Below are 230,080 nucleotides of genomic sequence, written 5' to 3' on the forward strand. Positions count from 1 at the left end.
TGATCGCCTCGAGGTCGGCGCCTTCGCGCAGCTCGCCCAGCAGGTCGGTTTCCAGGTGGGTGTAGAGCTTGACCTTCCAGGTCCAGCGCACCACTTCGGAGAGCCACTTGTCTGCTGCGCGACCCTGGTTGGCGATGCCGAAGCGCTCGCCAATCATGATCTCGCAGGGGTGCGAGGTGCCCGGCAGCTCTTCGCCGACCTTCAGGGCGACGCTGAGGATGCCCTCGTTGCGGCCCCGGAAGATCGCTAGTGCACGGTGCGACGGGGCGTTCTTCAGCGGTTCGTCGTGCTCGAAGTAGTCGCTGAACTTGGCGCCTTCGGTTTCCTTGCCCGGCACCATGCGCGCGGTCAGGGTGGCGTTGTCCTTGAGGAAGCTGCGCAGGCGGTCGAGCAGCGTGGCGTCCTCGGCGAAGCGTTCCATGAGGATGTACTTGGCACCTTCGAGCACGGCCTTGGTGTCGGCGAAGCCCTTCTCGGCATCGACAAAGCGCGCGGCTTCGGTTTCCGGGGTCAGGCTCGGGTCGGCGAACAGCGCATCGGCCAGTTCGCCCAGGCCGGCTTCCAGGGCGATCTGGCCCTTGGTACGGCGCTTCTGCTTATAGGGCAGGTAGAGGTCTTCGAGGCGGGTCTTGGTGTCGGCCAGGTTGATCTCGCGGGCCAGTTCCGGGGTCAGCTTGCCTTGCTCCTCGATGCTGGCGAGGATCGCGCCACGGCGCTCGTCCAGTTCGCGCAGGTAGCGCAGGCGCTCTTCGAGCATGCGCAACTGGGTGTCATCCAGGCTGCCGGTGACTTCTTTCCGGTAACGGGCGATGAAGGGGACGGTGGAGCCTTCATCGAGCAGGGCGACGGCAGCGGCGACTTGCTGCGGTTGAACGCGGCCGGAGGGCAGTGCGGAAAGCTCTTCGGCGATACGGGTGTTGATGCTGTCCATGAATCCACCTGACAAAACAATCGAATTACGGGACGTCAGGACCGGGGTTCCCGGCCTCACGACAGGCTCTGTGACAACGCCCCGCCGCAAAAGCGCCGCATTATACCCACGACAATTTCACCGGGTGGGCGGCTGGTCGGGGAAAAATCTGCTAACAATGGACAAGCCGTGATGCGCGGCTGCTGGGCGATAATGCCCGCCGAATCAGATTCTGGGAGTTTCCATGAGCAACGCTGCCACCCTGCCCGAAGGCGAAAAGATCCTCGTGGTCGATGACGACGCGCGCCTGCGCCGTCTGCTGGAGCGCTTCCTCGATGAGCAGGGTTACCGTGTCCGCGCCGTCGAAAACACCGAGCAGATGGACCGTCTGCTGGCCCGCGAGCTGTTCCAGCTGGTGGTGCTGGACCTGATGATGCCGGGCGAGGATGGCCTCTCGGCGTGCAAGCGCCTGCGCGAGTCGAACAACCAGATCCCGATCATCATGCTCACCGCCAAGGGCGACGAGACCAGCCGCATCTCGGGCCTGGAGCAGGGCGCCGACGACTACCTGGCCAAGCCGTTCAACCCGCGCGAGCTGCTGGCGCGGATCAAGGCCGTGCTGCGCCGCCAGGCGCCGCTGGTGCCGGGCGCGCCGGCGGGTGAGGACGAGATCGTCACCTTCGGCGACTACGAACTGCACCTGGCGACCCGCGAGCTGAAGAAGGGTGAGGAAGTGCACATGCTCACCACCGGTGAGTTCGCCGTGCTCAAGGCCCTGGTGCAGCACGCCCGCGAGCCGCTGACCCGCGACAAGCTGATGAACCTGGCCCGCGGCCGCGAATGGGACGCCCTGGAGCGCTCCATCGACGTGCAGATTTCCCGCCTGCGCCGGCTGATCGAGCCCGATCCGTCGAAGCCGCGCTACATCCAGACCGTCTGGGGCGTGGGCTACGTATTCGTGCCGGATGGCTCCGCGCGCAAGTGATTCAACCTGTAGGAGCGAGGGGGACGCCCTCGTTCTTGCTCGCGAACAATGCCTCGCGCCGATGCGGGTTCGCGAGCAAGCTCGCTCCTACAATTCGTGTTCCCTGGTAGTCCGTTCTTGAAAACACCCCTCTGGTTCCCGCAAAGCTTCTTCGCCCGCACCCTCTGGCTGGTGCTCATTGTCGTGCTGTTCTCCAAGGCACTGACCCTGGTCTACCTGCTGATGAACGAAGACATGCTGGTCGACCGCCAGTACAGCCACGGCGCAGCGCTGACCGTGCGCGCCTACTGGGCGGCCGATGAGAAATCGCGGGAGGCCATCGCCCAGTCCGCCGGGCTGAAGTGGGCGCCCCATGAGCAGGGGCAGCCGGAGGAAGTGCACTGGCCGTACACGGAAATCTTCCAGCGGCAGATGCGCATGGAGCTGGGCATCGATACCGAGACGCGCCTGCGCATCCATCATCCGTCGATGCTCTGGGTGCGCGCACCGACCCTGGGCGATGGCTGGATCGGTGTACCGCTCTATCCGCACCCACTGCGCGGCCAGCAGATCTGGAGCGTGCTGGGCTGGTTCCTCGGCATCGGCCTGTTGTCCACCGCGGCGGCGTGGATCTTCGTGCGGCAGCTCAGCCAGCCGCTCAAGCGCCTGGTCTTCGCCTCCCGCGAGTTCGGCAAGGGGCGCAGCGTGCGCCTGCCGCTGGGGCAGGAAACGCCCAGCGAGATGGCCGAGGTGTACCGCGCCTTCAACCAGATGGCCGACGATGTCGAGCAGGCCGGGCGCGAGCGCGAGCTGATGCTGGCCGGCGTCTCCCACGACTTGCGCACGCCATTGACGCGCCTGCGCCTGTCGCTGGAGCTGATGCCCGAAAGCGACCGCGAGATGGTCGAGGACATGGTGCGTGACATCGAGGACATGGATGCCATCCTCGACCAGTTCCTCGCCTTCATCCGCGATGGCCGCGACGAGCCGGTGGAGGAGGGTGACCTTGCCGACCTGATCCGCGAAGTCGCCGACGCCTTCAACCAGACCGGCAACCGCGTGCGTCTGTGCCTGGAGACGTTGCCGCTGTTCCGCTTCCGCCGCGTATCGATCAAGCGCCTGCTCGGCAACCTGATCGAGAACGGCCTCAACCACGGCGGCGGCAAGGTCGAAGTGGCGGCCCACGTCGCCGGTGGCGGCGGTGCGCCCTATGTGGTGCTCAGCGTGCTGGATCGTGGCGCGGGCGTCGATCCGCAGGAGCTGGACAACATCTTCAACCCCTTCTTCCGTGGCGACAAAGCGCGCGGCGGCAAGGGCACCGGCCTGGGGCTGGCGATCGTGAAGCGTATTGCCGAACAGCACGGTGGCAGCATCGAGCTGCGCAACCGCGAGGGCGGTGGCGTGGAAGCGCGCGTCTGCCTGCCGCTGGGCCTGCTGCTGCCGCGCGACGCGCATTGAGAGCCTGCTTGCGATCTGCTGCGCGTCGGCATAACTGCGTTGAGGCCAGCCGAGAAGTGCTCATTGGCTGCAGTCAACTTCGCTTTCTCAGCTGTCCTCGCCTTGTTCTGCTCTAGCTCGCGAGATCGTAAACAGACTCTAATCCCAGCGCAGGGACTTTCCTTCCAGCACCGCCTGGCGCCCGTAGGGCCAGGCGCGGTTGTGCGCGCCGTGGCCGCTGGGCAGGCCGTGGTAGAGCGGGACACCCAGCGTCGCGGCGTATTCGGCGAAGATTTCCTCCAGGCTGTGGGCCACGCCCTTGCGCGGGCAATCGGTGAAGGTGCCGAGACAGATCGCGCCCAGGCGCGCGCCGTTCAGGCTGTTGAGAAGCTGCCAGAGGCTGCGTTCGATGCGGTAGTAGGGCTCGCCGACGTCCTCGAGGATCAGGATCGCGCCGTCCGGCACGTACAGCGCGCCTACGGTGCCGGCCATGCAGGCCAGCGCGGTGAGGTTGCCGCCGATCAGCTCGCCTTCCACTGCGTTTTTCGGCCCGGCGAGGTGCTGAACCGCCAGCTTGCCGGGGCCGCCCGCCAGCACATGGCTGATCGATGCCAGCGACGCCAGGCGTTCGCGCTGTTCATTGGGCGCGCTCAGCGGCTGCAGGCCGAGCCCGGTGGCGACCATGCCGTGGATAGCCGGCAGACTCTGCTGATGGAAGGCGCTGAGCAGGATGGAAATGTCCGAGAAGCCGATCAGCGGGCGTGGTGAGGCAGCCTTGATGCGCTGCCAGTCCAGCTGGGGGATGAGTTGCCCACAGCCGTAGCCACCGCGCAGGCACCAGACGGCGCTGACGCCATCCAGTTCGAAGGCGGCGTGGAAGTCTTCCAGGCGTTGCTCCGGCGTGCCGGCCAGGTAGCGGTAGCGTGCGTCGGCGTGTTCCCCCAGGTAGTAGTCGATGCCCTGGACTTCCAACTGGCGCAGAGTCGCTTCCAGCACTTCCTCGGCGATGGCGGAGGCCGGCGCAACCAGCGCGACGCGGCCTTCGATGGGCGACCATTTGAGTTCGGCGTGGGGGCGGGAGGCGGGCATGTGTGGATTCCGGTTACTTCAGGAGAACTGTAGGAGCGAGCTTGCTCGCGAAGGGTTCAGCGTGGCAGCGAAGACAGGAGGCTCACTCCCGTAGGGCGAATAAAGCGAAACGCTTTATGCGCCGTTTGGCTGGAGGGTGCCCCCCTGAGAGGGCAACCCAGACATCCCTGTCGTGGCTACGTGTCTCTCTGGGCACCCTGCCAGGCCATCCGTGGCCTGGCGTTCGCCGGCGCAACGCATGCATCGCGAAAGCCTCGGCTCACCCCTTGCCCTTGGTCCGCGCCAGATGCGGCCCGCCATTCTTCTCCAGGTATTCGATGATCACCCCGGCGATGTCCTTGCCGGTGGTGGTCTCGATGCCCTCCAGGCCCGGCGAGGAGTTCACCTCCATCACCAGCGGCCCATGGTTGGAGCGCAGGATGTCGACGCCGGCGACGTGCAGGCCCATCACCTTGGCGGCGCGGATGGCGGTCATGCGCTCTTCCGGGGTGATCTTGATCAGGCTGGCGCTGCCGCCACGGTGCAGATTGGAGCGGAACTCGCCGGCCGCCGCCTGGCGCTTCATCGAGGCGATCACCTTGTCGCCGACCACGAAGCAGCGGATGTCGGCGCCGCCGGCTTCCTTGATGTATTCCTGCACCATGATGTTGTGCTTGAGCCCCATGAAGGCCTCCAGCACGGATTCGGCGGCCTTCTCCGTCTCGCAGAGCACCACGCCGATGCCCTGGGTGCCTTCCAGTAGCTTGATCACCAGCGGGGCGCCGCCGACCATCTCGATCAGGTCCGGCACGTCATCGGGGGAATGGGCGAAGCCGGTCACCGGCAGGCCGATGCCCTTGCGCGACAGCAGTTGCAGCGAGCGCAGCTTGTCGCGGGAGCGAGCGATGGCCACCGATTCGTTGAGCGGAAATACCCCCATCATCTCGAACTGGCGCAGCACGGCGCAGCCATAGAAGGTCACCGAGGCGCCGATACGCGGGATCACCGCGTCGAAATCTTCCAGCGGCTTGCCGCGGTAGTGGATCTGCGGCTTGTGGCTGGCGATGTTCATGTAGGCGCGGAGGGTGTCGATCACCACCATCTCGTGGCCGCGTTGCTGCCCGGCCTCCACCAGCCGACGGGTGGAATACAGGCGCGGATTGCGCGACAGCACAGCAATTTTCATTGATCACCTGGAAGGGTGGCGGGAACCATGATGAGGGGTTTGTCTTGTACGTAGGTGAGGCCGGGGTTGACCACGAGCTGGCCGTGGACCAGCGCCTTGGAGCCTAGCAGCACGCGGTAGCGCATGGTCTTGCGGCAGGCCAGGGTGAATTCCACCGACCAGGCGCGATCGCCCAGGGCCAGCAGCGTGCGGATCACATAGCGGGTCTGGGCCTGACCGTTGGAGCTCTTGATGGTCTTCATCGTCACCACCGGCGCTTCGCAGCGATGGCGACGCTGTACCTGGGTGCCCAGGTGGGCGATGAAGCGTACCCAGTCCTGGCCGCCACGCTGGAACGGCACGATGTCGCTGGCATGCAGGGTGGAGGTGCTGGCGCCGGTGTCGATCTTCGCGCGCAGGCCGACCATGCCCAGTTCGGGCAGGGCGATCCATTCGCGCAGACCAATTACCGACAGCTGGTCGAAAGTCTTCAAGGCAGGCGTCCCCGGCGTTTGCCGGCATTCTAGTCAGGCCGGTTGTGCCCCGCCAGCGGGGTGCGCGGTACACTCGCAGACCCGCATGACGAGGTTGTGACGTGAGCGAGAAAGACGACGACAAGGTCCGCCTGGACAAGTGGCTGTGGGCGGCGCGCTTCTACAAGACCCGCTCCCTGGCCAAGGAAGCCATCGACGGCGGCAAGGTGCATTGCCGGGGCGAGCGCTGCAAACCGGGCAAGGAGCCCAAGGTTGGCGACGAATACGTGATCCGCACCGGCTTCGACGAGCGCACCGTCGTGGTGAAGGCGCTGTCGATGGTGCGTCGTGGCGCGCCTGAGGCGCAGTTGCTCTACGAAGAGACCGCCGACAGCGTGAAGCGCCGCGAGGATGCCTCGGCGATGCGCAAGGCTGGCGCGCTGGGCGTGCAGACCGACGGGCGGCCGACCAAGAAGCAGCGCCGCCAGTTGTTCAGCTTCCGCGATCAGGAGTGAATAGCCGGCGAGGGCCGTGGGCGCCTCGCCGGGACCGTCTGGGCGTCAGGCGGTTACGACGCTCAGGCGGTTGAGCAGCGGGATCTTTGCCGCCAGGCGGAACAGCGGGTCGGTCCAGCGCACCAGCGCGGCGCTGCCCACGGCGGCGAAGGGCGTGAAGCAGCTCCAGGCCAGGGCCACCAGCGCCATCTGCACGCCGCCGATGTAATCGTCCTGACCCCAGTGGGCGCCGGCTACCAGGCGCGGCAGCATGAACAGCAGCGCCAGGCCCCAGACCACCACCCATTGCAGCGCGGTGCGGGCAAACAGGGTGAGGAACAGCGCCCAGATCAACAGCACCGAGGCGTGGTCGCCAGGGAAACTGCGGGCCGACTCGTCCTTCACCTCGAAGGGCGTGTCCTCCCACTGCGGGAAGAAGTGCTCCAAGCGCACGGCATCCGGCGCAATGCTGGAAATGCTCGCGTGCTGCCAGCCCAGCTTGTGGGCGATCTTGGCGTAGAGGATGCGCACCACCACCAGGACCAGCGCCGCACATAGAAAGCCGAAGGTCGCCGCGCGGACATGGGTCGCCTTGAAGATCCAGTCGCCACGGATCATCAGCAGCAGCAGGATCACCCCCACCAGCAGGTCGAACGGCCGGGTGCTGGCCACGGCCCAGGTCAGGCGCCAGGTCTCGTTGCTTGCCAGCGGCTGGTTGAGCAGGCTGAACAGGCTGAAATCGAACAGGTCCATCGCGCTGCGAGTGGGCTCCCAGAGCCACAGCAGGAGCAGGGCGAGGGCCATCAGGTGACACGCGATGAAGGGCTTCCAGGACCAGGTGGCTTGGAACGGCGTGGTTTTGTCCATAAAATCGATTCCCCCTTCTGACAACGGTTCCGGGTTGCCGGATACGACAAAGCGCGCTTTATAGGCCTTTGCCATCAACTTGTCATTTATTTGTGCCTATCGCAGCGTTGTGCCCAGCATGTCTCAGATCGATCAAAGTCAGCGTTTCCTGTTCGACAACACCGATGTTCGCGGTGAGCTGGTGGAGCTCGACCGCAGTTATGCCGAAGTGCTGGCCAAGCACCCCTACCCGCAGCCGGTCGCCCAACTGCTGGGAGAAATGCTAGCCGCGGCTGCGCTACTTTGCGGCACCCTCAAGTTCGACGGCCTGCTGGTGCTGCAGGCGCGCTCCAGCGGCGCCGTTCCGCTGCTGATGGTGGAATGTTCCAGTGCTCGCGAAGTGCGTGGCCTGGCCCGTTACGACGCCGAGGCCATCGGTGACGCCGCCGGCCTCGCCGAGCTGATGCCGCATGGCGTGCTGACGCTCACCGTCGATCCGAAGAACGGCAAGCGCTACCAGGGCATCGTTCCGCTGGAAGGCGCCACCTTGGCCGACTGCCTGTCGACCTACTTCGCCACCTCCGAACAGCTCCCGACCCGCTTCTGGCTCAATGCTGACAGCCGCCGTGCCCGCGGCCTGCTGCTGCAGCAACTGCCGGCGGACCGCCAGCGCGACACCGAGTCGCGCGAAGCCAGCTGGCAGCACGTCACCACCCTGGCCGATACCCTCACCGCCGAGGAGCTTCTGGGCCTGGACAACGCCACCGTGCTGCATCGCCTGTACCACGAAGACGACGTTCGCCTGTTCGAGCCGCAGCCGCTGGTATTCCGTTGCAGCTGCTCTCGGGAACGCTCGGCCAATGCGCTGGTCAGTCTTGGGCAGGACGACGCCGAGCGTCTGCTGGCCGAAGAGGATGGCGAGATCGTCATCGACTGCCAGTTCTGCAATCAGCGCTATAGCTTCGACGGTTCGGACGTCGCCCAGCTGTTCTCGGGCGGCGGAAGCCAGACGCCGTCAGAAACCCGCCATTGACCGCTTCGATTTGTCCGATAGCCGAACCAATGGCGCTATCGCCGGATCAGAGGCTGCACGAGAACAGTTCTTTTCTGGCATAATCCCGCGACTTTTTTCCGCGGTAGTGGGAATCAGAAGTCACTACGCAATGTTTGGAGGACTCGGCTTCGGCCGACGGGGACCCACATGACGCAAGCCAACAAAGCCGTTTACACCGATATCAGCGTTGCCCAACTGGTTGAAGAAGCCATTCGCCGCGGCGAAGGCGAACTCGCCGACAACGGCTCGCTGGTCGTGAAAACCGGCCACCGCACCGGCCGCTCGCCTGCCGACCGTTTCATCGTCGAAGAGCCGGGCAGCAAGGATTCCATCGCATGGGGCGCCATCAACCGTCCGTTCCCGGCCGACAAGTTCGATGCCCTGTGGGACCGTGTCCAGGCGTTCAACAACGCCCAGGAACACTTCGTCTCCCACGTTCATGTAGGTTCCGCCGCGGATCACTACCTGGCCGTCAAGATGACCACCGCCACTGCCTGGCAGAACTTGTTCGGCCGCGCACTGTTCATCGAGCCCGAGCAGTACAACCCGGCTGGCCGTGAAGAATGGCAGGTGCTCAACGTCGCCAACTTCGAGTGCGTGCCCGAGCGTGACGGCACCAACTCCGATGGCTGCGTGATCCTCAACTTCGCCCAGAAGAAAGTGCTGATCGCCGGCATGCGCTACGCCGGTGAAATGAAGAAGGCCATGTTCGGCGTGCAGAACTACCTGCTGCCGGAAAAAGACGTGCTGCCGATGCACTGCGCCGCCAACATCGGTGAAGCCGGCGACGTGACCCTGTTCTTCGGTCTGTCCGGCACCGGCAAGACCACTCTGTCCGCCGACGAAAGCCGCTACCTGATCGGCGACGACGAGCACGGCTGGGGCGAAGGCGTTGTCTTCAACATCGAAGGCGGCTGCTACGCCAAGTGCATCGACCTGTCCGAGAAGAACGAGCCGGTCATCTGGAAAGCCATCAAGTTCGGCGCCGTGCTGGAAAACGTCGTCCTCGACGAGAACCGCACCCCGAACTACGCCGATGACAGCCTGACCCAGAACTCCCGCGCGGCCTACCCGCTGGAGAACGTCGAGAAGCGTTCCGAGCAGAACCTCGGCGGCGAGCCCAACGCCGTGATCTTCCTGACCTGCGACCTGACCGGCGTTCTGCCGCCGGTGTCGATCCTGAACAACGAGCAGGCGGCCTACCACTTCCTGTCCGGCTACACCGCGCTGGTCGGTTCCACCGAAATGGGTTCGGGCGGCGGCATCAAGTCGACCTTCTCCACCTGCTTCGGCGCACCCTTCTTCCCGCGCCCGGCCGGCGTTTACGCCGAGCTGCTGATCAAGCGCATCCAGGCCTTCGGCTCCAAGGTCTACCTGGTCAACACCGGCTGGACCGGCGGTGGCTACGGCGTCGGCAAGCGCTTCAACATCCCGACCACCCGTGGCGTGATCGCTGCCATTCAGAGCGGCGCTCTGATCGGTGCCGAGACCGAGCACCTAGACATCATCAACCTGGACGTACCGAAGGTCGTTCCGGGCGTCGAGACCAACCTGCTCAACCCGCGCAACACCTGGGAAGACAAGGCGGCCTACGACGAAGCCGCCAAGGGCCTGGCCAGCAAGTTCATCGAGAACTTCAAGAAGTTCGACGTGAGCGACGCCATCAAGAACGCCGGCCCGCAGCTGTAAGCGAGCCTGTTCTGGAAAGAGCCGCCTTCGGGCGGCTTTTTCATTGGCGCCTGCGAACGGTCCTGCTCCGAGGGCTCTTCGTAGGAGCGAGCTTGTGACCCACAGGGATGTGGGGAATGCCGTCATCCGTAGGGAACGGATTCGGCCTCGCGAACCGGGGTTGGGCTTTTCGCGAGCAAGGGCTGGGCGCCCCCCTCGGTCCTACAATGGTGCTTCCTAGTCTGGGTGAACCGCCCTGTTATTGGAGTTTCCCCCATGCACGAAACCCTCGAACGCGTCTTCGGCTTCCGCCAGTTCCGCCCCGGCCAGGAGGCCGCCGTCAGCGCCGTGCTCGCCGGGCGCTCGGCGGCGGCGATCTTCCCCACCGGCTCGGGCAAGTCGCTGTGCTATCAGTTGCCGGCGCTGCTGCTGCCGCACCTGACGCTCGTCGTGTCGCCGCTGCTGGCGCTGATGCAGGACCAACTGGCCTTCCTCGCCCGCCACGGCATCGCCGCCGCGAGCATCGATTCGGCACAGAGCCGCGAGCAGACCGCGCAGACCATGGCCCGCGCGCGTAGCGGCGAGCTGAAGGTGCTGATGATTTCGGTGGAGCGCCTGAAGAACGAGCGCTTCCGAAACTTCATCAGCGAGGTGCCGATCTCCCTGCTGGTGGTGGACGAGGCGCACTGCATCTCCGAATGGGGCCACAACTTCCGCCCCGACTACCTGAAGCTGCCGGACTACCAGAAGCAGTTCCGCATTCCCCAGGTACTGCTGCTCACTGCCACGGCGACGCCCGCGGTGATCGCCGACATGCGCAGCAAGTTCGCCATCGCCGAGAGCGACGTGGTCACCACGGGTTTCTACCGTGCCAACCTCGACCTGCAGATCGAGCCGATCTCCAGTGCCGCTCGGCGAGCGCGGCTGGTGCAGTGGCTGGGCGAGCGCGGCGGGCAGCCGGCCATCGTCTACGTCACCCAGCAGAAGACTGCCGAGGAAGTCGCCGCGCACCTGGCCGAACGCGGTATTCCTGCTTGCGCCTATCACGCGGGAATGGAGCACCCGGAGCGCGAGCGCATCCAGCGCCGCTTCATGGAGGGCTCGCTGAACTGCATCGTCGCCACCATCGCCTTCGGCATGGGCATCGACAAGAGCGATATCCGCCAGGTGGTGCACTACGACCTGCCCAAGTCGCTGGAGAACTACAGCCAGGAAATCGGCCGCGCCGGGCGCGACGGCCAGCGCTCGGAATGCCTGGTGCTGGCCAACCGCGACAGCCTCAACGTGCTGGAGAACTTCGTCTACGGCGACACACCCGAGCGTGAGGGCATCCGCAACGTACTGGAGGAAATCCGCCAGGCGCCGAATGGCCAATGGGAAACCATGCTGGTGCCGTTGTCGGACCAGTCGAACATCCGCCAGCTGCCGCTCAAGACGCTGCTGGTGCAGCTGGAGCTGCGCGGCATCATCGCGCCACGCTTCGCCTATTTCGCCGAATATCGCTACAAGCTGTTGATCGATTCCTCCGCGCTGCTGAGCCATTTTGAAGGTGAGCGGCGGCAGTTCGTCGAAGCCATCCTGACGACTTCGGCCCGCGCGCGAACCTGGGCGACCCTGGACTTCGACACGCTCTACAGCCGCCATGGCGCCGAGCGCGCGCGGGTGGTGAAGGCGCTGGATTACTTCCAGGAACGCGGCTGGGTGGAGCTGGAGAGCAAGCAGATGACCGAGGTGTACTCGGTGCGCGATGCGTCCTTCGTTGTGGATAAGTTGAGCGAAGAGCTGCACGGCTACTTCAAGCGCCACGAGGAAAGCGAGATCGCCCGTATCGGCGCCATGCTCGATCTGCTGGGCAGCTCGGACTGCCTGAGCTGGCGCCTCGCCCAGTACTTCGGCGACCAGCAGGCTCCACGCCAGTGTGGTCACTGTTCGGTGTGCGCCGGGCATGTTGCCCGCCTGCCGGAGCCGCCTGCACTGCCGGCTCTGGATGGCCAGTCGCTGCACGATCGATGCGACGCCTTCCTGGAGAAGTACCGCAGCGCCCGAGGCACCGCGCCCAGCGCCGACTGCATTACGCGCTTCCTCTGTGGCATCAGCGTGCCGGCCTTCACCCGCATGCGCGCGCGCGGATTACCGGGCCACGCCACGCTGGAAGACTACCCCTACGCCCAGGTGCGCGACTGGGTGCAGGCGCAGCTTTGAACGCCTGAATCCGGCGGCGCCACGCACGACTAAAGGTCGGCGTGACGCCGCCTGGGCTGCTTGTAGGGTGAGGGGAGGAAATTCCTCCTAGACTCACCAGGCACTGCCTGCCTAACGGCCGAGGAGCCCCAAGCATGTCCGTCGAGCACCTGGATGTACTGATCATCGGCGCCGGCCTGTCCGGCATCGGCGCCGCCTGCCACCTGCAGAAGCAATGCCCCGGCAAGTCCTACGCCATCCTCGAAGGCCGTGAGGCCATGGGCGGCACCTGGGACCTGTTCCGCTACCCGGGCATCCGCTCCGACTCGGACATGTACACCCTGGGCTACAACTTCAAGCCCTGGACCGATCCCAAGGCCATCGCCGACGGCCCCTCGATCCTCAACTACATCCGCGAGACCGCCCGCGAGTACCGCGTCGAGGACAAGGTGCGTTACCGCCACCGCGTCCTCAAATCCGACTGGGACAGCAACACGGCGCGCTGGAACCTCAGCGTGCAGCGTGGCGACGAAGAGGAGCCCGTGCGCATGAGTGCGCAGTTCCTCTTCATGTGCACCGGCTACTACCGCTACGACGCCGGCTACACCCCGGACTTCCCGGGCCGCGAGAGCTTCGGCGGGCAGGTCATCCACCCGCAGCTGTGGCCGGAGAACTTCGACTACAGCGGCAAGCGCATCGTGGTGATCGGCAGCGGCGCCACCGCCGTCACGCTGATCCCCTCGCTGACCGACAAGGCCGCCCACGTCACCATGCTGCAGCGCTCGCCGTCCTATGTGATCACCCTGCCGGCGAAGGACCCGATCTCCAACTTCCTGCGCAACTTCCTGCCGGAGAAATGGGTGTATCGACAGGCGCGGGCGCGCAACGTGACCATGCAGATGATCTTCTTCATGGCCTCCAAAATGTTCCCCGGCGCGGTGCGCAAGTTGATGCTCAAGCTGGCCAACCTGCAGCTGGGCAAGGACTTCGACATGCGCCACTTCAGCCCGCGCTACAAGCCTTGGGACGAGCGCGTGTGCTGCGTGCCGGACGGCGACCTGTTCAAGGCGCTGCGTCAGGGCCGCGCGTCGGTGGTCACCGACCATATCGAGCGCTTCACCGAGAAGGGCATCCTGCTCAAATCCGGACAACTGCTGGAAGCGGACGTGATCGTCACCGCCACCGGACTGGACCTGGTGATGTTCGGTGGCGCCGAGCTGGCCATTGACGGCAAGCCCTTCGAGGTCACGAAAAGCATGGGCTATCGCGGCATCATGCTGCGTGACCTGCCCAACCTTGCCGCCATCGTCGGCTACACCAATGCCAGCTGGACGCTCAAGGCCGACCTCTCCAGCGAGTACTTCTGCCGCCTGATCAACCACCTAGACGCCATCGGCATGCGCCAGTGCACGCCGCGCCAGACCGACGGATCGGTGAAGGAAGAACCCTTCCTCAACCTCAATTCCGGCTACATCCAGCGCGCCGCCGACCGCATGCCCAAGCAGGGCGACCGCACGCCGTGGAAGCTCTACCAGAACTACGCGCTGGACCTGGCCCTGCTGCGTTTCGGCAAGGTCGAGGACGGCTACCTGACCTTCACTTCGCCCAAGCAGCGCCAAACCACGGCTGCGCCGGTGGAAGCGCTGGAGAGCTGACCCTCGCGTCGGAGCCCGCCGGTCCTGGCGGGCCTTGTTCTATCGAGGCATCGGATAGACATTATCGATACGCCGCTCTGCAACGGAGCTGCCTCTCGGCTTACCATGCGCGCCGTTCCCGCCCATGCCAGCCAGAGGATTTTCCATGCTGATCGAAGACGCCATCCGCAGCCGCCGTTCCATCCGCGGTTTCGACACTTCCTACGTGATGAGCCGCGAGGAGAAGGACGACCTGCTGCAACAGGCGCTGCTAGCGCCCACCTCCTTCAACCTGCAACACGTGCGCCTGGTGGAAGTCAGCGACCCGCAGCTGCGTGCGCAGATCCGCGAAGCCGGCTGGGACCAGGTACAGATGACCGAGGCTTCGATGCTGGTGATCGTCTGCGCGCAGGTCGACAGCTGGGAGAAGAACGCCGAACGCGTGTGGGACGGCGCCCCGGCCGAGGTGAAGAACTTCATGGTCGGCGCCATCGACGGCTATTACCGCGACAAGCCGCAGACCCAGCGCGACGAAGCCATGCGCAGCAGCGGCCTGGTGGCCCAGACGCTGATGCTCGCCGCCCGTGGCCGTGGCTTGGACAGCGTGCCGATGGTTGGTTTCGACTTCGACGCCGTGGGCAAGCTGATCAACCTGCCGGCCAACCACGCCATCGGCCTGATGATCGCTGTCGGTAAACAGGCCGTGGACGCCAAGCCGCGCATCGGTCGGCTGCCGCTGGAAGAGACGATCGTTCGCGATCGCTTCTGATCCCCACGAAACGCGCCTCCGAGCGCGTTTTTTCTTTTCTGCTCTATGTAGGAGCGAGCTTGCTCGCGAACCGCCCGGTTTCGTCATGTTCGGCAACTCCGGTTCGCTAGCAAGGACTGGGCGTCCCCCTCGGTCCTACAGGTTCTGCTCACTCCGGTTGATCAGATTCGTAGGATGGGTGGAGCTTGCGATACCCATCGATCCTTGCGCCCATGATGGGTATCGCTTCGCTCCACGCCATCCTACGCGGCGAGCCCAGTCAATCCGGCGCCGCCTCGACGATCCGCTCGACCAGCCACTGCAACGCTGCATCCCGCTCGCGTTGGGCGAGGTAGACCAGTTCCAGGTGAAACTGCCCGACGTCGAACGGCAACTCCAGCACCTGCAACGGTAATAGCTCCGCGAAATAGATGGCCAGGCGCGTCGGCAACACCGTCAGCAGATCGGTGCTGGCCACCAGGTGCGCCGCCTGCAGGTAGTTGGGCGTGGTGTAGGCGATCTCCCGCTTGAGTCCCTGGCTGGCCAGCCACTGGTCGACCATGCCCTTGGTCTGCCCGCCGGAAACCCACAGGTGCCGCTGACCGAGGAAGGTCTGCAGATCGATCCCGCCATTCACCTGCGGATGCCCGCGCCGGGCCAGCAGGCGCAGCGTTTCGCTCGCCCACGGCCGACGCTGGAAGCGCGCCGGCAGTTCCTCGAAACGGCCCAGCACCAGGTCCAGGTTGCCCTTGTCCAGCGCCTCGGCCGGTAGCGTCGGCGTCAGGTGCTGGATGCTCAGGCCCATGCCTGGCGCCGCGCTTCCCAGACTTTCGAGCAGGTGCGGCATGCACAGTGCTTCCACATAGTCGGTCAGCGCCATCGTGAAGCGCTGGCGGCTGCGCGCGGGGTCGAAGGTGTCGCCGCCGGCCAGGCTCTGGCCGATGCGTTGCAGCGCATCGCGGATCGGCGCTTCCAGCTCCAGCGCCCGAGGCGTTGGCTGCATCGCCCGACCGACGCGCACCAGCAGCGGGTCATCGAGCAGTTCGCGCAGGCGGTTCAAAGCGTTGCTCACCGCCGGCTGGCTCAGCGCCAGGCGCTCCGCCGCACGGGAAACGTTTCGCTCGCGCAGCAGCGCGTCCAGCACCCGCAGCAGGTTGAGGTCGAACGTATTCATATTCATCGGCTGAATGCCACTTATCACAACTCAAAATTTCAAAAATAGTACCGCCTTCCCTAAGGTGAGTGGTCTTCAAACGAGCGTTTCAGGCTGACAAGAGGAACAACATGAGCCAGAACATCCGCATCGCCAGCGCCGCCGTCATCGGCGCCGGCACCATGGGCCGGGGCATTGCCATGTGCCTGGCGAACGCCGGCGTGCAGGTCCTGTGGCTGGACAACAACCCGCAGATGCTCACCCAGGCCCTCGGCGCCGTGGCCGACACCTACGCCCACAACGTGCGCCAGGGCCGCATCGACGAGGCCGAAGCCGCCCGTCGCCGCGCGCGCATCTCCCAGGTGGCGAACTACGCGGCGATTCGCGAGGTAGACCTGGTGATCGAGGCGGTGTACGAGAACCTCGAACTCAAGCAGTCGATCTTCCGCGAACTGGACGCGGCGCTGAAACCCTCGGCGATCCTGGCCTCCAACACCTCCTACCTGGACGTCGACGCCATCGCCGCCGTGACCTCGCGGCCGTCCCAGGTGCTCGGCCTGCACTTCTTCAGCCCGGCGCACATCATGAAGCTGCTGGAGATCGTGCGCGGCGCGAAGACTGCGCCCGCCGTGCTCGAAGCCGCGCTGGAACTGGGCGAGCGCATGGGCAAGGTCAGCGTGGTGGCCGGCAACTGCCACGGCTTCATCGGCAACCGCATGCTGGAGAAGTACGTCCAGGAGTCGCGCCGGTTGATCCTTGAGGGCTCGCTGCCGCACCAGGTGGACGCGGCGATCCAGGGCTTCGGTTTCGCCATGGGCCCGTTCCGCATGTTCGACGTGGTCGGCATCGACCTCGAATGGCGTGCTCGCGAGCTGGCCGGCAAGGGCCAGGACGCGCCGACCGTGCAGGTGGACAACCGCCTGTGCGAGATGGGGCGTTTCGGCCAGAAGAGCGGCAACGGCTTCTATCACTACGAGCCGGGCAACCGCCAGGCCGAGCACGACCCGGAAGTCGACGCCCTGGTGGTGAGCGAATCCGAGCGCCTGGGCTACTCCCGCCGCGACATCGGCGTCGAGGAAATCCTCGAGCGCTGCCTGCTGGCCCTGGTCAACGAAGGCGCGAAGATTCTCGACGAAGGCATCGCCTCCACCAGCGCCGACATCGACACGGTTTACCTCAATGGTTATGGCTTCCCCAAGGACAAGTCCGGCCCAATGGCCTGGGCCGATGCCCAGGGCCTGCAGAGCGTGCTGGCGCGCCTGCGTGACCTGGCCGGCGCCCACGGCGCGCACTGGCAGCCGGCTGCGCTGATCGAGCGCCTGGCCGCCGCCAATGGCCACTTTGCCGACGTGAAACAGGAGCATTGAACATGAGTTACCAGGCACCCCTGCGCGACATGCGCTTCGTCCTCCACGAACTGTTCGACGTCAGCGCCCACTGCGAGCTGCTGGGCAATGGCCTCGACCGCGAGCTGATCGATGGCGTGCTGGAAGAGGGCGCGCGCTACACCGGCGAAGTGGTTGCGCCGCTGAACCGCAACAGCGACGAGCAGGGCGCGACCCTGCTCAATGGCGAAGTCACCACGCCGGACGGCTTCCGCGACGCTTACAAGCAGTACTGCGACAACGGCTGGGCGAGCATGACCGGGCCGACCGAGTTCGGCGGCCAGGGCTTCCCGCAGATGGTTTCGGCCAGCTTCCACGAAATGCTGATGGCCGCGTCGCTGTCCTTCCGCGTCTATTCCGGGCTGACCGAGGGTGCGGTGCTGGCGCTGTACAAGCACGGCGCGCCGGAGCTTCAGCGCGACTACCTGGCGAAGATGATCAGTGGCGTGTGGACCGGCACCATGTGCCTCACCGAGCCGCAGGCCGGCACCGACGTTGCGCTGCTGCGTACCCGTGCCGAGCCACAGGCGGATGGCAGCTACCATGTCAGCGGCAGCAAGATCTTCATCAGCGGCGGCGAGCAGGACCTGTCGGAAAACATCGTCCACCTGGTGCTGGCGCGCCTGCCGGATTCGCCGGCCGGGGTGAAGGGCATCAGCCTGTTCCTAGTCCCCAAGTTCATCGCCAATGCCGACGGTACGCCGGGCGCGCGCAACTCCCTGAGCTGCGGTGCCATCGAGCACAAGATGGGTATCAAGGGCGCGTCAACCTGCGTGATGAACTTCGACGGCGCCACCGGCTGGCTGATCGGCCAGGCCAACCAGGGTCTGGCGTGCATGTTCACCATGATGAACGACGCGCGCTTCCAGGTCGGCCTGCAGGGTCTGGGCATCGCCGAGCGTTCCTGCCAGGGCGCCTTGGCCTATGCCCGCGAACGTCTGCAATCGCGCGCGCTGACCGGCGCGGCGGAGCCGTCCAAGGCCGCCGACCCGATCATCGTCCACCCGGACGTGCGGCGCATGCTGCTGACCCAGAAGACCCTGACCGAGGGCTGCCGGATGGTGTCCGCACTCTGCGCCCGCGAACTGGACCTGGAGCACGGCCATCCCGAGGCCGACGCTCGCAAGGCGGCGAGCAAGCGTGCGGCGCTGCTAATCCCCATCGTGAAGTCGTTCTTCACCGACGTCGGCCAGGAGGTGTCCAGCCTCGGCGTGCAGGTCTATGGCGGCCACGGCTACATCCGCGAGTGGGGCATGGAGCAGCTGATGCGCGATAGCCGCATCACCCAGATCTACGAAGGCACCAACGGCATCCAGGCGCTCGACCTGATCCGCCGCAAGCTGCTGGGCGATGGCGGTACGGAGTTGAATGCGCTGATCGGCGAGCTGGCGGCTGCCTGCGAGACTGCAGGAGCCCGTACCGAACTGGCCGGCCTGGCAGAAACCGTGCGCCAACGCCTGCTGGAATGGCGCAGCCTGACCAGCGAAGTGATCGCCGCCTGCCAGCGCGACCCGCAGGAAATCGGCGCCACCTCGGTGGACTTCCTGCAGTACTGCTCCTACGTGCTGCTGGCGGGCCTGTGGGTGCAGGCCGCCGGCGTGGCCCAGGCGAAGCTGGCGGTCGGCGAGGGCGACGCGGACTTCTACCGCGCCAAGCTCGCCAGCGCGGAGTTCTACATCAAGCGCATCCTGCCGCGCGCCAGCATGCACCGCGAAGCTCTGCTGGGCGGCGCGGATTGCCTGATGGGGCTGGACGCGGAGCACTTTGCGTTCTGATGGCTTGAGGTAAAGAAAAACGCCGCGCCGGGGGACTGGGGCGGCGTTTTTCTTTGGAGGTACGGTGTTGGACGACTCCCTCTCCCCAGCCCTCTCCCTAAAGGGAGAGGGAGCCGTTCGGCGTTTTCGTTGGCTACGGTGCTCGCTGGTGACGCAGAGGGCGCGCTTGAAGCGGATATCCCCTCTCCCTTCAGGGAGAGGGTTAGGGAGAGGGGTTCTTACACTGAAGACTCAAGCCCGCTCCCACACCTCGAACGCATAAGCCGGCGTCTCACCCTCGGCGTCATGCTCGATGCTCGAAGCCAGATGCCAGTGCGCTTCATCCACTTCCGGGAAGTGCGCATCACCCGCCGGGCTCAACCCCACGCGGGTCAGGTACAGCCGTTCGGCACGTTCCAGCGCCTCGCCATACAGCTGCGCCCCGCCGATCAGCATCAGTTCCTCGGCTTCTTCCTGCTTCGCCCATTCGGCGGCGCGCTCGAGGGCAGCATCGAGGCTGGTGAAGACTTCTGCGCCCTCCAGCTGCAGCCCGGCCTGGCGGGTGACGACGATGTTCAGCCTGCCCGGCAGCGGGCGGCCCAGCGAATCCCAGGTCTTGCGGCCCATGATCACCGGCTTGCCCAGGGTCATCGCCTTGAAGTGCTTGAGGTCCTGCGGCAGGTGCCAGGGCAGGCGGTTGTCGACGCCGATCACGCGGTTGTCGGCAAGGGCGGCGATCATCGCCAGGGGCAGGGCTTCGGACATCGTGACTCCAGTGCTGAACATCAGTGGGAACTCCCAGTGCCAGAGGATACCAGCCGCTCACCCTCGGTGGGGCCGGCGGCTGGTGGAACGCGCATGAAGAAGGTGCCGTCCTCGTTGACCTGGGTGATGCCGGTGGAGAGCACCTTGCGGTAGTCCTTGAGTTTGAACGACAGCGTCTGCTCGGGCCGCTCGGCCTTGAGCAGCACCTGCGAATAGGTAATCAGGATCTCGAAGATCTTCAGGTCCCCCGATTGCAGCCAGATATAGGACGGCCCCGCCTGGCGCGGCGGTTCGAAGGCCAGCGAAGCGGCGCCGGGTTTGGGCGCGAACTTCAGGTGCAGTCCCTTGGTGTCCAGCCAGCTGGATTCGACCCGGCCATCGATGCCCACCAGGGGGAAGACCTGGTGGTAGTTCAGGTGCATCACGTTGTCCTGCAGCACCGCGCCGGGACGCTCCAGGGTCACCAGCGAATCCAGGCGCAGGCCCACCAGGCTCATGGCGCCGTAGCTGGGCACGCCGAGCACCTTCACGCTGTCGGGCTGGTAGTCGAGGTTGTCGCCGTCGAGCTTCACCGTGCCGGACAGCCGCAGCGGCAGCCAGGGCCCGACGCCCAGCGGCTGAACCTCGCCGGAGACCAGCAGGCGGTCGCCTTCGACGCTCAGCTGGAAGCCGCGCAGCATGGTCTCCGGGTAATCGAGGATGTGCTGGTTGAATAGGTTGGCCAGCTGCTCGGGGCTGAGGATCACCTCGCCTTCGGAGACGTTGATGCGCATGTCCTGCGGGCGGTCGAAGTCGATGGGCTCGCCGGCCTTGAGCGGCACCAGCCAGCCCTTGAGCTGCGGGCTGTGGAAGCCGATGCCGCCCTGGAAATAGAGGTCCACGTTGTTCAGCAGGATGCCCACGCCGTCCTGGCCGGAGTCGCGCAGGCCGCCCGGCCGGCTGGCCTTGAAGTCCGCTGCCGGCGGCGTCTGCTGGAACCAGCCCTGGCGCAGTACGCCCAGTTCGCGCTGCTGCTTGTCGATGGCGCTCTCGGCGGTGGCGTTGCCGGCAAACGCCAGCAGGAGCAGGGAAGCGAGGAGGATTCTCATAGGGCTTTCTCCTCCGGGGCGGGCGCCTTCACGGGCGCTTTTATGGGAGATACCGCGATGTGCACCATGCCGTCCTCGCGCAGGCGGATTTCGCCGTACTGCAGCTGGCGCCGGTAGTCGTAGAGGTTGAACAGCAGCGGCGCGTCGGGGCTGAGGCTGGTGAACAGCGCGTAGGCCTTCACCAGGATGGTCCGCGCCATCTTGATGTCGCCGCCCTCGATGAACATGTAGCTTTTCGGCGCCTTGAGCTGCGGCCATTTCAGCTCGGCCAGCTCGCTGCCCAGCTGCAGGTCCATGCCGCCGTCGGCGAGCTTCAGGCTGCGCACGGTGAAGTCCAGGCGCGGCGGCGGGAACAGGCCGTCGAGGTCGACCAGGATGCGGTTGCCGATCAGCTGCATGTGCGCGGTGTGCAGTTGCAGCACCTCGGACATCTCGATGGATGCGGCGCTCAGCGAGGGCGTGACGTCCACGTTGTCGACGTAGATCCGTTGCGGCACCAGCGCCACCTTCAGCGGGCCGGCCTGCTCGATCCCGGTGACCATCCGCAGCGGCCGCCAGCGCCCCTTGCGCAGCAGTTCGCCGTGGACTTCCTGGCCATCGGCGCGGGTGCTGAGCTTCAGGTTGCGCACCGGCGCTTTGGCGTTGCGCAGCTCCTCGTTGAGCAGGCTGGCGAGGGTGGCGTCGGCGACGAAGATGTCCCCGGCCTGGATGCGCGCGACCATGGATTTCGGGTCGTCGAGCATCAGTGGTGTTCCAGCGCCCGCCACCGGGCTCATCTGGATCAGCATCTTGCGGATGAAGAAGCCGATGTCGTCGTGCAGGCGGAAGTCGGTCTGGCTGATCCACAGTTGCGAGGTATTACTGGCGGACTGTCGGGCGCTGACGCTGGCGTCCAGCTGGCGCGGCGGCACGGCCTGCATCAGCGGGGTGTCCGGGCCCCAGTCGGAAGGGCGCACCGGCGGTGTTTCCACGGCCGCCGCGGTGGTGGCGGCGAGCAGCAGGGGCAAGGCACTGAGCAGCGAGCGCAGCATGGCGAGGCCTCATTGTTGTTTTTATAGGGGCAGTGCTATCGGCTGAGTCTGAGCCTGCCCGCGCCTGGCGAGAGCCCCTCCTTGGTTTGGTTGACGATGCAGGGTGTTACCGGCGGCGCCGGGACGCCACGGCGAGCAGCGGTTATCCTTGCTGGCGAATACCGATTGTCGGAGAACCCGTGAGCGAGTCCGCCCTCCAATCCCTGTGGCTGTGCGAGGCCGTGCGCCTGCGCGAGGAACAGGTCGGTCCCCTGGAAGACAGCGAGGCCAATCGCCGCGCCATCGTTGGCGGTGGCGACCTCGCACAGCGCCTTCAGCACCGCGCGCTGCTGCTGGCCGAGCGCGATGGCCAGCGCGCCGCCTTGCGCACCTGGAGCCAGGGAGCGCGCCTGTCGATCTACCTGCTGCTGGCCCTGGCGCTGTTCACCGGCGGCGGCCTGGCCTTTGCCGCGCTGGGCGACGGTCAGCGCCCGGTCAACGTGTTCTGGGCTTTGGCCAGCCTGCTCGGCCTGCACTTGATTACCCTCATTGGCTGGACGCTGGCCTTCTTCGCCGGCGGCGAGGCGGCCGGCGCGCTCGGGCGCCTGTGGCTGTGGCTGAGCGGCAAGCTCGCCCGCGATGCCCATGCGGCGCAGCTGGCGCCCGCGCTGCTGGTGCTGCTGGACCGGCAGAAGCTGACCCGCTGGGCGCTTGGCCTGCTGGTCCACGGCCTGTGGTTCGTCGCGCTGAGCAGTGCGCTGGGCGTGCTGCTGGCGCTGCTGGCGACGCGGCGCTATGGCTTCGTCTGGGAGACCACCATTCTCGGCGGCGACACCTTCATTGCCCTGACCCACAGTCTCGGCGCGCTGCCGTCCCTGCTCGGCTTCCCGCAGCCGGATTCGGAGCTGGTACGCGCCAGCGGCGATGCCCTGGTGGCCAGCGAAAACGCGCGCCACGCCTGGGCGGGCTGGTTGGTGGGCATCCTGCTGATGTACGGCGTGCTGCTGCGCGGCGCGCTCTGGCTGCTCTGCCTGTGGCGCTGGAAGCGCGGGCGCGCGCAGCTGGCGCTGGATGTCTCGCTGCCCGGCTACGCCCTGCTGCGCGAACGCCTGATGCCGGCCAGCGAGCGCCTGGGCGTCAGCGATGCTGCGCCGGATGAGCTGGTCGAACCGCAGGCGCAGCTGCCTGCCGCCACCGCCGATGGCGCGCTGCTGGTCTCCATCGAACTGCTGGACCGACCCAACTGGCCGCCGAAGCTGCCGGACAGCATCGCCAACGCTGGCGACCTCGACGACGGCGCCCAGCGTCGCCGCCTGCTGGAGCAGCTCACACGCTACCCGCCAGCGCGTCTGGTGATCGCCTGTGACCCGCGCCGCTCGCCGGATCGAGGCACTTTGGCGTTGATCGCCGAACTCTCGCGCTGCGCCGCCGCCACTCGCGTCTGGCTGCTGCAGGCGCCGCCGGGCGAAGCGCTGGACGCCGAGCGCCTGGGCGACTGGCACGCCGGCATCGAGCGGCTGAATTTGCCTCACACCTCGGCATCCCCGCTGGGTTGGCTGGAGACCGGGCATGACTGATGCGCTGAAACTGGCCGTGGTCGGCCACACCAACGTCGGCAAGACCTCGCTGCTGCGGACCCTGACCCGTGATGTGGGCTTCGGCGAAGTCTCCCATCGCCCGAGTACCACGCGGCATGTGGAAGGCGCACGTCTGTCGGTCGATGGTGAGCCACTGCTGGAGCTGTACGACACGCCGGGCCTGGAGGACGCCATCGCCCTACGCGACTTCCTCGACGGCCTGGAGCGCCCCGGCGAGCGCCTGGACGGCCCAGAAAAACTGCGCCGTTTCCTCGACGGTAGCGAAGCCCGCGGGCGCTTCGAGCAGGAAGCCAAGGTGCTGCGCCAGTTGCTCGCCTCCGACGCCGGCCTCTACGTGATCGACGCCCGCGAGCCCGTACTGGCTAAGTACCGCGACGAACTGGCCGTGCTCGCCGCCTGCGCCCGGCCGCTGCTGCCGGTGCTCAATTTCGTCGCCAGCCCCCAGCACCGCGAAGAGCAGTGGCGCGAGGCGCTGTCCCGTCTCGGCCTGCATGCGCTGGTGCGCTTCGACAGCGTGGCGCCGCCGCTGGATGGCGAGCGCCGCCTCTACGAAAGCCTTGCTCTGTTGATGGAGCGTGCGCGCCTGCAGCTGGATCGACTGGTGGCCGATCACGAAGCCCAGGCTGTCGCCCGCCGCGAAGCCGGTGCGCGCTTGATTGCCGAACTGCTGGTGGATGTCGCCGCCTGCCGCCAACTGGTGCCGGCAGGCGATGCCGCCGTGCGCGCCGCCACCGAGACGCTGCGCAACCAAGTGCGCAAGCGCGAAGACACCTGCGTGAAGGCGCTGCTCAGCCTCTACGCCTTCCGCAAGGACGACGCTCGCGCGGCTGATCTGCCATTGATGGACGGCCGCTGGGGCGATGACCTGTTCAACCCGGAAACCCTGCGCCAACTGGGCATCCGCCTGGGCGGTGGCGTCGCGGCCGGCGCGGCGGCGGGAGCGGGGATCGATCTGCTGGTCGGCGGACTGACGCTCGGCGCGGCGACTGCGCTGGGCGCCATCGCCGGCGGCGCCTGGCAGACCGTCGGCCATTACGGTCAGCGCCTGCTGGGCAAGCTCAAGGGCAGCCGCGAGCTTTCCGTGGACGACAGTGTGCTGCGACTGCTGGCGCTGCGGCAGCGGCAACTGCTGGCGGCTTTGCAGACTCGCGGGCATGCGGCGGTGGAGGCAATCCACCTGCAATCGCCGGAGGACAAGCAATGGCGCGAAGGCAAGCTGCCCGAGGCCCTGCGCAAGGCGCGGGCGCATCCGGAGTGGTCGGGGCTCAATGGCAAGCGGCGCTCGGAGAAGACCGAGCGGCAGGAGGCGGTGGCGCAGTTGGCGGCCCAATTGCTGGAGCCGTGACTTCGGAGCGATGGCGGTTCGCGAGCAAGCTCGCTCCTACGAAAAGCGGATGCACCCTGTAGGAGCGAGCTTGCTCGCGAACGCTCTCAGACAAGCGAAACCATCTCTACCCTGGGTTGCCCGTCGACGATCTCCAGAATCGCCAGCGCAATCGGCAACTTGAACCGCCGCGGCCCCGCGCTCCCCGGATTCAGATAGAGAACCCCATTGCGCACCTCGTTCAGCGGCTTGTGCGAATGCCCCGCCAGCACCACGTCGATACCTTCGGCTACTGGATCGATGGCCAGTTGCTTGAGGTCATGGATCAGGTAGAGCCGCAGTCCACCCAACTCCAGCAGCAGCGTTTCCGGCAGCGCGGCGGCCCAGTCGTCGGTGTCGTTGTTGCCGCGCACCACGTCCAGCGGGGCGAGCTCGCGGAGTTGATCGAGCAGCGAAGCGGGGCCGATATCGCCCAGGTGCAGGATGCGCTCGCAGCCGCGCAGCGCCGCCAGCGCTTCGGGGCGCAGCAGGCCGTGGGTGTCGGCGATGACGCCGATGCGCAGGGAAGTGGTCATGCCAGGGAGCATAAACGACGACGCCACCCGAAGGTGGCGTCGTGGCGGATCAGCCGTTGTGCGAGGCCTTGGCGGCGTCGGACTCGGGCAGGAACCAGTTCAGCAGCAGCGCGCAGATGCCGCCGGTGGCGACGCCGGATTCCAGCACGTTGCGGATCGCGTGGGGCATGTGCGCGAGGAACTCCGGCACCTGGGAAATGCCCAGGCCCAGCGCCAGGCTGACGGCGATGATCAGCAGCGCGCGGCGGTCCAGATGGGTGCCGGCAAGGATGTTGATACCCGAAGCGGCGACCGCGCCGAACATCACCATCACTGCGCCGCCGAGCACCGGCTCCGGCACGGCCTGGATCACCCCGGCGACGCTGGGGAACAGGCCCAGCACGATGAGCATCGCGGCGATCCACAGGCCGACGTGGCGGCTGGCGACGCCGGTCAGCTGGATCACGCCGTTGTTCTGTGCAAACACCGAGCTGGGGAAGGTGTTGAACAGGCCGGCCAGCAGCGAGTTGGCGCCGTTCACCAGCACGCCGCCCTTGATGCGCTGCATCCACAGCGGGCCTTCCACCGGCTGCTTGGATATCTTGCTGGTGGCGGTGACGTCGCCGATGGCTTCCAGCGAGGTGACCAGGTAGATCACCAGCATCGGGATGAACAGGCTCCAGGAGAAGCCCAGGCCGAAGTGCAGCGGCACCGGCACCTGGAACGCCGGCGCCTCGTGCATGCCGGTGAAGTCCAGGCGGCCCAGGTAGCCGGCCAGCGCGTAGCCCACCGCGAGGGCGATGACGATGGCGCCGCTGCGCATCCACACCACCGGGATGCGGTTGAGGATGACGATGATCGCCAGCACCAGGCCCGACAGCATCAGGTTCTCGCCGTTGGCAAAGGTGCCGTTGGCCATGGCGGAGAAGCCGCCGCCCATGCTGATCAGGCCGACCTTGATCAGGGTGAGGCCGATCATCAGCACCACGATGCCGGTGACCAGCGGGGTGATCAGGCGCTTCACGAACGGAAGGATGCGCGATACGCCCATCTCGACGAAGGAGCCAGCCATGACCACACCGAAGATCGCCGCCATCACTGCTTCCACCGGCGTGCCGCTCTTCACCATCAGCGCGCCGCCGGCGATCAGCGGGCCGACGAAGTTGAAGCTGGTGCCCTGGACGATCAGCAGCCCCGCGCCGAACGGCCCGAAGCGCTTGCACTGGACGAAGGTGGCGATGCCGGAGATCACCAGCGACATCGACACGATCAGGTTGGTGTCGCGCGGCGACACGCCCAGTGCCTGGCAGATCAGCAGGCCGGGGGTGACGATCGGCACGATGATCGCCAGCAGGTGCTGCAGTGCCGCGAGCAGGGCAATGGGCAGGGCGGGGCGGTCTTCCAGGCCGTAGACCAGATCGGGCTGATCCTTGGCGGCGGACGGGTTCTCGAGGGAGCTCATGGGCGGCGGTCCGGGAAAAAAGAGCGCGATTTTACTGGCCCGGAGCGGGATCGCACAGTGCCATGAGGCAAGGAGGGATAAACGGGGAAGTTCGGATTCCTACGCCAAGGCCGGGCAGGGGTACCGCCCTGGCTTTCGACGCAAGAAAAAGTGCCGAATTTTCAACAGGGTGCGCGGACGCGTCTGAATGATCGTGCCCGGTTGCGTGACTTCACTGGAGTACATCCGGAGCCATTCAGGGCCTCGGCGTAATCCAGAAGGATATGAAGATGCGCAAACAACAGGGTTTCACTCTGATCGAGCTGATGATCGTGGTGGCGATCATCGGGATTCTGGCTTCGGTGTCCTTGCCCCTTTACTCGGACTATTCGTCGCGCACCAGAGCTGCGGCGGCAGTGAGCGAGTTGGCTGCGGTGAAAACTGCTGTGGGAATGTGTGTATCAGAGGCGGAAAAGTCGGAGTGCAAGGCGGGCGAGTTCGGTATCCCAGCGGAACTCTCTACTGAGAACATCACGAAGTATGCAGTTTCGAATGGTGCTATCGAAGTGACGACCAGTGCTACTGACTCCGACGGGAAGTCGCTGGAAATGACTATGACAGCCAGTAAGTCAGCGGGGGCAACCCACATCGTTTGGGAAACCAAGGGGTCGATCTGCAGTGCCGATCGTGGAATCAAGCCCGGCACCGGCGGGTGCGCCAAGTCTGCAAAGGAAGGTTGATTCCAACTTTTGTTGCGCAAAAAAAGCCCGGCATTCGCCGGGCTTTTTCATTCCGCTACCAGACTCAACCGTCCAGCAGCGCCTTGTCGCGCACCGCGCCCTTGTCGGCGCTGGTGGCCAGCAGGGCGTAGGCCTTCAGCGCGGTGCTCACCTTGCGTGCGCGGGGTTGAGCCGGCTTCCAGCCCTTCTTGTCCTGCTCGGCGCGGCGGGTGGCCAGCTCTTCATCGCTCACCAGCAGGTTGATGCTGCGATTGGGGATGTCGATCAGTACCTTGTCGCCGTCCTGCACCAGGCCGATGGCGCCGCCTGCGGCAGCTTCCGGCGAGGCGTGGCCGATGGACAGGCCGGAGGTGCCGCCGGAGAAGCGACCGTCGGTGAGCAGGGCGCAGTCCTTGCCCAGGCCCTTGGACTTCAGGTAGCTGGTCGGGTACAGCATTTCCTGCATGCCCGGGCCACCTTTCGGGCCTTCGTAGCGGATGATCACGATGTCGCCGGGCTTCACTTCGTCGGCGAGGATGCCCTTCACGGCGCCGTCCTGGCTTTCGAAGATCTTCGCGCGGCCTTCGAACACGTGGATGGATTCGTCGACGCCGGCGGTCTTCACCACGCAGCCGTCGAGGGCGATGTTGCCGTACAGCACGGCCAGGCCGCCCTCCTGGGAGTAGGCGTGCTCGACGCTGCGGATGCAGCCTTCGGCGCGGTCATCGTCCAGGGTGTCCCAGCGGGTGCTCTGGCTGAACGCCACCTGGGTCGGGATGCCGGCGGGGCCGGCCTTGAAGAAGGTGTGGACCTTCTCGTCGCGGGTCTGGGTGATGTCCCACTGGGCGATGGCGTCGGCCATGCTCGGGCTGTGCACGGTCGGTACGTCGGTGTGCAGCAGGCCGCCACGGGCCAGTTCACCGAGGATGGAGAAGATACCGCCGGCGCGGTGCACGTCTTCCATGTGGTACTTCTGGATGTTCGGCGCGACTTTGCACAGCTGCGGCACCTTGCGCGACAGGCGATCGATGTCGCGCAGGTCGAAGGCGATCTCCGCCTCCTGGGCGGCGGCCAGCAGGTGCAGGATGGTGTTGGTCGAACCGCCCATGGCGATGTCCAGGGTCATGGCGTTCTCGAACGCCTTGAAGCTGGCGACATTACGCGGCAGCACGGACTCGTCGCCTTCGCCGTAGTAGCGCTGGCACAACTCGACGGCCAGGCGGCCGGCGCGCAGGAACAGCTGCTCGCGGTCGGCGTGGGTGGCCAGGGTCGAACCGTTGCCCGGCAGCGACAGGCCCAGGGCTTCGGTCAGGCAGTTCATCGAGTTGGCGGTGAACATGCCGGAGCAGGAGCCGCAGGTCGGGCAGGCGCTGCGCTCGTACTCGGCGACCTTCTCGTCGGAGCAGGAGTCGTCGGCGGCGACGACCATGGCGTCCACCAGGTCCAGGCCGTGGTTGGCCAGCTTGGTCTTGCCGGCTTCCATCGGGCCGCCGGAGACGAATACCACCGGGATGTTCAGGCGCAGGGCGGCCATCAGCATGCCGGGGGTGATCTTGTCGCAGTTGGAAATGCAGACGATGGCGTCGGCGCAGTGGGCGTTGACCATGTATTCCACGGAGTCGGCGATGATCTCGCGCGACGGCAGGGAATAGAGCATGCCGTCATGGCCCATGGCGATGCCGTCGTCCACGGCGATGGTGTTGAATTCCTTGGCCACGCCGCCGTGCTTTTCGATCTCGCGGGCGACCAGCTGGCCCAGGTCCTTCAGGTGCACGTGGCCGGGCACGAACTGGGTGAAGGAGTTGGCGATGGCGATGATCGGCTTCTTGAAGTCTTCGTCCTTCATCCCGGTGGCGCGCCAGAGGGCGCGGGCGCCGGCCATGTTGCGGCCGTGGGTGGAGGTTTTCGAACGGTAATCGGGCATGACAGGTTCCTGCGGCTCAGGTGCACGGTGGGAGTCGATCCGGGTCTTCTGTGCGGCGGCGTGCAGCGGATGGCGCTGGCCGGCGAGACCTTGAGCAGACTCTAAGTCGTATCGTGAGCGCGGTACGCACCGGATGCAAACAGCAGATGGCCTTGCATGGGCGAGGTCGGCGCGGGGCTTGGCGGGGTCACCGCCTGCTCGGCCGGGGCTCACAGGCCCGCCGGGGGATAAATGGCAGGAATGAGCCGGATTCTACGCCGGCCCTTGCCGCCAGGGAAAGGCTGGCGGTCGGCGCGGGCCATAGACTTTCGCCGCGCTGGCGTGGTCAGAATGGCCACTGACGCTTTTCGATCCCGTTCGTTGAAGGAGCAACCCCATGAGAATCATCCCCGTCGCCGTACTGGTCGCGCTCTTCGTTGGTAGCGTGCAGGCCTCGTCCGATGCGGCCTGGCAAGCGCAGGACAAGCAGCAGCGCGAGGCCTGCCTGGCGCTGAGCCATCTGCAGAACAAGAAGGTACTGGGCGCGCCGGTGCTGTTCGACGACAGCGTGGGCTACACGGCGCTGATGATTGGAGGCAAGTACCCACAGGCGCACATGAAGGGCAAGCAGGGGCGCGAGCTTTGCCTGTTCCAGCGCAGCACCGGCAAGGCGGTGATCAGCGAGGCGGATTCGCTGATGCCGGTGAAGTGAAGGGGGGAGGGACCTTATCTCGTAGGGCGCATAACGCCCCAAGCGCTATCCGTCGACTCGTGGATAGAGCCGGCGGATAAAGCGTTCCGCTTTATGCGCCCTACTTTACTGACATGATGCAGCGTTGCCGGTCGTAGGGCGCATAACGCCTCAAGCGTTATCCGCCGTCCGCCGTTGAAACGAAAAACGGGGCGCATCCCGAGAGGAGGCGCCCCGTTCTCGTGCTGTACCGTCTTAGCCGTTAGGCAGCAGGCGCACGGTCAGGCTCTTGATGTAACGGGTTTCCGGGATCGCCAGGTGGACCGGGTGGTCCGGGCCCTGGCCGCCGCGCTCGAGCAGCTGGATGTTGCGGTCCAGGTGGCGGGCGCTGCCCAGCAGGATGTTCTGCAGGTCGTCCTCGGGCAGGTGCATCGAGCAGGAGGCGCTGACCAGCACGCCGTCCTTGGACAGCAGGCGCATGGCCTGTTCGTTGAGGCGGCGGTAGGCGGCCTCGCCGTTCTTCAGGTCCTTCTTGCGCTTGATGAAGGCGGGCGGGTCGGCAACGATCACGTCGAAGCGTTCGTCGGCGGCCTTCAGCTCGCGCAGGGCGTCGAACACGTCGCCTTCCACGCAGGCGACTTTCTCGGCCAGGCCGTTGAGGGTGGCGTTGCGCTCCACGCCATCCAGGGCGAATCCGGAGGCGTCGACGCACATCACTTCGCTGGCGCCGAAGGCTGCGGCCTGGATGCCCCAGCCGCCGATGTAGCTGAACAGGTCGAGCACGCGCTTGCCCTGCACATAGGGCTGCAGGCGGGCGCGGTTCATGCGGTGGTCGTAGAACCAGCCAGTCTTCTGGCCGGCCAGTACCGGGGCTTCGAACTTCACGCCGTTCTCTTCCAGGGCGACCCATTCCGGGACTTCGCCGTAGGCGTTCTCGACGTAGCGCTCAAGGCCTTCGGCATCGCGGGCGCTGGAGTCGTTCTTCCACAGCACGGCGCTGGGCTTGAGCACCTGCAGCAGGGCGGCGAGTACGTCGTCGCGGTGCTTCTCCATGGTCGCCGAGGCGAGCTGGACTACCAGTACGTCGCCGAAACGGTCTACTACCAGGCCCGGCAGCAGGTCGGAGTCACCGTAGACGAGGCGGTAGAACGGCTTGTCGAACAGGCGTTCACGCAGGCTCAGCGCGACGTTCAGGCGGTGAACCAGCAGCGATTTGTCGAGAACGTGCTTGGTATCGCGGGAAATCAGGCGGGCGCAGATGAGGTTGTTCGGGCTCATCGCGACGATGCCCAGCGGCTTACCATTGGCCATTTCGAGGATGGCCTGTTCGCCGGCGCCGAAGCCGTTCAGCGGGGTGGCGGCGACGTCCACCTCGTTGCTGTAGACCCACAGGTGGCCGGCGCGCAGGCGGCGCTCGGCGTTGGCTTTCAGACGCAGGCTGGGCAGGGTCATGGGGAAGGCTCCGGCAAAAGAGCGGGATTATAGCGCAGCAGCGTGCGCCGCCGGAGCAGGGCGCACGCGCTTTTGATCGGATCAGGCGGCGAGGGTTTCGATCAGCTGCTTGTTGAAGGCGGGGATGTCGTCGGGCTTGCGGCTGCTGATCAGATGACCGTCCTTGACCACCTGGCGGTCGACCCAGTGGCCGCCGGCATTGTTGATGTCGTCCTTGAGCGAGTTCCAGCTGGTCAGGGTCTTGCCCTTCACCAGGCCGGCGGAGACCAGCAGCCAGGCGCCGTGGCAGATCACGGCGATGGGTTTGCCGGCCTCGCTGGCCTTCTGCACGATTTCCTGGGCCTTGGGCAGGTTGCGGATCTGGTCGGCGTTGATCACGCCGCCGGGGAGCAGCACCGCGTCATAGTCGTCGATGCGGGCGGTCTCGAAGGTGCCGTCGACCTTGAAATTGTCCGCCGGCTTGTCGTGGTTCCAGCCGCGTACCTTGTCCTTGCTGTCGGAGAGGATCCTCACCTTGGCGCCGGCCTCCTCGAGCGCCTCGCGCGGGCCGGTCAGTTCGACCTGTTCGAAACCATCGGTGACCAGGATGGCGACGGTCTTGCCTTTGAGTGTCTTGCTCATGGCGTGTCTCCCATTTCTTCCGCTTGGGTGTAAAGGTTCCGACACAGCAGCCGATGAAAGTTCAGTCTAAAACGGCAGTTCCAGAATGCGTTGCTCTGGGTAAACTGTGCGCCCCGTCAACTTTCCAGTCTGCGCCTTCATGTCCCAGGAACTCTCCGCCGAACAGATCCGTCAGGCCCTGCAGGGCATCAGCGTGCCGCCGCAGCCGCAGATCATGGTTGACCTGCAGATGGAGCAGTTCATGCCCAATCCGGACCTGAAGGCGATCGCCAAGCTGATCAGCCAGGACCCGGGGCTGTCCGGTGCGCTGCTGAAGCTGGTGAACTCGCCGTTCTTCGGCCTGGCCAATCGCATCACTTCGATCCAGCGGGCGGTGAACCTGCTGGGTAGCCGTTCGGTTATCAACCTGATCAACGCCCAGTCGATCAAGGGCGAAATGACCGACGACACCATCGTCACCCTCAATCGCTTCTGGGATACCGCGCAGGACGTGGCCATGAGCTGCCTGACCCTGGCCAAGCGCATTGGCTACGAGTCGGTGGACGAGGCGTACGCGCTGGGGTTGTTCCACAACTGCGGCATCCCGCTGATGCTCAAGCGGTTCCCCAATTACATGGCGGTGCTGGAAGAGGCCTACGCCAGCGCCAGCGATGAGCGTCGGGTGGTGGACACCGAGAACCGTGTGCTGAATACCAACCACGCGGTGGTCGGTTACTTCACGGCACGCTCGTGGCGCCTGCCGGAGCACGTCTGCGAGGCCATCGCCAACCACCACAACGCGCTGTCGATCTTCAGCGACGACAACTCCCGCGACACCCAGCTGAAGAACCTGCTGGCGATCCTCAAGATGGCCGAGCACATCTGTGGCTCCTACCGTGTGTTGGGGAACCAGACCGAGGACCACGAGTGGGAGAGCGTTCGCGCGCTGGTGCTGGATTACGTCGGGCTGACCGAGTACGACTTCGAGAACCTCAAGGGCAGCATTCTCGAGTTGGGCGTGGGGCAGGGGACGTACTGACCGGAGCCAGGTGTAGGAGCGAGCTTGCTCGCGAACGGGTTTTGCTGGTGACGACGGTGTTGTGCGGTTCGCGAGCAAGCTCGCTCCTACAGGCCTCGACCACACCGAGTGAGTCGTCAGGCACAAAAAAGCCGGGAATCTGCCCGGCTTTTTCGCTCAACGTCGGCGATCAGTCGATCATGTCGCTGAAGCGCTCATCCTTCTTGTAGGCGATGGTCTGGCTGAAGCCGGGAACCTGGATGCCCTGGTCGCTGATCTCGATGGCCTGTTCGTCGATCATGTCGTTGCCGAAGTTGTAGATGATGTCGAAGCGGCCCTGGGTCGCGGCTTCATCGTACTGGCGGGCGGCGGCGCGGGTGGCTTCGCGGCGCGCCTGGTAGTCGTTGAAGGCCGCATCGCCGTGACGTTTGCGCAGCATCTTCTCGGTGACGGCCGGGGACAGCAGCACGCCGGTGGCGTTGTTGCCGCCGAAGCCCTTGGAGTTGATGAAGCAGACTTCCAGGTCGTCGCGGCGCACATCGCTGTTGGACAGGGCGATGTGATCCTTGAAGACATCATCGGCGAATTTGTCCACGGTCTTGATGCCGGGGATGACGCCGTAGCGGAACGTGCCCAGGGCGGAGATCAGCTGGTCGGCGCTGGCGGTGGCCAGGGAGTGGCCGACGAAGGCTTTCACCGCGGTGACCGGCCAGCCTTCGATACCGAAGGCGGTGGCGACGCGGTCGAGAATTTCCGACTCGGTCACGCGGTTGGCCGGGGTGCTGGAGCCGTGGGCGTGGACGAAGCTGTGCTGGCGCACGCTTTTCTCGCCAACGATCTGCGCGGCGGCGGCCACGGCCTTGGCCATGGTCAGGTAGTTGCCCGGGCCGGGGGCGGAGATGGACTTCTTGAAGCCGTCGGCGTTGATGAACACGTCCGGCACCGAACCGTGGATCTCGGCGCCCAGCTCCAGGGCCAGGGCGTCGTCCATCAGCACCACGTACTGCGCGGACTCGGCCAGGGAGAAGCCGCAGTTGTCGCCGAACGGGCGGCTGGCGCGGCGGAAGTCGACGTCGTCGCGGCCCTCGATCAGGCGCAGGCCTTCCTCGGTGGCCAGCGCGCCCATGGCGGCGTAGCCCTCGATGATCTCGGAGGTGATCGGCGCCTCGGCGTTGCCGACGATGGCCACGCGGGCCTGGCCGGTGGTGATGACGTCGATGCCTTTCTGCAGGTTATAGAGGAAGGTCGCGCAGGCGCCGGTCACGCTGCCGGTCATACCGACGCTGCCCAGTACGTAGGCGTTGATGAAGTCGGTGGGCATGCTGTTGAAGCCCAGCGGCAGCTGCTTGGCCGAGACGCGATGGCCGCGCAGGCGCGATTGCAGCAGGCCGCCGAAGCCGTTTTCGTCCAGCTGGCTCATGATGCTGCTGGAGAACACGGCGATCTCGTCGGGCTGCACTGCGTTGCAGATGGCCTGCCAGTCGATGCCGGTGGAGCGCACCGCGTCGGTGGCGGCGACCACGGACATCTGCAGGCCGCGCGGGTGGAAACGTGAGTTGTACAGCTCGCCCGGCTCGAAGCCGGTGGGCAGCTGGCCGGCGGATTTCACCGGCAGCGCGCGGTAGCTGTCGACCTTGAATTCGCAGCTGTCGTGCAGGGTGACGCGGACTTCGCTGCCTTCGGTCTCTTCCACCGACCAGTTGGCCGGCAGCGGCTCGGGCAGTTGCTTGCGCAGGGTGGTGAAGGTCAGCGGGGCGCCGGCGGCATTGACGGTCAGGCTCTTGTGGCAATGCGCGGCGTCGACGTCGAGGTATTGCAGCTCGATGCGGCGGATCAGGGTGGACTGGCGAATCTGCTGCTCGAAACGTTGCTCGATGGCGGCCAGATCGAGGGCATGGCCGTCGGCATCCTGATACTGGCCGTCGACGACTTTCACCAGCTTCATCATCACCGCGAGGCCGGCGAGGGTTTCCTGGCGGGCGGCGGACTCCATGGATTCGAGGACGGTGCGGCGGAACCCATGGTGGAAGGAACTGCGGCCTGCCGCGTTATATCCACCAAAACCAACGATGACCGGTAGTCGAGACATCTCTCGGAAACTCCTTCAGCAAGTGCATCTTGTGCGACTGGGCGCCAGTTGCGCAGGGAGGCGCGGCCCGGTGGCACAAAGCCAGGCGGTGGCTTCTAGTGATTCGAATGCTTTAGCTGACGTGGATGATGACTGCCGAGTCACGCTTGCGCCAGGAATTGTCGGAAGTAGGCGACGAGTTTCCGGGCAGATCGCGCAGGGTACTTGAACGAAAACGGGAGCCATGCGGGCTCCCGTTTCGATGTTGCCTTTGCTGAGGACAGGGCTTAACGGTACTCGATGCCAGCCTTTTTGGTGCTGACGCGGGTGCCGGATTCGCCTTTGGTGATGGCGACGATGTTTTCCAGCGAGCCGATCACTGCATCCTTGCCAGTGGCGCGGGCAAACTCGATGGCCGCCATGACCTTCGGACCCATGGAGCCGGCGGCGAAGCCGAGGCGTTCCAGTTCGTCCGGGTGAGCCTGGGCGATGCCTTTCTGGGTCGGTTTGCCCCAGTCGATGTAGGCAGCGTCGACGTCGGTGGCGATGATCAGGATGTCAGCCGACAGTTCCTGGGCCAGCAGCGAGGAGCACAGGTCCTTGTCGATCACGGCTTCGACGCCGGAGAGTTTCTTGCCGGATTCGTCGTACATGGTCGGGATGCCGCCGCCGCCTGCACAGATGACGATGGTGCCTTTCTCCAGCAGCCACTTGACCGGGCGGATCTCGAAGATGCGCTTCGGACGGGGGCTGGCGACCACGCGTCGGAACTTGTCGCCGTCGGGGGCGATGCTCCAGCCTTTCTCTTTGGCCAGTGCTTCGGCTTCTTCCTTCGAATAGACCGGGCCGATCGGCTTGGTCGGGTTCTGGAAGGCCGGGTCCTTGGCGTCGACTTCGACCTGGGTGAGGATGGTGGCGAACGGTACCTCGAACGGCAGCAGGTTGCCCATTTCCTGTTCGATCATGTAGCCGATCATGCCTTCGGTTTCAGCGCCGAGGACGTCCAGCGGATAGGGTGCAACCTTGTCGTAGGCGGCGCCCTGCAGGGCCAGGAGGCCGACCTGCGGGCCGTTGCCGTGGGCGATCACCAACTCGTTGCCGGGAGCGACCTTGGAAATCTGTTCGGCGGCGATCCGAACGTTCAAGCGTTGATTGTCAGCAGTCATGGGCTCGCCACGACGCAGCAGGGCATTACCGCCCAATGCGACGACGATACGCATATTCAGTACCTCCGAAAGAGTGGAAACGCGCCCGGGGCCGGCGCTTGGGCGCGGCCCCGGGGCGGCCCGGCATTACATGTCGGCGAGGGTCGATACGAGGATTGCCTTGATGGTGTGCATGCGGTTTTCCGCTTGCTCGAAGGCAATGTTGTACGGGGATTCGAAGACGTCTTCTGTCACTTCGATGCCGTTCTTCAGGTTCGGGTACTTGGCGGCGATTTCCTTGCCGACCTTGGTCTCGCTGTTGTGGAAGGCGGGCAGGCAGTGCATGAATTTCACGCGCGGGTTGCCGGCAGCTTTCATCATGTCCATGTTGACCTGGTACGGCAGCAGCTCGTTAATGCGTTCGCCCCAGGCTTCCACCGGCTCACCCATGGAAACCCAGACGTCGGTGTGGATGAAGTCCACGCCTTTGACTGCCACTTTCGGGTCTTCGGTGATGGTGATTTTCGCACCGCTTTCTTCCGCGAATTTCTTGCAGGCGGCAACGTGCTCGTCGGTCGGCCACAGTTCTTTCGGAGCGGCGATACGCACGTCCATGCCGAGCTTGGCGCCGATCAGCAGCAGGGAGTTACCCATGTTGTTGCGGGCGTCGCCCAGGTAGGCGTAGCTGATGTCGTGCAGCGGCTTGTCGCTGTGCTCACGCATGGTCAGCACGTCGGCCAGCATCTGGGTCGGGTGGTACTCGTCGGTGAGGCCGTTGAACACCGGTACGCCGGCGTACTTGGCGAGTTCCTCGACGATTTCCTGCTTGAAGCCACGGTATTCGATGGCGTCGTACATGCGGCCCAGTACGCGGGCGGTGTCCTTCATCGACTCCTTGTGGCCGATCTGCGAGGAGTTCGGGTCGATGTAGGTGACGTTGGCGCCCTGGTCATAGGCGGCGACTTCGAAGGCGCAACGGGTGCGAGTCGAGGTCTTCTCGAAGATCAGCGCAATGTTGTTGCCTTTCAGGTGCTGTTGCTCGGTACCGGTGTACTTGGCGCGTTTCAGGTCGCGGGACAGGTCGAGCAGATAGCGCAACTCGCGAGTGCTGTGGTGCATCAGGCTGAGCAGGTTGCGGTTGTGCATATTGAAAGCCATGTTCGTTCTCCTTGTGGGATGGAAAGCTAGGCCTCGTCAGTACAGCTCGTGGCTGGCGGGGCAGGCGGCCCCGGCTAGGGCCGCCTTTTCAGATCGTTGCGCTCTGTTGGTTGTAGTCGCGTTTCTTAATAGTCGATCGGGTCGCGGATGATCGGGCAGGTCATGCAGTGACCGCCGCCACGGCCCCGGCCCAGTTCGCCGGCGCTGATGGTGATGACTTCCACACCGGCCTTGCGCAGCAGGGTGTTGGTGTAGGTGTTGCGGTCATAACCGACCACCACGCCCGGCTCCAGGCAGACCACGTTGTTGCCGTCGTCCCACTGTTCGCGCTCGGCGGCGAAGCTGTTGCCGCCGGTTTCGACGACGCGCAGTTTCTTCAGGCCAAGGGATTCGGCGACGACGGTCATGAAGTCCTTGTCTTCGCGCTGGACGTTGATGCCGTAGGGGCTCTTCTCGTCCGGACGCAGGGTGAAGGCAACGATCTCTTTCACCACTTCCGGGAAGACGGTGACCAGGTCGCGGTCGCAGAAGGTGAAGACGGTGTCCAGGTGCATCGCGGCGCGGGACTTGGGCAGGCCGGCAACAATGACTTTCTCCGCTGCGCCTTTGGCGAACAGTGCCTGGGCAACCTGGCCGATGGCCTGGCGGGAAGAACGCTCACCCATACCGATCAGGACGACACCGTTGCCGATGGGCATGACGTCGCCGCCTTCGAGGGTGGACATGCCGTGGTCCTTGTCCGGATCGCCGTACCAGACTTCGAATTCGGCGTTGGTGAATTCCGGGTGGAACTTGTAGATCGCGGTAGTCAGCAGGGTTTCCTGACGTCGCGCCGGCCAGTACATCGGGTTCAGGGTCACACCGCCGTAGATCCAGCAAGTGGTGTCACGGGTGAACTGGGTGTTGGGCAGCGGCGGCAGCAGGAAGCTGGAGTGGCCGAGGTAATCGCGGTACATCTTCAGCGCCTTGGCGCCTTCGCTTTCCGGGATGTCATCGGAGGCCACGCCGCCGATGAGGAATTCCGCCAGCTTGCGGGGCTCCAGGCTTTCGAGCCAGCCGCGCAGTTCCTGAGTCAGGCCGACGCCGACGCTGTCATTGGTGATCTTGCGATCGAGGATCCACTTGAGGGCCTCGGGGTTCTGGACGGTCTCTGTCAGCAGGTTGTGCATTTCGAGGACGTCGATGCCACGCTCGCGCATCTTGGTGACGAAGTCGAAGTGGTCGCGCTTCGCCTGGTTCACCCAGATAACGTCGTCGAACAGCAACTCGTCGCAGTTGCTCGGGGTCAGGCGTTGATGGGCGAGTCCGGGCGAGCAGACCATTACTTTGCGTAGTTTGCCAGCTTCAGAATGGACGCCAAGTTTGGTTTTTTCCGTGCTCATGAGATGTCTCCAGGAGTTACAGAGTGAGGAAGCCGTCGTAGAGGCCGTACGCCGCTATCAGGGCGCCGATGACAACGCCAGCGAAGATCAGCTTCTCGATATTGGTGAAGATGGGTTGGCCCACTTCACGTTTCGCTTTAGCGAAGAGGATTACCCCCGGCGCGTACAGCAGCGCCGACAGCAGCAGGTACTTCAGGCCACCGGCGTAGATCAGCCAGATGGCGTAGATGACCGAGATACCGGCGATGATCAGGTCCTTGGTGCGGTCTGCCGAGTCGGTCTCGTAGGTTTCACCCTTGACCGCCAGCAGCAGACCGTAGGCTGCGGACCAGAAGTACGGGATCAGGATCATCGAGGTGGCCAGCAGCAGCATCTTGGTGTACGGGTCCATGCCACCGTCGGAGCTGCCCGAGGTGAAGAACACGATGACCAGGAAGACCTGCACGCAGATGTTGGTCAGCCAGAGGGCGTTGGCCGGCACCTGGTTGGCGTTCTCCTTGCGGAGGAACTCCGGCATGGTGTGGTCCTTGGCGGCGGCGAACATGATCTCGGCGCACAGCAGTACCCAGGACAGCAGGGCACCCAGCAGGGAGATCAGCAGACCGACGCTGATCAGGACGGCACCCCAGTGACCGACCACGTGCTCGAGGACCAGCGCCATCGACGGGTTCTGCAGCTTGGCCAGTTCCGGCTGGGTCATCACGCCCATGGACAGCACGTTCACCAGTACCAGCAGCAGCAGGACGGTGATGAAGCCGATCACGGTGGCTTTACCGACGTCCGAACGTTTTTCCGCACGGGAGGAGAAGATGCTCGCGCCTTCGATGCCGATGAACACCCAGACGGTGACCAGCATCATGTTGCGCACCTGGTTCATCACGCTGCCCAGGTCCGGATTGCTCTTGCCCCAGATGTCGGCGGTAAAGATGTCCAGCTTGAAGGCGAACAGGCAGATCAGGATGAACAGGAACAGCGGGACGATCTTCGCCACCGTGGTGATGGTGTTGATGAACGCCGCTTCCTTGATCCCGCGCAGCACCAGGAAGTGCAGGGCCCACAAGAGGATCGACGCGCAGATGATCGCAGCGACGGTGTCGCCCTTGCCGAAGATCGGGAAGAAGTAGCCCAGGGTGCTGAACAGCAGGAGGAAGTAACCAACGTTGCCGAGCCAGGCGCTGATCCAGTAACCCCAGGCCGAGGAGAAGCCCATGTAGTCACCGAAACCGGCCTTGGCGTAGGCGTACACACCACCGTCGAGCTGCGGTTTGCGGTTGGCCAGCGTCTGGAAGACGAAAGCCAGGGTCAACATGCCGACCGCGGTGATGGCCCAGCCGATGAGGATGGCGCCGACGTCCGCACTGGCCGCCATGTTTTGCGGAAGGGAGAAAATGCCCCCGCCGATCATGGATCCTACGACCAGGGCTGTCAGCGCGCCGAGTCGTAGTTTTTGGCTGCTTTCTTGCGACATTTAAGAATCTCCCTATAGGAAGTTGGAGAGTGACGCTATTAGGCGCCTGTCACCGGGGGGCGCCCCTGATTCAGGTCAATAGCTTGCTATCCAATGTATCGGGCAGTACTTCCTGCTCTGCCCACCCCGGATAAACCATAGGAGAGGTTTTGCATTAGCGCCCGATTTAGAGGGGATTTCGTGAAGATTTGACCGCGGTTTCATGACCGCAGAATGGCAGCTGAATTTGCAGATCCGCGCAGGACGCGCGGTGGCGCTTGATTTTCAGGTACGAGCAGGTTCGGGACCGCTGTGTAGGAAAACCCTGAGCGATGATGCGGTAGGAGGGAATTGGCCGGGGCAGGATCACTGCACCCGGCGATGCGCCTGTCGAGTTGAAGGCGCGAGATGGCAAGAAGCCCGAAGGACACCACCGGGTTCGTGGCCCGGCGGGGCGGCGTGGCGAGCACGCCGCGAGATGTGATGCACAGAGGCAATCGCACCCATGTCGCAGAGCAAGGTGTGTGCCAGGACCAAAGACTACGTCAGAGCGCTCTGCAGCGCTGTTCGCCCTTGGTCGCAGAAGGTGCTATCGGCGGATTCTTGCTCAGGCTTCGGTGTCGTCGGCGGAAATTCCGCCACTGCCTGAGAAAAGCAGCCCGTGTTTGCGCAACTTGTCGTGCAGTGTCTTGCGGGGTATTCCCAGCGCCTCGGCAAGGCTGCGCAGGGAGTTGTGCGGGCGGCTTATTTCAGCGGCGATCAAGGAGCGCTCGAAGGATTCGACCTGTTCGTTCAACCCGCTGCCATGGATCGCCGACACGGACTGGTCGCGGCTCTCGTCCAGACCCAGATCCAGCCCGAGTGCAAAGCGCTCCGCCGCGTTCTGTAGTTCGCGGACATTGCCCGGCCAGCCATGGGCCAGTAGCTGCGCCCTCTGGGCCGAGTCCAGCGGCCTTGTGCTCAGGCCATGGCGTTCTGCAGCGCGCTCGGCGAAGTGTTGGAACAGCAGCAGGATGTCGTCGCCGCGCTCGCGCAGCGGTGGAATGCGCAGGCTGGCAACATTGAGGCGGTAATAGAGGTCGGCGCGAAAGCGGCCTTCGTCCGAGGCCAGGCGAAGGTCCTCTTTGGTTGCCGCGATGATGCGGATATCCAGCGGGATGAGCTGGTTGGAGCCCAGGCGTTCGACAGTACGCTCCTGCAAGAGGCGCAGCAGCTTGACCTGCACGTCCAGGCTCATGCTCTCGATCTCGTCGAGAAACAACGTGCCACCGTTGGCGAACTCGAATTTGCCGATGCGGCGTTTCTGCGCGCCGGTGAAGGCACCCTGCTCATGGCCGAACAGTTCGCTTTCCACTACCGATTCGGCCAGCGCGCCGGCGTTGATGGCGACAAAGGGACCATTGCGGCGATTCGACAGTTCATGGAGGGCACGCGCCACCACTTCCTTGCCCGAGCCGGTTTCGCCCAGCACCAGAACATCAGCCTGGATTGCCGCCAGTGAGGCGACCTGCTGTTGCAGGCGTTGCATCGGCGCGGAGTGGCCCACGAGGCGGCCTCGGACCTCCTTCTGCTCCGACAGCGCCAGGCGCAGGCTGCGGTTCTCCAGCACCAGACGGCGCACGTCCAACGCGCGGCGCACGCTGTCCAGCAGGGCATCGCTGGGGAAGGGTTTTTCCAGGAAGTCGTAGGCGCCCGAACGCATAGCCTTCACCGCGAGCGGCACGTCACCGTGGCCTGTCACCAGGATCACCGGCAGCTCGGAATCCTGCGCGTGCAGCTGTTCGAGCAATTGCAGGCCATCGATTCCCGGCATGCGGATATCGCTGACGATCACCCCCGGCCAGTCGCGTGCCTGCAGTGGATCGATCTGCCGCGCATCGCCCAGCGCCACTACCTTGAAGCCAGCGAGGTCGAGTGTCTGGCAGAGCGCCTGTCGCAAATGCGGATCGTCATCGACCAGCAAAACCTGGGTCGTGGGATCGAAAGGCTCGGCCGAACTCATGCGCGGGTTTCCTCTTGCGGCGTCAGGGTCACACCGGGAACGCCCGGCAACAGATGCAATTGTACGAGAGCGCCGCCCTCCGGGTGATTCCCAAGTTCCAGGCGGCCGCCGAGAGTGCGTAATAAGGTGTCGCAGATGGCCAGTCCCAGGCCGAGACCCTTTGCGCTGGTCTTGGTGGTGAAGAAAGGCTCCCGGGCATGCGCCAGGGCCTGTTCCGAAAAGCCGGGGCCGTTGTCGCGCAGCGAGACGATGACGCGCTCCGGCGTTTGCTCGGCGGTCAGCCAGATTCGCCGCGGCAGGCCTTTCTCCGCAAGGGCATCAAGGGCGTTGGAGATCAGGTTGGAAAGGATCTGTCGGAGCCGTGTTTCGCCCGCTTGTACCCAGATTGCCGCATCCGGCAGATCTCGCAACAACTCGACGTTCATCGCCTGGCGCCGCTGCGCGACCAGGGCCAGGGCATCGTTGATCGCCGGCTGCAACGCGACGTTCTCCGGAGCCCGGCGGGCGCCGCGGGCATAAGCCTTGAGGTGGCCGATGATGGAGGCCATGCGCCCGGTCAGTTCACCGATCTGCTCGAGGTTGCCACGAGCGTCGCTGTAGCGCTCGTGGTCGAGCAGTACGCGGGCGTTGTCGGCGTAGCTGCGGATCGCCGCCAGCGGCTGGTTGAGCTCATGGCTGATACTGGCGGACATGGTGCCCAGGGCGGTGAGCTTGCCGGCTTGCACCACTTCATCCTGGGCGTGCATCAGCTCGCGCTGGGCCTGCTCGCGGTTGCTGACTTCCTCCTGCAGTCGCGTGTTGGCACCCTCCAGCTCCTGGGTGCGCTCCTGCACGCGCAGTTCCAGTTCGTGCTTGGCCTGTGCCTCCAGAGCAATACGTTCGAGGTAATGGCGGCGGCTGATAGTCAACAGCGACAACAGCAGCAGAAGTGCGACCAGGGTGGCTGCGCCGATCAGAACAACGCTGCGTACCGGCGCGTCGACTTGAGTGCGGGGGGTATAGATACTGACGGTCCAGCCGGTCTCTGGCAGGTGGCGGCTCTGGCTGATCCAGCGTCGCTGATCGATTTTCAGCGGCAGCGGATGCAGCACGGGATAGGGAATGTTCTCGGCGATCTCGCGCTGCTTGGCCGGCGACAGTTCCTTTCCCGTGTGGAAGCGCCACGCGTTGCTGGAGGAGAGGATGACGACGCCGTTGGAGTCCATCACCAGCAACTGCTCCGGCGTGTTGCCCCAGAGCTGTTCCATGTGTTCGAGATCGACTTTCACCACCAGCACACCGAGCAGCTTTCCGCTGTCGCGCACGTCGCTGGCGAAATAGTAACCGCGTCGCTTGGACGTCGTGCCCAGACCGAAGAATCTACCCTGACGACCCTGGGTCGCTTCTTTGTAATAGGGGCGGAATGAAAAGTTTCGGCCGACGAAGCTGTCGGCCTGGTCCCAGTTGGAGGCGGCGTGGGTCATGCCGTCCGCCTGGATCAGGTAAATGACGTCGGCCCCGGTGCGCCCGCGGATGCGCTGTAGCTCCAGGTTGGCGGCGTTCTGTGCTGTCAGGCTTTCCGGCGATTGCAGCGCGGCACGCAGGGTCGGCAGTTCGCCGAGGATCGGCGGCAGGTCCTCGTAGCGGCGCAGGGTGCCCAGCAGGTTGGCGACGTAGAGGTCGAGGGTCTGCTGGTTCTGCTTGGCCAGTTGTTCGCTGTAGTAGCGTTCGGCGAAGTGGTGGAGTGGCCAGAGAAGTACTGCGAACAGGCATACCTGCAGTACTCGGGAGCGCCAAAGAGGGCGGTGATGGTTCAAGGGGACATCCACCAATTTCCAACTCGCTGTTGCCGCAGCAACGAATATGGCTCAACGGGGCTTGAGAGCGAATCAAGCATCCTCGGTGTTGTTGCAGATACCGGGTGCGGGCCCGGCAGTGGCTAAGCAGGAATCAGTCGAAGAGTTCCGCATCCTCGAGACGTGATCCTTCGCGGTCCTTGGCGGATAGCTCGGGTTCCGTGTCCAGGGGCCATTTGATGGACAGGGCAGGATCGTTCCAAGCGATGCAACGCTCGTGCTCCGGCGCCCAGAAGTCCGTTGTCTTGTATAGGAATTCGGCACTTTCGCTAAGTACGAGGAATCCGTGGGCAAAGCCTTCGGGAATCCACATCTGCAGCTTGTTCTCTTCGGAGAGTCGCTGCCCGACCCACTGACCGAATGTCGGTGAGCTACCACGCAGGTCCACGGCCACGTCGAAAACCTCCCCCTGTACCACGCGCACCAGCTTTCCCTGTGGCTGCTGAATCTGATAGTGCAGGCCGCGCAATACGCCTTTGGCCGACCGGGAGTGATTGTCCTGAACGAATGTGATTTGGCGGGAGATTACCTGCTCGAAGCTCCTTTGGTTGAAGCTTTCAAAGAAGAAACCACGGCTGTCGCCGAAGACCTGCGGCTCAATCACCAGGACATCAGGGATGGGCAGTGGAGTGGCTTTCATCAGTAGACCGTTTGAGTGAGAAGATGTTGGAGATACAGGCCGTATCCGCTCTTGGAAAGCGGAGCCGCCAGACGTTGCAATTCTTCCGAGCTTATCCAGCCCTGCCTGAAGGCAATCTCTTCCGGGCAGGCGACCTTTAGGCCCTGCCGGTTCTCGAGAGTTGCGATGAACTGGCTGGCTTCCAGCAACGACTCGTGAGTGCCGGTGTCCAGCCAGGCAAAGCCGCGCCCCATGATTTCCACCGACAGCTCTCCCTGCTCCAGGTAGCGTCGATTGATATCGGTAATCTCCAGTTCGCCACGCGCCGACGGCGTCAGACTTCTGGCGATTTCGATGACGCTCTGGTCGTAGAAATAGAGCCCGGTGACGGCGTAATGAGACTTGGGCAGGGCAGGCTTTTCTTCCAGGCTGATGGCTTTCCCGTGGAGGTCGAATTCGACGACGCCATAACGCTCCGGGTCATGCACATGGTAAGCGAACACGGTGGCGCCGCTGGTCTGCTGCACGGCGCTGGTCAGGCGTTCCTGAAGGTCATGGCCATGGTAGATATTGTCGCCCAGCACCAGGGCGCTGAGACTGTCGCCGAGGAACTGGGCGCCGATCAAAAATGCCTGAGCCAGGCCATCCGGCGAAGATTGGATCGCATACTGCAGTTCGAGTCCCCACTGATTTCCATTGCCTAGCAATTGCTGGAAGCGGGGGATGTCCTGAGGCGTGGAAATAATGAGAATTTCCCTGATACCCGCAAGCATCAGGGTGCTGAGCGGGTAATAGATCATCGGCTTGTCATACACCGGCAGCAGCTGCTTGGAAATTGACAGAGTGGCCGGATGTAGCCGGGTTCCTGCGCCACCGGCGAGGATGATGCCTTTACGCTTCATGCGAGTTTCTCTCCAGCAAGCTCGACCAGCATTCGTTTGACGTGAACCTCCCAGGCGGGCAGGATCAAACCAAAGGTTTCCTGCAGCTTTGCGGTGTCGAGTCGAGAGTTGTGCGGGCGAGGGGCAGGCAGCGGATAGTCCGCCGTTGCTATTGGTACCACGCGCTCAGGAAGGCTGCGTAGTGCCAATCCCAGATGTGTTGCCTGTTCGATTACGAACTGGGCATAGCCATGCCAACTGACTGCACCGGTGGCGACCAGATGGTAGACACCGGCGAGCGCTTGTGCGTCGGGGCGGCGCTGCAGTTGGGCGATCATCTGGGCGGTAATATCGGCAATCAATTCGGCGCTGGTCGGAGCGCCGGTCTGATCGGCGATCACACGTAACTCATCACGCTCGGCTGCCAGGCGAAGAATGGTCTTGGCGAAGTTGGCGCCTCGGGCCGCGTAAACCCAACTGGTACGCAAGATAAGATGTCGGCAGCCACTACGACTGATCGCCTGCTCTCCCTCCAGCTTCGTCCGGCCGTAAACGTTCAATGGATTGGGGCGCGCATCTTCGGTGAATGGCTGGTCGCCCCTGCCGTCGAACACATAGTCCGTCGAGTAATGCACGAGCCATGCTCCGCGTTCGGCGGCGAATCCTGCCAGCAACTCAACTGCTTCGGCGTTAATCCGGCGTGCTCGATCGAAGTCGAATTCCGCCTTGTCGACTGCGGTGTAGGCGGCCGCATTCACTATGATCTTGGGGCGTTCGGCCTCCAGCAGGGCGCGCAGCCCGGCCAGGTTCTCGAGGTCTCCCCGCTGGCGATCACAGGTAACCAGTATTCCGAGAGGAGCCAGCGCGCGCTGTAGCTCCCAGCCGACCTGGCCGTTTGCGCCAAGGAGAAGGATCTTGCTCATGAGTACTGCTTGTTCAACCATTCGCGATAGGCCCCACTGGCGACATTCTCGACCCAGGCCTGGTTGTCCAGATACCAGCGGACGGTCTTGACGATACCGGTTTCGAAGGTCTCCGCCGGCCTCCAGCCAAGCTCTCGTTCCAGTCGCGTGGCGTCGATTGCATAGCGACGGTCGTGGCCGGGGCGATCCTTGACGAAATTGATCTGCTCGCGATAGCTGAGCCCATCGCTGCGCGGTGAGAATCGATCGAGCGTGTCACAGATGTGCTGCACGACGCTCAGATTGGATTTTTCGTTCCATCCTCCGACATTGTAGGTTTCGCCTGGGGTGCCCGCGGCCAGCACGCAGCGAATGGCGCTGCAATGGTCTTTCACATACAACCAGTCGCGGATTTGCTGGCCATCACCATAAATCGGCAGGGGCTCACCTTTCAGAGCATTGCGAATGACCAGCGGGATAAGCTTCTCAGGGAAGTGATAGGGGCCATAGTTATTGGAGCAGTTCGTGGTCAGCACGGGCAGTCCATAGGTGTGATGGTAGGCGCGGACCAAGTGATCGGATGATGCCTTGGAAGCGGAGTACGGACTATTGGGCTGATAGGGATGGCTCTCGGTAAAGGCTGGCGCATTGGGGGCCAGCGAGCCATAAACTTCATCGGTGGAAACGTGCAGAAAGCGGAAGCCTGTCTTTTCAGCTTCGGTCATTTTTCCCCAGTAAGCCCGTACGGCTTCGAGCAGGTGGAAAGTACCGACGACATTGGTCTGGATAAAATCTTCCGGGCCGAGAATGGAGCGATCCACGTGCGATTCGGCAGCAAAATTCAACACCGCGCGAGGTTGGTAGTGCTCCAGCAAGCCGGCGACCAATTGAGTGTCGCCAATGTCTCCATGCACGAAAGTATGTAGCGGGTTGTCTTCGAGGTTGGCGAGATTGGCCCGATTGCCTGCGTAGGTCAGCTTGTCCAGGCTGACTACCGGCTCGTCCTGCGCGGCGAGCCATTCGAGTACGAAGTTGGCGCCGATGAAGCCGGCGCTGCCAGTTACCAGAATCGTCATGGGATCACAGCCTCAATTTGAGCGAAGCGGCAACCCTTCCTGGGCGCCGATGGCAACTGTCGGTATACATCCAATGGGTGACCAACTCTAGCGTTGGAAGTAGCCGCACGGGTGTCTCCGACGAGCATCCTGGATGTGAATTCGATTGTCGGGGGCGTGAAAGAGTAAATCCTTTGAGCGTTGCTCTAACAGCGAAGCGTCCATGTCGAACATTTCTCAAACGCTGGCGAGCCGATTGCTGTCGTTATGATTGGATTCCCAACTCGCCGATGAGCAAAGTCTGAAGGCGAACGTGTGGGAGCTGCGCCGCACAAATCGAAGAGCCGCAGGACAGCTTGGGAACTCACCGAGGCAGTATCGTTGATCGTGGCTCCGAACAGCATAGCATTGTCACCGGCCAGAGGGCCGTCAGCTCCAGGGGTGACGAAGGCGCTTGGCGGTGGCTGATTTCAACAGCAGGATATCGCTGAGAGATCACTTCCTTGTGGCTCGGCGCAGGAAATGGTTGAGACTTGCGTAGGGGTGAAGGTACCTAGAGGAGCCGGGCGCTGTTGAATCTAGCGGTCCAAGAATGCTGATTCCTGAACGACGTGATCTCTTCAGAGTTGCAGGAGTATTCCAGAGCCGTTTCGACGGTGCTTGAGACCGTCGCTTCATCATCGCCCTCATGGAGTATGAAAACACCGCTCTGTTGGGCGTGGTTTCTCATCTCGCCGAAATGGGAAGACAGAACAGGCAGGCCTAATGCTCGATACTCATAGTATTTGATCGGATCTACGGATTCGGTTAGCTCGGTCTGTTTGAATGGAATCAGGCCTACATCGAATCCCTGCATTGCAGCAATCGCCTCGGCGTGGGTGCACTGTGGATGCATTTCTACATTGGGTGGCAGAGCGGCTGCGGGAGGGCTGAACATGGGACCGATCAATCTGATTTTTACCTGCGCGCACATAGCAAGCCTGTTGATCATTGCCCAGTCAAACCATGGACCGATCGTTCCGACGTAACCCAGGATTCGCTCGCCAGGACGCCCAGGCAGGCTATCAACCGATGGAAGTGTCTCGATTGCGCAGGCGTTCATGCACAGCGTGGCTTTTCTGGCATTGGCAAAACGATTGACTAGTACCGTCGAGGAAGCAAGGAGATGCTCCGCCCTGTTGGCTACGATCGATTCGCGGTGGTGCATCGCCCATTTGGACATACCCGAGTAGAAAGCCGGGAAATCATCCATGGCATCGTATATCGTGCTTGTAAACGAGCCATGCTTCAGTAGCTGGATCGCCAGCTCGGAAGGCTTTCCTATTCCCAAGGTGGTCTCTTCAATCGCGCTGAAATCCCTGATTTCCCGCAGCAGGTCTCGCCATAACAGGCTATTGAGTAGTCTGGAGCCGGGAATGGGTTCAATTGGCAGTGCTCGAGCCGGAAGTACCTTGAGCCAGGGCTCGACTGGGGTAGCTAAGGGCGCTGCTGGCGGCGCAGACAGTTTCCGTAGATCTGCCAGGTTTGGGAAACGGGTGGGGTAAGGGTCTACCCAAAGCACTTCACCCCGGGTAGCAGAGTGGAACCATTCGGCAAACTTGTGCGGGCGTTGCGAGAAACTGTTCCAGGGAACTGGCGACAGGTAAACCAGACGGTTCAAGAGAAATGCTCCTGAAGCACCCCGATAATGCGCGAAGCCGCATCCCCATCTCCATAGGGCGAGGCTCCCTTCGCCATTTTCTTATATTCCTCACGGTCATTGAGCAACAGTTCAGACTCTCTGACAATCTTGCTCGAATCGCTTCCGACCAAACGGATGCAGCCAGCCTCCAGCGCTTCCGGACGCTCTGTCGAATCCCTGAGTACCAGTACTGGTTTCCCGAGGGACGGAGCTTCCTCCTGAATCCCGCCCGAGTCGCTTAGTATGAAATGGCACTGAACCATGGCCTGGATGAAGTGACGATATCCCAATGGTTCTTTCAGCTCGATGTTCGGCACGTCGGAAAGCAGGTGATGGGCAATGAGCCTGACGTTCGGGTTCGGGTGGACGGGGAATATGATGTCCACGTCAGGATTGCGCGTGGCAAGTGTGTGAATGGCTGAGCAAATGTTTTGGAAAGCCTCCCCGAAGTTTTCTCTCCTGTGGGCAGTCACCAGGATGGATTTCCGGGGATGTGTTGTCGCATTGCTGAAATCTTGTGATGCGATGTATTTCAGCGAGTCGATGACGGTATTTCCTGTGACGTATATCTGGTCAACTGGAATACCCTCTGCGTGCAGGTTTTTCGCCGATTGAGTGGTGGGGGCGAAATGCCATTTCGCCATTTTTCCCACGATCACGCGATTGAATTCTTCAGGGAAAGGGTTTTGCAGATCGCTCGTGCGCAGCCCGGCTTCGATATGACCGAATGCAATTCCTGTATAGAAACAGGCCATTGCCGATGCAAGCACGGTGGTTGTATCGCCTTGTGCCAGCACGGCGTCCGGCTTCTCGGCCTTAAGAACCTTTTCCAGATCGATCAGCAGTCTTCCTGTCAGGGCGCTCAATGACTGATCGGGTTGCATCACATTGAGATCGTAGTCAGGTACGATCGAAAACTCCTGAAGTATCTGATCCAGCATGCCTCGATGCTGTGCGGTTACCAGAACCTTGACGTCCGCCCAGGGATGCTCGCGCAGCGCCAGGATGACGGGGGCCATTTTTATGGCCTCCGGGCGAGTACCAACGATGCAGATGATTTTCTTCGAGAGTCTTTGCATAGGGGAACAGCGCCTTCATTACCCTTTGTGAACTATTGCCAGAAGCCTGTCACTGGAGTGACAGGCTGACTTGACCTGTCCTTACGGCGTGTAGTCGAGGAAATACTCGGGGTGGGCGCGCCACTTTTCCTTGAAATAATTGGAGTTGCGCAGGAACAGTTTCTTGTAGCGCTCGCTGCCACTGTCTGCTCCGGTCGTCTGATGCGGTTGATGACGAATACCGGACAGGTCTCGGAACGACACTTCCATTTCGAGCGCCCGGATCTGGAAGCACAGATCGGTATCTTCGAAACAGGTAGGGTCATAGTAAGTGTCGAATCCTTCGATGGCATCGAAAGTCTCTCGACGCATGAAGAAGCCGCTTGTCCCCAAGAAGCCGATATCTGAACGATAGCCGTCTTGGGTTGCTTGCGCGTTCATGGCGCGATTGGGGCAATAGTCCGCAATCATTCCCCCAAGGTCGGTACGCGTTGCATCGAACCATCCCGCATTCCAGCCTATGACGCCGACGTTCGCATTGTCCTCGAGGATTGCCAGGGCCTCGGCGAAACCAGAAGAGCCGGTGAACCACTGGTCGCTGTCGAAGAAAGCGATGTATTTCCCCGTTGCGTGCTCAACGCCGAGATTCCGGCCCGAAGAGCAGCCGTTTTCCGGGTTTCGTACGAGCTTAACGCCGGGGAACTCACGCTCGACAATACTTGCGCCGTCGTCACTGCTGGCGTTGTCGACGACAATCACCTCGCGGATATACGGGGAGCAGTGCAGCAGCAAAGTCTGCAGGCAACGCCCAATGATTTTGGCGTTGTTGTGGATCAGAATGATCACGCTCACATCCTGGCGTGGAAGCGCCGGGATCAGTTGCTCCAGGCGACCCAGCCAAGAGTTCTCGGCAACGAGTAGATCATTGTTGGCGGGTGCAGAGGAGCGGATCTGATCGAGATCCAATGCGGTCGGCGTTGGCAGGTGGAATAGCTTGCCCACGCGCATTTCTTTGTTGCATACCACGGGTTTGCGCAGGAATAGGCCTGGCAAGATACTGCTCACTGCGAATTCGCTGGCTCCAGCGGTGTCGCTGATGGGCGCCACAATGAAATCTGCGTGCGCGACATAAAGACTTGCCTGCTCGAGACGTTGGGTCGGCAACAGACAGACGTTTCCCGGCATCTCCGGAATAGTATCCATTCCAAGGATATGAATGGCGAGGTGTTGATTCTCTTCCGCAAGCAGCTTGAGATAGTTCCAGTCCACCCAATGGTCAGTACCCTCCGTGATAAGTAAAAGTCCTTTTTCACGGTTATCCTCCTGCCATTCGAACGGGAGTTGATACTCTTTGTAGATATCGAAGTAGGTATGGCTCGCAGCCTGGGGGACCGTGAATATTTTCTTCGCGTGAGTTGCGTCGAAATGACACCCCGACGTTTGCCCGGAAACACAGACTCGATCGGCTAGCTCTGCCAGCTTCTGTGGCGCAGCATCCTGAGGATTGCTGGAAAGAAGCTCACAGTAGAACGTATCGAAAACTGTGTTCAGGCCGCGGTCCTTGGCGTACTTTGCGAAGGGAATCACATCCGCATTGCTGCTTAGATAGACAAGCAGCGAATGTTCAGAAAGATTCTTGAAGAGTTCGCCCTTGGTCAGTTCTGGAAGGGCAAGGCTCAACATTCCCGGCAGATGGCGTGGCTCCGGATCTACCGCCGGAGAGATGTAAATGACACGGTGTCCTGCTGCCAGAGCGGCTCTTGCGAGCTGCGCTCCGCGATGTTGTTCGCCTAGCGCCGAGAAATTCTGGTTTGCGAATATTACCAGCTCTTCCTCACGAAGCTGCGAGGACGCCTGGAAGTAGGCATCGGCAATGTTTTCCGGGCTGGCCGGAATTGCAATAAGGGGCTTTTCATTAAGTGCAGATCTTATCTGGCGACGGCGCTTGACCGCGGAAAGCAAAGCCGCAGGGCCGCCATTCTGCAGGAGGTAAATTGCACGTTTCACTTTAGGTGTCAGCACTTTATAGGCTCCTGCTACCTTGCTTCCTAAGGTTCTGCTGTTTTTCTGAATAACCTGTTCCAGCATTGCCACATGTATTTCTTTTTCAAGGATGTAAGTGGACTTCGCGCTATTATCGGCGTCAATGTCGTTTATCCTGACTTGTTGCTGGTCGATAGTTTGCCGAAGTTGATTTGTCTCTTGCCGCGCACTTTCAAGCTGCTTGTTGAGGTCTTCGGTGCCTCTCTGCAGAGCGTCCACCCGAGCCGAACTTTGCTGAAGTTCTGAGTCCCTGTAGCGCAGCAGGGCGTGGGCACGGTCCTTGGCTCGCCTGATATCTCTGTTCTGCCAGATCAGGTGCTGCATCCAAGTGTTCAGCCAGTCAAATCCTTCCTTGGCCTCCCAGCTGAAGCTTCTCTCCTCGGTCTTCAGGCTTTCCAGCAGGGCGGCCAGTTCGGCCTTGTGCGCCATTGCTGCCCGCCTGAGCGATTCATGTGTGGAAGGCGTAATCGTCCACGCTGGCGTTTGCTCGCTAGTTTGTGTCAAGGCGCTGATCAGTTCGTTGAAGCGAGTGGATGGTGCTGCGAGCGACAGGCGCAGGCTCTGCGGAACACCTGCCATTTCGTGCGCCCTGATCATCTTGTCGTCGTACTCAAGGAAGCCGCATGGCTTGCCCAGCGCAATGGCAAGGATGCTGCCATGCAGGCGCATCGAGACCAACGCGTCGCAATGGGCTAGTTCGGTGGCCATCGCGCTTACATCGATGCAATCGACGACCAGGTCTTCGATTCGATCGACGAGGGCGTCGGATAGCTGTTCCAGATAGGGGCGGTCCGATTCAGCCCGTTGTTCATCCAGAGCATGCTGGAAGGCAAACCATACGCACCGCCAATTCTCGGGAAGTTCGGCGTTGATGGCATCCACCAGCTTTTCGCTCCAGCCCGCATCCTTGGGCCATTCCCTGATGATCAGACCCAGTGTCTTCTTCGGGGAGTCTTCAATATCGGTCAGCGCCAGCTTTCGTATGACCTGGCTGGCCGCGTACCAGCCCGGGTCCGGTGCCGTGACGATCGGGCGAGTGATGCCTATATGTCGGAGCAGCTCGGCGCTCTGATCGTCTCGAATGGTCACGACGTCTGCAGTGGAGAATACATCACGAGCAATTGCCTGGGCCTGCGCGCTGCGCAGTGGGCCGACGCCATGTGCGAGGATCATGGTCTTCAGCCCGAACTGTCTGGCCATGTAGAACGGCCGCGCGTACTGGGCTATGTCCGACATCAGTGGGTCGTAAAGCGCGCACGCATTGAACGGGTGATGTTCCTGGAAGATGCCGCCGCCGCCCATGATGAAGGCATCGCTCTCGGCCAGCGCCTGGCCGATTTCTCCCAGATTGTGAAAGTCCACGGCAGGCTGGCCATAGACCTGTTCCGTATGAGCAGGGTTGAGGCTGATGATGGTCGGTTCGCCGCCAAGCTCCTTGATCCAGTCGACAATGGCTCCAAGCAGCAATTCATCTCCGACGTTGCTGGCACCGTACCAGCCACACAGGACAACTTTGGGCTTGCGGTTCATGACGTTAACTCCTGAGCTGGGGCTTGCGACATGGTTACGACCGGACAAGGAGCCAGCCAGCCAGATCCGCCATGTTCCTGCGGCAATACATCTATATGACCGGCATACGCGAGACGGGCATGGCGCTTATATTCGCCGCTATCGACATCGCCTGCGCCAATGGCGAGCACATAGCGATTGCCGGAAAAGGCCGCTCTGCAACGCCAGACCAGCTGGTGTAATCCTACTTCGAGGGGGGGGGAGTTGACGCCGAGTTGCTGGGTCGTCGCACTCCAAAGAACAATGTCATCGGTGCTTTTGATCTGCATTCCAAAACAGGGCAACCCGATCGGAGAGGTATTCTGGATGTTGACCAGAACGAGGAACTCTTCGTCGTAGGCGAATACATTTCGCTGGTTTCCGGAAGCGTCCGTGACGGCAACGTTGAGGATACTCAGGCGCGCTGAAGTCTCTGACTGTTCCTGGAGGCCGATGGCCGAATCGTCAGATACCGCCTCTTCAGCAGGGGAGGTGACTGCAATCCCTCCTTCTTCCTCGACCAGATCATTGGCGTAACGTTTGACGACCTCCCGGCACTGGCCGTCCTCAATCAAGGCGCCCCGCTTGAGGTAGATGGCGCGGTCGCAGTACTCGATCAGTGTGTTGGTGGAGTGAGTGACCAGTAGGATTGTCGTGCCACCTTTCTGGAGTTCGCGGATACGGGTCAGGCATTTTGTCTGGAAGGCCGTGTCACCCACGGCCAGCGCTTCGTCGACGACAAGCAACTCTGGAGAGGTATGGATTGCGGTTGAGAAGGCAAGTCGTACGAACATGCCGGAAGAGTAGGTTTTGACCGGCTGATCGATGAATTCGCCAATATCTGCAAAGGCCTCGATGTCTGCGAATCGCTTGCGCATGTCTTCCTGGGAAATACCCGCAATGCTTCCCGCAAGGAAGACGTTGTCTCTCCCGGTGAATTCTGGATTGAACCCGGCGCCCAGTTCGAGCAGTGCAGCAATTCTTCCATTGGTGGCGGCCGTGCCACCGGTCGGGTTCAAAGTCCCACAGATTATTTGGAGGAGTGTGGACTTTCCGGAGCCATTACGGCCGATGATGCCGACGGTTTCACCCCGTTCTATCCGAAATGACACATCCTTGAGTGCCCAGAACTCGTGCGAATAGGCGCGCGGCTTCATGCCGATGACTCTTTGCAGGCGCGGGACTACGAACTGGAGGAAACGGTGGGCTGGTCTTTCATAGATATGAAAGCACTTGGAGAGGTTTTGAACTTCAATCAGCGTCTTAGAGGACATCGCTGAACCCTCTGCGGGTCTTGTTGAAGAACCAGAGCCCCAGCAGGGCGCTGAGCAGACCGATAGCGCTGATGGTCAGAGTGGCTTCAAGCGTGGGCGCGGATCCGTAGATGAGGAGCTGTCGCCCTTGCTCAATGACCAGGGTCAAGGGGTTAGCGAGCATGTAAGGCCTGAATTTCTCGGGTATGGACTCGATTGAGTAGAACACAGGCGACAGGAACATCATGATCGCCGTGACCATACCCACCACTTGGTTTATGTCCCGGAAATACACGCCCAATGCGGAAACGAGCCATGAAAGCCCTACTAGGAACAAGATGAACGGGATCAGGATCATTGGTAGGTAAACGACGGTCCAGTTCAATTCGTGAGTGAGAAAAAGCTGGAGTCCGCTTAACACGATCAATCCAGTGAGAAAATGGAATAACGCGGCGCCAATGACAGTCCATGGCAAGATGTCCAGCGGGAAGATGACCTTCTTGACATAGTTGCTGTTGCCAACGATCAGAGTGGTGGACTTGGCCAGGCACTCGGCGAACAGCCCGTGGAACAGCATCCCGACAAACAGCAATACCGTGTAGTTGTGGCTGTCGGTGGCAACTGCGCCCCAGCGCGCCTTGAACACGGTGCCAAAGACAAAGCTGTAGACCATCAGCATGGCAAGCGGGTTGATGAACGACCAGATGATTCCAAGAAATGACCCACTGTAGCGCAGGCTGATTTCTCGCCGAGAAAGTTGCCATATCAGTTCATGGTTCTTTCGGAAACTCTGGATCCCGAAAATCAATGTCCTAATCATAGTGCGTGTGCCTGCGTCTCTTGTACCTCATCGCGAGGTTGTAATCTTCTTGTACAAGGTGGCCTTGATATCTATGCAATGCTGCAGGTTGTACTTTTCATCCAACAGCTTCCTGCATGAGACAGAAAGGCGACTTCTCAGAGCCTGGTCCAGGGCGAGTTCGATCAGGCTTGCTGCAAACGCTTCTGGGGTGTCACGAATGACGATGTTCTCGCCGTCGGTGGCCCCCAAACCTTCACACCCTTTGCTGGTGCTGATGACTGGAATTCCATTGCTCATGGCTTCGAGGATCTTTACTCGCACGCCGCCCCCGGAAAGCAGGGGAACGAAGAGGAGATGGGTGCTTGCAAGCACATCATCCAGCGATTCAACGAAACCATGCACATGTACGTGTTTTCCGTCATCGGCGGCCTTGAGCTCATCTGGCGGAGCCGCGCCAAGGAAATGAATCTGGATATTATGCTGCTGCAGCTTGTGGCGAACCAAAGGCAGGATTTCCCTGACGAACCACAAAGCGCCTTCGGCGTTGGGGTACCACCAGAAGCCCCCCATCCACAGCAGGTTGACAGGGCTGGCTGGCCGTAGGGTGTAGTCGACTTCCTTGATTGGCAGGCAGAGCGGAATGTAGTGCTTCTCCACTGGCGCGGTGACCCTGCCCATATCATTGTTTGAAATGAAGGTCATGGCCTCGAAGTGCCATTTGTTCTCGCACTCGACATCGTGGGCATTACGTCGACTGACCTTGGCTGCTAGTTCCACAGCGGATTTTTTCCAGCCGGACAGATTCTGCGGTACCCAGAAGGGAAAGATATCTGACTCTATATTATGGCTTACCAGTAGTGCGGGAGTCTTCGGCAAGAACTTCTTGAAGAACGCCAGATGGCTGGAGTGTATTTCCATGGCATCTATTTTGTGTTCCCTGACAATGCGTCGTGCACTCTGGACTGCCGCCCTGCTGTAATAGCTTGCATCCATGAAGGGCAGGCCGTGGACCATATGCTCCAACGTATGCAGAATTCGCCCGCCCGTTGTTTTCTGTGACGGCATTTGCGCACGGGGTTCCACATGCACGCTGGAGAAATACTTGTCGTATTCCTTGCGGTGCTTCTCGATATGAGCGACTTCCGCCTCTCCGCCAATTGTATAAAGGTGCAGATTGTATTGATCCGCCAGCGGAAGAAGCGTGTTGGTCACATAGATAGGAGCACCCGAGTTCGCTGGGAGCGGCGGAGACAACGTGATGATGAGAAGATTCTTCTTGCTGGTCTTAATCATGTGATTCATCAAATATATCGGTGTCAAAGTAGGGCGAGAACTTTGTCTTGTAAGTCAGATCGCGATTCCGCTCACCAATTATTTTGGCGGGTACACCGCCGACCACGGTGTAGTCAGGGACAGGGCGGGTTACCACCGCTCCGGCGGCTACCACTGCGCCTTCTCCCACGGTAACGCCAGGCAGCAGGATGGCCCGCGCGCCGATCCAAGCGTGGTCCTTGATGATCACCGGGGCGCCAATTGCGGCAAAACCAGGAGAGTTATGGTCATGATGAAGACTTAGCAAGCATGCTTGGAAAGAAACGTTCACGTTGTTTCCAATTTCCACACCCGTGCGGCCATCAATATATATTTCACGATTGATAACGCAGTTGTCGCCTATGCTGACCTGGCATCGGCTGTGATAACCGGTAAAGAAGAGGCGCATGCTAAGGTGCGTATCATTACCGACCTTGATTCCCATGATTCGCCGATAATAAGCATTTCGCAGCCGCTCATTTGGGAAGCGAGCTATCCAATTATTGCCAATGTAGTACTTGGCGGCGGCTAGCGCGTAGTAACCGGAGCGCTGAACCAAAAAGCGCTTTAGCCAAGTCTTGAGTCGTGCTGACATGTGGTTTCCCTTATATCTATGCGCGGCCTTCAGGCTCGACCGTAAATATCTTCGAAACGAACAATGTCATCTTCGCCCAGATACTGACCGCTCTGGACTTCGATCATGACCAAGTCGATCAGTCCTGGATTCTCCAGTCTGTGTCTGTGGCCGGCAGGGATGAAGGTGGATTCGTTAGTGTTCACGAGTAGCTCTTTGTCACCATTCACGACCTTCGCCATTCCGCTGACGACGATCCAGTGCTCGCTGCGGTGATGGTGCATCTGAAGGCTCAGACTGGCCTTGGGTTTAACTACGATGCGCTTGATCTTGAAGTCATTGCCCTGCTCCAGAACGGTGTAGGTGCCCCAGGGGCGCGCAACTGTGCTGTGCAGCTTGTGAGCCTCATGGCCACTACGTTTGAGCTGGTTATAGATTTCCTTGACGGATTGGGCGTGGCGCCGGTCTGCGATGAGAAGGGCGTCGTTGGTATCAACGATGATCAGGTCCTGGACGCCAACCGCACCGATCAGTCGATTCGAGCCGCGGACATAACAGTCCTTGCTGCCATGCAAGATCACCTCGCCCTCGACTCGATTGCCATTTGCATCAGGGGAAACCAGGTCGCTCATCGCGCTCCAGGAGCCGATGTCGCTCCAGCCAATGGAACAGGGCACGACAGAAACTCGCTCGGATTTCTCCATGATCGCGTAATCAATGGAATCTTCCGGCATGTCCTGGAAGCTTTCTTGATCGAGCTCCATCTGACGATAATTGTTGCCTTCGGTTCGGCTGGCCTTGTCGAGGCAGAGATTGGCGCATTCGAGAACGGCTGGGGAATGCCTGGCAAATTCCTGCAGAATCGTCTTGGCCGCGAAGCAGAACATGCCGGAGTTCCAGTAGTAGTTACCTGCAGCCAGATACTCCTCGGCCTTGTCCTTGTTGGGTTTTTCGACGAAGCGGTCGACCTTGCTTCCGGTTGCCTGAATGTAGCCGTAACCGGTTTCCGGGCTTTCCGGTTCAATACCGAATGTCACGATCTGTCCTTGAGCGGCCAGTTGGACTGCGTCATTGACCGCCAAGGTGAATGCTGCCTCCTCGATGATCAGATGGTCCGCCGGCAGCACGAGCAACTGCGCGTCTTCCCCGTGGATATCTGCGACGTACCTGGCGGCCAGGGCAATGGCTCCAGCGGTGTTGCGACCGAATGGTTCGAGGATGAAGGAGGTTGGCAATTGAGTCGGATTATGTTCGACATACTCGTCCTTCGTCTTGAAGAGCAGCTCCCTGTTGGTGACAGTCAGAACCTCTGCCACATCTGGCAAGCGGCTCGCGCGATTGAATGCCTTCTGCAACAAGCTCAGGCCGTCCGCCAGCTTGATGAATGGCTTGGGGTGTTGCTCCCGGGATACGGGCCACAATCTGGAACCCGCACCGCCGCACAGAATGGTAGGAATGAGTCGCATTGTGTTCAGATCTCGTGCCGTGGTCCGAAAGCGACTTCGCCAGTGAGCGAGCCGTCCCGGTCTAAGGGGAAGGGGAGTGCTGTCTGTAAGTCATGAGGCATGCCGGGATGCCCTTGGACGGGGCAGGTTGCGGCAGCGTTGGGTCGGTTATGGTTCATGACCTTCATACACGATTGATCAGAATGGCAGCGGTTAGGCCCAGGTTCTCTACCATCGACTGGCGGTGGATGCCCGCTCGTCGCAACCCTGCTAGACGACAGCCCAGGCTGCCTCCTCTGGCATGGCGGAATACATCCAGGCTGGTTCGGTTGAGTGCAGTCAGTTCCTGCTCGAATGACTCCAGCGCCGTAATATTTGCGCTGTTCCAGTCTCTGAACGTGCCATCGAACATCTTTATCAGCCGCGCGATCCGGTCCCTGAGGCGGGTATTGGAACCCATCAGATTCTGACCATGCTGGCGATAGTCAACCTGTGGCGTACTTTCGTAGAAAACAGCCCCACCGCAGCCGGTGACCAAAAGATAGGCCCACCAATCATGGGAGGCCACAGACATATCTTGTGGAGTTCTGGCCATCAGATTCCTGGCGGCTACGTTCATCACCATGGTGTTTCCACCAGCGATGCTTTGCACCAGTGCATTGCTGAATGAAGGGGGGCGCCTGAACAGGGGGGAGAAGCCCATCGGATAGCCTGACTCGTTGATCAGGCGGGTACGCGAGCAGAAAAGTGCAGGCACGTTCTGCGGCACCGATGAAAGCCAGTTCAGGGCGTTTTCGAGTTTGTCCGGATTCCAGAGATCATCCTGGTCGCAGAAGGCGAAGTACTGCGCATCGATATCTCCTGCACGCAGCAGGGACAGGAAGTTGCTGGAGAAGCCCCTGGCCGGCCCGTTGCGTATGCTCAGCCGTTCGCTGCCGAGACTCAATTGATTCTGCCGGAGAATTTCGAGGGTACGGTCGCTCGAGCCGTCATCCGATGAATAGATAGACCAATCCGAATGGGTCTGCTGATACAGGGAGTCCAACTGCTCCTGAAGGTACGACTCTCCATTGAAGGTCGACATCAGGATCGCGACATGCTTGCCCGAAGCGCATTTCCCTGCAGGGCGTGGCGATGGCTGAGATTTGTAGGTCAACGTGGCCCCCCTGGCAAAGTCGTCCTGAAGCTGTATGAACCTTCAGTCTGCGGAGGGCGGCCTGCTCCTGGAGTGCGAGACTGTATTGGATGCGCTGAGTGGGTGACGATTATATTCATCAAGGGGAAGGAGTAAACCGACAGAGCGACAAGGGCAGAAATAGCAGGTTCTGACATTGGCCGCTGAGGAAGGTTCCCTTGACTTGAAAAAAAGCCCCGTCGAAGACGAGGCTTTTGAATATGGTGCCGGCACCAGGAGTCGAACCCGGGACCTACTGATTACAAGTCAGTTGCTCTACCAGCTGAGCTATACCGGCAAGGAGGGCGGCCATTATAGCCATGCCAACCTTTGTGTAAACCACTGATTTGTCAGACTGATCCGACTGTTTCTGTCAGTGTCCTCCGGCCGTCGCTGCGCCGGGCTTGGCGCCGAAGGGGGGCTTGGCCAGGCAGATGACGACCAGCATGGCGAGGAACAGCCAGCCCAGCAGGGTGAAGTAGTCGATGGTCGAGATCATGTAGGCCTGGCTTTCCACCATGCGTTCGAGCAGGGCGGCGCTGTGCTGGCCGGGGCCGCCCAGTTGTTCGACGGTAGCGCGGGTGGCCGGGTCGTACTGGCTGATGTTCTCGGTCAGGTAGGCGTGGTGCATGGTGGCGCGGCGGTTCCAGATCCAGGTGGTGAGGGACGCGGCGAAGCTGCCGGCGAGGGTCCGCAGGAAGGTCGCCAGGCCCGAGCCGTCGGCGATCTGGTCCGGCGGGAGGTCCGACAGCAGGATGCTCAGGATCGGCATGAAGAAGAACGCCACGCCCAGCCCCATGAACAACTGCACCAGGGCAATGTGCAGGTAGTCGACGTCAGTGGTGAAGTCGGCGCGCATGAAGCAGGTCGCCGCCATGGCCAGGAAGGCCAGGCCAGCCAGCAGGCGAAGATCGAAATTGTTCGCGTAGCGTCCGACGAGCGGCGACAGGAAGACCGGGAGAATCCCGATCGGCGCTGCCGCCAGCCCGGCCCAGGTGGCGGTGTAACCCATCTGCGTTTGCAGCCATTGCGGTAGCAGCAGGTTCATGCCGAAGAAGCCGGCGTAGCCGCCGACCAGTGCCAGGGTTCCCACAGTGAAGTTGCGATGCACGAACAGTCGCAGATTGACGATCGGGTGCTTGTCGGTCAGCTCCCAGATCACGAACACTGCCAGGGCGATCACCGAGATTACCGTGCCGCCGATGATGAAGCCGGATTCGAACCAGTCCAGGTCGTTGCCCTTGTCGAGCACGATCTGCAGGGCGCCGACGCCGATCACCAGCATCGCCAGGCCCATGTAGTCCATGGGCGCGTGCTTGATCACCACCGGGCGGGCACGGAGCTGTTGATAGACGACCATGGCGGCGAACAGGCCGATAGGCACGTTGATGAAGAATATCCACGGCCAGCTGTAGCTGTCGGTGATCCAGCCGCCGAGGATCGGCCCGGCGATGGGCGCCACCACCGTCACCATCGCCAGCAGTGCCAGTGCCATCCCCCTTTTCGCCGGGGGATAGATGGAGATCAGCAGGGTCTGGGTGATCGGGTAGAGCGGCCCGGCGACGAAGCCCTGGATGGCGCGGAAGCCCACCAGCATGCCCATCTGCTGCGCGACGCCACAGAGGAACGAGGCGATGACGAAGAGCAGGGTGGCGGCGATGAACAGCCGCACTTCGCCGATCTTCCGGCTGAGCCAGCCGGTCAGCGGCAGGGCGATGGCGTTGCTCACCGCGAACGAGGTGATGACCCAGGTGCCCTGCTCGGAGCTCACCCCGAGGTTGCCGGAGATGGTCGGCAGGGCAACGTTGGCGATGGTGGTGTCGAGCACCTGCATGAAGGTCGCCAGCGATAGGCCGATGGTGGCCATCACCAGGCTGGGTGGGCTGAAGCTGCTGCTGTTCTGCTGGCTCATGGCGGCGGTCGGATCAGCGCTGCGCGGTGCTGTGGCTGGCGTCGGCCAGGTTGGCCTGGATCAGCTTCTCGATCAGCTGGTCCGCGGAGGCCAATTGTTCCTGGTAGATGTCGGTGGAGAACACCGCCTCGTGCGGCGCCTGCTGGGCAAGAGCGGGACCGCTCTGGTCGTGCAGGCTGACGTTGACGTCCATGGACAGGCCGATGCGCAGCGGATTCTTCGCCAGCTCCTCGGCATTGATGCGGATGCGCACGGGTACGCGCTGGACGATCTTGATCCAGTTGCCGGTGGCGTTCTGTGCCGGCAGCAGGGAGAAGGCGCTGCCGGTGCCGACGCCGAGGCTGTCGACGGTGCCGGAATACTTCACTTCGCTGCCGTAGAGGTCCGAGCGGATTTCCACCGGCTGGCCGATGCGCATGTGCTTGAGCTGGGTTTCCTTGAAGTTGGCGTCGATCCACACCTGGTCCAGCGGGATCACCGCCATCAGCGCAGCACCCGGCTGCACGCGCTGGCCCACCTGCACGGTGCGCTTGGCGACGTAGCCGGTGACTGGCGCGATGATCACCGCGCGGGCGTCGTCCAGGTAGGCCTGGCGCAGCTTGGCGGCGGCGGCTTTGACGTCCGGATGGGAGGCAATCACGGTGTCGTCGACCAGCGCGCGATTGGTGTCCAGTTGCTGTTCGGAGGTGGTCAGCGAGCTGCGCGCCGTATCCAGAGCGTCGCGGGCGTGGGCCAGTTCTTCCTGGGAGATGGCGCCGTCGCTGGCCAGGTGCTGGCGGCGCTTGAAGTCCGCTTCGGCCTTGGTCAGCGCGACTTTCTTCGCGGCCACATCGGCCTTGTAGCCGTCGACGTTGCTGAACAGCCCGCGCACCTGGCGAACGGTGCGCGCGAGGTTGGCTTCAGCCTGTTGCAGGGCGATGTCGGCATCGCTGGGGTCGAACTTCACCAGGACCTGGCCCTTGTGCACCAGGTCGCCATCATCGGCGCCGATGCTGACCACGGTGCCGGTGATCTGCGGGGTGATCTGCACGATGTTGCCGTTCACGTACGCATCGTCGGTGTCTTCGTGCCAGCGGCCGTAGAGGATTTCCCAGGCGACGCTGGCGAGGCCGGCGAGGACGACGACGGCGAGCAGGATCAGCAGCCAGCGCTTGCGCTTGGGATTGCTGCTCGGGGTTTCTTGCGTTGCGGTGCTCATGTCGGGTGCCTCGTTCAGTGCGCGGCGGCCGCGTTCGCCTGGGCGAGCGGGGCGGGGGTGGAAGTGGTGTCGGGCTGGTAGCCACCGCCCAGGGCCTGGATCAGCTGCACCGAGAGATCGATCCGCTGGGCGTCCAGGCTGGCCAGTTGGCGTTCGGCGAGGAGCAACTGCTGTTGCACGCTGAGGGCGTCGAGGTAGTTACCGACACCCTCGCCGTAACGGCGCATGGCCAGGTCGAAGTTGGATTTGGCGATGTCGCGGGCATCGCGCTGGTCGTCGATCTGCTGTTCCAGTGAGCGCAGCTTGCCGAGGTCGTCGGTGACTTCGCCGAGGGCGTTGACCAGGGTCTTGTTGTACTGGGCGACAGCCAGGTCGTAGTCGGCGTCCTTTCCGGCGAGGTTGGCGCGCAGGCGGCCGCCGTCGAATATCGGCAGGGAGATCGCCGGGGCGATCTGGAAGAAGCGGCTCGGCGCCTTCAATACGTCGCTGGTGTGCAAGGCAGCCAGGCCGACCATCGCGCCCAGGTTCAGGTTGGGATAGAACTCGGTCTTCGCCGAATCGATGCTTTTCGACGCGGCTTCAACGCGCCAGCGTGCGGCGACGATGTCCGGGCGCCGGCCCAGCAGTTCGGCCGGCAGGTTCGACGGCAGGGTCAGCGCGCCAGGCTTGAGCTCCTGCGGGCGCTGCAGTTCCTGGCCGCGGTCCGGGCCTTGGCCGAGCAGGACGGCCAGGGCGATGCGATCGCTGGCAATGTCCTGTTCCGCCGCCGCCAATTGCTGCTTGGCGCTGGCCACCTGGGTTTGCGTCTGTTGCAGTTGAACCTTGCTGTCGAGGCCCGCGTCCATGCGCTTCTGGCTGAGCTGGAAGAGATGCTGGGAGCGGTCCAACTCATCGCGGGCGAGGTCGCGCGCAACGAAGGCGTGGGCCAGTTCGCTGTAGGCACGGGCGACGTTGGTGGAAAGGGTGATCGATGCGGCCTGGCGGTCGACTTCGGCGGCGTTGGCCTGGCCGAGCGCGGCCTCCCAGGCGTCGCGCTGACCGCCCCAGAGGTCGAGGTCGTAACTGAAGCTCGCCGACAGGTATTTCACCGCTGAGTAGCGGCCGCCGGTCGGCGCCGGCAGGACGCTTTCCGGCGCGCGGATGCCGGCATAACTGGCAGTGCCCTTCACGCTCGGCATGCGCTCGGCGTCCTGCGCCTGGGCGGCCGCTGTGGCCTGGCGGGCTCGGGCATCGGCGATTTGCAGGTCCGGGGTGCCACGCAGGGCTTCATCGATCAGGCTGTCCAGTTGAGCGTCGCCCAGGCTGGTCCACCAGCGCTCGCTGGGCCAGGCGGCGGGCGACAGCGGAGCACCGTCGAGGCTGACGCCGGCCTTCAGGCTGGCGGGATCAACGGCCTTGCCACTGGCGCTCAGGCCCGAATAGTTGGCGCAGCCTGTAAGGCCGAGCACGGCGGCGAACACGGCCGCCGGCAGCAGGGCAATACGAGGACGTTTCATCTTCACTTCTCCTGCGCCGGGCAGCTGGCCGCGACGCCGTGGGCGCGCAGGATCTTGTCGAGCAGGCCGGTGAGGGTCTGCAGTTCGTCGCTGGAAAGGCCGCCGACCAGTTCGTTCATGGCGGCGGCGGCGATGCGCGGCGCCTCGTCGTTCACCGCCTGGCCCGCAGCGCTGAGGCTCAGGCGCACGCTGCGGCGATCATTGGGACAGGGCTGGCGCAGCAGCAGGTCCTTGCGCGACAGGCGCTCTAGCATGCGGGTCATGGAGCCGCTGTCGATGGACAGTTCGCGGCACAGCTCGGCCGGGGTGTTGGCGCGGTCGTTGCCGATGAAGAACAGCACCTTGAACTGTGCGGCGGTGATGTCCAGGTGCGCCAAGTGCTTGTCCAGCAGGCGATCCTTGAGGATGGCGGTGGCGCCCAGCAATTGGCCGATTGAGCCTTTGAACGGAAAGTCCGCGACGTCGTAGTGATTCATGTCAAAACAGATAGCTGCTTAGGCAGTGAAATGTTTCGAAATGATACTGCCTAGGCAGCGATTGACAAGGTGCGATTGTCGCGATTGCGCAACAATCCGTTCGACGAAGCGCAATTGGAGCGTGATTGGCAACAGGTATGGCTGATTTCCTACGACCTTGGCGGCTCTTTATGCACAACCGGGAAAGCTTTAGGGCACAAATCGCATATGCCCTGTGATGCCAATCACGAAATATCGTAAGTGGCTGTTTTTGAAAGATTTAGTTCGTGTGTGCAAAAAATGATCAGGTCGCAGCGAGACGGTCTGGCCGGTAAGGAAGGTGACTTTTTTCCTGGGTTACGAACAGAGTTATCCACAGGGTCTGTGGGTGAAGCCCTGGAACGCCCGTCTCAGATGCGTTCGGCCAGCAACAGCAGGTTGCGCGGGGTCATTCGCGTGGCGCAGAAGGCGCCCAGGGTGGCGCGATAGCCCTGGTCTTCGAGGAATAACGCGCGGTCGAGCACTAGCCAGAGCTCCATGGGCCGGCGGAATAGTCCGCGAACCAGTTCGAGGTTGCGGACCTGGGCCAGTCGCTGCCAGCCTCGGGCTTCCAATGGGAGCCAGTCGACCACTGTGGGCAGGTCGAGGCCCCTGAGCGCGGCGAGATCACGACAGTAATCGGCGAAGGATTTGGCCAGCCAGGTTGGTGATACGGGCGGGATGGGCAGGTAGCCGTCGCTGCCCCGGACTTCCCGCTGCAGCAGGTCGAATGCCAGTCGACGTGCCATCGAAGCGTCGCGCTGGCGGCGCACACGGGCACCGGCGGTCACGGTTTCTGCCTGCGGCAGGCGCAGGTCCTCGCGCGAGAGCCGGAGTGGGGAGCTTTGCGCGGCGTTTGAGAGCGGCTGGTAGTGCTCGCTATCGATGCGGTTGTAGCAGCAGGGGGCAACCGCAAGCTGGCGGCAGCCGTGACTGCTGGCGAGCTGCAGAAGGCGCACGTGCAGGTCGCCGCAGGCGTGCAGGGCGACGGCGGTGTGCCCGGCTTGGAGGTGCTCGTGAGCGTTCGGGGCGAGCACGTCCTGCTGGCGATGTCGGGCCTGCAACTGAAGCCGGTCGCTCAGGCGCTGGCCGTCTTCAACCAGTGCACTGTCGAATTCCAGACTCAACAATGGCTTGCCGTCACGGGCCAGCAGGCGGCCCAGATGGCCTTTGCCGGCGCACCAGTCAAGCCATTGCTGCGGTGCCTCGGCGAAGTCCAGGCAACTGGCGAAAGCTTCGATCTGCTGCCACTTGCGCCCGGGTACGTCAACCGTCAGCAGGTTCGGCAGCTTTCCCACAGGCGTTGCCGGGAGCTCGCCGACGACGGACAGTTCGGCGGCGATGGCAGCCAACGTGGGGAAGGGCGCGGGGGCGTCGAGTTGCTCCGGAGCGTTGTGCACCGCATCGGCGTCTTCGAGGCTGCGGCTGCGCAGCCAGGTGGCCAGTTCGGGGTGGCTATGCTCCCAGGGCAACTCCAGCACCGTGAAGGGTTTGGGCCGCCAGAGCGCCTGGTGTTCCAGCAGGAAGGCGTCCAGAGCCAGGAAGCGCTGGAGCAGGTCGGGGCCGGTCAGGGGAGTGTCGTTCGGGAGCACGGTGCGAAGCGGGAGAAAGCCACGGGGCGCGCATTATAGCGACCCCCGTGGGCGAGCGGCGCGCCGGTCAGCGGCCTTGCATGGAGTCGACTTTCAGCCAGCGTTCCAGCAGGCGGAAGATGCGCGTGAGCAGCAGGGTGATGACCAGATAGAACAGGCCGGCGAGGCAGAAGAACAGCATGGCCTCGTAGGTACGCGCGATGATGGTGCGGGTCATGCCCATGATGTCGAACAGGGTCACGGTGTAGACCACGGCGCTGGCCTTGAGCATGAGGATCACCTCGTTGCTGTAGGCCGGCATGGCGATACGCGCGGCGCGCGGCAGGATGATGTGGAACAGCGCCTGGCGGCGAGACATGCCCAGGGCGCGGGCGGCTTCCACTTCACCGACCGGGATGGCGTGGATGGCGCCGCGCAGGATCTCCGCAATGTAGGCGGCCGTGTGCAGGGTCATGGTCAGCAGGGCGCACCAGTACGGGTCGCGCAGATACGGCCAGAGCGGCCCCTTGCGCACGCTTTCGAACTGGGCGAAGCCGTAGTAGACGATGAACAGTTGCAGCAGCAGCGGCGTGCCACGGAAGAAGAAGATATAGGCGTAGGGCACCGCGCGCACGTACCAGTGCCGCGAGGCGCGGGCGATGCCCAGCGGTACGGCGAGGCACAGGCCGGCGACCACGGCGATGGCCAGCAGCTCCAGGGTCAGGGTGGCGCCCTGGAGCATCTTCGGCAGCCATTTGAGGATCAGCTCGAGATCGGTCATAGCTCGTTCCTCACGAAGCCGCGGCCGGCGCGACGCTCAAGGAAGTGTAGGGCGGCCATGATGAAGACGGTCAGGCCCAAGTAGATGAAGGCCGCAGTCATGTAGAAGGTGAAGGGTTCCTTGGTCGCGTTGGAAGCGACCTGGGCCTTTCGCATGATTTCGTCGAGGGTGATCAGCGAGACCAGCGCGGTGTCCTTCAGCAGAATCAGGTAGAGGTTGCCCAGGCCCGGCAGCGCCACGCGCCACACTTGCGGCAGGACGATGCGCCAGAAGATGCGCGGGGCCGAGAGGCCCAGCGCCTGGCCGGCTTCGCGGTGGCCCTTGGGAATCGCCAGCAGCGCGCCACGGAACACCTCGGTGGCGTAGGCGCCGAAGCACAGGCCCAGGGCGCAGGTGCCGGCGGCGAAGGGCGACAGGGCGAATTCGGGGTAGCCGAACAGGTCACCGATGGCGTTCAGGCCGGCCACGGTGCCGAAATAGATCATCAGTACCCAGAGCGTCTCGGGTACGCCGCGCACCACGGTGGTGTAGAAGCCGCCGAGCATGCGCAGGAAGCTGTTGTTCGAGGTCTTGGCGACGGCGCCGAGCAGGCCGAGGATCAGTCCCACGCAGACTGCGGCGAGCGAGAGCTTGAGCGTCATCCAGGTGCCGGCGATCAACTGATCGCCAAAGCCGTGCAGGTCGAAAATCATGGGGAGTCACGCCTGAAGGCGCGCGCCGCCCGGCAAGGGCGGCGCGGCACGTGCATCAGTAGATGCTGAAGGGGAAGTACTTGTCGTTGATCTTCTTGTAGGTACCGTCGTCGACGATTTCCTTGAGAGCGGCGTTCAGCTTCTCACGCAGCGGGTCGCCCTTGCGCACGGCGATGCCGATCTTGTCGTTGTCGAACACCGGCTCGCCCTTGAACTCGAAGTCCTTGCCGGCGTCGCTCTTCAGCCAGTCGTACTGCACGAACTTGTCGGCCAGCACGCCGTCGAGACGGCCCGAGGACAGGTCGAGGTAGGCGTTTTCCTGGGTGTCGTACAGCTTGATGGTGACGACGTCGGACATGTTGTCCTCGAGCCAGGTGCCGGCGATGGTCGCGCGCTGCGCGCCGATCACCTTGCCTTTCAGGTAGCCCTTGTCGGTCTTGAAGTCGGTCGACTTGGGCGCCACGAACTGCAGCTTGTTGGTGTAGTAAGCGTTGGTGAAGTCCACCGCTTGCTTGCGCTCGTCGGTGATCGACATGGAGGCGACGATGAAGTCGAACTTCTTGGCGTTCAGGGCGGGAATGATGCCGTCCCAATCGGAGGTGACGACTTCGCATTCGGTCTTCATCTTGGCGCACAGCGCCTTGCCGATGTCGAGGTCGAAGCCGACGACCTGGCCGCTGGCGTCGATACCGTTGAAGGGCGGGTAGGCGCCTTCGGTACCGATGCGCAGTTTGTCTGCGGCGATGGCCTGGCTCCCCAGTGCAAAGGTGGCCGCGATAGCCAGAACGATCTTCTTATAGTTGTTCATGCAGTGATGCTCCGTTAGCGGTGGCTGGACATGAATTGTTTACAGCGTGCCGATTGCGGGTTGTCAAATACCTGCTGCGGCGGTCCCTGCTCTTCTACCAGGCCCTGGTGGAGGAACACCACCTCGCTGGAAACCTGGCGGGCAAAGTTCATTTCGTGGGTCACCAGCAGCATGGTGCGACCCTCCTCGGCAAGCGCGCGGATTACGCTAAGCACTTCCTGGACCATTTCCGGGTCCAGTGCCGAAGTCGGCTCGTCGAAGAGGATGACCTTGGGTTGCATCGCCAGCGTACGGGCGATGGCGGCGCGCTGCTGCTGGCCGCCGGAAAGCTGTGCGGGGAAGCTGTGGCGCTTGTCGGAGATGCCGACCTTGGCCAGCAGGGCCTCGGCGATCTCGGTGGCCTCGGCCTTGGTCTTGCCCAGCACACGGCGTGGCGCCTCGATGATGTTGTCGAGGATGCTCATGTGCGGCCAGAGGTTGAAGTTCTGGAAGACGAAGCCCAGTTCGCTGCGCAGGCGATTGATCTGCTTGCCGTCCGAGGCGACCAGCGAGCCGTCCTTGGATTTCTTCAGCTTGAGTTCTTCACCGGCGACCAGGATCTGGCCCTGGTGGGGGTTCTCCAGCAGGTTGATGCAGCGCAGGAACGTGGATTTACCGGAACCGGAGGAGCCGAGAATGGAAATCACATCGCCGTCGCGGGCGGTCAGGGAAATGCCTTTGAGCACTTCCAGGTCACCGTAACGCTTGTGCAGGTTACGGATTTCCAGTGCGGGTATGGCCGTGGCCATTGGGGGCTCCTCTATTGTTATTCGGACGCTTTCGCAGCAGGTCACTGCAGAATCGGGGCCATCCTGGCGAGGGGCAACCTAACATGCACTCCGGAGTGCGCCAAGCGCCCATCTGCCGCGGTCGTCGGCTGTAGTGGCAAGTTGTCGCATTGCCGCTCGGCGTTGTCGCCTGGGCTGAACTAGCCGCGCCGGATGAGGGCGTCCGATGGTGGTGCGGGGGCGGGATAGTGCCAGTTTGTACCAGCCAGTAAAAGTCCGGCGGCCTTTGGGCCGCCGGTTCGGGTCATTGCATCATCTGCCGCAGTTGCGGGCTCGGATCTTCGACCGCCTCGGCGGGCGTGATGTCGTCCTGGGATTCCGGTGGCTGGCTGGCCATCAGGTTCGGATGCCCGGACAGGCGCGGGATCGGCAGCGGCTTGGCGTCTGCCAGGCCAGTGCCGCCGGCTTCGGTCGCATTGATCGAGGATTTGCGCGGTTGCGTCAGCACGTGGAAATCGGTGATCTCGATAATGCCCTTGCCTTCGGCCAGCAGGTGGAAGGAGAAGGCCTTCAGCACCTTTTCATTATCGAAGGAGAAGGTAACGTCCAGTGGTTGATTGCGCTTGAGCAGTGGGAACTCGGGGATCGGGGTGGGCAGCAGTTGCTCAAACGAGCGAGTTTTCAACTGGACGCGTGCACCCTTTTCATCCATCTGAATGGCTCGCATCTTCAGGCTCACCGTGGTGTGAGAGTTGGCTGGCAGTTCCAGATACTGCGCGCCGATCAGGTTGTCGGTGTACTCGTTGTCGATCTGCGGCTTCAGGCGGATGCGTTCCTTGGTCGCGAACTGGTACTCGCGGGCCGACTGCGCCTTGGTCACCGACTGGTCGAGGATATCGGCGCGGGCGGTCATCAGGCGGGCATCGCGGCCACTGAAGCGGCCAACGAACTTGGCGCTGTCGGCGATGAAGCCGTCACTCTGGTAGCGCCGGCAGACCTGCTGGAAGTCGCACTCGGTGAAGTTGCCCTTGCCGTCGTGGTAACGCTGCATGCCGTTGGTGAAGGAGACCATCTCCCGTCCATTGGAATATTCGCGGAACAGCGAGCGGCCGGCGATATCCTGCGGCGCCTTGATGGCGAAGTAGTCGAGCACCGAGGATTCCATGTCGACGTGACCGTAGACGCCGGCTTTCACCGGCGGCAGCGCGGCCTGTTCCGGTGCAAGAATCAGGTTCAGGCCCCAGGCCGAGGCAAGGCGCACGTTGTCGATGCCGTGGGATTCGTCGGAGGTGACGATGACCAGGGTGTCCTTCAGCACGCCTTTTTCTTCCAGGCCCTTGAGGAAGGCGTCGACGGCATCGTCCAGGTAGGCGACGGCCGCCTGGCGCGGCGTCGGGTACTTGGCCAGGTATTCCGGCGTGGCCGAATACGGCTGGTGGGTGCCGACGGTGAGCAGAGTGAGCATCCATGGCTGTTTCTTCTGGCGCAGCTGGCCGACATAGTCCAGCGCACCTTCGAAGAAGGCCTTGTCATCCATGCCCCAGGCGAACTCCAGGTAGGGCTTCTTCTTGAACCAGTCGCGGCCCAGGGTCTTGTCGAAGCCCATGGCCGGCATGACCTTGTCCTTGGCCATGAAGCGCAGCCCGGCGCCCTGCAGGAAGTGGGTGCTGAAACCGGCCTGGTGCATCTGCGCCGGCAGGCATTCGGCGGCGCGGGTCGGATTGCCCAGCAGCTCGACGCCCTTGGGCGTGCCGTTGTCCAGCTTGCTGTAATCGCCGCAGAGCATGGCATAGAGACCGCGGATGGTCTGGTGGCTGTGCACCACGTAGTCCGGGGTGGTCATGGCGCGCTCGGCCCAGGTGCTCAGGCGCGGCATCATCGATTCTTCATAGCTGCTGCTCAATGCGGCACGGTTGGTGGCCACGTAGGCGCCAGGAATACCTTCCATGGCGATGATCAGCACGTTCTTCGCCTGGCCGCGGCCGGCCAGCAGCGGCGTGCCGTTGAGGTCGTGCTGGGTCAGGCCGGTGACATCCGGGCGGACTTCCGGGAGGTCGCGGTCGCGCCAGTCCTGATAGGCCATCTCGCCGCTGGTGACAGCGCGGGAGACAAGCTGGTGCGGCAGGTTGAACTGCTTCCACATTTCCCCATCGCTGGGCTGGAAGTACTGCACGGCGGCGTGGCTGGCCAGCAGAACCGCCGGCACGGCATAGGCGTAGCGCGGCAGCGGCTTCTCGCGACGGCGCCAGAGCAAGGCGCTGAGCAGGATGCCGGCGCCGATCAGGATCGCCAGGTGCAGGTGGTTGAGGCCGCCGCCCTCGGTGGAGTTGGCGACGAAGGTCGGGTCGGCGAGGAAGTGCAGGTCTTCCGGTGCGGGCATGCGGCCCACGGCGCTGACCAGTTCGGCGGTGCCGATCACCGACAGCGCCCAGACCAGCATCACCGGAATAGCGATGAACAGTCGTCGATTGTGCAGCGCGACGACCAGCAGTGTGCCGAGCGCCAGGTCCGACAGGTAGCCCAGCGGGGAGCCCCAGCCAAGGCTGTAGCGGCCGATCAGCGGGACCAGCAGGAAAAGGGCAGACAGAGAAACCAGGTTGCCCCGGGAATTCCACCAGCTAATGAGTTTGCGCACAGTGACTCCGCTACCAAACATCGAATCCCGGAGGGTATCCCACTCAAAGTGTGGAAATCGTCCGGATGGTCATGATTCTGAAAGATCGGTGTGCTATGTGCCAGTAGACACTGTACTTAGGCAAACATTCGATACGAATCGCGGGGGCGTGCCGGGGCGGGGGAGTGACTTGTTCGGACAGGAATGAAAAAGCCCCTGAAATCTCGCGATTTCAGGGGCTTTTCGGAAGGCTTGGTGCCCAGGGACGGAATCGAACCGCCGACACGGGGATTTTCAATCCCCTGCTCTACCAACTGAGCTACCTGGGCAACGTGGCGCGCATTAAAAGGGTTTTCGGAAAGGGTGTCAAGCGTGCCGCGAAAAATTTTTCAAATAATACCGGAGCTTACGCGCTGGGCGGGACGTAACCCTCGGCCTGCGCGTATTCCTCGCCGGAAAGGAACTTGTCCATCTCGGTGCTGAGGAACTTGCGATCTTCGGCGTTCATCATGTTCAGGCGACGCTCGTTGATCAGCATGGTCTGGTGCTTCTGCCATTCTTCCCAGGCTTTCTTCGAAACGTGCTCGTAGATGTCCTGGCCCTTGGCGCCGGGATAGGGTGCGCGATCGAGGCCGGGCAGCTCTTCTTTGTATTTGCGGCACATCACCAGTCGGGTCATGACATTTCTCCTGCGTTCAACACGTCGGCGGCTCGTTTGAGCAGCTTCTTCACCGGGGCGGCAAGGCCGAGCCGCGGCGGGGTGGCGAGGTTATACCAGAGCCAGTCGGCCTCGGCCACGGCGGGGGCTGCGTCCTCGACGCGCACCAGCCAGGGCTCGATAGCCAGCTGGAAGTGGCTGAAGGTGTGGGTCACGCCGGGCAGTTCGCGGCGCTCGCCCAGGCGCAGGGCATGGCGCTGGGCCAGTGGGTCGAGGGCGGCCAGGTCTTCCAGTTCAGGGAAGCTCCACAGCCCGCCCCAGAGGCCGGTCGACGGACGGCGATAAAGCAGGATGTCGCCTTCGCGGTTGGCCAGGATCGGCATCAGCGTGCGCTTCTGCGGCAGCGCCTTGCGCGGCTTGGACACCGGGAAATCGGTCTCGCGGCCGAGGAAGTGCGCGCGGCAGCCTTCGCGCAGCGGGCAGAGCAGGCAGCTCGGCTTGCTGCGGGTGCAGAGCGTGGCGCCCAGGTCCATCATCGCCTGGGTGTAGTGGTTGGCCCGCTCGTGCGGTGTGAAGCGCTCGGCGGCCTCCCACAGCTGCTTGGCCACCTTGGGCTCGCCCGGATAGCCGTCGCAGGCGAGGTAGCGCGCCAGCACGCGCTTGACGTTGCCATCGAGGATCGGCGCCCTCAGGCCCATGGAGATGCTGGCGATGGCGCCGGCAGTGGAGCGGCCGATGCCGGGCAGCTCGGCGAGTTGCTCGACGTCACGGGGGAATTCGCCACCGTGCTGCTCCATCACGGTCTTCGCAGTCTTGTGCAGGTTTCGGGCGCGGGTGTAGTAGCCCAGGCCTGTCCACAGGTGCAGCACTTCGTCTTCCGGCGCGTTCGCGAGGTCGGCCACGGTGGGCAGTGCCGTCATGAAGCGGTCGTAGTAGCCCATCACGGTGCTGACCTGGGTCTGCTGCAGCATGATTTCCGAGACCCACACCCGGTAGGGCGTGATGTTCTGCTGCCAGGGCAGGTCGTGGCGGCCGTGCGTGTCGAACCAGTCGAGCACGGCCGAATGGAAGCTTTGCGGGGTCACTTCTTGAACAGCCCTTTGAGTGCGTCTTTGAGTTCGGGACTGACCTTGTCGCCGAGCTTCTCTTCGAGTTTCTGGTTCAGCCGGTCCCCGGCCAAACGTGCGGCGATCCTGCCGATGCCGTCCTTGTCCAGGCGGCAGGCCTTGGCGCCCAGCTCCAGCGGGCCGCGGCAGCGCAGCGGCCATTCGATGCCGACATAGCGCTTGTTCACCTCGCAGGCCGGATCGGGCATGTCGCTCTTGTCGCCTTCGATGGTCACGCCGACGCGGTAGTCCATGCCCAGTACTCGCAGGTCGAGGTCGCCGTCAGCCTTGACGGTCAGGCCGGGAATGCTGGCCTTGAGGTCCGGGTTGCTGGCCACGCCGTTGCGGAAGGTGAGGTTGCCCTGCAGTTCGCGGAACGGCGTGTCCTTGCCGCCGTGCTCAGCGGTCAGCGACTTGCGGTTGAGCGTGGCGATGCCCTGGCACAGTTGTTGTTCCAGGTTGGCGTTGAGCAGCACGCCCTGGGTCATGACGAAGCGCGCGGTGCCGTTGAGGTTGTCGATCCAGGCCTTTTGACTGTTGCCCTGGGTGGTGATGTCGGCATCCAGGTCGAGCAGGCCCTTCACCGGCGGCTTCTGGCCCTGGGATTCGAGCAGGCGCTCCACCGGTATGTCGGCGATGTGCTTCTTGGCCTTCAGGGTCGGTACGTCCTGGCGTACGTCGAGGCTGGCGGTGGCGTTGAACTTGCCGTCGTAGAGCTCACCGCGCATGTCGTCGAGGTTGAGCAGGCCGCCCTGGCCGCGCAGCTTGAGCACGGCGTTGTCGATGGGCAGCTTGTCCAGGGTCAGCTGGCCGAGGGTCAGGCTGGCGTCCAGGTCCAGTGCACGCAGGCGGGCGATAGGCAGCAGCGGCGCGTCGCTCCAGGCTTGCTGGGTCGGCTGGTTGGGCAGCGGGGTGTCGCCTTTGATAGCGCTCTGCTCGGTGCTGGCAACTTCGGCCTTGCGTGCGCTGTTGGTGGCTTCCTGGGCCTTCTTGACCTTGGCCGGCAGGTAGCGGTCGAGGTTCAGCATGTCGCCGGACAACTGGGCACGGATGGCCTGCTTGCCGAAGTCGGCGATGCCGAGGTTGCCGCTGAAGCTGCTGTCGTCCAGCTTCAGCTTGAGGTCGTTCAAGGTCAGGCTGTTGCGGGTGCCGCTGACGCGGGTGGCCAGTTCGAGCTTGGTGAGGGTGGTGGTATCGGCCATTTCCGGCAGGGTCTGGCCGATGCTTTCGAGGAACTCGCGCAGATTGAACGGCGCCAGCGACAGGCCGCCATCGAACTTGGGCTCCTTGTCCAGCTCGCGGGCCTTGAGCTCACCGAGGGCGCGCAGCTGGTTGACGGTGACCTTCAGGCCATTCCACTCGGCAACCTGGGCTGCCTGGTCGAGTACCAGTTGGCCCTGGGCACTGTAGTTGGCGGTCTTGCCCTGGAACTGGTCGCCGGAAACTTCGCCGGAGAGCTTGGCGTCTTCGAGCTGGTAGCGCTTGAGGGCGCGGTCGAAGCGCAGGTTGCCGGTCAGTTCGGTGCGGGCGCGGATCACCGGCTGGTTGGTGCCCAGGTAGGCGCTGAGCTTGAGCGGGATGTTGCTGCCTTCGCGGATGGCGCCGGTGGTCAGCTCGATACCCTCGACGCTGTAGGTCTTGCCGCTCTGGGCGTCGGCGTAGTCGATACGGGCGTTCTTCACGTTCAGGCTGTCGATGTCCAGCTTCATCGCCTGGTGGGATTGCTGGGCGTCAGCCTTGGCCTGCTCGGTTGGCGCGGGCGCCGGTTGTGCGGCAGGCGGCGTGCCGGCAGCGGGCTGGGCGGGCTTGCCGATGCTTTCCCAATTGCCGACGCCGGCCTTGTCCCTGTTCAGGGAAAGGGTCAGGCCCTCGACGCGGATATCGCTCATCTGCACTTCCTTGCGCAGCAGCGGCAGCACGCGCACGGACATGGCCAGCAACTGGGCGTCGGCGAACGGCTTGTCCGGGGTCTGCAGGCTCGCCACGCTGGTGTCATGCAGCTCCAGGCCCAGCCAGGGGAACAGGCTCCAGCCAATGTCGCCCTTGAGGTTCAGCTCCAGGTTGGCCTTGTCCCGGGCGAGCTGGCGGATCTCGTCCTTGTAGTCGTTCGGGTCGAAGAAGTGGGTCAGCACGAAGCCGGCGGCGACGATGAGCAGCAGCAGGACCAGGGCAATGATGCCGATGATTTTGCCGAACGCTTTCATGGACGGGTCCTTGTTCAGGCGGCGAATGGGATGGCGAGGAAGTATACCAATGACGCGCCGGCACCCCAGCCCGCAGGGCAGGGCGCCGTTAATGCGGAGTTGGAACGGGGACGCGGCGCTCGGTTCCCGTCATGAACGCGATCAGGTCGTTTCCAGTGTCAGGCCAAGATGCTCGGCGAAAACAGCCGCTTCGTGTTTGCCGTCAGGTGCTGTCAGCCGCAGCGCGGCCCCTTGCAGCACAGCCAGGCGCTGGGCCTCTTCGAGCAGGCGGCGGGCCACGCCGCGTCCGCGGGTGACCTGGCGCACGCACAGGCGGGAAAGCCGCCAGGCATCTCCATCACGCTCGATCCAGGCGGCGCCCAGCAGGCGATCATTGAAGCGCCCGGTGAACAGCCGGCCCTCGGCAAGTCCGCGCTCGATCAGTTCACCGGCCTCGGCGAAGGGCGCCAGCAGCCAGTCGGGCGCGTCGGCGTAGATCTTCAGCAGGTCCTGGCGGTCCTGGTCGCTGGGCTGGGTCAGGTGCTGGACGACGACGGGCATGCTCGATCCTCGTATTCGGGCCGCGCAGTGTAGGACCATCGGCCAGCGCCGACCACCGCCCGTAGCCGCGCAGCGCCCGGCGCGCCTATAATGCCGGCCCTTCTTATAATTACGTGCAGTGTTAGCTGTGGAGCTGGTGATGGCCGAACGCAAGGCATCCGTCGCGCGCGACACCCTGGAAACCCAGATCAAGGTTTCCATCGACCTGGATGGAACGGGCAAGGCCCGCTTCGATACCGGGGTTCCCTTCCTCGAGCACATGATGGACCAGATCGCCCGCCACGGCCTGATCGACCTGGACATCGAGTGCAAGGGCGACCTGCATATCGACGACCACCATACCGTCGAAGACATCGGCATCACCCTCGGCCAGGCCTTCGCCAAAGCCATCGGCGACAAGAAAGGCATCCGCCGCTACGGCCATGCCTACGTGCCGCTGGACGAGGCGCTGTCGCGCGTGGTCATCGACTTCTCCGGCCGCCCCGGCCTGCAGATGCACGTGCCGTTCACCCGTGCCAGCGTCGGTGGCTTCGACGTGGACCTGTTCATGGAGTTCTTCCAGGGCTTCGTCAACCACGCCAACGTCACCCTGCACATCGACAACCTGCGCGGGCACAACACCCACCACCAGATCGAAACCGTGTTCAAGGCTTTCGGCCGCGCGCTGCGCATGGCCATCGAGCTGGACGAGCGCATGGCCGGCCAGATGCCGTCCACCAAAGGGTGCCTGTAATGCAGACCGTCGCCGTCATCGACTACGGCATGGGCAACCTGCACTCAGTGTCCAAGGCGCTGGAGCGCGTGGGCGCCGGGCGCGTACTGGTGACCAGCGATGCCAATGTGATCCGCGAGGCGGACCGCGTGGTGTTCCCCGGCGTCGGCGCGATCCGTGACTGCATGGCCGAAATCAAGCGCCTGGGCTTCGACAGCCTGGTGCGTGAAGTCAGCCAGGACCGCCCGTTCCTCGGCATCTGCGTCGGCATGCAGGCGCTGATGGAGCGTAGTGAAGAGAACGACGGCGTCGACTGCATCGGCCTGTTCCCCGGCCAGGTACGCTTCTTCGGCAAGGACCTGCACGAGGACGGCGAGCACCTGAAGGTGCCGCACATGGGCTGGAATGAAGTGGCGCAGGGCGTGGATCACCCGCTGTGGCACGACATCCCGGACCGCGCACGCTTCTACTTCGTACACAGCTACTACATCCAGCCAGGCAATCCGCGCCAGGTGGTCGGCCGCGGCCATTACGGTGTCGACTTTGCCGCTGCGTTGGCCGATGGCTCGCGCTTCGCCGTGCAGTTCCACCCGGAGAAGAGCCATACCCACGGCCTGCAGTTGCTGCAGAACTTCGCCGCCTGGGATGGCCGCTGGTAAGCCATGGCACGCCAGAAGGACAAGCCCGCGATCCTCGAGCTCGATGGCGCCCAGCGCCAGAGTGCGGCGCGGGCCATCCAGCGTTTTCTCGAAGAACGCTTCGAGCTGGACGTCGGTTCCTTCGAGGCCGAGGAGGCGCTGGATTTCTTCATGCGCGAGTTCGGCCCGCTGTTCTACAACAAGGCGGTCTTCGACGTGCAATCTCACCTGAAAGACCGGTTCGAGAGCATCGAAAGCGACTTGTGGGCGCTCGAGAAGAGCTGACCCGACCCCATTCATCTTTGGATTCGAGCAGGTTCAACCCATGCTGATCATCCCCGCAATCGATCTGAAAGACGGCGCCTGCGTGCGCCTGCGCCAGGGCCTGATGGAAGACGCCACGGTCTTCTCCGACGACCCGGTATCCATGGCCGCCAAGTGGGTGGAGGGCGGTTGCCGCCGTCTGCACCTGGTGGACCTGAACGGCGCCTTCGAAGGCAAGCCGGTCAACGGTGAAGTGGTCACCGCCATCGCCAAGCGCTACCCGAACCTGCCGATCCAGATCGGCGGTGGCATCCGCTCGCTGGAAACCATCGAGCACTACGTCCGTGCCGGCGTCAGCTACGTGATCATCGGCACCAAAGCAGTCAAGCAGCCGGAGTTCGTTGCCGAAGCGTGCAAGGCATTCCCGGGCAAGGTCATCGTCGGCCTGGACGCGAAAGACGGCTTCGTCGCCACCGATGGCTGGGCGGAAGTGAGCTCGGTACAGGTCATCGACCTGGCCAAGCGTTTCGAGGCCGATGGCGTCTCGGCGATCGTCTACACCGACATCGCGAAGGACGGCATGATGCAGGGCTGCAACGTCGAAGCCACCGCCGCGCTGGCCAACGCCACGCGCATCCCGGTGATCGCTTCGGGCGGCATCCACAATCTGGGCGACATCCAGAAACTGCTGGACGCCCGCACGCCGGGCATCGTCGGCGCCATCACTGGCCGCGCGATCTATGAAGGCACGCTGGACGTCGCCGAAGCCCAGGCACTGTGCGACGCCTTCAAGGGCTGATTCGAACGTAGGGTGGGTTAGCCGTGCAGCGGCGTAACCCACCGATGAGGGCATCGGGTGGTGAGACAGCATGGGTATCGCTGTGCTCCACCCATCCTACGAGAGCATTGCTATGGCACTGGCTAAACGCATCATTCCCTGCCTCGACGTGGACAACGGCCGCGTGGTGAAGGGCGTCAAGTTCGAGAACATCCGCGACGCCGGCGACCCGGTGGAAATCGCCCGTCGCTACGACGAGCAGGGCGCGGACGAGATCACCTTCCTCGACATCACCGCCAGCGTCGATGGTCGCGACACTACCTTGCATACCGTCGAGCGCATGGCCAGCCAGGTGTTCATCCCGCTGACCGTGGGCGGCGGCGTCAGGACAGTGCAGGACATCCGCAACCTGCTCAATGCCGGTGCGGACAAGGTCTCGATCAACACCGCCGCGGTGTTTACTCCGGAGTTCGTCGGCGAAGCCGCCGCGCGCTTCGGCTCGCAGTGCATCGTGGTTGCCATCGACGCCAAGAAAGTGTCGGCCCCCGGCGAAACCCCGCGCTGGGAAATCTTCACCCACGGCGGCCGCAAGCCCACCGGGCTGGATGCAGTGGAGTGGGCGAAGAAGATGGAAGGCCTGGGCGCCGGTGAAATCCTGCTGACCAGCATGGACCAGGACGGCGTGAAGAGCGGCTACGACCTGGGCGTGACCCGCGCCATCAGTGAGGCTGTGGGCGTTCCGGTGATCGCTTCCGGCGGCGTCGGCAACCTGGAGCACCTGGCCGCCGGCATCATCGAAGGCAAGGCCGACGCGGTGCTCGCGGCGAGCATCTTCCACTTCGGCGAGTACAGCGTGCCGGAGGCCAAGGCCTACCTGGCCAGCCGCGGTATCGTCGTGCGCTGATCCCTTCCGGGCCGGGGTTCTCCCGGCCCGATGGCTCTATCGCGAGCCTTTCTCTCCCGCGTCCGGTGGCCGCATCCCCTTCCTGCGCACGAAGCTTGCTAGCCGAAGGCTTCAGTCAAGGTAATGGCGTATCTATGTCCCATTGCCATATTCATAGGGTTTATTGACGTCAATTCTCCGAGTAAGCTCTGCGCCTTCTCAGAATTGTCATACGCAGGAAATATCTCGATGCTGAAGCGCATTCTGCTCGCATGGCTAGGCTGCGGCCTGCTTCTGGCTGGCGCGGCAAGGGCCGAAACGGATTCTTCGGATTACAGCGTGGTGCTGCTCACCGAGAACTTCCCCCCTTACAACATGGCCATCAACGGCAAGAACTTCGCCCAGGAAGACAGCATCGACGGCATCGCCGTGGATATCGTCAAGGAGATGTTCAAGCGCGCCGGCGTGCAGTACAGCCTGACCCTGCGCTTCCCCTGGGACCGCATCTACAAGCTGGCGCTGGAGAAGCCCGGCTACGGCGTGTTCGTCACCGCGCGGCTGCCCGAGCGCGAAAGCCAGTTCAAGTGGGTCGGTCCGATCGGCCCGGACGACTGGGTGCTGCTGGCCAAGGCCGACAGCCCGATCAGCCTGAACAATCTGGACGAAGCGAAGAAATACCGCGTCGGTGCCTACAAGGGTGACGCCATGGCGCAATACCTGGGCGAGCACGGTTTCGAGCCGGTGCTGGCGCTGCGTGACCAGGAGAACGCCGCCAAGCTGCGCGATGGCCAGATCGACCTGTGGGCCAGCGGTGACCCGGCGGGCCGTTACTTGGCCAAGCAGGTGGGCGTCACCGGCCTGAAGACCGTACTGCGCTTCAACAGCGACCAGCTGTTCCTCGCGCTGAACCGCGAGACCCCGGATGCCGTGGTGCAGAAGCTGCAGGCGGCGCTGGACAAGATGCGCGCCGAAGGTTTCGTCGACGACGTACTCAACAGTTACCTGTAACACTCGAAGGCCGGCTACTCGCCGGCCTTCGTGTTTGGCGCCGACATCCCTCGGCGCCGGTTTTGCCACGGAAGGCAGACGAGCGAAGTATTCCGTCCCCTCTGCAGGGATGCCGCAAGCCCAATAACGATAACCAAGCGAGCGGTATGACCATGCTGAAAGTCCTGATCAAGGCCCTGACCCTGGGTCTGTTGCTGGGGGCCGCCACGGCCCGCGCCGAGTTGCCCGCCGATTACAAGATGGTGCTGCTCACCGAGAACTTCCCGCCGTTCAACATGGCGGTGGACGACAAGAACTTCGCCCGTGACGACGGGATCGACGGCATCAGCGCCGACATCGTCCGCGAGATGTTCAAGCGCGCCGGCATCCAGTACAGCCTGAGCCTGCGTTTCCCCTGGGATCGCCTGTACAAGCTGGCCCTCGACAAGCCCGACTATGGGCTGTTCTCCACCACCTACACGCCCGAGCGCGTGCCGCTGTTCAAGTGGGTCGGGCCGATCGCCAAGACCCACTGGGTGCTGCTCGCCCCGCCGGGCAGTTCGATCAAGGTGAAGGACCTCAAGGACGCCGCCAAGTACAAGCTGGGCGCCTACAAGAACGACGCCGTCAGCCAGAACCTGGAGAGCCAGGGCATCCCGGTGCTCAACGCGCTGCGCGACCAGGAAAACGTCAAGAAGCTGACCACCGGCGAAATCGACCTCTGGGCCACCACCGATCCGGTGGGCCGTTACCTGGCCAAGCAGGAGGGCGTGTCCGGCCTGCAGACCGTGCTGCGTTTCAATGAGGCGCAGTTGTACCTGGCGATCAACAAGGACACGCCGGACGAGGTGGTGACCAAGTTGCAGAAGGCGCTGGACGAGATGCGCGCCGATGGCTTCATCGAGCAGGCGACCAATAACTACCTGTAAGGTCGGCTTATCGTTGTAGGAGCGAGCTTGCTCGCGAACCCAGCTTCCGCGGATTTCGGTGCCGGGCGCTGTTCGCGAGCAAGCTCGCTCCTACAGAAAGCCGATCCTGGCTACCTCTATCGGTAAATCCCATTCCGCCCATGCCCCGCCATGGCGCGGTTGCCGCGCTCGGCGATCATCAACGGCGGTTTCACCAGTTCGAAGCCCTGGGCCTTCAGCGTCGGCAAAACACGCTTGAGCACCGCCAGGGTCGCCGGCTTCGGGTGGCCGATCATCACCACCGTGCCCTGCTTGCGCGCCAGTTGCAGGCCGCGCTGCATCTGCTCCATCACCGCGGCTTCGCTCGGGTCGTCATCGAGGAATACGTCCCGCGAGAGGCTGGCGAGGCCGATCTTCTGCGCCTCGGCGGCGGCCACGGTGGCGGCGCTGGTGCGGCTGTCCAGCAGGAACAGGTGCCGGCGCTGCAATTCCCCGGCAAGCCAGGCCATGGCCGGGCGGTCGGCGGTCATGCGGCTGCCTTCATGGTTGTTCAGGCCTTGTGCATAGGGGACTTTTGCCAGGGCCGAGTCGAGGCGCCGGGCGCGCTCGTCCTGCGTCAGCTCCGGGCTCCAGGCATAGTCACCGCCGGCCGGGTCCATCGGCATGTGCAGCATCACGGTCCGCCCGCGCTGATGCGCTTCGCGGGCCAGCTCGGCGGCGTGGGGCGTGTCGGGAATGACTGCCAGAGCGACGGCGGGGGAGAGGTCGATTACCTGGCGATCGCGCGCCAGGTTCTGGCCGATGTCGTCGATGATGATGCTGACCAGCGGCTTGCTGCCGTCCGGCCGGGGCGCGGCGGCCACCGGCAGGCACAGCAGCGCACCCAGGCACAGGCCGAACAGCAGCCGGGCCGGGCGCATCGGTCAGTTGTTGCCGCGGCTGACGCTGAGTCCTTTCAGCAGGCTGAGGGCTTGGCTGAGCTGGTAGTCGCCATCCTGCGGGCGATCTTCCGGCGCCTTGCCGGAGGCGGTCGGGCGATCCTGGCCGCCATTACCGTTGGCCAGGTGACCCTGCAGGTCGGCTTCCTTGAATCCGTCGAACTCGCTCTTCTCGCGGGTCACCTTGGCGCGTTCCACCTCGATGTCCGGGGTGATGCCCTGGGCCTGGATGGAGCGGCCATTGGGGGTGTAGTACAGCGCGGTGGTGAGCTTCAGGGCGCGGTCGTTGTTCAGCGGCAGCACGGTCTGCACCGAGCCCTTGCCGAAGCTGTCGGTGCCCATGAGGATGCCGCGCTTCTGGTCCTGCAGGGCGCCGGCGACGATTTCTGCCGCCGAGGCGCTGCCGCCGTTGATCAGTACTACCAGCGGCACGCCGTCGCTCGGGTCGGCCGGATCGGCGGAGAAGCGCAGCTCGGAGTTGGGGATGCGGCCCTTGGTGTAGACGATCAGCCCCTTGGTGAGGAAGGCGTCCGCCACTTCCACCGCCGACTGCAGTACACCGCCAGGGTTGTTGCGCAGGTCGAGGATTACGCCCTTGAGCTTGCCCTTGTTGTCATTGCGCAGCTTGGACAGCGCCTTGACGGTCTCCTCGCCGGTGTTGACTTGGAACTGGGTGATGCGCAGGTAGCCATAGCCCGGTTCGAGCATCTGGCTCTTCACGCTCTTCACCTTGATGATGGCGCGCTTGAGGGTGACGTCGAACGGCTTGCCGCCGCCACGCACGATGGTCAGGGTGATGGGCGAGCCGGCCTTGCCGCGCATGCTGTCCACCGCCTCGTTCATCGACTGGCCCTTGGTCGGCTTGCCGTCGATCTTGACGATCAGGTCGCCCGGCTGGATGCCGGCGTTGGCGGCGGGGGTGTCGTCGATCGGCGAGATCACCTTGACGAAGCCATCCTCGCTGCCGACCTCGATGCCCAGGCCGCCGAATTCGCCGCTGGTGCTTTCCTGCAGCTCGGCGAACTCTTCCGGGCCGAGGTACGCCGAGTGCGGGTCGAGGTTGCTGAGCATGCCCTTGATGGCATTCTCCAGCAGCGTCTTGTCGTCCACCGGTTCCACATAGGCCGCCTTCACCCGGTCCAGGACCTCGGCAAAGGTGCGCAGCTCATCGAGCGGCAGCGGAGCCTCCTTGCCGTTGGCCGCAGGAGATGCGGCCGGCGCGTCGGCGGCCTGGACCGCACCGACGCCGAGCAGCAAGGCCAGGGCCAGGGTAGTAAGACGGAAAGCTTGCGACATGTTTGGCTCCTAATGCGTGATCGCCGCTTATCCTTGCGTGCGACACCAGGTCGAAGGGTCCGCCGGGCGGCCCTGATGGCGAATGGCAAAATACACCGCCGGGGTACTCTGACCCCCGCTGGCTCCCACGGTTGCAATGGGATCGCCTGCTTTGACGGTATCGCCGGCGTCCTTCAGAAGACTTTGATTATGCCCATAAAGGCTCAGGTAGCCACCACCGTGGTCGAGAATCACCAGTAGGCCGGAGCCACGGAGCCAGTCGGCGAATACCACGCGACCGCCATGCACGGCACGCACGGTACTGCCGGCAGAGGCGCCGATCAGCACGCCGTCCCAGGTGGCACGGGGGTCGTCGCCACGCGGGCTGCCGAAGCGCGCCAGCACGCGGCCATCCACCGGCCAGGGCAGCCTGCCCTTGGTGGCGGCGAAGGCACCGCCGAAGCCGGCGCCGCTGGAAACCAGCGGGCCGCTGTAGTCGGGGCGTTTGGAGGGTATGTCCGGCTTCTCGCCGCGCGCCGCCAGTTCCTGCTCGCGCTTGACCCGCTCACGCTCGGCGGCCAGGGCGCGCTGGCGCGCTTCCTCGGCTTCGCGGGCCTGGCGGGCGAGGGTTTCCTCGATGGTCTTCAAGACCTTGTTGAGGTCCTCCTGGCTCTGCTCGCGGTCCTTGAGCTTGCTGCCGCCGTCCTTGAGGTCGCTGTTGAGCTTGGCGAGGGTCTCCTGGCGCGCCTTGCGGGCGTCGGCGAGTTCCTGGCGGCGAGCTTCCAGAGCGGTTTGCTGGGCGACCTGCTCGTCCTTCTGCGAAGTGATTTCCTGCTCGACGTTGCTCAGCTGACGCAGGGTCTCGTTGAAGGCCGAGAGCTGCTCCAGGCGCGCCTTGTTGATGTAGTCGTAGTAGGTGAGGGTGCGGCTGAACTTCTCGGGGTGTTCCTGGTTCAGCAGCAGCTTCAGGTATTCCTGGCGGCCGCTCTGGTAGGCGGCGCGGGCCTGGATGGCGATCAGGCGCTGCTGCTCAAGGCGCGCGCCCTGGAGTTTTTTTTTCTCTGAATCGAGGCGCTGCAGCTCCTCCTCGTTCTTCTTCATCTCGTCCTGGATCTGCTTGATCTGCTTTTCCAGGTCACCCATCTGGGTCTCGGTGGATTTGAGCTGCTTCTGCACGCCGGACTTTTCGGCCTGGATGTTCTGCAGATTCTTCTTCAGCTCGTTGATGTCTTTCTGCGTCTGCTCCAGCTGACGCTGGGCGTCGGCGCGTTCGTCGGCAACGGCCGGGAGCGGGCTCAGGAGGCAGATCAGCAGCAGCGGGAGGAGGGCGCGAGGCATTGGGCGGCGGGGACCTGAAGTCTGGACGGCCTAGTATGCCCGTGGCGGGCATTAAAAAAAACGCCCCAGGCCGCATGGCGTGGGGCGTTTGCTCTGACCGACGGGAGGCGGCTCACGTTCCCGTCAAATCGATACCCATTAAAGCAGGGTGATGATCGATTTCCCGGTCATCTCTTTTGGCTGCTCCAGACCCATCAGGTTCAGCAGGGTCGGGGCCACGTCGGCCAGTACGCCGCCCTCGCGGATGCTCAGCTTGCGCTTGCCGACATAGACGAAAGGCACCGGTTCGCAGGTGTGCGCGGTGTGCGCCTGACCGGTCATGGCGTCTTCCATCTGCTCGACGTTGCCGTGGTCGGCGGTGATCAGCGCTTCACCGCCGACCTTGTCCAGAGCCTCGACGATGCGACCGACGCAGGTATCCAGGCACTCGACGGCTTTCACCGCGGCCTCGAACACGCCGGTGTGGCCGACCATGTCGCCGTTGGCGTAGTTGACGATGATCACGTCGAAGCGCTGGTTCTCGATGGCGTCGACGATCTTGTCGGTAACTTCCGGCGCGCTCATTTCCGGCTGCAGGTCATAGGTGGCGACCTTGGGCGAGGGGATGAGGATGCGCTCTTCGCCTTCGAACGGCTCTTCGCGGCCGCCGGAGAAGAAGAAGGTCACATGGGCGTACTTCTCGGTTTCGGCGATGCGCAGCTGGGTCTTGCCGTTCTTCGCCAGGTATTCGCCCAGGACGTTGTCCAGGGATTCGGGCTTGAAAGCGCTGGGCGCCGGAATGCTCGCCGCGTACTGGGTCAGCATCACGTACTCGGCCAGGTGCAGTTCGCGCTGGCGCGGGAATTCCTTGAAGCCCGGCTCGACGAAGGCGCGCGACAGCTCGCGGGCACGGTCGGCGCGGAAGTTCATGAACACCACGGCGTCGCCATCTTCCACGAGCACCTGTGCGCCGATGCGGGTGGCCTTGACGAATTCGTCGCTCTCGCCGCGCTCGTAGGCGGCGTTCAGCGCGCTCACCGCGGAATCGGCGGTGAATTCGGCGGTGCCGTCGGTGATCAGGTTGTAGGCGGCTTCGACGCGGTCCCAGCGATTGTCGCGGTCCATGGCGAAGTAGCGGCCGATGATGCTGGCGGTGCGGCCCTTGCCGATGCGGGCGAAGGCGTCGTCGAGCAGCTTCAGCGACGGCTCGGCACTCCTGGGCGGCGTATCGCGGCCGTCGAGGAAGGCGTGCAGGTAGATTTTCTCGGCGCCACGCTGTGCGGCCAGCTCGGCCATGGCGATCAGGTGGTCCTGATGGCTGTGTACGCCGCCATCGGAAAGCAGGCCGAGGATGTGCACGGCCTTGCCGGCTTTCGCTGCCTTGTCCACGGCGCCAGTCAGCACGGGGTTCTGGAAGAAGTCGCCGTCGCGGATCGCCTTGGTGACGCGGGTGAAGTCCTGGTAGACGACGCGGCCGGCGCCCAGGTTCATGTGGCCGACCTCGGAGTTGCCCATCTGGCCGTCGGGCAGGCCGACGTCCATACCGGAGCCGGAGATCAGGCCGTTGGGCTGGCTGGCCAGCAGGCGGTCCCAGTTGGGCTTCTTCGCGGCATAGATGGCGTTGTATTCGGGGCTCTCGCTATGGCCGAAGCCGTCCAGAATGATCAGGACCAGCGGTTTGGGCGTTGCAGTCATAGTTACGGCTCTTTCCGAGAATAGGGGTCAGAAAAGGACACACATTTTACCTTTTGGTGCCGACAGACGCCATGATCCCTAGGGTTCAGCCGTCAGATACGCGCGTGTATACTGGCCGGCATTTTTACGTCTGGATGTCCTGCGCATGTCTTCGTTTCTTCCTCGTCTGATCGAATTCGCCACCCACCACTACCTGCTGGTCGGTGCCCTGGTCATCCTGCTGGTACTGCTGGCCCTGCACGAAATGCGCAAGGGCGGCCGTGCGCTGTCCACCCGCGAGCTGACTGCCATGGTCAACGCCGAGCAGGCCGTGGTGCTGGATATCCGTCCCACCAAGGAGTTCACTACCGGTCACATCGTCGGCGCGCTGAATATCCCGGCGGACAAGCTGAACGCCCGCATGAGCGAGCTGGACAAACACAAGGCCAAGACCATCATCGTGGTCGATGGCATGGGCCAGCACTCGGGCACCTGGTGCAGCGTGCTGCAGAAGGCCGGCTACACCGCGGCCAAGCTCTCCGGCGGCATCGGCAGCTGGCGTGGCGATAATCTGCCCCTGGTGAAGTGAGATGCCGTCGACCTTGATCTACACCAGCGCGTGGTGCCCTTATTGCATCCGCGCCAAGGCCCTGCTGGACAAGAAGGGTGTCGCCTACGAGGAAATCTCCGTGGACGGCAAGCCTGGCGTTCGCGCCGAGATGGCCAGCAAGGCGGGCCGCACTTCGGTGCCGCAGATCTGGATCGACGGAACCCACATCGGCGGCTGCGACGATCTTTACGCGCTGGAACGCGCGGGCAAGCTGGATACGCTGCTCTCGGCGTGATCCCTCATTCTGAAACGATGCACAAGAAGGTCCCGAAATGACTGAACAAGCCAGCAACGGCGCAGCCGAACAAGACAACAACCCGCAGTTCTCGCTGCAGCGCATCTACGTACGCGACCTCTCCTTCGAGGCCCCCAAGGCTCCGGAAATCTTCCGCCAGGAGTGGCAGCCGGCCATTTCGATGGACCTGAACACCCGTCAGAAGCAGCTGGACGGCGACTTCTACGAAGTGGTCCTGACCGTTTCGGTGACCGTTAAGAACAACGAGGAAACCGCTTTCATCGTTGAAGTGCAGCAGGCCGGCATCTTCCTGATCAAGGGCCTGGACGCTTCCAGCATGAGCCACACCCTGGGCGCCTTCTGCCCGAACATCCTCTTCCCGTACGCCCGTGAAACCCTGGACAGCCTGGTTGTCCGCGGTTCGTTCCCGGCACTGATGCTGTCCCCGGTGAACTTCGATGCGCTGTACGCGCAGGAAATCGCCCGTATGCAGGCTTCCGGCGAGATCCCGTCGGTTCAGTGATCGCAGCGGTTGGAAAAAAGGCGCCTTCGGGCGCCTTTTTCTTTGCCTGCAATCTGGGTTGATCAGATTTTGAACAGGTTCGTGCGAGCCAGGCGCCGCCTTGGCTACGGACGGTTATCCACAGACTGTTCCGTCGGTTGCTCAGCGATGCTGTGGGTAAGCGCTGCTGCTCTTCGTAGGACCGAGGGGGACGCCCAGTCCTTGCTCGCGAACAGTCTGGCCGTAGCTGAGGGAGTCCGGCGTTGGCGAGCAAGCTCGCTCCTACAGAACAGAAATGCCGGCCGAGCGTTCAAATTTGGTGCATCCGCACTAGCAGGGCGCAGGTGCGGCGGTACTCGACGCGCCGGGAAATGCCTGGGCAACGCTGCCTTCAGCACATTTCAGCTATCGGCGAAAATCGCTGAAAGCCTTATGCAGAAGGGCCTGTAGAGTTTTTCGTGGCGCTCTTCAGCTCACAGGCAAGACTCTGAGCCGATTTTGGCACGCCCTCTGCAATACCCCTGACAACAGCGATTTCAGGGGCCTCGGTACAGGCAGGCTGGGGAACCCCTCTTTTACATCTTGCGAGCGTGCAGTCCGAAGCGGCGGCCGTCGCAGCCGGTTCGGGGGTCCTGGTACAGGCAGGCCGGGAAAGCCCCCTTTTTATGCCCGCAGGCGTGCCACGGCGCCCTGCACACCCGTTAGGGGTCCTGGTACAGGCAGGCCGGGTAAACCCCTCTTTTATGCCCGCGATCCTCCCTGCGGAGGCTTCGCTTCCCGCTTCGGGGCCCCGGACCAGGCAGGCCGGGAACACCCCGCTTTTATTCGGGCCGCGCGCTGATGGTCAGGCGCCACCGGCCCCCGACCTCGGCGCTGTCCCAGGTACCTTGCAGGCGCCGGGTGGACAGCAGCGCCAGCAGAATCCCTTCCCCTTGCGGCTCCAGTCTCCAGCGCACCGGCGCATCGCCGATCCGCAATTGCCCCTGCTGTGCCGTGGCAACGGCTTCGATCCGCAGCGCGAGTGCGCCCTCCAGATGGCCGGCGCGAACGGCGGGCTGCGCGTCCAGGGTGAGTACCAGGCCATCGGCCGACGGCTCTACGGCGAGGACTCGGGTTGGCCCCTCGTGCGGCGGGTTGACCAGGCGGCCTATCATCAGGCCCAGCAGCAGGCCCAGCACGCACAGCGAAACCATCACTTTCAGCCAGGGCCTGGGCCGCATTTGCTCCTTTGCGGGAGTAGAATGCCCGCCGTTCTCAGGCTCGGAGCGCTGCATGTTCCACGTAATCCTTTTTCAACCGGAAATTCCCCCCAACACCGGCAACATTATCAGGCTGTGCGCCAACGCGGGCGCAAGCCTGCACCTGATCGAGCCGCTGGGCTTCGAGCTGGACGACAAGCGCTTGCGTCGCGCCGGATTGGATTACCACGAGTACGCCAGCGTGCGGCGCTACGCGAGTCTCGAGGAATGCCTGGAACAGCTCGGCCAGCCGCGCCTGTTCGCCTTCACCACCAAAGGCTCGCAGCCATTCCATGAAGTGGCTTACGAGCGTGGCGACGCTTTCCTCTTCGGCCCGGAAAGCCGCGGGCTGCCCGAGGAGGTGCGTGACGCGCTGCCGCCGGAGCAGCGTGTGCGCCTGCCGATGCGTCCGGGTTGCCGCAGCCTGAACCTTTCCAATACCGTCGCCGTGACCGTCTATGAAGCCTGGCGTCAGCACGGCTTCGCCATGGACTGAGCGTTTTTTGTACGGCCCGCGCAAACCCGCGTGGGCTGTGAAGCGCAGCGGCTTGCCCCAAGCTTATCCACAGGCAGGCGCACAGCCGATGTGGGCAACCCGCAAATTCCTGCACAGAAACCGAGCAAACCCCTAGACCGCGCATGCTCTGGGCTGTAGCACGTTCCTTCCCCGTTCCGTGCACAGTGTTATCCACAGGTTCTGGGGGTAAATGCTACCGGGATGTGACCCGGTTTCATGGGTGTTGATGGCAGCCATGGCCCGCACCTGCAGCCAATGACGTGCTCGCCCACTGCGTAGGAGCGGACTCCGTCCGCGATCGGTCAGCCCGGCACTGTGCCTTGGGGGTTGGCACGGCAGCGCAAGAAAAAGGGGCCTTGCGGCCCCTTTGTCGTGGAATGACTTCAGTCGTCGCCGTCCTCGTCCGGGCCGTCGATCTTCATGCCCAGTTCCTTGATCTTGCGGGTCAGGGTATTGCGACCCCAGCCCAGCAGCACGGCGGCGTCACGGCGGCGGCCGGCGGTGTGCTTGAGCGCGGTCTCGATCATGATCCGCTCGAAGGCCGGCACGGCGGTGTCCAGCAGGTTCGACTGCCCGCGTCCCAGCGCCTGGTCGGCCCAATGGCGCAGCGCCTGCTCCCAGTTGGCGGCCGGCACGCTGTCCTGCGGCTGGGTCATCAGCTCCGGCGGCAGGTCGTCGATATGCACCTCGCGGCCGGAAGCCATGACGGTGATCCAGCGGCAGGTGTTCTCCAGCTGGCGCACGTTGCCCGGCCAGCCAAGGTTCTTCAGGTATTCCTCGGTTTCCGGCTTGAGCAGCTTGGGCTCGACCGCCAGCTCCTGCGCCGCGCGGGAAAGGAAGTGCCGGGCCAGTGCCGGGATGTCCTCGCGACGGTCGGCCAGGCGGGGGATGTGCACCCGGATGACGTTCAGGCGGTGGAACAGGTCTTCGCGGAACTTGCCCTCGCGCACCAGGTTTTCCAGGTTCTGGTGAGTGGCGGCGATGATCCGCACGTCCACTTTCACCGGGGTGTGGCCACCCACCCGGTAGAACTCGCCGTCAGCCAGCACGCGCAACAGGCGGGTCTGGGTGTCGGCCGGCATGTCGCCGATCTCGTCGAGGAACAGCGAACCGCCATCGGCCTGCTCGAAGCGGCCGCGGCGCTGGTTGGCCGCGCCGGTGAAGGCGCCTTTCTCGTGGCCGAACAGCTCGGACTCCATCAGGTCCTTGGGGATCGCCGCCATGTTCAGCGCGATGAACGGCGAAGCCGCGCGCGGGCTGTGGCGGTGCAGGGCGTGGGCGACCAGTTCCTTGCCGGTACCCGATTCACCGTTGATCAGCACGGTGATGTTGGAGTGGGAGAGCCGGCCAATGGCACGGAAAACCTCCTGCATCGCCGGCGCCTCGCCGATGATTTCTGGGGTGCGCGTCTGGTTGGCCGGCGCTTCCAGGCCCTGCTGCTCCTGGGCGTGCTGGTTGGCGCGCTTGACCAGGGAGACGGCCTCGTCCACGTCGAAGGGCTTGGGCAGGTATTCGAAGGCGCCGCCCTGGTAGGAGGCCACGGCGCTGTCCAGGTCCGAGTGCGCGGTCATGATGATCACCGGCAGGCGCGGGTGCACCTCGCGGATCTGCGCCAGCAGGTCCAGTCCGCTGGAGCCGGGCATGCGGATGTCGGAGATGATCACGTCCGGTTGTTGCCGGCCCAGGCGGCTCATCACGCTGTCGGCGCTGTCGAAGCTGACGGTGGTCATGCCTTCCTGCTGCAGGGCTTTTTCCAGCACCCAGCGGATGGAGCGGTCGTCGTCGACGATCCAGACGGTCTCTGATCGGCTCATGGTCAATGGACTCCTTGTTCCAGGGGCAGGAACAGACTGAACACGGTGTGGCCGGGATGGCTCTCGCATTCGATCAAGCCCTGGTGCTGGCTGATGATGTTCTGGGTGATGGCGAGGCCCAGGCCGGTGCCGTCGGCGCGGCCGCTGACCATGGGATAGAAGATGGTGTCCTGCAGTTCAGCCGGAATGCCCGGGCCGTTGTCGATGATCTCCACTTTGCACACCAGGCGATGGCGCGTGTGGCCGATGGTGAACTGGCGCAGGGTGCGGGTGCGCAGGGTGATGCGCCCCAGCTTGAGTTCGTTCTGCGCGGCGATCGCCTGCATGGCGTTGCGCACGATGTTGAGTACCGCCTGGATCATCTGCTCGCGGTCGATCAGCAGGTCCGGGATGCTCGGGTCGTAGTCGCGCACCAGCGGAATGGTGCCCTGGGTTTCGGCCTCGACGAGGCTGCAGACGCGCTCCAGCACTTCGTGGACGTTGGTCACCGAGAGCTGCGGGAGCTTGTTGGAGCCGAGCATGCGGTCCACCAGGTTCCGCAGGCGGTCGGCCTCCTCGATGATGACGTTGGTGTAGTCCTTGAGCGATTCTTCCGGCAACTCGCGCGCGAGCAACTGCGCCGCGCCGCGAATGCCGCCCAGCGGGTTCTTGATCTCGTGGGCCAGGCCGCGCACCAGGAGCTTGGTGGTTTCCTGCTTGGACAGCTGCGCCTCTTCCTTGGTGATCCGCAGCAGCCGGTCGCGCGGGTGGACTTCGAGCAGCAGCAGGGTGTCGCGACGGTCGAGGATCGGCGTCACCGCGTAGTCCACGGTGATGGACTGGCCGGTCAGCGAGGTCAGGGTTGCTTCGCGCTTGGTGAAGGGGTGCGCCTCTTCCACGGCCTGGCGCAGCGACTGCAGCGCCTCGGGCGACTCGGTGAACAGCTCGCTGATGAACTGCCCGTGGCTGCGTTGGCCACTGACCGCCAGCAGCATTTCCGCTGCCGGGTTCATGTACTCCAGGCGCAGCTCGGCGTTGAGCAGGATCACCGCCGTGGTGAGGTTGTCGAGCAACAGGCGGAGCTGGGTTTCTGTAGGCATGGCGTAAGAGATGTCCCAAGACTGTGCGGGAAAATGCAAGAAGCAAACCAGGCCCTGAAAAGACGCGTATTTCGCGGCATCGCGCTGATTTGCGGTGCGCAGGTGGCCGATCCGCTCAGCGGGAGTGACCCGAAATGGGGAGAGTATAGAAAGTGGTGCAGGCATATGCACCGATATGGTGCATTTGTGCCTGGCCGCACGCCGCCGTCAGCGACGGTCGACGCTGAGCGGATGGCTGTTGTCGAGGTCGGGCGAGTCGGCCACGGAAACGCGGAACATGTGGAAGGGCTGGTTGGGCGTCTGCTCGATGGTGCGCCCGAGGGTGTCGATGATTTCCACCGACAGCTGGTGAGTGCCGCGATCGATGTTGTTCAGCGGGAAAACCGGGCTGCGGCCGGGGTCGCCGACCGGCTTGCCGTCCAGCAGCAGGCGGTAGAGGTGGCCGGGCAACAGGGCCGGGTCGCTGGTGGCGGAGACGATCAGTGCCCCGTCATTGGCGCGCACGGTGGCATCGGGCTCCGGCACGATGATGCGCAGCAACTGGTAGGCCGGCGGGCCGGGCGGCAGCGCGGGAGTGGCCGGTGCGTAGAGCGGCGGCGGCATCTGCACGCCGTTGGGCGAGCCGGGCTGGGAGTTGGTCGGCGCCAGTTGCAGCTTTTGCGCGTTGCCGCGCGGCGGCTGGTCGGTGAAGACGCGATTGCCGTCCTTGTCGATGTACGTGTAGACCTCGGCGCTGGCCGAGAGGCAGAACAGTACCGAGAACAGGAAAATGACCAGATGACGCATCGTCAGTTGGCCTTGCGCGCAGGGCTGTTGGTGCTGATGCGTTGCAGGGTGAAGCTCACCGGACTGCTGGCCTGGATCACCCGGCTGCCCTGCAGCACCTGGACCGCCAGGGTGTGGTCGCCACGGTCGATGTTCTGCAGGCCGATGCTGGTGCTGCTGGTCGGGGCGCCGTAGGGCTGGCCGTCGAGCAACAGCTGCAATTGATGATCCGGCGCCAGGGCCGGCTGCACCACGACGTTCACCAGGAAGGTACCGTTGTTCTGGCGCAGCGATTCGTCGTCCGGCAAGTTGCTCAGGGCGAGAATGGCGTAGGCGCCGGTCGCCTGGTTCTGGCTGCCGCTGTCGACGGGTACGGCGGGAGCCTGCGGGCCGACGGTGTTGGTCGGTGGCAGTTCCACGGGCTTTGCGTCGACGTTGGTCGGCGGCTGGTTGGTGAACACCGTCTTGCCGTTGGCGTCGGTGTACTTGTAGATCTGCGCGCTGGCTGGCAATGCGGCGGCGAGCAGCAGGGCGGTGAGGATCAGGCGCATGAAGAATCTCCGGATGGTCGTGCCAAGCCTTGCACCGCCGACGGCGGCTGGCAAGTTGCCTATTGTCTTTCAGCAGGGCGCCGCGCGTTGTGCGCTGCTGCTCGTCGAAGGACCTTTCCCGCGCGGGACGGGTCCGAGCCTGGCGCCGGCGTCTGTATGATGCGGACGAGCGTCATTTTCCATCGTTGTGGGGTGTGCCTGTGATTCCGATTCGTTACCTGCTTCGTCAGTGGCTGCTGCTGTGCTGCCTGGGCCTCGGCTTGTCCGTCGCCGGGCCTGCGCTGGCGGCCCTTCCCGGGCCGCTGGCCGGGGTGACGGGCGGTGGCGAGGCCAAGGTCAGCGATGCGCAGCTGGAGCAGTCGCTGAACCAGGTGATCAAGACCCTGGAGAACGACCAGCAACGCGGCGACCTGCTGAAGAAACTCAAGCAGCTGCGCGATGCGACGCAGAAGGGGGCGGAGGAGCAGGGCGGCGTGCTCGGCCTGATCGGCGATACCCTTGGCAGCCTGGAAAAGCAGTTCGAAGGCGCCAACAGCCCGATGGTGCGCTGGACCGAGCTGTTCCAGGGCGCGGGCTACGAACTGGAAGTACGTACGCCGTCGCTGGCGGAATGGCCGGGGATGATCCTCGATTTTGCCCTGGTCATCCTCATCTGGGCCTGCGTGGCCCTCGGCCTGCGCTGGATCGCCGGGCGCATGCGCAAACGCTTCGGCCTCGAAGACGAACTGCCGCAGCATCCCAAGACCCGCGACCTGCTGCTGTTCGCCTTGCGCAAGCTTGGCCCCTGGCTGGTCGCCTTCCTGATCACCGTCTACCTGTCGGTTGTCCTGCCCAGCTCGCTCGGCAAGCTGGTGGCGATGGTGATCGCCTACACCCTGGTTTGCGGCACGCTGTTCTCCGCCCTGTGCGTGATCTCCCTGTCGCTGCTCAGCGGCCCACACCGCATGCGTGCGCTGGATATCCTGCGCCGCCGGGCCTTTCGCCCGCTCTGGCTGATCGGCAGCCTCGCCGCGCTGGGCGAGGTGATGCACGACCCGCGCGTCATCGAGAGCCTGGGCATGAACATCTCGCTGTTCGTCGGTTCGGTGGCGAACATCTGTGCGGCGCTGCTCACCGCGCTGTTCGTCCTGCAGTTCCGCCGGCCCATCGCCCACCTGATTCGCAACCAGCCGCTGGAACGCCGGCTCAAGCGCCGCGGCCTGAGCGACCTGGTCGACCTGATCGGCTCGATCTGGTTCCTGCCGGTGCTGGTGCTGGTGGGCATCTCGCTGTTCGCCACCATCGTCACCGCCGGCGACAGCAGCTACGCCTTGCGCCGGGCCCTGGTCTGCGCCGCCGTGGCGGTGGTGGCGATGACCGTCAACGGCCTGATCCGTCGCGCGCACCAGCGCTCCGCCCGGCGCGGTGCGCGTCGCCATGCGCCCTACATCGAGCAATTGCAGAGCTTCGGCTACACCCTGCTGCACATCGCCAGCCTGCTGTTCTTCCTGGAGATAGGCCTGCGCGTCTGGGGCATGTCGCTGATCCGCTTCGCCGAAGGCGAAGGCTCGCAGATCAGCCTCAAGCTGTTCAGCTTCGGCACCACCCTGCTGGTCGCCTGGCTGGTCTGGATTCTTACCGATACCGCCGTTCAGCACAGCCTCGGCATGGGCGGAAAGAACCGCGCCAACCCTCGCGCGCTGACCATGCTGCCGTTGATTCGCAACGTGCTGTTCGTGACCATCGCGGTGATCGCGCTGATCGTCGCCCTGGCCAACATGGGCATGAACGTCACGCCGCTGCTCGCCGGTGCGGGCGTCATCGGCCTGGCCATCGGTTTCGGTGCGCAGTCGCTGGTGGCGGACCTGATTACCGGCTTGTTCATCATCATCGAGGACTCGCTGTCCATCGACGACTACGTCGACGTCGGCGGCCACCTCGGCACCGTGGAGGGCCTGACCATCCGCACCGTGCGCCTGCGCGATCTGGACGGCGTGGTCCACACCATCCCGTTCAGCGAGATCAAGAGCATCAAGAACTACTCGCGGCAGTTCGGCTACGCCATGTTCCGCTGGCCGGTGCCGTCGAGCATGCCTATCGATGACGCGCTGGCGCTGATCAAGGAAGTTTCCGGCGAGCTGCGCAATGACCGCACGATCAATCGCGCCATCTGGTCGCCGCTGGAGATCCAGGGGATCGAGAGCTTCGATGCTGGCCAGGCGATCCTGCGCTTCCGCTTCAAGACTGCGCCGATTCGCCAGTGGGAAGTGCAGCGGGCGTTCAACCTGCGCCTGCGGCAGAAGCTCGACAAGGCAGGTCTGGAGCTGGCCATGCCGCGCCTCAACGTGCAGCTCTCGCGCATGCGCAAATCGCGCCGCGAGGACGACGAGGAGCAGGGCGCGCCGGCGGACGGCGGGATCTGATCCCGGCCTCCCGTTGTAGGAGCGAGCTTGCTCGCGAACGAGTTATCCGGTGACTCCAGTGCTGTGCGATTCGCGAGCAAGCTCGCTCCTACAGGCGCAGACACAGGCGCCAGCGGTTTCTCCAGCCCATAAAAAAGGCCTCCCGAAGGAGGCCTTAATGCTGTCGCTATTTATAGGTATTCGTGGATCAGACGCTGTAGTACAGGTCGTATTCCAGCGGGTGCACGAAGGTGCGCACCTTGATTTCTTCTTCCGACTTCAGCTCGATGTAGGCATCGATGAACTCGTCGGTGAACACGCCGCCCTTGGTCAGGAACGCACGGCCCTTGTCGAGTTCTTCCAGCGCCTCTTTCAGGCTGCCGCAAACCTGCGGGATTTCCTTCGCCTCTTCCGGCGGCAGGTCATACAGGTTCTTGTCGGCGGCATCGCCGGGGTGAATCTTGTTCTGGATGCCGTCCAGGCCAGCCATCAGCAGTGCGGCGAAGCACAGGTAGGGGTTGGCAGCCGGGTCCGGGAAGCGCGCTTCGATGCGGCGGGCTTTCGGGCTGGAAACGTACGGGATACGGATCGAGGCGGAACGGTTACGGGCCGAGTAGGCCAGCATGACCGGAGCTTCGAAGCCCGGAACCAGGCGCTTGTAGGAGTTGGTGGCCGGGTTGGTGAAGCCGTTCAGGGCCTTACCGTGCTTGATGATGCCGCCGATGAAGTACAGGGCGGTATCGGACAGGCCGGCATAGCCTTCGCCAGCGAAGGTGTTCTTGCCATCCTTGGAGATGGACATGTGAACGTGCATGCCCGAGCCGTTGTCGCCGTACAGCGGCTTCGGCATGAAGGTCACGGTCTTGCCGTAGGCGTCGGCGACGTTGTGGATGCAGTACTTCAGGGTCTGAACTTCGTCAGCCTTGGCAACCAGGGTGTTGAACTTCACGCCGATTTCGTTCTGGCCGGCAGTCGCCACTTCGTGGTGGTGAACTTCGATGACCAGGCCCATCTCTTCCATGGCGTTGCACATGGCGGTACGGATTTCGTGGTCGTGGTCGACCGGCGGCACCGGGAAGTAGCCGCCCTTGACGCCCGGACGGTGACCTTTGTTGCCGGTCTCGATGTCGGCGTCGGTGTTCCAGGAAGCCTGCTCGGAGAAGATCTTGAACATCGAGCCGGAGATATCGGACTTGAACTTCACTTCGTCGAAGATGAAGAACTCCGGCTCCGGGCCGACGAATACGGTGTCACCGATACCGGTGGACTTCAGGTATTCCTCGGCGCGCTTGGCGATGTTGCGCGGGTCGCGCTCGTAGCCTTGCATGGTGCTCGGCTCGATGATGTCGCAAACCAGGATCAGGGTCGGCTCTTCGGTGAACGGGTCGAGCACGGCGGTGCTGTCGTCCGGGAGCAGGATCATGTCGGAGGCTTCGATGCCCTTCCAGCCTTCGATGGAGGAGCCATCGAACATCTTGCCGGCTTCGAAGAACTCGTCGTCCAGCGCGTCGCGGGCGGGCATGGTGACGTGCTGCTGCTTGCCTTTGGTATCGGTGAAGCGCAGGTCAACCCACTTCACGTCATGATCTTTGATCAGTTGTTGCGACTTGTACGACATGCTGTCCTCCAGGAGGGATTAGAGCTGGGAGCTTTTTTGTGCCCCAGTATCGGGTGATGCCGGCCGGAATACTCCGCCAGGGCAACCTGCCTCACAAGAGAGCAAGTTGCGTGCCAGTGCCCATTATCGGGCAAGGGCCCTGATTTCCGGGGCTTTGGCCAAGCAATCAGGTAAATGCACGATATTTGTGCACTGTTTCGGTGCTTCACCATGGTGCGTGCGTCCATTTTGGTGCGCAAAAAAGAAAGTCTCCGATTTCTGCTCAAGTCTTGAGCAATTTCGGATATAATTCCGCCCCTTTTTTTCAGTCCCATGGCAATCGCCCGATTCGCATGAAACTCATCGTCAAGGTCTTCCAGGAAATCACCATCAAGAGCCGGCCGGTGCGCAAGCGCTTCATCCGCCAGCTGGCGAAGAACATTCGCACGGTGCTCCGCGACCTCGACCCCGAGCTGCTGGTCGAAGGCGAGTGGGACAACCTCGAGGTCGAGACCCGGGTCACCGACCCCAAGGTCCTGCGCGAGATGATCGAGCGCCTGACCTGCACGCCGGGCATCGGCCACTTCCTGGAAGTGCACGAATACCCGCTGGGCGATTTCGACGACATCCTCGAGAAGTGCAAGACCCATTTCGGCGACAAGCTGCCGGGCAAGGTCTTCTCCATGCGCTGCAAGCGCGCTGGCAAGCATCCGTTCACCTCCATCGATGTGGAGCGTTACGTCGGCGGCGGCCTGCGCCAGCATTGCGGTGCGGCGGGCGTCTCGCTGAAGAACCCGGAAGTGGAAGTGCGCGTGGAAATCCGCCATGACCGCCTCTACGTGATCCACGCCCAGCACGATGGCCTCGGCGGTTACCCGCTGGGCGCGCTGGAGCAGGTGCTGGTGCTGATGTCCGGTGGCTTCGACTCCACCGTGGCGGCCTACCAGATGATGCGCCGCGGCATGATCAGCCACTTCGTGTTCTTCAACCTCGGCGGCCGTGCCCACGAACTGGGCGTGATGGAAGTCGCGCACTACCTGTGGAAGAAGTACGGCAGCTCCCAGCGTGTGCTGTTCGTCAGCGTGCCCTTCGAGGAAGTGGTCGGTGAGATTCTCACCAAGGTCGACGACAGCTACATGGGAGTGACCTTGAAGCGCATGATGCTGCGCGCCGCGAGCCGTGTGGCCGAGCGCCTGGAGATCGACGCGCTGGTGACCGGCGAGGCGATTTCCCAGGTGTCCAGCCAGACCCTGCCGAACCTCTCGGTGATCGACCGGGTGACCGACACCCTGGTCCTGCGTCCGCTGATCGTCAGCCACAAGCAGGACATCATCGACACCGCGACGAAGATCGGCACCGCCGAGTTCGCCAAGCACATGCCCGAGTACTGCGGCGTGATCTCGGTGAACCCGACCACCCAGGCCAAGCCGCACCGCGTCGACTACGAAGAAACCAAGTTCGACATGGCCGTGCTCGACCGTGCCCTGGAACGCTCCACCCAGATGACCGTCGACCGCGTGATCGACGAACTGGGCAAGGACCTGGCGGTGGAAATGGTCGATGAAGTGCTGGCCGGCCAGATCGTCGTGGACATCCGCCACCCGGACGCCCAGGAAGATGAACCGCTGGCCATCGAGGGTATCGAAGTACTGCCGATGCCGTTCTACGCGATCAACAGCAAATTCAAGGAGCTGGACCCCAACCGCCAGTACCTCCTGTATTGCGACAAGGGCGTGATGAGTCGTCTGCACGCCCACCACCTGGTCAACGAAGGGCACACCAATGTGCGTGTTTACCGTCCGCAATAAAGGCGCGGACCAACGCCGCCAGCCCGGACTGTTCGGCGGCAGCATCCGCCACCGACCTCCCGACACATTGGGTGCGTAAGCTCACGCCCTGACCTTTGCACCGCCGCGCCACGGCCCGGCCCCCGCTGCCGAAATCGGCAGCCGAAGATTCACTATCGAGACTGACACTGTGATCGAAAAACTGCGCAACATCGCCATCATCGCCCACGTCGACCATGGCAAGACCACCCTCGTAGACAAGCTCCTGCGCCTGTCCGGCACCCTCGACCGCAAAGAAGCGGAAAACGAGCGCGTGATGGACTCCAACGACCAGGAAAAAGAGCGTGGCATCACCATTCTGGCGAAGAACACCGCGCTGAAATGGAACGACTACAGCATCAACATCGTCGACACCCCCGGCCACGCCGACTTCGGTGGCGAGGTTGAGCGCGTGATGTCGATGGTCGACTCCGTACTGCTGGTGGTCGACGCCCAGGACGGCCCCATGCCGCAGACCCGCTTCGTGACCCAGAAGGCCTTCAAGGCCGGCCTGCGTCCGATCGTCGTGGTGAACAAGATCGACCGTCCGGGCGCGCGTCCTGACTGGGTCATCGACCAGATCTTCGACCTGTTCGACAACCTCGGCGCCACCGACGAGCAGCTGGACTTCCCGATCGTCTACGCCAGTGCCCTGAACGGCATCGCCGGCATGGACCACGAGAAGATGGACGACAACATGGACGCGCTGTTCCAGGCGATCATCGACCACGTCCCGGCGCCGAAAGTCGACGTCGACGGCCCGTTCCAGATGCAGATCTCCCAGCTGGACTACAACAGCTTCCTCGGCGTGATCGGCATCGGCCGTATCGCTCGCGGCAAGGTCAAGACCAACACCCCGGTCGTGGCCATCAGCGACGACGGCACCAAGCGCAACGGCCGTATCCTGAAGATCATGGGCCACTCGGGCCTGCAGCGCATCGAAGTCGCTGAAGCCGAAGCCGGTGACATCGTCTGCGTCTCGGGCATGGATGAACTGTTCATCTCCGACACCCTGTGCGACCCGCAGAACGTCGAAGCGCGCCCGCCGCTGACCGTTGACCAGCCGACCGTGAGCATGACCTTCCAGGTCAACGACTCGCCGTTCGCCGGCAAGGAAGGCAAGTTCGTCACCAGCCGCAACATCAAGGACCGTCTGGACAAGGAACTGCTGCACAACGTGGCCCTGCGCGTCGAGCAAGGTGACTCCCCGGAGAAGTTCAAGGTCTCCGGCCGTGGCGAACTGCACCTCTCGGTACTGATCGAAACCATGCGCCGTGAAGGCTTCGAGCTGGCCGTAGGCCGTCCGGAAGTGGTCATCATCGAGACCGCCGAAGGCGAGAAGCAGGAGCCTTACGAGAACGTCACCATCGACATCGAAGAGCAGCACCAAGGCTCGGTGATGGAGCAGATGGGCCTGCGCAAGGGCGATCTGACCAACATGATCCCCGACGGCAAGGGCCGCGTGCGCCTGGAATACACCATCCCGGCGCGTGGCCTGATCGGCTTCCGTAACAACTTCCTGACCCTGACCTCGGGCACCGGCATCCTGACCTCTACCTTCAGCCACTACGGCCCGATCAAGGCCGGCGAAGTGACCAACCGTCAGAACGGCGTACTGGTCTCCATGGCCACCGGCACCGCGCTGACCTACTCGCTGGAAACCCTGCAGAGCCGCGGCAAGCTGTTCCTCGGCCCAGGCGACGAGATCTACGAAGGCCAGCTGGCCGGTATCAACAGCCGTGACAACGACCTGGTGATCAACCCCACCAAAGGCAAGAAGCTCGACAACATGCGCGCCTCGGGCAAGGACGAAGTCATCGCCCTGGTTCCGCCGATCCGCTTCACCCTGGAGCAGGCGCTGGAATTCATCGCCGATGACGAGCTGGTGGAAGTGACGCCGAAGTCGATCCGTCTGCGCAAGAAAATGCTGAACGAGAACGACCGCAAGCGCTACGAGCGCGCCAAGGTCTAAGTCGACCAGCAGTATGAGAAAAGCCGGGCTTATGCCCGGCTTTTTTTTGCCCGTCTTCCGCGCTGGAGGTTTGTTCTTTGTAGGAGCGAGCTTGCTCGCGAACGAGTTGCCCGGTAACGCCGGAGCTGGGCGGTTCGCGAGCAAGCTCGCTCCTACAGCTAAGTGTCACCTTTTAGGAAATTTCTGACTTTTTCACGGAGCGTGGCCGAACGACACCTTCCGACGTCTGATCATTCGAAGCTGTGAGATCGTGGACGCAGGCCAGGGAGCCGGGCCGATATACTCAGCTGTCCGGGCGTACGCGTCCGGGTCGGGATGGATTCGCACAGAACCTCAAGGATTCGAAAGCATGCAATGGATTTTCATGCTGGTCGGCCTGGTCATCGGCGCCGCTGCGGGCGAGTCGATTACCGGGGCGGTATTGGGCGCGGTGATGGGCCTCGCACTGGGACAGACCTTCGCGCTGCACAGCCTGCAGCGGGAGAACGCCAGCCTTCGTGGTGAGCTGAAGGCCTTCGGCGAACGCTTCGACCAGGGCACCAAGGCCCTCTATGAGCGGCTGCTGGAGGTGGAGCGCGGCGCTGCCGGGCAGGTGCCGCCGGCCGGCATCGAATACGCCGCGCCCGAAATGCCGGTTGCTCCGTCCAGGGCCGAGGTTGGGCCCGACGGCGAGCCCGAAGTCGAGGCGCCCATCAGCGAAGCTGTCGCCACCGAGCTGGAGTGGAATATCGAGCTGCCTGCCGACGAGCTGGCGCCCGCCCCAGCGGCCGCTGCACGGGAGGAAGCAGCTGTCGAGTGGTCGGACCTGGTGCTTGAACCCCTGGAGAAGCCAGCAACCCAGGCGCGTGTCGAAGAGCCCGAAGTTCAGCCGCAAGCGGCTCCTGCCGCCCCGCCGGTGCCACCACAACCGCCAGTTCCTTCCCTGTTCGACCGCGCCTTCGGGGTCGCCCGCGACTGGCTGCTGGGCGGTAACACCGTGCTGCGTGTCGGTGTGCTGCTGCTCTTCCTCGGCCTGGCCTTCCTGCTGCGCTACGCCACCGAAGGCATGACCATGCCGCCGCAGGGGCCGTACATCGGCACCGCCGCCGCCGCGCTGGCGCTGCTCGGCCTGGGTTGGTGGCTGCGTCACCGGCGCCCGGCCTATGCGCTGATTCTCCAGGGCACCGGCATCGCCGTGCTCTACCTGACGGTGTTCGCCAGCATCAAGTTGTACCCGGCGATGAACCATGGCGAAGTGCTGATCGATCCGCAGGCCGGGTTCGTGCTGCTGGTGGCGGTCACCCTGTTCTCGGCGATCCTGGCCATCCTCCAGGATGCGCTGGGCCTTGCTGCCGCTGCCGCGCTGGGCGGTTTCGCCGCGCCGATCCTGGCTTCCACCGGCGGCGGCAGCCATGTCGCGCTGTTCAGCTACTTCGCGCTGCTCAATGCCGGCATCTTCGCAATCGCCTGGTTCAAGGCCTGGCGCCTGCTCAACCTGATCGGCTTCTTCGGCACTTTCGGTATCGGCCTCGCCTGGGGGCTGCGCTCCTACAAGCCGGAACTGTTCGCCACCACCGAGCCGTTCCTGATCCTGTTCTTCCTCACCTATGTCGCTATCGGCCTGCTGTTCGCCCGCCGGCGCCTGCGCGAGGCGGCTGGCGCGCCGGAGGATGACTCCCGCGAGGCGCTGCTGCGCTGGTCGGCGCGGCAGACCGACTACGTCGACGGCACCGTGCTGTTCGGCACGCCGCTGGTGGGTTTCGGCCTGCAGTACGCGGTGATCCAGCATTTGGAATTCGGCGCGGCGTTCAGCGCGCTGGCGCTGGGTTTGTTCTACATGGTGCTCGCCCGCGTGCTGGCTGGGCGCACTGCTGGCCGCGCGCTGCTGCTGGTGGAAACCTGCCTGGCGTTGGGGGTGGTATTCGGCACCCTGGCAATCCCGCTGGGCCTGGACGCGCGCTGGACGTCCGCCGCCTGGGCGGTGGAAGGCGCCGGTATCTTCTGGCTCGGCCTGCGCCAGCAGCGACCGCTGGCGCGGATTTTTGCGTTGCTGTTGCAGGGCGGAGCGGCCTGGGCGTTTGTCACCAGCCTGGGCTGGACGCCGTGGATCACTTCCCCCCTGCTGGATGGCGCGCCGCTCGGCGCCCTGATGCTCGGCGCCGCACTGCTGTTCAGCTTCTGGAATCTGCGCACTGTTGATCCTCTGGTGCTGCGAAGCTGGGAACCGAAGGTTCGCCCGCTACTGGCGGCGCTGGGCCTGGCCTTCCTCTACCTGATTGCGCCGTTGTGCCTGGGCACGGAGGGGACCGCCATCGCCTGGGCCTTGGCGGGGCTCGCCACGCTGTTCGCCGGTCTGCGCCTGCGTTCGCGGACCTTCCTCGCTTGCGCCTTTGCCGTGCAATTGCTGGGGGGCGCAATCTTCCTGCTGCGGTTGCACGGCGCGGACACCGGTAACGGTGTGCTCGGCTCGGGCTGGCGCGGGCTGGTGACGGCCTCCCTGATTGGCCTTGCGCTGATCGCTGGCATGCTGGTCGCCGCGCGAGACTCCATGGTCCGCGATGACCGCCGGCTGATGCTCGGCCTGAGCGTCGTCCTGCTGCTGGGTCTGGCCTTCATCAACCTCGCCGTTCTGTTCGTGCTGCCGTGGCAAACGGCGGCGGCGGTGTGGGCGGGCAGCGGCCTGCTGATCCTCTGGCTGAGCCTGCAATTGCAGCAGCGTGCGGCCTTCGTCTTCGGCCTGGTGCTGCAGGTGATCGGTGCGGGTGCGTTCCTCTTCGGTGGCGCCGCGCTGTTCGGCGACCTGCCCAGCGAAGGCCTGAAGCCGTTGGCGCACATGGGCTTCTGGACCCCGGCAGTACTGGCGCTGGCCGCACTGGTCGGCGCCTGGCGCCTGCACCGGGCCAGCGAGCGCGAGCGTAACCTGGTGCTGGGCGGCCTTGGACTAGAGCAGCTGTCGCAGTTGCTGCTGGTCTGGGGCGCAGGTTGGTGGGCGCTGACTGCGCTGTGGGAGATGGCCCGCTTCGTGCCTGGCGAGATGCGTGAGCACGTGGCGTTGCTGGTGGCTGCGATCAGCGTGGGCCTCTGGTCGCTGCTGGCGCGCCGCGAACAATGGCGCGCGCTGGCGCTGCTGTGCCTGGCGCTGGTGCCGGTGTCGCTGGTGGCCCTGGCCAGTGCCTGGAACCTGCAATATCACCCGCTGGCGGAACTGGGCTGGCTCGGCTGGCTGGCGGTGTTTGTGGTGCACTTGTTCGTACTGCGCCGCCTCGATGCGCTGCTACCGCGCCTGGCCGCGCGCGCGGCCCATGTGCTTGGCTGCTGGCTTATCCTCGGCGTGCTGGCGCTGGAGCTGCGCTACCTGTTCTTCGCCCTGGCCGAGCACTACAACGCCTGGCGCTGGCTGGGTTGGGCGCTGATACCGAGCCTGTTCCTGATCCTCATGGGTGGTGTGGCGCGCCTGCCGTGGCTGGTGGCCGCCTTCGAGCGCGAGTACCGCGCCATCGCCGCCGCTCCGGTAGCCCTGGCGCTACTGGGCTGGTTCTGGCTGGTCAACCTGTTCAGCAACGGTGCGGCCGACCCGCTGCCCTATCTGCCGCTGTTGAACCCGCTGGAGCTGGGCATGCTCATCGTGCTCGCGGCGATCTTCCAGTGGACGCGCCTGGGGCTGCCGCAACTGGGCGTAGCCGAGTCCACCCTGCGCCTGCCGGTGCAGGCAGTGCTGGGCTCCTCGCTGTTCGCCCTGCTGACCATGGCCGTGTGCCGTACCGCGCACCATTGGGGCGGCGTGCCGTTCGAGTTCGATGCGCTGAGCCAGTCCATGCTGGTGCAGGCCGGGCTGTCCATCGTCTGGGCCCTGATCGCGCTGGGCCTGATGATCGCCGGGCATCTGCGTGGCCGGCGTGATTTCTGGCTGGTCGGCGCGGTGCTGCTGGTCGTCGTGGTGATCAAGCTGTTCCTGGTTGACCGCGCCAGTGGCGGCAGCCTGGAACGCATCATTTCCTTCATCGGTGTCGGCGTGCTGATGCTGATCGTCGGCTACTTCGCGCCGCTGCCGCCGCGCCGGCCCGTGCCCGAAGAGTCATCGCAACAGGAGCAACCCTCCGCATGAAGCTCAAGTCCCTCGTTTTTTTCATCGGCGCGTGCCTGCTGGGTAATCACGCTGGTGCTGCGCCCACGCCGGCGGATTTTGCCAATCGCGTGCCGCTGGAAGTTTCCGGCAACGGCCCTTGGTACCGCGTGCAACTGCCCATCGAAGTGCTGTTCGCGGCCCGCCATGGCGACCTGCGTGATGTACGCATCTTCAATGCCGAAGGCGAGGCGCTGCCCTACAGCCTGCGCACCAGCGCTGCCAGCGAAAAGGAAGTGCGCAGTGAGGTACAGGCACGCATCTTCCCGTTGCGCGGCACCTCCGGCAGCACGGCCGGCGACAACCTGAAGATCGTTCGCAGCACCACCGGCACCATCCTGGAAATCACTCCGAATACGCCCGAGCAGGATAAGCCCCAGGTGCTCCGCGGCTGGTTGCTCGAAACCGGTTCTGGCGACCTGCCGCTGGATCGACTGCAGCTTGATTGGACGGCCGACAGTGACGGCTTCCAGCGCCTGCGCATCGAGGCCAGCGACGACCTCGAACACTGGCGCTCGCTGGGCGAGGGGCAACTGGCACGGCTGGACTTCAACGGCCAGCGTATCGAGCAGAACGACATCTCCCTGCCGGGCGAGACAGCGCGCTACCTGCGCTTGTGGTGGGAGTCGCCGGAGCAGGCCGCGCAACTGGTGGGCGCCACGCTCAGTGGCAGCCGCAGCAGTAGCGGCCCGGTGCCGATGCTCTGGTCCGAGCCGCTGGCGGCCAAGGCCGACAACAATGGCGACTTCAGCTGGAGCCTGCCGTTGGCGCTGCCGGTGGAGCGAGTGCGGATTCCTCTGCAGCAGGACAACACCCTGGCGCCGGTAGTGATCTCCGGCCGCCACGATGGCAACGTGCAGTGGACGCCGCTGGCGCGCGGCGTGCTGTATCGCCTGCCGGGGCAGGGCGGCGAGATTACCCAGGAAGAACTGGAGCTGCCTGGCAGCACCTTGGGCCAGTTGCGCCTGCAAGTGGATTCGCGCGGTGGTGGCCTCGGCGGCTCGACAGCGCACCTGAGCGTGGGCGTGCGCGCCAGCGAGCTGGTATTCCTCGCCCGCGGCGGCGCGCCTTATGAGCTGGCGGTGGGCAGCGGCTCGATCACCGATGGCAGCCTGCCGTTGACCACCCTGGTACCCGGCTACGAGCCCAAGCGCCTGGCGGGCATGGGCGAGGCACGGCTCAAGGGCACTCTTCAGGCTCCCGTCACGCAAGCGACGGCCAAGGAAGCGAAGGCCGATACAAACTGGAAACGCTACGGCCTGTGGGCGCTGCTGCTGGCAGGTGTCGGCCTGCTCGCGCTGATGGCGCTGAGCCTGCTGCGGAGCAATCGCCAGGCCGGCTGATCGACGCGGATCGCCGCAAGATAGGGGTGTCGCCTGTAGAAATTCTGATACTGTCTTGTTGTTCTGATTACCGAATAACAACAAAGCATGGAGTAGCAGAATGATCAGAAAGGCGCTCACCCCGCTGGCGGCTGCGTGCGCGATGGCCATTGCCGCACAGGCCTCCGCAGCCCCTTCGCCGTATTCCACCATGGTCGTCTTCGGCGACAGCCTGAGTGATTCCGGACAGTTCGCCGACGCCGGCGGCCCTGCCGGTGCCAGCACCCGCTTCACCAACCGCGTCGGCCCCACCTACCTGGACGGCAGCGGCGAGATTTTCGGCCCCACTGCGCCGATGATCCTGGGCGGCAAGCTGGGCATCAATGGCACCGACCTGAACCCCTCCACGTCGCTGGTCCCCGGCACCGTGGACGGCAACAACTGGGCGGTCGGCGGCTATCGCACCGACCAGATCTACGATTCCATCACCGCGCCCGATGGCTCTGTCGTCACCTCCGGCTCCAATAGCCGTACCCGTGACGGCTACCTGGTGAACAACCGCGCCGACCCGAACGCGCTGTATTACCTCACGGGCGGCGGCAACGACTTCCTCCAGTTCCGCATCACCGACGACCCCACGGCACGCGCCGCCGCTGGCCGACTGGTGGACAGCGTCGATGCGCTGCACAACGCCGGTGCGCGCTACATCATGGTCTGGCTGCTGCCTGACCTCGGTCAGACCCCGGCCACCAACGGCACCGTGCTGGAATCCTTCGGCACTCAGCTGTCGGGCATTTTCAACGAGGAGCTGGCCGCGCAGCTGGCCGCCTCCAATGCCAACGTCATTCCGCTGAACATCCCGGCGATGTTCAAGGAAGTTCTGGCCAACCCGGGCGCCTATGGCCTGGCCACCGACCAGAACCTGATCGGCACCTGCTTCAGCGGCAACAGCTGCTCCGAGAACGCGGTGTATGGCCGCCATGGCAGCAACCCCGATCCGACCAAGCTGATCTTCAACGATGGCGTGCACCCGACCATCGCCGGCCAGAGCCTGATCGCCGACTACGCCTACTCGGTGCTCTCCGCCCCGTGGGAAGCGACCATGCTGCCGGAAATGGCCCTGGGCACGTACAACGCCTACCAGGACCAACTGCGCAGCCAGTGGCTGGCGGACTGGGAAAGCTGGCAGGGGGTGAACCAGTGGCGCGGCTTCGTCAGCGGCGGCGCGCAGCACCTGGACTACGACGACCAGGACAGCGCGGCCGACGGCTCCGGCTACGGCGCCAACCTGACCCTGGGCACCAGCTATCGTCTCGACGACGCCTGGCGCGTCGGTGGCTCGCTGGGCTTCTACCGGCAGAAACTGGAGCTGGGTTCCGACGACTCCGACTACAAGCTCAACAGCTACCTGGGCAGCCTGTTCGTGCAGTTCCAGCAGAACCGCTGGTGGGCCGACGCCTCTGTCACTGGCGGCAAGCTCGACTTCGACGATGCCAACCGCAAGTTCACCATCATCAACCACGAAGTCGAGGAGAAGGCCGACACCGACGGCAGCCTGCTGGCCTTCAGCGGTCGCCTGGGCTACGACATCGCCCAGGGCGGCGAGAACTGGCACCTGTCGCCCTTCGTCAGCGCCGACTGGGCGCGGGTGAAAGTGGACAGCTACGAAGAGGGTAGCGGCCGCTCCACCGCGCTGGCCTATGACGAGCAGAATCGCTACTCCCGGCGCCTCGGCGTGGGCCTGCAGGGCAAGTTCGACGTATCGCCGCAGACTCAGTTGTTCGGTGAAGTCGCGGTAGAGCGGGAATATGCCGATGACACCCAGAATGTCGGCATGAACTTCACCAGCCTGCCGGACATCGGCTTCAGCCTGCAGGGCTACACCCCGCAGAGCCACCTGCAGCGCGCCACCATTGGCGTCGCCCAGAAGCTGACCCCGGAGCTGACCCTGCGCGGCGGCTACAGCGCACACCGCAGCAGCGACGACCTGGCACAGGGGGTGAACCTGGCGCTGAGCCTGGACTTCTGATCGTCTGAGGTGAATGGGGCGGGGTGACGGGCGGATGCGGCCGTCACCCCGTTTTCTTTCCACCGGACTGCTTGCCGCGGCCGATGGTCGCGGCGCTTTCAGCCGCCGGGGAACTGCCCGTGACCGGCGGGCTCCAAGCAATCGGCGCGGCTCCCTGCGGGGAGGCGGCGCGACCGATTCCACGCTAGAATGCGCCCTGATTTTTTCCATCTTCTCCCCTGGAGCCTTCCATGTCCCGCGTTACCCTGAGCCGCTACCTGATCGAGCAGACCCGCAGTCACAACACCCCGGCCGACCTGCGTCACCTCGTGGAAGTGGTGGCCCGCGCGTGCAAGGAAATCAGCCACGCCGTCTCCAAGGGCGCGCTGGGTGGTGTGCTGGGCAGCATGGAAACCGAGAACGTGCAGGGCGAGGTGCAGAAGAAGCTCGACGTCCTCTCCAACGAAATCCTCCTGGAAGCCAACGAGTGGGCCGGCAACCTGGCCGGCATGGCCTCCGAGGAAATGGACCACCCCTACCAGATTCCGGGCAAGTACCCGAAGGGCGCGTACCTGCTGGTCTTCGACCCGCTGGACGGCTCCTCCAACATCGACGTCAACGTCTCGGTCGGCACCATCTTCTCCGTGCTGCGTTGCCCGCACGAGTACCTGAGCCAGAACGACAGCCTGCGTGAGGAAGCCTTCCTGCAGAAGGGCACCACCCAGGTCGCCGCCGGCTACGCCATCTACGGCCCGCAGACCATGCTGATCCTGACCCTGGGCAACGGCGTCAAGGGCTTCACCCTGGACCGCGAGCTGGGCAGCTTCGTGATGACCCACGACAACATCACCGTGCCGACCCAGACCGCCGAATTCGCCATCAACATGTCCAACCAGCGGCACTGGGAAGCCCCGGTGAAGCGCTACGTCGACGAGCTGCTGGCCGGCAAGGAAGGTCCGCTGGGCAAGAACTACAACATGCGCTGGATCGCCTCCATGGTGGCCGATGTGCACCGCATCCTGACCCGCGGCGGCGTGTTCATGTACCCGCGCGATTCCCGCGAGCCGGAGAAGCCCGGCAAGCTGCGCCTGATGTACGAAGCCAACCCGATGTCCTTCATCATCGAGCAGGCCGGCGGCGCCGCCACCAACGGCCGCCAGCGCATCCTCGACATCCAGCCCGATAGCCTGCACCAGCGCGTCGCGGTGTTCCTCGGCTCGAAGGAAGAAGTCGAGCGCGCCACCGCCTACCACCAGGAAGGCTGATGACCACTACGCCCTGGCAGACCCTGCTCGACTGGTGGTTCGGCAACTCGCTGGATGCCAACGAAGTCGCCGCCCAGCGCAATGCGCTGTGGTTCGGCAAGAGTGGCTGCCAGGACGTGGACTCGGAAAACCGTTTCGGCGGCCTGGTGCGCCAGGCCCTGGACGGCGGGCTGCAGGAGTGGGAGCGCGAGCCGCAGAGTTGGCTGGCGCTGATCCTGCTGCTGGACCAGCTGCCGCGGATGATCTTCCGAGATAGCCCGCGCGCCTACGTCGGTGACGCCCGCGCCCAGCAACTGGTGCGCCAGGGGCTGGCCGCCGGTTTCGACCGCCAGCTGCCGCGTATCGAGCGGGTGTTCGTCTACATCGTGCTGGAGCACGCCGAAGAGCTGGCCAGCCAGAACGAGGCGGTGCGCCTATACGAAGCACTGCAGGGCGAATCCAGCGAGAGCGAGAAGGTGCTGTTCGCCGGCTACCTCGCCTATGCGCGCAAACATCAGGTGGTGATCGACCGCTTCGGCCGCTTCCCGCACCGTAATCTCATCCTGGGCCGTGACTCGACGGCCGAAGAAGCGCAGTTCCTCACGGAACCTGGCTCACGTTTCTGACTCCAACCCGGCGGCCGAAACGGTCGCCCTGTGCCAAGCTTGTTGGCCTGCCCCCCAAACAATGGAGTTGTCGATGTCTTTCCGCCGCCTCGCGCTCGTCGCGTTCTGTGTCGTTCTGGCCGCTTGCAGCAAAGTGAACCAGGAGAACTATTCCAAGATCAAAACCGGCATGAGCAAGGCCGAGGTGGAAAGCCTGCTCGGCAAGCCTGCCGAATGCTCTGGCGCACTGGGGGTTTCCAGCTGCACCTGGGGTGACGAGAAGGCTTTCATCAGCATCCAGTACGCTGGCGACAAAGTGCTGCTGTTCTCCGCCCAGGGCCTGAAGTAAGCCCAGGGGGCGGGGCGGGCAGCCAAGGAGCAACGCAATGCGTCGATCCCTTATCTGGCTGGCCTGCCTCGCCGCGTTGAGCGGTTGTGCCGGCTCCTCGCCGCAACCGCCGCAGACCGTGCAGGTCGACCTCAAGCGCTACGAGGGCACCTGGTACGAGCTGGCGCGCAAGCCGATGTTTTTCCAGCGCCACTGCGCGCAATCCGAAGCCCACTACCAGTTGCAGGCTGACTCCAGCATCGCGGTAACCAATCGCTGCCTGACCACTGACGGCGAATGGGACCAGGCCAACGGCCGCGCCGAAGCGCAGGTGCCGGGCCGCACCGACAAGCTCTGGGTGCGTTTCGACAATACCTTCTCGAAGATTTTCCCCGGTATCGCCAAGGGCGACTATTGGGTGCTCTACGTCGACGACGATTACCAGACCGCCCTGGTGGGCAACCCCAACCGTGAGTATCTCTGGCTGCTATCGCGCAAGCCGGTGGTGCCGGATGCGACGCGGGACAAGCTGCTGGAACTGGCCCACGCGCGGGGCTACCGGACGGATGACCTGATCTGGCGGGCGGCTGATTCGAGTTCGGCGGCTCCATGAACCAACGCCCCTCGGGGGCGTTGTTGCTCTTCGTAGGAGCGAGCTTGCTCGCGAACCAACTTCGCAGCGGGGCTGTTCGCGAGCAAGCTCGCTCCTACAGGTCTGGTCCCTGGTTCGTAGGATGGGTGGAGCGGAGCGATACCCATGCTGTATGCGCACAAATCGATGGGTATCGCTGCGCTCCACCCATCCTACAAGGACCTCTCAGTCCAGGAGTTTGCGAAGCACATCGGCGAACTCGCGGGCGCTTTGCTCTTCAAGCGCATGCCGGCCGTCGCGCACGCGCCACTGCCCGGCGACCATCACATCGCGCACCTGGCGGTCTCCGCCGGCGAACAGCCAGCGGTTGAGGATCGCGTCACCACGGGCGGTCTGCAGGTAAGGGTCGTTTCCGTTGAGCACCAGCAGGTCGGCACGCTTGCCGACCGCCAGCTCGCCGGTGGGCTGGCCGAGGGCCTGGGCGCCGCCGCTGAGGGCGGCATCGAACAGGGTGCGGCCAACCATCGGCTGGTCCTTGCCGTAGAGGCGGTTGCGGCGCTGGTCGCGCAGGCGCTGGCCGTACTCCAGCCAGCGCAGTTCCTCGACCACGCTCAGCGATACATGGCTGTCCGAGCCGATGCCGAACCGGCCGTTCTGGGCGAGGTAGTCCACCGCCGGGAAGATGCCGTCGCCCAGGTTCGCCTCGGTGGTCAGGCAAAGCCCGGCGACCGCGCCGCTGCGGGCCATGACCGTGACTTCGTCGGCTTCGGCGTGGGTGGCGTGGACCAGGCACCAGCGCTCGTCCACCGCGACGTTTTCGTACAGCCACTGCAGCGGGCGGCGACCGCTCCAGCTCAGGCAGTCGTCGACTTCCTTCTGCTGCTCGGCGATGTGGATGTGCACCGGGCAGCCGGTGGAGTCGGCGCCCAGCACCTCGGCGATCTGCTGCGGCGTTACCGCGCGCAGGGAGTGGAAGCACAGGCCGAGGCCTTGCTGCGGCTTGTCTGCCAGGAGCGTGCGCAGCCCGTCGATCAGCTTCAGGTAGCTATCCGTGCTGTTGATGAAGCGGCGCTGGCCTTCGCTCGGTACCTGTCCGCCGAAGCCGGCGTGGGAGTAGAGCACCGGCAGCAGCGTGAGGCCGATGCCGGCATCCGCCGCGGCTTGGCTGACGCGCAGCGCCAGCTCCGCCGGGTTGGCATAGGGCTGGCCGTCGACGTCGTGGTGCACGTAATGGAATTCGGCGACACCGGTGTAACCGGCCTTGAGCATCTCGATGTACAGCTGGCGGGCGATCACCCCGACCTGCTCGGGCGACAGGCGGCCGACCAGGCGGTACATCAGGTCGCGCCAGGTCCAGAAGCTGTCGTTGGGATTGCCGGCAACTTCCGCCAGGCCCGCCATGGCGCGCTGGAAGGCGTGGGAGTGCAGGTTCGGCATGCCCGCCAGGACCGGCCCGGCGATGCGCTCGGCGCCTTCTGCGCTGGCGTCCGGGGTGATCGCGGTGAACAGGCCCGCGGCATCGATCTCGAAGCGGACGTTGCGCGCCCAGCCAGAAGGCAGCAGGGCGGTTTCGGCGAACAGAACGGACATGCGGGAGGTCCTCGCGGGTTTCTTGGAATTTGTATATACATATACAGACGTTTGCCGGGACCGTAAACTGCAAGGCAACCCGGCGGTCGTCAGAGGACTTGTATGCACGGGTCGAATCCGGTACATGCCGGAGTCAGACCGCAGTCGCCCTCCAAAGAAAGAACACCGTCGCCACGACAAGGAGTTTCCCGTGCCCGCATCGCCCACGCCTACCCCGCCCGCCGAGGGTTCGTCGCTCGCCGCGCAGATGGGGGAAATTCCCGCGCCGCTGTACGCTCGCGTCAAGCAGATGATCATCCAGCAGATCCAGTCCGGAACCTGGCCGCCGCATCACCGCGTGCCGTCCGAGGCGGAGCTGGTCGCCGAGCTGAGTGTCAGCCGCATGACCATCAACCGCGCACTGCGCGAGCTGACTGCCGACGGCCTGCTGGTGCGCATGCAGGGCGTCGGCACCTTCGTCGCCGAGCCCAAGGGCCAGTCCGCGCTGTTCCAGGTGCAGAACATCGCCGAGGAAATCACCGCCCGCGGGCACAAGCATCACCTCGTGGTGATCAGTCTGGTGGAAGAGCTGGCCAGCGCCGAGCGCGCGCTGGCGCTGGACGTGCGCGAGGGCCAGCGCATCTTCCACTCGGTGATCGTGCACTACGAGAACGATATCCCGGTGCAGATCGAGGACCGCTACGTCAACGCGGCCGTGGCGCCGGACTACCTCAAGCAGGATTTCACCGGGCAGACGCCCTTCGCCTACCTCACCCAGGTCGCCCCGCTGAGCGAGGGCGAGCACGTGGTCGAGGCGGTGCTGCCCAGCCCCGAGGAGTGCAAGCTGCTGTCCGTCGACCGCCATGAACCGTGCCTGCTGATCCGCCGGCGCACCTGGTCGGGACGCAATACCGTGACCAGCGCACGCCTGCTCTATCCGGGCTCGCGCTACCGCCTGGAAGGACGATTCAGTTCATGAGTGAAGTGCGAATTTTGCGCGCCGCCGACTACCCGGCGATGCCCTGGAAGAACGGCGCGGGCACGACCCGCGAGATCGTCCGCGATGCCGGCGATGGCCTGGAAGGTTTCGGCTGGCGCGTGTCCATCGCCGATGTCGGCGCGCCCGGGCCGTTCTCCTCGTTCAGCGGCTACCAGCGTGTCATCAGCGTGCTGGAAGGCGAGGGTATGCGGCTGAAGGTCGACGGTTTCGATTCCCGCGAGCTGCGCGCCCTTGATGCCTTTGCCTTCGATGGCGCCAGTGCGGTGGAGTGCACGCTGCTCGGCGGCGCGATCCGCGACTTCAACCTGATCTATTCGTCGGCTCGCTACCGGGCGCGACTGCAATGGCTGAAGGTGGATGGCGCGACGCATTTCTTCAGCAGTGCTTCCATGGTGCTGTTGTTCAGCGCGGGCGAGGGCATCCATGCCAGCCTGAACGGCGAGGCGGCCGGTGTGTTGGGCCTGCATGACACACTGATTGCCGAGAGCGATAGTGCGCTGCGGGAGTGGCGGTTCGCGGTGGCGGGCTGTGCGGACATCTGCGTAATCGAACTCGACCCACGCTGAACGAGAAAAGGGCGCCTTCGAGGCGCCCTTTCCTATCAGGGGGGCGGGATGCTGTGAGTAGGATGGCGTGGAGCGGAGCGATACCCATCAATTCCCGCGCGGCGATCCGCATGGGTATCGCTCCGCTCCACCCATCCTACGGCCCTCAGGGTGAGGGCAATCCCGAGCGCAGATTCCACCTGTGGCGACGGAGCTCATACGCCCTGTATAGGTGTCAGTCATACAACCGCTCGTAGCCAATCCACCTGCTCATCACCCCATCCTCCACCCACGCCCGCGCAGCGGCGATGTCCGGAGCGAAGTAGCGATCCTGCTCGTAGTGCGGCACTTCGCTGCGGATCAGCGTGCGCACTTCCTGCAGTTGCGGCGAGCTTTGCAGCGGCGCGTGGAAGTCCACGCCCTGGGCGGCGGCGAGCAGTTCGATGGCGACCACACCGGCGCTGTTGGCGGCCATGTCCTGCAGGCGGCGGGCGGCGAAGGTGGCCATGGACACGTGGTCTTCCTGGTTCGCCGAGGTCGGCAGGCTGTCCACCGACGCCGGGTGCGCCCAGGTCTTGTTCTCCGAGGCCAGCGCCGCCGAGGTGACCTGGGCGATCATGAAGCCGGAGTTCAGCCCGCCTTCCTTGACCAGGAAGGCCGGCAGACCGGACATGGCCGGGTCCACCAGTTGGGCGATGCGTCGCTCGGACAGTGCGCCGATCTCCGAGATCACCAGTGCCAGTACATCCGACGCCATGGCCACCGGCTCGGCATGGAAGTTACCGCCTGACAGAACATCGCCGTCAGCGCTGAATACCAGCGGGTTGTCGGAAACCGCATTGGCCTCGCGCAGGAAAACGCTGGCGGCGAAGCGCAGGTGATCCAGACACGCGCCCATCACCTGGGGCTGGCAGCGCAGGGAGTACGGGTCCTGCACGCGCTTGCAGTCGATGTGCGACTGGTTGATCGGGCTGTCATGCAGCAACTCGCGGTACAGCGCGGCGACCGTGATCTGCCCCGGCTGGCCGCGCACCTCCTGGATGCGCGCGTCGAACGGCACGAACGAGCCTTTCAGCGCCTCCACGCTCAGGCTGCCGGCGACCACCGCGGAAATGAACAGCCGCTCCGCCGCGAACAGCCCGCGCAGGGCCAGCGCGGTGGACACCTGGGTGCCGTTGATCAGCGCCAGGCCTTCCTTCGGCCCCAGCACCAGTGGCTCGGCCCCCGCGATGGCGAGGCCCTCGGTGGCGTCGAGGATGCGCCCGTCATGGCGCACCTGGCCGACGCCCAGCAAGGTCGCGGACATGTGCGCCAGCGGCGCGAGGTCGCCGGAGGCGCCCACCGAGCCCTGGGAGGGAATGCACGGGTAGACCCGCGCGCGGTAGAGCTTGAGCAGCGTCTCGATCACTGCCGGGCTGACGCCGGAAAAGCCGCGCGCCAGCGAACCGATCTTCAGCGCCATGATCAGCGCCACGCTGGCATTGTCCAGCAGCGCTCCGGTGCCGGTGCAGTGGGAAAGGATCAGGTTGCGCTGCAGCGTGGCGAGTTGCTCCTCGGGAATGGAGGTGCGTGCCAGCAGGCCGAAACCGGTATTGATGCCGTACACGGTGCGCTGGTCGGCGATGATCTGGCTGACCGTCTGCGCGCTGCGCAGGATGGCCTCGCGGCATGTGTCGGCAAGCTGCAGGTCGGGCTGGTGCTGGTAGATGGCGCGCAGCTGGTCGAGGTCGAACTGGCCGGGCGTCAGGAGCAGGGTTTCGGGCATGTCGGCATCCTGGATTCGGTGAAGTGTTACCGTGGATTGTTCCTGTATATACAGGTATAGCAATCGCTGTGCCATGGCGCGCCAGGGCCCATGTCTTCGCCGCCGGCCCTGCCGTGCGGCCACTCGGGAGAAAGTGAATGTCACCCCCGGTGGCATTTCCAGTCCGATGGTTGTGGGCAAACCGCGCCGTGGCGGCTAAACCCTAAGGACACCAACGCGCCCGGAGTCGCCCATGTCCGCCCCCCGTTGCCTGTTCGCGCTGCTACTGGCCTTCGGCCTGTGCGCCCAGACCCTTGCCGCCGGCTGCCCCTATCCGAAACCCGTGGTGTTCGCCGGGCTGAACTGGGAGAGCGGCATGTTCACCACCGAGGTGCTGCGCTTCATCCTGGAGAAGGGCTACGGCTGTCAGACCGATGCCGTGCCGGGTAACACGGTGACCATGGAGAACGCGCTGAAGCAGAACGACATCCAGGTTACCGGCGAGCAGTGGGCCGGGCGCAGCACCGTCTGGCAGCAAGCGGAGCAGGCAGGGAAGGTATTCTCCGTCGGCGAGACGGTGAAGGGCGCCAGTGAAGGCTGGTGGGTGCCGGACTATGTGGTGCACGGCGATGCCAAGCGTGGGATCAAGGCCTCGGCGCCGGGCCTGAAGTCCGTGAACGACCTGCCCAGCTACAAGACCCTGTTCAAGGACGACGAAGAGCCGAACAAGGGCCGCTTCTACAACTGCCCCACCGGCTGGACCTGCGAGATCGTCAACACGCAGAAGCTCAAGGCCTATGGGCTCGAGGACAGCTACGTGAACTTCCGCACTGGCGCCGGCCCCGCGCTGGACGCGGCGATCACTTCGGCCATCGCCCAGGGCAAGCCGGTGCTCTTCTATTACTGGGCGCCGACGCCGCTGCTGGGTCGCTTCAAGCTGGTGCAGCTGGAGGAGCCGCCATTCGACGAGGCGGCCTGGAAGACCCTGACCGACCCGAACAACCCCAATCCCAAGGGTTCGCGCTCGCTGCCGGCGAAGATCAGCATCGGCGTGTCCCGCGACTTCCACGACAAGGCGCCGCCACTGGTGCAGGTGTTCGAGAAGGTCGAACTGCCGCTGCCCATGTTCAACGCGCTGTTGGCTGACATGGCGCAGCACCACCGGGACGTGGCGGATGTGCGGGCGAAGTTCTTCCGCGAGCACCGGGAGTTGTGGTCGAAGTGGGTGTCGGCGGAGGCGGCGGGAAGAATTGATGCGGCGTTGAAGTAGGCGAGTGCCGTATTGGTGGTAATCGAGCTGGGCGTTCCCTCTCCCTAACCCTCTCCCTGAAGGGAGAGGGGACCGTTCGGTGAAGGATGAAACCTTAGCGTCAGCCGGCACAGATAGCTCCCTCTCCCTTCAGGGAGAGGGCGGGGGAGAGGGCGGGGGAGAGGGGGCATCCGGGAACCGGTGTGCCCAAATCTCGCTCCAATACGCTTGTCTATACAACCTGTGTCCCTTGGTAGCGAGCGGTGTTACCGAACGCAACGAAACGGTGCAGTGAAGCCTGCTTCTGGTGCAATTGTCTGAAGGACAGCGATTGCTGTCAGCCGCGACGGAATTGCTAAATCTCAGATTTACTCCATATAAATCAATAAGTTCATTTGCTTTTCCGGCTACTTTGACACCCCGCGAGCCAAGGTTGGCCTTTGCTTTGCTTATACTTGTACATACAAGCATAGACATGATGGTTTCGAACTTCTCGGAACTGTCGAACGAACCGCCAAAGCCCTCACCGGCTTAACGATCCGAGCAAGCGAAGGAGCCTCCCGTGACCAAATTCCGCGACGTCGAAATCCGTGCCCCGCGCGGCACCCAACTGAATGCCAAGAGCTGGCTGACAGAAGCGCCGCTGCGCATGCTGATGAACAACCTCGACCCGGAAGTCGCCGAGAACCCCAAGGAACTGGTGGTGTATGGTGGCATCGGTCGCGCCGCGCGCAACTGGGAGTGCTACGACAAGATCGTCGCCACCCTGAAGGAGCTGAACGACGACGAAACCCTGCTGGTGCAATCCGGCAAGCCGGTCGGCGTGTTCAAGACCCACGCCAACGCCCCGCGCGTGCTGATCGCCAACTCCAACCTGGTGCCGCACTGGGCCAACTGGGAGCACTTCAACGAACTCGACGCCAAGGGCCTGGCCATGTACGGCCAGATGACCGCCGGCTCCTGGATCTACATCGGCAGCCAGGGCATCGTCCAGGGCACCTACGAAACCTTCGTCGAGGCCGGCCGCCAGCATTACGACGGCAACCTGAAAGGCAAGTGGGTGCTCACCGCCGGTCTCGGCGGCATGGGCGGTGCCCAGCCGCTGGCCGCGACCCTGGCCGGCGCCTGCTCGCTGAACATCGAATGCCAGCAGAGCCGCATCGACTTCCGCCTCGCCAGCCGCTACGTCGACGAACAGGCCAAGGACCTCGATGACGCCCTCGCGCGTATCGCGAAGTACACCGCCGAAGGCAAGGCCATCTCCATCGCCCTGCTGGGCAACGCCGCCCAAATCCTCCCGGAGCTGATCAAGCGCGGCGTGCGCCCGGACATGGTCACCGACCAGACTTCTGCCCACGACCCGCTCAACGGCTACCTGCCCGCCGGCTGGACCTGGGAGCAGTACCGCGACCGCGCGCAGACTGACCCGGCCGCCGTGGTCAAGGCCGCCAAGCAATCCATGGCCGTGCACGTCCAGGCCATGCTGGAATTCCAGAAGCAGGGCGTGCCGACCTTCGACTACGGCAACAACATCCGCCAGATGGCCAAGGAAGAGGGCGTCGCCAACGCCTTCGACTTTCCCGGCTTCGTTCCGGCCTACATCCGCCCGTTGTTCTGCCGTGGCGTCGGCCCGTTCCGCTGGGCCGCGCTGTCCGGCGACGCCGAGGACATCTACAAGACCGACGCCAAGGTCAAGGAACTGATCGCCGACGACGCCCACCTGCACAACTGGCTGGACATGGCGCGCGAGCGCATCAGCTTCCAGGGCCTGCCGGCGCGCATCTGCTGGGTCGGCCTGGGCCAGCGCGCCAAGCTCGGCCTGGCATTCAACGAAATGGTCCGCAGCGGCGAGCTGAAAGCACCGATCGTGATCGGCCGTGACCACCTCGACTCCGGCTCGGTGTCCAGCCCGAACCGCGAGACCGAAGCCATGCGCGACGGCTCCGACGCCGTGTCCGACTGGCCGCTGCTCAACGCCCTGCTGAACACCGCCAGTGGCGCCACCTGGGTCTCGCTGCACCACGGTGGCGGCGTGGGAATGGGCTTCTCCCAGCACTCGGGGATGGTGATCGTCTGCGACGGCACCGACGAAGCTGCCGAGCGCATCGCCCGCGTGCTGACCAACGACCCAGGCACCGGCGTGATGCGCCATGCCGATGCCGGCTACCAGATCGCCATCGATTGCGCCAAGGAGCAGGGCCTGAACCTGCCGATGATCACCGGCAAGTGATCGGCTAGCCACGTGTAGGGCGCATAACCTGGAACAGGTTATGCGCCCTACACGGCCAGGCAGTCGTGAGTGATGCAACAAGGACCAGGGAGAGGGCCGCCGCACGGCGTGGTGCGGCGGCCCGGTCCGTCAAGCAATGCAGTACATCGACAAGACAAGAATCCCTTCGGGAGAACAATAACGATGTCCCAGGCCAGTGATAGCTCTAAACCCCTGATCGAGGTGCGCTCGATCGACTACATCCCCGAGGCCGAGCGCCACGGCAAACTCTACAGCCAATTCACCCTGTGGCTGGGCGCCAACCTGCAGATCACCGCCATCGTCACCGGAGCCCTGGCCGTGGTGCTGGGCGGCGATGTGTTCTGGTCGCTGATCGGTCTGCTCATCGGCCAACTGCTGGGCGGCGGCGTGATGGCGCTGCACGCCGCGCAAGGGCCGAAGCTCGGCCTGCCGCAGATGATCTCCAGCCGCGTGCAGTTCGGCGTCTACGGCGCGGCCATTCCGATCGTGCTGGTATGTCTGATGTACCTGGGCTTCACCGCTACCGGTACGGTGCTTTCCGGTCAGGCGCTGGGACAGCTGTTCGGTGTCAGCGACAGCGTCGGCATCCTGATCTTTGCCAGCGTCATCGTGCTGGTCACCGTGCTTGGCTACCGCGTCATCCATGTCATCGGCCGCATCGCCAGCGTCATCGGGGTGATCGCCTTCGTCTACCTGTTCAGCCGCCTGATGAGCCAGACCGATGTCGGCGCGCTGCTGGAAATCCGCCATTTCAGCTGGAGCAGCTTCCTGCTCGCGGTGTCGCTGGCCGCTTCCTGGCAGATCGCCTTCGGCCCCTACGTCGCGGACTACTCGCGCTACCTGCCGGGCAGGACTTCCTCGGTTAAAACCTTCCTCGCCGTGGGCGCCGGCTCGGTGATCGGCGCCCAGGTGGCGATGATCTTCGGCGTGTTCGCCGCGGCCGGGGCCAACGGGCAGTTCGCTGGCCATGAAGTGGCCTACATCGTCGGCCTGAGCGGCAGTGGCGCCGTCGCCGCGCTGCTGTACTTCACCATCGCCTTCGGCAAGATCACCATCTCGACGCTGAACTCCTACGGCAGCTTCATGTGCATCGCCACGGTGATCAGCGGCTTCCGCGGCCACCTGGAGGTGAGCCGCGTGCAGCGCCTGGTGTTCGTCCTGCTGATCGTCGGCGCCGCGACCCTGATCGCGCTGCTGGGCCAGCATTCGTTCCTCGGCGCGTTCAAGTCCTTCATCCTCTTCCTGCTGGCCTTCTTCACCCCATGGAGCGCGGTCAACCTGGTGGACTACTACTGCATCACCCGCGAGCACTACGACGTGCCGGCGCTCTCCGATCCGGACGGTCGCTACGGGCGCTGGAACATCCCCGGCATCAGCGTCTATGTGATCGGCGTCCTGGTGCAATTGCCGTTCATTTCCACCAAGTTCTACACCGGCCCGCTGGTGGATGCCCTGGGCGGCGTGGATATCTCCTGGATCATCGGCCTGGTGGTCCCTGCGGTTCTCTATTACCTGGTCACCCGGCGCGTCACGCGGGCATTACCGGACCGGCTGATCCTGCCGGCCCGCACCTGAACAGACCGGCCCGGCCGCGCAGCCACAAGCCCGCGCGGCCCTTGCACTGCCCAACCTCATTCACGTTTAGGAGCATCAGATGAACAACACCAAGAAGACGCTGCTGGGCCTGTTCCTGTCCGCCGGTCTGCTGGGCGGCACCATGGCATCGGCCCAGGCCGCCGGCTGGTGCGAGAGTGGCAAGCCGGTGAAGTTCGCCGGGCTGAACTGGGAGAGCGGCATGCTGCTCACCGACCTCATGCAGATCATCCTGAAGAACGGCTACGGCTGCGAAACCGACAGCCTGCCGGGCAACTCCATCACCATGGAACAGGCGCTGGCGAACAACGACATCCAGATCTTCAGTGAGGAATGGATTGGCCGCAGCGATGCCTGGAACAAGGCCGCCGCCGCGAACAAGGTGGTCGGCGTGGGTGCTCCCATCGTCGGCGCCACCGAAGGCTGGTACGTGCCGCGCTTCGTGATCGAGGGCGACAAGGCGCGCAACATCGAAGCCAAGGCACCGAACCTGAAGGCCGTGACCGATCTCGCGCAGTACTCCGAAGTCTTCCGCGACCCGGAAGAGCCGGGCAAGGGCCGCTTCTACAACTGTCCGGCCGGCTGGACCTGCGAGCTGGAAAACTCCGAGATGCTGAAGAAGTATGGCCTCGAGGACAAGTTCACCAACTTCCGCCCCGGTACCGGCCCGGCCCTGGATGCCGCCGTGCTGTCGAGCTACAAGCGCAAGGAGCCTATTCTCTTCTACTACTGGTCGCCGACGCCGCTGATGGGCCAGGCCGACCTGGTGAAGCTGGATGAGCCGGGCGTGAACAAGGACGTGAAGATCCAGGTTGGCCTGTCCAGAGCCTTCCACGACCAGGCCCCGGAACTGGTGGCCGTGCTGGAAAAGGTCAACCTGCCCATCGACCTGCTGAACCAGAACCTGGCGAAGATGGCCAAGGAGAAACTGACCTCCGAGCAACTGGCCAAGGCCTTCCTCAAGGAACACCCGGAAGTGTGGACCACCTGGGTCAGCGAGGACGCTGCGAAGAAGGTCCAGGCCGCGCTCTGACGCCGCCGAATCCGGGGAGGCGCTGCTTCCCCGGTGATGCCCACTCCTGACGAGTACGTGCCATGTTTCCCGAACGCTTCACCTTCTCCATCGCCGACTGGGTCAACGGTTGGGTCGATGCCCTGGTCACCAACTACGGCGACGTGTTCCGCCACATCTCCGACACCCTGCTGTGGGCCATCGTCAACCTGGAGAGCGTGCTGCGCGCGACGCCCTGGTGGCTGATGCTGGCCATCGTCGCCGGCATCGCCTGGCACGCCACGCGGCGCATCCTGCCCACCGTGGTGATAGTCGGGTTGCTGTTCCTGGTGGGCGCCGTCGGCTTGTGGGACAAGCTGATGCAGACCCTCGCGCTGATGATGGTCGCGACCATCATCTCGGTGCTGATCGGCATCCCGCTGGGCATCCTCGCCGCACGCAGCGACCGGTTCCGCGCCGTGCTGCTGCCCATGCTGGACATCATGCAGACCATGCCCAGCTTCGTGTACCTGATCCCGGTGCTGATGCTGTTCGGCCTGGGCAAGGTACCGGCGATCTTCGCCACGGTGATCTACGCCGCGCCGCCGCTGATCCGCCTCACCGACCTGGGCATTCGCCAGGTCGACCGCGAGGTGATGGAAGCCATCACCGCCTTCGGCGCCAACCGCCGCCAGCAACTGTTCGGCGTGCAGCTGCCGCTGGCGCTGCCGAGCATCATGGCCGGCATCAACCAGACCACCATGATGGCCCTGTCGATGGTGGTCATCGCCTCGATGATCGGCGCCCGTGGCCTGGGCGAGGACGTACTGGTCGGCATCCAGACGCTCAACGTCGGCAAGGGCCTGGAAGCGGGTCTCGCCATCGTCATCCTCGCCGTGGTCATCGACCGCATCACCCAGGCTTACGGCCGCTCGCGCCACCATGAGGCCAGCAAATGAGCAAGATCCAGGTCAAGAACGTCTACAAGATCTTCGGCGCCAAGGCCGATGCGGCCCTGGCGATGATCCGCCAGGGCAAGAGCAAGGCCGAAGTCCTCGCCGCCACCGACTGTGTGGTCGGGGTAAACGACCTGTCGCTGTCCATCGAGGCCGGGGAAATCTTCGTCATCATGGGCCTGTCCGGCTCCGGCAAGTCGACCCTGGTACGCCACTTCAACCGCCTGATCGACCCCACCAGCGGGCAGATCCTGGTCGACGGTGAGGACGTGCTCGGCTACGACGCGGCCGCGCTGGAAAACTTCCGCCGGCGCAAGATCAGCATGGTGTTCCAGAGCTTCGGCCTGCTGCCGCACAAGAGCGTGCTCGACAACGTCGCCTACGGTCTGAAGATCCGTGGCGAGAGCAAGGCGCTGTGCCAGGAGCGCGCGCTGCACTGGATCAACACCGTGGGCCTGAAGGGCTACGAGAAGTCCTACCCGCACCAGCTCTCCGGCGGCATGCGCCAGCGCGTCGGCCTGGCCCGCGCCCTGGCGGCGGACACCGACATCATCCTCATGGACGAAGCCTTCAGCGCCCTCGACCCGCTGATCCGCGCGGACATGCAGGACCAGTTGCTGGAGCTGCAGAAGACCCTGCACAAGACCATCGTCTTCATCACCCACGACCTCGACGAGGCCGTGCGCATCGGCAACCGCATCGCCATCCTCAAGGACGGCCAGCTGATCCAGGTCGGCGCGCCTGCCGACATCCTGCACAAGCCTGCCGACGAGTACGTCGACCGCTTCGTCCAGCGCCGCGTCGCTGCGATCTAACGCCATTCACCGGCGGGGAAGGGGGCTTCCCCGCCTACAGGAGTTCCGCATGTCGTCCTCTTCCACCATCACTTTCGGCAACGGCCCGCTGCGCTGGCAGGACCTGGTCGCGGTGGCGCGCCACGGCGCGCGCCTGCAACTGTCGCCGGCTGCCTGGGCGCGCATCGACAACGCCCGCGGCATCGTCGAGCGCATCGTCAGCCGGGGTGAACGGGCCTACGGCATCAGCACCGGCCTGGGCGCGCTGTGCAACGTGGTACTGCAGGGCGAGCAACTGGCACAGCTGTCGCGCAACACGCTGCTCAGCCATGCCTGCGGCGTCGGCGAGCCGCTGAAGGACGAACAGACCCGCGCGATCATCGCCGCCGCCATCGCCAACTACAGCCACGGCAAATCCGGCCTGCACCGCCGCGTGGTGGAAGCGCTGGTCGCGCTGCTCAACCACGGCATTACCCCGCGCGTGCCGTCGCAAGGCTCGGTCGGTTATCTCACCCACATGGCCCACGTCGGCGTGGCGCTGCTGGGCATCGGCGAGGTGAGCTATCGCGGCGACGTCGTCCCCGCAGTCCGCGCCCTGGCCGCCGAAGGCCTGGAACCAGTGCAGCTGGGCGCCAAGGACGGGCTCTGCCTGGTCAACGGCACGCCGTGCATGACCGGCCTGAGCTGCCTGGCACTGGACGACGCGACCCGCCTGACGCAATGGGCCGACGTGATCGGCGCCATGAGCTTCGAAGCCCTGCGCGGGCAGATCGACGCCTTCGACGCCGAGATCATCGCGCTCAAGCCGCACCCGGGCATGCAGAAGGTCGGCGCCAACCTGCGCGCATTGCTCGAAGGCAGCGAAGTCATCGCCAGCAGCAAGGGTATCCGCACCCAGGACGCGCTGAGCATCCGCTCCATGCCGCAGATCCACGGCGCTTGCCGCGACCAGCTGGAACACGCGGCGAAGCAGATCGAGACCGAACTGAATTCCGCCACCGACAACCCGTTGGTGCTGGGCACGCCGGACGACTACCGCGTGGTCTCCCAGGCCAATCCCCACGGCGAATCCGTGGCCATGGCCGCCGACCTGCTGGCCATTGCCGTGGCCGAGTTGGGCGGCGTGGCCGAGCGCCGCCTGGATCGCCTGATCAACCCGCTGGTCAGTGGCCTGCCGGCCTTCCTGGTCAGCCAGCCGGGCGTCAACTCGGGGATGATGATCGTGCAGTACGTCGCCGCCTCCCTGGCCGGCGAGAACCGCCAGCTGGCGCAACCGGCGGTGGTGGACAACTTCGTCACCTCCGGCCTGCAGGAAGACCACCTGAGCCTGGGCACCAGCGCAGCGCTCAAGCTCGGCCGCGCCATCGACAACACCCGGCGCATCTTCGCCATCGAGTACCTGCTGGCCGCCCAGGCCTTCGAATTCCTCAAACCGCAGCGTTTCGGCGCCGGTACCGACTGCGCCTGGAGCCTGTTGCGCGAACAGGTGCCGGCCTACGATAGCGACCGCTGGCTGGCGCCGGACATCGACCGCGCCACCGCGCTGCTGGCTGACCCGGCGGCGCTGGACAGCGTCGGCGCGAGTATCGGGAGGCTGCAATGAAACACCTCTGGCACCATTGCCACGCGGCAACCATGAAAGATGGCCGCTACGCGATCATCGAAGACGCCGCGATCATCACCGAGGGTGAGCGCATCAGCTGGATCGGCCCGCGCGCCGAACTACCCGAGCGCCCCGTGCAGAGCACCGACCTGGGCGGGGCCTGGGTTACGCCCGGCTTCATCGACTGCCACACCCACCTGGTGTTCGGCGGCGACCGTAGCGGCGAATTCGAGCAACGCCTGAACGGCGTCAGCTATGCCGAGATCGCAGCAGCCGGCGGTGGCATCGCCAGCACTGTGCGCGCCACCCGCGAAGCCAGCCTCCTAGAACTGATGTCCAGCGCAATCAAGCGCGCCCGACCTTTATTGGCCGATGGGGTAACGGTACTGGAGATCAAGTCCGGCTACGGCCTGGACTTGGAAAGCGAACGCCGTATGTTGCGCGCTGCTCGCCGTCTGGAGCAGGAGCTGCCGGTGACAATACGCACTACTTGCCTGGCGGCACACGCGTTGCCGCCGGAATATGCTGGCCGGCCCGACGACTATATCGATCAGGTTTGCAATCACATCCTCCCGGCACTGGCCGAGGAAGGGCTGGTGGACGCGGTGGACGCCTTCTGCGAACACCTGGCGTTCTCCCCGGCGCAGGTCGAGCGGGTGTTCCAGGCTGCCCAGCGCCTGGGCCTTCCGGTGAAGCTGCATGCCGAGCAGCTTTCCTCGCTGCACGGCTCCAGCCTCGCCGCGCGCTACGGTGCGCTGTCCGCTGACCATCTCGAATTCATGGACGAGAGCGACGCCATCGCCATGGCCGAAGCCGGTACCGTCGCCGTGCTGCTGCCGGGCGCCTTCTTCGTCCTGCGCGAAAGCCAGTTGCCGCCGATGGACGCCCTGCGCAAGCACGGCGTGAACATTGCCATCGCCAGCGACCTCAACCCCGGCACCTCGCCCGCGCTGTCCCTGCGCCTGATGCTGAACATGGCCTGCACCGCCTTCCGCCTGACCCCGGAAGAAGCGCTGGCCGGCGTGACGCTCAACGCCGCGCGCGCTCTGGGCATGGCCGACAGCCACGGCAGCCTGGAAGCGGGCAAGGTCGCCGACTTCATCGCCTGGGACATCCAGCGCCCCGCCGAACTGGCCTACTGGCTCGGCGGCGACCTGCCCAAGCGCGTCATTCGTCACGGCGAAGAGCTGTGAACCGCGACATTGACAGTGTTCTTGTAGGAGCGAGCTTGCTCGCGAACCCAGCTCCCCTGCGGGGCAGTTCGCGAGCAAGCTCGCTCCTACAGGACAGCCTTCGCCGGATACGGAGATAGCACCTCATGGATAACGTTCTCGAATTCAAACGCGGCCGCGTGCCGCTGCTGATCAGCATGCCGCACCCCGGCATCCGCCTGACTCCGGCCGTGGAAGCCGGCCTGGTGGACGAGGCACGCGAGCTGGCCGACACCGACTGGCACATTCCGCAGCTCTACGCCTTTGCCGAAGAACTGGGCGCCAGCACCCTGGCCGCCGGCTACTCGCGCTATGTCATCGACCTCAATCGCCCGGCCGACGACAAGCCGCTGTACAGCACCGCCACCACCGGTCTCTATCCGGACACCCTGTTCGACGGCCGCCCGCTGTTCAAGGAAGGTCAGGCGCCTTCCACGGAAGAGCGTGCGCGTTACCTCAAGGAAGTCTGGACGCCGTATCACCAGACCCTGGCCGACGAGCTCGCACGGCTGAAGGCAGAATTCGGCTATGCGCTGCTGTGGGATGCCCACTCGATCGCCTCGGTGATCCCGCACCTGTTCGACGGCAAGCTGCCGGACTTCAACATCGGTACCAACAGCGGTGCCAGCTGCGATGCGCAGCTGGCCGAGCGGCTGGTCGCGGTGTGCGCCGAGGCTCCGGCTTACCGCCACATCCTCAACGGCCGCTTCAAGGGGGGGCATATCACCCGTCACTACGGCCAGCCGCAGGACAACGTGCACGCGGTGCAGCTGGAACTCGCGCAGTGCAACTACATGGATGAGCACGCGCCCTTCGGCTACCGCGAAGACCTCGCCGCGCCGACCGCCCAGGTGCTCCGGCGCATGCTGGAAACCTTCATCGCCTGGGGCCGCGAGCACTACGGCCGCTGAGTTTTACACAGCCTCCTGCCGCGCCGGGGCTTGTCGGCGCGGCGCCGCCGGACCACGCATCCCGGCGGCGCTTCCCCGCCGTGGCAGGGGGCTGTCTTTTATTCGAAGCGGTGCTGCGCCAGTTGCCCTTCGGCATGCCGCACCAGCATTTCCAGCAGCAGCGCCTGGGTGTGCGGAGGCGTCTCATCGGCTCGGGTCAGGGCGTAGAGCGTGACCTTCACCGGAGGCGACAGCGGGCGCAGTGCGGTGAGTCTTTCGTCCGCGCCCAGTGCCGTGAAGGGGTCGACCAGCGCCAATCCTGTCCCTGCTTCCACCAGCGTGCGCGCCAGCGCGTAGGTCTGTACTGAAATGCGCACCCGCGGCGGCGGTTCGACATTCGCCAGATGACTTTCCAGGCGCGCCGACAGCGGGTCGGACGTGGACAGTCCGATCATCGGCTCGCCGGCCAACTCGCCCAGGCTCAGCGCCTTGCCCAAACGGTCTTCCGGCCAGTGCGCGTGTGGCGCCAGGGCTACCAGCGGGCCGCTGGCAATGACCTGCGAGCGCAGGCCGGGGTGGTCGGTCTGCTGCAGGGTGAGGGCGAGGTCAAGCTCGCGCATCAGCAGGTTCTGGATCAGCTCGCGGGAATGCTGGGTCGCCAGCTCGCAACTGCTCTGCGGATAGCGGTCGGTCCATTCGCGGATCACCGACGGTAGCAGCGACAGCGCCAGGGCCGGCGTGGCGCCCACGCGCAGGCGGTTCTCCGGCTGGCCGCGCAGGCTCTGCGCCAGGCGGCGCACGCCCTGCAGGCTTTCCGTCACCTTGGCGACTTCGCGCTCCAGCTCCAGCGCCTCGGGAGTCGCCTGCAGTTTGCCGCGCACGCGCAGGAACAGCGGGAAGCCCAGCTGCTGCTCGGCGTGCTGCAGCACCTTGGTCACTGCCGGCTGGGAGACGTGCAGTAATTGCGCGGCGCCGCTGACCGAGCCGGTCTCGCGGATGGCCTGGAACACTTCGATATGGCGCAGGCGCATGGCTTGCCTCCGTCAGCGGATTCGCCAAGGTATAACCCTGGTTTATGGGTTGCCCATGTTTATTCATTGTTCGCCGCCTGTCACCCGGCCCTAAGGTCGAGGCCTGGAATCGATTGGCAGTGAGACGGCAATGGCACAGCGGGTTTGCATCATCGGCGCGGGCGTGGTTGGGCTGGCCACGGCGCAGGCGCTGGTCCTCGAAGGGTTCGACGTCACCGTGCTGGAAGCGCGGGATGCGGCCGGGCTGGAAACCAGCTTCGCCAACGGCGGCCAGTTGTCCTACCGCTACGTGGCGCCGCTGGCCGATGCGGGCGTACCGCAGCAGGCACTGGGCTGGCTGCTGCGCGGCGACTCGCCGCTGCGCCTGCGCCCGCGCCTGGACCCGGCGCAGTGGCGCTGGCTGCTGGAATTCACGGCGGCCTGCCGGAGCTCGGTGAACCAGGCCAATGCGAAACATCTGCTGCGCCTTGCGCTGTTCAGCCAGAGCACCCTGGCGCAGTGGCGCGAAGACGGGTTGGGTGGCTTCGACTGGCGGCGCAACGGCAAGCTAGTGGCCTTCCGCGACGAGGGCAGTTTCCGCAGTGCGCGGCAGAACCTGTCCGATCCTTCCGCGCAATTCGTGCTCTCGGCGCAGCAGTGCCGCGAGCTGGACCCGGCGTTGGCGCGTGCGCCCTTCGTCGGTGGCATCCATACGCCGGACGAGGAGGTCGCCGACTGCTTCCTGTTCTGCCAGCGGCTCGCCGAGCGACTTCAGGCATCGGGACGTTGCCGGCTGGTTTATGCCTGTCCGGCTTCCCGGCTGATCATTCGCAATGGCGTGGTCATTGGTGTGGAGGCGGGCGGGGAGAGCTTCGAGGCCGATCACGTGGTCCTCGCCGCCGGCTACCGCAGCGCCGCGCTGCTGCCGGGCGGCCCGCGCCTGCCGCTCTATCCGCTGAAGGGCTACAGCCTGACCGCGCCGATCCGCGCCGAGGACCTCGCGCTGGAGGTGAGCCTCACCGACTACGACCGCAAGGTGGTCTACGCGCGCATCGGCGAGCGTCTGCGCATCGCTGCCATGGTCGACATCGTCGGCTTCGACCCGCGCCTGGAGCCCAAGCGGCTGGCGCTGATCCGGCAGCAGGCGGCTGATACGCTGCCGGACGCCTGCGACTACGGCGCCGCCATCGAATGGGCCGGCATGCGTCCGGCCACGCCCACCGGCGTGCCGCTGGTGGGGGCCTGCGGTCCGCGTGGCCTGTGGCTGAATCTCGGCCACGGCGCACTGGGCTTCACCCTTGCGTGTGGCAGTGCGCAACTGATTGCCGCACAGATCGCCGGGCGTCACCCGGATATCGACACGACCGGCCTGACGCCCGCGCGGCTGGCCGGCTGATTCAATCGGATTTGGAGACTCACCATGCAACTCACACGCATCGCCACCAACGACCGCCTCTCCGGCGCTATGGTCTTCGGCTCGCTGGTATTCCTCTCCGGGCAGGTGCCCGGACAGGCCACCGACATCCAGGGCCAGACCCGCGAGGTGCTGGCGAAGATCGACGCGCTGCTGGCCGAGGCCGGCAGCGAGAAGGCGAACATCCTCAGCGCGACCATTTACCTCAAGGACATCGCCGCCGATTTCGAGGCCATGAACAGCGTCTGGTCTGCCTGGCTGCCGGAAGGCTGCGCACCGACCCGCACCACGGTGCAGGCGCTGCTGGCGCGGCCGCAGGTGCTGGTGGAAATCACGGTGATTGCCGCGCGGCCCTGACCCCCAACCCGACTCACAACAACAAGAAGGATCGCACCCATGAAACGACTCGCACTGGGAATGCTGGCGGCGTCCAGCCTGGTCTGCGCGCTGGCGCAGGCCAACGAGGCACTCGACGGCACGCTGAAGAAAGTCGCTGAGCGCGGCACGATAACCCTGGGTTATCGCGACGCCTCGGTACCGTTCTCCTACCTGGGCGACAACAGCGGGCAGCCCATGGGTTACTCGGTGGACCTGGCCGGCAAGGTGGTTGAGCGCATCAAGCAGAAGCTCGACAAGCCTGAGCTCAAGGTGAAGTACAACCCAGTGACCTCGCAGACGCGCATTCCGCTGGTGCAGAACGGCACGGTCGACCTGGAGTGTGGCTCTACCGGCGTCACCGCCGAGCGCATGAAGCAGGTCGCCTTCTCCTACGGCTTCATCTACGTGAAGGGGCAGCTGCTGACCGCCAAGGACAGCGGTATCCAGGGCTTCGCCGACCTCAAGGGCAAGAACGTGGTGACCACCGCCGGCACCACCAACGAGCGCTACCTGAAGGCCTACAACGCCGAGCACAAACTGGGCATGAACGTGGTCAGCGCCAAGGACCATGGCGAGGCCTTCCTCATGCTGCAGTCAGGCCGCGCGGTGGCCTTCTACATGGATGACGCGCTGCTCTACGGCGAGAAGGCCAAGGCCCGCGATCCGCACCAGTGGGTGGTGGTAGGCGAGCCGCAATCGCGGGAAATCTACGCCTGCATGGTGCGCAAGGACGATCCGCAGTTCCTCGCCCTGGTGAACCAGACGCTGGCCGAGCTGTATGCCTCCGGCGAGATCAAGGGTATCTACCAGCGCTGGTTCGAGCAGCCGATCCCGCCGAAGAACCTCAACCTGGAATTCCCCATGACCGCCGAGTTGCAGGCGATCATCGCCAAGCCCACCAGCGAACCGGTGCAGTAAGCCGGTTAGCGTTGCAGGCCGAGGTGGCGGATCACGGGTTGCGCCTCGGCCAGGCGCTCCCAGACGTCGTCGAGCAATTCGGCGGGGTAATAGGAGGGCAGGTGTGGCAAGTCGCGGCGCGGCACCCAGGCGACTTCGCGGATATCGAACTCGTCCCCGCCCAGGCCGCGCAGGTTGTCCAGGCTGACCCGGCCGTCCCAGGCGTCGACGCGATAGAACAGTTCCATGTGGAAGCGCCCGACCACCGGCTCGGCGAACTCGCGCACGTAGACCAGTGGGCCGACTTCCACGGCCAGCCCGGTTTCCTCCCTACATTCGCGGCGCACCGTGTCGCGGGTGGACTCATCCTTGTCCGACTCGAAGCCGCCGCCCGGCGGAATCCAGTACTCGTCGCCGGCGACTGCATGGCGCACCAGCAGGATTTCGTCGTTGCGCACCAGCAGTCCGGCGGCGCGGATACGGTGTTGCAGGGGGGAAGTCATTGCCAGTCGAGCCTCGCCAGTTTCCATTGCGCGCCGTCGCGCCACCACTCCAGCTTCACCGAATAATGCCCGGCGCTGTCGGGGATGAGGTTCTCGGCGCCGGTAAGGGCGACCTGAGCGTCGGTATGGCCGCGATTGGCGTGGGTCGGGTCGAGCCTGCTTTCGCTGCTGAGCAGGATCACCTTGACCTGCTGGTGCCGCAGGAACATCAGCGTCATGGTGCGCCTGGCCCAGTCGCGGTCGAACTCGCCGTTGGCGCGGAAGTCCCCGGCCAGCTGATCGATCACGGCCCCGCTATTCTTGGCTTCGAGGTTGTCCTGCAACTGCTTCACGGCGGCGTCCAGTTGCGCGCGTGGGTCGTCGCGATCGCAGCCGGCCAAGGCGAGCACCAGCAGAAAAAGAGAAAGAAACAACTTCCGTGGCATGGCTCACTAACTCCCTTATGGGTTTTTCGCTGGCCCGAGTATCATGCCCGACACCGTGGGGGCCGAAGACTTTCGATGGAAGTCGCGCTGCGGCAACGCGACTTTCTATAAGGTGGCGACAGGCCCTAGGATGGTTACTGGTCCGGGAGCGACCGTACGCACTGATCCAGGAGCGAGCCATGCAAACTTTGTATCCGGAAATCAAGCCTTACGCCCGCCATGAACTGGCCGTCGAAGAGCCGCACGTCATCTATGTGGACGAGAGCGGCACGCCCGACGGACTGCCGGTTCTGTTCATCCATGGCGGCCCGGGCTCCGGTTGCGATGCCATGTCGCGGCGCTTCTTCGATCCCAACATCTACCGCATCGTCACCTTCGACCAGCGCGGCTGTGGCCGCTCCACGCCTTATGCGAGCCTGGAGAACAACACCACCTGGCACCTGGTGCAGGACATCGAGCGCATCCGTGAGCACCTGGGCATCGACAAGTGGGTGCTGTTTGGCGGTTCCTGGGGCTCGACCCTCTCGCTGGCCTACGCCCAGACCCATCCCGAGCGCGTGCTGGCGCTGATCGTACGCGGCATCTTCCTCTGCCGCCCGCAGGAAATCCGCTGGTTCTACCAGGAGGGTGCGAGCCGCCTGTTCCCGGATTACTGGGAAGACTACCTGGCGCCGATTCCCGCCGACGAACATGACGACCTGTTGCATGCCTTCCATCGCCGCCTGACCGGCCCCGACCAGATCGCCCAGATGCACGCCGCGCGCGCCTGGTCCACCTGGGAAGGCCGGACCGCCACGCTGCGGCCGAACCCGGCGGTGGTGGATCGCTTCGCCGACCCGCACCGCTCGCTGTCCATCGCCCGCATCGAGAACCACTATTTCGTCAATGACGGCTTCCTCGAGCCGGACCAGCTGCTGCGCGACATGCACAAGATCGCCCACCTGCCGGGTGTGATCGTCCACGGCCGCTATGACGTGGTCTGCCCGCTCGATAACGCCTGGGCGCTGCACAAGGCCTGGCCCAACAGCGAGCTGCAGATCGTCCGCGACGCCGGCCACGTGGCCGGCGAGCCCGGCATCACCGATGCGCTGATCCGCGCCACCAATGAAATCGGCCGCCGCCTGCTGAACCTGCCGCCGGAGGCTGAATGAAGGGTTTGATCCAGCGGGTGCGCGGCGCCCGCGTCGAGGTCGACGGTGAAATCGTCGGCGCTATCGACCATGGGCTGCTGGCTCTGGTGGGGGTGGAACCCCTGGACGACGAAGACTCGGTCAACCGTTTGTTGCACAAGCTGCTTAACTATCGAGTGTTTGGCGACGATGAAGGTAAAATGAACCTTTCATTGAGCGATGTCGGCGGCGGCCTGCTGCTGGTTTCGCAGTTCACCCTGGCCGCAGACACCCGCAAGGGCCTGCGACCGAGCTTTTCCAGCGCGGCGCCTCCTGCAAGGGGCGCCGCGTTGTTCGATCTACTCGTGGAACAGGCGCGAGAGCGTCATCCGCTGGTCGCCACTGGCCGTTTTGGCGCCAACATGCAGGTCCATCTGGTCAATGACGGGCCAGTGACCTTTCTACTGGAGGCTTGAACGCGCGGCAGCTTGTCATATCGCCGTGGGATGATGGTTAGGGCTTATGCATCTAGAACAATGCGCCTCCGGGAGCCGGAAGTACCCGTGGAAAAAATCGGGGAATCATTCAGGCTCACCGGGGTCGGAATTCAATCGCCGGCAATTTGGCATCGCCTTTGCTGGCTTTAATCGTTTTGTGTTCACGGACGAGGGGGACTCGTGATTTTCCGTTCCGTTCAACAACCGCTTTCGCGCCAAATCCTTCGCGGACTGGTCGGCTCCGCCCTGTTGGCGTTGAGCGCTACCCATGCCTGGGCCTTCAATCTCGACGACGTTGGCGAACAAGCCAAGGCGCTGGCTGCTGAGAAGTACAGCGCACCGACGAGCAACCTGCCATCGGAATTCAGCGAAATGAAGTTCGCCGATTACCAGCAGATTCGCTTCCGTAACGAGAAGGCCTACTGGGCCGACGAGAAGACCCCCTTCAAGATCAGCTTCTATCACCAGGGCATGCACTTCGACACCCCGGTGAAGATCAACGAAGTCACGGCGACCGACGTCAAGGAGATCAAGTACGATCCCTCACGTTTCGATTTCGGTTCGCTGAAATTCGACGCCAATGCCACCAAGGATCTGGGCTACGCCGGCTTCCGCCTGCTGTACCCGATCAACTCGCCGGACAAGCAGGACGAGATCGCCACCTTCCTGGGCGCGAGTTACTTCCGCATCATCGGCAAGGACCAGTGGTGGGGTCTCTCCGCCCGTGGCCTGGCGCTGGATACCGCGCTGCCGTCGGGTGAAGAGTTCCCGCGCTTCCGCGAGTTCTGGATCGAGAAGCCCAAGCCCAAGGACAAGCACCTGGTGATCTTCGCGCTGCTGGACTCGCCCCGCGCGACCGGTGCGTACCGCTTCACCATACGTCCGGGCAACGATACCGTAGTCGACGTGAAGGCCCGCGTGTTCCTGCGCGACAAGGTGAGCAAGCTGGGCCTGGCGCCGCTGACCAGCATGTTTCTGTTCGGCTCCAACCAGCCGTCGCCGGAGCACAACTTCCGTCCGGAGCTGCATGACTCCACTGGCCTGCAGATCCACGCCGGCAACGACGAGTGGATCTGGCGCCCGCTGAACAACCCGAAACACCTGTCCGTCAGCGCCTACAGCGTCGAGAACCCGAAAGGCTTCGGCCTGCTGCAGCGTGGCCGCGAGTTCTCCCGCTACGAGGACCTGGACGACCGCTACGACCTGCGTCCGTCTGCCTGGATCGAGCCGCAGGGCGACTGGGGCAAGGGTACCGTCGAGCTGGTGGAGATTCCGACCCCGGATGAGACCAACGACAATATTGTCGCCTTCTGGAACCCGGAGAAGCGCCCGGAAGCCGGCGAGCCGCTGGACTTCGCCTACCGCATGCGCTGGACCAAGGACGAGGAAGCCCTGCACGACGCGAAGAACGCCTGGGTCATGCAGACCCTGCGCTCGGTCGGCGACGTCAAGCAGAAGAACCTGATCCGTCAGCCCGATGGCAGCGTGGCGCTGGTCGTCGATTTCGTCGGCCCGACCCTGAAGGCGCTGGCTGGCGATGCCCCGGTGAGCACCCAGGTGAGCACCGACGACAATGCCGAGGTGAAGGAAAACGCACTGCGCTACAACGCAGTGACCAAGGGCTGGCGTCTGACCCTGCGGATCAAGGTCAAGGATCCGAAGAAGCCGACGGAAATGCGCGCTGCGCTGGTAAACGGCGGCCAGACCATTTCCGAAACCTGGAGCTACCAGCTGCCTGCCGATGAATAACTCCACCGCTACCACCGCGCCGGTGGCCGACTATCTCGCGCACCTGCCCCTTTCGGCGCAGGAGCGTGAGCGGCTGGCCCAGGCCGGTTCCATCAGTGAGCTGCACGAGCAGCTCGCTGGCGATGTGCAGGGCGAAGACGCCGCGCTGGCTTCGGTCGGTGCGCGTCTGCGCCATGGGTATGGCCAGGACCTCGACGACGCCCAGATGCTGGGCATGGACGACAACGGCCGCACCTACCTCAAGGCTGCGCCGCCGATCCAGCGCACCAAGGTGATCCCCGAACCCTGGCGGACCAACCCGATCATGCGCGGCTGGCGCCGCCTGACAGGGCGTAGCAACCCGGCCAAGCCCGCCCGCGACCTGCCCAAGGCGCGCTGGCAGCGGGTCGGTTCGCTGCGCCGGTTCATCCTGGTCCTGCTCATGCTCGGCCAGACCACCGTCGCCACCTACTACATGAAAGGCATCCTGCCCTACCAGGGCTGGGCCTTCGTCGACCTAGAAGAGATCAACCGCCAGACCTGGCTGCAGACCCTGGAGCAGGTGGTGCCCTACGCCATCCAGTTCGGCGTGCTGACGCTCTTCGCGATTCTCTTCTGCTGGGTCTCGGCAGGTTTCTGGACCGCCCTGATGGGCTTCTGGGAGCTGCTCACCGGCCGCGACCGCTACCGCATTTCCGGCAGCAGCGCAGGCAGCGAGCCGATTGCCGCCGATGCGCGCACCGCCATCGTCATGCCGATCTGCAACGAGGACGTCCCGCGCGTCTTCGCCGGCCTGCGGGCGACCTTCGAGTCGGTGGGCGCCAGCGGCGAGCTCGATCGCTTCGACTTCTTCGTGCTCAGCGACACCAATCAGCCCGATATCGCCATGGCCGAAGAAAAGGCCTGGATCGAGCTGTGCAAGGACGCCAAGGGCTTCGGTCGCATCTTCTACCGCCGCCGCCGGCGCCGGGTTAAGCGCAAGAGCGGCAACATCGACGACTTCTGCCGTCGCTGGGGCGGCCAGTACAAGTACATGGTCGTCATGGACGCCGACAGCGTGATGAGTGGCGATTGCCTGACCAAGCTGGTGCGCCTGATGGAGGCCAACCCTGAGGCCGGCATCATCCAGACCGCGCCCAAGGCGTCGGGCATGGACACCCTCTATGCGCGCATGCAGCAGTTCGCTACTCGCGTTTACGGCCCGCTGTTCACCGCCGGTCTGCACTTCTGGCAGCTGGGCGAATCCCATTACTGGGGCCATAACGCGATCATCCGGGTGAAACCCTTCATCGAGCACTGCGCCCTGGCGCCGCTGCCGGGCAAGGGTTCCTTCGCCGGTGCGATCCTCTCCCACGACTTCGTCGAAGCCGCGCTGATGCGCCGCGCCGGCTGGGGCGTGTGGATCGCCTACGATCTGGAAGGCAGCTACGAGGAATTGCCGCCCAACCTGCTGGACGAGCTCAAGCGCGACCGCCGCTGGTGCCACGGCAACCTGATGAACTTCCGCCTGTTCCTGGTCAAGGGCATGCACCCGGTACACCGCGCGGTGTTCCTTACCGGCGTGATGTCCTACTTGTCGGCGCCGCTGTGGTTCTTCTTCCTGGTGCTGTCCACCGCCCTGCTGGCGGTGCACCAGCTGATGGAGCCGCAGTACTTCCTGGAGCCACGCCAGCTGTTCCCGATCTGGCCGCAGTGGCATCCGGAAAAGGCCATCGCCCTGTTCTCCACCACCCTGACCCTGCTGTTCCTGCCCAAGCTGCTCAGCGTCATGCTGATCTGGGCCAAGGGCGCCAAGGGCTACGGCGGCGTGATCAAGGTGACCCTGAGCATGCTCCTGGAGATGTTCTTCTCCGTGTTGCTCGCGCCGGTGCGCATGCTCTTCCACACCCGCTTCGTGCTGGCCGCGTTCCTCGGCTGGGAAGCCCAGTGGAAGTCGCCGCAACGTGACGACGACGACACCCCGTGGAGCGAGGCAATTCGTCGCCATGGCCTGCAGACCCTGCTGGGCCTGTGCTGGGCGTTGCTGGTGGCGTGGCTGAACCCGCGTTTCCTGTGGTGGCTGTCGCCCATCGTCGGTGCCCTGATGCTGTCGATCCCGGTCTCGGTGATCAGCAGCCGGGTCAAGCTGGGCCTGGCTTCGCGCGATGAGAAGCTGTTCCTCATCCCCGAGGAATACGACACCCCGCGCGAGCTGCGTGCCACCGACGAGTACACCTACCAGAACCGCTGGCAGGCGCTGAAGGACGGCTTCGTCCGCTCCGCCGTGGACCCGGTGCTGAACGCCCTGGCCTGCGCCATGGGTACTGCCCGCCATGGCCAGTCCGCCGCCATCGAATCGACCCGCGCCGCGCTGGTCGAGAAGGCGCTGGAAGCCGGCCCCGAGCAGCTCGACGGCAACCGCCGGCTGGCGCTACTGAGCGATCCGGTGGCGCTGTCGCGCCTGCACCTGGCGCTCTGGCAGGGTGAAAAGGAACAGTGGATCGGTCCCTGGCGGCAATCGCTGCAAGCCGATGCCCATGCTCCGGCCGTGCCCCTGGCTCCGGTCGCGGAACAGGGCACCATGGCGCTGCCCGCCGCGCAGTCCTGACCGCACGCCGCCCCCATCCCGTTCGGGATGGGGGCGACCTGCCGGTTTCCGCTGTTTTCCCCGCGCACCGCTGCTGGTACCCTTCGCCAGCTATCCAGAAAAGATTGAGATATCCGGCGCATGGGGTACGCTTCGCACCCTTCTGCGCAAGGCCTGCTCTTGCGCGCCCGGTTCGATCGCTGGAAAAAACAACAAGTTCTTTCACTTGCTTGGGAGTATGGGGATGAAAAAGTACCTGGCATCGCTGGTGATGGGCGTCTGCGCCCTGGTCAGCGTGAGCGCGGCTCAGGCCGGCGCCATCGATGAAGCGGCCAAGCGCGGCACCCTGCGCGTGGGCATGGACCCGACCTACATGCCGTTCGAGATGACCAACAAGCGCGGTCAGATCGTCGGCTTCGAAGTGGACCTGCTCAAGGCCATGGCCAAGTCCATGAACGTCAAGCTGGAGCTGGTTTCCACCGCCTATGACGGCATCATCCCGGCCCTGCTCACCGACAAGTTCGACATGATCGGTTCGGGCATGACCCTGACCCAGGAACGCAACCTGCGCCTGAACTTCTCCGATCCCTTTATCGTGGTCGGCCAGACCCTGCTGATCCGTCAGGAACTGCAAGGCGAGATCAAGTCCTACAAGGACCTGAACGACGCCAAGTACCGCATCACCTCGAAGATCGGCACTACCGGTGAATTCGTCGCCAAGAAGCAGCTGTCCAAGGCGCAGTACCACGGCTTCGACAACGAGCCGGAAGCGGTCATGGACGTGGTCAACGGCAAGGCCGACGCCTTCATCTACGACTCGCCGTACAACGTCGTGGCCGTCGGCAAGTTCGGCGCCGGCAAGCTGGTGCACCTGGACCAGCCGTTCACCTACGAGCCGCTGGCCTTCGGCCTGAAGAAGGGCGACTACGACTCGATCAACTTCATCAACAACTTCCTCAAGCAGATTCGTGAAGACGGCACCTACGATCGTCTGCACGACAAGTGGTTCAAGAGCACCGACTGGCTCAAGGACATGGAATAATCCACGTCTGACGCTGGTTGACCCGACGCGCAGGCCCCCGGCCTGCGCGTTCGCATTTTCACGGTAGAGATTCGTGGCTAGAACGAAACGCGCAACCTGGCCCTGGCACGGGCTGACCGGTCTGATCCTTCTGTTGATCGGCCTGGCCATCTGGTACTCCACTTCGCTGATCTCCTACGAGTGGCGCTGGAACCGCGTCCCGCAGTACTTCGCCTACCAGGCTGAAGAACCGCTGCGTGCGGACAGCATCTCGCGGGTGGAGAAGATCGAGCCGCAGGGCAGCGATGCCCGCGTCACGCTGGTGGACGAGGATGGCAAACAGCAGGTGCTGACCGTTGCGGCGGACAGCCTGCAGTTCTCCGAAAATGACGACGTCGCCGAGGGCGATGTGGTCGGCGCGACCCGCCACTGGGCGGCCGGCCCGCTCGCCTGGGGCCTGTGGACCACGCTGTGGATCTCCTTCGTTTCCGGCGCGTTCGGCCTGTTCATCGGCCTGTTCACCGGCCTTTGCCGCCTGTCGAAGAACCCGACGCTGCACGACCTCTCGACTCTCTACGTCGAGCTGGTGCGCGGTACGCCGCTGCTGGTGCAGATCTTCATCTTCTACTTCTTCATCGGCACCGTGCTGAACCTCTCCCGCGAGTTCGCGGGCGTGGCGGCGCTGGCGCTGTTCACCGGCGCCTACGTGGCCGAGATCGTCCGTGCCGGCGTGCAGTCCATCGCCCGCGGCCAGGACGAGGCGGCGCGTTCCCTGGGCCTGAATGCGGCGCAGTCGATGCGCCACGTGATCCTGCCGCAAGCCTTCAAGCGCGTGCTGCCGCCGTTGGCGGGGCAGTTCATCAGCCTGGTGAAAGACACTTCCCTGGTCTCGGTGATCGCCATCACCGAGCTGACCAAGAGCGGCCGCGAGGCAATCACCACCTCGTTTTCCACCTTCGAGATCTGGTTCTGCGTCGCCGCCCTCTACCTCGTGATCAACCTGCCGCTGTCGCATCTGGCGGGGCGCCTGGAGCGGAGGCTCGGCCAAAGTGATTGAAGTCCGTAATCTGACCAAGGTCTTCGATACCCGCGGACAAGTCGTGCGTGCTGTGGATGACGTCACCACCGGCGTGGCCAAGGGTGAAGTGGTGGTGGTGATCGGCCCGTCCGGCTCGGGCAAGTCCACCTTCCTGCGTTGCCTGAATGGCCTGGAGGAGTTCGACTCCGGCTCGGTGAGCATCGACGGCCTCGACCTCGCCAACCCGAAGACCGACGTAAACGCCTACCGCCGCGAAGTCGGCATGGTGTTCCAGCACTTCAACCTGTTCCCGCACATGACCGTGCTGGAGAACCTGTGCCTGGCGCAGAAAGTCGTGCGCAAGCGCGGCAAGGCGGAGCGCGAGGCCAAGGCCAGGGCGCTGCTGGAGAAGGTCGGCATCGGCCAGAAGGCCAACGAATACCCGTCGCGCCTTTCCGGCGGCCAGCAGCAGCGCGTGGCCATTGCCCGCGCGCTGTGCATGGACCCGAAGGTGATGCTGTTCGACGAGCCCACCTCGGCGCTCGACCCGGAAATGGTCGGCGAGGTGCTGGACGTGATGAAGACCCTGGCCGTAGAAGGCATGACCATGGTCTGCGTGACCCACGAGATGGGCTTCGCCCGCGAAGTGGCGGATCGCGTGCTGTTCTTCGATCACGGCAAGCTGCTGGAGGATGCCGCCCCGGCGGAGTTCTTCGCCCAGCCCAGGGATGCCCGCGCGCAGAGCTTCCTGCGGCAGGTGCTGTAGGATTTTGCCGTCGTGAAAGAGCCGCCTTCGGGCGGCTTTTTTTGTGTTTGTTCGGGGGCGAGGGATGGCTTTGGTAGGAGCGGACTCTGTCCGCGATGGCATTCGGCGCGATGCGGACCTTTCGCGGACGGAGTCCGCTCCTACGGTCACGGGGGCACCGGCGACAAATCGCGGGCAAAAAGAAACCGCCCCGGAGGGCGGTTTCTTCTACAGCATCACTCGCGGTTGCGGGTCAGCAGCGCGGGACGCTCGGTCTTGCGGCGCGGTTCCAGCTCTTCCAACTGCTCCGGTGTCGGGAAGCGGTCGGTGCGGACCAGGTCGCGCTTATTGATCACTACCGGCTGGCGAGTCGGCTTGGCAGCGCCGTATTCGCTAGGCTCGCGCAGCGGGGCGTCGTTCATGCGCGAAGCCGGAGCCTTGCCACCGCGCTTGCGCTGCTGGCCTGGCTTGCCCTGGCCATTGGCACCCTGGCTCTGGCCGCGACTGCCACCGCCACCGCTCGGCTTCCTGGCGGCCTTGCCCTGGCCTTGGCCCTGACCTTGCCCACGGTTCTGGCCGCCGCTGCCCTGGCTGCCGGGTTGGGCGCCCTGGCTGCGGGGACGCTGCAGGCCCTGGCCCTGATTCTGGCCTTGACCTTGACCGCCACGGCGGCGCTGGCCGCGCTGCTGGTCCTTGTCCGGGAACGGGCTGACGTAGTCGGCGCGGTTGCCGAAGTTGTCGAAGTCGTCGTCGAGGAACTCTTCCGGATCGCGGTTACCGTTGGCATCGGCCTTCGGTGCGCGCGCCGGTTTGGACTCCTGCTGACGACCTTGGCCTTGCTCCTGCTGGCGAGGCTGACGGGGCTCGCGCGGTTCGCGCGACTCACGTGGCTGAGCGTTGGCGTTCGGCTGAGCGTCGCTGCCCTGGCCGTCGCCTTTCTTCTTGCCGCGACCGCCACGACGGCGGCGTTTGCCGGCCGGCTTGTCGCCGTCGGCCGCTTCACCTTCGGCGCCGGCCGCGGCGTTCTGCTGCTCTTCGGCCTGCGGCTGTTGAGGCTTGTCCTTGTTGCGGTCCTTGCGCTCACCGCGCTTGGCCTTGTCTTTGCGCGGTTGACGCTGAGGGGCTTCCTTCGGCTCGGGCTGCTGGACTTCCGGCAGCACAGTGTCGGGGTCAAAGCCGAGCATGTCGCCGTCGGGGATGCGCTGCTTGGTCAGGCGCTCGATGGCCTTGAGCAGCTTGTCTTCGTCCGGCGCCACCAGCGAGATGGCTTCACCGGTGCGGCCGGCACGGCCGGTACGGCCGATGCGGTGAACGTAGTCTTCCTCGACGTTGGGCAGCTCGTAGTTGACCACGTGAGGCAGTTGGTCGATGTCCAGGCCGCGGGCGGCGATGTCGGTGGCGACCAGGATGCGCACTTCGTTGGCCTTGAAGTCGGCCAGGGCCTTGGTGCGCGCGTTCTGGCTCTTGTTGCCGTGGATCGCGGCAGCCGGCAGGCCGTGCTTGCTCAGGTACTCGGCGAGGCGGTTGGCACCGTGCTTGGTGCGGGTGAACACCAGCACCTGCTCCCAGGCACCCACGGTCACCAGGTGCGCCAGCAGGGCGCGCTTCTGCACCGACGGGATGCGGAACACGCGTTGTTCGATACGCTCGACGGTGGTGTTCGGCGGAGTGACCTCGATGCGCTCCGGGTTGTGCAGGAGCTTGTTGGTGAGGTCGATGATGTCTTTCGAGAAGGTTGCCGAGAACAGCAGGTTCTGGCGCTTGGCCGGCAGCTTGGCGAGGACCTTCTTCACGTCGTGGATGAAGCCCATGTCGAGCATGCGGTCGGCTTCGTCGAGGACGAGGATTTCCACGCGGGACAGGTCGACGCTGCCTTGACCGATCAGGTCGAGCAGGCGGCCCGGGCAGGCCACCAGGACGTCGACGCCCTTGGACATGGCCTGGACCTGGGGATTCATGCCGACGCCGCCGAAGATGCAGGCGCTTTTCAGCGGCAGGTCGCGGGCGTAGACCTTGAAGCTGTCGTGCACCTGGGCCGCCAGCTCGCGGGTCGGGGTCAGTACCAGGACGCGGGCCTGGCGTGGGCCATGGCGGTGTTCGCGGTCCGGGTGGCCTTCGGGGAACAGGCGTTCGAGTACCGGGAGGGCGAAGCCGCCGGTTTTACCGGTGCCGGTCTGTGCGGCAACCATGAGGTCGCGGCCTTGCAGTACGGCGGGAATGGCGCGTTCCTGGACGGGAGTGGGGCGCGCGTAGCCGGCGGCTTCAACGGCGCCAGCCAGGGCCTCGGAGAGACCGAGGGAAGTAAAGGACATGCGGGGTTCCTGTAGGCCGGCAACCTGCCGGCTCGAGGGCGCGTGATTTCAAGCTCGGGGCGAGCGCTCAGCCTTGGGCTGGAAGCACTCCGCCCACGATACGCCGGCGTTGCGCTGGCCGGGATCGTGGACGGTAAGCCCGGAGCAATGATCCTCAGCGGGGGAGCTTGAGGTTGTTCCAGAGCGCCAGGCTGGGTTCAGCCTGGTTCAGGGTGTAGAAATGCAGACCCGGTGCGCCGCCTTCCAGGAGACGTTCGCACATGTCGGTGATGACCTGCTCACCAAAGGCCTGGATGCTGGCGATGTCGTCGCCGTAGGCTTCCAGTTGCTTGCGAATCCAGCGGGGGATTTCCGCGCCACAGGCGTCGGAGAAGCGGGCCAGTTTGGTGTAGTTGGTGATCGGCATGATACCCGGTACGACCGGAATGCTGACACCCAGTTTCTCCGCACGCTCGACAAAATGGAAGTAGCTGTCGGCGTTGAAGAAGTATTGTGTGATGGCAGAGTCGGCGCCGGCTTTGACCTTGCGCACGAAATTCGCAAGATCATCCTCGAAATTGCGCGCTTGCGGGTGAACTTCCGGATAGGCGGCAACTTCGATGTGGAAGTGATCGCCGGTTTCGGCGCGGATGAATTCCACCAGTTCGTTGGCGAAACGCAGCTCGCCGCTGGCCATGCCCATGCCCGAGGGCAGGTCGCCGCGCAGGGCGACGATGCGGCGGATGCCGGCGTCCTTGTAGTGGGCCAGCAGGGCGGAGAGCTCGGCCTTGGTGTCGCCGACGCACGACAGGTGCGGGGCAGTGGGCACCTGCACGTCGCCGTCCAGTTGCAGCACGGTGGTCAGGGTGCGGTCGCGGGTGGAGCCGCCGGCACCGTAGGTGCAGGAGAAGAAGTCGGGCTTCTTCGCTGCCAGCTGGCGCGCAGTGGCCAGCAGTTTTTCATGGCCGGCTTCGGTCTTGGCGGGGAAGAACTCGAAGCTGAAACGGCGATCTTTCTGACTCATGGTCGTTCCTTCGGCGCCACATCATTGCGCGGCTGCCGGCATGTGCCGTCGACTTCAGAAGTAACGGCGATAATTGTCTATCTTCGTGCGCAGTCGCTCGGCGCTGGGCTCGTGCACATGGCCGAGGACGGCCAGGATACGCTGCGACTCCCCATGGTATTCGGCGATCTTGCTCCGCGCCCAGGTCGAGGGTGGCGGCTGCAGGTTGGTGATCCGGTCGCACAGCTTGACGATCGCATACTGCGGCGCGCCGGTCGCCAGCCTTTCGAGGTAGATATCGAATGGCAGCTTTTCGCCATTCACCACCTTGCTCAGGCGTTGGGCGCCCTCGGCGACGAACTCGCCGAAACGCGTCTGCAGTTCCTCGAAGGGCACCGGGGTGTCTTCGAGCACGTCGTGCAGCAGTGCAATCTGGACGGTCTCCGCCAGGCGCTCGATGGGCGCTTCGCGGTCGGCCGCCATCACTTCGTTGGCCACCATCGCCAGGTGGACCGCGTAGGGCAGCGTCGAGGCGGTCAGCGTCTGTCCGGCGTGCGCGCCGGCGGCGAAGATCCAGGCCTGGTTGTAGCTGTCCTGCAGGTCCATGCAAGGTTTCCAATGACGCCCAATGGCAAAGAGGGCAGACGATTGCTCGTCTGCCCTCTGGCACATCAGTAGCGGTAGGTGTCCGGCTTGAACGGGCCTTCCACGGTCACGCCGATGTACTCGGCCTGTTTCGGGGTCAGTTGGGTGACGACGCCACCGAAGCCTTTCACCATTTCCAGGGCCACTTCTTCGTCCAGTTTCTTCGGCAGGACTTCGACGGTCAGGCGCTGGGCCTTCTTCTCGGCGGAGAGGTCGGCGTACTTCTGCTCGAACAGGAAGATCTGCGCCAGTACCTGGTTGGCGAAGGAGCCGTCCATGATGCGGCTCGGGTGGCCGGTGGCGTTACCCAGGTTCACCAGACGGCCTTCGGCCAGCAGGATCAGGTAGTCGTCGTTGGCCGGATCGAAGTCACCGGCGCCGGTGCGGTGGATCTTGTGCACCTGCGGCTTGACCTCTTCCCATGCCCAGGTCTTGCGCATGAAGGCGGTGTCGATCTCGTTGTCGAAGTGACCGATGTTGCACACCACGGCGCGCTTCTTCAGCGCTTTCAGCATGCCGGCGTCACAGACGTTGACGTTGCCGGTGGTGGTGACGATCAGGTCGATCTTGCCCAGCAGGGCGGCGTCAACGCTGGCTTCGGTGCCATCGTTCAGGCCGTTCTTGTACGGGGAGACCAGCTCGAAGCCGTCCATGCAGGCCTGCATGGCGCAGATCGGGTCGATTTCGGAGACCTTAACGATCATGCCTTCCTGACGCAGCGACTGGGCGGAGCCCTTGCCCACGTCGCCGTAGCCGATCACCAGGGCCTGCTTGCCCGACAGCAGGTGGTCGGTGCCGCGCTTGATGGCGTCGTTCAGGCTGTGACGGCAGCCGTACTTGTTGTCGTTCTTGCTCTTGGTCACGGCGTCGTTGACGTTGATCGCCGGGACTTTCAGGGTGCCGGCCTTGAGCATGTCGAGCAGGCGGTGAACACCGGTGGTGGTTTCTTCGGTGACGCCGTGGATGCGCTCGAGCATCTGCGGGTATTTCTTGTGCAGGATCTCGGTCAGGTCACCGCCGTCGTCCAGCACCATGTTGGCGTCCCACGGCTGGCCATCCTTGAGGATGGTCTGCTCGATGCACCACTCGTATTCCTGCTCGGTCTCGCCTTTCCAGGCGAACACCGGGATGCCGGCGGCGGCGATGGCGGCAGCGGCCTGATCCTGGGTGGAGAAGATGTTGCAGGACGACCAGCGCACTTCGGCGCCCAGCGCAGTCAGGGTCTCGATGAGGACGCCGGTCTGGATGGTCATGTGGATGCAGCCGAGGATCTTCGCGCCTTTCAGCGGCTGGCTGGCGGCGTACTTGCGGCGCAGGCCCATCAGTGCCGGCATTTCGGATTCGGCAATGATCAGCTCACGGCGGCCCCAGGCGGCCAGGGAAATGTCGGCGACTTTGAAGTCGGTAAAACCGGCAGGCGTGACAGCGCTCATGCGTAACTCTCCATTCGTTGTCTGCGAATGGGCGCCGTTGATGCGTTTGGCGATCGGCGGATGCCGACCGTGACGCGCCCCATCCGAGCCTGACAAGCCGAAGCGAATCGACCTGCTGCAGCGCCCCTCGGACAGGTGGCGGGAACGACCGGGCAGTGCCGGCCGTTATTGAAGCCTGCGGATTATAGCCATGGCGCATGACAAGCCAAAGGCTTTTGGTCGCGATCGAGCAGTGGATCGCGGCCGGGTTCCCCGCCGCGCCCGCGCCAGGGGCCGTGAAAACCCTGGCGCGGGCGTCGTTTCGGGGATCGGTGGCGTCCGCTGGAGCGGGCGCCGATGGTCAGTTGTAGGGCGCATAAAGCGGAACGCTTTATCCGCCGCTTCTGGCTTCAGAGCCGACGGACGGCGGATAACGCTTGAGGCGTTATTCGCCCTACGGGAACGTCAAATCACGCCGCCGTCGCGCAGTTTGTCGATGGCCGCCTGGTCCAGGCCGAGCACGCCTTCGAGGATTTCCTGCGTGTGCTGGCCGAGGGTCGGCGGGGCGTTGCGGTATTCGACCGGGGTCTCGGACAGGCGGATCGGGCTGGCCACCTGCGGCACGGTCCCGGCCAGCGGGTGCGGCAGGTCCACGCGCAGCCCGCGGGCGATCACCTGCGGATCGGCGAACACCTGGGCCAGGTCGTTGATCGGCCCGCACGGCACGCTGGCCTGTTCCAGTAAGGCGATCCACTCGGCGGTGGTGCGCATCACGGTGGCCTGGCGGATCAGCGGGATCAGCACCTCGCGGTGCGCTACGCGGGCCTGGTTGGTGGCGAAACGCTCGTCGGTGGCCCATTCCGGGTGACCCGCCAGCTCGGCGAACTTGCGGAACTGGCCGTCGTTGCCGACGGTGAGGATCAGGTCGCCGTCGGCGGTGGGGAAGTCCTGGTACGGCACGATGTTCGGGTGCGCGTTGCCCAGGCGACGCGGCGGGTTGCCGGTGGTCAGGTAGTTCAGGGTCTGGTTGGCCAGACAGGCGACCTGCACGTCCAGCAGCGCCATGTCGATGTGCTGGCCGATACCGCTGACATCGCGGTGGGCGAGGGCGGCGAGGATCGCGGTGGACGAGTAGAGGCCGGTGAGGATGTCAGTCAGCGCCACGCCGACCTTCACCGGGCCGGCGCCTTCTTCGGCGTCGGAGCGCCCGGTCAGGCTCATCAGGCCGCCCAGGCCCTGGATCATGAAGTCGTAGCCGGCGCGCTTGGCGTAGGGGCCGAACTGGCCGAAGCCGGTGATCGAGCAGTAGATCAGCTTCGGGTTCAGCGCTTTCAGCGACTCGTAATCCAGGCCGTAGGCCTTCAGCCCGCCAACCTTGAAGTTCTCCAGCACGATGTCGGCCTTGGCGGCGAGTTCGCGCACCAGTCGCTGGCCCTCGGGCTGGGTGAAGTCGATGGTCAGGGATTTCTTGTTGCGGTTCGCCGACAGGTAATACGCCGCTTCGCTGGTGTCGCGGCCGTCGGCGTCCTTGAGGAACGGCGGGCCCCAGGCGCGGGTGTCGTCGCCGCTGCCGGGACGCTCGATCTTGATCACTTCCGCGCCGAGGTCGGCGAGGATCTGCCCAGCCCAGGGGCCGGCGAGAACGCGGGAGAGGTCGAGGACACGGATGTGCGAAAGGGCGCCGGACATGCAATCACCTGCAGCTTGGATAGGGGCGGGGAGGACGCGGTGCGGGGACTCCACGGTCCTCCCCGGGGCCTCTCGGGCGAGAGGTAAAGCGTGCGCTGGCCCAGGCGGGCCAGCGCGGGGTATTGCTTAGAAGAACGCCTGGATGCCAGTCTGGGCGCGGCCGAGGATCAGCGCGTGGACGTCGTGGGTACCTTCGTAGGTGTTCACCACTTCCAGGTTGACCAGGTGACGGGCAACGCCGAACTCGTCGGAGATGCCGTTGCCGCCGAGCATGTCGCGGGCCAGGCGGGCGATGTCCAGGGCCTTGCCGCAGCTGTTGCGCTTCATGATCGAGGTGATTTCGACAGCGGCGGTGCCTTCGTCCTTCATCCGGCCCAGGCGCAGGCAGCCTTGCAGGGCGAGGGTGATGTCGGTCTGCATGTCGGCCAGTTTCTTCTGGATCAGCTGGTTGGCGGCCAGCGGGCGGCCAAACTGCTTGCGGTCCAGGGTGTACTGGCGAGCGGTGTGCCAGCAGGCTTCGGCGGCACCCAGGGCACCCCAGGAGATACCGTAGCGGGCGGAGTTCAGGCAGGTGAACGGACCACGCAGGCCGCGTACGTCCGGGAAGGCGTTTTCTTCCGGGCAGAACACGTTGTTCATCACGATCTCGCCGGTGATCGAGGCGCGCAGGCCGACCTTGCCGTGGATCGCCGGGGCGGACAGGCCTTCCCAGCCTTTCTCCAGGACGAAGCCGCGGATCTGGCCTTCGTCATCCTTGGCCCAGACCACGAAGACGTCGGCGATCGGGCTGTTGGTGATCCACATCTTGGCGCCGGTCAGGCGGTAGCCGCCGTCGACTTTCTTCGCGCGGGTGATCATCGAGCCCGGGTCGGAGCCGTGGTCCGGCTCGGTCAGGCCGAAGCAGCCGATGTATTCGCCGCTGGCGAGTTTCGGCAGGTATTTCTGCTTGGTGGCTTCGTTGCCGAATTCGTTGATCGGCACCATCACCAGGGAGGACTGCACGCTCATCATCGAGCGGTAGCCGGAGTCGATGCGCTCGACTTCACGGGCGATCAGGCCGTAGCACACGTAGTTCAGGCCGCTGCCGCCGTACTGTTCGGGAATGGTCGCGCCGAGCAGGCCGGTTTCGCCCATCTCGCGGAAGATCGCCGGGTCGGTCTGCTCATGGCGGAAGGCTTCCAGCACGCGCGGGGCCAGCTTGTCCTGGGCGAATTGCTGGGCGCTGTCGCGCACCATGCGCTCTTCTTCGGTGAGTTGCTGATCCAGCAGCAGCGGATCTTCCCAGTTGAAGCTTGCTTTGGTCGCCATGGAGAACCTCGAACGCAGACAGTGAAAGACCCGCACAAGTCTAGGCGGGCTCGGTGTGGGCCATCCTAGTCAGCCGTCGGGAAGCCGGGCAACCGACTAATTCGCACGCTGTTGTGCTATTTTGTCACTCCGTAATCGCTCGGCTGCTGCTGGATTTTGCCTGCTCGCCTCTATTTCAGGCGTCTGTGGCGACTCCTGCGCATCACGATATTCCGAAGAGGCATTCGATGCGACGCAAGATCCCGACCACGGCGGCGCTGGTCGCCTTCGAGTCCGCCGCCCGCCACGAGAGCTTTACCAAGGCCGCCGACGAGCTGTCGTTGACCCAGAGCGCCATCTGCCGACAGATCGCCACGCTGGAGGAGTTCCTCGGCGTCGAGCTGTTCCGCCGTTCGCGGCGAGGGGTGAAGCTGACCGAAGCGGGGCTCAACTACAGCCGCCGTGTTGCCCAGCGCCTGGATGCCGTGGAGCGCGATACCCTGGCGGTGATGGGGCAGCAGGGCGGTGGCACGCTGGAACTGGCGGTGGTGCCGACCTTTGCGACGCAATGGCTGCTGCCACGGCTGAAGGACTTCAAGCGCCTGCATCCGGAAGTCACGGTGAACATGACCAACCGCACTCGACCCTTCCTCTTCGCCGACACCGAGTTCGATGCGGCGCTGTATTTCGGCGACGGCGTGTGGTCCGGCACGGTGGCCAACTTCCTCATGCATGAGAACCCGGTGCCGGTGTGCAGTCCCGAGTTGCTGGGTGGGCGCCGTGAGCTATCCGCTGCGCAGATCGCCGAATTGCCCTTGATGCAGCAGACCACCCGGCCCTACGCCTGGCGCCAGTGGTTCGGTTCGCTGGGCATGAGCGTGGCGCACGACATGAGCGGCACGCGCTACGAGCTGTTCTCCATGCTCGCCCAGGCGGCGATGCACGGCATGGGCGTGGCGCTGATCCCGCCGATGCTGATCCAGCACGAGCTGGCCGACGGACGGCTTATCGTGCCGATGCAACATGCCTATTTGAGCGAAAATGCCTATTACCTGATGATTCCCGAGCGCAAGGTGGAATCGGCGACCCTGGGCGCTTTCCGCGACTGGCTGGTGGATGAAGCCGCCCGCTATCGCGCCGACGCCGGGCTCGGCTGAGCCATGGCAAGGTGCCTGGCAGCGGCCGGGTCCAGACTTGCATAGCCGGCGGGGCTATCCCCGTCATCGCGCTCACGAGGCGCAACCTCCCAAGAAGGAGCTTCCATGAATTTCCACACCCGCAAGTGGGTCAAGCCTGAAGACCTCAACCCGAACGGCACCCTGTTCGGCGGCAGCCTTCTGAAATGGATCGACGAAGAAGCGGCGATCTACGCCATCATCCAGCTGGGCAACCAGCGTGTGGTGACCAAGTTCATCTCGGAGATCAACTTCGTCAGTTCCGCGCGCCAGGGCGACATCATCGAGCTGGGCATCACTGCCACCGAGTTCGGCCGCACCTCGATCACCCTGACCTGCGAAGTGCGCAACAAGATCACCCGCAAGAGCATCCTCACGGTCGACAAGATGGTCTTCGTGAACATTGGTCCCGATGGTCAACCGGCGCCCCACGGTCGCACCGAGATCAAGTACATCAAGGACCAGTTCAAGGACGACGCCATTCCCCAGCCCTGATGGCTGGCTCGCCCAGGTGATTGCCAGCGTGCCCGGAGCCAAGCCGAACCGCGGCGAAAACCTTTGCATTTGCGTCGATTGAATGTGAGCCTGTGCCCGCCCACGGCGGGCATGGGCCGACGCTGCTCCCCGCCGATCCAGCAGTACTGCATTCAGCAGAATGTTCCTGCAGAACAATGACCGGGGAGAGACCATGCACACCACCTTCGCATCCGCGCTGCGCCAACTGGCCGTGGCCACCTGCGCCAGCCTGCTGCTGGCCGGCGCCGCGCACGCCGCCGCGATCAAGGCCGACACCAAACCCGAGGCCGGCACCTTCAAGATGGGCATGCAGCCCTGGCTGGGCTATGGCCAGTGGTACGTCGCCGAGCAGGCCGGCGCCTTCAAGGCCAACGGCCTGGAGCAGGTCGAGCTGGTCAACTTCACCGAAGACAAGGACATGAACGCCGCCCTGGCCAGCGGCCAGATCGATGGCGGCAACCTCGCCACCCACACCGCCATGGCCATGGTCGCCGCCGGCCTGCCGGTGAAGATCGTCCTGCTGCTGGACCAGAGCACCAGTGCCGATGCGCTGATCGTCGACCCGTCGATCAAGACCCTGACCGACCTCAAGGGCAAGCAGGTCGCCTACGAGGAAGGCACCACCAGCGACATCCTCCTGCACAGCGCCCTGCGCAAGGCCGGCCTGACCATCGCCGACGTGCAGCCGGTGCCGATGCCCGCTGCCAACGCCGGCAGCGCGCTGATCGCCGGCCAGGTACCGGCCGCGGTGACCTACGAGCCTTACCTGTCCGCCGCCAAGCAGCAGAACCCCAAGGTCAACCTGCTGTACAAGGGCTCGGATGACCCGGGCATCATCAGCGACGTGTTCGTGGTGCGCGACGAAGTGCTGAAGGAGCGTCCCGGCCAGGTGCTGGCGCTGATCAAGAGCTGGGAAGCGGGCCTCAAGCACTACAACGAGAAGAGCGCCGAAGGCCGCGCCGCCATCGCCAAGGGCGTGGGCGCCGACGAGTCCGAGCTGACCAGCGCCTTCGACGGCGTGCACTTCTACTCGGTGAAGGAGAACCAGGCCGAACTGAAGGGCGCCTTCCAGAAAGGCTCCTTCGAGCACATCCAGAAGGCCGCCAGCGAAGCCGGCATCCTGCAGCAGCCGGTCACTCCGGCGCAGGCCATCGACGCGCGTTTCGTCGAGGCGCTCTGATTCTTTGAAGTCCTGATACACCGCGCGCCGGCCCCGAGCCGGCGCGCGTCTTTCTCCGTTCGACGAGCCCGACATGAAAGCCCGTAAATCCAACCCGCTGTTCACCATCGGCAAGCCGATCGCGCAGCGCCATTTCCTGCTCATCGGCGGCGCCGTGTTCGTCCTGCTGGCGCTGCTCTGGTGGCTGGCCGGCGCCAGCGGCGCGGTGCCGAAGATCTTCCTGCCGGCGCCCGGTGACGTCTGGGCACGCATGCTCAAGCTGGCCGCCGATGGCACGCTGTGGTCGGACCTGAAGGTCAGCGTGTACCGCATCGCCGTGGCCTTCCTGGTGTCCTCGGTGATGTCCATCGTCATCGGCGTCTTCGCCGGCTGCTACGGCTTCTGGAAAGCCGCCACCGAACCGCTGGTGGACTTCGTGCGCTACATGCCGGTGGTCGCGTTCGTCCCGTTGACCATCCTCTGGGCCGGCACCAGCGACTTCCAGAAATTCCTCATCATCTGGATCGGTACCTTCTTCCAGCAGGTGCTGATGGTGATGGACGCGATCAAGCGCGTGCCGGCGGACTTCGTCGGCCTCGGTCGCACGCTGGGGATGCCGGATCGCCGCATCCTCCTGAAGATCGTCCTGCCCAGCGCATTGCCAGGTATCTGGGACGCCCTGCGGATCAGCCTCGGCTGGGCCTGGACCTGGCTGGTGCTGGCCGAGCTGGTGGCCGCGACCTCCGGCCTGGGCTACCGCATCACCGTGTCCCAGCGCTTCTTCCAGACCGACACCATCATCGGCTACATCCTCCTGCTCGGCTTCCTCGGCCTGATCACCGACCAGGCCATGCGCGCCGGCGAGAAGGTCCTGTTCCGCTACAACCGGAGGCGCAACTGATGGCGACTTTGGAAATCTCCGGCCTGAACAAGAGTTTCGCGGTCGGCAAGGAGCGCCGCGAGGTGCTGCGCAACATTGACCTGACGCTGGCGGACAACGAGTTCGTGTCCATCGTCGGCACCTCCGGCTGCGGCAAGAGCACGCTGCTGTCCATCGCTGCCGGCCTGGAGGAGTTCGACAGCGGCAGCGTGAAGGTCGACGGCGTGCCGATCACCGGGCCGGGCCTGGACCGTGGCGTGGTGTTCCAGTCCTACACCCTGCTGCCCTGGCTCACCGCGCGGCAGAACGTCGAGTTCGCCCTCAAGGCCGCCGGCCTGTCCCGCGCGCAGTGCCGCGAGGTCGCCGACGAGCACCTGGAGCTGGTGAAACTGACGAAGTTCGCCGAGGCCTACCCGAACGAGTTGTCCGGCGGCATGAAGCAGCGCGTGGCGATCGCCCGGGCGCTGTCCTACCGGCCGAAGATCCTGCTGATGGACGAGCCCTTCGGCGCGCTGGATGCGATGACCCGCCACCAGATGCAGGAGCTGCTCACGCGCATCTGGGAAACCCACCGGCTGACGGTGATGTTCGTCACCCACGACGTGGAAGAGGCGGTCTACCTGTCCGACCGCATCGTGGTGATGGGGCTCGGGCCGGGGCGGATCAAGACCACCTTCGACGTGAAACTCGGCCGCCCGCGCCACGAGGACATGGCTGCCAGCGCCGAGTTCATCGACCTGCAGCGCCAGGTGCTGCGCTCGATCCGCGAGGAAGAGCAGGGCGTCTCCGCCCTCTGAGGGCCCTGGTTTACCAGCGGCCGGAGGCCCCGCCGCCGCCGCTGGAACCACCGCCGCCACGGAAGCCTCCACCGCCGCCGCCACCTCCACGCCCGCCGCGGCCGATCGAGCTGATGATCGTCATGAGCAGTTGCAGCACGCCCATGGTCAGCCACATCGGCGGCAGGAAGAAGATGTACAGCACCAGCGGGATCGAGAAGGCACCAATCATCTGTTGTTGCAGCGCCGCGGGATTGGCTTCGCTGACCAGCAGCACGCCGGCGGCGATGCCGCCCACCAGCACACTGCACAACAGGTAGCGGCCCATGCTGCGCTGGCGCATCCAGGACACCGGCAGCAGCATGCCCAGCAGCGGCACGCCGACCAGCAGGCCAAGCAGCGCTGCCAGGCGGGTAGGTGGGATTTCCTCGGCGGCCGTCGCGTTGCGGTTCGAGTAGGCGTCGCTGTAGTTTTCCGCCGGACCGGTATGTGGCAATTCGTCTTCGCTGCCGTCCGGCGTGGTTGCGGCGGAGGGCGGCTCGATCAGCGCGATCAGACTGTCGACGCCGGCCTGGATGCCGCCAGCGAAGTCGCCTTTCTGAAAGAAGGGCACTATCTGTTCGCGGATGATCCGGCCGGCCTGCACGTCGGTGATGGTGCCTTCCAGCCCGTAGCCGACTTCGATTCGCAGGGTGCGGTCGTTCTTGGCGACCACCAGCAGCACACCGTCGTCTACGCCCTTGCGGCCCAGCTTCCATTGCTCGAAAGCGCGCACCGCGTAGTCCTCGATGCTGTCTTCGCCGATGGTGGGGACCAGCAGTACGGCGATTTGCGCGCCCTTGCGTTGCTCCAGGCCGGCGAGCTGGCTTTCCAGCTGCGCGCGCTGCCCGGCATCGAGGGTCTGGGTGAGATCGGTGACGCGGGCGCTGAGCGGCGGAATGGCGACCGGCGCCGCCTGCAGTACGACCGCCCAGCACAGCAGCAGGGCGGCCAGCAGCCAGCGCGGCAGGGTCATTGTGCGGGCTGCGCCGGCGCGTTGCCGAAGTCCACTTTGGGCGCGGTGGAGATGGCGGCTTCGTTTTCGACGCTGAAGTTGGCCTTGGGCTTGTAGCCGAAGATTTTCGCGGTGATCACCTGCGGGAACTGGCGAATCATCACGTTGTACTCCTGCACGGCTTTCACATAGCGGCCACGGGCGACAGTGATGCGGTTCTCGGTGCCTTCGAGCTGGGTCAGCAGGTCCTTGAACAGACCGTCAGCCTTGAGCTGCGGGTAGTTTTCCGAGACCACCAGCAGGCGTGATAGCGCCGAGCTGAGCTGGCCCTGGGCCTGCTGGAAGCGCTTGACGGCTTCCGGGTCGTCGAGCTGGTCGGCATTCAGGGTGGTGCTGCCGACCTTGGCGCGGGCCTCGGTTACCTGGGTCAGCACGCTGGCTTCATGGGCGGCGTAGCCCTTCACGGTGCTGACCAGGTTGGGGATCAGGTCGGCGCGGCGCTGGTACTGGTTGAGCACTTCCGACCAGGCGGCCTTCACCCCTTCGTCGCCGGATTGCATGGCGTTGTAGCCGCAGCCGGAGAGCAGGGTGACGAGGATGTAAGCGGTCAGGAACTTGATCAGGCGTGGCATGGCAGAGGCTCGTGCTGGCGAAAAGGCCCAGTCTAGGCCAGTTATGGCTGAGGAGGCAGGTGGAAATGTCCGAAACAGCCAGCGCTTGCCCGGCATGGGGTGGCTCAGGGTAGAATTGCCCTGGTCTATACCAGGAGTTCGTTTTCGTGCTCGCCACTACCCTGGTGCTGCTGGCCGCCCTGCTGCACGCCACCTGGAACACCCTCGTCAAATTCAGCAACGACCGCCTGCTGGTGGTTGCCTGCATGGACATGGTCGGCCTCGCCGCCGCGCTGCTCCTGCTGCCCTGGATCGAGATTCCCCCTGCTGAAGTCTGGCCCTGGCTGCTGGCCGCCGTGTCGTTGCAACTGGTCTATCGCGTGCTGCTGATCCAGGCCTACAAGGTCGGCGACCTGGGCCTGGTCTATCCGCTGATGCGCGGGCTGTCGCCGCTGGTGGTGCTGGCGCTGACCCTCTACTTCGGCGGCGAGCACCTGACTGACAAGCAGATCCTCGGCATCCTGCTGATCCCGGTCGGCATGCTGTTCCTGCTCAAGGGCGGTGGCGGCTCGAAGCTACCGTGGATCGCCTATCCCACCGTGCTGCTGATGGGCCTGTGCATCGGCAGTTACACCTGGACCGACGGCAACGCGCTCAAGCTCTGGCCCAAGCCGCTGGACTACCTGGTGTGGCTGTCGCTGCTCTCCGGCCTGCCGTTCCCGCTGGTGGCGCTGGTCGGGCGCACCCGCGCTTTTGCCAAGTTCTGGATCAATGACTGGAAGCTCGGCCTGAGCGTCGGTTTCTGCGTGCTGCTCAGCTACGGGCTGGTGCTTTGGGCCATGCAGCTGGGCTCTATCGCCGAGGCCGCCGCGCTGCGCGAGACCAGTGTGCTGCTGGTGGTGCTGTTCGGCATGCGCTTCCTCAAGGAGCCCTTCGGCCTGCCACGCCTGGCGGCGTGCAGCCTGGTGCTGGCGGGCATGCTGGTGATGAAGCTCTGAGGATTGGCTCGCGCTACGGACGAGACCGCCCAGCCGGTCAAGGACGCGGCGCACGGCCATGGCCTAAGCTGCGGCCTTTCCCCTCGATGAGAGTTCCGCCATGCCCATTGCCTTCTGGTGCGTCCTGATCGCGATCTTCCTGCCTTACGTCGGCACCAGCATTGCCAAGTTCACCGGCGGTGGTTTTGGTCCCCGGCAGAACCACGACCCGCGCACCTTCCTCGCCAGCCTGGAGGGCTACCGCAAGCGCGCCAACGCTTTCCAGATGAACAGCTTCGAGGTGACCCCGGCCTTCGCCGCGGCGGTGATCATCGCCTATGTAGTGAACAACGCTGAGCCCGCCACCATCGACCGCCTGGCCATCGCCTGGGTCACCAGCCGCCTGCTCTACCTGATCTTCTACATTGCCGACCTGGCAATGCTGCGCTCGCTGGCGTGGTTCCTCGGCATGGCGCTGATCATCGCGATCTTCGTCGTTTCCGCCTGACCCGAGGCTGCCTGAACGGCAGCTGAACGAATGGCGCGGCGCTGCGGCGGATGGCCGCAGCGACCGGCACGCGGTCTGGATCATTCGGGGAACGGGGCGGATAATCCGGCGCTTCCGTGTCTGGCCGTCCTACAAGAGTCCCCCATGAAGTTGAAGACCCTGCTCGTTCTGCTGCTGGCCGGTACCGCGCTTGCCGGCTGCCATCGCCTGGACCCCAACTCGCCGGAGTACAAGCGCCAGGCGGTGTTCAAGGAGATGCTCAAGACCAGCGAGGACATGGGCGGCATGCTGCGCGGTCGAATTCCGTTCGACGCGGACAAGTTCCGGGCCAACTCGACCAAGCTGGGCGAACTGGCCGACAAGCCCTGGCAGTACTTCCCCACTACCCAGCCGCCAGCTGACAAGGTGGAAAGCGACGACACCCGCGCCAAGGCGGAAATCTGGCAGCGCCAGCTGGAGTTCCAGGCCGATGCCAAGACCTTCGAGCAGGCCGTCCGCGCCCTGGGCGAAAACACCCGCAATGCTGCGCCGACGCCCGAAAGCGTGCGCAAGGACTTCGCTGCGGTGGAAGACGCCTGCGAAGCCTGCCACAAGAAATTCCGCGCGCTCTAAGCGCGGAGCAATGGCGAACCTTGCCCGCCTTCGCGGGCGTGGCCCGCTCCTACAGAGACAGCGCCAGGTTCTGTAGGAGCGGACTTTGTCCGCGAACCGGCCGCAGGACGGTCCCCGGGATTACTCCTCCAGCTCGCGCTTGGCCTGCTCCAGTTCGGCGCGGGCCTCGGCGAGCTTGTCCTTGCGCTTCTCGATCTTCTCGGCGTCACCCTTGTTCATCGCCTTGCGCAGGTCCTTCTCGCGCTGGGCGACTTCCTTCTCCGCATCCAGCACATTCTGCTTGCGCTCCTGCGTGAGGCTGGCGTCGGTGCAATAGGTCTTCACCTTCTCCAGGGCGGTCTGCAGGCCGGCGACGCGGTTGCCGTTGCCTTGGGCCTTGGCCTGTTCGAGCTGGGTTTCGATGGCGGCGCGCTTGGCGGCGCAGCCGGTCAGCGGTTGCCCGGACGCTTCGGCGGCGAGCAGCGGGCTGGCGCAGCCGAGGGCGAGAACGGCGACCATCAGGGCAGAGCTTCGGAACATTTTCGGAGTCCTTGGTTACCAAACACTATGACGTTGGAGTCAACGGCTAGAGTTTGCCATGGACGGGAGCGCCACGGGCTGCCCCAGGGCAATGCCTCAGAATCAGGCCGGGACTCGCAAGGCCCGCCGGGCGGGCAAGGAGAGGCGGTATGCGGGTGGCGATACGAGTCGTGCAGACGCTGATCGCGCTGCTGGTGCTGGCGCTGCTGGTGGGCGGCTGGTGGTATGTGCCGGGTGAACTGAAGCTGCAACCGGTGCTGACCGGCAGCAGCGAGGATGCCTCGGTGCGCCAGGGCCAGCGACGCCGCAGCTACGTACTCTACATACCGAAGAAATTGGCCGAGCGCCCGGCGCTGCTGGTGGTGCTGCACAGTTCGCAGAGCAACGGCGAGCGCATGCGTCGCGACAGCGGCTACCGTTTCGACGCGCTTGCCGATCGTGATGGCTTCCTGGTGCTCTATCCCGATGGTTTCGAAGGGCACTGGAATGATTGTCGGCGGGTGGCTTCCTACAGCGCGCGGCGTCTGAACATCGACGATGTCGGCTTCCTCTCGCAGATGATCGACAGCCTGCAGCGCGAGCGCGGCGTCGATCCCGCGAGGGTATTCGTCACAGGCTATTCCAATGGCGGGCAGATGGCCTTGCGGATGGCGGCGGAAGCGCCGGACAAGGTCACTGGCGTCGCCGCCGTGGCTGCCAGCCTGCCGAGCACTGACAACGACGCCTGCCGTCCCGCCGAGCAGCCCAGGGCGGCGTTGTTGATGAATGGCACGCGGGATCCGATCAATCCCTACGCGGGTGGCCGGGTCACGCTGTTTGGCTTCGGTGATCGCGGCAACGTGCTCTCTGCCGAGGACTCTGCTCTTGCGCTGGCGCGGCGCAACGGCCAGGGGGGCGAGCCGCGGGTGGACAAGCTGACCCAGCCGGGGCCGGTGTGGACGCAGCGGCAGCGCTGGGCTGCCGGCGACGGGGCGCCCGTGGAGCTGGTGACGGTGTTTGGTGGCGGGCACCTGATTTCGCAGCCGCTTTACCGGCCGCCCCGCATGCTTGGCCAGGTCGACCCGCAACTGGATGGGCCGGCTGAAATCTGGCGGTTCTTCAGCGAGCTATCACCTGGCGAGCAGCGACATAGCGAGCAGCCGTTCTAGAGTTCGATCACCCGACAGGGATCGAAGCCGCTGTCCTCACCGGGGTAGGCGCCGGGATTGGCGACGATGCGACCCCGGCCGACGCGGTAGTCCAGGCATTCGTGAACGTGACCGTGGATCCACAGGTCACAGCGCTCGACCAGTGTTTCCAGGTTCGAAGCGAAGGCCGGCGACAGCGCATCGCCCACGTAATGTGCAGGAATCGAGCGCGCGCTGGGTGCGTGGTGGGTGACCACCACCGTGGGCCCGGCAAAGGGCTGTGCCAGTTCCGCTTCCAGCCACCGACAGGTCGTAGCGCAGATCTCGGCGCTCATGCCTGGGGTGAAGGGTTGGGTGAAGTAGTCGACCGTACTGAAGTCCGGCATGAGTAACTGGGCCTGCTCGTAGGCCAGTTCCGACGCATGCGCGCCATAGAGCTGAAAGTCGGTCCACAGCGTGGCGCCGAGGAAGCGTACGCCGCCCAGGATCACGGCGTCCTTTTCCAGAAAGTGGATGTTCAGCGCCTGCGCCAGATTGCGCATGGCCTGGGTCAGTTCGGGCAAGTCTGAGTGATAGAACTCGTGGTTGCCGGCGACGTAGACGATTTCGCTGTCGGGAAATTCCTCGCGCGCCCAGTGCAGGCCCTGCAGGTGTTCGTGAATGTCCCCGGCCAGCACGACGACATCCGCCGTTGCCTGCGGTAGTTCCCGGCGGCCGTTGGGGAAGTGTTCGTGGTGTAGGTCGGAGAGGACTCGCAGGCGCATATTCAGATTGTCTTGTAGGAATATGCCGAGCATATCGAAGGGCGCCGCATTTGACATGGGTCATGGCATTGCCGATGCCGTGCTAAAACCCATACGAAATTAAGGGATGATTCAGAAGAATCCTTCAGCTTCCGCTTGGGCCCGCTGTTCCGGCGCCCCAAGGAGGACTCATGAAACTCATCTGGATCGTATTGCTGGCCGTCGCGGCCACCTTTGGCCTGGCCCTTTTCGTCGACCCGCCGGCGACGCTGGACATCTGGGTCGTGCGCAAGCAGGCCATTCTCTTCACTGGCGTCGCATCTTTCGCACTGATGTCGCTGATCATGCTGCTGGCAGTGCGCCCGGTGTGGCTGGAGAAGCCCCTCGACGGCCTCGACCGCATGTACCGCGCGCACAAGTGGGCGGGCATCCTGGCCATCGTGCTGGGCCTGCTGCACTACCTGATGGAGCTGGGTGGGCCGCTGCTTGCCAAGTTCATCGCCAAGCCGGCCAAGGGGCCGAGGGTGGAAACCTTCCTCGACGTATTCCGCGGCTCGGCCAAGGACCTGGGCGAGTGGTCGGCCTGGCTGCTGGCGGCGATGCTGGTCATCACGCTCTGGCAGCGCTTCCCCTATCACTTGTGGCGCTATGTCCACAAAACCCTCGCCGTGGTCTATCTGGTGCTCGCCTTCCATGGCGTGGTGCTGGCGCCGGCGGGCTACTGGGCGCAACCGGTCGGCTGGCTGGTGGCACTCTGCGCCGCGGTGGGCAGCCTGTGCGCGCTCTGGTCGCTGACCGGGCAGATCGGACGCCGGCGCACCCATGAGGGTGTCGTGGTAGCGGTCGAGCGCCCCGGCGAGCGGATGCTGGAAGTGACCTGCAAGCTGCAGGGGCGTTGGCAGCACCGCGCCGGGCAATTTGCCTTCCTCACGTGCAACCGCCTGGAAGGCCAGCATCCCTTCACCATTTCCAGCGGCGACCTGGGCAACGGCGAGGTGCGCTTCAGCATCAAGGCGCTGGGAGACTACACACAGCGCCTTCAGGATGGACTGAAGGTCGGTGATCCGGTGAAGGTCGAGGGGCCGTACGGCCGCTTCGACTTCCGTCGCGACAAGGGCGAGCGGCAGGTCTGGATCGCCGGTGGTATCGGCATTACACCCTTCCTGGCGTGGCTCGACTCACTGCAGGCGCGGCCGGATGACAGCCCGGAGGTGACGCTGCTGTACTGCGTGCGCTCGCCATCCGATGCCATCTATGCTGGCCGCTTGCGTGAGCTGTGCACGAAATTGCCGCGCATCGATCTGCGTGTGCATTACAGCGAAAGCGAAGGCTACCTGAAGGCAGCCGACCTGGGCCTGCAGCCCGGTGCGCAAGGGCGTTGGCCGAGCGTGTGGTTCTGCGGCCCGCAGGCGCTGGCCGAGCTGCTGCGCCGCGACCTGCGCCGCCAGGGCATGCCGAGCAACCGCTTCCATCAGGAAGCCTTCCAGATGCGCTGAAGCGCTCAGAAACCGGCGATGCCGAGGTCGTGTAACCGCTCCCGCAGTTGCACGACTTCCGGCGCCTTGAAGAAAGCCTCCAGCTGCATCGCACGGACCCTGCCGATACCCGGTTGCTCCTGCCACTGTGCTGCGTCGCGAGCCGCCAGCCCAGTCCAGTCGTCTCCCGCGGGGTGGGCGTTGGGGGACGGTGCGCCCAGTGCACGCAGCCAGGTAGCGAACGATCGCTGACGAGCGAGCTGAAATTGCTGATGCAGACTCGCTGCACTTCGCTCGCCGAGTCCGGGAACCTGGCTCAGTTGCTCTGGCGTCAGCGTCATCCAGGCGAGCATCCCCGTCAGCAGGCCGGCTTCATGCAGCCGTCTCCAGGTGCCCGGTCCGACGCCGGCCAGCCCCAGCCCGCTCTTTCCGCCGAGCCACTCCAGGCGAGCGAGGAACTGTTCCTCGCAGCCCTCGGTGGGTTGCCAGCAGGAGAGGGCGTTGAACTGGCCGTCTTCCGGCGCGGCTATTTCGGGGCGAGCCGGCGAGCGCCAGACCACGCCGTCGAGTCGTGGAATGGTCAGCCCGGCCAGGGCGATGGCGACCTGGTCGCCGGGGCGGATGTCCAGGCTGCGCCAGCGCTTGAGCGAGCCGACGCCGACGCGCTGGATGGTTCGCCCGTCCAGTTCCACTGGGGCCAGATGCAGCACAGGTGTTACCCGGCCACTACGGCCGACCTTGAACGCCACGCGACGAACCTCCGCCAGTGCCTGTTGATGTGGATACTTCCACGCCACCGCCCAGCCCGGCGCCTGTGCGCTCCAGGCCTTGCCCGGTGGCCGGCGGCCCTGGCGGATGACAATGCCATCGCTGGCGAAGGGCAGCGGCTGGCGATACCAGCGCTCGCGCCAGGATTCGATTTCAGATTGCCCTGTCACCGGTTCTGTCAGGTTGGCACTGTCATCGAATCCCATCTGGCGCAGGCGTGCCAGGCGCTCTGGCATGTCCAGTGGACCATCCGGCAGCTCCCAGACGAACAGACCGATCTGTGTGCCTTCGTCGCGGAAATCCTTGCGGGCCATCAGGCCGGCGACCTTGCCGCGGGCACCTGCGCCGCCCTGCAACGCTTGCACATGCTGTGGCAGTCGCCAGTACAGCTCGCCTTGCAGCACCAGGTGGTCCGGTTCGCCAGGCAACTGTTTGGGGATAGCGTCGATCCGTTGCGCGTTGGCGGTCCAGTCCTGCCCGGCGCTGCCGTCGCCGCGGCTGATTGCCTGGCTGAAGCGACCGTCGCGGTAGATCAGCGTGACGGCTACGCCGTCGACCTTGGGCTGCACCCAGAGGTCGGTGCGGTTGGCCAGCCAACTGCGCACAGCCGAGGCATCGGGAAGTTTGTCGAGGCCGGTGTGGGCGAAGGGATGGCGGATCGTCCCCGCGCTGCTGGCCAACGGTGACTCGGGGGCCGCGTGGACGTGCGGGAAACAGTCCTGCCACTGAGTCAGTCGTTCGCGTGCCTGGTCGTAAAGCTCATCGGCCACGGGGGACTTTCCGTCCCGGTGGTAGGCGTCATCCCACTGCGCCAGCTGCCCGCGGAGTGCCTCGATCTGCCGAGGCGCCTGCTCGGCCGGCCAGTCGGGGCAGGCACGAACGGTAAGAGGAAGGCAAAACAGCAAGGTGATGGCGAGGCGGAGCATGGCGAGAGACCGTGCAGTGGAAACCCGCAAGGCTAGGAGCCGAAAGCGGCGATCGATGCCGGAATGAGCGTGGACTCTTCGCCAAGGCTTGTGGGAGATCAGAAACGAAAAAGCCCCGCCGAGGCGGGGCTTTTTCCTGCTACCGAGCCTTACAGGCCGGCGGCATCACGCAGGGCGGCGGCCTTGTCGGTACGCTCCCAGGTGAAGGCGGTGAAGGTGTCGTCACCGTAGGTCATTTCGAACGGGTTGCGACCGAAGTGGCCGTAGGCCGCGGTCGGCTGGTACATCGGGTGCAGCAGGTCGAGCATCTTGGTGATCGCGTACGGACGCAGGTCGAAGTGCTCGCGGACCAGTTGGATGATCTTGTCATCGCTGATCTTGCCGGTGCCGAAGGTGTTGATCGAGATGGAGGTCGGCTGGGCCACGCCGATGGCGTAGGACACCTGGATCTCGCAGCGCTCGGCCAGGCCGGCGGCAACGATGTTCTTGGCCACGTAGCGGCCGGCGTAGGCGGCGGAACGGTCGACCTTGGACGGGTCCTTGCCGGAGAACGCGCCGCCGCCGTGACGGGCCATGCCGCCGTAGGAGTCGACGATGATCTTGCGGCCGGTCAGGCCGCAGTCGCCCACCGGGCCACCGATCACGAAGTTGCCGGTCGGGTTGATGTGGAACTGGGTGTCCTTGTGCAGCAGCTCGGCCGGCAGCACCTGCTTGATGATCAGCTCCATCACGCCTTCGCGCAGGTCCTTGTAGCTGACTTCCGGGTTGTGCTGGGTGGACAGGACGATGGCGTCGATGCCGACGACCTTGCCGCCTTCGTAGCGGCAGGTGACCTGGGACTTGGCATCCGGGCGCAGCCACGGCAGCAGGCCGGATTTGCGGGCCTCGGCCTGGCGCTCCACCAGACGGTGGGAGAAGCAGATCGGCGCGGGCATCAGCACGTCGGTTTCGTTGCTGGCGTAGCCGAACATCAGGCCCTGGTCGCCAGCGCCCTGGTCTTCCGGCTTGGCGCGGTCGACGCCCTGGTTGATGTCCACCGACTGCTTGCCGATGATGTTCAGCACGCCACAGGTAGCGCCGTCGAAGCCGACATCGGAGCTGTTGTAGCCGATGTCGATGATGACCTTGCGCACCAGCTCTTCCAGGTCGACCCAGGCGGAGGTGGTGACTTCACCAGCGATGATCGCGACACCGGTCTTCACCAGGGTTTCGCAGGCCACGCGGGCGTATTTGTCCTTGGCGATGATGGCATCGAGGACCGCGTCGGAAATCTGGTCCGCGATCTTGTCCGGATGGCCTTCGGAGACGGATTCGGAGGTGAAAACTGAGTATTCGCTCATCTAACGGTTCCTATCATTTACCGGTGGGTGAGGACGCTTCGCGAATCCGGTTTGGCGAAGTGCCGCACCTGGATCTGAAAGCCATTGCGTAAACCGATGTACACACTTTCGCCGGACGCGAGCCCGGCGGCGTCGGCCCAACGGGCCAGGTCTTCCTGTTCGAACCCCAGCCAGAGATCACCACAGGCCTCGCGGGCCCAGCTCTGGTCGTGGCTGCAGAGTTCGGTCACCAGCAGGCTGCCACCGGGTTTCACCAGGTGCGCCAGCTGCTTCACGGCCTCCGCCGGTGCGGCGAAGTGATGCAGCACCATGTTCAGCACCACGCAATCCGCCGCGTCGTCGACGTCCTGCAGGGCGTCGCCCAGCCGCAGCCGGACGTTGTTCAAACCATCGCTGGCGCAACGTTGCCGCGCCATTTCAAGCATGGTCTCGCTGTTGTCCAGCGCCGTGACCTGATCGAAACGCCGGGCCAGCTCGGGGAGGAATCCACCGTCGCCGGGGCCGACTTCCAGCGCCGTGGCGCCGGGGGCGAAGCTCAGTGCATCGAGCAGCGCCAGTACGCTTTCGCGGTATTGCGGCAGTCCTGCGATCAGGTCCTGGGTCGCCTGGAACTTCTCCGCACTACGGGCGAAGTAGTCGCGGCTCACGGCGGCACGCTGGGCGTGTACGCCATCGACCCGGGCGCTGACGTCATCGGCCAGTGCCAGTCCGTCCACTTCTTCGAGCAGCGCCCCGTGCAGCGTGCCGCCCAGGATTTCGCCCTGGGGCAGGGCGCGGCGATAGAAGATCGCGTTGCCTTCGCGACGGGTGGCAACCAGGCCGGCCTGGGCCAGCACCTTGAGGTGATGGCTCATGCCCGACTGACGCACACCGAAGATATGCGCCAGCTCCAGTACGCCGAACGAATCGTTGGCCAGCACCCGCAGGACGTTCAGCCGTAGCGGGTCGCCGCCGGCCTTGCACAGGGCAGCCAACTGGTCGCAATCGTCGTGGCGGATTTCGGGCAGGCGCAGACTCATGGGTTGCGCAGTCTAGTCATGGCATTCGGGGTGGGCAAGGGCTGTATCAAAAAGTTTTGATATTGCCGGATGAGTGGTTTTTGATCAGTTCGCGGCGATAAACCGGTGCCCTGTGTCAGGCATCTGCCGATCTGTCATTGCCCCGCGGGGCCCGGCTGGGCGAAAATACCGGCCTTTTTTCATTCCCTTCGATCTTTCGAAGCAGCCCCCGCAGGAGATTCAGCGATGCCCAGCCGTCGTGAGCGAGCCAACGCCATCCGCGCACTGAGCATGGATGCCGTGCAGAAAGCCAACAGCGGCCATCCTGGCGCTCCCATGGGCATGGCGGATATCGCCGAAGTCCTCTGGCGCGACTACCTCAAGCACAACCCGAGCAACCCGCAGTGGGCCGACCGTGACCGCTTCGTGCTGTCCAACGGCCACGGCTCGATGCTGATCTACTCGCTGCTGCACCTCACCGGCTACGACGTCACCGTCGATGACCTGAAGAACTTCCGCCAGATGCACTCGCGTACCCCGGGCCACCCGGAGTACGGCTACACCGCTGGCGTCGAGACCACCACCGGCCCGCTGGGCCAGGGCATCGCCAATGCCGTGGGCATGGCGCTGGCCGAAAAAGTGCTGGCCGCGCAGTTCAACCGCGACGGCCACAGCATCGTCGACCACTACACCTACGCCTTCCTGGGCGACGGCTGCATGATGGAGGGCATCTCCCATGAAGTCGCCTCGCTGGCCGGCACCCTGCGCCTGAACAAGCTGATCGCCTTCTACGACGACAACGGCATCTCCATCGATGGCGAAGTCCACGGCTGGTTCACCGACGACACCCCGAAACGCTTCGAAGCCTACGGCTGGCAGGTGATCCGCAATGTCGACGGCCATGACGCCGACGAGATCAGGACCGCCATCGACACCGCCCGCAAGAGCGACGCGCCGACCCTGATCTGCTGCAAGACCATCATCGGCTTCGGCTCGCCGAACAAGCAGGGCAAGGAAGAAAGCCACGGCGCCGCCTTGGGCGTCGACGAAGTGGCCGCCACCCGCGCCGCGCTGGGCTGGAACCACGCCCCGTTCGAGATTCCGGCAGACATCTACGCCGAGTGGAGCGCCAAGGATAACGGCGCCACCCGCGAAGCCGAGTGGAACAAGCGTTTCGCTGCCTACCAGGCCGCGCACCCGGAACTGGCCGCCGAGTTCGAGCGCCGCGTGGCCGGTGAGCTGCCGGCCGACTTCGCCGAGAAGGCCGCCGCCTACGTCGCCGATGTCGCCCTGAAGGGCGAGACCATCGCCAGCCGCAAGGCCAGCCAGAACGCCCTGAACGCCTTTGGCCCGCTGCTGCCAGAACTGCTGGGCGGCTCCGCCGACCTCGCCGGCTCCAACCTGACCCTGTGGAAGGGCTGCAAGGGCGTGAGCGCCGACGACGCCAACGGCAACTACCTGTTCTACGGCGTGCGCGAGTTCGGCATGAGCGCCATCATGAACGGCGTGGCCCTGCACGGCGGCTTCATCCCCTACGGCGCAACCTTCCTGATCTTCATGGAATACGCCCGCAACGCGGTGCGCATGTCCGCCCTGATGAAGCAGCGCGTGCTGTACGTGTTCACCCACGACTCCATCGGTCTGGGCGAAGACGGCCCGACCCACCAGCCGATCGAGCAGCTGGCCAGCCTGCGCCTGACCCCGAACCTGGACACCTGGCGCCCGGCCGATGCCGTGGAATCCGCGGTGGCCTGGAAGTACGCCATCGAGCGCGCCGACGGCCCGTCCGCGCTGATCTTCAGCCGCCAGAACCTGCCGCACCAGCCGCGTGACGCCGCCCAGCTGGCCGACGTTGCCCGCGGCGCCTACGTGCTGAAGGACTGCGACGGTGAGCCGGAACTGATCCTGATCGCCACCGGCTCCGAAGTCGGCCTGGCCGTGCAGGCGTTCGACAAGCTCAGCGCCGAAGGCCGCAAGGTGCGCGTGGTTTCCATGCCGTCCACCAGCGTCTTCGACCAGCAGGACGCCGGCTACAAGCAGGCCGTGCTGCCGGTTCAAGTGGCCGCGCGTATCGCCATCGAGGCCGCCCACGCCGACTACTGGTACAAGTACGTTGGCCTGGAAGGCCGCGTCATCGGTATGACCACCTTCGGTGAGTCGGCCCCGGCCCCGGCGCTGTTCGAGCACTTCGGCTTCACCGTCGAGAACGTGCTGGAAGTCGCCGCCGAGCTGCTCGAAGCCTGATCAAGGCTTCATTGTAGGAGCGAGCCTGCTCGCGAACCGCTTCGCTCGGTTCACGAGCAGGCTCGCTCCTGTGCGGATCACCAAGGGATAACAATGTCCAAGCGCCCTTACCGAGTTGCCCTCAACGGCTACGGCCGCATCGGCCGCTGCGTGTTCCGTGCCCTGCACGAGCGCGGCGCCAAGGCCGGTTTCTCCATCGTCGCCCTGAACGACCTGGCGGACCTGGCCAGCCTCGAATACCTGACCCGCTTCGACTCCACCCACGGCCGCTTCCCCGGCGAGGTGAGCGTGGCCGACGGCTGCCTGCACGTGGGCGGCGACTGCGTGAAGGTGTTCCGCGAAGCCGAGCCCGAGGCTATCGACTGGCGCGCCCTGGATGTCGACCTGGTGCTGGAATGCTCGGGCGTCTACAACACCCGCGCCGATGGCGAACGCTTCCTTGCGGCTGGCGCGCCCCGCGTATTGTTCTCCCAGCCGATGGCCAGCGAGGCGGACATCGACGCCACCGTGGTCTTCGGCATCAACCAGCAGGGCCTCTCCGGCGCCGAGACGCTGGTTTCCAACGCCTCCTGCACCACCAACTGCAGTGTGCCGTTGCTCAAGCTGCTGAACGAGGCGGTGGGTATCGAGTACGTCTCGATCACCACCATTCACTCGGCGATGAACGACCAGCCGGTGATCGACGCCTACCACCACGAAGACCTGCGCCGCACGCGTTCGGCCTTCCAGTCGGTGATCCCGGTGTCCACTGGTCTGGCGCGCGGCATCGAACGCCTGCTGCCGGAACTCGCCGGGCGAATCCAGGCCAAAGCCATTCGGGTGCCGACGGTGAACGTCTCGGCCCTGGACATCACCCTGCAGGTCTCCCGCGATACGTCCGCCGAGGAGATCAACCGCGTGCTGCGCCAGGCCGCCACCGAAGGCCCGCTGAAAGGCCTGCTGGCGTACACCGAGCTGCCCCACGCCAGCTGCGATTTCAATCATGACCCGCACTCGGCCATCGTCGATGGCAGCCAGACCCGCGTTTCCGGCCCCCGCCTGGTGAACGTGCTGGCCTGGTTCGACAACGAGTGGGGGTTCGCCAACCGCATGCTCGACACTGCAGGGCACTTCCTGCACGTCGCCGCTACTGAACGTTAATCAAACAGCCCCTACAGGACTGACTGTCATGACCGTGTTGAAGATGACCGACCTCGACCTCCAAGGTAAGCGCGTACTGATCCGCGAAGACCTCAACGTTCCGGTGAAGGACGGTGTGGTCAAGAGCGACGCGCGCATCCTGGCCTCGCTGCCGACCATCAAGCTGGCCCTGGAGAAGGGCGCGGCGGTGATGGTCTGCTCGCACCTGGGCCGCCCGACCGAAGGTGAATACTCCGAAGAGAACAGCCTGCAGCCGGTCGCCGACTACCTGTCCAAGGCCCTGGGGCGCGCAGTGCCGCTGGTCAAGGACTACCTGGGTGGCGTCGAAGTGAAGCCGGGTGAAGTCGTGCTGTTCGAGAACGTGCGCTTCAACAAGGGTGAGAAGAAGAACGCCGACGAACTGGCCCAGCAATACGCTGGCCTGTGCGACGTGTTCGTCATGGATGCCTTCGGCACCGCCCACCGCGCCGAGGGTTCCACCCACGGCGTAGCCAAGTTCGCCAAGGTCGCCGCGGCGGGCCCGCTGCTGGCCGCCGAGCTGGAAGCCCTGGGCAAGGCCCTGGGCAACCCGGCGCGCCCGATGGCCGCCATCGTCGCCGGCTCCAAGGTGTCCACCAAGCTCGACGTGCTGAACAGCCTGGCGCTGATCTGCGACCAGCTGATCGTCGGCGGCGGCATCGCCAACACCTTCCTCGCCGCGGCGGGCCACAAGGTCGGCAAGTCGCTGTACGAAGCCGATCTGGTCGACACCGCCAAGGCCATTGCCGCCAAGGTCAGCGTACCGCTGCCGGTGGACGTGGTGGTTGCCAAGGAATTCGCCGAGACCGCCGTTGCTACCGTCAAGGACATCGCTGACGTGGCCGACGACGACATGATCCTGGATATCGGCCCGAAGACTGCTGCCCAGTTCGCCGAGCTGCTGAAGACCTCCAAGACCATTCTCTGGAACGGTCCGGTCGGCGTGTTCGAGTTCGACCAGTTCGGCGAAGGCACCAAGACACTGGCCAAGGCCATCGCCGAAGGCTCCGCCTTCAGCATCGCCGGCGGTGGCGACACTCTGGCTGCCATCGACAAGTACGGTATCGGCGAGCAGATCTCCTACATTTCCACCGGTGGTGGCGCCTTCCTCGAGTTCGTCGAGGGCAAGGTCCTGCCGGCCGTCGAAGTGCTGGAACAGCGCGCCAAGGCCTGAGCCGGCGCGCTGCCGGGGCGACAGTAAAGCAAACCTCCGCGGCATCCTCGGGTCACAAGCCTTGTATGGATGCCAAGGAGAACGGTCATGCGAGCTGTCACCCCTCTGTTGTCGTTTTGCCTCGTGCTGGTGGGTTGCGCCGGAGGTGGCGGAACGCCCAGTACCTGTGAAGTGATGAGCCCGCCCTCAGTCATGGTGCCTTCGGACCAGAACCGCGAGCGGGTGGAAAGCCAGAGTAGCGGCGATCCGACTCCTGACCAGAAGCCGGTGAACTGCCCCTGAGGCGTCGCCCCGGCGGTCGGGATCACGAACTGGCAGTGCCGCCCGCGCCCTGGCGCAGGCGGCACTGGCGTTCCTGCGGCGGGACGGGCAATCTGGCGCATTGGATATCCGGCGGCGCGTCCGCCCGAAGGAGAGTCGCCCGATGCTGCGTTATATCGTCCCGGCCCTGGCCCTATTGCTGGTGGCGGGCTGCTCGAGCCAATCGTCCGGTGGCAAGGCGACTTCGGGCAGTGGTTGGAACCACTGGGTCTGCGACAGCAAGGCCGAGGTGCAGTGGCGCTACGTCGATCCCAGCAAGTCGGTGGTCGACCTGAAGCTGGGTGAGGACGACGTGGTCCATCACCTGGAAGAGGAACCCGGCGGCTCCGGCGCTTTCTATAGCGACGGGCTGATCGGCTTGAGCATCAAAGGCGACCAGGGCCTGGTCTACTGGGTTGAGAGCAACGACCTGATCGGCCGTGGTTGCAAGGCGCCCTGAGCGCCGATTGTCCGGCGTGCGCCGGAAGACTTGAACACCGCCTGCCCCTGCGGCAGGCTTCCAAACATGTAGTTAAGGGGCTCGTGTAACCGAGCCTGACTTCTGGGAGAAGCGAAGACCATGGCACTCATCAGCATGCGCCAAATGCTGGACCACGCCGCCGAGTTCGGCTACGGCGTTCCGGCTTTCAACGTCAACAACCTGGAGCAGATGCGCGCCATCATGGAAGCGGCCGACAAGACCGATTCCCCGGTGATCGTGCAGGCCTCCGCCGGTGCCCGCAAATACGCCGGTGCGCCTTTCCTGCGCCACCTGATCCTCGCGGCCATCGAAGAATTCCCGCACATCCCGGTGTGCATGCACCAGGACCACGGCACCAGCCCTGACGTCTGCCAGCGCTCCATCCAGCTGGGCTTCAGCTCGGTGATGATGGACGGCTCGCTGAAGGAAGACGGCAAGACCCCGGCCGACTACGAGTACAACGTCCGTGTGACCCAGCAGACCGTTGCCTTCGCCCACGCCTGCGGCGTGTCCGTGGAAGGTGAGCTGGGCTGCCTGGGCTCCCTGGAGACCGGCATGGCCGGCGAAGAAGACGGCGTTGGCGCCGAAGGCGTGCTGGACCACAGCCAGTTGCTGACCGACCCGGAAGAAGCTGCGGACTTCGTCAAGAAGACCCAGGTCGACGCCCTGGCCATCGCCATCGGCACCAGCCACGGCGCCTACAAGTTCACCAAGCCGCCGACCGGCGACGTGCTTTCCATCGAGCGCATCAAGGAAATCCACAAGCGTATCCCCAACACCCACCTGGTGATGCACGGCTCCTCCTCGGTGCCGCAAGAGTGGCTGAAGGTGATCAACGAGTTCGGCGGCGACATCAAGGAAACCTACGGCGTGCCGGTCGAGGAAATCGTCGAAGGTATCAAGCACGGTGTGCGCAAGGTCAACATCGACACCGACCTGCGCCTGGCCTCCACGGGCGCCATCCGCCGCATGATGGCCGAGCAGCCGAGCGAGTTCGACCCGCGCAAATTCTTCGCCAAGACCATCGTCGCCATGCGTGATATCTGCATTGCTCGCTACGAAGCCTTCGGCACCGCCGGCCATGCCTCGAAGATCAAGCCGATCTCCCTGGAAGGCATGTTCCAGCGTTACGCCAAGGGTGAGCTGGTGTCGAAGGTCAACTGATCCCGGCCTTGCTCTGAAGCGTCGAAGAGCCCCGCCCTGCGGGGCTCTTTCGTATCCGCCACAAGGAGATCGAGGCATGTCGCTGTTGCGTGCCATATTCCCCGCGCTAGTGCTGATGTTGCTGGCTGGCTGTGCCCTGCATCCGGCGGAGCCATCCCCGCCACCAGCGAAGCCGCCGGTCGAGTTGCCGGTGGATGCGCAGAATTGCTTGACTCACCAGGAGTGCACGCTGAAGACCTCGCGCACCCTCCTGTTCGTCTTCGATTACGCAGAGGCTGGCGCTGCCCTGGTGGAAAACGACAATCGTGTGCTCAGTACTCCGGAGAAAGCGCCGAAGCAAGGCTGGCCGGCGATCCGCATCGAGCTGGCCGATCCGGACGGGGGCCGCTTCGAATTCTCCAGCGAATGCCGACAGAAACGCTGCCGTATCAAGGAATCGCGCCTGCTCAGCTGCTACCGTAGCTATCTGGATGGCAAGAGCAATCACGACGGCAAGGCCTGCCGGTTCCGCTGAGCGCTGGTGCTCGGGCCGGATGGGCTCTGGAGGCACGATGACGGATGTACATGGCAGTGCGCGGGAAGGCTACGCCCGCGAGGCAAAGACATACGCCCACGGGCGTCCCGACTACCCGGACGAGCTGCTGGGCTGGCTCGGTGAGGCGCTGGAGATCGGCGCCGGCAAGGAAGTTGTCGACCTTGGCGCGGGTACGGGAAAGTTCACTTCACTGCTGGCGCGCTCGGGAGCGCAGGTCACTGCTATCGAACCGGTGGCGGCGATGCGTGAGCAACTGGGCGAGAAGCTGCCGGGGGTCAAGGTGCTCAACGGTACCGCCCAGGCCATGCCGCTGGTGGCGCAGAGTGTCGATGCGCTGACCTGCGCCCAGGCTTTTCACTGGTTCGCCAACGAGCGTGCCCTGCATGAAATTCATCGCGTCCTTCGGCCGGGCGGCCATCTGGGTCTGGTCTGGAACGTGCGCGATGAGCGGGTGGATTGGGTTGCCGAGATGGCCCGTATCGTCGAGCGCTACGAAGGCAGCACGCCGCGCTTCCACACCGGGCTGTGGCGTCAGGCCTTTTCTGGCGCGCGCTTCGAGCCGCTGCGCCTGCGTGAGTTCAGCTACCAGCACGTGGGGCCGCCGGAGCAGGTGATTGTCGCGCGAATCCTCTCGGTGAGCTTCATTGCCATGCTGCCGCAGGAGCAGAAGCAGCGTGTCGCCGAGCAGCTACGCGAGTTGATCGCCAGTCATCCGGATCTCAAGGGGCGCGACGAAATCGCGGTGCCTTATCGAACCGAGGCCTACAGCACGCGCACGCTGGCGTGACTGGCGGATACGGTAGACTGGCGGCTATTTCCTCCGCCAGTCGTTTCCCATGCAGCCGCTTCGCTATCTCCAGGCCTATCCGCCACAACTCCAGGACCAGGTGCGCCAGCTCATCGAGCAGGACCGCCTCGGCGAATATCTGGAGCGCCGCTACCCCGGTCGCCACGATGTGCAGAGCGACAAGGCGCTGTATGGCTATGCCATGGACCTCAAGCAGCAGTACATGCGCACCGCGCCAGCGGTGGATAAGGTGCTCTACGACAACAAGCTGGACGTGGTGCAGCGCGCCCTGGGGCTGAACACGGCGATTTCGCGGGTGCAGGGCGGCAAGCTCAAGGCGAAGAAGGAAATCCGCGTTGCCTCGTTGTTCAAGGAGGCGGCCCCCGAGTTCCTGCAGATGATCGTGGTCCACGAGTTGGCGCATCTGAAGGAGCGCGATCACAGCAAGGCCTTCTACCAGCTCTGCGAGCACATGCTGCCCGGTTATCACCAGCTGGAATTCGACCTGCGCGTCTACCTGACCTGGCGCGATCTGCCTCAGTAGTAGAGGCGCCCGAGGTAGAACAGCCCCAGGCACCACGGCAGCAGCAGGGCGAGCCCCAGGTAGCGCAGCGCTTTGCGCGGGCCGTACTCGCTCTGGTGCAGCCAATGGATGCCCGCCAATGCCAGCGAATAGACCGCCAGACCCGCCAGCAGCCACCCGTATTGCTCCGTTGTGGGCGAAACCGGGCCGAGATGGGTGTGGGTCAGGTGCCACGCGCAAAGGATGATGGCCGGCACGAGCAGCACCAGTGCTACCAGGACTCGACCTGCGAGACGCAGCAGGAAGGCGATGAACAACCCGGCCAGGCCCGCGCTGGCAATCAGCACGGAAAACATTTGGTCCAGGTAGACGAGGTCAGGCGCCGGCTCGAGTGAGCGTGGCTGTGCGAGCAGGCGCAACAGGGGCACGCCGAGCAGAAGGACGATCAGGCAGAACAGCCAGCCAAACAGGGGGCGCGGCATTCGAAACTCCTGATGAAGTTGCTGCGGGAAGCCCCTGGCGCGCCGGATGGGGTCGGTCGCCTGGGGTTGTTCACCGCTGCAAAGCCCAGATTAATCAATGCTTTGGCTAAATGCCATGATTTTGTCGGGAATGATTCCCGAAAATGAGAAGGCCCCTCCTGGGAGGGGCCTTTCTGTCAGAACAGGTCGATCGGCGCTTCTTCGTCCGCCGGCATGCCGCTGCCGGGAGAGCTGCCAGGTGCCAGTTCGTTCATTGAAGGAGGTGTGTCCTCGTTCTTGAACAGTTCGAAGTACGCGCCTGGTGTGCCCGGAGGCGCCGCGCGGCCCGTGACCGGGTCGATACGCAGGCTCACCAGGCCGGGCGGCTCGGGCAGCACGTGCGACGGTTTGTCTTTCAGCGCCGCACCCATGTAACGCATCCAGATCGGCAGGGCAACGTTGCCGCCGTATTCGGCGCGGCCGAGGCTTTCCGGCTGGTCGAAGCCCACCCACACGGTGGTCATGAAATCGGCGTTGAAGCCGGAGAACCAGGCGTCCTTCGACTCGTTGGTGGTGCCGGTCTTGCCTGCCAGATCGTCGCGCTTGAGCGCCAGGGCGCGGCGACCGGTGCCGCGCTTGATCACGTCCTGCAACATGCTGGTCATGATGTACGCGGTACGGGCGTCGAGGACGCGTTCGGCTGCGGCCGGTTCGATCGCGGTCTTGGCCTGGCTCGGGTCGTCGTTGCCGAAGGCGTCGGTGGCTGCCGGTTGCGGCTGCGCCTGTACCTGCTCCCCGTCGTGGGGAATGCTGGGCGGGTTGGCCTGGTACAGCACCTGGCCGTCGCGGCTTTCGATGCGCTGGACGATATAGGGCGAGACCTTGAACCCGCCATTGGCGAAGACGGTCCAGGCGCTGGCGATCTCCATCGGGGTCAGGGTCGCGGTTCCCAGGGCCATGGACAGGTTCGGCGGCAGGTCATCCTTGTTCAGGCCGAACTTACTGATGCAGTCGCGCGCGCGGTTGACGCCCAAGGCCTGGAGGATGCGGATCGAGACCATGTTGCGCGACTTGTAGAGCGCTTCGCGCATGGGAATCGGGCCGAGGAAGGTATTGGTGTCGTTCTTCGGGCGCCAGACTTTGTCCAGGTACTCGTCGTAGAACACCACCGGGGCATCGTTGATCAGCGAGGCGGCAGTGAAGCCGTTGTCCAGTGCGCAGCTGTAGATGAACGGCTTGAAGCTCGAACCGGGCTGGCGGCGGGCCTGGGTGGCGCGGTTGTAGTTGCTCTGTTCGAAGGAGAAGCCACCGACCAGCGCCATGATCGCGCCGTCCTGCGGGTTCAGCGACACCAGGGCGCTCTGCGCGGCAGGCACCTGAGTCAGGCGCAGCGAGCCGTCGTCCTTGCGTTGCACGCGAATCACATCGCCGGCCTGCACCACATCGCTGGGCTGGCTGGGCATGCGGCCCATGCTGTTGTTACTCAGGTACGGGCGGGCCCAATTCATGCCGTCCCAGCTCAGGGCCTCTTCCTTGCCGTCGCGGGTCATGACCATGGCACCGCTTTTCTCGACCTGGACGACGATGGCTGGCTCAAGGCCGCCCAGCGGGCGCTGCTGCGCGATAGCCTGGCGCCAGGCGTCGCGGGTCTTGCCAGGCAGGCGGGTTTCGGGGCCGCGGTAGCCGTGGCGCTGGTCGTAATCCTGCAGACCTTCGCGCAGGGCGGTATTGGCGTCTTCCTGCAGATCGCTGCGTACGGTGGTGTAGACGCGATAGCCTTCGGTGTAGGCGTCGCCGCCGAAGCGGCCGACCAGTTCGGCGCGTGCCATCTCGGCAATGTAGGGGGCGGCCAGCTCCGGAGTCTGGACGTGGTAGGACGCGCCGACCGGTTCCTGGATGGCTACCTGGTAGCGCTGCTGGTCGATGAAGCCGAGCTTGAGCATGCGCTCGAGAATCCAGTTGCGACGTTCCAGGCTGCGCGCGGCATTCGCCAGCGGGTTGTAACGCGACGGTGCCTTGGGCAGGCCGGCGATCATCGCCATCTGCGCCAGGCTCAGGTCCTTGATGGATTTGCCGTAATAGACCTGAGCGGCGGCTTCCACGCCGTAGGCGCGGTTGCCCAGGTAGATCTTGTTGACGTAGAGCTCGAGGATCTCGTCCTTGGTGAGCGAGCGCTCGATCTGCAGGGCGAGCAATATCTCGTTGATCTTGCGGGAAAAACTGCGCTCGTTGGTGAGGAAGTAGTTCTTCGCGACCTGCATGGTGATGGTGCTGCCGCCGGTCTGGATGTGCCCAGTCTTCAATAATTGCGCGGCAGCACGCATCAGGCTTTTGACGTCCACGCCATAATGGTTGGCGAAATTGTCATCTTCAGCCGATAACAGTGCGTGGGTGAAATCCGGGGGGATTTCAGCAAATCGAATCGGCGTTCGGCGCATCTCGCCAAACTCTGCTATCAATTTGTTATCAGCACTGTACACGCGCAGCGGCATCTGCAATCGCACGTTGCGCAAGGCCTCCACGGAAGGGAGGTTCGGGCTGAGGTACAGATAGGCGCCGCTGAAACTGAGCAGCACTCCACAAATAATGGTGACGCAAGTCCACCACAGAAACTTCAGCAGGCGCATCGGAAGGTCTTGGATTTCCAGAGAAAAGAAAGAGTTAAGCGGATGGCGCGGTAAAAAGGGAAAAGCTGATCACATTATAAGCAGTTTTTTTGCTGGCGAGCCATTTGCGAAGCTGTCAAGTCTGGTATCTAATGTGGAAAAACATAAATCGTCCGTAAGTCTCGGATGCTGATAGGAAATCAGTCGTGCTAGGGCTCTTCAATAAGAAAGCGAACACGCTGCTGGGGATAGACATCAGTTCGACTTCGGTCAAACTTCTCGAATTGAGCCGCTCTGGAGGCCGCTACAAGGTAGAGGCCTACGCTGTCGAGCCGCTCCCGCCCAATGCAGTGGTAGAAAAGAACATCGCTGAGCTGGAGGGTGTCGGCCAGGCGTTGTCACGTGTGGTCGCCAAGGCGCGGACCGCTGTGAAAACGTCTGCGGTCGCGGTTGCCGGCTCGGCGGTCATCACCAAAACCATCGAGATGGACGGCGGACTCTCGGACGACGAGCTGGAGAATCAGCTCAAGATCGAGGCCGACCAGTACATCCCCTATCCCCTCGAAGAGGTCGCGATCGACTTCGAGGTGCAAGGCACGTCTGCGCGCAACGCAGAGCGCGTCGATGTTCTTCTTGCTGCTTGCCGCAAGGAAAACGTCGAGGTGCGCGAAGCTGCGCTGGCGCTCGCGGGTCTGACGGCCAAGGTCGTCGACGTCGAAGCCTATGCGCTGGAGCGAGCATTCAGTCTGCTGGGAGACCAGCTGGGCGGCAATGCCGACGAGCTCACAGTTGCGGTGGTGGATATCGGCGCCACCATGACCACGCTGAGCGTCCTGCACCACGGTCGCACTATCTATACGCGCGAACAGCTCTTCGGTGGGCGCCAGTTGACCGAGGAAATCCAGCGTCGCTATGGCCTGTCGGTCGAGGAAGCGGGCCTTGCCAAGAAGCAGGGCGGTCTTCCGGATGACTACGACAGCGAAGTGCTGCAACCGTTCAAGGATGCCGTGGTCCAGCAGGTGTCCCGTTCCTTGCAGTTCTTCTTCGCCGCCGGTCAGTTCAACGATGTGGATTACATCCTGCTGGCGGGTGGCACTGCGTCCATCCCTGACCTGGATCGCCTGATCCAGCAGAAGATCGGTACTCCGACCCTGGTGGCCAACCCGTTCGCCGACATGGTGCTGAGCGGCAAGGTCAACGCCGGTGCGCTGGCCAGTGATGCGCCCGCGCTGATGATTGCCTGCGGTCTGGCGATGAGGAGTTTCGACTGATGGCACGCATCAACTTATTGCCCTGGCGAGAGCAACTGCGCGAGGAGCGCAAGCAACGCTTCCTGGTGATCCTCGGTGCTGTGCTGCTGGCTTCCGGGGCTCTGATTTTCCTGGGCGACCAGTACTTCAATTCGGCAATCGAGAACCAGAGCGCGCGTAACGACTTCCTGCGCAAGGAAATCGCCGTGCTGGATGCCCGGATCAAGGAGATCAGCGAGCTGAAGACCCGTCGCCAGCAGTTGCTGGAACGGATGAAGATCATCCAGGACCTGCAGGGCAACCGCCCGATCATCGGCCGGGTCTTTGATCAACTGGTTCGCACCTTGCCCGATGGCGTGTTCTTCACCGAGCTGAAGATGTCCGGGAAGTCCATTTCCATTGCGGGGGCGGCCGAATCCAACAATCGCGTCTCCAACCTGATGCGTAACCTGGATGCATCGGAGTGGCTGACGTCGCCGAACCTCACCGAGGTGAAGGCCGTCACCCAGGGCGCGCTGGATCAGGCGAACGTCTTCCAGTTGACCGTACAGCAGACGCAGCCCGGAGGCGAGGAACAGAACAAGACCAGCGCCGCGCAAGGAGCCAAGAAATGAGTCTGGCCAGTTCTCTGGAGAGCTTGCGCAAGATCGATATCAACGATCTTGACCTGAACAACCTCGGCTCCTGGCCGGCAGCGGTCAAGTTCATCGCCTGCGTTCTGGTGATGGCTGTGGTACTGGCGCTCGGGTACAACTTTCACCTGAAGGATCTGCAGGATCAGCTGGACCGCAATCGCGAGGAAGAGCAGACCCTCAAGCAGCAGTTCTCGACCAAGGCCTTCCAGGCGGCAAACCTGGACGCTTACAAGGTGCAGATGAAGGAGATGGAAGAGTCCTTCGGTGCCTTGCTGCGTCAACTGCCGAGCGATACCGAGGTGCCTGGGCTGCTGGAAGACATCACCCGCACCGGCTTGGGCAGCGGCCTGGAGTTCGAAGAGATCAAGCTGCTGCCGGAAGTTACCCAGCAGTTCTACATCGAGCTGCCGATCCAGATCAGTGTGGTGGGTGGCTATCACGACCTGGCCACCTTCGTCAGCGGTGTGGCCAGCCTGCCACGGATCGTGACGCTGCATGATTTCGACATCAAGCCGGCGAGCGCGGACAGCACCTCGAAGCTGCGCATGAGCATTCTGGCGAAGACCTACCGGTACAACGACAAGGGCGTGAAGGCAACTGTCCCGGCTGTAGGAGCGAAGAAATGAGGGGGCGCCTGATCATTTGCAGTTTCCTGCTCCTGACCCTGAACGGCTGTGGCTCGGGAAGCGACTTTGCCGACTTGCAGAGCTACATGGACGAAGTGCGCGCTCGCCCGAAAGGTGCCATCGAGCCGCTGCCGAAGTTCCAGGCTTACGAGGCCTTCACGTACAGTGCTGCGTCCTTGCGCAGCCCTTTCCAGCCGCCGGTGAAGATCGATCTGGCGGTCAAGCAGAAGGGCAACAAGGTCATCAAGCCTGACGAGACCCGGGTCAAGCAGTTCCTCGAGGGCTTCAATATCGAGACCTTCGAAATGGTCGGCACGCTGGGCAAGGACAGTCAGGTGTTTGCGCTCGTCAAAGGTGCAGGAGGGGTGCACCGGGTGCGGGTGGGTGACTACCTTGGGCGTAACGATGGCAAGATCGTTGCGATCAGCGAAGCCAAGATCGACGTGATTGAAATCGTTCCTGATGGTGAGGGTGGCTGGCTGGAACGTCCGCGCAGCCTGACTCTCAAGGAACGCTCCTAAGGGCGGGGATGAACATGGATTACAAACAGCAGTCTGCACGACGGATTCAGACGATGAATAAAACGCTTTCCCGCCTGGGCATTTCCGTGCTCGCGGCCGTATTCGCACCGACCCTGCTGGCTGCAAACCTGCAGAGTGTTGACGTGGCGGCCCTGCCGGGCGACCGCGTGGAGCTCAAGCTCGGCTTCGACGAGCCGGTGGCCGCGCCGCGTGGCTATACCATCGAGCAGCCTGCGCGTATCGCACTGGATCTGCCGGGCGTGCAGAACAAGCTGGGCAGCAAGAACCGCGAGTTGGGTGTGGGTAATGCACGCAGCCTGACCGTGGTCGAGGCGAAGGACCGTACCCGGCTGATCGTCAACCTGACCACCCTGGTGCCTTACAGCACGCGCGCCGAAGGTGCCAATCTGTATGTGGTGGTGGGTGGGGCAGGTACTGCTTCCGGTTCATACGCTTCTGCTTCGCCGACTCCCGCTGCAGTTGCCAAGCCTGTACAGGCCAAGCCATACGTTCCGGCCGGCAAGGCAATCCGCAACGTCGATTTCCAGCGCGGCGATCAGGGCGAAGGCAATGTCGTCATCGATCTCTCCGATCCGACGGTCAGCCCGGATATCCAGGAACAAGGCGGCAAGATCCGTCTGGATTTCCCTCGCACCCAGTTACCGGACAACCTGCGCGTTCGTCTGGATGTGAAGGACTTCGCCACGCCGGTGCAGTTCGTCAATGCATCCGCTTCGGGCGACAAGGCCAGCATCTCGATCGAACCGACCGGGCTGTATGACTATCTGGTCTATCAGACCGACAATCGCATGACCGTCAGTATCAAGCCGCTGACCCAGGACGATGCCGAGAAGCGCAAGAAAGACACCTTTGCCTATACCGGCGAGAAGCTGTCGCTGAACTTCCAGGACATCGATGTGCGCTCTGTCTTGCAGTTGATTGCCGACTTCACTGACCTGAACCTGGTGGCATCGGATACCGTGCAGGGCAACATCACCCTGCGTCTGCAGAATGTGCCTTGGGACCAGGCACTGGACCTGGTGCTCAAGACGAAGGGCCTGGACAAGCGCAAGGTCGGCAATGTGCTGCTGGTTGCGCCGGCTGACGAAATCGCGGCTCGCGAGCGTCAGGAGCTGGAAGCGCAGAAGCAGATTTCCGAACTGGCCCCCTTGCGCCGTGAGCTGATCCAGGTCAACTACGCCAAGGCATCGGATATCGCCAAACTGTTCAGCTCGGTGACTGGTGCGGGTGCTCCAGGTGCTCCAGCCGCAGCGCAAGGTGATAATCGTGGATCAATCACCGTAGATGATCGTACCAACAGCATCATCGCCTACCAGACGCAGGATCGACTGGATGAGCTGCGCCGTATCGTTGCTCAGCTGGATATTCCGGTACGCCAGGTAATGATCGAGGCGCGTATCGTTGAGGCGTCGGTCGACTACAGCAAAAGCCTTGGGGTTCGCTGGGGCGGTGCCTTCACCTTTGGCAACTGGGCCAGTTGGGGCAAGAACGGAAACATTGGCACCGGCGGTGATAGCGGCACCAGCTGCGGTCCGTTCGGTGGTGGCGGCTGTACTTTGCCGACAACCAACGATTCTCCCACGCCTTCGGTTGACCTTGGTGTAACCAGCAGCACTTCTGGCATCGGCATCGGCTTCGTGTCCAACAATGCCATTCTGGACCTGCAGCTGTCGGCGATGGAGAAGGGCGGAAATGGTGAAATCGTTTCCCAGCCGAAGGTCGTCACTTCCGACAAAGAGACCGCCAAGATTCTGAAGGGCACTGAGATTCCGTACCAGGAAGCCAGCTCCAGTGGTGCAACCTCGGTATCCTTCAAGGAGGCCGCGCTTGCCTTGGAAGTGACCCCGCAGATCACGCCGGACAACCGCATCATCATGGAAGTGAAGGTCAACAAGGACGAGCCGGACTTCGCCAATGCGCTCAATGGTGTTCCGCCGATCAAGAAGAACGAAGTGAATGCCAAGGTGCTGGTCAACGATGGCGAGACCATCGTGATCGGTGGCGTGTTCTCCAACACCCAGACCAAAGCCGTGGACAAGGTTCCGTTCCTGGGTGACGTTCCGGTGCTGGGCCGACTGTTCCGTCGAGATTCGGTAACCGACAGCAAGAACGAGCTGCTGGTTTTCCTAACCCCGCGGATCATGAATAATCAGGCCATTGCAGTCGGCCGTTGATCAATGTCGTGTCCAATTTGATTCTGGTAGGCCCGATGGGGGCTGGTAAAAGCACCATCGGGCGTCTTCTCGCCAAAGAGCTTCACCTCGTCTTCAAAGATTCGGATAAAGAAATCGAGCAGCGCTGCGGAGCCAACATCCCCTGGATATTCGATGTCGAGGGCGAGGCGGGCTTCCGCGAGCGTGAGCAGGCGATGCTTGCCGAGCTGTGCGATGAGGGGGGCATGGTCATTGCCACCGGTGGCGGCGCGGTGATGCGCGACGCCAATCGGCTCATCCTCAAGGCCGGCGGCAAGGTGATCTACCTGCACGCCTCGGTCGAGCAGCAGATTTCCCGCACGGCGCGCGACAAGAATCGCCCGCTGCTGCAGAAGCCCAATCCAGACCAGATCCTTCGTGATCTCATGCAGATGCGCGACCCGCTTTATCGCGAAATCGCCGATGTGATCATCGAAACCGACGAGCGGCCTCCGCGCCTGGTCGTCCTGGAGATTCTGGAGCGTTTGCGTGAGCTTGAGCGCCATTAACGGCGCTGCAATCTGCGGTATCCTAGTCCCCTTTCTTGCCTGGGGGTTTCATGCGCACACTCAACGTCGATCTGGCCGATCGCAGCTACCCGATCTACATCGGTGAAGGGCTGCTGGACGATCCGCGCTACTTCGAGCCGCATATTCGCGGCCGCCAGGTAGCCATCGTCACCAACGAAACCATCGCGCCGCTGTACCTGGATCGACTGCAGAAGACCCTGGCCGGCTATAAGATCACCACGGTCGTGCTCCCCGACGGCGAGGCCTACAAGCAGTGGGAAACCCTTCAGCTGATCTTCGATGGCCTGCTGACCGCGCGCCATGACCGCAAGACCACCCTGATCGCCCTGGGCGGTGGCGTCATCGGCGACATGACCGGTTTCGCCGCAGCCTGCTACCAGCGCGGTGTTGACTTCATCCAGGTGCCGACCACCCTGCTGTCCCAGGTGGACTCTTCGGTCGGTGGCAAGACCGGCATCAACCACCCGCTGGGCAAGAACATGGTCGGGGCCTTCTATCAGCCCCAGGCGGTGGTCATCGATACCGCAACCCTGAAGACTCTGCCGCCGCGCGAGCTGTCGGCGGGCCTGGCGGAAGTGATCAAGTACGGCTTCATCTGCGACGAGCCCTTCCTCACCTGGCTGGAAGCGCACATGGATAATCTCCTGGCGTTGGAGCCCACCGCCCTGACCGAAGCCATCGAGCGCTCCTGTGCGGCCAAGGCCCGCGTGGTCGGCGCCGACGAGAAGGAAACCGGCGTGCGCGCCACACTCAACCTGGGCCATACCTTCGGCCACGCCATCGAGACCCACATGGGTTATGGCGTCTGGCTGCACGGTGAAGCAGTAGGTGCGGGAACCGTGATGGCACTTGAGATGTCGCATCGGCTGGGATGGCTGACAAAGGCCGAGCTCGACCGCGGAATCCGCCTGCTTGCCGCGGCGAAGCTGCCGGTGGTCCCGCCGCAGGAAATGAACGCCGAGCATTTTCTCGAGCACATGGCTGTCGACAAGAAAGTGCTCGATGGCCGTTTGCGTCTGGTATTGCTCCAAGGGCTGGGGGGCGCGGTCGTGACCGCCGAATTCCCCCGTGAGATTCTGGAAGAAACACTGCGCGCTGACTACCAGACACTGGTCGGTCAGGCAGGAGAACACTGAGGTCCCATGTCCAGCTTGCATGCCGATGAGGCCTTCCTGGCCCACTACCAGTTCAGCCACGATCCGTTCGCACCGCGGGTCCCGGGCTTCAAGTTCTTCCCGGCGCAGCGCAAGCCCGTACTGGGTCAGCTGCACCACCTGGCGCGCTACAGCCACCTGCTGCTGGCTGTCACCGGCCCGCTGGGCAGCGGCAAGACGCTGCTGCGCCAGGCGCTGGTGGCCAGTACCAACAAGGACGCCGTCTCCAGTGTGGTGATTTCCGGTCGCTCGGTGACCGACGAAGCCACTCTGCTGCGGCAACTCGCACAAGGCCTGGGCATCACCCAGACCAGTATCGAGGCGATCCTCGCCAAGGTCGCCCAGTTGGCGATCACCGGGCAGGACGTTTATCTGCTGGTGGACGACGCCGAGCAACTGCGCGACGACGCCCTCGAAGTCCTGCTGCTGCTGGCTGCCGGCAACTCCGAAGCGCGTCTGCACGTCTTCCTTTTCGGCGAGCCCGAGCTGCTGTCGCGCCTGGAAGTCCTGTCCGAAGGCGAGGAGCGCTTCCACGCCATCGAACTGCAGCCCTACAGCGAGGAAGAAACCCGCGAGTACCTCGCGCAGCGCCTGGAGGGCGCGGGGCAGGGCATCGAGCTGATCTCGGCCGACCTGCTGGCTGACATCCACGAACAATCCGGTGGCTGGCCGGGTGCAATCAATCAGACCGCTCGCGATGCCATGATCGAGGCGATGCTGGCGGATCGCAGCGGCGAGCGTAAAGCGGCCGGTACCGGCTTCAAGCTGCCGAAGAAGCACCTGGCGATCCTCGGTGTGGTCGCCATCGGCGTCATCGCTGCCTGGTTCATGCAGGGCAAGACCACCAAGCCGGAGACTGCCAGCAACACCGCTGCGCAGACTTCGTCGCAGCTGCCGCTGGGTAATGGCACGGCGCCGCAACCGGATGCTCAGGGTGGCAGCCCGTCTGTCGAGTTCGCCGGTTCCAATCAGCCGGTGCCGCTCCCTCTGGTGGGTGATAGTCAGCCGGTGATCCGCGAGCCCTTGGCCCAGGCCGGCGGTCAGGAAGACTCCGACGAGGGCGCCATGCCGTCCGCAGCCATCCCGCCAACCGTGACCACCACCGCGCCGCCGGTGACCCCGCTGGCGAACAATGGTCCGAAGCCGCTCAATCCTGTGCCGGCGGCTCCCGTCCAGCAGCAGGTTGCCATCCAGCCGGCTCCGACTCCTGCGCCCACTCCGCGCCCGGAACCGGCCAAGCCTGCCGCCACTGCACCGGCCAAGCCTGTCCAGACTGCCAAGCCGGCACCGCCAAAACCTGCCACCACCGTTGCCAGTGCCAAGCCGGCGACCGCCGCCAGCAAGCCCGCCGCGGCCAGCGGCAGCGCCGGCGGCAGCAGCTGGTATCAGTCCCAGGCCGGGTCGCGCTACTCCGTGCAGGTGCTGGGCACCGGCTCCGAAGCCAGCGCCAAGGCCTTCATCAGCCAGCAGGGCGGTGGCGACTACCGCTACTTCCGCAAGAACCTGCAGGGCAAGCCGTTCTATGTGGTGACGTACGGCAACTTCGCTGACCGCAATGCCGCCCAGGCCGCGATCAAGAAGCTGCCGGCGAAGATCCAGGCCTCCAAGCCCTGGGCTCGCCCCTTCTCCAGCATCCAGCAGGACATCGCCGGGGCGCGCTGAAAGGTCGCACTGTCGCAATACTGAAAAAGCCGAGCCCCATAGCCTGGGGCTCGGCTTTTTTATTGGCTTGTTTCTTTTGTCGCATTCTTATAAAAATGCGACATCGGGTGTCAGCAGTGCGTCAAAAAAATTCAGTGACGTCGCTTTCCCCGTGTGTACAATGACCTCCCTTTGCCTATCGGAAACCGCCGCTTGAGCGGGTAGACAGGCGAAGTGCTTGAAGAGGGTCTGCTGACGTTTCGTCATGGCCAGGGCCGGAACCGCCGCTACGTTGGGTAAGACGTGGCAACTCGCGCGGAACGGTCATTCCAGGTGAACCAGGGGCGTAAGCGGCGCTGCACGATAGATGCGGCCCGAGCCTTTAGGGTGCGCGGGAAACGAGCCTGCACGGCGAAACAGGGCGATGGCGAAACGTCAGCAGACCCTGGAATTTATAAAAGTTTTGCCGGTGAGAGTTCCCTATGAAAGCAGGTCTGTACCATCCTGAGACGTTCAAGGATAACTGCGGATTCGGTCTGATCGCCCATATGACGGGCGAGGCAAGCCACGAACTTCTGCAAACCGCCATCGAAGCACTGACCTGCATGACCCACCGAGGTGGGATCAACGCGGACGGGAAAACCGGGGACGGCTGTGGGCTGCTGATCCAGAAGCCCGACCAGTTCCTGCGCGCCGTGGCCAAGGAGTCCTTCGCGACCGAGCTGCCCGGCCAGTACGCCGTGGGCATGGTCTTCTTCAACCAGGACCCGGTGAAAGCCGAGGCCGCCCGCGCGAACATGAATCGCGAGATCGAGCGCGCCGGCCTGAAGCTGGTCGGCTGGCGCAAGGTGCCGATCGACACCAGCGTCCTGGGTCGCCTGGCGCTGGAGCGCCTGCCGCAGATCGAGCAGGTGTTCATCGGCGGTGAAGGCCTGTCCGACCAGGAATTCGCGGTCAAGCTGTTCAGCTCCCGTCGCCGCTCCTCCGTGGCCAACGCCGAGGATGCCGACCACTACATCTGCAGCTTCTCGCACAAGACCATCATCTATAAGGGCCTGATGATGCCGGCGGACCTCGCCGCCTTCTATCCGGACCTCTCCGACGAGCGCCTGAAGACGGCCATCTGCGTCTTCCACCAGCGCTTCTCGACCAACACCCTGCCGAAATGGCCGCTGGCCCAGCCGTTCCGCCTGCTGGCGCACAACGGCGAGATCAACACCATCACCGGCAACCGCAACTGGGCCCAGGCCCGTCGCGCCAAGTTCGCCAACGAGTGGATGCCCGATCTCGACGAGCTCGGCCCGCTGGTCAACCGCGTGGGTTCCGACTCCTCCAGCATGGACAACATGCTCGAGCTGATGGTCACCGGCGGCATGGACATGTTCCGTGGCCTGCGCATGATCATTCCGCCGGCCTGGCAGAACGTCGAGACCATGGACGCCGACCTGCGCGCGTTCTATGAATTCAACTCGCTGCACATGGAGCCGTGGGACGGCCCCGCCGGCGTCGTGCTGACCGACGGCCGCTATGCCGTCTGCCTGCTCGACCGCAACGGCCTGCGCCCGTCGCGCTGGGTCACCACCAAGAACGGCTACATCACCCTCGCCTCGGAAATCGGCGTGTGGGACTACAAGCCCGAGGACGTCATCGCCAAGGGCCGCGTCGGCCCGGGCCAGATCCTCGCGGTGGACACCGAGACCGGCCAGCTGCTGCAGACCGATGACATCGACAACCGTCTGAAGTCGCGCCACCCGTACAAGCAGTGGCTGCGCCAGAGCGCGCTGCGCATTCAGGCCACCCTGGACGATGACCAGGGCGTGGCCAGCTACGACGGCGACCAGCTCAAGCAGTACATGAAGATGTTCCAGGTCACCTTCGAGGAGCGTGACCAGGTGCTGCGCCCGCTCGCCGAGCAGGGCCAGGAAGCGGTCGGTTCGATGGGCGATGACACCCCGATGGCGGTGCTGTCCAAACGTATCCGTTCGCCCTACGACTACTTCCGCCAGGTCTTCGCGCAGGTCACCAACCCGCCGATCGACCCGCTGCGCGAAGCGATCGTGATGTCCCTGGAAACCTGTCTGGGCATCGAGCAGAACATCTTCGAAGAGTCCCCGCACCACGCCAACCAGGCGATCCTGACCACCCCGGTGATTTCCCCGGCCAAGTGGCGGACCCTGATGAACCTGGAGCGTCCGGGCTTCGACCTGCACCACATCGACCTGAACTACGACGAGTCCGTCGGCCTCGAAACGGCCGTGCGCAACATCGCCGACCAGGCCGAGGAAGCCGTACGCGCCGGCAAGGTGCTGCTGGTGCTGTCCGACCGTCAGATCGCCCCCGGCAAGCTGCCGGTGCATGCGGCCCTGGCCGTCGGCGCCGTGCACCACCGTCTGGTACAGACCGGTCTGCGTTGCGACTCCAACATCCTGGTGGAAACCGCCACTGCCCGTGACCCGCACCACTTCGCGGTGCTGGTGGGCTTCGGTGCGTCCGCGGTCTACCCGTACCTCGCCTACGAGGTGCTGGCCGATCTGATCCGCACCGGCGAAGTGCTGGGCGACCTCTACGAGGTCTTCAAGTATTACCGCAAGGGCATCTCCAAGGGGATGCTGAAGATCCTGTCGAAGATGGGTATCTCCACCATCGCCTCCTACCGTGGCGCCCAGCTGTTCGAAGCCATCGGCCTGGCCGACGAAGTCACCGGCCTGTGCTTCCCGGGCACCCCGAGCCGCATCCAGGGCGCGCGCTTCCTCGACATCGAAAACGAGCAGAAGCTGCTGGCCAACGAAGCCTGGAACAACCGCAAGGCAATCCAGCAGGGCGGCCTGCTGAAATTCGTCTACGGCGGCGAGTACCATGCCTACAACCCGGACGTGGTGAACACCCTGCAGGCCGCCGTGCAGCAGGGCGACTACGCCAGGTTCAAGGAGTACACCGGGCTGGTGGACAGCCGTCCGGTCTCCATGCTGCGCGACCTGCTCAAGGTGAGGACCGTCGACCAGCCGCTGAGCCTGGACGAGATCGAGCCGCTGGAGTCCATCTTCAAGCGCTTCGACGCCGCCGGTATTTCCCTTGGCGCGCTGTCGCCGGAGGCCCACGAAGCACTGGCCGAGGCGATGAACCGCCTGGGCGGTCGCTCCAACTCCGGTGAGGGTGGCGAAGACCCGGCGCGCTACGGCACGCTGAAAAGCTCGAAGATCAAGCAGGTGGCCACCGGCCGCTTTGGCGTGACCCCGGAATACCTGGTCAATGCCGAAGTCCTGCAGATCAAGGTGGCCCAGGGCGCCAAGCCCGGTGAGGGCGGCCAGCTGCCCGGCGGCAAGGTCAACGGCCTGATCGCCCGCCTGCGCTATGCGGTCCCCGGCGTGACCCTGATCTCGCCGCCGCCGCACCACGACATCTATTCCATCGAAGACCTCGCCCAGCTGATCTTCGACCTCAAGCAGGTCAACCCGCAGGCGCTGGTCTCGGTGAAGCTGGTGTCCGAACCGGGCGTGGGCACCATCGCCGCTGGCGTGGCCAAGGCCTACGCCGACCTGATCACCATCTCCGGCTACGACGGCGGTACCGGCGCCTCGCCGATCACCTCCATCAAGTACGCCGGCTCGCCGTGGGAACTGGGCCTCGCCGAGGCGCACCAGACCCTGCGCGGCAACGACCTGCGCGGCAAGGTTCGCGTGCAGACCGACGGCGGCCTGAAGACCGGCCTGGACGTCATCAAGGCCGCCATCCTCGGCGCCGAGAGCTTCGGCTTCGGTACCGCGCCGATGATCGCCCTGGGCTGCAAGTACCTGCGCATCTGCCACCTGAACAACTGCGCCACCGGCGTTGCCACTCAGAATGACAAGCTGCGCAAGGACCACTTCATTGGCACCGTGGACATGGTGGTGAACTTCTTCACCTTCATTGCCAGCGAGACCCGTGAATGGCTGGCCAAGCTCGGCGTGCGCAGCCTGGAAGAACTGATCGGCCGCACCGACCTGCTGGAAATCCTGCCGGGCGAGACGCCCAAGCAGGGCAACCTCGACCTCACGCCGCTGCTGGGCAGCGACCTGATCCCGGCCGAGAAGCCGCAGTTCTGCGAAGTCGAGAAGAACCCCCCGTTCGACCAGGGCCTGCTGGCCGAGAAGATGGTCGACCTGGCCCGCGGCGCCATCGAAGGCGCCAAGGGCGGCGAGTACGAGCTGGATATCTGCAACTGCGACCGTTCCATCGGCGCGCGGATTTCCGGCGAAATCGCCAAGGTTCACGGCAACCAGGGCATGGCCAAGGCGCCGATCACCTTCCGCTTCAAGGGCACTGCTGGCCAGAGCTTCGGCGTGTGGAACGCCGGCGGCCTGCACCTGTACCTGGAAGGCGACGCCAACGACTATGTGGGCAAAGGCATGACCGGCGGCAAGCTGGTCGTCACCCCGCCCAAGGGCAGCCCGTTCAAGTCGCAGGAGTCGGCCATCGTCGGCAACACCTGTCTGTACGGCGCCACTGGCGGCAAGCTGTTCGCCGCCGGTACCGCGGGCGAGCGTTTCGGCGTGCGTAACTCCGGCGCCCATGCCGTCGTGGAAGGCACCGGTGACCACTGCTGCGAATACATGACCGGCGGTTTCATCTGCGTTCTGGGCAAGACCGGCTACAACTTCGGCTCCGGCATGACCGGCGGCTTCGCCTATGTCCTCGACCTGGACAACACCTTCGTCGACCGCGTGAACCATGAGCTGGTGGAAATCCAGCGGATCAGCGGCGAAGCGATGGAAGCCCAGCGCAGCCACCTGCGCAAGGTGCTGGTCGAGTACGTGGCGGAAACGGCGAGCGAGTGGGGCGCACATCTGCTGGAGAACCTCGACGACTACCTGCGTCGGTTCTGGCTGGTGAAACCGAAGGCCGCCAGCCTCGGTTCCCTGCTCTCCAGCACTCGTGCCAACCCGCAATAAGCGCCTGAAGTTTGATGAGGTCTGAAAATGTCTGAACGTCTTAACAATGACTTCCAGTTCATCGAAGTCGGGCGCAAGGATCCGAAGAAAAAGCTTCTTCGCCAGCGCAAGCGCGAGTTCGTGGAAATCTACGACCTGTTCAAGCCGCAGCAGGCGGCTGACCAGGCCCACCGTTGCCTGGGCTGCGGCAACCCGTACTGCGAATGGAAGTGCCCGGTACACAACTTCATCCCCAACTGGTTGAAGCTGGTCTCCGAGGGCAACATCCTCGCCGCCGCCGAACTGTCCCACCAGACCAACACCCTGCCGGAAGTCTGCGGCCGGGTGTGCCCGCAGGATCGCCTGTGCGAAGGCGCCTGCACCCTGAACGACGGCTTCGGCGCGGTCACCATCGGCTCGGTGGAGAAGTACATCACCGACACCGCCTTCGCCATGGGCTGGCGCCCGGACATGTCCAAGGTCAAGCCCACCGGCAAGCGCGTCGCCGTGATCGGCGCGGGCCCGGCGGGCCTGGGCTGTGCCGATGTGCTGGTGCGCAACGGCGTGGCTCCGGTGGTGTTCGACAAGAACCCGGAAATCGGCGGCCTGCTGACCTTCGGCATCCCCGAGTTCAAGCTGGAGAAGCAGGTGCTCTCGCGCCGTCGCGAAGTCTTCACCGGCATGGGCATCGAGTTCCGCCTGAACACCGAGATCGGCAAGGACGTGACCATGGAGCAACTGCTCGATGAGTACGATGCCGTGTTCATGGGCATGGGCACCTACACCTACATGAAAGGCGGCTTCCCCGGCGAGGACCTGCCCGGCGTGCACGATGCGCTGGACTTCCTGATCGCCAACGTGAACCGCAACCTGGGCTTCGAGAAGTCGCCGGAAGACTTTGTCGACATGAAGGGCAAGCGCGTCGTGGTGCTGGGCGGTGGCGACACCGCGATGGACTGCAACCGCACCTCGATCCGCCAAGGCGCCAAGGGCGTGACCTGCGCCTACCGCCGTGACGAAGAGAACATGCCCGGCTCGCGCAAAGAGGTGAAGAACGCCAAGGAAGAAGGCGTGAAGTTCCTCTTCAACCGCCAGCCCATCGCCATCGTCGGCGAGGACAAGGTGGAGGGCGTGAAGGTGGTCGAGACCCGTCTCGGCGAGCCGGACGCCCGTGGCCGTCGCAGCCCCGAGCCGATCCCGGGTTCCGAGGAAATCATCCCGGCCGAAGCCGTGCTGATCGCCTTCGGCTTCCGCCCGAGCCCGGCGCCTTGGTTCGACCAGCACCAGGTGGAAATCGACAGCCAGGGCCGCGTCATCGCCCCGGCTGCTTCGCAGTTCAAGCACCAGACCAGCAACCCGAAGATCTTCGCCGGTGGCGACATGGTCCGTGGTTCCGACCTGGTGGTGACGGCGATCTTCGAAGGCCGCACGGCAGCCGAAGGTATCCTCGACTACCTGGGCGTCTGATGCCGGCCCTGTAGGAGCGAGCTTGCTCGCGAACTTGCCCCGCAGCGGGGCCATTCGCGAGCAAGCTCGCTCCTGCGAAAAGCACATCCCGCTGCGGCAGAATGCCGCGATGGACGAAAGGCACGGCACCCGCCGTGCCTTTTCGTTTGGGCTTTGCGAAAATGCCCGCACTTTTTTTCCGGATGCCGTTATGACTGCCCTGAAGAACGATCGCTTCCTTCGTGCCCTGCTCAAGCAGCCCGTCGATGTCACCCCTGTCTGGATGATGCGCCAGGCCGGCCGCTACCTGCCGGAGTACCGCGCCACCCGCGCCAAGGCCGGTGACTTCATGAGCCTGTGCATGAACCCGCAGATGGCTTGCGAAGTGACCCTGCAGCCGCTGGACCGTTATCCGCAGCTGGACGCGGCGATCCTCTTCTCCGACATCCTCACCATTCCCGATGCCATGGGCCAGGGTTTGTACTTCGAGACCGGCGAAGGCCCGCGCTTCAAGAAAGTCGTGACCACCCAGGCCGACATCGACGCCCTGCCGGTCCCCGATCCGGAGAAGGACCTGGGTTACGTGATGGACGCCGTGCGCACCATCCGCCGCGAGCTGAATGGCCGTGTGCCGCTGATCGGCTTCTCCGGCAGTCCCTGGACCCTGGCCACCTACATGGTCGAAGGCGGCTCCAGTCGCGACTTCCGCAAAACCAAGGCGATGCTCTACGACAACCCGCAGGCCCTGCACGCGCTGTTGGACAAGCTGGCGCAGTCGGTCACCAGCTACCTGAACGGCCAGATTCTTGCCGGCGCACAGGCGGTGCAGATCTTCGATTCCTGGGGTGGTGCGCTGTCGGCGGCGGCCTACCAGGAGTTCTCCCTGGCCTACATGCAGAAGATCGTCGACGGTTTGATCCGCGAACACGAAGGGCGCCGCGTGCCGGTGATCCTCTTCACCAAGGGCGGCGGCCTGTGGCTGGAGTCCATGGCCAATACCGGCGCCGAAGCCCTGGGCCTGGACTGGACCTGCGATATTGGCAGTGCCCGCGCCCGCGTCGGTGACAAGGTTGCCCTGCAGGGCAACATGGACCCGGCGGTGCTCTATGCCAAGCCGGACGCCATCCGCGCTGAAGTCGCGCGCATCCTCGGTGCCTTCGGTAACGGCAATGGCCACGTGTTCAACCTCGGCCATGGCATCACCCCGGAAGTCGACCCGGCCCATGCCGGTGCCTTCTTCGAGGCCGTGCACGAGCTGTCGGCGCAGTACCACTGAGCCTGACGCCGAACTGAAAAAGCCCCGCGGATGCGGGGCTTTTTCGTTTCAGGCTCCGCGGTTCGCGAGCAAGCTCGCTCCTACGAAGAGCGCGGCGGGCCTAGCCTGTAGGAGCGAGCTTGCTCGCGAACCGATCTGGCAAAGGCCCCACCGGCGAATCGCGCATGCCAATCCGCGCGTGGGAGCGGACTCTGTCCGCGATCGGCCTGAACGGCACAATGGATCATGCTGCAATGAAAAAAAGCCCCGCTCAGAAGCGGGGCTTTTTCATTCCCTCATGGAGCCTCAAGCCCCATCAGAGCGCATCACGCAGCATCGCCCACCAGGCCGGCGGCGCGCTGGGCCTTGCGGCGGTTGGACACCAGCAGGCCGGAGCAGACCACCACAACGGTCAGCAGGGTGGTGGCAACAACTTCCATGCGGTGATCCGGGCGGATCAGCATGATCGCCAGGGCGCCGACGATGAAGATGATCACTGCCCAGGTCAGCCAGGGGAACAGCCACATCTTCAGCTTCAACTGGTGGCCCTGGGCGAGCAGCTTCTTGCGCATGCGCAGCTGCGACATGGCGATCACCAGGTACACCAGCAGGGCGATGGCGCCGGAGCTGGCCAGCAGGAAGTTGAACACTTCGGCCGGGGCCAGATAGTTGGCGAAGGTGCACAGGAAGGCCATGGCGGTGGACAGCAGCACGGCGTAGACCGGAGTGCGGCTGGCGCTGGTCACCTGGGCGATCTTCGGTGCGTCACCGCGCTTGCTCAGCGAGTACATCATGCGCGAAGCGGTGTAGAGCGCCGAGTTGAGGCAGCTGGTTACCGAGACGAGGACGATGATATCGACGATCAGCTTGGCGTAAGGGATGTGCAGGTGTTCCAGAACGGTCTGGTAGGAGCCCATGCTCACCAGGCGCGGGTCGTTCCACGGCACCAGGCAGACTACGATCAGGATCGACAGCAGGTAGAACAGCGCGATACGCCAGATCACCGAGTTGGTGGCGCGGGTGATCTGCTGTTCCGGGTCCTTGGACTCGGTGGCGGCGATAGTGACGATTTCCGAGCCCATGAAGGAGAACATGGTGGTCAGCAGCGCCGCGAGCACGGCGCCCCAGCCCTTGGGCAGGAAGCCTTCGCTGGTCAGGTGGCCGATGCCGGAGACCTCGCTGTTGGGCGAGAAGCCGAAGATGGCCGCGCAGCCCAGCACCAGGAAGGCGATGATCGAGACGACCTTGATCAATGCCAGCCAGAACTCGAACTCACCGTAGTTCTTCACGCTGAACAGGTTGGTCACGGTCAGCGCGGAGGTGATCAGGAAGGCCAGCACCCAGATCGGCGCGCCGGGGAACCAGGCGTGGATGATGGCCGCGGCGGCATTGGCTTCCAGCGGAATCACCAGGACCCAGAACCACCAGTACAACCAGCCGATGGTGAAACCGGCCCAGTGGCCGATGGCGCGGTCGGCGTAGGTGGAGAAGGAGCCGCTGTCCGGTTGCGCGACGGCCATTTCGGCCAGCATGCGCATCACCAGGACCACCAGCAGGCCGGCGATCAGATAAGAAATCATGACGGCCGGGCCGGCTTCGGCGATGGCGTGGCCGGAGCCTACGAACAGGCCTGCGCCAATGGCGCCGGCAATCGAAAGCATCGTGACGTGACGATTCTGCAGGCCCTGGGAGAGCCCGGAAGAGGGGGTGCTGCTCATGCTTTACCTACAACTACGGAGGGAATTGCGTACTGCGGGAGTCGAGGTCCGTTTCAGGATTCCAACAAGTCGTTCAACATTGTGAACGCAAGGATCGCGCCACATCTTGTTACGACTTAAGTCGTAGTTTGGGAATTTATCCTACAACGCCCGCCGAGCAGGCGTTATCGGATCTGAGATTAATGTCTTTGCACGACCGTTCCATGTCGTTTTCAGGCATGAAAATTTCTTCGTGTGTAGAAACTACCCATTCTTGCCCGGTGCGGGGATGTCGCGAGGTAACACTGGTAGCCGAGCCAGGTGCAGGGCCACCAGCAGGCCGATCCCCAGCAGGCTGGCGATGAACAGGCCCACACCGTTCCAGCCGTACTGGTGCCAGAACACCCCGCCGGCGGTACCGGCCACGCTGGAGCCGACGTAGTAGCTGAATAGGTACAGCGAGGAGGCCTGGCCCTTCGCCTTCAAGGCGCGGCGGCCGATCCAGCTGCTGGCCACCGAGTGCGCGCCGAAGAAGCCGAAGGTGAAGATCAGCAGGCCGACCAGGACCACCGCCAGCGGTTGCAGCAGGGTGATCAGCACGCCACCGAGCATCAGCGCGATCATCGCCCAGAGCACCTTGCGCCGGCCCAGCTTGTCGGCCAGCGAACCGACCCACGCCGAGCTGTAGATGCCCGACAGGTAGACCACCGAGAGCACGCCGACGATGGCCTGGCTCAGGTGATAGGGCTCCGCCAGCAGACGGTAGCCGATGTAGTTGAACAGGGTGACGAAGGCGCCCATCAGCAGGAATGCCTCGAGGAACAGCCAGGGCAGGCCGGCATCGCGGAAGTGCCCGGTGAAGCCCGCGATGAGCCGGCGCGGCTTGAGCGGTGCGGGACGGAAGTTTTTCGATTCGGGGAGGATGCGCCAGAACAGCAGCGCTGCAGCCAGGGCGAGCACGCCCAGGGTGGCCAGCGCCACGTGCCAGTTCACGTAGTCCACCAGTACGCCGCTGATCAACCGGCCGCTCATGCCGCCGATGGCGTTGCCGCCGATGTACAGCCCCATGGACAGCCCGATGTGCTGTGGGTGAATTTCCTCGGAGAGGTAGGTCATGCCCACCGCCGCCAGGCCGCTGAGCGACAGGCCGAGCAACGCGCGCATGGCCAGCACGCCGTGCCAGGTCGGCATCAGCGAGCTGCCGATGGTGAACAGGGCGGCGAGGATCAGCGAAGCGACCATGATCGACTTGCGCCCGATGGCGTCGGAGATCGGCCCGGTGACCAGCAGGCCGAAGGCCATGGTGATGGTGGAGATCGACAGCACCAGGCTGCTTTGTGCGGCGGTCAGGTCGAACGCTTTCGACAGCACCGGCATCATCGGCTGCACGCAATAGAGCAGGGCAAAGGTGGCGAAGCCACCGGAGAACAGCGCCAGCGAGGTGCGCATGAAGGCCGGGGTGCCTTTCTCGATGTAGGTTTCGATTTCCTCGACGACGCGCACCAGGTCGCCGTTGGCTTCGCGCGCGCTTTCGCGCAGATCAGGTAGCAGTTCGGCCGGATCGTTGGCGGCGGACGGCTCTGGTACGACCGACGGCTCGGCCGCCATAGGATGTTCTTCCCGCAAAGCCCGCAGGGCAGGTTGACTCACGACACACCTCAGGTTGGTAAAAGCAGGAGAGCCTGGAATGGCGGCAAGGGCCCGCGCGGCCAGGCAGGGAGCAGGTTGGTAGTCGTTATTGGGCTTGTGTGGAAAGGATAAGGAGCGGGCTTTATTATTTCCAATATATTAATCGACACGTTTGATTCGTTTTACGAATCAAACGCCTGTGATGTCGGTTCACACCTGGTTCGCGAGCAAGTTCGCTCCTGCGAAGAGCGCTTCATCGCCAATCTGTAGGAGCGAGGGGGATGCCTAGTTCTTGCTCGCGAACCGCACGGCACGGGATTCACCCCATCGCGGACGAAGTCCGCTCCTACCTAGCCCGGAACACCGGCGCTCCAGCAGGGGGAAACATGGAACTGCGACACCTGCGTTATTTCATCGCCGTGGCGGAAGAGCTGCACTTCGGCCGCGCCGCCGAGCAACTGGGGATTTCCCAGCCGCCGCTGAGCCAGCAGATCCAGGCGCTGGAGGAAGAGATCGGTGCGCGCCTGCTGGAGCGCACCAATCGACGGGTGGCGCTGACCGAGGCCGGCAAGCTGTTTCTCGACGAGGCCCGACAGGTACTGCAGCAGGTGGACCGCGCCGTGCTGCTGGCTCGCCGTGCGCACCAGGGTGAGATCGGCGAGCTGAAGGTCGGCTTCACCGCTTCGGCTCCGTTCACCTCCAGCATCCCGCGCGCGATCCTGGCTTTCCGCCAGGCCTACCCGGACGTACACCTGGACCTGCAGGAGCTGAGCAGCGGGCAGGCGGTGCAGGCGTTGCTGGAAGAGCGTGTGCAGGTCGGTCTGATTCGGCCGATCCCGCTGCCGGAAACCCTGGAAGCCGTGGAGCTGTTCAGCGAACCGCTGGTGGCCGTGCTGCGTGCCGATCATCCGCTGGCGCAGGCCAGCCAGGAGGGGCTGGAGTTCGCCGCATTGGCGGACGAACCCTTTGTATTCTTCCCGCGCAGCTACGGCACGGGTCTATACAGCCAGTTGATGGCGCTGTCGCGGCAGGCCGGCTTCAGCCCGCGCATCGCCCAGGAGGCGGGCGAGGCGATGACCATCATCGGCCTGGTGGCGGCGGGGTTGGGAGTGTCGATGCTGCCGGCCTCGTTCCGCCGTACGCGGGTGGACGGTGTGGTCTACCGCACCTTGAGCGATCCGGGCGCGACCAGTTCGGTGTGGCTGGTGCGCCGGCGCAACGAGACGTCGCGCCTGGCGCAGTCGTTCTTCGACCTGGTGACCCAGGAAGTCCAGGCCGGCAGGGCTGGCTGAGGGTTCAGGGAGCGGTGTTCTGCAGGATCTGCTGGTAGCGCCGCTGGTACTCGACGTAGTCGAGGTTCTCCAGCTGCAGCGCCTGGATCTGCTCGTCGCGCGACAGGCCTGCGGTCTCCCTGGTCGCCGGCTGCACCACGCTGCGCTGCGATGGTGGGCGCAGCAGCGACGCGGGTGCCGGCCAGCAGTTCGTCGATCACCGGGTCCATCTTGGCCTTGGTGCCCTGCCACTTCATCATCGACAGGCCGCCCTTGGCCCGCAGGTGATACTCGGCGTGGCCGACCAACTCCCGCGAAGGGTCGCGCACGGTGATCTCGGCGGTCGACAGGTAAGGGGCCATGTCCCATGAGCGACGGCGCCGCAGGCCGCCGGATAGCGGCAGTTTACCGTTGCGATACTTGGTGGGCTCGTCGGTAGCCGTCGAGCGGTAGCAACTCGAAATGGTCGCTCGCCCTTGTCATGGGCTTTGCATAGAATCCCCCAGCACTCGAATGTTCCTGGAGGGATGGCTGATGCGACGCGTGGTGTTCAATCAGAAGGGCGGGGTCGGCAAGTCGAGCATCGCTTGCAACCTGGCGGCGGTGAGTGCGGCGGAGGGCTACCGGACGTTACTGGTGGACCTGGATGCCCAGGCCAACTCCACTCATTACCTCACCGGCCTGACCGGCGAAGACGTGCCCGTGGGCATCGCCGACTTCTTCAAGCAGACGCTGGCCTCCGGCCCCTTCAGCCGCAAGGGCAAGGTGGACATCTACGAGACCCCCTTCGACAACCTGCACATCGTCACCGCCAGCGCGGAGCTCGCTGATCTGCAGCCCAAGCTCGAGCAGAAGCACAAGATCAACAAGCTGCGCAAACTGCTGGACGAGCTCGCCGAAGACTACGACAGGATCTACCTGGATACTCCGCCGGCGCTGAACTTCTACACCGTTTCTGCGCTGATCGCCGCCGATCGCTGCCTGATTCCCTTCGATTGCGACAGCTTTTCCCGCCAGGCGCTTTATGGCCTGCTGCAGGAGATCGAAGAACTGAAGGAGGACCACAACGAAGACCTGGAAGTCGAAGGCATCGTGGTCAACCAGTTCCAGCCGCGCGCCACGCTGCCGCAGCAACTGCTGGATGAGCTGGTGGAAGAGGAGCTGCCGGTGTTGCCGGTCTACCTGATGAGTTCGGTGAAGATGCGCGAGTCGCACCAGGCGTGCACCCCGCTGATCTTCCTCGAACCGCGGCACAAGCTGACCCAGCAGTTCGTCGAACTGCACAACCTGCTGGAAGCCTGAGCGGTTACTGGCTGATCAGCACATCACAGGGTGGCCGGCGCAGGAAATAGCGCGTCGAGCTGCCCAGCATGGCCTGCTCGATGGCGCCGCGGCTGCGGCTGCGGCTGCCGAGTATCAACAGGTCGGGCGACCACTCCCGCAATGCCGTTTCCAGCGCCTGCTGGGCTGTGCCCTGTTGCACTGCGCAGAGTAGCTGCGGCCCCGTGCTCGGTACGTGATTGCGCTCGTCCTGCAGCGCCTGGCGCAACAGTTCGCGCTGCGTCTCCAGGTGGCTGTCGGCGCGGCCGGCCTTCTTGCCCGGCTGGTAGGCGTTGAGCGCCAGCAGCTCGGCGGCGGGCTCCAGCAGGCGGTAGCCGGCGCGCCAGGCCTGGCAGGAGCAGTGCGACAGGTCCAGCCCGGCCAAGGCCTTGGTGTAAGGCGCGGCGGACTCCTCCACGGCCAGCAGGATCGGCGCGCGGCAATGCCGGGCGATGCGCTCCAGTGTGGTGCCGTCGAAACGCTCGAGCAGCTGCTGATGGTGCGCACCGATCACCAGCAGGTCGGCGCCCAGCTCCTGCACCGCCTGGGTCACGGTATTGGCGGCGCGACCCTGGCGTATCACCAGTTGGTAGTCGGCGATGCCACTGGCGCGGGCTGCATCGCGCAATGCCACTTCAGCCGCTTCGCGGACGGTGTCCATCATGCGGTCGGGGAAGAATTCCTCGATGACGTGCAGCAGCGTGACGCTGGCCCCGTGCTGGTGCGCCAATTGTGCAGCGCGCCGTACCGCGATGTCCGCCTCGACACTGAGGTCATGGGCGACGAGCAGGTTCCTGTACATGGTGGGTTCCCTCTATGGCGCCTCCACTGTCGCGCCACGTAGGAAATTTCACCTTGATGCAGGGCAATGGCCCGATTCAGCGACTGCGCAGCTGATAGATGGCATGGCTTTCGGCGACCACATTGCCTTCTTCGTCCTTCAACTGCAGGTCGAGGACGAACTCCGACTTGCCTTGGTGCGTCGCCTCCTCGCCGATACGCTGGATTTCGGCTTCAGTGAGCTGCGCATCGACGGTTACGTCGCTGGCCGCCGGGCGCAGGAAGCGCAGGCCGGCTTCCTTGACGATGGGATAGAAGCGCCGCGCATCGAAGCTGGTTAGCATCAGCACGCCGCCGGGCAATTCGGCCACGGTGAACAGCGCGCCGGCGTACATGTTCTGGATGTGGTTCTCGTTGCCCTTGAGCGGCATGCGCAGGCGCACGTGGCCCGGCTCCAGCACTTCGGCCTTGAGGCCGGTGCGCTTGACGAAGGCGATGTGCTCTTCGGTGAGCTGGCGGATGAAGTCTTCTGGGTAGGAAGGCATGGACGTGCTCCGTTGGCTTTCGCCCAAGCCTAGACGTCCCGCGCGGCCTGGCAATGACCGCGCGGATTGACCAAAACGCTCGCCGTCAGCCGCCTTGGCGGCTGAGCCAGTCGAGCAACTGCGGCAGCGGCATCGCCCCGCTCTGGCGCGCTACTTCCTGGCCATTGCGCAGCAGGATCAGGCTGGGAATCGAGCGAATTCCCAGGCGCGCGGACAGGTTCGGGTTGGCATCGCTGTCCAGCTTGGCCAGGCGTACCTTGCCCGATAGCCGTGCGGCTGCTTGCTCGAACACAGGCGCAAAGCCCTTGCACGGCCCGCACCAGTCGGCCCAGACGTCCACCAGCAACGGCAGATCGCCCTTGGCCTGGGCGGCGAAACCGGCCTCGTCGAGGTCGAACGGTGACTCCAGCACGATCGGCGACTGGCAGCGCCCACAACTGGGCGAATCGCCCAGCCGCGCCGCGGGCACGCGGTTGAGGCCGTTGCAGTTCGGGCAGGGGATGATCAGGGAATCGGACATGGTGGGGCTCCAGAGGCTATGGAGCAAAGATGGAGCCTCCAAGCTCCGATCTCAACGGTACGTTGAATGCTTTTCCGAAGGTGGGCCGACGGAGCGTCGGCCCATTCACATCACACGCGGAAGTGGCTGACCAGCGTCTGCAACTGCCCGCCCAGGCGCGCGAGTTCAACGCTGGAGGCGGCGACCTCTTCGTTGGCCGAGGCGGTCTGTTCGGAGACGTCGCGCACGTTGACCACGCTGCGGCTGATTTCCTCGGCCACGGCGCTCTGTTCCTCGGCGGCGGTGGCGATCTGCTGGTTCATCGCCTGGATGTTCGACACGGTGCGGGTGATTTCGCCCAGTGACTCGCCGGCCTGGCGGCTCAGGGCGACGCTGCTGGCGGTGAGTTCGCGGCTGCCGAGCATGACGCTGGAGACCTGGCGGGTGCCGCTCTGCAGGCCGGCGACCAGTGCTTCGATTTCTTCGGTGGATTGCTGGGTGCGCTGGGCCAGCCCGCGCACTTCGTCGGCGACCACGGCGAATCCGCGACCGGCTTCGCCCGCGCGGGCGGCTTCGATGGCGGCGTTGAGCGCCAGCAGGTTGGTCTGTTCGGCGACCGACTTGATGACGTCCATGACCTTGCCGATCTTCTCGCTCTCCTGCTCCAGGCGCTGCATGGCCTCGGCGGAGCGTTCGACTTCCTCGGCCAGGCGCTCGATCTGCTCCACGGCCTTGTTCACCACGCGGTCGCCGTCCTGGGCTTGATGATCGGCGGCGGAGGCGGCCTGGGAGGCCTGCTCGGCGTTGCGCGCGACTTCCTGAACGGTGGCGGACATCTCGTGCATGGCGGTGGCGACCTGGTCGGTCTCAACCTTCTGGGTGTTCGCGCCGGCGCTGGTCTGCTCGGTGACGGCGGAGAGTTCCTCGGCGGCGCTGGCGATCTGGGTGACGCCGTCGCGGATGCCACCGATCAGCTCGCGCAGGCTCTGGCTCATGCGCTGCATGCTTTGCTGCAGGCGGCCGAGTTCGTCGCGGCGGGTGACCTGGACGGTCTGCGACAGGTCGCCGGCGGCGATGCGGTCGACCACGGCCATGGTTTCCTGCAGCGGGCGGGTGATCTGGCGGGTGATGATCAGCGCGGCGATGCCGCCCAGGACCAGCGCGAGCAGGGTGAACAGGGTCTGCAGGCTGCGGGCGCGGGCGCTTTCGGTGTCGCGGCGATCGAGCTGCAGCTGGTAGAGATTTTCGCTGATCTTGACGATGTCCTGGCCCTGGGTGGTCATTTCCTTGCGCGCCTGGACGATGGCAGCCATGTTGCCGCGCAGGGTGGTGACGGCATCGCGATAGGCGCGCAGGGCAGTGCCCAGTTGCTGGACGTACTGCGCTTCGGCGACACCGAGGACGCTTTCCAGGGCTGGCAGGCCGGCGATGCTTTCGTCCAGGCCGCGGGTCACGCCGTCACCGTTGCTGGTGAGGGCTGTGGCCAGATAATTGCGTACGTCGTAGCGGGCCTGCAGCAGGTCTTCACGGGTACCGGTGATGGCCTGGAAGCGGGTGGCGCGCTCTTCGTCCGCTGGGGCCTTGAGTACGTCCTGCTGGATGGTGGCAGTCAGTTCGGCGGCGCGGGTTGCGTTGTCCTGCAGGGCGCGGCGGATGATATCGGCGCTCTGGTAGCCGGCGCGCATGGCGGCCAGGGACTTCTCGTAGTCACCGATGATGCCGCCGAGCTGGTCGAGCATGCGCACGTTCTCGGGGCTGACGAAGGAGGCGCGTAGTTTCTGCTGCTGCGCCTTGAAGTCGGCCAGGGTGCTCATGACGTTGGCGGCTTCCTGCTCGGCGCCGTCAGCGATCATGTATTGCAGGCGGGTGATGCGCAGCTTGGTGAGGCGCGAGTTGAGCTCGGTGATGTCGCTCATCCAGTTGCTGCGGTCGATCAGCGAGCCCAGGCCGACCCAACTGACGATGGCGAGGATGGCGGTGAAGGCGAGAACCAGGCCGAAGCCCAGGGCCAACTTGAGATTCACGCTCAGGTTGGAAATCCAGCTGTTCATTGACGATCTCCAGGAAAGGTTGTGTGAAGTCAGGCCGTTCGGAGATTGTTTTTGTTGGGGGCCAGGGTGGCGAACCACGTCCAAGCCCTATCGGCAGGATCGGGCGGAACCGTATGGTCACGGGCGAAAAAAGTTATCCGCCGGCCGGCGCCTGGAAGGCGGGTCGGAAAGGAATGGGCGGGGAAAGGCGGACGAAATCCCTGTTCGCTGGCGTGTCGCTCGGTGCGGTCGCGCTCTGGCTTGCGGCGCTGCGCGGCATTCTACGGAAAGGCCGGTGGGCTCGTCTGCAAAATGATGGCAAAGAGATATTGCTGGGGCCGTTGACCCGCGAATGAGGCGCCGACCTGGCGCCTCATTCGGTTGCCGCGGGATCAGGCCTTGGCAGCGTCCAGCGCCTGGGCGAGGTCGGCGAGGATGTCGTCGATGTGCTCGATGCCGATGGACAGCCGTACCATGTCGCGCGGTACGCCGGCCTTCTCCAGTTCCTCGTCGTTGAGCTGGCGGTGGGTGGTGGAGGCGGGGTGGCAGGCCAGGGATTTGGCGTCGCCGATGTTCACCAGACGCACCACCAGCTTCAGCGCGTCGATGAAGCGCGCGCCGGCTTCCTGGCCGCCCTTGATGCCGAACGAGAGGATCGACGCTGGCTTGCCGCCCATGTAGCGCAGCGCCAGTTCCTGCTCGGGGTGGTCGGCGAGACCGGCGTACTTCACCCAGCTGACTTGCGGGTGGTCCTGCAAATACTGGGCGACTTTCACGGCGTTCTCGCAGTGGCGCTCCATGCGCAGGGCGAGGGTTTCCAGGCCTTGCAGGATGAGGAAGGCGTTGAACGGCGAAAGTGCGGCGCCGGTGTTGCGCAGCGGCACGACGCGGCAGCGGCCGATGAAGGCGGCGGGGCCGAAGGCTTCGGTGTAGGTCACGCCGTGGTAGGACGGGTCGGGCGTGTTGAGCAGCGGGAAGCGTTCCTTGTTCTCGGCCCAGGGGAATTTGCCGGAGTCGACGACGATGCCGCCGATGCTGGTGCCGTGGCCGCCGATGTACTTGGTCAGCGAGTGCACGACGATGTCCGCGCCGTGTTCGAACGGGCGGCAGAGGATCGGCGTGGCGACGGTGTTGTCGACGATCAACGGCACGCCGTGGCGGTGCGCGGCGTCGGCCAGGGCCTGGAGATCGACGATGTTGCCCGCCGGGTTGCCGATGGATTCGCAGAACACCGCCTTGGTGCGCTCGTCGATCAGCGCTTCGAGGGCGGCGATGTCGTCGTGCGGCGCGAAGCGGGTCTGGATGCCGAAGCGCGGCAGGGTGTGGGCGAACAGGTTGTAGGTGCCGCCGTAGAGCTTGGCCACCGAGACGATGTTGTCGCCGGCTTCGGCGACGGTCTGGATGGCGTAGGTGATGGCGGCCATGCCGGAGGCCACGGCCAGCGCTGCCACGCCGCCTTCCAGCGCGGCCACGCGCTCCTCGAGCACCGCGTTGGTGGGGTTCATGATGCGCGTGTAGATGTTGCCGGCGACTTTCAGGTCGAACAGGTCGGCGCCGTGCTGGGTGTCGTCGAAGGCGTAGGAGCTGGTCTGGTAGATCGGCACGGCCACCGCCTTGGTGGTCGGGTCGGGGCTGTAGCCGGCGTGGATGGCCAGGGTTTCCGGTTTCATTGTTCGAGCGTCCTTGTGGCAGAAAGCCCCGAGGATGCGAGCGGCGCCCGGCTCCGGTCAATGACCGGGAGCAATGTGGCCGGGGCGTCGCTAGATCGCTTTTGGCTGAGCTTATAACCGGCTCAGGAGGAGCAGCTGATCTCCAGGTGCCGGCCCCAATCCGGCGGGCGGCGGGTGAAATGCTCGGCATCCGGCTGCTCTTCGAAGGGCTTGCTGAGCACTTCGTGCAGGCGTCGCACCACGCTGCAGTCGCCCTGCTCGGCGGCCGTGATGGCCTCCTGGGCGAGGTAGTTGCGCAGCACGTAGAGCGGGTTGACGGCGTCCATGCGCGCGCGGCGTTCGTCCTGGCTGCCGCCTTCGCGTTCGACGCGAGCGCGGTAGTCGGCGGCCCAGGCGTCGAAGCCGGCCAGGTCGACGAAGTCTTCACGCACCACGGCCAGCGCCTGCTCCGGCGCATGCTCGCCGAGGCGGCGGAAGAACAGCGAGTAGTCCACCGCGCCTTTCTGCATGCTCTGCAGCAGGCGCTGTACCAACTCCAGGTCGCCGTCTTCGGCGGTGGTGAAGCCCAGGCGACGGCGCATCAGGTCCAGGTAGTGCGCCTGGTACAGCGGCAGGAACAGGTCCAGCGTGGCGCGCAGGTCATCGACTTCGACGAAATGCACCAGCGTCTGTCCCAGCGCGGCGAGATTCCAGTGGGCGATGGGCACCTGGTTGCTGAAGGAGTAGCGGCCGGTGTCGTCGGAGTGGTTGCAGATGTGGTTGGCGTCGAAGTCGTCGAGGAAGGCGTAGGGGCCGTAGTCGAAGGTGATGCCGAGGATCGACATGTTGTCGGTGTTCATCACGCCGTGGCAGAAGCCGTAGGCCTGCCAGAGGGCGATCATCTGCGCGTTGCGTTCGATCACTTCGCGGAAGAAGGCCAGGTAGGGCTTCTCGTCGTTCAGGCAGTCGGGGAAATATTCGCGCAGGACGAACTCGCCCAGCGTCTTCAGCTGCTCTTCCTGCTGGGTGTAGTAGAAGTACTCGAAGTGCCCGAAGCGCACGTGGCTGGGCGCCATGCGCAGCAGCATGGCGGCGCTTTCCTTGGACTCGCGCCACACCGTGGTACTCGAACCGGTGACACACAGGGCGCGGCTGCTGGGGATGCCCAGGGCTTGGAGGTATTCGCTGGCGAGGAATTCGCGGATCGACGAGCGCAGTACCGCGCGGCCGTCGCCCATGCGCGAGTAGGGCGTCTGCCCGGCGCCCTTGAGGTGCAGGTCCCAGTGTTCGCCGGCCTCGTTCACCACTTCGCCCAGCAGCAGGCCGCGGCCATCGCCCAGGCGCGGGTTGTAGGAGCCGAACTGGTGCCCGGAATAGACCATGGCGCGCGGCTCGGCTTCTTCCCAGAGCTTGTGGCCGGCGAAGATTTCCGCGAACACCGGGGTTTCCGCCTCGCTCGGGTCGAGATCGATCAGGGCCATGGCTGAGCGACTGGCGACAACCAGGCGCGGGTCGGCGATGGGATCGGGCAGGACTTCGGTGGAAAACACGTCGCCCAGGCGGGCGAAGCGGTTATCGAAGGTCAGTTCGTCGAGCTTTTTCACGCGCATCTCCGGTACAAGTCCGAGCATTGTGCTCGGACTTGTCCGAAGGCGTCCAGCCTCAGGCCTTGTCGCCGGCAGGCTTGTCCTGGCTGATCTTCACGGGCGTGGCGGCGGGTTGCTGCTGCCCGACTATGACCTGGGCTTCCTGCCCCTGGAAGTTCTTCAGGAACACGTCGACCTGGTTGAAGGCCATGTCGATACCGGCCTCGCGGAAGGCCAGGGCGATGCGCGTGAGGGTCTCGTCCACCGCCGGGTTGCGGTCACCCAGCTCGCGCACGTGGAAGCGCAGTTCGTAGTCGAAGGTGCTGGCGCTGATGGTGGTGAAGTACAGCACCGGTTCCGGGTCACGCAGGATGCGGGTGTTGGCGTGGGCGGCGTCGAGCATGATCTTGCGCGCCAGCGGCAGGTCGCTCTCGTAGGCCAGGCCGATCTTGATGGTCACCCGCGTCACGGTATCGCTCAGCGACCAGTTCACCAGTTGCCCGGTGATGAAGGTCTGGTTGGGGACGATGATTTCCTTGCGGTCGAAGTCGGTGATGGTGGTGGCGCGGATACGAATCCGGCTGACGGTGCCGGACAGCGTGCCGATGGTCACCACGTCGCCGATCCGCACCGGACGTTCGAAGAGGATGATCAGGCCGGAGACGAAGTTGGAGAAGATCGCCTGCAGGCCGAAGCCCAGTCCCACCGACAGCGCAGCCACCAGCCATTGCAGCTTGTCCCAGCTCACCCCGAGGGTGGACAGCGCGCTGACGAAGCCGATGCCGCTGATGGTGTAGGACAGCAGGGTGGTGATGGCGTAGGCGCTGCCCTGGGCCAGGGTCAGGCGTTGCAGTACCAGTACTTCCAGCAGGCCGGGAAGGTTGCGCGCCAGGGCCACGGTGACAGCCGCGATGACCATGGCCATGAGGAAGTCGCTGAGGCTGATCGGCGTGGTGGAGGCTGCCTCGCCCGTGCCGCTGGTGTATTGGTAGAGGGTCACGTTGTCGAGGTAGGAGACCACGCTGATCAGGTCGGCCCAGACCCAGTACAGCGTGACCACGAAGCCGATCAGCAGGCCCAGGCGGATCAGGCGCATGGACTGCTCGTTGATCTGCTCGATGCCCAGGGTCGGCTCTTCCACCACCTCGGTGCCCTCGATGCCTTCCTTGGGCGCGTTCTGCCGCTTCGACAGCGCGCGCTGGTAGGCCAGGCGACGGGCGGCGACTCCCATGCCGCGGAGGAAGGTGGCTTCCACCACCATCCAGAACATCAGCAGGAACAGGGTGTCGATCAGCCGGTCGGTGAGCTTGAGCGCGGTGTAGTAGTAGCCGAAGCCCACGGCGAGGAACAACGCCACCGGCAGGGCGGTGAAGCCCAGGCCGACGACCATCTTGATCATCGACGGGCGCTCGCTGGACGGGCTGTTGAACAGCAGTTGGGCGAGCAGCCAGGTCATGGCGCCATAGCCGAAGAGCACCACGGCGATGCCGATCACGTCATCGGCGAGGGATGCCGGGGAATGCTCGGCGACGGTGACCACCGCGACCAGCGACATCACCACCAGGCCCAGGCGGCGCATCAGCTTGCCGAGGAACTGCACCTGCGACTGGCTCCAGTGGAAGTGCCGCTCGGCGATGCCGCCCGGCCGCAGGATGCGGTGCGCGGTGTAGAACACCAGCCAGACCTGCGCCATCTCCAGCAGCGCGCTGCCCAGGGTGGCGTTCTGGCCGCGGGCGTCGAGCAGCAGGGCGAGGCCGGCGATCCCCAGCGCCAGGGTGCCGGGCAATGCCAGCAGCACGGCGAGCAGCAGGGCCAGGGGGGTGTGGGCCTGGCTGTCGCGCTTGAAGTGGCCGATGTCGTCGTTCAGCGATTCCAGCTTGTCGTAGAGGAACTTGCGCTTCCACAGCAGCCCCGCGACCAGCAGGAGCAGCGGCAGGAACAGGAACGGCCGGTCGATCAGACCCTCGAACAGCTCCTGCACACCCGATCCCCAGGGCACTTCGGCGAGCTGGTGGTGCAGCAGGGCCGGAGTCATCTTGAACCACGACAGGTCCAGCGGGCGGTTGCTGGGAATCCAGAACATCTGCTCGTCGAGGGTGGCGCGCAGGCTGTCGCTGGTTTCCTTGAGCTGCTTCTGGTTCAGCTGCAGGGTAATGGCTTCGTTGAGCAGCGCGTTCAATTCGTGGTTGAGGCGCTCCATCAGCTCCAGGCGGGTATCCACCAGCTCGCCGAGGTCGTGGCGCAGCTGCGGGGTGATGCTCTCCTGCGGCTGCTGGGCCAGCAGGTTGTCGAGGTAGACCTGGGTGTTGTTGATCTCGTCGCGCTTCTGGTTCAGCTCGAACTGGTACAGGCGCAGGTCGGCGATTTCGTCGGCGAGGTCCTGGTCGGTCCGGATGACCGGCAGCGACTGTTTCTGCTGGTAGAGGATCTTGGCCAGCAGCAGGCTGCCGCGCAGCACGTTGATCTGTTCGTCCAGGGCCTGCTCGCCCTGGGTCAGGTTGTCCAGTTGCTGCTTGGCTTCCAGGTTGCGCCGGGTGAGCGTGTTGAGGCGGTCGGTGGTGCGCAGCAGGTAGTCGGAGAGCTTGAGGTTGGCGGCGCTCTGCTGGCTCAGCAGGCTGTCGGTGCCGGCGGCCTGGCTGTCCTTGGACAGCTCGGCGACGGTCTTCTCCGACTGCTCGCGGCGCTTGTCGCTGATCATCGTCTGCAGCTCGAGGGTTTCGCGTTCCTCGCGGCCGATGCGCTCGGCAAGCAGGTCGCGCTGGCTGGAGGCGAGGTCGAGCAGCAGGTTGTTGCCGGCCAGTTGCTGGCGCAGCAGCAGGTTCTGCGACGTGAGCATTGCCTGCTCGGCCAGCAGCTCGTTGCGGCGCTCTTCGGTGATCGGCTTGGCGCCTTCCTTGCCGGCCTTGATCAGCCCGGCGATTTCCAGCAGGCGGGTCTGGTTCCTGCTCAGGTCGGCCTGGGCCCGCTCGGGGCGGGTCTGCGCGGTGAGTATCTCGCTCTTGGCGTCGACCATCTCCTTCTGCCAGGCGGCGAGCTGGGTGGACTGCTCGTTGAGGAGCATTTCCAGCTGGGTGGCGCTGGAATCCTTGTAGCGCTGGCTGGCGGGCTTTTCACTGCTGGCCTTGAGGCGGCCGAGCGCCTTCTGGTTCTCGTTGATCAGCTTGGGTGCATCGGCCAGTCGGCCCTTGAGCTCAATCAGCTGCTTTTCGCTGTCGGCCTTGGCCGCCAGCAGCTTCAGCGTGTTTTCCAGGCTCGCCTTGATCGGCTTGGCCTCGGCGTCGGCCAGTTTGCGGTCGGCCAGGCTGTCGAGGCTCTGCTGCACCTTTTCGGCGCTTGGAGGAGCGGTATCGGCGGCCAGTGCGGGCAGGCCGATGAGGGAGCCGCCCAGCAGGACGGTGGTCAGAAGGGTACGCAGCAGGAATGACATGGTCGCGGGTGGCGGCTCGTGCGGAAAGTGGGCAGAGGGTAGTGCTGGCGGGCCGGCACCCGCAAGCGGGTACCGGTGGGCGGTCAGAGGAACAGACCGGGGCCGGGACGGCCTTCCGGAAATTTGACCCCGACCTTGCGAATCTTGTTCCCGTCCAGGGCGGCGACGGTCCAGGTCAGGCCGTTCCATTCCACCTGGTCGCCGATGATCGCCTGGCCGCCGATCTCGTGGGCGATGAAGCGGCCCAGCGTCTGCTCGCCGTCCACGCCTTCGAGCTTGAGGCCATAGAGCGAGGCCACGGCGGAGAGCTGGGCGTCGCCCTCGAGGACGAAGTCGCCGAAGAAGCGGGCGCTCAGGCCGCGGTCCGGCGCCTGGCTGAACAGCTTGCCCAGCGGCGAAAGGTCATGTTCGTGGCCGATCACGCAAAGGATGTCGTCGGCTTCGAGGATGGTACTGCCCGACGGGTGCAGCAACTGGGTGCCGCGGAACAGTGCGGCGATACGGGTGCCTTCGGGCATCTTCAGCTCGCGCAGGGCGGCGCCGATGCACCACTTTTCCTTGCTCAGGTGGTAGACGAACAGCTCCCACTCGCTGGTCGGGTGGACTTCCAGGCCGGCGCGGGAGATCGGCGCCGGGTCCGGCGGCACGACCACGCGCAGCAGCTTGGCGGCCCAGGGCAGGCTGGTGCCCTGTACCAGCAACGAGACCAGCACGATGAAGAAGGCGACGTTGAAGAACAGCTGTGCGTTGGGCAGCCCGGCCATCAGCGGGAATACCGCGAGAATGATCGGTACCGCGCCGCGCAGGCCGACCCAGGCAATGAAGGCCTTCTCGCGGCCATGGAAGGCGCGGAATGGCGCAAGGCCCACCAGCACCGACAGCGGGCGGGCGAAGAGGATCATCCACAGCGCCAGGCCGAGGGCGGGCAGGGCGATGGGCCACAGATCATGGGGCGTGACCAGCAGGCCGAGGACCAGGAACATGCCGATCTGCGCCAGCCAGGCCATGCCGTCGAGCATGTGCATGATGCCGTGGCGCGAGCGGATCGGCTGGTTGCCCAGCACCAGGCCGCACAGGTAGATGGCCAGGATGCCGCTGCCATGCACCGCGTTGGCCACGGCGAAGATCAGCAGGCCGCCGCTGATGGCCAGCAGCGGGTACAAACCGTTGGCCAGGTGGATGCGGTTGATCACCTGCAGCAGCAGCCAGCCGCCACCCAGGCCCAGCACCGAGCCGATGCCAAACTCGCGCAGGAAGTGCCAGAGGAAGCTCCAGGACAGGCCGCTCTCGCCGTGGGCGAGCATGTCGATCAGGGTGACGGTGAGGAACACCGCCATGGGGTCGTTGCTGCCCGACTCGATCTCCAGGCTCGCGGTGACCCGTTCGTTCAGGCCCTTGCCGCCCAGCAGCGAGAACACCGCCGCGGCGTCGGTGGAGCCGACGATGGCGCCGATCAGCAGGCCCTCCATCCAGCTCAGCTTGAACAGCCAGGCGGCGGCGACGCCGGTCAGCCCGGCGGTGATCAGCACCCCGGCAGTGGCCAGCGATAGCGCCGGCCAGAGCGCCACGCGGAAGCTCGATACCCGCGTGCGCAAGCCGCCATCCAGCAGGATCACCGCCAGTGCCAGGTTGCCCACCAGATAGGCCATGGGGTAGTTGGAGAAACCGATGCCGCCGGGGCCGTCGGTGCCGGCGATCATGCCGACGGCGAGGAAGATGACCAGGATCGGGATGCCCAGGCGCGAGGACAGCGAGCTGACCAGGATGCTCATGCCGATCAGCACCGCAGCGATCAGGAAATAGCTGTTGATGGCCACGGCATCCAAGGTGTCGACCTCCTGGGGAATGGGGGAGTGGCGACGCTACTCAAGGATCAGGATGCAGGCCGCATGCCAATCGATTCTAACCTGCGGATTTACAAGGCTGTCAAAGGTTTGTTGAGGACCGTTCGGCAGTGCTTTCGAGCCAGCCTGCACCACCTTGCCAGGTGGGCACCAGATTGAGCCCGGAGAGCGGGGTGGGTGCCCATTTCAGTGCCTCTTCCAGAGGCTGCCTGACGGCGTCCAGGCAGGATTGCCTGTCCCGTTGCAGGATGGCGCGGGCATTGGCGACCTCGCCGGCGATGCTTTGCCCGGCATCGGCGCTCAGGGCGCGAATCTGCGTGTGCCAGAGGTGGCGGGCCGAGCTGCCGGAAACGCCGCAGCTGCCCAGCGGGTCGTAATAGGACGAACCGAACTGCGCGTAGCCGGCATTGACCAGTGCATTGAAGTAGCGGCTCTGCGAGGTGATCGACCCGCTGTCTCCGCCGCGCAGCACGGCAAGCCCGTCGGTCATGGCCTTGTCGATTTCCCTCAGGTAGTCGTCGGCGTGCTCGAAGGCTTCTGTGCCGGGGGCGCTGTAGATCGGCGAGGTGCGCGGTGACAGGGCTGTCTCGCGCTGTTTACCGTCATCGGTCGAGCCGGTATTGAACAGGACGAGCGTGCAGCCCAAGGCCACGGCGATAGCGAGCAGGGGAAGAAAGTTCTGGTAGTGGTGCTGGAATGACGGGAGGGTGACGGTCTGCATGGCCATGGTCGTGAGGGGCGGAAAATGCGCGGGCGCCATTCAAGCGCATCTACCTCGGGCCTTGCTGTCGGTCGGTTCAGTACTGGTGGTGGGAAGCTTCCTTCAATTCTTTGGACTGCCCTTCGGCAACTTGTGGGGCGCTTCCGCGGCCGTCGACGCGGCCTTCATCCAGGCATAAAAAGCCCCGGACGTGACCGGGGCGTAAGGGACATACGAGACGCTTAGAACCAGGCGTCCTGCATGGTGGAACAGGTGTCGTCGCGGGCCTCCAGCAGCGCCAAATCGTGGTGGCAGGACGGCACTTCCCAGGTCAGGAAGTAGCGCGCGGCCTGCAGCTTGCCGTGGTAGAAGTCGGCATCGGCGGCGTTGCCGCGCGCCAGGCCTTCCTCGGCGCGAATCGCCTGCTCCAGCCAGCGCCAGCCGATCACGGCGTGGCCGAAGACCTTCAGGTACAACGCCGAGTTGGCCAGGCCTTGGGCCACGCGGCCCTGCATCAGGTCGCCGAGCAGGCTCAGGGTGGTGGCCGACAGGCGCGCCATCAGTTGTTCCAGCGGCTCGCGCAGCTTGTCCAGCGACGGGTGCGCGCTGGCGCGCTCGCAGCACTGGTTGATCAGGCGAGTCAGCTGCTTCAGGCCGGCGCCGTTGTTCTGCGCCAGCTTGCGGCCGAGCAGGTCCAGCGACTGGATGCCGTGGGTGCCTTCGTGGATCGGGTTCAGGCGGTTGTCGCGGTAGTACTGCTCCACCGGGTATTCGCGGGTGTAGCCATGGCCGCCGAGGATCTGGATCGCCAGCTCGTTGGCCTTCAGGCAGAACTCCGAGGGCCAGGATTTGACGATCGGGGTGAGCAGGTCGAGCAGTTCGTGGGCCTGCTTGCGCTCTTCCTCGGTGGGCAGGGTTTCGCAGTCGTCCACCAGGCGCGAGGCGTACAGGCCCAGATCGAAGGCGCCCTCGACGTAGGCCTTCTGGGTCAGCAGCATGCGTTTCACGTCGGTGTGCTGGACGATGGAGACTGGGGCCGAGGTCGGGTCCTTGGCATCCACCGGGCGGCCTTGCGGACGCTCGCGGGCGTATTCCAGGGAGTACAGGTAGCCGGCGTAGCCGAGCATGATCGCGCCCATGCCGACGCCGATGCGCGCCTCGTTCATCATCTGGAACATGTAGGCCAGGCCCTGGTGCGGCTTGCCGACGAGGTAGCCGACGCACTCGCCCTTGTCACCGAAGTTCAGCGCAGTGGAGGTGGTGCCGCGCCAGCCCATCTTGTGGAACAGGCCGGCCAGGGTCACGTCGTTGCGCGCGCCGAGGGAGCCGTCGTCGTTGACCAGGAACTTCGGCACGATGAACAGGCTGATGCCCTTCACGCCGGGCGGGGCATCCGGCAGCTTGGCCAGGACCATGTGGACGATGTTCTCCGACAACGGATGGTCGCCGCCGGAGATGAAGATCTTGTTGCCCTTGATCCGGTAGCTGCCGTCGGCGGCCGGTTCCGCGCGGGTGCGGATATCTGCCAGCGAAGAGCCGGCGTGGGGCTCGGTCAGCGCCATGGTGCCGAAGAAGCGCGCGTCGATCATCGGCTGCAGGAACAGGCGTTTCTGCTCGTCGCTGCCGAAGGTCTCGATCAGGTGGCTGGCGCCCATGCTCAGCATCGGGTAGGACGAGGTGGCAATGTTGGCCGACTGGAAGTGCGCGAAGCAGGCGCGCGACAGCAGGTGCGGCAACTGCATGCCGCCCTGTTCGAAACTGCGCGAGGCGTTCTGGAAACCGGCTTCGTTGAACGCATCCACTGCCGGCTTCACTTCCGGAATCAGTACCGCGCCGCCGTCGACGTACTGCGGTTCGTTCTCGTCGTTCTTGCGGTTGTGCGGGGCGAACAGCTCTTCGGCGATGCCGCGCGCGGTGGACAGGGCCGCATCGAAAGTCTCGCGGTTGTGGTCGGCGAAGCGTTCGCGCTGGGTCAGGGCCTCGGCGTCGAGCACTTCGTAGAGTTCGAAAGCGAGGTTGCGGGAGCTGAGCAGGGTCTCGGACATGGATCGACCTCCGTGGGAATCGCCGCAGTCTAGTCTGGTGAATGAAGTGCGCACAGAATCATCCATGAGCGTGATAAAGGGCTAAAACACTCGGGCTCCCGGCGGGCGCTGGCGACGGCGGACTCGCACCGCACCCGCCCCAGGGCCTAAACTGCGCGCCTTGAGGAGTCCGCTATCCATGAACTACCGCCACGCCTACCACGCCGGTAACCACGCCGACGTGCTGAAACACATCGTCCTTGCCCGCATCTTCGCGCTGATGGCGCGCAAGGACACGCCCTTCGCCTATCTCGACAGCCATTCCGGCATCGGCCTGTACGACCTGCTGGGCGATGAAGCCAGCCGCACCGGCGAGTGGGAGTCGGGCATCGGGCGCCTGTGGGAGCGCGATGACCTGCCGGAGCTGCTGCAGGACTACCTGGAGGTAGTCCGCGCGCTGAATCCCGATGGCGGGCTGGAGTTCTACCCCGGTTCGCCCGAGCTGGCGCGGCGCCTGACCCGCCCGCAGGATCGGGTGATGCTCAACGAGTTGCACCCGGAAGACGGCCGCCTGCTCAAGGCCAACATGGCTGGCGAGCGCCGCATCTCGGTGCATCAGGGCGACGGCTGGTTGCTGCCGCGGGCCTTCCTGCCGGTTTCCGAGAAGCGCGGGGTGCTGCTGATCGATCCGCCCTTCGAGCAGCCCGATGACCTGGAGCGCTGCGTCACCGCGCTGGACGAGGCCATCGGTCGCATGCGCCAGACCGTGGTTGCCATCTGGTACCCGATCAAGGATCGCCGCCAGCTCAAGCGTTTCTACCAGCGCCTGGAAAAGAGCTCGGCGCCGAAGATGCTCCGTGTGGAATTGTGCGTGCATCTGGCCGATACGGCTGATCGCCTGAATGGCTCCGGGCTGGTCATTGCCAATCCGCCATGGCCGCTGGACGAGGAGCTGCGCGGGCTGTTGCCGTGGTTGGCGGACACGCTGGCGCAGAGCGAAGGCAGCAGCCAGGTGGACTGGCTGATCGCCGAATGAAAAAAGCCCCGGCAGTGCCGGGGCTTTTTTGTGGTGCAGGAGGTGGCCCTGATTGCTCTGCGTAGGAGCGGATTTATCCGCGATTGGTTCTGGCGCGGGGAGCGGCCGATCGCGGACGGAGTCCGCTCCTACGTTACCGGTGAGCACGGTGTTGCGTGTAGGAGCGGGGCCGCAGGGTGCCAGCTTCAGGCCGGCAGGCAGACGCCGGTGCCGCCCAGGCCGCAGTAGCCGTAGGGGACTTTCCCCAGGTACTGCTGGTGGTAGGTCTCGGCATAGTAGAACGGCGGCACCTCGCGGATTTCCGTGGTGATCTCGCCGTAGCCCTTGGCGCTGAGTTCCTTCTGGAAGGCCGCGCGGCTGGCATCGATGGCGGCTTTCTGCGCCTGGTCGAACCAGTAGATCACCGAGCGGTACTGGGTGCCGGTGTCGTTGCCCTGGCGCATGCCCTGGGTCGGGTCGTGGGACTCCCAGAACACTTTCAGCAGCGCCTCGATGCTGGTTTCGCGCGGGTCGTAAACCACCAGCACCACTTCGCTGTGGCCGGTCAGGCCCGAGCAGACTTCGTCGTAGGTCGGGTTCGGCGTGAAGCCGCCGGCGTAACCCACGGCCGTCACCCATACGCCGGGCTGCTGCCAGAAGCGCCGCTCGGCGCCCCAGAAACAGCCCATGCCGACGACGATCTGCTGCAGGCCGGAGGGGAAGGGGGCGGTCAGCGGATGGCCATTGATGTAATGCGCTTCGGGCACCTGCATCGGGCTCTCGCGGCCCGGCAGGGCCTGGGCGGAGCTGGGGAGTTCCAGTTTGTGGGCAAGTATTTGCGAGCGCAGGGTCATGGCATTGGTCTCCTGTCGAATAGGGGCGGCAATAGACTCGAGTACTCGCCGAAGATTACAGCGTTTGTTTTGCTTTGCGGGAGGTTTGAGACAGCTCGTGGAAATGGCTGCGGGCACGCCGCGCCAGAGCCGCTCAATGCGGGCGACAGGGATAGCGCTGCAGGCTGGTGGAGAGGTCGTGGCTGGGGATGGGCTTGTCGAACAGGTAGCCCTGGCCGATGTCGCAGCGGTTGCGCCGCAGGAAGGCCAGCTGGGCGGCAGTCTCGACACCTTCGGCGACCACCTGCAGCTTGAGGTTGTGCGCCATGGCGATCACCGCCGAGGTGATCTCCATGTCGTCCTGGTTGTCCGGGATGTCCTTGATGAAGCTGCGATCGATCTTGATCACGTCGATGGGGAATTTCTTCAGGTAGCTCAGCGACGAGTAACCGGTGCCGAAGTCGTCCATGGCCAGGGTCAGGCCGAGGTTCTTCAGGCGCTCCAACTGCTGGCGAGTGTCGTCGGTGGCGTCCAGCAGCAGGCTTTCGGTGAGTTCCAGTTCCAGCTGCGAGGCCGGGATGCTTTCCTCGTGGAGGATCGCGGCGATGGAGCCGACCAGGTCCGGGTCGCTGAACTGCTTGGGCGACAGGTTGATCGCCATGTGCAGGTCGCCCAGGCCCTTGGCCGCCAGCTCGCGAACCTGCCGGCAGGCCTGGCGGATCACCCACTTGCCGATGGGGATGATCAGGCCGGTTTCCTCGGCGACGCTGATGAACTGGTCCGGGCGGATCATGCCCTTCTCCGGGTGCTGCCAGCGCAGCAGCGCTTCCAGGCCGAGCAGCGCGCCGCTGCGCAGGCACAGCTTGGGCTGGTAGTGCACGGCCAGCTCGTCCTGCACCAGTGCACGGCGCAGGTTGCTTTCGACGAACAGCTTGTAGCTGGCCTCTGCAGTCATCGCTTCGGTGAAGGTCTGCACCTGGTGCTTGCCGTTGGCCTTGGCCTTGTGCAGCGCGAGGCCCGCATGCTTCATCAGTGTTTGCGGGTCCTGCCCGTGCTGCGGCGCGTAGGCGATGCCCACGGAGCCGGTGATGCTGATCAGCTGGTTGTCGACGAACAGCGGCTTGTCGAGCACGTCGAGGATCTGCGCGGCGACCTTCTCGCCACGGCCGGCGACGGACTCTTCCAGCAGGACGGCAAATTCGTTGCTGGCGAAGCGCGCCAGGGTGGCGCTGTCGCTCAGGCTGCTGCGCAGGCGCCGGGCGAGGTTGGCCAATAGCTTGTCGCCGGTCTGGTGGCCGAGGCTGTCGTTGATCCGCTTGAAGTTGTCGATGTCCACCAGCAGCAGGCTCAGCGAATGCTCGCTGCCCACCTGCAGGCGCTCTTCCAGGGCATTGATGAAGAAGTGCCGGTTGGCCAGCCCGGTGAGGTTGTCGCGGTAGGCGAGCTTCTCGATGTGCTGCTGGGCCAGCTTGCTCTGGGTGATGTCTTCGTAGATGCCGATGTAGTGGGTCAGCTCGCCCTTGTCGTCGTAGACCTTGGACAGCGACAGCTGGCCCCAGTAGGGCTCGAGGTTCTTGCGCCGGCTGCGGAACTCGCCCTGCCAGCTGTTCTGCGTGACCAGCGTGGAGCGTGCATCGAACAGCAGTTCGCTGAGATTCGCCAGCGCCGGCAGCTCCGGCAGGCGGCGGCCGCGGACTTCGTCGGCGCCATACTGGGTGATGGCGGTGAAGCTCGGGTTGACGTATTCCACCAGGCCGTCACGGTCGATCAGCAGGAAGGCGCTGGCGCTCTGCTCGACGGCGCGCTGGAACAGGTGCAGGGCGCTGGAGACATTGCGCCGCTCGTGGTTCATAAGGACCTGGGCGTACTGGTCGGCCAGCTCGCCGGCGAAGGCGATCTCGTCGCTCTGCCACATGCGCACTTCACCGACATGTTCCAGGCAGAGCACGCCGACCACCTCGCCACCGACGCGGATGGTGGCGTCGAGCATGGCGCTGATGCCCTGTGGGCGCAGGTAACGCTTGGCCAGTTCCTGGGTGCGCGGGTCCTGCTGGGCGTTGTGCGCGTCGATGGCGCGGCCGCTGTGGACCGCGTCGAGGTAGTTGGGGAAGTTGCTCGCGTCGATGTCCTGCGGCTTCTCGTACTGGTCGGTGTCGCGGCGGTAGATGGTCACCGCCTCCAGGCGATGGTCCGGGTGCAGGCGCCAGATGCCGGCGCGAGCCACGTCATAGGCTTCGCAGGCGGCCTGGGCGATCAGTTGCGCGGCTTCCAGCAGCGGGTCGCTGGACAGGTAGCGATGCCGCGCCAGGCGCACGATGAGGTTCTGCTGGGTGCGCGAACGCACCAGGTGCTGCAGGTGTTCGTCCTGGGAGCGCTGGTACATCTCCAGGGACATCTTCAGGCGGATGTTCTGCGCTTCCAGGTCCAGCAGGCGCGGGTCCAGTTCGGTTTCGTGCTCGTCCGCCTCGGTCTGCAGCAGGTAACCGTGGAGCAGCTGGCGGCCGTGCTGCTGGAAGGCTTCGCCGACCTCCAGCACGTTCAGCGTGCCGCGCGGCGAGTGGAGCAGGTAGCGCACCCGGTAGCGGCCGTCCTTGAGCAGTTGCTGCTGCACCTGTTCATGCAGGCGATGGCGCGCTTCGGGCTCCATCAGGCTGGCGTAGGGGGCGTCGAGGAGGCCGCAGAGGTCTTGGGCCGGGACGCCGATCTGGCGCTCGCAGCCGGGGTCGAGGAACAGCAGGGTCCAGCTGGGTTCGTTCAGGCGCTCGAAGCGCAGCATCCCGAGCCTCGAAGGGACGGGAAGCTGCGTGACAACCTCGGCCGCCTGACGGCTGGCGGCATCGGGATGACTCTTCATGCGCGGGAGATTTCCAGGGTGCTGGATGGGGTACTTGGCCCCACCCGACTTCTATGGGCGTTGGCAAGATTTGCATGAGGCACGGGGCCATGACAAGCCAAGACTGTATCGGCCGTCACAGTGCGAAGTTGAGGCGGCGCCGGGAGCCAGGCGTGACCGCCGGTCCGGACAAAAAGAAGCCCCGCCATCCGGCAGGGCTGGAGAGTACGAGCGTGGCGTGCTCGTCGAGAGGAAGGGCCGGCGCGGGCCGGCCTTTGCAACACTTACAAGAGCAGCACTTACAGCAGCAGGGTGCGGATATCGCCCAGCAGGTCGGACAGGCGCTTGGTGTAGCGCGCGGCAGCGGCCCCGTTGATCACGCGGTGATCGTAGGACAGCGACAGCGGCAGCATCAGGCGCGGCTGGAAGGCCTTGCCGTCCCACACCGGCTGCATGGTCGCCTTGCTGACACCCAGGATCGCCACTTCCGGCGCGTTGACGATCGGCGTGAAGCCGGTGCCGCCAATGTGGCCGAGGCTGGAGATGGTGAAGCAGGCGCCCTGCATGGCGTCGGCGGAGAGCTTCTTGGTGCGCGCTTTTTCCGCCAGTTCGGCGGCTTCGGCGGCGAGTTGCAGGAGGCTCTTCTGGTCGACGTTCTTGATCACCGGCACCAGCAGGCCGTCCGGCGTGTCCACGGCGAAGCCGATGTTCACGTACTTCTTGCGGATCAGCGCCTTGCCGCTGGGGGCCAGCGAGCTGTTGAAGTCCGGCATTTCCTTGAGCAGGTGGGCACAGGCTTTCAGCAGGATCGGCAGCACGGTCAGCTTGACGCCAGCCTTCTCCGCCACGGCTTTCTGAGCCACGCGGAAGGCTTCCATCTCGGTGATGTCGGCCGAGTCGAACTGGGTCACGTGCGGCACGTTCAGCCAGCTGCGGTGCAGGTTGGCAGCGCCGACCTGCATCAGGCGGGTCATCGCCACTTCTTCCACTTCGCCGAACTTGCTGAAGTCGACTTCCGGGATCGGCGGGATGCCCGCGCCGCCGGTAGCGCCCGCAGCCGGGCCGGATTTGGCGCGCTGCAGTTGCTCCTTGACGAACAGCTGCACGTCTTCCTTGAGGATGCGACCCTTCGGACCGGTGCCTTTCACCTCGCTCAGCTCGACGCCGAACTCACGGGCGACCATGCGCACCGCGGGGCCGGCGTGGACCTTGGTGCCGTCACGGCTGGGCGCGCCCACCGGAGCAGCTTCCGCAGCCTTGGCCGGTGCAGCAGCCGGTGCCGGAGCGGCGGCTGGAGCGGCAGCGGCCGGAGCAGCCGCCGGAGCTGGTTCCGCGGCAGCCGGGGCAGCAGCGCCCGCGACCTTCAGCTTGAGGATCAGGTCGCCGGTGCCGACTTCGTCACCGATCTTGATCGACACGCTTTCCACCACGCCGGCAGCCGGCGAGGGGATTTCCATGCTGGCCTTGTCCGATTCCAGGGTGATCAGCGACTGGTCGGCTTCTACCGTGTCGCCGGCTTTCACCATGACTTCGATGACGTTGGCCTTGCCGGCGGAGCCGATGTCCGGGACGTGGATGTCCTGGACGCTGGCGCCAGCGGCGGGCGCGGCAGCCGGCGCCGGGGCAGCGGCCGGGGCCTCTGCCTTCGGAGCTTCCGCAGCCGGAGCCGGAGCTTCGGCCTTGGGCGCTTCGGCGGTAGCCGAACCACCCTCGACTTCCAGCTCGAGGATCTCGTCGCCTTCCTTCAGGGTGTCGCCCACCTTGACCTTCAGGCTCTTCACCACGCCGGCTTTCGGCGAGGGAATCTCCATGCTGGCCTTGTCGGATTCCAGGGTCAGCAGGCTCTGGTCGGCCTCGACGGTGTCGCCGACCTTGACCAGCAGTTCGATGACTTCACCCTGACCATTGCCGATGTCGGGTACACGAATCAGTTCGCTCATCGTGCCTCTCCTCAGCAGTCCAGCGGGTTACGTTTTTCGGGGTTGATGCCGAACTTGGCGATGGCTTCGGCCACGACCTTGGGTTCGATATCACCGCGATCGGCCAGGGCTTCCAGCGCGGCCAGCACGACCCAGTGGCGGTCGACTTCGAAGAAGTCGCGCAACTTGCGGCGGCTGTCGCTGCGGCCGAAGCCGTCGGTGCCCAAGACCTTGAATTCCTTGCTCGGAACCCACTGGCGGATCTGCTCGGCGTAGAGCTTCATGTAGTCGGTGGAGGCGATGACCGGGCCCTTGCGGCCGGACAGGCACTCTTCGACGTAGCTCTGCTTGGGCTTCTGACCCGGGTGCAGGCGGTTCCAGCGCTCCACGGCGAGGCCGTCGCGGCGCAGTTCGTTGAAGCTCGGTACGGACCAGACGTCGGCGCCGATGCCGAAGTCTTCGCGCAGGATCTTCGCGGCGGCTTCGACTTCGCGCAGGATGGTGCCCGAACCCAGTAGCTGCACGTGATGCGCGGCGTCCTTCTTGTCCTCATCGAGCAGGTACATGCCCTTGATGATGCCTTCCTCGGCGCCCTTGGGCATGGCCGGCTGGACGTAGTTCTCGTTCATCACGGTGATGTAATAGAAGATGTCCTGCTGCTCTTCGATCATCTGCCGCGAGCCTTCGCGGATGATCACCGCCAGCTCGTAGGCGTAGGTCGGATCGTAGGTGCGGCAGTTCGGGATGGTCGCCGCCAGCAGATGGCTGTGACCGTCTTCGTGCTGCAGGCCTTCACCGTTGAGGGTGGTACGGCCGGCGGTGCCGCCGATCAGGAAGCCGTGCGCGCGGCTGTCGCCAGCGGCCCAGGCCAGGTCGCCGATACGCTGGAAGCCGAACATCGAATAGAAGATGTAGAACGGCAGCATCGGCTGGTTGTGCGTGGAGTACGAGGTACCCGCAGCGATCCAGCTGGACATGGCGCCGGCTTCGTTGATGCCTTCCTCGAGGATCTGACCTTTCTTGTCCTCGCGGTAGAACATCACCTGGTCCTTATCCACCGGCTCGTACAGCTGGCCGACGGAGGAGTAGATACCCAGCTGACGGAACATGCCTTCCATACCGAAGGTACGGGCTTCGTCCGGCACGATCGGGACGATGCGCGGGCCGAGTTCCTTGTCCTTGACCAGCTGCGAGATGATTCGCACGAAGGCCATGGTGGTGGAGATTTCGCGGTCGCCCGAGCCGTCGAGCATGGCCTTGAGGGTTTCCAACGGGGGAACCGGGACCTGGAAGCTCTTCTCGCGGCGAACCGGCATCACGCCGCCCAGCGCGGCACGGCGCGAGGCCAGGTACTTGGCCTCGGCGCTGCCTTCCTCGGGGCGGTAGAACGGCAGGTTTTCCAGGTCGGCATCCTTGACCGGGATGTCGAACTTGTCGCGGAACGACTTCAGGGACTCGACGTCGACCTTCTTGACGTTGTGCGCGATGTTCTTCGCTTCGCCGGAACCTGTGCCATAGCCCTTGATGGTCTTGGCCAGGATGACGGTCGGCTGGCCCTTGTGGTTGACCGCCTGGTGGTAGGCCGCATAGACCTTGTAGGGGTCGTGGCCGCCACGGTTGAGTTTCCAGACTTCCTCGTCGGAGAGGTCCTTGACCATCTCCAGCAGCTCCGGACGCGCACCGAAGAAGTGCTCACGCACATAGGCGCCGTCTTTGGCCTTGTAGTTCTGGTACTCGCCGTCGATGACCTCGTCCATGCGCTGCTGCAGCAGGCCGGCGGTGTCCTTGGCGAACAGCGGGTCCCAGAAGCGACCCCAGACCACCTTGTTGACGTTCCACTCGGCGCCACGGAACACGCCTTCGAGTTCCTGGATGATCTTGCCGTTGCCGCGAACCGGGCCGTCGAGGCGCTGCAGGTTGCAGTTGATGACGAAGATCAGGTTGTCCAGCTTCTCGCGGCCGGCCAGGGAAATCGCGCCCAGGGATTCGGGCTCATCGCACTCGCCGTCGCCCATGAAGCACCAGACCTTCTGCTTGCCGGCGGGGATGAAGCCACGGCTTTCCAGGTACTTCATGAAGCGCGCCTGGTAGATCGCCTGGATCGGGCCCAGACCCATGGAAACGGTCGGGAACTGCCAGAAGTCCGGCATCAGCCAGGGGTGCGGGTAGGAGGACAGGCCGTTGCCGTCCACTTCCTGGCGGAAGTTGTTCAGCTGGTCTTCGCTGATGCGGCCTTCGAGGAAGGCGCGGGCGTAAACGCCGGGGGAGGCGTGGCCCTGGAAGAACACCAGGTCGCCGCCGTGTTCGTCGGTCGGGGCCTGGAAGAAGTAGTTGAAGCCAACGTCATACAGGGTCGCCGAGGAGGCGAAGGAGGAGATGTGGCCACCCAGATCCGGGTCGTTCTTGTTGGCCTTCATCACCATCGCCAGGGCATTCCAGCGCACCAGGGAGCGGATGCGGCGTTCCATGAACAGGTCGCCGGGCATGCGCGCTTCGTGGGTGACCGGGATGCTGTTGCGGTACGGCGTGGTGATGGCGTAGGGCAGTTGGGTGCCGGACCGGCTGGCCAGCTCGCCCATGCGGGTCATCAGGTAATGGGCGCGGTCTTCACCTTCACGGTCCAGGACCGATTCCAGGGCGTCCAGCCATTCCTGGGTTTCGACGGGATCGAGGTCTTGCATGGCTTGCTCCAGGGCGGAAAGGCTTCCAGAATCGGAAGCCAGTAGATCGTTGCCGATAGCTGCGCCAACCTCGTGGGCGACGCGGCGAATTCTTGGAAGTGCTCCGGGGTACGTCCGGCTGGTTGTAGTTTTACTACAAATCGCCAGCGGATACATCCCTCCCCTCGAAAAAGTTAGTAGTAAAACTACAGGGGCACGAAAAGACAGGAATGCCGTCGCCTCGCCGACCACTCAGGATAGACCATGAGCCTGCCGTCCCTGGCCGCTTTGCCGGCTACTCTCAAGCCCCTCGCCGAGCGGGCTGAGCAGAATTTTCGTACTGCCATCGCCGCGTTTTCCCCCGAGCAGATCGCCAGCTTCGACAGCTGGTCCGACGAGCGGCACGCCGATTTCTCCCGCGTCACTGCCGGCAGCGATTTCGTTGCCGAACAGGTTCAGCGCGATCCTGCCTTTCTATTGGAGCTGGCCGCGACCGGTGAGCTGGAGCGCGTCCTGCAGCCCGGCGAAATGGGCGCGCAGCTGGAAGCGCTGCTGGCCGATTGCGCCGACGAGGACGAACTGGGTCGCCGCCTGCGTCGCTTCCGTCGGCGCCAGCAGGTACGCATCATCTGGCGCGACCTGAGCCGCCGCAGCGACCTGGCGGGTACCTGCCGCGACCTGTCGGACCTCGCCGACGCCTGCATCGACCAGTCCCTGGCCTGGCTCTACCAGCGCCACTGCCAGCAGTTCGGCGTGCCCATCGGCAATCGCTCGGGCCTGCCGCAGAAGATGATCGTGCTGGGCATGGGCAAGCTGGGCGCGGGTGAGCTGAACCTGTCCTCCGACATTGACCTGATCTTCGGCTACCCCGAGGGCGGCGAAACCCAGGGTGCCAAGCGGGCGCTGGATAACCAGGAGTTCTTCACCCGCCTGGGGCAGAAGCTGATCAAATCGCTGGATGCCATTACCGTCGACGGCTTCGCCTTCCGCGTCGACATGCGCCTGCGTCCCTACGGCTCCAGCGGCCCGCTGGTGCACAGCTTTGCCGCACTGGAGCAGTACTACCAGGACCAGGGGCGCGACTGGGAACGCTACGCGATGATCAAGGCCCGCGTGGTCGGCGGCGACCAGGAAGCTGGCCAGCGCCTGCTGGAACTGCTGCGCCCGTTCGTCTACCGCCGCTACCTGGACTTCTCCGCCATCGAGGCGCTGCGCACCATGAAGCAGCTGATCCAGCAGGAAGTCCGGCGCAAGGGCATGAGCGAGAACATCAAGCTGGGCGCCGGGGGCATCCGCGAGGTGGAGTTCATCGCCCAGGCCTTCCAGCTGATCCATGGCGGCCGTGACCTCAGCCTGCAGCAGCGGCCGCTGCTGCGCGTGCTGGCGATCCTCGAAGGGCAGGGCTACCTGCCGCCGCAGGTGGTCGCCGAGTTGCGCGAGGGCTACGAATTCCTGCGTTACGCCGAGCACGCCCTGCAGGCCATCGCCGATCGGCAGACGCAGATGCTGCCGGAGGACGAACTCGAGCGAATCCGCGTTGCCTTCATCATGGGCTTCGCCAACTGGTCGGCGTTCCACCAGGCCACCAATCAATGGCGCGATCGCATCGACTGGCATTTCCGCCAGGTCATCGCCGACCCGGACGAGGACGAAGATGGCCAGGTCGACACCACCATCGGCGGCGAATGGATTCCGCTCTGGGAAGAGGCGGTGGACGAGGAATCCGCCTGCCGGCAGTTCGCCGACGCCGGGTTCACCGAACCCGCGCAGGCCTGGAAGCGCCTGACCGACTTGCGCCATGGCACGCAGGTGCGTGCCATGCAGCGTCTGGGGCGCGAGCGGCTGGATGCCTTCATGCCGCGGCTGCTGAACATGATCGCCGAGCGCGGCCCGGCGGACGTGCTGCTGGAGCGCACGCTGCCGCTGATCGAGGCGGTGGCGCGGCGCTCCGCCTATCTGGTGCTGCTCACCGAGAACCCCGGTGCCCTGGAGCGCCTGCTGACCCTCTGCGCGGCCAGCCCGATGGTGGCCGAGCAGATCGCCCGGTTCCCCATCCTGCTCGACGAGCTGTTGAACGAAGGGCGCCTGTTCCGCCCGCCGCAGGCCGCTGAACTGGGCGCCGAGCTGCGTGAGCGGCTGATGCGCATCCCCGAGGACGACCTCGAGCAGCAGATGGAAACCCTGCGCCACTTCAAGCTGGCCCACGGCCTGCGCGTGGTGGCCTCGGAGATCGCCGGCACCCTGCCTTTAATGAAGGTGAGTGATTACCTGACCTGGCTGGCCGAGGCGATCCTCGAACAGGTACTCGTCCTGACCTGGGACCAACTGGTGCAGCGCCATGGCCGGCCTACTCGCGTGGACGGCACGCCGTGCGATCCGGACTTCATCATCATCGGCTACGGCAAGTCCGGCGGCCTGGAGCTGGGCCACGGTTCGGACCTGGACCTGGTGTTCATCCACGACGGCGACCCGCAGAGCGAGACCGACGGCGAGAAGTCCATCGACGGTGCGCAGTTCTACACGCGCCTGGGGCAGAAAATCATCCACTTCCTCACCGCGCAGACGCCCTCGGGCATGCTCTATGAAGTGGATATGCGCCTGCGCCCGAGTGGCGCCTCCGGGCTGCTGGTCAGTTCGTTGCGCGCCTTCGAGGCCTATCAACTGGGCGAGGCCTGGACCTGGGAGCACCAGGCGCTGGTGCGCGCCCGCGTACTCGCGGGCTGCCAGCGGGTGGCCAAGGCCTTCGAGGCGATCCGTGCGAAAGTCATCGGCCAGCAGCGCGACCTGCCCGAGCTGCGCAAGGAGGTCAGCGAGATGCGCGCCAAGATGCGTGACAACCTCGGCACCCAGAGTACCGCTGCCGGTACGGCGCCGAATGCCTTCGAGGCCGCGGCCCCGTTCGATCTCAAGCAGGATGCCGGTGGTATCGTCGATATCGAATTTATGGTGCAATACGCGGCCCTGGCCTGGTCGTGGCAGCACCCGGAGCTGGTGGAGTTCACCGACAATATCCGGATTCTGGAAGCGCTGGAGCGGGTCGGGTTGATGTCCGGCGAGGATGTCCTGAAGTTGCAGGACGCCTACAAGGCATACCGGGCGGCTGCGCACCGATTGTCCCTGCAGAAGCAGCCGGGCGTGGTGAGCGGCGATCACTTCCATGCCGAGCGACGCATGGTGATGCAGATGTGGAAGGCTTTCGAGCTGACCTGAATCGCTGCGATTTCCCCTGAAGTAGCCAGCATCCGGCGATGATGTTCGCCGGAGCGCCCCACGCTGTCAGTTGCGTTGCGCGGGTATATAGATGTCAGGAGCGAGGCGCGTGATGCCATTGCGCCAGGTCACAGGGAGTGACGAAATCCGCCCGGCCGGCTGATCGGCTGGGCTAGACTGCCGGCATTCGATGCTCGGCACCCGACCGTGAGGGCACGCGCCACACGGCTGGATGAATGGAGTACGGGGAGGCGAGAGCCTCCCCGGTCGTTTCTGGAAAAGGCATGAGAATTCTGATCGTAGGCCCCTCCTGGGTGGGCGACATGGTGATGGCGCAGACACTCTTCCAGTGTCTGAGGCAGCGGCACCCCGACTGCGTGATCGACGTGCTGGCGCCCGACTGGAGCCGGCCGATCCTCGAGCGCATGCCCGAGGTGCGCCAGGCCCTGAGCTTCCCGCTCGGCCACGGTGTGCTGGACATCGCCTCGCGTCGCCGTATCGGCAAGACCCTCAAGGGCCAGTACGATCAGGCGATCCTCCTGCCCAACTCGCTGAAGTCGGCGCTGGTGCCCTATTTCGCCGGCATCCCCAAGCGCACGGGTTGGAAGGGCGAGATGCGCTACGGCCTGCTCAACGACATCCGCGCGCTGGATAAAGAGCGCTACCCGCTGATGATCGAGCGCTTCATGGCCCTGGCTTTCGAGCCGGGGGCGGAGCTGCCGCAGCCTTATCCACAGCCGCGCCTGGCCATCGACCCGCACAGCCGTGAGGCCGCGCTGGCCAAGTTCGGCCTGAGCCTGGACCGCCCGGTGCTGGCGCTGTGCCCCGGCGCTGAGTTCGGCGAGGCCAAGCGCTGGCCGGCGGAGTATTACGCCAAGGTCGCCGAGGTGAAGATACGCGCCGGTTGGCAGGTATGGATCTTCGGCTCGAAGAATGACCACCCCGGCGGTGAAGACATTCGCATGCGCCTGATCCCCGGCCTGCGTGAAGAGTCGGTGAACCTTGCGGGCGAGACCGCCCTGTCCGAGGCCATCGATCTGATGTCCTGCGCCAGTGCCGTAGTCACCAACGATTCGGGCCTGATGCACGTGGCCGCCGCGCTGAACCGCCCGCTGGTGGCGGTCTACGGCTCCACCTCGCCGCAGTTCACGCCGCCGCTGGCCGACCAGGTGGAGATCGTCCGCCTCGGCCTGGAATGCAGCCCCTGCTTCGACCGCGTGTGCCGCTTCGGCCACTACAACTGCCTGCGCGAGCTCAAGCCGCGCCCGGTGATCGAAGCGCTGGATCGACTGGTCGCTGACCCGGTGGACGTGGAAAGCGCCGAATGAGGGTCCTGCTGATCAAGACATCGTCCCTGGGCGATGTCATCCACACCCTGCCGGCTCTGACCGACGCCGCCCGCGCCATTCCCGGCATCCAGTTCGACTGGGTGGTGGAAGAGGGCTTCGCCGAGATTCCCGCCTGGCACCCCGCCGTGGCCCAGGTGATTCCGGTGGCGATCCGCCGCTGGCGCAAGAATCTCTGGCAGACGCTCAAGAACGGCGAGTGGAGTCGCTTCAAGCGCCGCCTGAAGGAAGTCGACTACGACCTGGTGATCGACGCCCAGGGTCTGCTCAAGAGCGCCTGGCTGACCCGCTACGCTCGCCATCGCACGCCGATCGCCGGGCTGGACAAGGAGTCCGCCCGCGAGCCGGCTGCCAGCCGCTTCTATAACCGCACCTATCCGGTCGCCTGGGGCCAGCATGCCGTCGAGCGCGTGCGCCAGCTGTTCGCCCAGGCGCTGGACTACCCGCTGCCCGCCGGCACCGGCGATTACGGCCTGGACCGCAATCGCCTGCTGGACGAGGTGGAGGCCGAGCCCTACCTGGTGTTCCTGC

General features: G+C 64.4%; 186 protein-coding genes, 2 tRNA genes, 1 pseudogene and 1 riboswitch (2 of these 190 running past the window's edge). Of the genes and pseudogenes, 92 read left to right on the top strand and 97 right to left on the bottom strand.

What is annotated here, in order from left to right:
- Positions 1-931, bottom strand: partial view of a Tex family protein gene (locus tag G4G71_RS04690; RefSeq protein ID WP_169935706.1) — the beginning only. It extends 1,409 nt beyond the left edge of the window; 931 of the gene's 2,340 nt are visible here — the first part of the coding sequence; it begins with the start codon at positions 929-931; its stop codon lies off the left edge, out of view.
- Between the two features lie 223 nt (positions 932-1,154).
- Here G4G71_RS04690 and ompR point away from each other — a divergent pair, with 223 nt between their 5' ends.
- Together ompR and G4G71_RS04700 are read left to right on the top strand one after the other, a co-directional pair.
- Positions 1,155-1,895, top strand: a complete 741-nt coding sequence (gene ompR / locus G4G71_RS04695; protein ID WP_169935708.1) for an osmolarity response regulator transcription factor OmpR — start codon at positions 1,155-1,157, stop codon at positions 1,893-1,895.
- Between the two features lie 117 nt (positions 1,896-2,012).
- The gene (locus tag G4G71_RS04700; protein WP_024762187.1) at positions 2,013-3,332 is read left to right on the top strand and encodes an ATP-binding protein; all 1,320 of its coding nucleotides are present in this window, start codon (positions 2,013-2,015) and stop codon (positions 3,330-3,332) included.
- A gap of 138 nt (positions 3,333-3,470) precedes the next feature.
- On the opposite strand, the gene G4G71_RS04705 is transcribed toward G4G71_RS04700, so the two are convergent.
- The 3 genes from G4G71_RS04705 to rimB all read right to left on the bottom strand — a co-directional run bounded on the left by G4G71_RS04705 (position 3,471) and on the right by rimB (position 6,038).
- Positions 3,471-4,400, bottom strand: a complete 930-nt coding sequence (locus G4G71_RS04705) for a S66 peptidase family protein (RefSeq protein ID WP_169935710.1) — start codon at positions 4,398-4,400, stop codon at positions 3,471-3,473.
- 259 nt (positions 4,401-4,659) lie between these two features.
- Positions 4,660-5,565, bottom strand: a complete 906-nt coding sequence (gene rimK / locus G4G71_RS04710) for a 30S ribosomal protein S6--L-glutamate ligase (protein ID WP_045215639.1) — start codon at positions 5,563-5,565, stop codon at positions 4,660-4,662.
- On the bottom strand, positions 5,562-6,038 hold the full coding sequence (gene rimB / locus G4G71_RS04715; protein WP_169935712.1) for a retropepsin-like aspartic endopeptidase RimB: 477 nt from the start codon (positions 6,036-6,038) through the stop codon (positions 5,562-5,564). The genes rimK and rimB overlap by 4 nt, the downstream gene beginning before the upstream one ends.
- A gap of 101 nt (positions 6,039-6,139) precedes the next feature.
- On the opposite strand from rimB, the gene G4G71_RS04720 reads away from it, so the two are divergent.
- Positions 6,140-6,532: an RNA-binding S4 domain-containing protein gene (locus G4G71_RS04720; protein ID WP_065086535.1), complete on the top strand. Its 393-nt coding sequence runs from the start codon at positions 6,140-6,142 to the stop codon at positions 6,530-6,532.
- Between the two features lie 45 nt (positions 6,533-6,577).
- Here G4G71_RS04720 and G4G71_RS04725 read toward each other — a convergent pair whose 3' ends face one another.
- On the bottom strand, positions 6,578-7,378 hold the full coding sequence (locus tag G4G71_RS04725) for a phosphatase PAP2 family protein (protein ID WP_169935714.1): 801 nt from the start codon (positions 7,376-7,378) through the stop codon (positions 6,578-6,580).
- A 118-nt stretch (positions 7,379-7,496) separates the two neighbouring features.
- Here G4G71_RS04725 and hslO point away from each other — a divergent pair, with 118 nt between their 5' ends.
- The 5 genes from hslO to G4G71_RS04750 all read left to right on the top strand — a co-directional run bounded on the left by hslO (position 7,497) and on the right by G4G71_RS04750 (position 14,663).
- Positions 7,497-8,390, top strand: coding sequence for an Hsp33 family molecular chaperone HslO (gene hslO, locus G4G71_RS04730; protein WP_169935716.1), 894 nt, complete (start codon positions 7,497-7,499; stop codon positions 8,388-8,390).
- A 168-nt stretch (positions 8,391-8,558) separates the two neighbouring features.
- A complete protein-coding gene (locus G4G71_RS04735; protein ID WP_169935718.1) occupies positions 8,559-10,100 on the top strand; it encodes a phosphoenolpyruvate carboxykinase in 1,542 nt (513 codons plus the stop codon).
- Between the two features lie 255 nt (positions 10,101-10,355).
- Positions 10,356-12,281 (top strand): RecQ family ATP-dependent DNA helicase, encoded by a 1,926-nt coding sequence (locus G4G71_RS04740; protein WP_169935720.1) that lies wholly within the window; start codon positions 10,356-10,358, stop codon positions 12,279-12,281.
- 134 nt (positions 12,282-12,415) lie between these two features.
- Positions 12,416-13,915 carry a flavin-containing monooxygenase gene (locus G4G71_RS04745; RefSeq protein ID WP_169935722.1) on the top strand — a complete coding sequence of 500 codons (1,500 nt, stop codon included), beginning with the start codon at positions 12,416-12,418 and terminating at the stop codon, positions 13,913-13,915.
- 145 nt (positions 13,916-14,060) lie between these two features.
- Positions 14,061-14,663 carry a nitroreductase family protein gene (locus G4G71_RS04750; protein WP_169935724.1) on the top strand — a complete coding sequence of 201 codons (603 nt, stop codon included), beginning with the start codon at positions 14,061-14,063 and terminating at the stop codon, positions 14,661-14,663.
- Positions 14,664-14,922: 259 nt separating this feature from the next.
- Here G4G71_RS04750 and G4G71_RS04755 read toward each other — a convergent pair whose 3' ends face one another.
- Positions 14,923-15,822, bottom strand: a complete 900-nt coding sequence (locus tag G4G71_RS04755) for a LysR family transcriptional regulator (protein ID WP_169935726.1) — start codon at positions 15,820-15,822, stop codon at positions 14,923-14,925.
- 104 nt (positions 15,823-15,926) lie between these two features.
- Here G4G71_RS04755 and G4G71_RS04760 point away from each other — a divergent pair, with 104 nt between their 5' ends.
- Both G4G71_RS04760 and G4G71_RS04765 read left to right on the top strand, forming a co-directional pair.
- The gene (locus G4G71_RS04760) at positions 15,927-17,162 is read left to right on the top strand and encodes a 3-hydroxyacyl-CoA dehydrogenase (RefSeq protein ID WP_169935728.1); all 1,236 of its coding nucleotides are present in this window, start codon (positions 15,927-15,929) and stop codon (positions 17,160-17,162) included.
- A 2-nt stretch (positions 17,163-17,164) separates the two neighbouring features.
- Positions 17,165-18,955 carry an acyl-CoA dehydrogenase C-terminal domain-containing protein gene (locus G4G71_RS04765; RefSeq protein ID WP_169935730.1) on the top strand — a complete coding sequence of 597 codons (1,791 nt, stop codon included), beginning with the start codon at positions 17,165-17,167 and terminating at the stop codon, positions 18,953-18,955.
- A gap of 231 nt (positions 18,956-19,186) precedes the next feature.
- On the opposite strand, the gene G4G71_RS04770 is transcribed toward G4G71_RS04765, so the two are convergent.
- Genes G4G71_RS04770 through G4G71_RS04780 form a run of 3 tightly spaced genes read right to left on the bottom strand, consistent with a single transcriptional unit; the run spans position 19,187 to position 21,818 of the window.
- Positions 19,187-19,699: a dihydrofolate reductase gene (locus G4G71_RS04770; protein ID WP_024762199.1), complete on the bottom strand. Its 513-nt coding sequence runs from the start codon at positions 19,697-19,699 to the stop codon at positions 19,187-19,189.
- Between the two features lie 20 nt (positions 19,700-19,719).
- Positions 19,720-20,787 carry a hypothetical protein gene (locus G4G71_RS04775; protein WP_169935732.1) on the bottom strand — a complete coding sequence of 356 codons (1,068 nt, stop codon included), beginning with the start codon at positions 20,785-20,787 and terminating at the stop codon, positions 19,720-19,722.
- Positions 20,784-21,818: a hypothetical protein gene (locus G4G71_RS04780; protein ID WP_169935734.1), complete on the bottom strand. Its 1,035-nt coding sequence runs from the start codon at positions 21,816-21,818 to the stop codon at positions 20,784-20,786. The genes G4G71_RS04775 and G4G71_RS04780 overlap by 4 nt, the downstream gene beginning before the upstream one ends.
- A 179-nt stretch (positions 21,819-21,997) precedes the next feature.
- Between G4G71_RS04780 and G4G71_RS04785 the strand changes: the two genes are divergently transcribed.
- Positions 21,998-23,374: a DUF2868 domain-containing protein gene (locus tag G4G71_RS04785; RefSeq protein WP_169935736.1), complete on the top strand. Its 1,377-nt coding sequence runs from the start codon at positions 21,998-22,000 to the stop codon at positions 23,372-23,374.
- On the top strand, positions 23,367-24,740 hold the full coding sequence (locus G4G71_RS04790) for a GTPase/DUF3482 domain-containing protein (protein ID WP_169935738.1): 1,374 nt from the start codon (positions 23,367-23,369) through the stop codon (positions 24,738-24,740). Before G4G71_RS04785 ends, G4G71_RS04790 begins: the two co-directional genes overlap by 8 nt.
- Positions 24,741-24,826: 86 nt before the next feature.
- Here G4G71_RS04790 and G4G71_RS04795 read toward each other — a convergent pair whose 3' ends face one another.
- Together G4G71_RS04795 and G4G71_RS04800 are read right to left on the bottom strand one after the other, a co-directional pair.
- On the bottom strand, positions 24,827-25,294 hold the full coding sequence (locus G4G71_RS04795) for a metallophosphoesterase family protein (protein ID WP_169935740.1): 468 nt from the start codon (positions 25,292-25,294) through the stop codon (positions 24,827-24,829).
- Positions 25,295-25,343: 49 nt separating this feature from the next.
- The gene (locus G4G71_RS04800) at positions 25,344-26,735 is read right to left on the bottom strand and encodes a nucleobase:cation symporter-2 family protein (RefSeq protein ID WP_169935742.1); all 1,392 of its coding nucleotides are present in this window, start codon (positions 26,733-26,735) and stop codon (positions 25,344-25,346) included.
- Between the two features lie 269 nt (positions 26,736-27,004).
- On the opposite strand from G4G71_RS04800, the gene G4G71_RS30025 reads away from it, so the two are divergent.
- Complete coding sequence (locus tag G4G71_RS30025; protein ID WP_169935744.1) at positions 27,005-27,454, top strand: pilin; 450 nt, start codon at positions 27,005-27,007, stop codon at positions 27,452-27,454.
- A 64-nt stretch (positions 27,455-27,518) separates the two neighbouring features.
- Here the strand turns inward: G4G71_RS30025 and ilvD are convergent, their stop codons facing one another.
- A complete protein-coding gene (gene ilvD / locus G4G71_RS04810) occupies positions 27,519-29,357 on the bottom strand; it encodes a dihydroxy-acid dehydratase (RefSeq protein ID WP_169935746.1) in 1,839 nt (612 codons plus the stop codon).
- Between the two features lie 376 nt (positions 29,358-29,733).
- On the opposite strand from ilvD, the gene G4G71_RS04815 reads away from it, so the two are divergent.
- Positions 29,734-30,048: a hypothetical protein gene (locus G4G71_RS04815; RefSeq protein ID WP_169935748.1), complete on the top strand. Its 315-nt coding sequence runs from the start codon at positions 29,734-29,736 to the stop codon at positions 30,046-30,048.
- A gap of 234 nt (positions 30,049-30,282) precedes the next feature.
- On the opposite strand, the gene G4G71_RS04820 is transcribed toward G4G71_RS04815, so the two are convergent.
- Together G4G71_RS04820 and G4G71_RS04825 are read right to left on the bottom strand one after the other, a co-directional pair.
- Entirely contained in the window at positions 30,283-31,479 is a 1,197-nt protein-coding gene (locus G4G71_RS04820) for a class I SAM-dependent rRNA methyltransferase (protein ID WP_169935750.1), read from the bottom strand.
- A gap of 81 nt (positions 31,480-31,560) precedes the next feature.
- The gene (locus G4G71_RS04825) at positions 31,561-32,100 is read right to left on the bottom strand and encodes a type 1 glutamine amidotransferase domain-containing protein (protein ID WP_169935751.1); all 540 of its coding nucleotides are present in this window, start codon (positions 32,098-32,100) and stop codon (positions 31,561-31,563) included.
- 193 nt (positions 32,101-32,293) lie between these two features.
- Here G4G71_RS04825 and G4G71_RS04830 point away from each other — a divergent pair, with 193 nt between their 5' ends.
- On the top strand, positions 32,294-33,118 hold the full coding sequence (locus G4G71_RS04830) for an HDOD domain-containing protein (protein ID WP_139092894.1): 825 nt from the start codon (positions 32,294-32,296) through the stop codon (positions 33,116-33,118).
- Positions 33,119-33,287: 169 nt separating this feature from the next.
- Here the strand turns inward: G4G71_RS04830 and G4G71_RS04835 are convergent, their stop codons facing one another.
- The 36 genes from G4G71_RS04835 to G4G71_RS05010 form a co-directional block, all read right to left on the bottom strand.
- A complete protein-coding gene (locus G4G71_RS04835) occupies positions 33,288-35,186 on the bottom strand; it encodes a beta-ketoacyl synthase (RefSeq protein ID WP_169935754.1) in 1,899 nt (632 codons plus the stop codon).
- A gap of 266 nt (positions 35,187-35,452) precedes the next feature.
- Entirely contained in the window at positions 35,453-36,385 is a 933-nt protein-coding gene (gene arcC / locus G4G71_RS04840; RefSeq protein ID WP_054908066.1) for a carbamate kinase, read from the bottom strand.
- A gap of 72 nt (positions 36,386-36,457) precedes the next feature.
- Positions 36,458-37,468 (bottom strand): ornithine carbamoyltransferase, encoded by a 1,011-nt coding sequence (locus G4G71_RS04845; protein ID WP_169935756.1) that lies wholly within the window; start codon positions 37,466-37,468, stop codon positions 36,458-36,460.
- 125 nt (positions 37,469-37,593) lie between these two features.
- Positions 37,594-38,850: an arginine deiminase gene (arcA, locus tag G4G71_RS04850; protein ID WP_045215707.1), complete on the bottom strand. Its 1,257-nt coding sequence runs from the start codon at positions 38,848-38,850 to the stop codon at positions 37,594-37,596.
- 16 nt (positions 38,851-38,866) lie between these two features.
- Entirely contained in the window at positions 38,867-40,318 is a 1,452-nt protein-coding gene (arcD, locus tag G4G71_RS04855; protein WP_169935758.1) for an arginine-ornithine antiporter, read from the bottom strand.
- Positions 40,319-40,904: 586 nt separating this feature from the next.
- Positions 40,905-42,299, bottom strand: a complete 1,395-nt coding sequence (locus tag G4G71_RS04860; RefSeq protein WP_169935760.1) for a sigma-54-dependent transcriptional regulator — start codon at positions 42,297-42,299, stop codon at positions 40,905-40,907.
- Entirely contained in the window at positions 42,296-44,110 is a 1,815-nt protein-coding gene (locus G4G71_RS04865; protein WP_169935762.1) for a sensor histidine kinase, read from the bottom strand. The genes G4G71_RS04860 and G4G71_RS04865 overlap by 4 nt, the downstream gene beginning before the upstream one ends.
- Positions 44,111-44,228: 118 nt before the next feature.
- Positions 44,229-44,774: a dTDP-4-dehydrorhamnose 3,5-epimerase gene (gene rfbC, locus G4G71_RS04870; protein WP_169935764.1), complete on the bottom strand. Its 546-nt coding sequence runs from the start codon at positions 44,772-44,774 to the stop codon at positions 44,229-44,231.
- On the bottom strand, positions 44,774-45,655 hold the full coding sequence (gene rfbA / locus G4G71_RS04875) for a glucose-1-phosphate thymidylyltransferase RfbA (RefSeq protein WP_169935766.1): 882 nt from the start codon (positions 45,653-45,655) through the stop codon (positions 44,774-44,776). The genes rfbC and rfbA overlap by 1 nt, the downstream gene beginning before the upstream one ends.
- Positions 45,652-46,557, bottom strand: a complete 906-nt coding sequence (gene rfbD, locus G4G71_RS04880; protein WP_169935768.1) for a dTDP-4-dehydrorhamnose reductase — start codon at positions 46,555-46,557, stop codon at positions 45,652-45,654. Before rfbD ends, rfbA begins: the two co-directional genes overlap by 4 nt.
- Positions 46,554-47,612 carry a dTDP-glucose 4,6-dehydratase gene (rfbB, locus tag G4G71_RS04885; RefSeq protein WP_169935770.1) on the bottom strand — a complete coding sequence of 353 codons (1,059 nt, stop codon included), beginning with the start codon at positions 47,610-47,612 and terminating at the stop codon, positions 46,554-46,556. Before rfbB ends, rfbD begins: the two co-directional genes overlap by 4 nt.
- A 532-nt stretch (positions 47,613-48,144) precedes the next feature.
- Entirely contained in the window at positions 48,145-49,251 is a 1,107-nt protein-coding gene (locus tag G4G71_RS04890) for a glycosyltransferase family protein (protein WP_169935772.1), read from the bottom strand.
- On the bottom strand, positions 49,248-50,291 hold the full coding sequence (gene wecB, locus G4G71_RS04895; RefSeq protein WP_240964877.1) for a non-hydrolyzing UDP-N-acetylglucosamine 2-epimerase: 1,044 nt from the start codon (positions 50,289-50,291) through the stop codon (positions 49,248-49,250). Before wecB ends, G4G71_RS04890 begins: the two co-directional genes overlap by 4 nt.
- Positions 50,292-50,432: 141 nt before the next feature.
- Entirely contained in the window at positions 50,433-53,903 is a 3,471-nt protein-coding gene (locus tag G4G71_RS04900) for a polysaccharide pyruvyl transferase family protein (RefSeq protein WP_169935776.1), read from the bottom strand.
- Complete coding sequence (locus G4G71_RS04905) at positions 53,900-55,078, bottom strand: ABC transporter ATP-binding protein (protein WP_240964878.1); 1,179 nt, start codon at positions 55,076-55,078, stop codon at positions 53,900-53,902. Before G4G71_RS04905 ends, G4G71_RS04900 begins: the two co-directional genes overlap by 4 nt.
- Positions 55,079-55,184: 106 nt before the next feature.
- Positions 55,185-55,994, bottom strand: coding sequence for an ABC transporter permease (locus tag G4G71_RS04910; protein ID WP_169935780.1), 810 nt, complete (start codon positions 55,992-55,994; stop codon positions 55,185-55,187).
- 27 nt (positions 55,995-56,021) lie between these two features.
- On the bottom strand, positions 56,022-57,278 hold the full coding sequence (locus G4G71_RS04915; protein WP_205896258.1) for a glycosyltransferase: 1,257 nt from the start codon (positions 57,276-57,278) through the stop codon (positions 56,022-56,024).
- Entirely contained in the window at positions 57,262-57,882 is a 621-nt protein-coding gene (locus G4G71_RS04920) for an acyltransferase (RefSeq protein ID WP_169935782.1), read from the bottom strand. Before G4G71_RS04920 ends, G4G71_RS04915 begins: the two co-directional genes overlap by 17 nt.
- A gap of 29 nt (positions 57,883-57,911) precedes the next feature.
- The gene (locus G4G71_RS04925) at positions 57,912-59,327 is read right to left on the bottom strand and encodes a mannose-1-phosphate guanylyltransferase/mannose-6-phosphate isomerase (protein ID WP_169935784.1); all 1,416 of its coding nucleotides are present in this window, start codon (positions 59,325-59,327) and stop codon (positions 57,912-57,914) included.
- A 163-nt stretch (positions 59,328-59,490) separates the two neighbouring features.
- Positions 59,491-60,462: a glycosyltransferase family 2 protein gene (locus tag G4G71_RS04930; protein ID WP_240964879.1), complete on the bottom strand. Its 972-nt coding sequence runs from the start codon at positions 60,460-60,462 to the stop codon at positions 59,491-59,493.
- Between the two features lie 240 nt (positions 60,463-60,702).
- Positions 60,703-60,778, bottom strand: a tRNA-Thr gene (locus G4G71_RS04935).
- 75 nt (positions 60,779-60,853) lie between these two features.
- Entirely contained in the window at positions 60,854-62,392 is a 1,539-nt protein-coding gene (locus tag G4G71_RS04940; protein WP_169935786.1) for a DHA2 family efflux MFS transporter permease subunit, read from the bottom strand.
- Between the two features lie 13 nt (positions 62,393-62,405).
- Entirely contained in the window at positions 62,406-63,590 is a 1,185-nt protein-coding gene (locus G4G71_RS04945) for an HlyD/EmrA/EmrK family protein (protein ID WP_169935788.1), read from the bottom strand.
- Between the two features lie 14 nt (positions 63,591-63,604).
- Positions 63,605-65,086, bottom strand: coding sequence for an efflux transporter outer membrane subunit (locus G4G71_RS04950; protein ID WP_169935790.1), 1,482 nt, complete (start codon positions 65,084-65,086; stop codon positions 63,605-63,607).
- Positions 65,087-65,088: 2 nt separating this feature from the next.
- Entirely contained in the window at positions 65,089-65,562 is a 474-nt protein-coding gene (locus G4G71_RS04955) for a MarR family winged helix-turn-helix transcriptional regulator (protein WP_169935792.1), read from the bottom strand.
- Between the two features lie 389 nt (positions 65,563-65,951).
- Complete coding sequence (locus tag G4G71_RS04960; protein ID WP_169935794.1) at positions 65,952-67,172, bottom strand: methyltransferase; 1,221 nt, start codon at positions 67,170-67,172, stop codon at positions 65,952-65,954.
- 67 nt (positions 67,173-67,239) lie between these two features.
- On the bottom strand, positions 67,240-67,932 hold the full coding sequence (locus G4G71_RS04965) for an ABC transporter permease (RefSeq protein WP_045215759.1): 693 nt from the start codon (positions 67,930-67,932) through the stop codon (positions 67,240-67,242).
- Positions 67,929-68,624 carry an ABC transporter permease gene (locus tag G4G71_RS04970; protein ID WP_169935796.1) on the bottom strand — a complete coding sequence of 232 codons (696 nt, stop codon included), beginning with the start codon at positions 68,622-68,624 and terminating at the stop codon, positions 67,929-67,931. The genes G4G71_RS04965 and G4G71_RS04970 overlap by 4 nt, the downstream gene beginning before the upstream one ends.
- A 55-nt stretch (positions 68,625-68,679) precedes the next feature.
- The gene (locus tag G4G71_RS04975) at positions 68,680-69,432 is read right to left on the bottom strand and encodes an ABC transporter substrate-binding protein (protein ID WP_169935798.1); all 753 of its coding nucleotides are present in this window, start codon (positions 69,430-69,432) and stop codon (positions 68,680-68,682) included.
- A gap of 14 nt (positions 69,433-69,446) precedes the next feature.
- A complete protein-coding gene (locus G4G71_RS04980) occupies positions 69,447-70,220 on the bottom strand; it encodes an ABC transporter ATP-binding protein (protein WP_169935800.1) in 774 nt (257 codons plus the stop codon).
- A 283-nt stretch (positions 70,221-70,503) separates the two neighbouring features.
- Positions 70,504-72,834, bottom strand: a complete 2,331-nt coding sequence (locus G4G71_RS04985; protein ID WP_169935802.1) for an LTA synthase family protein — start codon at positions 72,832-72,834, stop codon at positions 70,504-70,506.
- Positions 72,835-73,066: 232 nt separating this feature from the next.
- A tRNA-Phe gene (locus G4G71_RS04990) sits at positions 73,067-73,142 on the bottom strand.
- A 77-nt stretch (positions 73,143-73,219) separates the two neighbouring features.
- Positions 73,220-73,492 carry an oxidative damage protection protein gene (locus G4G71_RS04995; protein WP_037012291.1) on the bottom strand — a complete coding sequence of 91 codons (273 nt, stop codon included), beginning with the start codon at positions 73,490-73,492 and terminating at the stop codon, positions 73,220-73,222.
- The gene (mutY, locus tag G4G71_RS05000; RefSeq protein WP_169935804.1) at positions 73,489-74,556 is read right to left on the bottom strand and encodes an A/G-specific adenine glycosylase; all 1,068 of its coding nucleotides are present in this window, start codon (positions 74,554-74,556) and stop codon (positions 73,489-73,491) included. Before mutY ends, G4G71_RS04995 begins: the two co-directional genes overlap by 4 nt.
- The gene (locus tag G4G71_RS05005) at positions 74,553-76,781 is read right to left on the bottom strand and encodes an AsmA family protein (protein ID WP_169935806.1); all 2,229 of its coding nucleotides are present in this window, start codon (positions 76,779-76,781) and stop codon (positions 74,553-74,555) included. The genes mutY and G4G71_RS05005 overlap by 4 nt, the downstream gene beginning before the upstream one ends.
- Positions 76,782-76,922: 141 nt before the next feature.
- Positions 76,923-77,321, bottom strand: a complete 399-nt coding sequence (locus tag G4G71_RS05010; RefSeq protein ID WP_169935808.1) for an acetyl-CoA sensor PanZ family protein — start codon at positions 77,319-77,321, stop codon at positions 76,923-76,925.
- Positions 77,322-77,460: 139 nt separating this feature from the next.
- Here G4G71_RS05010 and hisB point away from each other — a divergent pair, with 139 nt between their 5' ends.
- From hisB to G4G71_RS05045, 7 genes are all read left to right on the top strand, one after another.
- Entirely contained in the window at positions 77,461-78,054 is a 594-nt protein-coding gene (gene hisB, locus G4G71_RS05015; protein ID WP_015479330.1) for an imidazoleglycerol-phosphate dehydratase HisB, read from the top strand.
- Positions 78,054-78,692: an imidazole glycerol phosphate synthase subunit HisH gene (gene hisH, locus G4G71_RS05020; protein WP_169935810.1), complete on the top strand. Its 639-nt coding sequence runs from the start codon at positions 78,054-78,056 to the stop codon at positions 78,690-78,692. The genes hisB and hisH overlap by 1 nt, the downstream gene beginning before the upstream one ends.
- Positions 78,693-78,695: 3 nt before the next feature.
- Positions 78,696-78,956 carry a DUF2164 domain-containing protein gene (locus tag G4G71_RS05025; RefSeq protein WP_169935812.1) on the top strand — a complete coding sequence of 87 codons (261 nt, stop codon included), beginning with the start codon at positions 78,696-78,698 and terminating at the stop codon, positions 78,954-78,956.
- A 40-nt stretch (positions 78,957-78,996) separates the two neighbouring features.
- A complete protein-coding gene (gene hisA / locus G4G71_RS05030; RefSeq protein ID WP_024762243.1) occupies positions 78,997-79,734 on the top strand; it encodes a 1-(5-phosphoribosyl)-5-[(5-phosphoribosylamino)methylideneamino]imidazole-4-carboxamide isomerase in 738 nt (245 codons plus the stop codon).
- A gap of 112 nt (positions 79,735-79,846) precedes the next feature.
- Complete coding sequence (gene hisF / locus G4G71_RS05035; protein ID WP_024762245.1) at positions 79,847-80,617, top strand: imidazole glycerol phosphate synthase subunit HisF; 771 nt, start codon at positions 79,847-79,849, stop codon at positions 80,615-80,617.
- Positions 80,618-80,848: 231 nt separating this feature from the next.
- Positions 80,849-81,604, top strand: coding sequence for a substrate-binding periplasmic protein (locus tag G4G71_RS05040; protein ID WP_169942519.1), 756 nt, complete (start codon positions 80,849-80,851; stop codon positions 81,602-81,604).
- 152 nt (positions 81,605-81,756) lie between these two features.
- Positions 81,757-82,512 carry a substrate-binding periplasmic protein gene (locus G4G71_RS05045; protein WP_169942521.1) on the top strand — a complete coding sequence of 252 codons (756 nt, stop codon included), beginning with the start codon at positions 81,757-81,759 and terminating at the stop codon, positions 82,510-82,512.
- Between the two features lie 116 nt (positions 82,513-82,628).
- Here the strand turns inward: G4G71_RS05045 and G4G71_RS05050 are convergent, their stop codons facing one another.
- From G4G71_RS05050 to gpmI, 4 genes are all read right to left on the bottom strand, one after another.
- Positions 82,629-83,411, bottom strand: a complete 783-nt coding sequence (locus tag G4G71_RS05050) for a divergent polysaccharide deacetylase family protein (RefSeq protein WP_169935814.1) — start codon at positions 83,409-83,411, stop codon at positions 82,629-82,631.
- Positions 83,412-83,414: 3 nt separating this feature from the next.
- Entirely contained in the window at positions 83,415-84,725 is a 1,311-nt protein-coding gene (locus tag G4G71_RS05055; protein ID WP_169935816.1) for a S41 family peptidase, read from the bottom strand.
- A gap of 27 nt (positions 84,726-84,752) precedes the next feature.
- Positions 84,753-86,042 (bottom strand): murein hydrolase activator EnvC family protein, encoded by a 1,290-nt coding sequence (locus G4G71_RS05060; RefSeq protein ID WP_169935818.1) that lies wholly within the window; start codon positions 86,040-86,042, stop codon positions 84,753-84,755.
- A gap of 138 nt (positions 86,043-86,180) precedes the next feature.
- On the bottom strand, positions 86,181-87,716 hold the full coding sequence (gene gpmI, locus G4G71_RS05065) for a 2,3-bisphosphoglycerate-independent phosphoglycerate mutase (RefSeq protein WP_169935820.1): 1,536 nt from the start codon (positions 87,714-87,716) through the stop codon (positions 86,181-86,183).
- Positions 87,717-87,861: 145 nt separating this feature from the next.
- On the opposite strand from gpmI, the gene G4G71_RS05070 reads away from it, so the two are divergent.
- From G4G71_RS05070 to secB, 3 genes are read left to right on the top strand one after another with little or no spacing between them, the layout of a single operon-like run.
- On the top strand, positions 87,862-88,284 hold the full coding sequence (locus G4G71_RS05070; RefSeq protein WP_024762248.1) for a rhodanese-like domain-containing protein: 423 nt from the start codon (positions 87,862-87,864) through the stop codon (positions 88,282-88,284).
- A gap of 1 nt (position 88,285) precedes the next feature.
- Positions 88,286-88,540 carry a glutaredoxin 3 gene (gene grxC / locus G4G71_RS05075; RefSeq protein ID WP_024762249.1) on the top strand — a complete coding sequence of 85 codons (255 nt, stop codon included), beginning with the start codon at positions 88,286-88,288 and terminating at the stop codon, positions 88,538-88,540.
- 37 nt (positions 88,541-88,577) lie between these two features.
- Positions 88,578-89,063 carry a protein-export chaperone SecB gene (secB, locus tag G4G71_RS05080; protein WP_169935822.1) on the top strand — a complete coding sequence of 162 codons (486 nt, stop codon included), beginning with the start codon at positions 88,578-88,580 and terminating at the stop codon, positions 89,061-89,063.
- An 800-nt stretch (positions 89,064-89,863) separates the two neighbouring features.
- Here the strand turns inward: secB and G4G71_RS05085 are convergent.
- The gene (locus tag G4G71_RS05085; RefSeq protein WP_169935824.1) at positions 89,864-90,316 is read right to left on the bottom strand and encodes a hypothetical protein; all 453 of its coding nucleotides are present in this window, start codon (positions 90,314-90,316) and stop codon (positions 89,864-89,866) included.
- On the opposite strand from G4G71_RS05085, the gene trmL reads away from it, so the two are divergent.
- Complete coding sequence (trmL, locus tag G4G71_RS05090; protein WP_045215793.1) at positions 90,315-90,776, top strand: tRNA (uridine(34)/cytosine(34)/5-carboxymethylaminomethyluridine(34)-2'-O)-methyltransferase TrmL; 462 nt, start codon at positions 90,315-90,317, stop codon at positions 90,774-90,776. The genes G4G71_RS05085 and trmL overlap by 2 nt on opposite strands.
- Positions 90,777-91,180: 404 nt before the next feature.
- Here the strand turns inward: trmL and ntrC are convergent, their stop codons facing one another.
- The 4 genes from ntrC to G4G71_RS05110 form a co-directional block, all read right to left on the bottom strand.
- Positions 91,181-92,611: a two-component system response regulator NtrC gene (gene ntrC, locus G4G71_RS05095; RefSeq protein ID WP_024766654.1), complete on the bottom strand. Its 1,431-nt coding sequence runs from the start codon at positions 92,609-92,611 to the stop codon at positions 91,181-91,183.
- A 2-nt stretch (positions 92,612-92,613) separates the two neighbouring features.
- Positions 92,614-93,690: a nitrogen regulation protein NR(II) gene (gene glnL / locus G4G71_RS05100; RefSeq protein WP_169935827.1), complete on the bottom strand. Its 1,077-nt coding sequence runs from the start codon at positions 93,688-93,690 to the stop codon at positions 92,614-92,616.
- A gap of 207 nt (positions 93,691-93,897) precedes the next feature.
- A complete protein-coding gene (locus G4G71_RS05105; protein ID WP_169935829.1) occupies positions 93,898-94,476 on the bottom strand; it encodes a DUF4124 domain-containing protein in 579 nt (192 codons plus the stop codon).
- A 2-nt stretch (positions 94,477-94,478) separates the two neighbouring features.
- Complete coding sequence (locus G4G71_RS05110) at positions 94,479-95,006, bottom strand: DUF4124 domain-containing protein (protein WP_169935831.1); 528 nt, start codon at positions 95,004-95,006, stop codon at positions 94,479-94,481.
- Positions 95,007-95,200: 194 nt separating this feature from the next.
- Here G4G71_RS05110 and G4G71_RS05115 point away from each other — a divergent pair, with 194 nt between their 5' ends.
- Positions 95,201-97,408 carry a mechanosensitive ion channel family protein gene (locus tag G4G71_RS05115; RefSeq protein ID WP_169935833.1) on the top strand — a complete coding sequence of 736 codons (2,208 nt, stop codon included), beginning with the start codon at positions 95,201-95,203 and terminating at the stop codon, positions 97,406-97,408.
- Positions 97,409-97,595: 187 nt separating this feature from the next.
- Here G4G71_RS05115 and glnA read toward each other — a convergent pair whose 3' ends face one another.
- Complete coding sequence (glnA, locus tag G4G71_RS05120; RefSeq protein WP_169935835.1) at positions 97,596-99,005, bottom strand: glutamate--ammonia ligase; 1,410 nt, start codon at positions 99,003-99,005, stop codon at positions 97,596-97,598.
- 332 nt (positions 99,006-99,337) lie between these two features.
- Between glnA and thiI the strand changes: the two genes are divergently transcribed.
- From thiI to G4G71_RS05165, 9 genes are all read left to right on the top strand, one after another.
- Positions 99,338-100,792 carry a tRNA uracil 4-sulfurtransferase ThiI gene (thiI, locus tag G4G71_RS05125; protein ID WP_169935837.1) on the top strand — a complete coding sequence of 485 codons (1,455 nt, stop codon included), beginning with the start codon at positions 99,338-99,340 and terminating at the stop codon, positions 100,790-100,792.
- A 169-nt stretch (positions 100,793-100,961) separates the two neighbouring features.
- On the top strand, positions 100,962-102,782 hold the full coding sequence (gene typA, locus G4G71_RS05130; protein ID WP_045215809.1) for a translational GTPase TypA: 1,821 nt from the start codon (positions 100,962-100,964) through the stop codon (positions 102,780-102,782).
- A 349-nt stretch (positions 102,783-103,131) separates the two neighbouring features.
- Positions 103,132-106,866, top strand: coding sequence for a DUF2339 domain-containing protein (locus tag G4G71_RS05135; RefSeq protein ID WP_169935839.1), 3,735 nt, complete (start codon positions 103,132-103,134; stop codon positions 106,864-106,866).
- On the top strand, positions 106,863-108,227 hold the full coding sequence (locus G4G71_RS05140) for a DUF3999 domain-containing protein (RefSeq protein WP_169935841.1): 1,365 nt from the start codon (positions 106,863-106,865) through the stop codon (positions 108,225-108,227). The genes G4G71_RS05135 and G4G71_RS05140 overlap by 4 nt, the downstream gene beginning before the upstream one ends.
- A gap of 100 nt (positions 108,228-108,327) precedes the next feature.
- Positions 108,328-110,235, top strand: coding sequence for an esterase EstP (gene estP / locus G4G71_RS05145; RefSeq protein ID WP_169935843.1), 1,908 nt, complete (start codon positions 108,328-108,330; stop codon positions 110,233-110,235).
- Between the two features lie 230 nt (positions 110,236-110,465).
- Positions 110,466-111,479 (top strand): class 1 fructose-bisphosphatase, encoded by a 1,014-nt coding sequence (locus G4G71_RS05150; protein WP_169935845.1) that lies wholly within the window; start codon positions 110,466-110,468, stop codon positions 111,477-111,479.
- Positions 111,479-112,084: a DUF924 family protein gene (locus G4G71_RS05155; RefSeq protein ID WP_169935847.1), complete on the top strand. Its 606-nt coding sequence runs from the start codon at positions 111,479-111,481 to the stop codon at positions 112,082-112,084. Before G4G71_RS05150 ends, G4G71_RS05155 begins: the two co-directional genes overlap by 1 nt.
- A 73-nt stretch (positions 112,085-112,157) precedes the next feature.
- Positions 112,158-112,412 carry an outer membrane protein assembly factor BamE domain-containing protein gene (gene bamE, locus G4G71_RS05160; protein ID WP_024766664.1) on the top strand — a complete coding sequence of 85 codons (255 nt, stop codon included), beginning with the start codon at positions 112,158-112,160 and terminating at the stop codon, positions 112,410-112,412.
- A 37-nt stretch (positions 112,413-112,449) separates the two neighbouring features.
- The gene (locus tag G4G71_RS05165) at positions 112,450-113,004 is read left to right on the top strand and encodes a lipocalin family protein (RefSeq protein WP_169935849.1); all 555 of its coding nucleotides are present in this window, start codon (positions 112,450-112,452) and stop codon (positions 113,002-113,004) included.
- Between the two features lie 204 nt (positions 113,005-113,208).
- Here G4G71_RS05165 and G4G71_RS05170 read toward each other — a convergent pair whose 3' ends face one another.
- Positions 113,209-114,573, bottom strand: coding sequence for a formimidoylglutamate deiminase (locus G4G71_RS05170; RefSeq protein ID WP_169935851.1), 1,365 nt, complete (start codon positions 114,571-114,573; stop codon positions 113,209-113,211).
- Between the two features lie 247 nt (positions 114,574-114,820).
- On the opposite strand from G4G71_RS05170, the gene hutC reads away from it, so the two are divergent.
- Both hutC and G4G71_RS05180 read left to right on the top strand, forming a co-directional pair.
- The gene (hutC, locus tag G4G71_RS05175) at positions 114,821-115,531 is read left to right on the top strand and encodes a histidine utilization repressor (RefSeq protein WP_065086557.1); all 711 of its coding nucleotides are present in this window, start codon (positions 114,821-114,823) and stop codon (positions 115,529-115,531) included.
- Positions 115,528-116,118, top strand: coding sequence for a HutD/Ves family protein (locus tag G4G71_RS05180; protein ID WP_169935853.1), 591 nt, complete (start codon positions 115,528-115,530; stop codon positions 116,116-116,118). Before hutC ends, G4G71_RS05180 begins: the two co-directional genes overlap by 4 nt.
- A gap of 214 nt (positions 116,119-116,332) precedes the next feature.
- On the opposite strand, the gene hutH (G4G71_RS05185) is transcribed toward G4G71_RS05180, so the two are convergent.
- Positions 116,333-117,862: a histidine ammonia-lyase gene (gene hutH / locus G4G71_RS05185; RefSeq protein WP_169935855.1), complete on the bottom strand. Its 1,530-nt coding sequence runs from the start codon at positions 117,860-117,862 to the stop codon at positions 116,333-116,335.
- 232 nt (positions 117,863-118,094) lie between these two features.
- Here hutH (G4G71_RS05185) and G4G71_RS05190 point away from each other — a divergent pair, with 232 nt between their 5' ends.
- From G4G71_RS05190 to hutG, 9 genes are all read left to right on the top strand, one after another.
- Positions 118,095-119,111, top strand: coding sequence for an ABC transporter substrate-binding protein (locus G4G71_RS05190; RefSeq protein ID WP_169935857.1), 1,017 nt, complete (start codon positions 118,095-118,097; stop codon positions 119,109-119,111).
- A 541-nt stretch (positions 119,112-119,652) separates the two neighbouring features.
- A complete protein-coding gene (gene hutU / locus G4G71_RS05195) occupies positions 119,653-121,320 on the top strand; it encodes a urocanate hydratase (protein WP_169935859.1) in 1,668 nt (555 codons plus the stop codon).
- Positions 121,321-121,503: 183 nt separating this feature from the next.
- On the top strand, positions 121,504-122,916 hold the full coding sequence (locus tag G4G71_RS05200; protein ID WP_169935861.1) for a purine-cytosine permease family protein: 1,413 nt from the start codon (positions 121,504-121,506) through the stop codon (positions 122,914-122,916).
- A gap of 142 nt (positions 122,917-123,058) precedes the next feature.
- Positions 123,059-123,967, top strand: a complete 909-nt coding sequence (locus G4G71_RS05205) for an ABC transporter substrate-binding protein (RefSeq protein ID WP_420826005.1) — start codon at positions 123,059-123,061, stop codon at positions 123,965-123,967.
- 62 nt (positions 123,968-124,029) lie between these two features.
- Positions 124,030-124,884, top strand: a complete 855-nt coding sequence (locus G4G71_RS05210; RefSeq protein WP_169935865.1) for an ABC transporter permease — start codon at positions 124,030-124,032, stop codon at positions 124,882-124,884.
- On the top strand, positions 124,881-125,696 hold the full coding sequence (locus tag G4G71_RS05215) for a quaternary amine ABC transporter ATP-binding protein (RefSeq protein ID WP_169935866.1): 816 nt from the start codon (positions 124,881-124,883) through the stop codon (positions 125,694-125,696). The genes G4G71_RS05210 and G4G71_RS05215 overlap by 4 nt, the downstream gene beginning before the upstream one ends.
- A gap of 49 nt (positions 125,697-125,745) precedes the next feature.
- A complete protein-coding gene (hutH, locus tag G4G71_RS05220) occupies positions 125,746-127,278 on the top strand; it encodes a histidine ammonia-lyase (protein WP_169935868.1) in 1,533 nt (510 codons plus the stop codon).
- Positions 127,275-128,471, top strand: coding sequence for an imidazolonepropionase (hutI, locus tag G4G71_RS05225; RefSeq protein WP_169935870.1), 1,197 nt, complete (start codon positions 127,275-127,277; stop codon positions 128,469-128,471). Before hutH (G4G71_RS05220) ends, hutI begins: the two co-directional genes overlap by 4 nt.
- A 125-nt stretch (positions 128,472-128,596) precedes the next feature.
- Complete coding sequence (gene hutG / locus G4G71_RS05230; protein WP_169935872.1) at positions 128,597-129,400, top strand: N-formylglutamate deformylase; 804 nt, start codon at positions 128,597-128,599, stop codon at positions 129,398-129,400.
- A 98-nt stretch (positions 129,401-129,498) separates the two neighbouring features.
- Here the strand turns inward: hutG and G4G71_RS05235 are convergent.
- Positions 129,499-130,477 (bottom strand): annotated as a pseudogene (locus G4G71_RS05235) (LysR family transcriptional regulator).
- A gap of 63 nt (positions 130,478-130,540) precedes the next feature.
- On the opposite strand from G4G71_RS05235, the gene G4G71_RS05240 reads away from it, so the two are divergent.
- The 3 genes from G4G71_RS05240 to G4G71_RS05250 are packed head-to-tail and all read left to right on the top strand — an operon-like array spanning position 130,541 to position 133,099.
- Positions 130,541-131,785, top strand: coding sequence for a D-amino acid dehydrogenase (locus G4G71_RS05240; RefSeq protein ID WP_169935876.1), 1,245 nt, complete (start codon positions 130,541-130,543; stop codon positions 131,783-131,785).
- A 24-nt stretch (positions 131,786-131,809) separates the two neighbouring features.
- Positions 131,810-132,160: a RidA family protein gene (locus tag G4G71_RS05245; RefSeq protein ID WP_169935878.1), complete on the top strand. Its 351-nt coding sequence runs from the start codon at positions 131,810-131,812 to the stop codon at positions 132,158-132,160.
- Between the two features lie 39 nt (positions 132,161-132,199).
- Positions 132,200-133,099 (top strand): transporter substrate-binding domain-containing protein, encoded by a 900-nt coding sequence (locus G4G71_RS05250; RefSeq protein WP_169935879.1) that lies wholly within the window; start codon positions 132,200-132,202, stop codon positions 133,097-133,099.
- 5 nt (positions 133,100-133,104) lie between these two features.
- Here G4G71_RS05250 and G4G71_RS05255 read toward each other — a convergent pair whose 3' ends face one another.
- Together G4G71_RS05255 and G4G71_RS05260 are read right to left on the bottom strand one after the other, a co-directional pair.
- A complete protein-coding gene (locus G4G71_RS05255; protein ID WP_169935881.1) occupies positions 133,105-133,581 on the bottom strand; it encodes an NUDIX domain-containing protein in 477 nt (158 codons plus the stop codon).
- The gene (locus G4G71_RS05260) at positions 133,578-134,006 is read right to left on the bottom strand and encodes a hypothetical protein (RefSeq protein WP_169935883.1); all 429 of its coding nucleotides are present in this window, start codon (positions 134,004-134,006) and stop codon (positions 133,578-133,580) included. The genes G4G71_RS05255 and G4G71_RS05260 overlap by 4 nt, the downstream gene beginning before the upstream one ends.
- 179 nt (positions 134,007-134,185) lie before the next feature.
- Here G4G71_RS05260 and pip point away from each other — a divergent pair, with 179 nt between their 5' ends.
- The 7 genes from pip to G4G71_RS05295 all read left to right on the top strand — a co-directional run bounded on the left by pip (position 134,186) and on the right by G4G71_RS05295 (position 142,711).
- Positions 134,186-135,157, top strand: coding sequence for a prolyl aminopeptidase (pip, locus tag G4G71_RS05265; protein WP_054910850.1), 972 nt, complete (start codon positions 134,186-134,188; stop codon positions 135,155-135,157).
- Positions 135,154-135,591, top strand: a complete 438-nt coding sequence (gene dtd / locus G4G71_RS05270) for a D-aminoacyl-tRNA deacylase (RefSeq protein WP_169935885.1) — start codon at positions 135,154-135,156, stop codon at positions 135,589-135,591. The genes pip and dtd overlap by 4 nt, the downstream gene beginning before the upstream one ends.
- A gap of 201 nt (positions 135,592-135,792) precedes the next feature.
- Positions 135,793-137,361: a glucan biosynthesis protein G gene (locus tag G4G71_RS05275; RefSeq protein ID WP_082450897.1), complete on the top strand. Its 1,569-nt coding sequence runs from the start codon at positions 135,793-135,795 to the stop codon at positions 137,359-137,361.
- Positions 137,354-139,927 carry a glucans biosynthesis glucosyltransferase MdoH gene (gene mdoH, locus G4G71_RS05280; RefSeq protein ID WP_169935886.1) on the top strand — a complete coding sequence of 858 codons (2,574 nt, stop codon included), beginning with the start codon at positions 137,354-137,356 and terminating at the stop codon, positions 139,925-139,927. The genes G4G71_RS05275 and mdoH overlap by 8 nt, the downstream gene beginning before the upstream one ends.
- Positions 139,928-140,150: 223 nt before the next feature.
- Positions 140,151-140,948 carry a transporter substrate-binding domain-containing protein gene (locus tag G4G71_RS05285; protein ID WP_054910848.1) on the top strand — a complete coding sequence of 266 codons (798 nt, stop codon included), beginning with the start codon at positions 140,151-140,153 and terminating at the stop codon, positions 140,946-140,948.
- 73 nt (positions 140,949-141,021) lie between these two features.
- On the top strand, positions 141,022-141,984 hold the full coding sequence (locus tag G4G71_RS05290) for an amino acid ABC transporter permease (RefSeq protein WP_169935888.1): 963 nt from the start codon (positions 141,022-141,024) through the stop codon (positions 141,982-141,984).
- Positions 141,977-142,711: an amino acid ABC transporter ATP-binding protein gene (locus tag G4G71_RS05295; RefSeq protein WP_169935890.1), complete on the top strand. Its 735-nt coding sequence runs from the start codon at positions 141,977-141,979 to the stop codon at positions 142,709-142,711. Before G4G71_RS05290 ends, G4G71_RS05295 begins: the two co-directional genes overlap by 8 nt.
- A gap of 215 nt (positions 142,712-142,926) precedes the next feature.
- Here the strand turns inward: G4G71_RS05295 and G4G71_RS05300 are convergent, their stop codons facing one another.
- The 6 genes from G4G71_RS05300 to G4G71_RS05325 form a co-directional block, all read right to left on the bottom strand.
- The gene (locus tag G4G71_RS05300) at positions 142,927-145,002 is read right to left on the bottom strand and encodes an RNA helicase RhlE2 (protein WP_169935892.1); all 2,076 of its coding nucleotides are present in this window, start codon (positions 145,000-145,002) and stop codon (positions 142,927-142,929) included.
- A gap of 154 nt (positions 145,003-145,156) precedes the next feature.
- Entirely contained in the window at positions 145,157-146,005 is an 849-nt protein-coding gene (gene metF / locus G4G71_RS05305; protein WP_024764178.1) for a methylenetetrahydrofolate reductase [NAD(P)H], read from the bottom strand.
- 54 nt (positions 146,006-146,059) lie between these two features.
- Complete coding sequence (locus G4G71_RS05310) at positions 146,060-146,590, bottom strand: HD domain-containing protein (protein ID WP_169935894.1); 531 nt, start codon at positions 146,588-146,590, stop codon at positions 146,060-146,062.
- A 65-nt stretch (positions 146,591-146,655) separates the two neighbouring features.
- The gene (gene ahcY / locus G4G71_RS05315) at positions 146,656-148,062 is read right to left on the bottom strand and encodes an adenosylhomocysteinase (RefSeq protein WP_045215888.1); all 1,407 of its coding nucleotides are present in this window, start codon (positions 148,060-148,062) and stop codon (positions 146,656-146,658) included.
- Between the two features lie 22 nt (positions 148,063-148,084).
- A riboswitch (S-adenosyl-L-homocysteine riboswitch) is annotated at positions 148,085-148,197 on the bottom strand.
- Positions 148,198-148,506: 309 nt separating this feature from the next.
- Entirely contained in the window at positions 148,507-149,730 is a 1,224-nt protein-coding gene (locus tag G4G71_RS05320) for a CaiB/BaiF CoA transferase family protein (RefSeq protein WP_169935896.1), read from the bottom strand.
- A gap of 126 nt (positions 149,731-149,856) precedes the next feature.
- Positions 149,857-151,038, bottom strand: a complete 1,182-nt coding sequence (locus G4G71_RS05325) for an acyl-CoA dehydrogenase (RefSeq protein ID WP_038803335.1) — start codon at positions 151,036-151,038, stop codon at positions 149,857-149,859.
- Positions 151,039-151,265: 227 nt separating this feature from the next.
- Here G4G71_RS05325 and gcvA point away from each other — a divergent pair, with 227 nt between their 5' ends.
- The 5 genes from gcvA to G4G71_RS05350 all read left to right on the top strand — a co-directional run bounded on the left by gcvA (position 151,266) and on the right by G4G71_RS05350 (position 155,544).
- Positions 151,266-152,174 (top strand): transcriptional regulator GcvA, encoded by a 909-nt coding sequence (gene gcvA, locus G4G71_RS05330; protein ID WP_169935898.1) that lies wholly within the window; start codon positions 151,266-151,268, stop codon positions 152,172-152,174.
- A 105-nt stretch (positions 152,175-152,279) separates the two neighbouring features.
- Complete coding sequence (locus G4G71_RS05335; protein WP_169935900.1) at positions 152,280-152,687, top strand: acyl-CoA thioesterase; 408 nt, start codon at positions 152,280-152,282, stop codon at positions 152,685-152,687.
- A 193-nt stretch (positions 152,688-152,880) separates the two neighbouring features.
- The gene (locus G4G71_RS05340) at positions 152,881-153,888 is read left to right on the top strand and encodes an ABC transporter substrate-binding protein (RefSeq protein ID WP_169935902.1); all 1,008 of its coding nucleotides are present in this window, start codon (positions 152,881-152,883) and stop codon (positions 153,886-153,888) included.
- Between the two features lie 73 nt (positions 153,889-153,961).
- Positions 153,962-154,768, top strand: coding sequence for an ABC transporter permease (locus G4G71_RS05345; protein WP_024764172.1), 807 nt, complete (start codon positions 153,962-153,964; stop codon positions 154,766-154,768).
- Positions 154,768-155,544 (top strand): ABC transporter ATP-binding protein, encoded by a 777-nt coding sequence (locus G4G71_RS05350; protein WP_169935904.1) that lies wholly within the window; start codon positions 154,768-154,770, stop codon positions 155,542-155,544. The genes G4G71_RS05345 and G4G71_RS05350 overlap by 1 nt, the downstream gene beginning before the upstream one ends.
- A 10-nt stretch (positions 155,545-155,554) precedes the next feature.
- Here the strand turns inward: G4G71_RS05350 and G4G71_RS05355 are convergent, their stop codons facing one another.
- Together G4G71_RS05355 and G4G71_RS05360 are read right to left on the bottom strand one after the other, a co-directional pair.
- Positions 155,555-156,538, bottom strand: a complete 984-nt coding sequence (locus G4G71_RS05355) for a TPM domain-containing protein (protein WP_169935906.1) — start codon at positions 156,536-156,538, stop codon at positions 155,555-155,557.
- Positions 156,535-157,149, bottom strand: coding sequence for a LemA family protein (locus G4G71_RS05360; protein ID WP_037011389.1), 615 nt, complete (start codon positions 157,147-157,149; stop codon positions 156,535-156,537). The genes G4G71_RS05355 and G4G71_RS05360 overlap by 4 nt, the downstream gene beginning before the upstream one ends.
- A 146-nt stretch (positions 157,150-157,295) precedes the next feature.
- Here G4G71_RS05360 and G4G71_RS05365 point away from each other — a divergent pair, with 146 nt between their 5' ends.
- The 3 genes from G4G71_RS05365 to G4G71_RS05375 all read left to right on the top strand — a co-directional run bounded on the left by G4G71_RS05365 (position 157,296) and on the right by G4G71_RS05375 (position 159,225).
- The gene (locus tag G4G71_RS05365) at positions 157,296-158,126 is read left to right on the top strand and encodes an EamA family transporter (RefSeq protein ID WP_169935908.1); all 831 of its coding nucleotides are present in this window, start codon (positions 157,296-157,298) and stop codon (positions 158,124-158,126) included.
- A 100-nt stretch (positions 158,127-158,226) separates the two neighbouring features.
- Positions 158,227-158,613, top strand: coding sequence for an MAPEG family protein (locus G4G71_RS05370; RefSeq protein ID WP_024764168.1), 387 nt, complete (start codon positions 158,227-158,229; stop codon positions 158,611-158,613).
- A gap of 144 nt (positions 158,614-158,757) precedes the next feature.
- On the top strand, positions 158,758-159,225 hold the full coding sequence (locus tag G4G71_RS05375) for a c-type cytochrome (protein WP_169935910.1): 468 nt from the start codon (positions 158,758-158,760) through the stop codon (positions 159,223-159,225).
- Positions 159,226-159,345: 120 nt separating this feature from the next.
- On the opposite strand, the gene G4G71_RS05380 is transcribed toward G4G71_RS05375, so the two are convergent.
- Complete coding sequence (locus tag G4G71_RS05380; RefSeq protein WP_169935912.1) at positions 159,346-159,744, bottom strand: DUF1090 domain-containing protein; 399 nt, start codon at positions 159,742-159,744, stop codon at positions 159,346-159,348.
- Positions 159,745-159,893: 149 nt separating this feature from the next.
- Between G4G71_RS05380 and G4G71_RS05385 the strand changes: the two genes are divergently transcribed.
- Complete coding sequence (locus tag G4G71_RS05385) at positions 159,894-160,892, top strand: CE1 family esterase (protein ID WP_169935914.1); 999 nt, start codon at positions 159,894-159,896, stop codon at positions 160,890-160,892.
- On the opposite strand, the gene G4G71_RS05390 is transcribed toward G4G71_RS05385, so the two are convergent.
- Positions 160,889-161,635: a metallophosphoesterase family protein gene (locus G4G71_RS05390; protein WP_169935916.1), complete on the bottom strand. Its 747-nt coding sequence runs from the start codon at positions 161,633-161,635 to the stop codon at positions 160,889-160,891. The genes G4G71_RS05385 and G4G71_RS05390 overlap by 4 nt on opposite strands.
- A gap of 170 nt (positions 161,636-161,805) precedes the next feature.
- On the opposite strand from G4G71_RS05390, the gene G4G71_RS05395 reads away from it, so the two are divergent.
- On the top strand, positions 161,806-163,110 hold the full coding sequence (locus tag G4G71_RS05395; RefSeq protein WP_169935918.1) for a ferredoxin reductase family protein: 1,305 nt from the start codon (positions 161,806-161,808) through the stop codon (positions 163,108-163,110).
- A 5-nt stretch (positions 163,111-163,115) separates the two neighbouring features.
- On the opposite strand, the gene ligB is transcribed toward G4G71_RS05395, so the two are convergent.
- From ligB to G4G71_RS05410, 3 genes are all read right to left on the bottom strand, one after another.
- Complete coding sequence (gene ligB / locus G4G71_RS05400; protein ID WP_169935920.1) at positions 163,116-164,783, bottom strand: NAD-dependent DNA ligase LigB; 1,668 nt, start codon at positions 164,781-164,783, stop codon at positions 163,116-163,118.
- Positions 164,784-164,932: 149 nt separating this feature from the next.
- On the bottom strand, positions 164,933-166,123 hold the full coding sequence (metK, locus tag G4G71_RS05405) for a methionine adenosyltransferase (protein ID WP_169935922.1): 1,191 nt from the start codon (positions 166,121-166,123) through the stop codon (positions 164,933-164,935).
- A gap of 17 nt (positions 166,124-166,140) precedes the next feature.
- Positions 166,141-167,142, bottom strand: a complete 1,002-nt coding sequence (locus G4G71_RS05410; protein WP_169935923.1) for an ArsR/SmtB family transcription factor — start codon at positions 167,140-167,142, stop codon at positions 166,141-166,143.
- Positions 167,143-167,367: 225 nt separating this feature from the next.
- On the opposite strand from G4G71_RS05410, the gene tkt reads away from it, so the two are divergent.
- The 8 genes from tkt (at position 167,368) to G4G71_RS05450 (ending at position 175,508) form a co-directional block, all read left to right on the top strand.
- Positions 167,368-169,365, top strand: coding sequence for a transketolase (gene tkt / locus G4G71_RS05415; RefSeq protein WP_169935925.1), 1,998 nt, complete (start codon positions 167,368-167,370; stop codon positions 169,363-169,365).
- Positions 169,366-169,458: 93 nt separating this feature from the next.
- Positions 169,459-170,505: an erythrose-4-phosphate dehydrogenase gene (gene epd / locus G4G71_RS05420; RefSeq protein ID WP_045215936.1), complete on the top strand. Its 1,047-nt coding sequence runs from the start codon at positions 169,459-169,461 to the stop codon at positions 170,503-170,505.
- A gap of 28 nt (positions 170,506-170,533) precedes the next feature.
- On the top strand, positions 170,534-171,697 hold the full coding sequence (locus G4G71_RS05425; RefSeq protein ID WP_169935927.1) for a phosphoglycerate kinase: 1,164 nt from the start codon (positions 170,534-170,536) through the stop codon (positions 171,695-171,697).
- A 424-nt stretch (positions 171,698-172,121) separates the two neighbouring features.
- Entirely contained in the window at positions 172,122-172,457 is a 336-nt protein-coding gene (locus G4G71_RS05430) for an MliC family protein (RefSeq protein ID WP_169935929.1), read from the top strand.
- Positions 172,458-172,577: 120 nt separating this feature from the next.
- Positions 172,578-173,642 carry a class II fructose-bisphosphate aldolase gene (gene fba / locus G4G71_RS05435; protein WP_024764154.1) on the top strand — a complete coding sequence of 355 codons (1,065 nt, stop codon included), beginning with the start codon at positions 172,578-172,580 and terminating at the stop codon, positions 173,640-173,642.
- A 76-nt stretch (positions 173,643-173,718) separates the two neighbouring features.
- Positions 173,719-174,156 carry a hypothetical protein gene (locus tag G4G71_RS05440; RefSeq protein WP_169935931.1) on the top strand — a complete coding sequence of 146 codons (438 nt, stop codon included), beginning with the start codon at positions 173,719-173,721 and terminating at the stop codon, positions 174,154-174,156.
- A 37-nt stretch (positions 174,157-174,193) separates the two neighbouring features.
- A complete protein-coding gene (locus tag G4G71_RS05445; protein ID WP_169935933.1) occupies positions 174,194-174,964 on the top strand; it encodes a class I SAM-dependent methyltransferase in 771 nt (256 codons plus the stop codon).
- Between the two features lie 49 nt (positions 174,965-175,013).
- Positions 175,014-175,508 carry a YgjP-like metallopeptidase domain-containing protein gene (locus tag G4G71_RS05450; protein ID WP_169935935.1) on the top strand — a complete coding sequence of 165 codons (495 nt, stop codon included), beginning with the start codon at positions 175,014-175,016 and terminating at the stop codon, positions 175,506-175,508.
- Here the strand turns inward: G4G71_RS05450 and G4G71_RS05455 are convergent.
- Both G4G71_RS05455 and G4G71_RS05460 read right to left on the bottom strand, forming a co-directional pair.
- The gene (locus G4G71_RS05455) at positions 175,502-175,969 is read right to left on the bottom strand and encodes a hypothetical protein (protein WP_169935937.1); all 468 of its coding nucleotides are present in this window, start codon (positions 175,967-175,969) and stop codon (positions 175,502-175,504) included. The genes G4G71_RS05450 and G4G71_RS05455 overlap by 7 nt on opposite strands.
- A gap of 176 nt (positions 175,970-176,145) precedes the next feature.
- Positions 176,146-178,575: a penicillin-binding protein 1A gene (locus G4G71_RS05460; RefSeq protein ID WP_169935939.1), complete on the bottom strand. Its 2,430-nt coding sequence runs from the start codon at positions 178,573-178,575 to the stop codon at positions 176,146-176,148.
- A gap of 185 nt (positions 178,576-178,760) precedes the next feature.
- Here G4G71_RS05460 and G4G71_RS05465 point away from each other — a divergent pair, with 185 nt between their 5' ends.
- The 11 genes from G4G71_RS05465 (at position 178,761) to hemE (ending at position 194,753) form a co-directional block, all read left to right on the top strand.
- Positions 178,761-179,825, top strand: coding sequence for a pilus assembly protein PilM (locus tag G4G71_RS05465; protein ID WP_024764148.1), 1,065 nt, complete (start codon positions 178,761-178,763; stop codon positions 179,823-179,825).
- The gene (gene pilN, locus G4G71_RS05470) at positions 179,825-180,418 is read left to right on the top strand and encodes a type 4a pilus biogenesis protein PilN (RefSeq protein ID WP_169935941.1); all 594 of its coding nucleotides are present in this window, start codon (positions 179,825-179,827) and stop codon (positions 180,416-180,418) included. Before G4G71_RS05465 ends, pilN begins: the two co-directional genes overlap by 1 nt.
- Positions 180,415-181,065 carry a type 4a pilus biogenesis protein PilO gene (gene pilO / locus G4G71_RS05475; protein WP_169935943.1) on the top strand — a complete coding sequence of 217 codons (651 nt, stop codon included), beginning with the start codon at positions 180,415-180,417 and terminating at the stop codon, positions 181,063-181,065. Before pilN ends, pilO begins: the two co-directional genes overlap by 4 nt.
- Complete coding sequence (gene pilP / locus G4G71_RS05480) at positions 181,062-181,586, top strand: type 4a pilus biogenesis lipoprotein PilP (RefSeq protein WP_169935945.1); 525 nt, start codon at positions 181,062-181,064, stop codon at positions 181,584-181,586. The genes pilO and pilP overlap by 4 nt, the downstream gene beginning before the upstream one ends.
- Positions 181,587-181,639: 53 nt before the next feature.
- Positions 181,640-183,781 carry a type IV pilus secretin PilQ gene (locus G4G71_RS05485; protein WP_169942523.1) on the top strand — a complete coding sequence of 714 codons (2,142 nt, stop codon included), beginning with the start codon at positions 181,640-181,642 and terminating at the stop codon, positions 183,779-183,781.
- Between the two features lie 35 nt (positions 183,782-183,816).
- Positions 183,817-184,308 (top strand): shikimate kinase AroK, encoded by a 492-nt coding sequence (gene aroK / locus G4G71_RS05490; protein ID WP_052239087.1) that lies wholly within the window; start codon positions 183,817-183,819, stop codon positions 184,306-184,308.
- 50 nt (positions 184,309-184,358) lie between these two features.
- On the top strand, positions 184,359-185,465 hold the full coding sequence (gene aroB, locus G4G71_RS05495; protein WP_169935947.1) for a 3-dehydroquinate synthase: 1,107 nt from the start codon (positions 184,359-184,361) through the stop codon (positions 185,463-185,465).
- 6 nt (positions 185,466-185,471) lie between these two features.
- A complete protein-coding gene (locus tag G4G71_RS05500; protein ID WP_169935949.1) occupies positions 185,472-187,145 on the top strand; it encodes an AAA family ATPase in 1,674 nt (557 codons plus the stop codon).
- A 461-nt stretch (positions 187,146-187,606) separates the two neighbouring features.
- Complete coding sequence (gene gltB / locus G4G71_RS05505) at positions 187,607-192,052, top strand: glutamate synthase large subunit (protein WP_169935951.1); 4,446 nt, start codon at positions 187,607-187,609, stop codon at positions 192,050-192,052.
- Between the two features lie 27 nt (positions 192,053-192,079).
- Positions 192,080-193,498, top strand: a complete 1,419-nt coding sequence (locus G4G71_RS05510) for an FAD-dependent oxidoreductase (protein WP_045215981.1) — start codon at positions 192,080-192,082, stop codon at positions 193,496-193,498.
- 190 nt (positions 193,499-193,688) lie between these two features.
- The gene (hemE, locus tag G4G71_RS05515; RefSeq protein WP_169935953.1) at positions 193,689-194,753 is read left to right on the top strand and encodes a uroporphyrinogen decarboxylase; all 1,065 of its coding nucleotides are present in this window, start codon (positions 193,689-193,691) and stop codon (positions 194,751-194,753) included.
- Positions 194,754-195,058: 305 nt separating this feature from the next.
- Here hemE and gabP read toward each other — a convergent pair whose 3' ends face one another.
- A complete protein-coding gene (gene gabP / locus G4G71_RS05520) occupies positions 195,059-196,450 on the bottom strand; it encodes a GABA permease (protein WP_169935955.1) in 1,392 nt (463 codons plus the stop codon).
- Between the two features lie 243 nt (positions 196,451-196,693).
- Entirely contained in the window at positions 196,694-198,037 is a 1,344-nt protein-coding gene (locus G4G71_RS05525; RefSeq protein ID WP_169942525.1) for an MFS transporter, read from the bottom strand.
- Between the two features lie 407 nt (positions 198,038-198,444).
- Here G4G71_RS05525 and G4G71_RS05530 point away from each other — a divergent pair, with 407 nt between their 5' ends.
- Complete coding sequence (locus G4G71_RS05530) at positions 198,445-199,350, top strand: LysR family transcriptional regulator (RefSeq protein WP_045215991.1); 906 nt, start codon at positions 198,445-198,447, stop codon at positions 199,348-199,350.
- Positions 199,351-199,354: 4 nt separating this feature from the next.
- Here G4G71_RS05530 and G4G71_RS30030 read toward each other — a convergent pair whose 3' ends face one another.
- Positions 199,355-199,486 carry a hypothetical protein gene (locus G4G71_RS30030; protein WP_277352231.1) on the bottom strand — a complete coding sequence of 44 codons (132 nt, stop codon included), beginning with the start codon at positions 199,484-199,486 and terminating at the stop codon, positions 199,355-199,357.
- Positions 199,487-199,863: 377 nt separating this feature from the next.
- Here G4G71_RS30030 and G4G71_RS05535 point away from each other — a divergent pair, with 377 nt between their 5' ends.
- Positions 199,864-200,631, top strand: coding sequence for a ParA family protein (locus G4G71_RS05535; protein WP_054910033.1), 768 nt, complete (start codon positions 199,864-199,866; stop codon positions 200,629-200,631).
- Positions 200,632-200,635: 4 nt separating this feature from the next.
- Here G4G71_RS05535 and G4G71_RS05540 read toward each other — a convergent pair whose 3' ends face one another.
- The 10 genes from G4G71_RS05540 to G4G71_RS05585 form a co-directional block, all read right to left on the bottom strand.
- Positions 200,636-201,451, bottom strand: coding sequence for a universal stress protein (locus G4G71_RS05540; protein WP_169935957.1), 816 nt, complete (start codon positions 201,449-201,451; stop codon positions 200,636-200,638).
- Between the two features lie 76 nt (positions 201,452-201,527).
- Complete coding sequence (locus G4G71_RS05545) at positions 201,528-201,974, bottom strand: YiiD C-terminal domain-containing protein (protein ID WP_169935959.1); 447 nt, start codon at positions 201,972-201,974, stop codon at positions 201,528-201,530.
- 85 nt (positions 201,975-202,059) lie between these two features.
- A complete protein-coding gene (gene trxC / locus G4G71_RS05550) occupies positions 202,060-202,494 on the bottom strand; it encodes a thioredoxin TrxC (protein WP_169935961.1) in 435 nt (144 codons plus the stop codon).
- Positions 202,495-202,604: 110 nt separating this feature from the next.
- Positions 202,605-204,524: a HAMP domain-containing methyl-accepting chemotaxis protein gene (locus G4G71_RS05555; RefSeq protein ID WP_169935963.1), complete on the bottom strand. Its 1,920-nt coding sequence runs from the start codon at positions 204,522-204,524 to the stop codon at positions 202,605-202,607.
- A 371-nt stretch (positions 204,525-204,895) separates the two neighbouring features.
- The gene (locus G4G71_RS05560; RefSeq protein WP_169935965.1) at positions 204,896-206,173 is read right to left on the bottom strand and encodes a bifunctional O-acetylhomoserine aminocarboxypropyltransferase/cysteine synthase; all 1,278 of its coding nucleotides are present in this window, start codon (positions 206,171-206,173) and stop codon (positions 204,896-204,898) included.
- Between the two features lie 122 nt (positions 206,174-206,295).
- Complete coding sequence (selO, locus tag G4G71_RS05565) at positions 206,296-207,756, bottom strand: protein adenylyltransferase SelO (protein WP_169935967.1); 1,461 nt, start codon at positions 207,754-207,756, stop codon at positions 206,296-206,298.
- Between the two features lie 58 nt (positions 207,757-207,814).
- Positions 207,815-211,165: a mechanosensitive channel MscK gene (gene mscK / locus G4G71_RS05570; protein ID WP_169935969.1), complete on the bottom strand. Its 3,351-nt coding sequence runs from the start codon at positions 211,163-211,165 to the stop codon at positions 207,815-207,817.
- Positions 211,166-211,248: 83 nt separating this feature from the next.
- Positions 211,249-212,991 carry a potassium/proton antiporter gene (locus G4G71_RS05575; protein ID WP_169935971.1) on the bottom strand — a complete coding sequence of 581 codons (1,743 nt, stop codon included), beginning with the start codon at positions 212,989-212,991 and terminating at the stop codon, positions 211,249-211,251.
- Between the two features lie 100 nt (positions 212,992-213,091).
- Positions 213,092-213,730, bottom strand: a complete 639-nt coding sequence (locus tag G4G71_RS05580) for a hypothetical protein (RefSeq protein WP_169935973.1) — start codon at positions 213,728-213,730, stop codon at positions 213,092-213,094.
- Positions 213,731-213,951: 221 nt separating this feature from the next.
- Entirely contained in the window at positions 213,952-215,754 is a 1,803-nt protein-coding gene (locus G4G71_RS05585) for an acyl-CoA dehydrogenase (protein ID WP_169935976.1), read from the bottom strand.
- A gap of 178 nt (positions 215,755-215,932) precedes the next feature.
- Between G4G71_RS05585 and G4G71_RS05590 the strand changes: the two genes are divergently transcribed.
- Entirely contained in the window at positions 215,933-216,769 is an 837-nt protein-coding gene (locus tag G4G71_RS05590) for a 23S rRNA (adenine(2030)-N(6))-methyltransferase RlmJ (protein ID WP_169935978.1), read from the top strand.
- 185 nt (positions 216,770-216,954) lie between these two features.
- Here the strand turns inward: G4G71_RS05590 and msrA are convergent, their stop codons facing one another.
- From msrA to aceE, 4 genes are all read right to left on the bottom strand, one after another.
- A complete protein-coding gene (msrA, locus tag G4G71_RS05595; protein ID WP_169935980.1) occupies positions 216,955-217,602 on the bottom strand; it encodes a peptide-methionine (S)-S-oxide reductase MsrA in 648 nt (215 codons plus the stop codon).
- A 133-nt stretch (positions 217,603-217,735) separates the two neighbouring features.
- Positions 217,736-220,435, bottom strand: a complete 2,700-nt coding sequence (locus G4G71_RS05600) for a putative bifunctional diguanylate cyclase/phosphodiesterase (RefSeq protein ID WP_169935982.1) — start codon at positions 220,433-220,435, stop codon at positions 217,736-217,738.
- A 278-nt stretch (positions 220,436-220,713) separates the two neighbouring features.
- The gene (aceF, locus tag G4G71_RS05605; protein WP_169935984.1) at positions 220,714-222,354 is read right to left on the bottom strand and encodes a dihydrolipoyllysine-residue acetyltransferase; all 1,641 of its coding nucleotides are present in this window, start codon (positions 222,352-222,354) and stop codon (positions 220,714-220,716) included.
- Positions 222,355-222,365: 11 nt separating this feature from the next.
- Positions 222,366-225,014 (bottom strand): pyruvate dehydrogenase (acetyl-transferring), homodimeric type, encoded by a 2,649-nt coding sequence (aceE, locus tag G4G71_RS05610; protein ID WP_169935986.1) that lies wholly within the window; start codon positions 225,012-225,014, stop codon positions 222,366-222,368.
- A gap of 243 nt (positions 225,015-225,257) precedes the next feature.
- On the opposite strand from aceE, the gene glnE reads away from it, so the two are divergent.
- From glnE to waaC, 3 genes are all read left to right on the top strand, one after another.
- The gene (gene glnE, locus G4G71_RS05615) at positions 225,258-228,203 is read left to right on the top strand and encodes a bifunctional [glutamate--ammonia ligase]-adenylyl-L-tyrosine phosphorylase/[glutamate--ammonia-ligase] adenylyltransferase (protein WP_169935988.1); all 2,946 of its coding nucleotides are present in this window, start codon (positions 225,258-225,260) and stop codon (positions 228,201-228,203) included.
- Positions 228,204-228,487: 284 nt separating this feature from the next.
- Positions 228,488-229,531 (top strand): lipopolysaccharide heptosyltransferase II, encoded by a 1,044-nt coding sequence (gene waaF, locus G4G71_RS05620; protein ID WP_169935990.1) that lies wholly within the window; start codon positions 228,488-228,490, stop codon positions 229,529-229,531.
- A protein-coding gene (gene waaC, locus G4G71_RS05625) for a lipopolysaccharide heptosyltransferase I (protein ID WP_169935992.1) crosses the window boundary here: on the top strand, positions 229,528-230,080 show its 5' portion. It continues 521 nt past the right edge of the window; 553 of the gene's 1,074 nt are visible here — the first part of the coding sequence; it begins with the start codon at positions 229,528-229,530; its stop codon lies off the right edge, out of view. The genes waaF and waaC overlap by 4 nt, the downstream gene beginning before the upstream one ends.

It is taken from the genome of Pseudomonas multiresinivorans, from assembly GCF_012971725.1.
GTDB lineage: Bacteria > Pseudomonadota > Gammaproteobacteria > Pseudomonadales > Pseudomonadaceae > Pseudomonas > Pseudomonas multiresinivorans.

Excerpts from the sequence above, each read along its gene's own strand:
- ompR (WP_169935708.1), top strand. The coding sequence starts at position 1,155 with ATGAGCAACGCTGCCACCCTGCCCGAAGGCGAAAAGATCCTCGTGGTC.
- G4G71_RS04705 (WP_169935710.1), bottom strand. The coding sequence starts at position 4,400 with ATGCCCGCCTCCCGCCCCCACGCCGAACTCAAATGGTCGCCCATCGAA.
- rimK (WP_045215639.1), bottom strand. The coding sequence starts at position 5,565 with ATGAAAATTGCTGTGCTGTCGCGCAATCCGCGCCTGTATTCCACCCGT.
- G4G71_RS04725 (WP_169935714.1), bottom strand. The coding sequence starts at position 7,378 with ATGGACAAAACCACGCCGTTCCAAGCCACCTGGTCCTGGAAGCCCTTC.
- hslO (WP_169935716.1), top strand. The coding sequence starts at position 7,497 with ATGTCTCAGATCGATCAAAGTCAGCGTTTCCTGTTCGACAACACCGAT.
- G4G71_RS04735 (WP_169935718.1), top strand. The coding sequence starts at position 8,559 with ATGACGCAAGCCAACAAAGCCGTTTACACCGATATCAGCGTTGCCCAA.
- G4G71_RS04740 (WP_169935720.1), top strand. The coding sequence starts at position 10,356 with ATGCACGAAACCCTCGAACGCGTCTTCGGCTTCCGCCAGTTCCGCCCC.
- G4G71_RS04745 (WP_169935722.1), top strand. The coding sequence starts at position 12,416 with ATGTCCGTCGAGCACCTGGATGTACTGATCATCGGCGCCGGCCTGTCC.
- G4G71_RS04750 (WP_169935724.1), top strand. The coding sequence starts at position 14,061 with ATGCTGATCGAAGACGCCATCCGCAGCCGCCGTTCCATCCGCGGTTTC.
- G4G71_RS04755 (WP_169935726.1), bottom strand. The coding sequence starts at position 15,822 with ATGAATATGAATACGTTCGACCTCAACCTGCTGCGGGTGCTGGACGCG.
- G4G71_RS04760 (WP_169935728.1), top strand. The coding sequence starts at position 15,927 with ATGAGCCAGAACATCCGCATCGCCAGCGCCGCCGTCATCGGCGCCGGC.
- G4G71_RS04765 (WP_169935730.1), top strand. The coding sequence starts at position 17,165 with ATGAGTTACCAGGCACCCCTGCGCGACATGCGCTTCGTCCTCCACGAA.
- G4G71_RS04770 (WP_024762199.1), bottom strand. The coding sequence starts at position 19,699 with ATGTCCGAAGCCCTGCCCCTGGCGATGATCGCCGCCCTTGCCGACAAC.
- G4G71_RS04775 (WP_169935732.1), bottom strand. The coding sequence starts at position 20,787 with ATGAGAATCCTCCTCGCTTCCCTGCTCCTGCTGGCGTTTGCCGGCAAC.
- G4G71_RS04780 (WP_169935734.1), bottom strand. The coding sequence starts at position 21,818 with ATGCTGCGCTCGCTGCTCAGTGCCTTGCCCCTGCTGCTCGCCGCCACC.
- G4G71_RS04790 (WP_169935738.1), top strand. The coding sequence starts at position 23,367 with ATGACTGATGCGCTGAAACTGGCCGTGGTCGGCCACACCAACGTCGGC.
- G4G71_RS04795 (WP_169935740.1), bottom strand. The coding sequence starts at position 25,294 with ATGACCACTTCCCTGCGCATCGGCGTCATCGCCGACACCCACGGCCTG.
- G4G71_RS04800 (WP_169935742.1), bottom strand. The coding sequence starts at position 26,735 with ATGAGCTCCCTCGAGAACCCGTCCGCCGCCAAGGATCAGCCCGATCTG.
- G4G71_RS30025 (WP_169935744.1), top strand. The coding sequence starts at position 27,005 with ATGCGCAAACAACAGGGTTTCACTCTGATCGAGCTGATGATCGTGGTG.
- ilvD (WP_169935746.1), bottom strand. The coding sequence starts at position 29,357 with ATGCCCGATTACCGTTCGAAAACCTCCACCCACGGCCGCAACATGGCC.
- G4G71_RS04815 (WP_169935748.1), top strand. The coding sequence starts at position 29,734 with ATGAGAATCATCCCCGTCGCCGTACTGGTCGCGCTCTTCGTTGGTAGC.
- G4G71_RS04820 (WP_169935750.1), bottom strand. The coding sequence starts at position 31,479 with ATGACCCTGCCCAGCCTGCGTCTGAAAGCCAACGCCGAGCGCCGCCTG.
- G4G71_RS04825 (WP_169935751.1), bottom strand. The coding sequence starts at position 32,100 with ATGAGCAAGACACTCAAAGGCAAGACCGTCGCCATCCTGGTCACCGAT.
- G4G71_RS04835 (WP_169935754.1), bottom strand. The coding sequence starts at position 35,186 with ATGTCTCGACTACCGGTCATCGTTGGTTTTGGTGGATATAACGCGGCA.
- arcC (WP_054908066.1), bottom strand. The coding sequence starts at position 36,385 with ATGCGTATCGTCGTCGCATTGGGCGGTAATGCCCTGCTGCGTCGTGGC.
- G4G71_RS04845 (WP_169935756.1), bottom strand. The coding sequence starts at position 37,468 with ATGGCTTTCAATATGCACAACCGCAACCTGCTCAGCCTGATGCACCAC.
- arcA (WP_045215707.1), bottom strand. The coding sequence starts at position 38,850 with ATGAGCACGGAAAAAACCAAACTTGGCGTCCATTCTGAAGCTGGCAAA.
- arcD (WP_169935758.1), bottom strand. The coding sequence starts at position 40,318 with ATGTCGCAAGAAAGCAGCCAAAAACTACGACTCGGCGCGCTGACAGCC.
- G4G71_RS04860 (WP_169935760.1), bottom strand. The coding sequence starts at position 42,299 with ATGAGTTCGGCCGAGCCTTTCGATCCCACGACCCAGGTTTTGCTGGTC.
- rfbC (WP_169935764.1), bottom strand. The coding sequence starts at position 44,774 with ATGAAAGCCACTCCACTGCCCATCCCTGATGTCCTGGTGATTGAGCCG.
- rfbA (WP_169935766.1), bottom strand. The coding sequence starts at position 45,655 with ATGAAGCGTAAAGGCATCATCCTCGCCGGTGGCGCAGGAACCCGGCTA.
- rfbD (WP_169935768.1), bottom strand. The coding sequence starts at position 46,557 with ATGAGCAAGATCCTTCTCCTTGGCGCAAACGGCCAGGTCGGCTGGGAG.
- rfbB (WP_169935770.1), bottom strand. The coding sequence starts at position 47,612 with ATGACGATTCTGGTAACTGGCAGCGCCGGCTTCATCGGCGCCAACTTC.
- wecB (WP_240964877.1), bottom strand. The coding sequence starts at position 50,291 with ATGGCCCCCGTCATCCTGGCGCTGCGCGAGCATCCCTGGGCGGACGTC.
- G4G71_RS04900 (WP_169935776.1), bottom strand. The coding sequence starts at position 53,903 with ATGAACCGCAAGCCCAAAGTTGTCCTGTGTGGCTGGTACGGTGCCAGC.
- G4G71_RS04905 (WP_240964878.1), bottom strand. The coding sequence starts at position 55,078 with ATGAAGCCGCGCGCCTATTCGCACGAGTTCTGGGCACTCAAGGATGTG.
- G4G71_RS04910 (WP_169935780.1), bottom strand. The coding sequence starts at position 55,994 with ATGATTAGGACATTGATTTTCGGGATCCAGAGTTTCCGAAAGAACCAT.
- G4G71_RS04915 (WP_205896258.1), bottom strand. The coding sequence starts at position 57,278 with ATGAATCACATGATTAAGACCAGCAAGAAGAATCTTCTCATCATCACG.
- G4G71_RS04920 (WP_169935782.1), bottom strand. The coding sequence starts at position 57,882 with ATGTCAGCACGACTCAAGACTTGGCTAAAGCGCTTTTTGGTTCAGCGC.
- G4G71_RS04925 (WP_169935784.1), bottom strand. The coding sequence starts at position 59,327 with ATGCGACTCATTCCTACCATTCTGTGCGGCGGTGCGGGTTCCAGATTG.
- G4G71_RS04940 (WP_169935786.1), bottom strand. The coding sequence starts at position 62,392 with ATGAGCCAGCAGAACAGCAGCAGCTTCAGCCCACCCAGCCTGGTGATG.
- G4G71_RS04945 (WP_169935788.1), bottom strand. The coding sequence starts at position 63,590 with ATGAGCACCGCAACGCAAGAAACCCCGAGCAGCAATCCCAAGCGCAAG.
- G4G71_RS04950 (WP_169935790.1), bottom strand. The coding sequence starts at position 65,086 with ATGAAACGTCCTCGTATTGCCCTGCTGCCGGCGGCCGTGTTCGCCGCC.
- G4G71_RS04955 (WP_169935792.1), bottom strand. The coding sequence starts at position 65,562 with ATGAATCACTACGACGTCGCGGACTTTCCGTTCAAAGGCTCAATCGGC.
- G4G71_RS04965 (WP_045215759.1), bottom strand. The coding sequence starts at position 67,932 with ATGACCGATCTCGAGCTGATCCTCAAATGGCTGCCGAAGATGCTCCAG.
- G4G71_RS04970 (WP_169935796.1), bottom strand. The coding sequence starts at position 68,624 with ATGATTTTCGACCTGCACGGCTTTGGCGATCAGTTGATCGCCGGCACC.
- G4G71_RS04975 (WP_169935798.1), bottom strand. The coding sequence starts at position 69,432 with ATGAACAACTATAAGAAGATCGTTCTGGCTATCGCGGCCACCTTTGCA.
- G4G71_RS04980 (WP_169935800.1), bottom strand. The coding sequence starts at position 70,220 with ATGGCCACGGCCATACCCGCACTGGAAATCCGTAACCTGCACAAGCGT.
- G4G71_RS04995 (WP_037012291.1), bottom strand. The coding sequence starts at position 73,492 with ATGACCCGACTGGTGATGTGCCGCAAATACAAAGAAGAGCTGCCCGGC.
- G4G71_RS05005 (WP_169935806.1), bottom strand. The coding sequence starts at position 76,781 with ATGAAAGCGTTCGGCAAAATCATCGGCATCATTGCCCTGGTCCTGCTG.
- G4G71_RS05010 (WP_169935808.1), bottom strand. The coding sequence starts at position 77,321 with ATGCCCGTCGTCGTCCAGCACCTGACCCAGCCCAGCGACCAGGACCGC.
- hisB (WP_015479330.1), top strand. The coding sequence starts at position 77,461 with ATGGCCGAACGCAAGGCATCCGTCGCGCGCGACACCCTGGAAACCCAG.
- hisH (WP_169935810.1), top strand. The coding sequence starts at position 78,054 with ATGCAGACCGTCGCCGTCATCGACTACGGCATGGGCAACCTGCACTCA.
- G4G71_RS05025 (WP_169935812.1), top strand. The coding sequence starts at position 78,696 with ATGGCACGCCAGAAGGACAAGCCCGCGATCCTCGAGCTCGATGGCGCC.
- hisA (WP_024762243.1), top strand. The coding sequence starts at position 78,997 with ATGCTGATCATCCCCGCAATCGATCTGAAAGACGGCGCCTGCGTGCGC.
- hisF (WP_024762245.1), top strand. The coding sequence starts at position 79,847 with ATGGCACTGGCTAAACGCATCATTCCCTGCCTCGACGTGGACAACGGC.
- G4G71_RS05045 (WP_169942521.1), top strand. The coding sequence starts at position 81,757 with ATGCTGAAAGTCCTGATCAAGGCCCTGACCCTGGGTCTGTTGCTGGGG.
- G4G71_RS05050 (WP_169935814.1), bottom strand. The coding sequence starts at position 83,411 with ATGCGCCCGGCCCGGCTGCTGTTCGGCCTGTGCCTGGGTGCGCTGCTG.
- G4G71_RS05055 (WP_169935816.1), bottom strand. The coding sequence starts at position 84,725 with ATGTCGCAAGCTTTCCGTCTTACTACCCTGGCCCTGGCCTTGCTGCTC.
- G4G71_RS05060 (WP_169935818.1), bottom strand. The coding sequence starts at position 86,042 with ATGCCTCGCGCCCTCCTCCCGCTGCTGCTGATCTGCCTCCTGAGCCCG.
- gpmI (WP_169935820.1), bottom strand. The coding sequence starts at position 87,716 with ATGACTGCAACGCCCAAACCGCTGGTCCTGATCATTCTGGACGGCTTC.
- G4G71_RS05070 (WP_024762248.1), top strand. The coding sequence starts at position 87,862 with ATGTCTTCGTTTCTTCCTCGTCTGATCGAATTCGCCACCCACCACTAC.
- grxC (WP_024762249.1), top strand. The coding sequence starts at position 88,286 with ATGCCGTCGACCTTGATCTACACCAGCGCGTGGTGCCCTTATTGCATC.
- secB (WP_169935822.1), top strand. The coding sequence starts at position 88,578 with ATGACTGAACAAGCCAGCAACGGCGCAGCCGAACAAGACAACAACCCG.
- trmL (WP_045215793.1), top strand. The coding sequence starts at position 90,315 with ATGTTCCACGTAATCCTTTTTCAACCGGAAATTCCCCCCAACACCGGC.
- G4G71_RS05085 (WP_169935824.1), bottom strand. The coding sequence starts at position 90,316 with ATGCAGCGCTCCGAGCCTGAGAACGGCGGGCATTCTACTCCCGCAAAG.
- ntrC (WP_024766654.1), bottom strand. The coding sequence starts at position 92,611 with ATGAGCCGATCAGAGACCGTCTGGATCGTCGACGACGACCGCTCCATC.
- glnL (WP_169935827.1), bottom strand. The coding sequence starts at position 93,690 with ATGCCTACAGAAACCCAGCTCCGCCTGTTGCTCGACAACCTCACCACG.
- G4G71_RS05105 (WP_169935829.1), bottom strand. The coding sequence starts at position 94,476 with ATGCGTCATCTGGTCATTTTCCTGTTCTCGGTACTGTTCTGCCTCTCG.
- G4G71_RS05110 (WP_169935831.1), bottom strand. The coding sequence starts at position 95,006 with ATGCGCCTGATCCTCACCGCCCTGCTGCTCGCCGCCGCATTGCCAGCC.
- glnA (WP_169935835.1), bottom strand. The coding sequence starts at position 99,005 with ATGTCGTACAAGTCGCAACAACTGATCAAAGATCATGACGTGAAGTGG.
- thiI (WP_169935837.1), top strand. The coding sequence starts at position 99,338 with ATGAAACTCATCGTCAAGGTCTTCCAGGAAATCACCATCAAGAGCCGG.
- G4G71_RS05135 (WP_169935839.1), top strand. The coding sequence starts at position 103,132 with ATGCAATGGATTTTCATGCTGGTCGGCCTGGTCATCGGCGCCGCTGCG.
- G4G71_RS05140 (WP_169935841.1), top strand. The coding sequence starts at position 106,863 with ATGAAGCTCAAGTCCCTCGTTTTTTTCATCGGCGCGTGCCTGCTGGGT.
- estP (WP_169935843.1), top strand. The coding sequence starts at position 108,328 with ATGATCAGAAAGGCGCTCACCCCGCTGGCGGCTGCGTGCGCGATGGCC.
- G4G71_RS05150 (WP_169935845.1), top strand. The coding sequence starts at position 110,466 with ATGTCCCGCGTTACCCTGAGCCGCTACCTGATCGAGCAGACCCGCAGT.
- G4G71_RS05155 (WP_169935847.1), top strand. The coding sequence starts at position 111,479 with ATGACCACTACGCCCTGGCAGACCCTGCTCGACTGGTGGTTCGGCAAC.
- bamE (WP_024766664.1), top strand. The coding sequence starts at position 112,158 with ATGTCTTTCCGCCGCCTCGCGCTCGTCGCGTTCTGTGTCGTTCTGGCC.
- G4G71_RS05165 (WP_169935849.1), top strand. The coding sequence starts at position 112,450 with ATGCGTCGATCCCTTATCTGGCTGGCCTGCCTCGCCGCGTTGAGCGGT.
- G4G71_RS05170 (WP_169935851.1), bottom strand. The coding sequence starts at position 114,573 with ATGTCCGTTCTGTTCGCCGAAACCGCCCTGCTGCCTTCTGGCTGGGCG.
- hutC (WP_065086557.1), top strand. The coding sequence starts at position 114,821 with ATGGGGGAAATTCCCGCGCCGCTGTACGCTCGCGTCAAGCAGATGATC.
- G4G71_RS05180 (WP_169935853.1), top strand. The coding sequence starts at position 115,528 with ATGAGTGAAGTGCGAATTTTGCGCGCCGCCGACTACCCGGCGATGCCC.
- hutH (WP_169935855.1), bottom strand. The coding sequence starts at position 117,862 with ATGCCCGAAACCCTGCTCCTGACGCCCGGCCAGTTCGACCTCGACCAG.
- G4G71_RS05190 (WP_169935857.1), top strand. The coding sequence starts at position 118,095 with ATGTCCGCCCCCCGTTGCCTGTTCGCGCTGCTACTGGCCTTCGGCCTG.
- G4G71_RS05200 (WP_169935861.1), top strand. The coding sequence starts at position 121,504 with ATGTCCCAGGCCAGTGATAGCTCTAAACCCCTGATCGAGGTGCGCTCG.
- G4G71_RS05205 (WP_420826005.1), top strand. The coding sequence starts at position 123,059 with ATGGCATCGGCCCAGGCCGCCGGCTGGTGCGAGAGTGGCAAGCCGGTG.
- G4G71_RS05210 (WP_169935865.1), top strand. The coding sequence starts at position 124,030 with ATGTTTCCCGAACGCTTCACCTTCTCCATCGCCGACTGGGTCAACGGT.
- G4G71_RS05215 (WP_169935866.1), top strand. The coding sequence starts at position 124,881 with ATGAGCAAGATCCAGGTCAAGAACGTCTACAAGATCTTCGGCGCCAAG.
- hutH (WP_169935868.1), top strand. The coding sequence starts at position 125,746 with ATGTCGTCCTCTTCCACCATCACTTTCGGCAACGGCCCGCTGCGCTGG.
- hutI (WP_169935870.1), top strand. The coding sequence starts at position 127,275 with ATGAAACACCTCTGGCACCATTGCCACGCGGCAACCATGAAAGATGGC.
- hutG (WP_169935872.1), top strand. The coding sequence starts at position 128,597 with ATGGATAACGTTCTCGAATTCAAACGCGGCCGCGTGCCGCTGCTGATC.
- G4G71_RS05240 (WP_169935876.1), top strand. The coding sequence starts at position 130,541 with ATGGCACAGCGGGTTTGCATCATCGGCGCGGGCGTGGTTGGGCTGGCC.
- G4G71_RS05245 (WP_169935878.1), top strand. The coding sequence starts at position 131,810 with ATGCAACTCACACGCATCGCCACCAACGACCGCCTCTCCGGCGCTATG.
- G4G71_RS05250 (WP_169935879.1), top strand. The coding sequence starts at position 132,200 with ATGAAACGACTCGCACTGGGAATGCTGGCGGCGTCCAGCCTGGTCTGC.
- G4G71_RS05255 (WP_169935881.1), bottom strand. The coding sequence starts at position 133,581 with ATGACTTCCCCCCTGCAACACCGTATCCGCGCCGCCGGACTGCTGGTG.
- G4G71_RS05260 (WP_169935883.1), bottom strand. The coding sequence starts at position 134,006 with ATGCCACGGAAGTTGTTTCTTTCTCTTTTTCTGCTGGTGCTCGCCTTG.
- pip (WP_054910850.1), top strand. The coding sequence starts at position 134,186 with ATGCAAACTTTGTATCCGGAAATCAAGCCTTACGCCCGCCATGAACTG.
- dtd (WP_169935885.1), top strand. The coding sequence starts at position 135,154 with ATGAAGGGTTTGATCCAGCGGGTGCGCGGCGCCCGCGTCGAGGTCGAC.
- mdoH (WP_169935886.1), top strand. The coding sequence starts at position 137,354 with ATGAATAACTCCACCGCTACCACCGCGCCGGTGGCCGACTATCTCGCG.
- G4G71_RS05285 (WP_054910848.1), top strand. The coding sequence starts at position 140,151 with ATGAAAAAGTACCTGGCATCGCTGGTGATGGGCGTCTGCGCCCTGGTC.
- G4G71_RS05300 (WP_169935892.1), bottom strand. The coding sequence starts at position 145,002 with ATGTCCTTTACTTCCCTCGGTCTCTCCGAGGCCCTGGCTGGCGCCGTT.
- metF (WP_024764178.1), bottom strand. The coding sequence starts at position 146,005 with ATGAGTCAGAAAGATCGCCGTTTCAGCTTCGAGTTCTTCCCCGCCAAG.
- G4G71_RS05310 (WP_169935894.1), bottom strand. The coding sequence starts at position 146,590 with ATGGACCTGCAGGACAGCTACAACCAGGCCTGGATCTTCGCCGCCGGC.
- ahcY (WP_045215888.1), bottom strand. The coding sequence starts at position 148,062 with ATGAGCGCTGTCACGCCTGCCGGTTTTACCGACTTCAAAGTCGCCGAC.
- G4G71_RS05320 (WP_169935896.1), bottom strand. The coding sequence starts at position 149,730 with ATGTCCGGCGCCCTTTCGCACATCCGTGTCCTCGACCTCTCCCGCGTT.
- G4G71_RS05325 (WP_038803335.1), bottom strand. The coding sequence starts at position 151,038 with ATGGCGACCAAAGCAAGCTTCAACTGGGAAGATCCGCTGCTGCTGGAT.
- gcvA (WP_169935898.1), top strand. The coding sequence starts at position 151,266 with ATGCGACGCAAGATCCCGACCACGGCGGCGCTGGTCGCCTTCGAGTCC.
- G4G71_RS05335 (WP_169935900.1), top strand. The coding sequence starts at position 152,280 with ATGAATTTCCACACCCGCAAGTGGGTCAAGCCTGAAGACCTCAACCCG.
- G4G71_RS05340 (WP_169935902.1), top strand. The coding sequence starts at position 152,881 with ATGCACACCACCTTCGCATCCGCGCTGCGCCAACTGGCCGTGGCCACC.
- G4G71_RS05345 (WP_024764172.1), top strand. The coding sequence starts at position 153,962 with ATGAAAGCCCGTAAATCCAACCCGCTGTTCACCATCGGCAAGCCGATC.
- G4G71_RS05350 (WP_169935904.1), top strand. The coding sequence starts at position 154,768 with ATGGCGACTTTGGAAATCTCCGGCCTGAACAAGAGTTTCGCGGTCGGC.
- G4G71_RS05355 (WP_169935906.1), bottom strand. The coding sequence starts at position 156,538 with ATGACCCTGCCGCGCTGGCTGCTGGCCGCCCTGCTGCTGTGCTGGGCG.
- G4G71_RS05360 (WP_037011389.1), bottom strand. The coding sequence starts at position 157,149 with ATGCCACGCCTGATCAAGTTCCTGACCGCTTACATCCTCGTCACCCTG.
- G4G71_RS05370 (WP_024764168.1), top strand. The coding sequence starts at position 158,227 with ATGCCCATTGCCTTCTGGTGCGTCCTGATCGCGATCTTCCTGCCTTAC.
- G4G71_RS05375 (WP_169935910.1), top strand. The coding sequence starts at position 158,758 with ATGAAGTTGAAGACCCTGCTCGTTCTGCTGCTGGCCGGTACCGCGCTT.
- G4G71_RS05380 (WP_169935912.1), bottom strand. The coding sequence starts at position 159,744 with ATGTTCCGAAGCTCTGCCCTGATGGTCGCCGTTCTCGCCCTCGGCTGC.
- G4G71_RS05385 (WP_169935914.1), top strand. The coding sequence starts at position 159,894 with ATGCGGGTGGCGATACGAGTCGTGCAGACGCTGATCGCGCTGCTGGTG.
- G4G71_RS05390 (WP_169935916.1), bottom strand. The coding sequence starts at position 161,635 with ATGCGCCTGCGAGTCCTCTCCGACCTACACCACGAACACTTCCCCAAC.
- G4G71_RS05395 (WP_169935918.1), top strand. The coding sequence starts at position 161,806 with ATGAAACTCATCTGGATCGTATTGCTGGCCGTCGCGGCCACCTTTGGC.
- ligB (WP_169935920.1), bottom strand. The coding sequence starts at position 164,783 with ATGCTCCGCCTCGCCATCACCTTGCTGTTTTGCCTTCCTCTTACCGTT.
- metK (WP_169935922.1), bottom strand. The coding sequence starts at position 166,123 with ATGAGCGAATACTCAGTTTTCACCTCCGAATCCGTCTCCGAAGGCCAT.
- G4G71_RS05410 (WP_169935923.1), bottom strand. The coding sequence starts at position 167,142 with ATGAGTCTGCGCCTGCCCGAAATCCGCCACGACGATTGCGACCAGTTG.
- tkt (WP_169935925.1), top strand. The coding sequence starts at position 167,368 with ATGCCCAGCCGTCGTGAGCGAGCCAACGCCATCCGCGCACTGAGCATG.
- epd (WP_045215936.1), top strand. The coding sequence starts at position 169,459 with ATGTCCAAGCGCCCTTACCGAGTTGCCCTCAACGGCTACGGCCGCATC.
- G4G71_RS05425 (WP_169935927.1), top strand. The coding sequence starts at position 170,534 with ATGACCGTGTTGAAGATGACCGACCTCGACCTCCAAGGTAAGCGCGTA.
- G4G71_RS05430 (WP_169935929.1), top strand. The coding sequence starts at position 172,122 with ATGCTGCGTTATATCGTCCCGGCCCTGGCCCTATTGCTGGTGGCGGGC.
- fba (WP_024764154.1), top strand. The coding sequence starts at position 172,578 with ATGGCACTCATCAGCATGCGCCAAATGCTGGACCACGCCGCCGAGTTC.
- G4G71_RS05440 (WP_169935931.1), top strand. The coding sequence starts at position 173,719 with ATGTCGCTGTTGCGTGCCATATTCCCCGCGCTAGTGCTGATGTTGCTG.
- G4G71_RS05445 (WP_169935933.1), top strand. The coding sequence starts at position 174,194 with ATGACGGATGTACATGGCAGTGCGCGGGAAGGCTACGCCCGCGAGGCA.
- G4G71_RS05450 (WP_169935935.1), top strand. The coding sequence starts at position 175,014 with ATGCAGCCGCTTCGCTATCTCCAGGCCTATCCGCCACAACTCCAGGAC.
- G4G71_RS05455 (WP_169935937.1), bottom strand. The coding sequence starts at position 175,969 with ATGCCGCGCCCCCTGTTTGGCTGGCTGTTCTGCCTGATCGTCCTTCTG.
- G4G71_RS05460 (WP_169935939.1), bottom strand. The coding sequence starts at position 178,575 with ATGCGCCTGCTGAAGTTTCTGTGGTGGACTTGCGTCACCATTATTTGT.
- pilN (WP_169935941.1), top strand. The coding sequence starts at position 179,825 with ATGGCACGCATCAACTTATTGCCCTGGCGAGAGCAACTGCGCGAGGAG.
- pilO (WP_169935943.1), top strand. The coding sequence starts at position 180,415 with ATGAGTCTGGCCAGTTCTCTGGAGAGCTTGCGCAAGATCGATATCAAC.
- pilP (WP_169935945.1), top strand. The coding sequence starts at position 181,062 with ATGAGGGGGCGCCTGATCATTTGCAGTTTCCTGCTCCTGACCCTGAAC.
- G4G71_RS05485 (WP_169942523.1), top strand. The coding sequence starts at position 181,640 with ATGAATAAAACGCTTTCCCGCCTGGGCATTTCCGTGCTCGCGGCCGTA.
- aroK (WP_052239087.1), top strand. The coding sequence starts at position 183,817 with ATGGGGGCTGGTAAAAGCACCATCGGGCGTCTTCTCGCCAAAGAGCTT.
- aroB (WP_169935947.1), top strand. The coding sequence starts at position 184,359 with ATGCGCACACTCAACGTCGATCTGGCCGATCGCAGCTACCCGATCTAC.
- G4G71_RS05500 (WP_169935949.1), top strand. The coding sequence starts at position 185,472 with ATGTCCAGCTTGCATGCCGATGAGGCCTTCCTGGCCCACTACCAGTTC.
- gltB (WP_169935951.1), top strand. The coding sequence starts at position 187,607 with ATGAAAGCAGGTCTGTACCATCCTGAGACGTTCAAGGATAACTGCGGA.
- G4G71_RS05510 (WP_045215981.1), top strand. The coding sequence starts at position 192,080 with ATGTCTGAACGTCTTAACAATGACTTCCAGTTCATCGAAGTCGGGCGC.
- hemE (WP_169935953.1), top strand. The coding sequence starts at position 193,689 with ATGACTGCCCTGAAGAACGATCGCTTCCTTCGTGCCCTGCTCAAGCAG.
- gabP (WP_169935955.1), bottom strand. The coding sequence starts at position 196,450 with ATGAGCAGCACCCCCTCTTCCGGGCTCTCCCAGGGCCTGCAGAATCGT.
- G4G71_RS05525 (WP_169942525.1), bottom strand. The coding sequence starts at position 198,037 with ATGGCGGCCGAGCCGTCGGTCGTACCAGAGCCGTCCGCCGCCAACGAT.
- G4G71_RS05530 (WP_045215991.1), top strand. The coding sequence starts at position 198,445 with ATGGAACTGCGACACCTGCGTTATTTCATCGCCGTGGCGGAAGAGCTG.
- G4G71_RS05535 (WP_054910033.1), top strand. The coding sequence starts at position 199,864 with ATGCGACGCGTGGTGTTCAATCAGAAGGGCGGGGTCGGCAAGTCGAGC.
- G4G71_RS05540 (WP_169935957.1), bottom strand. The coding sequence starts at position 201,451 with ATGTACAGGAACCTGCTCGTCGCCCATGACCTCAGTGTCGAGGCGGAC.
- G4G71_RS05545 (WP_169935959.1), bottom strand. The coding sequence starts at position 201,974 with ATGCCTTCCTACCCAGAAGACTTCATCCGCCAGCTCACCGAAGAGCAC.
- trxC (WP_169935961.1), bottom strand. The coding sequence starts at position 202,494 with ATGTCCGATTCCCTGATCATCCCCTGCCCGAACTGCAACGGCCTCAAC.
- G4G71_RS05555 (WP_169935963.1), bottom strand. The coding sequence starts at position 204,524 with ATGAACAGCTGGATTTCCAACCTGAGCGTGAATCTCAAGTTGGCCCTG.
- G4G71_RS05560 (WP_169935965.1), bottom strand. The coding sequence starts at position 206,173 with ATGAAACCGGAAACCCTGGCCATCCACGCCGGCTACAGCCCCGACCCG.
- mscK (WP_169935969.1), bottom strand. The coding sequence starts at position 211,165 with ATGTCATTCCTGCTGCGTACCCTTCTGACCACCGTCCTGCTGGGCGGC.
- G4G71_RS05580 (WP_169935973.1), bottom strand. The coding sequence starts at position 213,730 with ATGCAGACCGTCACCCTCCCGTCATTCCAGCACCACTACCAGAACTTT.
- G4G71_RS05585 (WP_169935976.1), bottom strand. The coding sequence starts at position 215,754 with ATGTCCGAGACCCTGCTCAGCTCCCGCAACCTCGCTTTCGAACTCTAC.
- G4G71_RS05590 (WP_169935978.1), top strand. The coding sequence starts at position 215,933 with ATGAACTACCGCCACGCCTACCACGCCGGTAACCACGCCGACGTGCTG.
- msrA (WP_169935980.1), bottom strand. The coding sequence starts at position 217,602 with ATGACCCTGCGCTCGCAAATACTTGCCCACAAACTGGAACTCCCCAGC.
- G4G71_RS05600 (WP_169935982.1), bottom strand. The coding sequence starts at position 220,435 with ATGAAGAGTCATCCCGATGCCGCCAGCCGTCAGGCGGCCGAGGTTGTC.
- aceF (WP_169935984.1), bottom strand. The coding sequence starts at position 222,354 with ATGAGCGAACTGATTCGTGTACCCGACATCGGCAATGGTCAGGGTGAA.
- aceE (WP_169935986.1), bottom strand. The coding sequence starts at position 225,014 with ATGCAAGACCTCGATCCCGTCGAAACCCAGGAATGGCTGGACGCCCTG.
- glnE (WP_169935988.1), top strand. The coding sequence starts at position 225,258 with ATGAGCCTGCCGTCCCTGGCCGCTTTGCCGGCTACTCTCAAGCCCCTC.
- waaF (WP_169935990.1), top strand. The coding sequence starts at position 228,488 with ATGAGAATTCTGATCGTAGGCCCCTCCTGGGTGGGCGACATGGTGATG.